Annotated in this window: 226 protein-coding genes and 4 tRNA genes (2 of these 230 cut by a window edge); 98 read left to right on the top strand and 132 right to left on the bottom strand. The window is 61.4% G+C overall.

Annotated features, from left to right (window positions below):
* Both AC58NV_RS02525 and AC58NV_RS02520 read right to left on the bottom strand, forming a co-directional pair.
* Nucleotides 1–506, bottom strand: the 5' portion of a protein-coding gene (locus AC58NV_RS02525; RefSeq protein WP_497225738.1) for an acyl-CoA thioesterase. The gene continues 358 nt to the left of window position 1, outside the view; only the first 506 of its 864 coding nucleotides appear in the window; its start codon is at nt 504–506; the stop codon falls past the left edge of the window.
* Between the two features lie 33 nt (nt 507–539).
* Complete coding sequence (locus AC58NV_RS02520; RefSeq protein WP_497225737.1) at nt 540–1751, bottom strand: serine hydrolase domain-containing protein; 1212 nt, start codon at nt 1749–1751, stop codon at nt 540–542.
* Nucleotides 1752–2021: 270 nt separating this feature from the next.
* Between AC58NV_RS02520 and aroQ the strand changes: the two genes are divergently transcribed.
* Together aroQ and AC58NV_RS02510 are read left to right on the top strand one after the other, a co-directional pair.
* Nucleotides 2022–2471, top strand: a complete 450-nt coding sequence (aroQ, locus tag AC58NV_RS02515) for a type II 3-dehydroquinate dehydratase (RefSeq protein ID WP_497225736.1) — start codon at nt 2022–2024, stop codon at nt 2469–2471.
* Nucleotides 2468–3223, top strand: a complete 756-nt coding sequence (locus tag AC58NV_RS02510; RefSeq protein ID WP_497225735.1) for a LuxR family transcriptional regulator — start codon at nt 2468–2470, stop codon at nt 3221–3223. The genes aroQ and AC58NV_RS02510 overlap by 4 nt, the downstream gene beginning before the upstream one ends.
* 478 nt (nt 3224–3701) lie before the next feature.
* Here the strand turns inward: AC58NV_RS02510 and tsf are convergent, their stop codons facing one another.
* From tsf to AC58NV_RS02485, 5 genes are all read right to left on the bottom strand, one after another.
* Nucleotides 3702–4577: a translation elongation factor Ts gene (gene tsf / locus AC58NV_RS02505; RefSeq protein ID WP_497225734.1), complete on the bottom strand. Its 876-nt coding sequence runs from the start codon at nt 4575–4577 to the stop codon at nt 3702–3704.
* Between the two features lie 79 nt (nt 4578–4656).
* Complete coding sequence (rpsB, locus tag AC58NV_RS02500; RefSeq protein ID WP_366661924.1) at nt 4657–5427, bottom strand: 30S ribosomal protein S2; 771 nt, start codon at nt 5425–5427, stop codon at nt 4657–4659.
* Between the two features lie 188 nt (nt 5428–5615).
* A complete protein-coding gene (gene olsA / locus AC58NV_RS02495) occupies nt 5616–6446 on the bottom strand; it encodes a lyso-ornithine lipid O-acyltransferase (RefSeq protein WP_497225733.1) in 831 nt (276 codons plus the stop codon).
* On the bottom strand, nt 6443–7204 hold the full coding sequence (gene olsB, locus AC58NV_RS02490) for an L-ornithine N(alpha)-acyltransferase (protein ID WP_497225732.1): 762 nt from the start codon (nt 7202–7204) through the stop codon (nt 6443–6445). Before olsB ends, olsA begins: the two co-directional genes overlap by 4 nt.
* A 106-nt stretch (nt 7205–7310) precedes the next feature.
* Nucleotides 7311–7493: a DUF3553 domain-containing protein gene (locus tag AC58NV_RS02485; RefSeq protein ID WP_039145992.1), complete on the bottom strand. Its 183-nt coding sequence runs from the start codon at nt 7491–7493 to the stop codon at nt 7311–7313.
* Between the two features lie 34 nt (nt 7494–7527).
* Between AC58NV_RS02485 and AC58NV_RS02480 the strand changes: the two genes are divergently transcribed.
* Nucleotides 7528–8124, top strand: coding sequence for a histidine phosphotransferase family protein (locus tag AC58NV_RS02480; protein WP_497225731.1), 597 nt, complete (start codon nt 7528–7530; stop codon nt 8122–8124).
* Nucleotides 8125–8187: 63 nt separating this feature from the next.
* Here AC58NV_RS02480 and AC58NV_RS02475 read toward each other — a convergent pair whose 3' ends face one another.
* From AC58NV_RS02475 to AC58NV_RS02445, 7 genes are all read right to left on the bottom strand, one after another.
* A complete protein-coding gene (locus AC58NV_RS02475) occupies nt 8188–9453 on the bottom strand; it encodes a glutamate-5-semialdehyde dehydrogenase (protein ID WP_497225730.1) in 1266 nt (421 codons plus the stop codon).
* A gap of 75 nt (nt 9454–9528) precedes the next feature.
* The gene (gene proB / locus AC58NV_RS02470; protein WP_497225729.1) at nt 9529–10635 is read right to left on the bottom strand and encodes a glutamate 5-kinase; all 1107 of its coding nucleotides are present in this window, start codon (nt 10633–10635) and stop codon (nt 9529–9531) included.
* Nucleotides 10623–11657, bottom strand: a complete 1035-nt coding sequence (gene obgE / locus AC58NV_RS02465; RefSeq protein WP_497225728.1) for a GTPase ObgE — start codon at nt 11655–11657, stop codon at nt 10623–10625. Before obgE ends, proB begins: the two co-directional genes overlap by 13 nt.
* A 120-nt stretch (nt 11658–11777) precedes the next feature.
* Nucleotides 11778–12314: a GNAT family N-acetyltransferase gene (locus tag AC58NV_RS02460; protein ID WP_497225727.1), complete on the bottom strand. Its 537-nt coding sequence runs from the start codon at nt 12312–12314 to the stop codon at nt 11778–11780.
* 281 nt (nt 12315–12595) lie between these two features.
* Complete coding sequence (rpmA, locus tag AC58NV_RS02455) at nt 12596–12865, bottom strand: 50S ribosomal protein L27 (RefSeq protein WP_019297807.1); 270 nt, start codon at nt 12863–12865, stop codon at nt 12596–12598.
* A gap of 11 nt (nt 12866–12876) precedes the next feature.
* Nucleotides 12877–13440 (bottom strand): 50S ribosomal protein L21, encoded by a 564-nt coding sequence (gene rplU / locus AC58NV_RS02450; RefSeq protein WP_039145986.1) that lies wholly within the window; start codon nt 13438–13440, stop codon nt 12877–12879.
* A 201-nt stretch (nt 13441–13641) separates the two neighbouring features.
* A complete protein-coding gene (locus AC58NV_RS02445) occupies nt 13642–14493 on the bottom strand; it encodes a DUF2059 domain-containing protein (protein ID WP_497225726.1) in 852 nt (283 codons plus the stop codon).
* A gap of 119 nt (nt 14494–14612) precedes the next feature.
* Here AC58NV_RS02445 and AC58NV_RS02440 point away from each other — a divergent pair.
* Nucleotides 14613–14702 (top strand) — tRNA-Ser (locus tag AC58NV_RS02440).
* Between the two features lie 188 nt (nt 14703–14890).
* Here AC58NV_RS02440 and AC58NV_RS02435 read toward each other — a convergent pair.
* Genes AC58NV_RS02435 through AC58NV_RS02425 form a run of 3 tightly spaced genes read right to left on the bottom strand, consistent with a single transcriptional unit; the run spans nt 14891 to nt 17219 of the window.
* Nucleotides 14891–15952: a methyltetrahydrofolate cobalamin methyltransferase gene (locus AC58NV_RS02435; RefSeq protein WP_366661914.1), complete on the bottom strand. Its 1062-nt coding sequence runs from the start codon at nt 15950–15952 to the stop codon at nt 14891–14893.
* 17 nt (nt 15953–15969) lie between these two features.
* Entirely contained in the window at nt 15970–16896 is a 927-nt protein-coding gene (locus tag AC58NV_RS02430) for a methylenetetrahydrofolate reductase (protein WP_497225725.1), read from the bottom strand.
* A gap of 26 nt (nt 16897–16922) precedes the next feature.
* On the bottom strand, nt 16923–17219 hold the full coding sequence (locus AC58NV_RS02425) for a virulence factor (protein WP_497225724.1): 297 nt from the start codon (nt 17217–17219) through the stop codon (nt 16923–16925).
* Between the two features lie 285 nt (nt 17220–17504).
* Here AC58NV_RS02425 and AC58NV_RS02420 point away from each other — a divergent pair, with 285 nt between their 5' ends.
* Nucleotides 17505–18617 (top strand): Ppx/GppA phosphatase family protein, encoded by a 1113-nt coding sequence (locus AC58NV_RS02420; protein ID WP_222475781.1) that lies wholly within the window; start codon nt 17505–17507, stop codon nt 18615–18617.
* A 76-nt stretch (nt 18618–18693) separates the two neighbouring features.
* Nucleotides 18694–19410 carry an RlmE family RNA methyltransferase gene (locus AC58NV_RS02415; RefSeq protein WP_065267361.1) on the top strand — a complete coding sequence of 239 codons (717 nt, stop codon included), beginning with the start codon at nt 18694–18696 and terminating at the stop codon, nt 19408–19410.
* A 6-nt stretch (nt 19411–19416) separates the two neighbouring features.
* On the opposite strand, the gene AC58NV_RS02410 is transcribed toward AC58NV_RS02415, so the two are convergent.
* Both AC58NV_RS02410 and AC58NV_RS02405 read right to left on the bottom strand, forming a co-directional pair.
* Nucleotides 19417–19605, bottom strand: a complete 189-nt coding sequence (locus AC58NV_RS02410; RefSeq protein WP_497225723.1) for a hypothetical protein — start codon at nt 19603–19605, stop codon at nt 19417–19419.
* 129 nt (nt 19606–19734) lie between these two features.
* Nucleotides 19735–20601 carry a YihY/virulence factor BrkB family protein gene (locus AC58NV_RS02405; RefSeq protein ID WP_497225722.1) on the bottom strand — a complete coding sequence of 289 codons (867 nt, stop codon included), beginning with the start codon at nt 20599–20601 and terminating at the stop codon, nt 19735–19737.
* 144 nt (nt 20602–20745) lie between these two features.
* Between AC58NV_RS02405 and cls the strand changes: the two genes are divergently transcribed.
* Complete coding sequence (gene cls, locus AC58NV_RS02400) at nt 20746–22161, top strand: cardiolipin synthase (RefSeq protein WP_497226384.1); 1416 nt, start codon at nt 20746–20748, stop codon at nt 22159–22161.
* On the opposite strand, the gene AC58NV_RS02395 is transcribed toward cls, so the two are convergent.
* Nucleotides 22158–22607: an ion channel gene (locus AC58NV_RS02395; RefSeq protein ID WP_497225721.1), complete on the bottom strand. Its 450-nt coding sequence runs from the start codon at nt 22605–22607 to the stop codon at nt 22158–22160. The genes cls and AC58NV_RS02395 overlap by 4 nt on opposite strands.
* A 195-nt stretch (nt 22608–22802) precedes the next feature.
* Between AC58NV_RS02395 and AC58NV_RS02390 the strand changes: the two genes are divergently transcribed.
* The 3 genes from AC58NV_RS02390 to AC58NV_RS02380 are packed head-to-tail and all read left to right on the top strand — an operon-like array spanning nt 22803 to nt 26912.
* Nucleotides 22803–23459 carry an ABC transporter ATP-binding protein gene (locus AC58NV_RS02390; protein WP_497225720.1) on the top strand — a complete coding sequence of 219 codons (657 nt, stop codon included), beginning with the start codon at nt 22803–22805 and terminating at the stop codon, nt 23457–23459.
* Nucleotides 23456–25873, top strand: a complete 2418-nt coding sequence (locus AC58NV_RS02385; RefSeq protein WP_497225719.1) for an FtsX-like permease family protein — start codon at nt 23456–23458, stop codon at nt 25871–25873. Before AC58NV_RS02390 ends, AC58NV_RS02385 begins: the two co-directional genes overlap by 4 nt.
* Nucleotides 25863–26912, top strand: a complete 1050-nt coding sequence (locus AC58NV_RS02380) for a lipocalin-like domain-containing protein (protein ID WP_497225718.1) — start codon at nt 25863–25865, stop codon at nt 26910–26912. The genes AC58NV_RS02385 and AC58NV_RS02380 overlap by 11 nt, the downstream gene beginning before the upstream one ends.
* Nucleotides 26913–26938: 26 nt before the next feature.
* Here AC58NV_RS02380 and AC58NV_RS02375 read toward each other — a convergent pair whose 3' ends face one another.
* The 3 genes from AC58NV_RS02375 to AC58NV_RS02365 all read right to left on the bottom strand — a co-directional run bounded on the left by AC58NV_RS02375 (nt 26939) and on the right by AC58NV_RS02365 (nt 31055).
* Entirely contained in the window at nt 26939–27370 is a 432-nt protein-coding gene (locus AC58NV_RS02375; protein ID WP_497225717.1) for a universal stress protein, read from the bottom strand.
* On the bottom strand, nt 27367–29976 hold the full coding sequence (locus tag AC58NV_RS02370) for a TRAP transporter permease (RefSeq protein WP_497225716.1): 2610 nt from the start codon (nt 29974–29976) through the stop codon (nt 27367–27369). The genes AC58NV_RS02375 and AC58NV_RS02370 overlap by 4 nt, the downstream gene beginning before the upstream one ends.
* Nucleotides 29977–30089: 113 nt before the next feature.
* Nucleotides 30090–31055 (bottom strand): TAXI family TRAP transporter solute-binding subunit, encoded by a 966-nt coding sequence (locus tag AC58NV_RS02365; RefSeq protein WP_366661902.1) that lies wholly within the window; start codon nt 31053–31055, stop codon nt 30090–30092.
* Nucleotides 31056–31327: 272 nt separating this feature from the next.
* Here AC58NV_RS02365 and AC58NV_RS02360 point away from each other — a divergent pair, with 272 nt between their 5' ends.
* Both AC58NV_RS02360 and AC58NV_RS02355 read left to right on the top strand, forming a co-directional pair.
* Nucleotides 31328–31504: a hypothetical protein gene (locus AC58NV_RS02360; RefSeq protein WP_497225715.1), complete on the top strand. Its 177-nt coding sequence runs from the start codon at nt 31328–31330 to the stop codon at nt 31502–31504.
* 55 nt (nt 31505–31559) lie between these two features.
* Nucleotides 31560–31775: a hypothetical protein gene (locus AC58NV_RS02355; protein ID WP_497225714.1), complete on the top strand. Its 216-nt coding sequence runs from the start codon at nt 31560–31562 to the stop codon at nt 31773–31775.
* 67 nt (nt 31776–31842) lie between these two features.
* Here the strand turns inward: AC58NV_RS02355 and AC58NV_RS02350 are convergent, their stop codons facing one another.
* Together AC58NV_RS02350 and AC58NV_RS02345 are read right to left on the bottom strand one after the other, a co-directional pair.
* Complete coding sequence (locus tag AC58NV_RS02350; protein ID WP_497225713.1) at nt 31843–34968, bottom strand: efflux RND transporter permease subunit; 3126 nt, start codon at nt 34966–34968, stop codon at nt 31843–31845.
* Nucleotides 34969–34971: 3 nt separating this feature from the next.
* Nucleotides 34972–36036 carry an efflux RND transporter periplasmic adaptor subunit gene (locus AC58NV_RS02345; protein ID WP_497225712.1) on the bottom strand — a complete coding sequence of 355 codons (1065 nt, stop codon included), beginning with the start codon at nt 36034–36036 and terminating at the stop codon, nt 34972–34974.
* Nucleotides 36037–36399: 363 nt separating this feature from the next.
* Here AC58NV_RS02345 and mtnA point away from each other — a divergent pair, with 363 nt between their 5' ends.
* The 4 genes from mtnA to AC58NV_RS02325 all read left to right on the top strand — a co-directional run bounded on the left by mtnA (nt 36400) and on the right by AC58NV_RS02325 (nt 39876).
* On the top strand, nt 36400–37506 hold the full coding sequence (mtnA, locus tag AC58NV_RS02340) for an S-methyl-5-thioribose-1-phosphate isomerase (RefSeq protein ID WP_497225711.1): 1107 nt from the start codon (nt 36400–36402) through the stop codon (nt 37504–37506).
* 16 nt (nt 37507–37522) lie between these two features.
* A complete protein-coding gene (locus AC58NV_RS02335) occupies nt 37523–38188 on the top strand; it encodes a class II aldolase/adducin family protein (protein ID WP_497225710.1) in 666 nt (221 codons plus the stop codon).
* Nucleotides 38189–38216: 28 nt separating this feature from the next.
* Nucleotides 38217–39263, top strand: a complete 1047-nt coding sequence (locus tag AC58NV_RS02330) for a dipeptidase (RefSeq protein ID WP_497225709.1) — start codon at nt 38217–38219, stop codon at nt 39261–39263.
* A gap of 301 nt (nt 39264–39564) precedes the next feature.
* Nucleotides 39565–39876 carry a hypothetical protein gene (locus AC58NV_RS02325; RefSeq protein WP_497225708.1) on the top strand — a complete coding sequence of 104 codons (312 nt, stop codon included), beginning with the start codon at nt 39565–39567 and terminating at the stop codon, nt 39874–39876.
* A 163-nt stretch (nt 39877–40039) separates the two neighbouring features.
* Here AC58NV_RS02325 and AC58NV_RS02320 read toward each other — a convergent pair whose 3' ends face one another.
* From AC58NV_RS02320 to AC58NV_RS02275, 10 genes are all read right to left on the bottom strand, one after another.
* On the bottom strand, nt 40040–40276 hold the full coding sequence (locus AC58NV_RS02320) for a hypothetical protein (protein ID WP_497225707.1): 237 nt from the start codon (nt 40274–40276) through the stop codon (nt 40040–40042).
* 908 nt (nt 40277–41184) lie between these two features.
* The gene (locus tag AC58NV_RS02315; protein WP_497226383.1) at nt 41185–41547 is read right to left on the bottom strand and encodes a helix-turn-helix domain-containing protein; all 363 of its coding nucleotides are present in this window, start codon (nt 41545–41547) and stop codon (nt 41185–41187) included.
* Between the two features lie 759 nt (nt 41548–42306).
* Entirely contained in the window at nt 42307–42600 is a 294-nt protein-coding gene (locus AC58NV_RS02310) for a hypothetical protein (RefSeq protein WP_497225706.1), read from the bottom strand.
* 296 nt (nt 42601–42896) lie between these two features.
* Nucleotides 42897–43736, bottom strand: a complete 840-nt coding sequence (locus tag AC58NV_RS02305; protein WP_497225705.1) for a sulfite exporter TauE/SafE family protein — start codon at nt 43734–43736, stop codon at nt 42897–42899.
* 150 nt (nt 43737–43886) lie between these two features.
* A complete protein-coding gene (locus AC58NV_RS02300) occupies nt 43887–44078 on the bottom strand; it encodes a hypothetical protein (RefSeq protein ID WP_497225704.1) in 192 nt (63 codons plus the stop codon).
* A gap of 14 nt (nt 44079–44092) precedes the next feature.
* On the bottom strand, nt 44093–44824 hold the full coding sequence (locus AC58NV_RS02295) for an NlpC/P60 family protein (RefSeq protein WP_497225703.1): 732 nt from the start codon (nt 44822–44824) through the stop codon (nt 44093–44095).
* A 115-nt stretch (nt 44825–44939) separates the two neighbouring features.
* Nucleotides 44940–45305 (bottom strand): hypothetical protein, encoded by a 366-nt coding sequence (locus AC58NV_RS02290; RefSeq protein WP_497225702.1) that lies wholly within the window; start codon nt 45303–45305, stop codon nt 44940–44942.
* Nucleotides 45306–45333: 28 nt separating this feature from the next.
* Entirely contained in the window at nt 45334–46749 is a 1416-nt protein-coding gene (locus AC58NV_RS02285; protein WP_497225701.1) for a tail fiber domain-containing protein, read from the bottom strand.
* The gene (locus tag AC58NV_RS02280; protein WP_497225700.1) at nt 46746–47654 is read right to left on the bottom strand and encodes a hypothetical protein; all 909 of its coding nucleotides are present in this window, start codon (nt 47652–47654) and stop codon (nt 46746–46748) included. The genes AC58NV_RS02285 and AC58NV_RS02280 overlap by 4 nt, the downstream gene beginning before the upstream one ends.
* Nucleotides 47651–52258 (bottom strand): hypothetical protein, encoded by a 4608-nt coding sequence (locus tag AC58NV_RS02275; RefSeq protein WP_497225699.1) that lies wholly within the window; start codon nt 52256–52258, stop codon nt 47651–47653. Before AC58NV_RS02275 ends, AC58NV_RS02280 begins: the two co-directional genes overlap by 4 nt.
* Nucleotides 52259–52321: 63 nt before the next feature.
* On the opposite strand from AC58NV_RS02275, the gene AC58NV_RS02270 reads away from it, so the two are divergent.
* The gene (locus AC58NV_RS02270) at nt 52322–52612 is read left to right on the top strand and encodes a hypothetical protein (RefSeq protein ID WP_497225698.1); all 291 of its coding nucleotides are present in this window, start codon (nt 52322–52324) and stop codon (nt 52610–52612) included.
* Between the two features lie 400 nt (nt 52613–53012).
* Here AC58NV_RS02270 and AC58NV_RS02265 read toward each other — a convergent pair whose 3' ends face one another.
* The 29 genes from AC58NV_RS02265 to AC58NV_RS02125 form a co-directional block, all read right to left on the bottom strand.
* Nucleotides 53013–53534 (bottom strand): hypothetical protein, encoded by a 522-nt coding sequence (locus AC58NV_RS02265; protein WP_497225697.1) that lies wholly within the window; start codon nt 53532–53534, stop codon nt 53013–53015.
* 93 nt (nt 53535–53627) lie between these two features.
* Nucleotides 53628–54116: a hypothetical protein gene (locus AC58NV_RS02260; protein WP_497225696.1), complete on the bottom strand. Its 489-nt coding sequence runs from the start codon at nt 54114–54116 to the stop codon at nt 53628–53630.
* Between the two features lie 89 nt (nt 54117–54205).
* Nucleotides 54206–54403 (bottom strand): hypothetical protein, encoded by a 198-nt coding sequence (locus AC58NV_RS02255; protein ID WP_497225695.1) that lies wholly within the window; start codon nt 54401–54403, stop codon nt 54206–54208.
* Nucleotides 54404–54410: 7 nt separating this feature from the next.
* Nucleotides 54411–54809, bottom strand: coding sequence for a phage tail terminator-like protein (locus AC58NV_RS02250; RefSeq protein WP_497225694.1), 399 nt, complete (start codon nt 54807–54809; stop codon nt 54411–54413).
* The gene (locus AC58NV_RS02245) at nt 54806–55258 is read right to left on the bottom strand and encodes a hypothetical protein (protein ID WP_497225693.1); all 453 of its coding nucleotides are present in this window, start codon (nt 55256–55258) and stop codon (nt 54806–54808) included. Before AC58NV_RS02245 ends, AC58NV_RS02250 begins: the two co-directional genes overlap by 4 nt.
* Before the next feature lie 2 nt (nt 55259–55260).
* Nucleotides 55261–56256, bottom strand: a complete 996-nt coding sequence (locus AC58NV_RS02240; RefSeq protein WP_497225692.1) for a putative phage head morphogenesis protein — start codon at nt 56254–56256, stop codon at nt 55261–55263.
* A 35-nt stretch (nt 56257–56291) separates the two neighbouring features.
* Nucleotides 56292–56489: a hypothetical protein gene (locus tag AC58NV_RS02235; protein WP_497225691.1), complete on the bottom strand. Its 198-nt coding sequence runs from the start codon at nt 56487–56489 to the stop codon at nt 56292–56294.
* A 5-nt stretch (nt 56490–56494) separates the two neighbouring features.
* The gene (locus AC58NV_RS02230) at nt 56495–56896 is read right to left on the bottom strand and encodes a hypothetical protein (protein WP_497225690.1); all 402 of its coding nucleotides are present in this window, start codon (nt 56894–56896) and stop codon (nt 56495–56497) included.
* The gene (locus AC58NV_RS02225; RefSeq protein ID WP_497225689.1) at nt 56893–57288 is read right to left on the bottom strand and encodes a hypothetical protein; all 396 of its coding nucleotides are present in this window, start codon (nt 57286–57288) and stop codon (nt 56893–56895) included. The genes AC58NV_RS02230 and AC58NV_RS02225 overlap by 4 nt, the downstream gene beginning before the upstream one ends.
* Before the next feature lie 57 nt (nt 57289–57345).
* Nucleotides 57346–57717 (bottom strand): hypothetical protein, encoded by a 372-nt coding sequence (locus AC58NV_RS02220; protein ID WP_497225688.1) that lies wholly within the window; start codon nt 57715–57717, stop codon nt 57346–57348.
* A gap of 53 nt (nt 57718–57770) precedes the next feature.
* Nucleotides 57771–58733 (bottom strand): DUF2184 domain-containing protein, encoded by a 963-nt coding sequence (locus tag AC58NV_RS02215; RefSeq protein ID WP_497225687.1) that lies wholly within the window; start codon nt 58731–58733, stop codon nt 57771–57773.
* Nucleotides 58734–58745: 12 nt separating this feature from the next.
* Nucleotides 58746–59228 (bottom strand): structural cement protein Gp24, encoded by a 483-nt coding sequence (locus AC58NV_RS02210; protein ID WP_497225686.1) that lies wholly within the window; start codon nt 59226–59228, stop codon nt 58746–58748.
* A gap of 3 nt (nt 59229–59231) precedes the next feature.
* On the bottom strand, nt 59232–60380 hold the full coding sequence (locus AC58NV_RS02205) for a DUF2213 domain-containing protein (RefSeq protein WP_497225685.1): 1149 nt from the start codon (nt 60378–60380) through the stop codon (nt 59232–59234).
* Nucleotides 60377–62206 (bottom strand): anti-CBASS protein Acb1 family protein, encoded by a 1830-nt coding sequence (locus tag AC58NV_RS02200; RefSeq protein ID WP_497225684.1) that lies wholly within the window; start codon nt 62204–62206, stop codon nt 60377–60379. The genes AC58NV_RS02205 and AC58NV_RS02200 overlap by 4 nt, the downstream gene beginning before the upstream one ends.
* Entirely contained in the window at nt 62203–63627 is a 1425-nt protein-coding gene (locus AC58NV_RS02195) for a PBSX family phage terminase large subunit (protein WP_497225683.1), read from the bottom strand. Before AC58NV_RS02195 ends, AC58NV_RS02200 begins: the two co-directional genes overlap by 4 nt.
* Nucleotides 63593–64060 (bottom strand): DUF2280 domain-containing protein, encoded by a 468-nt coding sequence (locus tag AC58NV_RS02190; RefSeq protein WP_497225682.1) that lies wholly within the window; start codon nt 64058–64060, stop codon nt 63593–63595. The genes AC58NV_RS02195 and AC58NV_RS02190 overlap by 35 nt, the downstream gene beginning before the upstream one ends.
* Nucleotides 64061–64099: 39 nt before the next feature.
* Complete coding sequence (locus AC58NV_RS02185) at nt 64100–64708, bottom strand: putative metallopeptidase (protein WP_497225681.1); 609 nt, start codon at nt 64706–64708, stop codon at nt 64100–64102.
* Entirely contained in the window at nt 64705–64842 is a 138-nt protein-coding gene (locus AC58NV_RS02180; protein ID WP_497225680.1) for a hypothetical protein, read from the bottom strand. Before AC58NV_RS02180 ends, AC58NV_RS02185 begins: the two co-directional genes overlap by 4 nt.
* A gap of 422 nt (nt 64843–65264) precedes the next feature.
* The gene (locus tag AC58NV_RS02175; protein WP_497225679.1) at nt 65265–66242 is read right to left on the bottom strand and encodes a restriction endonuclease subunit S; all 978 of its coding nucleotides are present in this window, start codon (nt 66240–66242) and stop codon (nt 65265–65267) included.
* Entirely contained in the window at nt 66239–68068 is a 1830-nt protein-coding gene (locus AC58NV_RS02170; protein WP_497225678.1) for an HsdM family class I SAM-dependent methyltransferase, read from the bottom strand. Before AC58NV_RS02170 ends, AC58NV_RS02175 begins: the two co-directional genes overlap by 4 nt.
* Before the next feature lie 406 nt (nt 68069–68474).
* Nucleotides 68475–69083 (bottom strand): transcription termination/antitermination protein NusG, encoded by a 609-nt coding sequence (nusG, locus tag AC58NV_RS02165; RefSeq protein WP_497225677.1) that lies wholly within the window; start codon nt 69081–69083, stop codon nt 68475–68477.
* Nucleotides 69080–69292, bottom strand: a complete 213-nt coding sequence (locus AC58NV_RS02160) for a hypothetical protein (protein ID WP_497225676.1) — start codon at nt 69290–69292, stop codon at nt 69080–69082. Before AC58NV_RS02160 ends, nusG begins: the two co-directional genes overlap by 4 nt.
* The gene (locus AC58NV_RS02155; RefSeq protein WP_497225675.1) at nt 69289–70227 is read right to left on the bottom strand and encodes a helix-turn-helix domain-containing protein; all 939 of its coding nucleotides are present in this window, start codon (nt 70225–70227) and stop codon (nt 69289–69291) included. The genes AC58NV_RS02160 and AC58NV_RS02155 overlap by 4 nt, the downstream gene beginning before the upstream one ends.
* Nucleotides 70185–70481, bottom strand: coding sequence for a hypothetical protein (locus tag AC58NV_RS02150; protein WP_497225674.1), 297 nt, complete (start codon nt 70479–70481; stop codon nt 70185–70187). The genes AC58NV_RS02155 and AC58NV_RS02150 overlap by 43 nt, the downstream gene beginning before the upstream one ends.
* A 98-nt stretch (nt 70482–70579) precedes the next feature.
* Nucleotides 70580–70792: a hypothetical protein gene (locus tag AC58NV_RS02145; protein ID WP_497225673.1), complete on the bottom strand. Its 213-nt coding sequence runs from the start codon at nt 70790–70792 to the stop codon at nt 70580–70582.
* The gene (locus AC58NV_RS02140) at nt 70792–71064 is read right to left on the bottom strand and encodes a hypothetical protein (protein ID WP_497225672.1); all 273 of its coding nucleotides are present in this window, start codon (nt 71062–71064) and stop codon (nt 70792–70794) included. The genes AC58NV_RS02145 and AC58NV_RS02140 overlap by 1 nt, the downstream gene beginning before the upstream one ends.
* A 338-nt stretch (nt 71065–71402) precedes the next feature.
* Complete coding sequence (locus AC58NV_RS02135; protein WP_497225671.1) at nt 71403–71882, bottom strand: hypothetical protein; 480 nt, start codon at nt 71880–71882, stop codon at nt 71403–71405.
* Complete coding sequence (locus AC58NV_RS02130) at nt 71879–72337, bottom strand: hypothetical protein (RefSeq protein WP_497225670.1); 459 nt, start codon at nt 72335–72337, stop codon at nt 71879–71881. Before AC58NV_RS02130 ends, AC58NV_RS02135 begins: the two co-directional genes overlap by 4 nt.
* 101 nt (nt 72338–72438) lie before the next feature.
* Nucleotides 72439–72642: a hypothetical protein gene (locus AC58NV_RS02125; protein ID WP_497225669.1), complete on the bottom strand. Its 204-nt coding sequence runs from the start codon at nt 72640–72642 to the stop codon at nt 72439–72441.
* Nucleotides 72643–72727: 85 nt separating this feature from the next.
* On the opposite strand from AC58NV_RS02125, the gene AC58NV_RS02120 reads away from it, so the two are divergent.
* The 4 genes from AC58NV_RS02120 to AC58NV_RS02105 all read left to right on the top strand — a co-directional run bounded on the left by AC58NV_RS02120 (nt 72728) and on the right by AC58NV_RS02105 (nt 76263).
* Nucleotides 72728–73363, top strand: a complete 636-nt coding sequence (locus tag AC58NV_RS02120; protein ID WP_497225668.1) for an XRE family transcriptional regulator — start codon at nt 72728–72730, stop codon at nt 73361–73363.
* A 332-nt stretch (nt 73364–73695) separates the two neighbouring features.
* Nucleotides 73696–74064, top strand: a complete 369-nt coding sequence (locus AC58NV_RS02115; RefSeq protein WP_497225667.1) for a TIR domain-containing protein — start codon at nt 73696–73698, stop codon at nt 74062–74064.
* 32 nt (nt 74065–74096) lie between these two features.
* On the top strand, nt 74097–74981 hold the full coding sequence (locus tag AC58NV_RS02110) for a RipA family octameric membrane protein (RefSeq protein WP_497225666.1): 885 nt from the start codon (nt 74097–74099) through the stop codon (nt 74979–74981).
* A 58-nt stretch (nt 74982–75039) separates the two neighbouring features.
* On the top strand, nt 75040–76263 hold the full coding sequence (locus tag AC58NV_RS02105; protein WP_497225665.1) for a hypothetical protein: 1224 nt from the start codon (nt 75040–75042) through the stop codon (nt 76261–76263).
* Between the two features lie 287 nt (nt 76264–76550).
* Here the strand turns inward: AC58NV_RS02105 and AC58NV_RS02100 are convergent, their stop codons facing one another.
* Complete coding sequence (locus tag AC58NV_RS02100; RefSeq protein WP_497225664.1) at nt 76551–77081, bottom strand: hypothetical protein; 531 nt, start codon at nt 77079–77081, stop codon at nt 76551–76553.
* An 846-nt stretch (nt 77082–77927) separates the two neighbouring features.
* Here AC58NV_RS02100 and AC58NV_RS02095 point away from each other — a divergent pair.
* From AC58NV_RS02095 to AC58NV_RS02050, 10 genes are all read left to right on the top strand, one after another.
* Entirely contained in the window at nt 77928–78344 is a 417-nt protein-coding gene (locus AC58NV_RS02095; RefSeq protein WP_497225663.1) for a PadR family transcriptional regulator, read from the top strand.
* A gap of 665 nt (nt 78345–79009) precedes the next feature.
* Entirely contained in the window at nt 79010–79378 is a 369-nt protein-coding gene (locus AC58NV_RS02090) for a hypothetical protein (RefSeq protein WP_497225662.1), read from the top strand.
* A gap of 5 nt (nt 79379–79383) precedes the next feature.
* Entirely contained in the window at nt 79384–79680 is a 297-nt protein-coding gene (locus AC58NV_RS02085) for a hypothetical protein (protein ID WP_497225661.1), read from the top strand.
* A gap of 120 nt (nt 79681–79800) precedes the next feature.
* Nucleotides 79801–80184, top strand: a complete 384-nt coding sequence (locus AC58NV_RS02080; protein ID WP_497225660.1) for a hypothetical protein — start codon at nt 79801–79803, stop codon at nt 80182–80184.
* Nucleotides 80185–80187: 3 nt separating this feature from the next.
* A complete protein-coding gene (locus AC58NV_RS02075; protein ID WP_497225659.1) occupies nt 80188–80949 on the top strand; it encodes a hypothetical protein in 762 nt (253 codons plus the stop codon).
* Nucleotides 80949–82007: a recombinase RecT gene (locus AC58NV_RS02070; protein ID WP_497225658.1), complete on the top strand. Its 1059-nt coding sequence runs from the start codon at nt 80949–80951 to the stop codon at nt 82005–82007. The genes AC58NV_RS02075 and AC58NV_RS02070 overlap by 1 nt, the downstream gene beginning before the upstream one ends.
* Nucleotides 82007–82549 (top strand): hypothetical protein, encoded by a 543-nt coding sequence (locus AC58NV_RS02065; RefSeq protein WP_497225657.1) that lies wholly within the window; start codon nt 82007–82009, stop codon nt 82547–82549. The genes AC58NV_RS02070 and AC58NV_RS02065 overlap by 1 nt, the downstream gene beginning before the upstream one ends.
* Nucleotides 82546–82923, top strand: a complete 378-nt coding sequence (locus tag AC58NV_RS02060; protein WP_497225656.1) for an HNH endonuclease signature motif containing protein — start codon at nt 82546–82548, stop codon at nt 82921–82923. Before AC58NV_RS02065 ends, AC58NV_RS02060 begins: the two co-directional genes overlap by 4 nt.
* 182 nt (nt 82924–83105) lie before the next feature.
* Nucleotides 83106–83315 carry a helix-turn-helix transcriptional regulator gene (locus AC58NV_RS02055; RefSeq protein ID WP_497225655.1) on the top strand — a complete coding sequence of 70 codons (210 nt, stop codon included), beginning with the start codon at nt 83106–83108 and terminating at the stop codon, nt 83313–83315.
* Between the two features lie 326 nt (nt 83316–83641).
* On the top strand, nt 83642–84358 hold the full coding sequence (locus tag AC58NV_RS02050) for a tyrosine-type recombinase/integrase (protein ID WP_497225654.1): 717 nt from the start codon (nt 83642–83644) through the stop codon (nt 84356–84358).
* Nucleotides 84359–84468: 110 nt separating this feature from the next.
* Here the strand turns inward: AC58NV_RS02050 and AC58NV_RS02045 are convergent.
* Nucleotides 84469–84554: transfer RNA gene (locus AC58NV_RS02045), tRNA-Leu, on the bottom strand.
* 164 nt (nt 84555–84718) lie between these two features.
* On the opposite strand from AC58NV_RS02045, the gene AC58NV_RS02040 reads away from it, so the two are divergent.
* Both AC58NV_RS02040 and AC58NV_RS02035 read left to right on the top strand, forming a co-directional pair.
* Complete coding sequence (locus AC58NV_RS02040; protein WP_497225653.1) at nt 84719–85297, top strand: YqaA family protein; 579 nt, start codon at nt 84719–84721, stop codon at nt 85295–85297.
* Nucleotides 85298–85299: 2 nt separating this feature from the next.
* On the top strand, nt 85300–85767 hold the full coding sequence (locus AC58NV_RS02035) for a disulfide bond formation protein B (RefSeq protein WP_497225652.1): 468 nt from the start codon (nt 85300–85302) through the stop codon (nt 85765–85767).
* Nucleotides 85768–85830: 63 nt separating this feature from the next.
* Here the strand turns inward: AC58NV_RS02035 and AC58NV_RS02030 are convergent, their stop codons facing one another.
* Nucleotides 85831–86256, bottom strand: coding sequence for an Lrp/AsnC family transcriptional regulator (locus tag AC58NV_RS02030; RefSeq protein WP_065267363.1), 426 nt, complete (start codon nt 86254–86256; stop codon nt 85831–85833).
* A 112-nt stretch (nt 86257–86368) separates the two neighbouring features.
* Here AC58NV_RS02030 and rocF point away from each other — a divergent pair, with 112 nt between their 5' ends.
* The 10 genes from rocF to AC58NV_RS01980 all read left to right on the top strand — a co-directional run bounded on the left by rocF (nt 86369) and on the right by AC58NV_RS01980 (nt 93202).
* Entirely contained in the window at nt 86369–87295 is a 927-nt protein-coding gene (gene rocF / locus AC58NV_RS02025; RefSeq protein WP_497225651.1) for an arginase, read from the top strand.
* On the top strand, nt 87292–88221 hold the full coding sequence (ctlX, locus tag AC58NV_RS02020; protein ID WP_497225650.1) for a citrulline utilization hydrolase CtlX: 930 nt from the start codon (nt 87292–87294) through the stop codon (nt 88219–88221). The genes rocF and ctlX overlap by 4 nt, the downstream gene beginning before the upstream one ends.
* The gene (ocd, locus tag AC58NV_RS02015; protein ID WP_497225649.1) at nt 88218–89264 is read left to right on the top strand and encodes an ornithine cyclodeaminase; all 1047 of its coding nucleotides are present in this window, start codon (nt 88218–88220) and stop codon (nt 89262–89264) included. The genes ctlX and ocd overlap by 4 nt, the downstream gene beginning before the upstream one ends.
* A gap of 349 nt (nt 89265–89613) precedes the next feature.
* A complete protein-coding gene (locus AC58NV_RS02010) occupies nt 89614–89814 on the top strand; it encodes a DUF1328 domain-containing protein (RefSeq protein WP_497226382.1) in 201 nt (66 codons plus the stop codon).
* On the top strand, nt 89811–90089 hold the full coding sequence (locus AC58NV_RS02005) for a hypothetical protein (RefSeq protein ID WP_497225648.1): 279 nt from the start codon (nt 89811–89813) through the stop codon (nt 90087–90089). The genes AC58NV_RS02010 and AC58NV_RS02005 overlap by 4 nt, the downstream gene beginning before the upstream one ends.
* A gap of 177 nt (nt 90090–90266) precedes the next feature.
* Complete coding sequence (locus tag AC58NV_RS02000) at nt 90267–90452, top strand: PLDc N-terminal domain-containing protein (protein ID WP_497225647.1); 186 nt, start codon at nt 90267–90269, stop codon at nt 90450–90452.
* 124 nt (nt 90453–90576) lie between these two features.
* Nucleotides 90577–91029 carry a hypothetical protein gene (locus AC58NV_RS01995; protein ID WP_497225646.1) on the top strand — a complete coding sequence of 151 codons (453 nt, stop codon included), beginning with the start codon at nt 90577–90579 and terminating at the stop codon, nt 91027–91029.
* Nucleotides 91016–91417 (top strand): phage holin family protein, encoded by a 402-nt coding sequence (locus tag AC58NV_RS01990; RefSeq protein ID WP_497225645.1) that lies wholly within the window; start codon nt 91016–91018, stop codon nt 91415–91417. The genes AC58NV_RS01995 and AC58NV_RS01990 overlap by 14 nt, the downstream gene beginning before the upstream one ends.
* The gene (locus AC58NV_RS01985; protein WP_497225644.1) at nt 91404–92165 is read left to right on the top strand and encodes a hypothetical protein; all 762 of its coding nucleotides are present in this window, start codon (nt 91404–91406) and stop codon (nt 92163–92165) included. Before AC58NV_RS01990 ends, AC58NV_RS01985 begins: the two co-directional genes overlap by 14 nt.
* Nucleotides 92166–92218: 53 nt before the next feature.
* Nucleotides 92219–93202: an AI-2E family transporter gene (locus AC58NV_RS01980; RefSeq protein WP_497225643.1), complete on the top strand. Its 984-nt coding sequence runs from the start codon at nt 92219–92221 to the stop codon at nt 93200–93202.
* A gap of 38 nt (nt 93203–93240) precedes the next feature.
* Here AC58NV_RS01980 and AC58NV_RS01975 read toward each other — a convergent pair whose 3' ends face one another.
* Nucleotides 93241–94593, bottom strand: a complete 1353-nt coding sequence (locus AC58NV_RS01975) for a mechanosensitive ion channel domain-containing protein (RefSeq protein WP_497225642.1) — start codon at nt 94591–94593, stop codon at nt 93241–93243.
* A 559-nt stretch (nt 94594–95152) separates the two neighbouring features.
* Between AC58NV_RS01975 and AC58NV_RS01970 the strand changes: the two genes are divergently transcribed.
* Nucleotides 95153–95518, top strand: a complete 366-nt coding sequence (locus AC58NV_RS01970) for a hypothetical protein (protein ID WP_497225641.1) — start codon at nt 95153–95155, stop codon at nt 95516–95518.
* A gap of 157 nt (nt 95519–95675) precedes the next feature.
* Here the strand turns inward: AC58NV_RS01970 and AC58NV_RS01965 are convergent, their stop codons facing one another.
* Nucleotides 95676–96260 (bottom strand): HNH endonuclease, encoded by a 585-nt coding sequence (locus AC58NV_RS01965; RefSeq protein ID WP_019297838.1) that lies wholly within the window; start codon nt 96258–96260, stop codon nt 95676–95678.
* A 230-nt stretch (nt 96261–96490) separates the two neighbouring features.
* On the opposite strand from AC58NV_RS01965, the gene AC58NV_RS01960 reads away from it, so the two are divergent.
* Together AC58NV_RS01960 and AC58NV_RS01955 are read left to right on the top strand one after the other, a co-directional pair.
* Nucleotides 96491–97144, top strand: coding sequence for a pseudouridine synthase (locus AC58NV_RS01960; protein WP_497225640.1), 654 nt, complete (start codon nt 96491–96493; stop codon nt 97142–97144).
* Nucleotides 97145–97156: 12 nt separating this feature from the next.
* A complete protein-coding gene (locus AC58NV_RS01955) occupies nt 97157–97579 on the top strand; it encodes a VOC family protein (protein WP_497225639.1) in 423 nt (140 codons plus the stop codon).
* A gap of 32 nt (nt 97580–97611) precedes the next feature.
* Here AC58NV_RS01955 and AC58NV_RS01950 read toward each other — a convergent pair whose 3' ends face one another.
* Together AC58NV_RS01950 and AC58NV_RS01945 are read right to left on the bottom strand one after the other, a co-directional pair.
* Nucleotides 97612–98277, bottom strand: coding sequence for an alpha/beta hydrolase (locus tag AC58NV_RS01950; RefSeq protein ID WP_497225638.1), 666 nt, complete (start codon nt 98275–98277; stop codon nt 97612–97614).
* A complete protein-coding gene (locus tag AC58NV_RS01945) occupies nt 98274–98915 on the bottom strand; it encodes a DNA-3-methyladenine glycosylase family protein (RefSeq protein ID WP_497226381.1) in 642 nt (213 codons plus the stop codon). The genes AC58NV_RS01950 and AC58NV_RS01945 overlap by 4 nt, the downstream gene beginning before the upstream one ends.
* Before the next feature lie 105 nt (nt 98916–99020).
* Between AC58NV_RS01945 and AC58NV_RS01940 the strand changes: the two genes are divergently transcribed.
* Nucleotides 99021–100238, top strand: a complete 1218-nt coding sequence (locus tag AC58NV_RS01940) for an MFS transporter (RefSeq protein ID WP_497225637.1) — start codon at nt 99021–99023, stop codon at nt 100236–100238.
* A gap of 71 nt (nt 100239–100309) precedes the next feature.
* Here the strand turns inward: AC58NV_RS01940 and AC58NV_RS01935 are convergent, their stop codons facing one another.
* From AC58NV_RS01935 to AC58NV_RS01915, 5 genes are all read right to left on the bottom strand, one after another.
* On the bottom strand, nt 100310–101086 hold the full coding sequence (locus tag AC58NV_RS01935) for a squalene/phytoene synthase family protein (protein ID WP_497226380.1): 777 nt from the start codon (nt 101084–101086) through the stop codon (nt 100310–100312).
* A complete protein-coding gene (cimA, locus tag AC58NV_RS01930) occupies nt 101076–102710 on the bottom strand; it encodes a citramalate synthase (protein ID WP_497225636.1) in 1635 nt (544 codons plus the stop codon). Before cimA ends, AC58NV_RS01935 begins: the two co-directional genes overlap by 11 nt.
* On the bottom strand, nt 102710–104092 hold the full coding sequence (gene cysS, locus AC58NV_RS01925) for a cysteine--tRNA ligase (protein WP_497225635.1): 1383 nt from the start codon (nt 104090–104092) through the stop codon (nt 102710–102712). The genes cimA and cysS overlap by 1 nt, the downstream gene beginning before the upstream one ends.
* Nucleotides 104093–104395: 303 nt before the next feature.
* On the bottom strand, nt 104396–104974 hold the full coding sequence (locus tag AC58NV_RS01920) for an outer membrane protein (protein WP_366661877.1): 579 nt from the start codon (nt 104972–104974) through the stop codon (nt 104396–104398).
* 238 nt (nt 104975–105212) lie between these two features.
* Nucleotides 105213–105728, bottom strand: a complete 516-nt coding sequence (locus AC58NV_RS01915; RefSeq protein WP_497225634.1) for a hypothetical protein — start codon at nt 105726–105728, stop codon at nt 105213–105215.
* Nucleotides 105729–106159: 431 nt separating this feature from the next.
* Between AC58NV_RS01915 and AC58NV_RS01910 the strand changes: the two genes are divergently transcribed.
* Nucleotides 106160–107710, top strand: coding sequence for a trimethylamine methyltransferase family protein (locus AC58NV_RS01910; protein ID WP_497225633.1), 1551 nt, complete (start codon nt 106160–106162; stop codon nt 107708–107710).
* Nucleotides 107711–108346: 636 nt separating this feature from the next.
* Here the strand turns inward: AC58NV_RS01910 and AC58NV_RS01905 are convergent.
* Nucleotides 108347–109567 carry an acyl-CoA dehydrogenase gene (locus AC58NV_RS01905; protein WP_497225632.1) on the bottom strand — a complete coding sequence of 407 codons (1221 nt, stop codon included), beginning with the start codon at nt 109565–109567 and terminating at the stop codon, nt 108347–108349.
* A gap of 99 nt (nt 109568–109666) precedes the next feature.
* On the opposite strand from AC58NV_RS01905, the gene AC58NV_RS01900 reads away from it, so the two are divergent.
* Nucleotides 109667–110578 (top strand): LysR family transcriptional regulator, encoded by a 912-nt coding sequence (locus AC58NV_RS01900; RefSeq protein WP_497225631.1) that lies wholly within the window; start codon nt 109667–109669, stop codon nt 110576–110578.
* Between the two features lie 76 nt (nt 110579–110654).
* On the opposite strand, the gene phoB is transcribed toward AC58NV_RS01900, so the two are convergent.
* From phoB to AC58NV_RS01850, 10 genes are all read right to left on the bottom strand, one after another.
* Nucleotides 110655–111344 carry a phosphate regulon transcriptional regulator PhoB gene (phoB, locus tag AC58NV_RS01895; RefSeq protein ID WP_039145938.1) on the bottom strand — a complete coding sequence of 230 codons (690 nt, stop codon included), beginning with the start codon at nt 111342–111344 and terminating at the stop codon, nt 110655–110657.
* A 3-nt stretch (nt 111345–111347) separates the two neighbouring features.
* Nucleotides 111348–112058: a phosphate signaling complex protein PhoU gene (gene phoU, locus AC58NV_RS01890; RefSeq protein ID WP_497225630.1), complete on the bottom strand. Its 711-nt coding sequence runs from the start codon at nt 112056–112058 to the stop codon at nt 111348–111350.
* Between the two features lie 17 nt (nt 112059–112075).
* Nucleotides 112076–112873, bottom strand: a complete 798-nt coding sequence (gene pstB, locus AC58NV_RS01885) for a phosphate ABC transporter ATP-binding protein PstB (RefSeq protein ID WP_366661872.1) — start codon at nt 112871–112873, stop codon at nt 112076–112078.
* A gap of 15 nt (nt 112874–112888) precedes the next feature.
* Entirely contained in the window at nt 112889–114247 is a 1359-nt protein-coding gene (gene pstA, locus AC58NV_RS01880) for a phosphate ABC transporter permease PstA (RefSeq protein WP_497225629.1), read from the bottom strand.
* Nucleotides 114247–115719 carry a phosphate ABC transporter permease subunit PstC gene (gene pstC / locus AC58NV_RS01875; RefSeq protein WP_497225628.1) on the bottom strand — a complete coding sequence of 491 codons (1473 nt, stop codon included), beginning with the start codon at nt 115717–115719 and terminating at the stop codon, nt 114247–114249. Before pstC ends, pstA begins: the two co-directional genes overlap by 1 nt.
* Nucleotides 115720–115835: 116 nt before the next feature.
* Nucleotides 115836–116876 (bottom strand): substrate-binding domain-containing protein, encoded by a 1041-nt coding sequence (locus AC58NV_RS01870; protein ID WP_497225627.1) that lies wholly within the window; start codon nt 116874–116876, stop codon nt 115836–115838.
* Nucleotides 116877–117097: 221 nt separating this feature from the next.
* Nucleotides 117098–118138, bottom strand: coding sequence for a sensor histidine kinase (locus tag AC58NV_RS01865; RefSeq protein ID WP_497225626.1), 1041 nt, complete (start codon nt 118136–118138; stop codon nt 117098–117100).
* Between the two features lie 104 nt (nt 118139–118242).
* A complete protein-coding gene (locus tag AC58NV_RS01860) occupies nt 118243–118764 on the bottom strand; it encodes a gamma carbonic anhydrase family protein (protein WP_497225625.1) in 522 nt (173 codons plus the stop codon).
* Complete coding sequence (gene gmk, locus AC58NV_RS01855; protein ID WP_497225624.1) at nt 118761–119402, bottom strand: guanylate kinase; 642 nt, start codon at nt 119400–119402, stop codon at nt 118761–118763. Before gmk ends, AC58NV_RS01860 begins: the two co-directional genes overlap by 4 nt.
* A 16-nt stretch (nt 119403–119418) precedes the next feature.
* A complete protein-coding gene (locus tag AC58NV_RS01850) occupies nt 119419–120315 on the bottom strand; it encodes a YicC/YloC family endoribonuclease (RefSeq protein WP_497225623.1) in 897 nt (298 codons plus the stop codon).
* Nucleotides 120316–120553: 238 nt separating this feature from the next.
* Between AC58NV_RS01850 and AC58NV_RS01845 the strand changes: the two genes are divergently transcribed.
* Nucleotides 120554–121369, top strand: a complete 816-nt coding sequence (locus tag AC58NV_RS01845) for a PAS domain-containing protein (RefSeq protein WP_497225622.1) — start codon at nt 120554–120556, stop codon at nt 121367–121369.
* A gap of 129 nt (nt 121370–121498) precedes the next feature.
* Here AC58NV_RS01845 and AC58NV_RS01840 read toward each other — a convergent pair whose 3' ends face one another.
* A complete protein-coding gene (locus AC58NV_RS01840; protein WP_366661864.1) occupies nt 121499–122869 on the bottom strand; it encodes a class II 3-deoxy-7-phosphoheptulonate synthase in 1371 nt (456 codons plus the stop codon).
* Nucleotides 122870–123050: 181 nt separating this feature from the next.
* Here AC58NV_RS01840 and AC58NV_RS01835 point away from each other — a divergent pair, with 181 nt between their 5' ends.
* Nucleotides 123051–124055: a GlxA family transcriptional regulator gene (locus AC58NV_RS01835; RefSeq protein ID WP_497225621.1), complete on the top strand. Its 1005-nt coding sequence runs from the start codon at nt 123051–123053 to the stop codon at nt 124053–124055.
* Between the two features lie 32 nt (nt 124056–124087).
* Here AC58NV_RS01835 and AC58NV_RS01830 read toward each other — a convergent pair whose 3' ends face one another.
* Together AC58NV_RS01830 and AC58NV_RS01825 are read right to left on the bottom strand one after the other, a co-directional pair.
* Nucleotides 124088–124504, bottom strand: a complete 417-nt coding sequence (locus AC58NV_RS01830; RefSeq protein WP_497225620.1) for a hypothetical protein — start codon at nt 124502–124504, stop codon at nt 124088–124090.
* Nucleotides 124505–124559: 55 nt separating this feature from the next.
* On the bottom strand, nt 124560–125663 hold the full coding sequence (locus AC58NV_RS01825; RefSeq protein WP_497225619.1) for a PQQ-dependent sugar dehydrogenase: 1104 nt from the start codon (nt 125661–125663) through the stop codon (nt 124560–124562).
* 186 nt (nt 125664–125849) lie between these two features.
* Between AC58NV_RS01825 and AC58NV_RS01820 the strand changes: the two genes are divergently transcribed.
* The 6 genes from AC58NV_RS01820 to AC58NV_RS01795 all read left to right on the top strand — a co-directional run bounded on the left by AC58NV_RS01820 (nt 125850) and on the right by AC58NV_RS01795 (nt 131536).
* Nucleotides 125850–127043, top strand: a complete 1194-nt coding sequence (locus AC58NV_RS01820) for an ABC transporter substrate-binding protein (protein WP_497225618.1) — start codon at nt 125850–125852, stop codon at nt 127041–127043.
* Nucleotides 127044–127141: 98 nt separating this feature from the next.
* The gene (locus tag AC58NV_RS01815; protein WP_027237606.1) at nt 127142–127930 is read left to right on the top strand and encodes an ABC transporter ATP-binding protein; all 789 of its coding nucleotides are present in this window, start codon (nt 127142–127144) and stop codon (nt 127928–127930) included.
* Nucleotides 127927–128757: an ABC transporter ATP-binding protein gene (locus tag AC58NV_RS01810; RefSeq protein ID WP_497225617.1), complete on the top strand. Its 831-nt coding sequence runs from the start codon at nt 127927–127929 to the stop codon at nt 128755–128757. The genes AC58NV_RS01815 and AC58NV_RS01810 overlap by 4 nt, the downstream gene beginning before the upstream one ends.
* Before the next feature lie 3 nt (nt 128758–128760).
* On the top strand, nt 128761–129771 hold the full coding sequence (locus AC58NV_RS01805) for a branched-chain amino acid ABC transporter permease (protein ID WP_497225616.1): 1011 nt from the start codon (nt 128761–128763) through the stop codon (nt 129769–129771).
* Nucleotides 129768–131090 carry a branched-chain amino acid ABC transporter permease gene (locus AC58NV_RS01800; protein WP_497225615.1) on the top strand — a complete coding sequence of 441 codons (1323 nt, stop codon included), beginning with the start codon at nt 129768–129770 and terminating at the stop codon, nt 131088–131090. The genes AC58NV_RS01805 and AC58NV_RS01800 overlap by 4 nt, the downstream gene beginning before the upstream one ends.
* A 209-nt stretch (nt 131091–131299) precedes the next feature.
* Complete coding sequence (locus tag AC58NV_RS01795) at nt 131300–131536, top strand: hypothetical protein (protein ID WP_497225614.1); 237 nt, start codon at nt 131300–131302, stop codon at nt 131534–131536.
* Nucleotides 131537–131565: 29 nt separating this feature from the next.
* Here AC58NV_RS01795 and AC58NV_RS01790 read toward each other — a convergent pair whose 3' ends face one another.
* Nucleotides 131566–133110: a helicase HerA-like domain-containing protein gene (locus tag AC58NV_RS01790; RefSeq protein WP_497225613.1), complete on the bottom strand. Its 1545-nt coding sequence runs from the start codon at nt 133108–133110 to the stop codon at nt 131566–131568.
* Nucleotides 133111–133606: 496 nt separating this feature from the next.
* On the opposite strand from AC58NV_RS01790, the gene AC58NV_RS01785 reads away from it, so the two are divergent.
* A complete protein-coding gene (locus AC58NV_RS01785) occupies nt 133607–134254 on the top strand; it encodes an invasion associated locus B family protein (RefSeq protein ID WP_497225612.1) in 648 nt (215 codons plus the stop codon).
* Between the two features lie 66 nt (nt 134255–134320).
* Here the strand turns inward: AC58NV_RS01785 and AC58NV_RS01780 are convergent, their stop codons facing one another.
* From AC58NV_RS01780 to AC58NV_RS01765, 4 genes are read right to left on the bottom strand one after another with little or no spacing between them, the layout of a single operon-like run.
* On the bottom strand, nt 134321–135529 hold the full coding sequence (locus AC58NV_RS01780) for a beta-ketoacyl-[acyl-carrier-protein] synthase family protein (RefSeq protein WP_497225611.1): 1209 nt from the start codon (nt 135527–135529) through the stop codon (nt 134321–134323).
* A gap of 6 nt (nt 135530–135535) precedes the next feature.
* Complete coding sequence (locus tag AC58NV_RS01775) at nt 135536–135793, bottom strand: acyl carrier protein (RefSeq protein WP_366661850.1); 258 nt, start codon at nt 135791–135793, stop codon at nt 135536–135538.
* Between the two features lie 48 nt (nt 135794–135841).
* The gene (lpxD, locus tag AC58NV_RS01770) at nt 135842–136915 is read right to left on the bottom strand and encodes a UDP-3-O-(3-hydroxymyristoyl)glucosamine N-acyltransferase (RefSeq protein WP_497225610.1); all 1074 of its coding nucleotides are present in this window, start codon (nt 136913–136915) and stop codon (nt 135842–135844) included.
* 38 nt (nt 136916–136953) lie between these two features.
* Nucleotides 136954–138582: a L,D-transpeptidase family protein gene (locus AC58NV_RS01765; RefSeq protein ID WP_497225609.1), complete on the bottom strand. Its 1629-nt coding sequence runs from the start codon at nt 138580–138582 to the stop codon at nt 136954–136956.
* A 348-nt stretch (nt 138583–138930) separates the two neighbouring features.
* On the opposite strand from AC58NV_RS01765, the gene mepK reads away from it, so the two are divergent.
* The 3 genes from mepK to AC58NV_RS01750 all read left to right on the top strand — a co-directional run bounded on the left by mepK (nt 138931) and on the right by AC58NV_RS01750 (nt 140182).
* A complete protein-coding gene (gene mepK / locus AC58NV_RS01760) occupies nt 138931–139500 on the top strand; it encodes a peptidoglycan L,D-endopeptidase MepK (protein ID WP_497225608.1) in 570 nt (189 codons plus the stop codon).
* Between the two features lie 168 nt (nt 139501–139668).
* A tRNA-Arg gene (locus tag AC58NV_RS01755) sits at nt 139669–139745 on the top strand.
* Between the two features lie 104 nt (nt 139746–139849).
* The gene (locus tag AC58NV_RS01750) at nt 139850–140182 is read left to right on the top strand and encodes a PilZ domain-containing protein (protein WP_497225607.1); all 333 of its coding nucleotides are present in this window, start codon (nt 139850–139852) and stop codon (nt 140180–140182) included.
* A 35-nt stretch (nt 140183–140217) separates the two neighbouring features.
* On the opposite strand, the gene AC58NV_RS01745 is transcribed toward AC58NV_RS01750, so the two are convergent.
* Nucleotides 140218–141087: a LysR family transcriptional regulator gene (locus tag AC58NV_RS01745; protein WP_497225606.1), complete on the bottom strand. Its 870-nt coding sequence runs from the start codon at nt 141085–141087 to the stop codon at nt 140218–140220.
* Between the two features lie 99 nt (nt 141088–141186).
* Here AC58NV_RS01745 and tmpA point away from each other — a divergent pair, with 99 nt between their 5' ends.
* Genes tmpA through AC58NV_RS01730 form a run of 3 tightly spaced genes read left to right on the top strand, consistent with a single transcriptional unit; the run spans nt 141187 to nt 143582 of the window.
* Complete coding sequence (tmpA, locus tag AC58NV_RS01740; RefSeq protein ID WP_497225605.1) at nt 141187–142320, top strand: 2-trimethylaminoethylphosphonate dioxygenase; 1134 nt, start codon at nt 141187–141189, stop codon at nt 142318–142320.
* 3 nt (nt 142321–142323) lie between these two features.
* Nucleotides 142324–142920, top strand: a complete 597-nt coding sequence (tmpB, locus tag AC58NV_RS01735; protein ID WP_497225604.1) for a (R)-1-hydroxy-2-trimethylaminoethylphosphonate oxygenase — start codon at nt 142324–142326, stop codon at nt 142918–142920.
* Nucleotides 142917–143582 (top strand): ureidoglycolate lyase, encoded by a 666-nt coding sequence (locus tag AC58NV_RS01730; protein ID WP_497225603.1) that lies wholly within the window; start codon nt 142917–142919, stop codon nt 143580–143582. The genes tmpB and AC58NV_RS01730 overlap by 4 nt, the downstream gene beginning before the upstream one ends.
* Nucleotides 143583–143648: 66 nt before the next feature.
* Here AC58NV_RS01730 and AC58NV_RS01725 read toward each other — a convergent pair whose 3' ends face one another.
* From AC58NV_RS01725 to iscR, 9 genes are all read right to left on the bottom strand, one after another.
* Nucleotides 143649–144869 (bottom strand): cysteine desulfurase, encoded by a 1221-nt coding sequence (locus AC58NV_RS01725; RefSeq protein WP_497225602.1) that lies wholly within the window; start codon nt 144867–144869, stop codon nt 143649–143651.
* Nucleotides 144862–145446, bottom strand: a complete 585-nt coding sequence (locus AC58NV_RS01720) for a YIP1 family protein (RefSeq protein ID WP_497225601.1) — start codon at nt 145444–145446, stop codon at nt 144862–144864. The genes AC58NV_RS01725 and AC58NV_RS01720 overlap by 8 nt, the downstream gene beginning before the upstream one ends.
* Entirely contained in the window at nt 145443–145928 is a 486-nt protein-coding gene (locus AC58NV_RS01715; RefSeq protein ID WP_174146997.1) for a YIP1 family protein, read from the bottom strand. The genes AC58NV_RS01720 and AC58NV_RS01715 overlap by 4 nt, the downstream gene beginning before the upstream one ends.
* A complete protein-coding gene (gene sufD / locus AC58NV_RS01710; RefSeq protein ID WP_497225600.1) occupies nt 145928–147208 on the bottom strand; it encodes a Fe-S cluster assembly protein SufD in 1281 nt (426 codons plus the stop codon). Before sufD ends, AC58NV_RS01715 begins: the two co-directional genes overlap by 1 nt.
* Nucleotides 147209–147964, bottom strand: a complete 756-nt coding sequence (gene sufC / locus AC58NV_RS01705) for a Fe-S cluster assembly ATPase SufC (protein WP_497225599.1) — start codon at nt 147962–147964, stop codon at nt 147209–147211.
* 75 nt (nt 147965–148039) lie between these two features.
* Nucleotides 148040–148354, bottom strand: a complete 315-nt coding sequence (locus AC58NV_RS01700; protein WP_039123659.1) for a YbjQ family protein — start codon at nt 148352–148354, stop codon at nt 148040–148042.
* Between the two features lie 38 nt (nt 148355–148392).
* Nucleotides 148393–149916 carry a Fe-S cluster assembly protein SufB gene (gene sufB, locus AC58NV_RS01695; protein WP_174147001.1) on the bottom strand — a complete coding sequence of 508 codons (1524 nt, stop codon included), beginning with the start codon at nt 149914–149916 and terminating at the stop codon, nt 148393–148395.
* A 14-nt stretch (nt 149917–149930) separates the two neighbouring features.
* Nucleotides 149931–150974 carry a cysteine desulfurase family protein gene (locus AC58NV_RS01690; protein ID WP_497225598.1) on the bottom strand — a complete coding sequence of 348 codons (1044 nt, stop codon included), beginning with the start codon at nt 150972–150974 and terminating at the stop codon, nt 149931–149933.
* A gap of 129 nt (nt 150975–151103) precedes the next feature.
* On the bottom strand, nt 151104–151562 hold the full coding sequence (gene iscR, locus AC58NV_RS01685; RefSeq protein ID WP_019296280.1) for a Fe-S cluster assembly transcriptional regulator IscR: 459 nt from the start codon (nt 151560–151562) through the stop codon (nt 151104–151106).
* A gap of 186 nt (nt 151563–151748) precedes the next feature.
* On the opposite strand from iscR, the gene AC58NV_RS01680 reads away from it, so the two are divergent.
* From AC58NV_RS01680 to AC58NV_RS01670, 3 genes are read left to right on the top strand one after another with little or no spacing between them, the layout of a single operon-like run.
* Nucleotides 151749–152402 (top strand): alpha/beta hydrolase, encoded by a 654-nt coding sequence (locus AC58NV_RS01680; protein ID WP_366661836.1) that lies wholly within the window; start codon nt 151749–151751, stop codon nt 152400–152402.
* Entirely contained in the window at nt 152402–152647 is a 246-nt protein-coding gene (locus tag AC58NV_RS01675; protein ID WP_497225597.1) for a hypothetical protein, read from the top strand. The genes AC58NV_RS01680 and AC58NV_RS01675 overlap by 1 nt, the downstream gene beginning before the upstream one ends.
* On the top strand, nt 152644–153813 hold the full coding sequence (locus tag AC58NV_RS01670) for an HD domain-containing protein (protein ID WP_497225596.1): 1170 nt from the start codon (nt 152644–152646) through the stop codon (nt 153811–153813). Before AC58NV_RS01675 ends, AC58NV_RS01670 begins: the two co-directional genes overlap by 4 nt.
* A gap of 33 nt (nt 153814–153846) precedes the next feature.
* On the opposite strand, the gene AC58NV_RS01665 is transcribed toward AC58NV_RS01670, so the two are convergent.
* The gene (locus tag AC58NV_RS01665) at nt 153847–154629 is read right to left on the bottom strand and encodes a class II glutamine amidotransferase (RefSeq protein ID WP_497225595.1); all 783 of its coding nucleotides are present in this window, start codon (nt 154627–154629) and stop codon (nt 153847–153849) included.
* 251 nt (nt 154630–154880) lie between these two features.
* Here AC58NV_RS01665 and AC58NV_RS01660 point away from each other — a divergent pair, with 251 nt between their 5' ends.
* The 3 genes from AC58NV_RS01660 to AC58NV_RS01650 all read left to right on the top strand — a co-directional run bounded on the left by AC58NV_RS01660 (nt 154881) and on the right by AC58NV_RS01650 (nt 157796).
* Entirely contained in the window at nt 154881–155216 is a 336-nt protein-coding gene (locus tag AC58NV_RS01660) for a DMT family transporter (protein WP_366661832.1), read from the top strand.
* Between the two features lie 93 nt (nt 155217–155309).
* Nucleotides 155310–157130: a translational GTPase TypA gene (gene typA / locus AC58NV_RS01655; protein ID WP_497225594.1), complete on the top strand. Its 1821-nt coding sequence runs from the start codon at nt 155310–155312 to the stop codon at nt 157128–157130.
* Nucleotides 157131–157214: 84 nt separating this feature from the next.
* Entirely contained in the window at nt 157215–157796 is a 582-nt protein-coding gene (locus tag AC58NV_RS01650) for a VOC family protein (RefSeq protein WP_497225593.1), read from the top strand.
* Between the two features lie 81 nt (nt 157797–157877).
* On the opposite strand, the gene AC58NV_RS01645 is transcribed toward AC58NV_RS01650, so the two are convergent.
* From AC58NV_RS01645 to recA, 3 genes are all read right to left on the bottom strand, one after another.
* Nucleotides 157878–158165, bottom strand: coding sequence for a DUF1330 domain-containing protein (locus tag AC58NV_RS01645; protein ID WP_497225592.1), 288 nt, complete (start codon nt 158163–158165; stop codon nt 157878–157880).
* Nucleotides 158166–158243: 78 nt separating this feature from the next.
* Nucleotides 158244–160895 carry an alanine--tRNA ligase gene (alaS, locus tag AC58NV_RS01640; RefSeq protein WP_497225591.1) on the bottom strand — a complete coding sequence of 884 codons (2652 nt, stop codon included), beginning with the start codon at nt 160893–160895 and terminating at the stop codon, nt 158244–158246.
* Nucleotides 160896–161050: 155 nt separating this feature from the next.
* The gene (gene recA / locus AC58NV_RS01635) at nt 161051–162118 is read right to left on the bottom strand and encodes a recombinase RecA (protein ID WP_497225590.1); all 1068 of its coding nucleotides are present in this window, start codon (nt 162116–162118) and stop codon (nt 161051–161053) included.
* Nucleotides 162119–162310: 192 nt separating this feature from the next.
* On the opposite strand from recA, the gene AC58NV_RS01630 reads away from it, so the two are divergent.
* Nucleotides 162311–162910 carry a gamma-glutamyl kinase gene (locus AC58NV_RS01630; protein WP_497225589.1) on the top strand — a complete coding sequence of 200 codons (600 nt, stop codon included), beginning with the start codon at nt 162311–162313 and terminating at the stop codon, nt 162908–162910.
* A gap of 48 nt (nt 162911–162958) precedes the next feature.
* On the opposite strand, the gene AC58NV_RS01625 is transcribed toward AC58NV_RS01630, so the two are convergent.
* From AC58NV_RS01625 to guaB, 3 genes are all read right to left on the bottom strand, one after another.
* On the bottom strand, nt 162959–165274 hold the full coding sequence (locus AC58NV_RS01625) for an ATP-binding response regulator (protein ID WP_497225588.1): 2316 nt from the start codon (nt 165272–165274) through the stop codon (nt 162959–162961).
* 91 nt (nt 165275–165365) lie between these two features.
* Nucleotides 165366–166541, bottom strand: coding sequence for an RsmB/NOP family class I SAM-dependent RNA methyltransferase (locus AC58NV_RS01620; RefSeq protein WP_497225587.1), 1176 nt, complete (start codon nt 166539–166541; stop codon nt 165366–165368).
* 36 nt (nt 166542–166577) lie between these two features.
* Complete coding sequence (gene guaB, locus AC58NV_RS01615; RefSeq protein WP_174147016.1) at nt 166578–168026, bottom strand: IMP dehydrogenase; 1449 nt, start codon at nt 168024–168026, stop codon at nt 166578–166580.
* 186 nt (nt 168027–168212) lie between these two features.
* Here guaB and AC58NV_RS01610 point away from each other — a divergent pair, with 186 nt between their 5' ends.
* The 4 genes from AC58NV_RS01610 to AC58NV_RS01595 all read left to right on the top strand — a co-directional run bounded on the left by AC58NV_RS01610 (nt 168213) and on the right by AC58NV_RS01595 (nt 172348).
* Nucleotides 168213–169379, top strand: coding sequence for a CaiB/BaiF CoA transferase family protein (locus AC58NV_RS01610; RefSeq protein WP_497225586.1), 1167 nt, complete (start codon nt 168213–168215; stop codon nt 169377–169379).
* 146 nt (nt 169380–169525) lie between these two features.
* Nucleotides 169526–171574 (top strand): ASKHA domain-containing protein, encoded by a 2049-nt coding sequence (locus tag AC58NV_RS01605; protein ID WP_497225585.1) that lies wholly within the window; start codon nt 169526–169528, stop codon nt 171572–171574.
* A 73-nt stretch (nt 171575–171647) separates the two neighbouring features.
* A tRNA-Gly gene (locus AC58NV_RS01600) sits at nt 171648–171721 on the top strand.
* A gap of 144 nt (nt 171722–171865) precedes the next feature.
* Complete coding sequence (locus tag AC58NV_RS01595; RefSeq protein ID WP_497225584.1) at nt 171866–172348, top strand: hypothetical protein; 483 nt, start codon at nt 171866–171868, stop codon at nt 172346–172348.
* Between the two features lie 45 nt (nt 172349–172393).
* Here AC58NV_RS01595 and pgi read toward each other — a convergent pair whose 3' ends face one another.
* The 3 genes from pgi to zwf are packed head-to-tail and all read right to left on the bottom strand — an operon-like array spanning nt 172394 to nt 176162.
* On the bottom strand, nt 172394–174001 hold the full coding sequence (gene pgi / locus AC58NV_RS01590) for a glucose-6-phosphate isomerase (protein WP_497225583.1): 1608 nt from the start codon (nt 173999–174001) through the stop codon (nt 172394–172396).
* A gap of 17 nt (nt 174002–174018) precedes the next feature.
* Nucleotides 174019–174690, bottom strand: a complete 672-nt coding sequence (gene pgl, locus AC58NV_RS01585; protein ID WP_497225582.1) for a 6-phosphogluconolactonase — start codon at nt 174688–174690, stop codon at nt 174019–174021.
* Entirely contained in the window at nt 174687–176162 is a 1476-nt protein-coding gene (gene zwf, locus AC58NV_RS01580; protein WP_497225581.1) for a glucose-6-phosphate dehydrogenase, read from the bottom strand. Before zwf ends, pgl begins: the two co-directional genes overlap by 4 nt.
* Nucleotides 176163–176302: 140 nt before the next feature.
* Here zwf and AC58NV_RS01575 point away from each other — a divergent pair, with 140 nt between their 5' ends.
* Entirely contained in the window at nt 176303–177256 is a 954-nt protein-coding gene (locus AC58NV_RS01575) for a radical SAM protein (RefSeq protein ID WP_497225580.1), read from the top strand.
* 146 nt (nt 177257–177402) lie between these two features.
* Nucleotides 177403–178899, top strand: coding sequence for a caspase family protein (locus AC58NV_RS01570; RefSeq protein ID WP_497225579.1), 1497 nt, complete (start codon nt 177403–177405; stop codon nt 178897–178899).
* A 6-nt stretch (nt 178900–178905) separates the two neighbouring features.
* Here the strand turns inward: AC58NV_RS01570 and AC58NV_RS01565 are convergent, their stop codons facing one another.
* A complete protein-coding gene (locus tag AC58NV_RS01565) occupies nt 178906–179175 on the bottom strand; it encodes an usg protein (protein ID WP_497225578.1) in 270 nt (89 codons plus the stop codon).
* 224 nt (nt 179176–179399) lie between these two features.
* Here AC58NV_RS01565 and gyrA point away from each other — a divergent pair, with 224 nt between their 5' ends.
* Together gyrA and AC58NV_RS01555 are read left to right on the top strand one after the other, a co-directional pair.
* Nucleotides 179400–182108: a DNA gyrase subunit A gene (gene gyrA / locus AC58NV_RS01560; protein WP_497226379.1), complete on the top strand. Its 2709-nt coding sequence runs from the start codon at nt 179400–179402 to the stop codon at nt 182106–182108.
* 138 nt (nt 182109–182246) lie between these two features.
* Nucleotides 182247–182597, top strand: a complete 351-nt coding sequence (locus AC58NV_RS01555) for a DUF6614 family protein (protein ID WP_497225577.1) — start codon at nt 182247–182249, stop codon at nt 182595–182597.
* Nucleotides 182598–182791: 194 nt separating this feature from the next.
* Here the strand turns inward: AC58NV_RS01555 and AC58NV_RS01550 are convergent, their stop codons facing one another.
* The 3 genes from AC58NV_RS01550 to AC58NV_RS01540 are packed head-to-tail and all read right to left on the bottom strand — an operon-like array spanning nt 182792 to nt 186223.
* Nucleotides 182792–184261, bottom strand: a complete 1470-nt coding sequence (locus AC58NV_RS01550) for a carboxypeptidase M32 (RefSeq protein ID WP_497225576.1) — start codon at nt 184259–184261, stop codon at nt 182792–182794.
* Between the two features lie 3 nt (nt 184262–184264).
* A complete protein-coding gene (ctaA, locus tag AC58NV_RS01545; RefSeq protein WP_497225575.1) occupies nt 184265–185410 on the bottom strand; it encodes a heme A synthase in 1146 nt (381 codons plus the stop codon).
* Nucleotides 185411–185470: 60 nt separating this feature from the next.
* Complete coding sequence (locus AC58NV_RS01540; RefSeq protein WP_497225574.1) at nt 185471–186223, bottom strand: RNA methyltransferase; 753 nt, start codon at nt 186221–186223, stop codon at nt 185471–185473.
* A 166-nt stretch (nt 186224–186389) separates the two neighbouring features.
* On the opposite strand from AC58NV_RS01540, the gene AC58NV_RS01535 reads away from it, so the two are divergent.
* Complete coding sequence (locus AC58NV_RS01535) at nt 186390–187022, top strand: thiamine phosphate synthase (RefSeq protein ID WP_497225573.1); 633 nt, start codon at nt 186390–186392, stop codon at nt 187020–187022.
* Nucleotides 187023–187034: 12 nt separating this feature from the next.
* Here AC58NV_RS01535 and AC58NV_RS01530 read toward each other — a convergent pair whose 3' ends face one another.
* Nucleotides 187035–188186 (bottom strand): HupE/UreJ family protein, encoded by a 1152-nt coding sequence (locus tag AC58NV_RS01530; protein WP_497225572.1) that lies wholly within the window; start codon nt 188184–188186, stop codon nt 187035–187037.
* Here AC58NV_RS01530 and AC58NV_RS01525 point away from each other — a divergent pair.
* The 4 genes from AC58NV_RS01525 to AC58NV_RS01510 all read left to right on the top strand — a co-directional run bounded on the left by AC58NV_RS01525 (nt 188185) and on the right by AC58NV_RS01510 (nt 191651).
* Complete coding sequence (locus AC58NV_RS01525) at nt 188185–188994, top strand: DUF4198 domain-containing protein (RefSeq protein WP_497225571.1); 810 nt, start codon at nt 188185–188187, stop codon at nt 188992–188994. The genes AC58NV_RS01530 and AC58NV_RS01525 overlap by 2 nt on opposite strands.
* A gap of 41 nt (nt 188995–189035) precedes the next feature.
* On the top strand, nt 189036–189944 hold the full coding sequence (locus tag AC58NV_RS01520) for a PfkB family carbohydrate kinase (protein ID WP_497225570.1): 909 nt from the start codon (nt 189036–189038) through the stop codon (nt 189942–189944).
* Nucleotides 189941–190855 (top strand): pseudouridine-5'-phosphate glycosidase, encoded by a 915-nt coding sequence (locus AC58NV_RS01515; protein WP_497225569.1) that lies wholly within the window; start codon nt 189941–189943, stop codon nt 190853–190855. Before AC58NV_RS01520 ends, AC58NV_RS01515 begins: the two co-directional genes overlap by 4 nt.
* A gap of 79 nt (nt 190856–190934) precedes the next feature.
* Nucleotides 190935–191651 carry a DUF502 domain-containing protein gene (locus AC58NV_RS01510; RefSeq protein ID WP_497225568.1) on the top strand — a complete coding sequence of 239 codons (717 nt, stop codon included), beginning with the start codon at nt 190935–190937 and terminating at the stop codon, nt 191649–191651.
* Nucleotide 191652: 1 nt separating this feature from the next.
* Here AC58NV_RS01510 and AC58NV_RS01505 read toward each other — a convergent pair whose 3' ends face one another.
* Complete coding sequence (locus AC58NV_RS01505) at nt 191653–192681, bottom strand: patatin-like phospholipase family protein (protein WP_497225567.1); 1029 nt, start codon at nt 192679–192681, stop codon at nt 191653–191655.
* Nucleotides 192682–192781: 100 nt separating this feature from the next.
* Nucleotides 192782–193555, bottom strand: coding sequence for a 3-hydroxybutyrate dehydrogenase (locus AC58NV_RS01500; RefSeq protein ID WP_497225566.1), 774 nt, complete (start codon nt 193553–193555; stop codon nt 192782–192784).
* 429 nt (nt 193556–193984) lie between these two features.
* Between AC58NV_RS01500 and AC58NV_RS01495 the strand changes: the two genes are divergently transcribed.
* From AC58NV_RS01495 to AC58NV_RS01475, 5 genes are all read left to right on the top strand, one after another.
* Nucleotides 193985–195700: an extracellular solute-binding protein gene (locus AC58NV_RS01495; protein ID WP_497225565.1), complete on the top strand. Its 1716-nt coding sequence runs from the start codon at nt 193985–193987 to the stop codon at nt 195698–195700.
* A gap of 71 nt (nt 195701–195771) precedes the next feature.
* Complete coding sequence (locus AC58NV_RS01490; RefSeq protein WP_497225564.1) at nt 195772–196605, top strand: arsenate reductase/protein-tyrosine-phosphatase family protein; 834 nt, start codon at nt 195772–195774, stop codon at nt 196603–196605.
* 22 nt (nt 196606–196627) lie between these two features.
* Nucleotides 196628–197104, top strand: coding sequence for an arsenate reductase ArsC (locus tag AC58NV_RS01485; protein WP_497225563.1), 477 nt, complete (start codon nt 196628–196630; stop codon nt 197102–197104).
* Entirely contained in the window at nt 197101–197757 is a 657-nt protein-coding gene (locus tag AC58NV_RS01480; RefSeq protein WP_497225562.1) for an aquaporin, read from the top strand. The genes AC58NV_RS01485 and AC58NV_RS01480 overlap by 4 nt, the downstream gene beginning before the upstream one ends.
* Nucleotides 197758–197887: 130 nt before the next feature.
* Complete coding sequence (locus tag AC58NV_RS01475; RefSeq protein WP_222502496.1) at nt 197888–198118, top strand: hypothetical protein; 231 nt, start codon at nt 197888–197890, stop codon at nt 198116–198118.
* Between the two features lie 24 nt (nt 198119–198142).
* On the opposite strand, the gene AC58NV_RS01470 is transcribed toward AC58NV_RS01475, so the two are convergent.
* Nucleotides 198143–198766, bottom strand: coding sequence for a helix-turn-helix domain-containing protein (locus tag AC58NV_RS01470; RefSeq protein ID WP_366661801.1), 624 nt, complete (start codon nt 198764–198766; stop codon nt 198143–198145).
* A gap of 64 nt (nt 198767–198830) precedes the next feature.
* On the opposite strand from AC58NV_RS01470, the gene AC58NV_RS01465 reads away from it, so the two are divergent.
* From AC58NV_RS01465 to AC58NV_RS01450, 4 genes are all read left to right on the top strand, one after another.
* Nucleotides 198831–200336 carry a class I adenylate-forming enzyme family protein gene (locus AC58NV_RS01465; protein ID WP_497225561.1) on the top strand — a complete coding sequence of 502 codons (1506 nt, stop codon included), beginning with the start codon at nt 198831–198833 and terminating at the stop codon, nt 200334–200336.
* Nucleotides 200333–200998 (top strand): DsbA family oxidoreductase, encoded by a 666-nt coding sequence (locus AC58NV_RS01460; protein ID WP_497225560.1) that lies wholly within the window; start codon nt 200333–200335, stop codon nt 200996–200998. The genes AC58NV_RS01465 and AC58NV_RS01460 overlap by 4 nt, the downstream gene beginning before the upstream one ends.
* Nucleotides 200999–201149: 151 nt before the next feature.
* Nucleotides 201150–202373, top strand: a complete 1224-nt coding sequence (locus AC58NV_RS01455; RefSeq protein WP_497225559.1) for a multidrug effflux MFS transporter — start codon at nt 201150–201152, stop codon at nt 202371–202373.
* 60 nt (nt 202374–202433) lie between these two features.
* A complete protein-coding gene (locus tag AC58NV_RS01450; protein ID WP_497225558.1) occupies nt 202434–204107 on the top strand; it encodes a tetratricopeptide repeat protein in 1674 nt (557 codons plus the stop codon).
* A 58-nt stretch (nt 204108–204165) separates the two neighbouring features.
* On the opposite strand, the gene mfd is transcribed toward AC58NV_RS01450, so the two are convergent.
* Together mfd and AC58NV_RS01440 are read right to left on the bottom strand one after the other, a co-directional pair.
* The gene (gene mfd / locus AC58NV_RS01445; protein ID WP_497225557.1) at nt 204166–207618 is read right to left on the bottom strand and encodes a transcription-repair coupling factor; all 3453 of its coding nucleotides are present in this window, start codon (nt 207616–207618) and stop codon (nt 204166–204168) included.
* Nucleotides 207619–207660: 42 nt separating this feature from the next.
* Nucleotides 207661–208182: a component of SufBCD complex gene (locus AC58NV_RS01440; RefSeq protein WP_497225556.1), complete on the bottom strand. Its 522-nt coding sequence runs from the start codon at nt 208180–208182 to the stop codon at nt 207661–207663.
* A 182-nt stretch (nt 208183–208364) separates the two neighbouring features.
* Here AC58NV_RS01440 and hemB point away from each other — a divergent pair, with 182 nt between their 5' ends.
* Nucleotides 208365–209363 carry a porphobilinogen synthase gene (hemB, locus tag AC58NV_RS01435; RefSeq protein ID WP_497225555.1) on the top strand — a complete coding sequence of 333 codons (999 nt, stop codon included), beginning with the start codon at nt 208365–208367 and terminating at the stop codon, nt 209361–209363.
* A 151-nt stretch (nt 209364–209514) separates the two neighbouring features.
* The gene (locus AC58NV_RS01430) at nt 209515–210090 is read left to right on the top strand and encodes a lipid-binding SYLF domain-containing protein (protein WP_497225554.1); all 576 of its coding nucleotides are present in this window, start codon (nt 209515–209517) and stop codon (nt 210088–210090) included.
* A 102-nt stretch (nt 210091–210192) separates the two neighbouring features.
* On the opposite strand, the gene AC58NV_RS01425 is transcribed toward AC58NV_RS01430, so the two are convergent.
* Nucleotides 210193–211068: an NAD(P)-dependent oxidoreductase gene (locus AC58NV_RS01425; protein ID WP_497225553.1), complete on the bottom strand. Its 876-nt coding sequence runs from the start codon at nt 211066–211068 to the stop codon at nt 210193–210195.
* A gap of 116 nt (nt 211069–211184) precedes the next feature.
* On the opposite strand from AC58NV_RS01425, the gene AC58NV_RS01420 reads away from it, so the two are divergent.
* Complete coding sequence (locus AC58NV_RS01420) at nt 211185–213662, top strand: penicillin acylase family protein (protein WP_497225552.1); 2478 nt, start codon at nt 211185–211187, stop codon at nt 213660–213662.
* A 50-nt stretch (nt 213663–213712) separates the two neighbouring features.
* Here AC58NV_RS01420 and hflX read toward each other — a convergent pair whose 3' ends face one another.
* The 4 genes from hflX to trkA form a co-directional block, all read right to left on the bottom strand.
* Nucleotides 213713–214984: a GTPase HflX gene (hflX, locus tag AC58NV_RS01415; RefSeq protein ID WP_497225551.1), complete on the bottom strand. Its 1272-nt coding sequence runs from the start codon at nt 214982–214984 to the stop codon at nt 213713–213715.
* Nucleotides 214984–215223, bottom strand: a complete 240-nt coding sequence (hfq, locus tag AC58NV_RS01410; protein WP_005611588.1) for an RNA chaperone Hfq — start codon at nt 215221–215223, stop codon at nt 214984–214986. Before hfq ends, hflX begins: the two co-directional genes overlap by 1 nt.
* A 120-nt stretch (nt 215224–215343) precedes the next feature.
* Nucleotides 215344–216879: a TrkH family potassium uptake protein gene (locus tag AC58NV_RS01405; RefSeq protein WP_366661789.1), complete on the bottom strand. Its 1536-nt coding sequence runs from the start codon at nt 216877–216879 to the stop codon at nt 215344–215346.
* A 1-nt stretch (nt 216880) separates the two neighbouring features.
* Complete coding sequence (gene trkA / locus AC58NV_RS01400) at nt 216881–218257, bottom strand: Trk system potassium transporter TrkA (RefSeq protein WP_366661788.1); 1377 nt, start codon at nt 218255–218257, stop codon at nt 216881–216883.
* A 113-nt stretch (nt 218258–218370) separates the two neighbouring features.
* On the opposite strand from trkA, the gene AC58NV_RS01395 reads away from it, so the two are divergent.
* Nucleotides 218371–218838, top strand: a complete 468-nt coding sequence (locus AC58NV_RS01395; protein ID WP_497225550.1) for a hypothetical protein — start codon at nt 218371–218373, stop codon at nt 218836–218838.
* A 439-nt stretch (nt 218839–219277) separates the two neighbouring features.
* Nucleotides 219278–221620: a caspase family protein gene (locus AC58NV_RS01390; protein ID WP_497225549.1), complete on the top strand. Its 2343-nt coding sequence runs from the start codon at nt 219278–219280 to the stop codon at nt 221618–221620.
* Between the two features lie 39 nt (nt 221621–221659).
* Here AC58NV_RS01390 and ntrX read toward each other — a convergent pair whose 3' ends face one another.
* Both ntrX and AC58NV_RS01380 read right to left on the bottom strand, forming a co-directional pair.
* Nucleotides 221660–223069: a nitrogen assimilation response regulator NtrX gene (ntrX, locus tag AC58NV_RS01385; RefSeq protein WP_497225548.1), complete on the bottom strand. Its 1410-nt coding sequence runs from the start codon at nt 223067–223069 to the stop codon at nt 221660–221662.
* Nucleotides 223066–224150, bottom strand: the 3' end of a protein-coding gene (locus AC58NV_RS01380) for a sensor histidine kinase NtrY-like (RefSeq protein WP_497225547.1). Its footprint extends 1198 nt past the window's final position; the window shows 1085 of its 2283 coding nt (coding positions 1199–2283); its start codon lies off the right edge, out of view; the stop codon is at nt 223066–223068. The genes ntrX and AC58NV_RS01380 overlap by 4 nt, the downstream gene beginning before the upstream one ends.

Here is a 224150-nt window from a genome sequence, read left to right as displayed (position 1 = left end):
AAGGGATCGCGTGGCTCAACCTCCCGAATCTCGAACGGCCGCGGCCGCAGCAGTTCAGTTTGCTCTTCCGCCGAAAAGCGGCTGGCATTGCGTTTGAGGATCTCATGGCGCGGCTCCAAGCTGTCCGGCGCCGGTACGCCCGGCATACCGTGCTGATGATCCCAGCCGTCTTCTTGAGCATGGAAAGACGCCGCCAAGTTCAGGATCTGCTTGCCGTTCTGCATCGCAACCACGCGCCGCGTGGTGAAGCTGCGGCCGTCGCGTGCCGGATCGACCTCATATATCACCGGCCGCGATGGGTCGCCCGGACGAATGAAATACGCGTGAAGAGAATGGCATAACCTGCCGGAAACAGTGGCATATGCCGCCGTTAGCGCTTGTGCGATCACCTGGCCGCCATAGATGCGCGTCGGGGTTTCGCCGCCGGAACCGGAACCACGGTAGAGATTGGTATCCAGCGTTTCGAGGTCCAGCAGATCCAGCAGGATTTTGGCGGTGTCTGGCATCTTCAGTGTTTTCCTTTGACCTGCTTTTGAACGTTATGCCGTGACGGCGCCATGCACCAGCGCCTTCAGCTCCGGCCGCGACGGATAGGAACTGGACGGCGCCAGCTGGGTCAGGAACACAACCGACAAGTCCAGCTGGCGGTCCACCCAGAAAAAGGTCGACGCAATGCCACCCCAGCTGAAGTCGCCAACCGAGCCCGGACAGCGCGCGCGCGCCGGGTTCAGCACCACAGCACCGCCAAGGCCAAATCCCATACCCTCCATCGGCTGTTCCGCGAAACTGCTTGGTCCCATTGCGGCGATGTCGCCGTCAAGGTGGTTTTGCAACATGAAATCAGCAGTTTGCGGACTGATTATGAAGCCGCCGTCATAGCGGCCGCGGCGCCGGAGCATCTCTGCAAACTTCATGTAATCATCAATTGTGCCGACCAGCCCGCCGCCGCCGGAATGCATACTGGCCATCTCAAACGGAGAGCTGCCGTAGCAATCCGTGAGACGCAGGCTGTCGCCGCCAGCTACTCCAGAGTTGAGTGCCATCGCGTCCCCTTCCAGAGGCGTGTATAGGGACGCAAAGCGGTTCCCTGCCCCGTCCGGCACCCGGAACCCGGTTTCCGTTATACCCAAGGGTTCGAAGATTTCCCCAGCCAGAAATTCTCCCAGCGGCCGTCCGGAAACCACTTCAACAACCCGGCCCAGCACATCGGTTGCCACAGAATACTCCCAACGGGTGCCGGGCTGGAACGCCAGCGGCAGGTCTGCCAGCCGCGTAACCATGGCGGACAGCGGCCCATGGTCCGGTTTGAACAGCAGATCTTCCGCTTCCATCGCCGCTGGCAACAGGCCCGGGTTGAACGGATAGCTCAACCCGCTGGTATGAGTCAGCAGCTGATGCAGCGTTGGCGGCGGGCATGACTCGGTTTGATTGATGGCCGCAGCACTGGAAACCAATGCCCGCATATCGCTGAATTCCGGGAGGAAGTCGCTGACAGGTGCATCCAGGTGAAAATGGCCGCGCTCCAGAAGTTGCATAATCGCCAGTGACGTAACCGGCTTTGTCATCGAATAGAGCCGCACCAGAGTATCGCGGGTGTATGGCAGGCACTCTTCAATGTTGCGCAGGCCTGCAGTGTGAAAGTAGACTTCCTCGCCGCTGCGATGGATCAGCAAGGCGCTTCCGGAATATTTCCGTTCGTCAACATAACGTTGCTGCCAGGACCTGATCCTTTCCAACCGCCCAAGGTTCATCGCTGCCTCCCGTCCGCACCCGGTCATTCCAATACCGCGGTTTTCGGGATAATGCGTTGCGAAACAGGTCAGGTCGAGCCAATTCCGCGTGTCCTGGCTGCACAAGTCAACTGCAGCCTGCTTTTTGGAGAACAGATATCTCCACGCCTGCACTCTTCAACCTGAGCAGGTTACGCTAAGTTTTTTCCTGCCCTATGCGTTTGTGTGTTCGCATTCGAAATAAATTTGTCTTAGAAGTTCAAAGGGAAAGACGACAAGGACATACATCTTATGGCGAGTATTCTGGTATTGAACGGACCCAATCTGAACCTGCTTGGCACGCGCCAGCCGGAAGTTTACGGATCGGTTACTCTGGCGATGGTTGAGGACGCCTGCGCCGCCCACGCGCAAAAGCTGGGGATGGAGGTTGCCTGCCTCCAGTCGAACCACGAGGGCGCGCTGATTGACGCTATCCATGACGCCAAGGGCCGCCATCAGGGCATCATCCTGAATGTCGGTGCCTATACCCACACCTCGATTGCCTTGATGGATGCGCTGATATCCGTGGAACTTCCGGCAGTTGAGGTGCACCTCTCAAACATTCACGCGCGTGAGCAGTTCCGCCATACCTCCTATATCGCCAAGGCTGCACTGGGTCAGATTTGCGGGTTTGGCGCGCAGGGCTACTTGCTGGCACTGGATGCATTGGCCGAACATTTGAATGAGACCGGCGCAGCATGAAGGTCAGAAAATACATAAACTTCGTCTGCGGAGCGCAAAGCCTGGAAGAGCTGTGGCACGGCCACGTCCAGCAGATGGCGGAGTACGGCTTCGACCGGCTGATTTACGGGTACACACGCTACAAAACGGAAACGTCGCTGGGGGACCCGGATGACTTTCTCATCCTGTCAAACCACGATAGCGCCTACCTCGAGGGGTTCCTGCATAAGGGGCTCTATTCCCATGCGCCGATGCTCCGCTGGGCGCTGGAGAACGAAGGCGCCGGCAGCTGGCGGATCGTGCAGGAGATGGCCGCCAAAGGCACGCTGGGGCCTGAGGCCCGCAAAGTGCATGAGTTCAACCAGGCCCTGGACATGACGGCCGGCTACACCGTCAGCTTTTACTCCACCTCGCCGCGCTACAAAGGGGCGATTTCCCTGGCTGCCCGGCCGGGCCTTACCCAGGATGAGGTGGATGCCCTGTGGCAGGACGAAGGCGACGATATCGTTCTGATGAACAACGTTGCGCATCTTAAGATCCTCACCCTGCCCTATACTGCCCCGAACCGGAGCCTTACCAAGCGGCAGCGGGAAGTGCTGCAATGGGTCGGCGACGGCAAGACCACCCAGGACATTGCCCTGCTGATGGGCCTGACACCTGCGACGATCGAAAAGCACCTGCGCCTGGCAAGGGAATCCCTGTCGGTGGAGACCACTGCGCAAGCGGTCCTGAAGGCCGCTTTGCACAACCAGATGTATGTGATGGATGCCTGAGTTCTAAGCTCGGACACTCCAGCCTGAGCCTTAGGCTCCCAGCATAAGCTTCTGAAAATAAGATAGTATTTACAACCTTAATACGGCCCTAAATTACTGTTGGTTCAAACCCGAAAGTGGTAAAGACGCCAATTAGCGTCAAAAAGTATGGTATTCTGTACTACCGCTAAAGGATAATTCATTGCAATTTGCACATGTTCCGTGAGTGGTGGCTTTGGCCAAGGAACTTTGGGTATTGAACCTTGCGATTACAGGGCTCTCCTACCTGATCGGGGGCAGGCGCGTATAGATCCGTGTCCTGCCCCGATACATGAGGGGTCCTGCCCATCCCCATCAGCGGGGCCCCTCGCATCTCTTCTTCAAGAATTCGCCTATTGTTTTCAGCACCCCGTTCCCGGGCCATTCTGACGGCTGTCAGCGCACAAAAAAACCGGCAGGTGGCCCTGCCGGCTTTTGAATTTGGTGCTGTTTGAGCAGATCAGCCCTGAGCAGCCTTTGCCACTTCGGCCGCGAAGTCTTCTTTCTCGACTTCGATGCCTTCGCCGACTTCCACGCGGACGAAGCCGGTGATGGTGGCGCCAGCTTCCTTGGCAGCGGCTTCCACGGTCAGGTCCGGGTTCACAACGAACTGCTGGTTCAGCAGGGTCGACTCGGCCACGAATTTCTTCATGCGGCCTTCGATCATTTTCTCGATCACCTGCTCCGGCTTGCCGGATTCACGGGCGATGTCCATCTGGACCTGCTTTTCCTTTTCGACCACGGAGGCGTCCAGGTCAGCTTCGGACAGAGCGGCCGGGTTCACGGCTGCAATGTGCATTGCAACCTGCTTGCCGATGGCTTCGTCGCCGCCGGTCATGGCAACCAGAACGCCGATCTTGCCCATGCCGCCAGTGGCCGCGTTGTGGACGTAGGAAATGACGGTCTCGCCTTCCAGCTTTTCCATGCGGCGCAGCGACATGTTTTCGCCGATGGTGGCGATCTTGTCGGTCAGGGTGTCGGCAACGGATTTGCCGCCCAGATCTGCTGCGGCCAACGCTTCGACGTCGCCTGCGCCCAGGGCTGCAGTGGCGATCTTGCCGACCATTTCCTGGAATTCGCCGTTCTTGGCAACGAAGTCGGTTTCGGAGTTCACCTCAACAGCAACGCCCTTGCCGCCTTCGACGACAACGGCCACCAGGCCTTCTGCGGCGGTGCGGCCGGATTTCTTGGCGGCTTTCGCCAGGCCTTTGGTGCGCAGCCAGTCAACCGCGGCTTCCATGTCGCCGTTGTTTTCGACCAGTGCTTTTTTCGCGTCCATCATGCCTGCGCCGGTGGATTCGCGCAGTTCTTTCACCATTGCTGCAGTGATTGCCATCTTAGGCTCTCCTCAATTCAAAAACAGATTTGGGGCAGGTGATACCCTGCCCCGCATGTCAGTTCCGTGACAGGACGGATCAGGCTTCGGCGGCTTCTTCAGCCACGGCTTCTTCAGCCGGTGCCTCTTCCAGCGCGCCCAGGTCAACGCCTGCTGCGCCCAGCTGAGCCGACATGCCGTCCAGAGCTGCGCGGGCAACCAGGTCGCAGTACAGCGAGATGGCGCGCGATGCGTCGTCGTTGCCCGGGATGATATAGTCCACGCCATCGGGGGAGCAGTTGGTGTCGACAACAGCCACAACCGGGATGCCTAGTTTCTTGGCTTCGGCGATCGCCAGTGCTTCTTTTTTCACGTCGATGACGAACAGCAGATCCGGCACGCCGCCCATTTCGCGGATGCCGCCCAGGGAGGCCTGCAGCTTCTCCTGGTCGCGTTCCATGCCCAGACGCTCTTTCTTGGTCAGGCCTTCGGCGCCGCCCGCCATTTTCTCGTCGATTTCCTTCAGGCGGTTGATCGACTGGGAAACGGTTTTCCAGTTGGTCAGGGTGCCGCCCAGCCAGCGGTGGTTCATGTAATACTGAGCCGACTTCTCAGCCGCTTCGGCGATCGGGCCTGCGGCCTGGCGCTTGGTGCCGACGAACAGGATGCGGCCGCCTTTGGCAACAGTGTCACGGACAACCTGCAGCGCCTGGTCCAGCATCGGAACAGTCTGGGTGAGGTCCATGATGTGGATGCCGTTGCGCGCGCCGTAGATGAAGGGCGACATGCGCGGGTTCCAGCGCTGTGTCTGGTGGCCGAAGTGAACGCCAGCTTCCAGCAGCTGACGCATGGTGAACTCGGGAAGAGCCATGCTATTCTTTCCTTTCCGGTTTCTATCCTCGGCGGGGGTTCAGAGCTGATGCTCCAACCGGGGGTCCGTCAGGGATGTCTCCCCTGATCAGGCCAAACCCCGCCTGCGGGTTCGTATGCGCGCCTATAGAGCAGTTATTGCCAGCTGGCAAGAGCCGTCCCGCAGAATTCGGCGCCCTGCCCCGGAATTCAGGCCTTGAAGGCGTCCTGATGGCCGCTGCGCACCAGTTCCTCTGCCCGGGCGGCCAGCGCCTTGCGGTCCGGAAATTCCGCCACTTTCAAAGGCGGATGATAGATCAGCTCCACCGCTCCCTGGCGCGGGGCGGCCAGAACCTTGAGTAGATGCGGGCCAAAGTCCATATCCCCCCACCAGCCGTAGAAGCGGGCGGGCGCGCCGCCAGGAGCGTGGTACACAACGGACACCGGTTGAACGTGCAGGCCGTTCCGCAGGTGTTCTGTGAAAAACGCGGCGAAGAGTGTTGTTTTAAAACGCAAAACCCGCAGTCCGTCGGTTGACGTGCCTTCGGGAAAAAACAACAATTTATGTCCTGTGCGCAGCCGCTGCTCGAACAGGTCCGCCTGCTCCCTGGCTTTCTTGGGATTGCGCTCGATGAACACAGTGCCGGTGGCCCGCGCCAGCCAGCCGATGCCCGGCCACTTGGCGACCTCTGACTTGGAAACGAAGTAAATCCGCTTGCGCGCATTCAAGGCAAAGATATCCAGCCAGGAAGAGTGGTTTGCAATAACCGGCCCGCGCTGCCGCATCAGTGTGCCGCGGGTCCGGTAGCGGATTCCCATGATACGGAACGCATTGCGGCAGACGAACTGGGTGATGAACGGGGTGACCGGCCGCTGAAGCCCGAAAAGCGGGCGTTCAACCAGCCGCACGGTCAGCAGAAGCAGCAGCCCGCCGAATACCAGCAGCGCCAGCGGCACGCCACGCAGCAGCACCAGACACCAGCCTAGGGCGCTTATGCGGACAGGATCGGGGGCCTTCTCGCTTTGCCAGCTGACGCTCATTCCCGGCCCCGGCCTCCTGCGTAGATTTTGCGCTGCCGTTCGTTCATCCGTGCGGTGTCCAAGATCAGGCAGACATCAGTTGTGTTGAAGGCATGATCGATATAGGCGCCCTCGCCGACAAATCCGCCCAGCCGCAGATAAGCCTTGATCAGCGCAGGTGTTTCCACCATCGCCCGCTTTCGGTCCAGATCATCTGCGCCCACCAAGTCCATGGACTGAAAGGTTTTCGACCGTACGCGCAGGTCAGGCGGCGCCAGGTGGTTGTGGTACAGCATAGCCAGCGGATTGGCCAGTTCGAGCGGGTCGGTGCCGTGGAAGCTGGCAACGCCGAACAGAATCTCGATGCCGTGCCGCTCGACATAATCCGCCAACCCGGCCCAGAGGTGAAACATCGCCATGCCGCCGCGGTAATCAGCATGCAGGCAAGAACGCCCCAATTCCAACAGCCGGCGGCCAGAGGTCTTCAGGACGCTCAGGTCATATTCATCCTCGGAATAGAACTGCCCTGCCTTTGCCGCCTGGTCATCGCGCAGCAGCCGGTACACCCCCACCACCATGCCTTTGACTTCATCCGTCACCAGCATGTGGTCAAAGAACGGGTCAAACCGGTCACACTCCAGCCCGGCCTCGTGATCAATCAATTCGCCGCCACCGCCCAGTTCGCGCACGAAAACATCATAGCGCAGAGCCTGCGCGGCTCGCAGCTCGTGCTCCGTTTCGGCGATTTTCACGGAAAAATCCGGGGCGGTGTCTGGCATTCGGTCACCTTGCATAGTTCAGGCTTGAGCGCTTCACATCAATAAGGCAAAGAGCGCGCAGGTATTGGGGAGAATTTGAGGGATTACGTTAACCCTTCATAAACCGTTATGGATCAAAGACGGGAATAAGGGAGACACGCGCTCCGTCAATCACAAGCTTGCCCTGATCGGGAAAGTTCACAGTGATCTTGCCGCCCGCGTTCGACTGCACCTGGCCAACGCCCCATTCAGGGTGGTCCGGGTGCCGGACAAACATGCCGGGGGCCAAAATAGCGTTGAGGTCATTCATTTGCGGATGGCCCAGTTTGGAGGAAGTATTAGTTATGGGTGTAGATAACGCCAATCTGGCCGCATTGGTAGGGTCTCGGATCTGTCATGATCTGATCAGCCCGGTCGGCGCCATCAACAACGGCCTGGAACTGCTGGGCATGGCCGGCAGCATGTCGGGACCGGAACTGGAGCTGATCTCTGACAGCGTCGCCAATGCAAATGCCCGCATCCGTTTTTTCCGCATCGCCTTTGGCGCCGCCGGAGACCAGCAGACGCCGCGGGCCGAGATTGTGTCTGTTCTGGAAGACGTCGGCAAAGGCGGGCGGATCAAATACCAGTGGTCGCCGCTGGAGGGCTGCACCCGCAGCGAGGCGCGGCTGGCGCTTCTGTCCGCGCTGTGCCTGGAATCGGCACTGCCCTACGGCGGCACGGTCAAGATATTCTGCGCAGACGGCAAATGGACGGTCATGGGCGAAGGCCGCAAGGTCACCGTCGATGATGAGCTGTGGGCGCGGGTCAGCGGCGGCAATTCGAACGCTGAAATCACCCCGGCACTGGTGCAGTTCGCATTGCTGCCCGAAGCAGCCAAAGAGGCAGGCCGCATCGTGCGGCTGGAGCTGAACCTGGAAAGGATCACGCTGCAGTTCTGATCTGCGCCAGTTCTCACAAAGAAACGCCGGGCAATTTGCCCGGCGTTTTCCATTTTCTGAGGGTCAGGCGCGGGTGGTGCCGTTACCGCGCACCAGGTATTTGAAGCTGGTGAGCTGGGTGGCGCCCACGGGCCCGCGGGCGTGCATCTTGCCGGTGGCAATGCCAATCTCAGCTCCCATCCCGAACTCGCCGCCATCGGCGAACTGGGTCGAGACATTGTGCATCAGGATGGCGCTGTCGAGTTCTGAGAAGAACTTCTGAACAGCCGTCTCATCCTCGGTAATGATGCAATCGGTATGCTGGGAATGGTGCGCCCGGATGTGCTGGATGGCTTCGTCAACGTCCGCGACCTGTTTCGCCGCAATGATTGAATCCAGGTATTCCTTGCCCCAGTCCTCCGCCGTGGCAGTGGTCATGCCATCCGGTCCGGGCAGGTCTGCCTCGGCGCGGATTTCAACGCCGGCAGAGGCAAGGGTTTCCAGAACCATCTTTCCCAAGCCGGGTGCAATGTCCTGATGGATCAGCAGACATTCTGCGGCGCCGCAAATGCCGGTGCGGCGGGTCTTGGCGTTCAGCACCACATCCAGCGCCTTCTGCGGATCAGCAGCCTTGTCGAGATAGATGTGCACGATGCCCTCAAGATGGGCAAAGACCGGCACTCGCGCCTCGCGCTGGACGAGTCCAACCAGCCCCTTGCCGCCGCGGGGCACGATGACATCGACATAGCCGGTCATTGTCAGCAGTTCCTGCACCGCGGCGCGGTCGCGGGTCGGCACCAGTTGCACCGCGTCTTCCGGCAGGCCTGCGGATTTCAGCCCCTCCGCCAGGCAGGCATGGATGGCCTGGCTGGAATGGAAGCTTTCGGAGCCGCCTCGCAAGATCACCGCATTGCCCGATTTCAGGCACAGCGCGCCGGCATCGGCGGTCACGTTGGGGCGGCTTTCGTAGATCACACCAATCACGCCCAGCGGGGTGCGCACACGCTGGATTTTCAGGCCGGTGGGCTGCTCCCACTCCTCCATTACTTCGCCGACGGGGTCGCGCTGCTCTGCCACAGCGCGCAGGCCGTCGACGATTCCCTGAATGCGCGTCTCATCCAGCATCAGCCGGTCCATCATCGCGTCCGACAGGCCCTTGCCCCGGCCGAACTCCAAATCCTTGGCGTTGGCTGCAATAATCTCTGCCCGGCGGCTCCAGACCGCGTCGGCTGCGCCGATCAGCGCCGCGTGTTTGCGTTCTGCGCTGGCTGTCGCCAGGATTTGCGCCGCTTGCTTTGCACGTTTGCCAAGCTCCGCCATCACGGCGGGGATATTTTCATTTTCTTTCATATGTCTCGTGCCCTTGCCGGTCCCTGTCTGGCGCAAAATGCCGTCCCGGCTGGAATAAACCATCAGAGGATGCGGTCAAAGCGCCATATCATCGCGGTGGATCAGAGCGGCGCGGCCGGGATATCCCAGCGTGGCCTCGATCTCCTTCGAATGGCGCCCCTGTATGGCGCGGGCCTCGTCGGCGGTATAGCGCGACAGTCCCTGCCCCAGTTTACGCCCGTCTGGGCCAAGGATGGCCAGCGGATCGCCGCGGCCAAAGTCACCCTCCACATGACGGACGCCTGCGGGCAGCAGGCTTTTGCCGGACATCAGCGCGCGGGCGGCACCCTCATCGATCGTCAGCACGCCGCGGGTCTTCATCGCGGCAATCCAGTGCTTGCGCGCGGCCTGCGGATCACCCTGCCCTGCGAACCAGGTGCACGGAGCGCCTTCTTGAAGTGTTTTCAGTGGGTTCAAGGGAGAACCTTCAGTGATCGCCATGGCGCAGCCTGCAGCGGTTGCCATCTTGGCGGCCAGAAGTTTGGTGATCATCCCGCCCTTGGACAGGCCGGAGACGCCATCGCCGGCCATCGCCTCGATCTCTGGTGTGATCGCTTCAATCCGGTCATAGCGCTTGGCCTCCGGATCCAGTGCCGGATTGGCGCTGTAGAAGCCGTCAACGTCCGACAGCAGGATCAGGCAGTCGGCACCGACGGTCACGGCCACCTGCGCCGCCAGACGGTCATTGTCGCCATAGCGGATCTCATCCGTGGCGATGGTGTCATTCTCGTTGACGATCGGCACGGCACCCATCGCCAGCAGCGTCTCCAGCGTCGCACGGGAGTTCAGGTAGCGGCGGCGGTTCTCGCTGTCTTCCAGCGTCACCAGCACCTGTGCGGTGGTGATCCGGTGCGGCGCAAGCGCCTCCTCATAGGCCCGGGCCAGGCGGATCTGGCCCACTGCGGCAGCGGCCTGGGACTGTTCCAGCGGCAGATCCGCGCGCGGCAGGCCCAGCACGCCGCGGCCCAGGGAGATGGAGCCGGAGGACACCAGCACAACGTCGGTGCCGCGGGACTTCAGCCAGGCAACGTCGTTGGCCAGCGAATGCAGCCAGCCGGCGCGCAGTTCACCGGTTTCCCGGTCCACCAGCAGCGCCGAGCCGATCTTGACGACAATCCGTTTTGCCGACGTCAGGGCTGCCAAGGCGCTTCCTCCTCAGCGGGTTTCACCCGCAGGCGGTCGTCGTCGATCTCGTTGCGCAGGGCGCGCAGGATCTCGTTCACGCCGTGGCGGCTGACGCCGGACATCAGATGCACAGGCCCGCCAACGGCCACCTCCAGGGCGGCGCGCTTCTCGTCCAGCTCTTCCGGATCGATGGCATCGACCTTATTGAGCGCGGTAATCCGGGTCTTGGTGGCCAGAACGCCGCCATAAGCCTCCAGCTCACCGATGATGGTCTCGTAGTCCTCAACCACGGTCTCGGAGGTGCCGTCCACCAGGTGCAGCAGCACCGCGCAGCGCTCCACATGGCCCAGGAAACGGTCGCCGATCCCCTTGCCCTCATGCGCGCCTTCAATCAGGCCAGGGATGTCCGCGACCACGAACTCGGTATTGTCGATTCCAACCACGCCCAGGTTCGGGTGCAGCGTTGTAAAGGGATAATCCGCGATTTTGGGCCGGGCGTTGGAGGTGGCCGACAGGAAGGTCGACTTGCCTGCATTCGGCAGGCCAAGCAGGCCTGCATCCGCAATCAGCTTCAGCCGCAGCCAGATGGTACGCTCTACGCCCTCCTGGCCCGGGTTGGCACGCCGCGGCGCCTGGTTGGTCGCAGACTTGAAGTGCAGGTTGCCAAAACCGCCATTGCCGCCCTTAGCCAGCAGCACGCGCTCACCCGGCGTGGTGAGGTCGGCCAGGACGGTTTCCTGATCCTCGTCCAAGATCTCAGTGCCGACAGGCACGCGCAGAACAATATCATCGCCGTCCTTGCCGGTGCGCTGGCGGCCCATGCCGGACTGGCCGTTCTTGGCAAAGAAGTGCTGCTGGTAACGAAAGTCGATCAGGGTGTTCAGACCTTCGGTAACTTCAGCCCAGACCGAGCCGCCCTTGCCGCCATCGCCCCCGTCCGGGCCGCCGTATTCGATGTATTTCTCACGGCGGAAGCTGACGCAGCCGTTCCCGCCGGCGCCCGAGCGGATGTAGACCTTTGCCAGATCGAGGAATTTCATGACAGCTCCTTAATGCGGCAGGCCCCAGTGCCTGCCCGCGCAGTACAAGTGTCCCGCCAGAACCCAGGGCACTGGCGGGACTGTTTCGATTGCCTTACCGCAAAGCGCGCGCCGCGCCAATCACAGTTTTCGGCTGTAAGTCCAGGTTGGGACGGAGGCGTCGCGCGCCACCGAATAGCTTTCTGCATCGCCCAGATAATCAAAGCCGCAGTGGATCAGCACCCGGGCAGAAGCGGGGTTGTCCTGAAAGACTGAGGCAAACATCGCGTCGTTCTTCTGCGGGTTCGCATCGACCAGCGCCTTCAGCGCCGCTGACGCCAGGCCGGTGTTCCAGAACGGCGGCGCGGTCCAATAGGACACTTCGGACTGGTTGCGGTCCATCCGCTTCAGCCCGATCACGCCTTTCAGCTCGGAGTCGCCCTCGATGGTTCCGTCGATCACCCAGACATCCTCATCCCGCTCCTCGGCCATGGCGCGTGCCACAAACGCCTCAGCCGCGCCGGGCGGCAGCGGGTGCGGCACTGAGCGGGTCATGCGGGCAACACGTTCGTCGCTGACATAGTGTTCTATCAGGCCGGCGTCGGATTTTCGCAGGGGCCGCAGGACAAGACGCTCAGTTTCAATCACCTGCTGGCACACGATCTGTTCCAAATTCACGGACACGCTCCTCCTCGGCCAAAATTCTTGCGGCGGCAAACGCCTTTGTTGTTATCGCGATGAAATTCAGATGTGCACGCCGAGCTGTCACGGCAAGGCACAAGGCATTCAAATATGGCAAAACTTCCCGTTTGCCCGGTGTGAACACCTGGCTGGTTCAGCGCGCTATACCTGGTTACTGCGGTCACTGGAAAACTCATCACAAGCTCAAGTTTCAAAACAGAAAAAGGGACCGGCCTTGCAGCCGATCCCCTAAAGACTTCTTTACCCTTCGGGTCGGCTTACTCAGCGGCCTCCGCCACTGGGAGAACCGATACAAAGGTGCGGCCTTTCAGGCCTTTGCGGAAGCTCACAGCACCGTCAGCAGTTGCAAATAGAGTGTGGTCTTTGCCCATGCCAACGCCTTCGCCGGCCCAGAATTTGGTGCCGCGCTGACGCACGATGATGTTGCCTGCGATGGCTGCCTGGCCACCGTAGAGTTTCACGCCAAGGCGGCGACCAGCAGAGTCGCGGCCGTTACGGGAGGAACCGCCAGCTTTTTTATGTGCCATTCTCTCTCTCCTTAGCCTTTGGCCAGCTCTTTGGCCTGCTCAACCCACTCGGGCTTCACTTTGATCGCCTCGATACCAGCAATGTCGTCTTCGGACAAGGCTGCGATCTGAGCGAAAGTGGTCAGGCCTGCTTCTGCCAGTTTCTTGGCAGCTGCGGGACCGACGCCGGTCAGGGCGGTCAGGTCGTCCGAACCTGCAGCAGCTTCAGCGGCCGGAGCAGCTTTGGCTTTGGCAGCAGCTTTCGGAGCGGCTTTGGTTGCGCCCGAAGCCAGGATCTCGGTGATCCGGACCAGGGTCAGTTTCTGACGGTGGCCTTTGGTGCGCTTGGAAGAGTGCTTCCGGCGGCGCTTGACGAAGTGGATCAGCTTCTCGCCTTTGATCTGCTCGATCACTTCTGCCTTGACGGCAGCGCCGTCAACCAGCGGAGCACCGACAACCGGAGCGTCGCCGCCCAGCATCAGAACTTCGTCGAATTGGATGGTGTCGCCGGCATCTGCAGCAAGTTTCTCAACGCGGAGCACGTCGCCCGCCTGAACCTTGTACTGCTTGCCGCCAGTCTTGAGGACCGCAAACATGTGCGTCTTTCCTTTTCTAACCGCGTCCTACGGCCCCCTTGCGGGCGTTTCGGCAGATGCCGCCTCGAACAGCGCGCCCTTGGATGGGCGTATGACAAATAAACCCCGGCGCACGGATTCCGGGCCGGGATGCGGGCTTATGGTTCGGAACGGGCGGTGTGTCAACCGTTTTCCACAGGCTTTTCAATAAGCCTGCGGAAATCAGATATCCTGGCCCGGCGTCAGCTCAGCCAAGCGGTGGGCCAGTTCCTCGAACCGGTTGGCGGTGATCTCATACTGGACCGCATTCAGCAGCTCGTAGACCCGCTGCATCGGCGCCTCCTCCAGAGCCTCGACATAAGCCTGTAATTCGGCGTCCGAGAATTCCTGGTAGGTATAGGCAGAAGCGGCCAGGCTGGACGCCTGCAGGCTGAGACGCAGTTCGCCCTCCTGCTCTTTCATCAAGGCCTGCAGTTCTTCCGCGTCGAGCTCCATCTCGATCACGCCGGCGGCTGAAGCTGCCATCAGGAAGCGGAACTGGATCTGCTGCAAGGCCTTCACACCTGTGCCCGCGGCATCGATGGCACTTCCCATCCGCCGGTACATCGCCACCCGCTTGCTGCCGGCTTTAACGAGGTCGGAGATGATGCGGCTACCGGCAAGTTGCTTCACCTCATCATCCTCAATCAGATGGGAGGCGTTTTCAGCGCGCACCAGCCGTTTGCCCAGATCGCTGGCATAAAAGGCGGCTGCATGATCCAGTGCCTCGTCATCCAGGGTGGTTTCCAGAATATCCAGCGCCAGGCCGCGCATCTGGCTGGTGTCAAAGACCTCCTCCGACAATTCGGTCCACTGGCTGCCAAAGGCGCCTGCATCGACGCCCAGCATGTCCGGGGCGCTGGAAGCTGACAGAGCGATGCTGTCCAGAGCCACGTCAAATCCGGTGACTTCCAGAAATGCCTCGACCCGCGCGCGGTCGGCGGCAGCGGCGGGCTGGGAAACCGCCCAGCAGGCAAGCCATAGCATTGCCAGAGATGGCAACAGGGAAGCGGAAAGTGTTCGGATCATCTGCATAGTGCAAATCTAGGCAAAAACCTTTGGCTGGCAACGGAAATCCGGCTTTTTTTGCCAAAGCTGCAAATCGCCCCTTGCGCCGGTCCTGAATCAACATTAAACCGCGCCTCACCCCCCGCGGAGAGGTGCCGGAGTGGTCGAACGGGGCGGTCTCGAAAACCGTTGTGGGTGCAAGCCCACCCAGGGTTCGAATCCCTGTCTCTCCGCCATTTTCCCCTTCTGACCGCTTCACAATCAGGCTGCATGCCGCAGCGCTGACGCGCTCTGCATTTGCAGGCTGGTGCCCCTTTTCCAACCCCGCCGCAGCTATATCTGACCATCTACACGCCTGAAATTTCGGCAACAAAAAAAGGCCGGACATTTCTGTCCGGCCCTTGTGTTGTTTTGCCTGCGCGGATCAGGCGCGGCGGCGGCGTCCGCCGGCGCGGCCGCCACGGCCACGGCCTTCTTCGCCTTCAGCGGCAGGCGCCTTGTTGAACTTGATCCACTCACCGCCATGCGGGTCGTTGTTGGTTAGGAAGTTGGCAGCGCGGATGGCTTCCATTTCCTTACCGGCGCGCGGCTTGGTGGAGCCCAGGCCGAACATGGTGACAAACGCTTCGTCGTCCATGCTTTCCGGCAGGATGATGCCAGCGGCCTCGACTGCAGCCTTCTTCTCGGCAATGGCCTTCTGGGTCACCGGCAGCGCCACCGGGTTCATGATCGCAGAGGTCATGCCGGCACCCATTGCCATCGGCAGGAAGGCGTTGTTGATGCCGTGACGGTTCGGCAGGCCGAACGAGATGTTGGACGCACCGCAAGTGGTGTTCACACCCAGTTCTTCGCGTAGGCGGCGGACCAGGGCAAACACCTGCAGGCCCGCAGTCGCCATGGCGCCAACCGGCATCACCAGCGGGTCAACCACGATGTCATGCGCCGGGATGCCGAAATCGGCAGCACGCTCAACGATCTTCTTGGCTACGGCGAAACGCACATCGGGGTCTTCCGAGATGCCGGTGTCGTCGTTGGAGATTGCCACAACCGGCACGTTGTACTTCTTGACCAGCGGCAGGATCTGCTCCAGGCGCTCTTCTTCACCGGTGACAGAATTCAGCAGCGGACGGCCCTCGCAGACTTCCAGGCCTGCTTCCAGCGCACCCGGAACCGAGGAGTCGATGCACAGCGGCACGTCGACCAGGCCTTGAACCAGTTCAACGATCTTCCGCATCAGCGGCGGCTCGGTCTCGTTCGGGTTCGGGTTGGAGTTGTAAACCACGCCCGCGTTGATATCGAGAACGGTGGCACCGGCCAGAACCTGAGCCACAGCGTCTTTTTCGACGGTGGAGAAATCGCCGGCTTCCAGCTCGGCCGCCAGTTTCTTGCGGCCGGTCGGGTTGATGCGCTCACCGATCACACAGAACGGCTCATCAAAGCCCAGGACCGCGGTTTTTGTTTTTGATTCTACGACTGTACGGGTCATTGTTGATCCTTAGGGTCTTAGGAGTTGACCGGCTTCGCCGAGGCGCCGCCGTTGTTGATGGCCCAGGTGGCATTGGTCTTGATGCCGCCCAGCGGGAAGAAATGCACGTTGGTGATGTTAAAGTCCGGGTTTTCCGCCTTGTAGGCTGCCAGCTCGGCCACAACATCGGTCGGCTCATAAGGCAGCAGCAGCTTGGACACGTCCATCGCGCGCTTCTGCAAAACCTTCAGCGACGGGCCGACGCCGCAGGCGATGGCGAATTTGATCAGGGTCTGCAGCTTGGCCGGGCCAGCGATACCGATGTGAATCGGCAGATCCACGCCCGCTGCCTTCAGGCCGTTTGCCCATTCGATGATCGGCTTGGCTTCAAACGCGAACTGGGTGGCCAGCGCCATCTTGGCGTCGGTGCGCTCAGAGAACTTCTGCTTCCACTGGAGCGCTTCGGAGACGTTCTTGGTGGTGCCGTCCGGGTCGATGTCCTTGTTGCCTTCCGGGTGGCCGGCGACATGCAGGTTGGTAAAGCCCGCCTTGTCGAACAAGCCGGTTTCCAGCAGCTGCATGGAGCTGTGGAAATCGCCGTGCGGCTTGGCAACGCCGCCTGCCAGCATCAGCGCTTGCTTGACGTCGGCCTCGCCCTGGTAGCGGGCGATCCAGTCGGCCAGGGTGGCCTCGTCCTTGATGATCCGCGCCGGGAAGTGCGGCATCACCGGGAAGCCTTCGGCGTTCAGGCGCTTGGCAGTGGCGACCATGTCCTCGATCGGGGTGCCCTCGATATGCGCGATGTAGACGCGGGTGCCCGCGGGCAGCAGGTCGCGGAAATCGTCGACCTTCTCTGCGGTGCGCGGCATGACCTCGATCGAGTAGCCCTGCAGGAAGGCTTCAACCTGGGGATTGACGGTCTGGGCCGCGCCAGAGTCACGTTTTTTAAAGTTCAGCAAAGCCATCACGGCCTCCCAAAGTGGTCTACGGGTCATGCCCATCCGTCATTTGCGATCAGCGCCTTGAGGCGGTCCTGATCATACTCAGTTTCCAGGCGTTTGGCCTCAGCTTCAGCGATGTCAGTTGCCTCGCCTTCAGCTGAAAACGGTTCGGCCTTGCGCCACTCAGCCAGATAGGCGTCCGCGTCCTTTGCGTTCACCTTCATGGCTGCGCGGTCGATGGCCTGCTCGAACCGTTCTTCGAGCTGGCGCTTGGCGCCGCGGCGGCCTTTGCCAACGATGACCTGCGCAGGGATATCGCGCCAGTATACGATCGTAACGTCGGGCATGCCTTGCTTTCCTCCTAGCCTGGATAGACCACGTTCTAGTGCGGTGGAGCGCCGCAGGTTGGTCGATTTTCGACAACACGATGGGATTGAGCGACGTTTTGCTGCCGCGACACTAGCTTTGTACACCTGCGAATGCCACAGCGGCTTTGTGCCAAAATATTCATGTGGATTATGAGATTTCCGCGAAGCAGCGGAAATTGCTTCACTTCTGCCTCCAGGGCGCTTGCGCCGCCGCATTTGCGCACCTATTGTCATTCTTAACACGATAATCGGAGGGCGTGAATCATGGCGCCCAGGCGCTCGAAAGGTGCGGGCGCGTTTCCCAAAGCGGTTGAGACCCCTGCACCGGCCCGTCCCGATCCTGATGCGCTCTATGCGGCGCTGGATTTGGGAACAAATAGCTGCCGCATGCTGATCGCCCAGCCCAAGGGCAGCGGCATTCATGTGGTCGACAGCTTCTCCAAGTCGGTGCAGCTCGGCGCCGGGCTGGAGCGGACCGGACGTCTGTCGCGGTCCTCGATGGCGCGCACCATTCAGGCGCTGCGGATCTGCCAGCAAAAACTCAAACGCAACAAGGTCAAGCGGATGCGTCTGGTGGCGACCGAGGCCTGCCGCCGGGCAAAAAACGCGCGCGACTTCATCCGCCAGGTGAAACGGGAGACCGGGCTTACGCTGGAAATCATCCAGCCGGAGGAAGAGGCGCGGCTGGCGGTGATCTCCTGCGCGCCGCTGGTCTCCACCAAGACCGAGCAGCTTCTGGTGGTCGATATCGGCGGCGGCTCGACCGAGCTGGTCTGGATCGATGTCTCCTCCGTGCCGCGGCGCGACCGCCCGTCCGCCATCATGCGGCTGCACAACGGGTTTCACCCGACCGAAAGCCCCTTCCCCGCCGCCAAGGTGGTGGACTGGATCTCGGTGCCGCTAGGGGTCGCCACGCTGCGCGACCAGTTCAACGACGTGGAAGATGACGCCGCGCGCTTTGCCCTGATGAGCTGGTTCTTCGAAGAAAATCTTGCCGATTTCGCCCCCTACAAGGATGAGCAGGCGCGCGAGGGCTTTCAGATCGTCGGCACCTCCGGCACCGTCACCACCGTGGCGGCCTCGCATCTGGGGCTGAAGCGTTATGACCGCACCAAGGTCGATGGCCTGCGGATGACCAGCGATCAGATTGACAAAGTGATCCGCGGTTATCTAGAACTCGGCCCTCAGGGCCGCCGCCGCGACCCCCGCATCGGCGAGGACCGGCAGGCGCTGATCATGTCCGGGTCCGCCATTCTGCAGGCACTGTTGCGCTGCTGGCCAACCGACCGGCTGTCGGTCGCGGACCGCGGCCTGCGCGAAGGCCTGCTTTATGCGCAGATGAGCGCGGACGGCGTTCTGGAAGACGGCCCATATTAAGCGGGGCCGGTAGAATTGGATTTTTCCGGGCCGGAGTTGGCAAAACTCCGGGCACCCGGCGCAAATGGTGGCAGTCATGGCAAAGACACCGACAGGAAAGAACACATCCGGCCGCGGGCAGCGGGATCTGAAGGTCAATGTGAAAACGGCGCGCGGGCGCAAGCTCAGTTCGACCCGCTGGCTGCAGCGGCAGTTGAACGACCCCTATGTGAAACGCGCCCAGGCCGAAGGCTACCGCGGCCGCGCGGCCTACAAGATCATGGAGCTGGACGACAAGTTCCGCTTCCTGGTGAACGGCGCCCGGGTTGTCGACTTGGGCTGCGCACCGGGCGGCTGGGCGCAGGTGGCGGTGAAACGGATCAATTCCCTTGGTGAAAAACAAGGCAAGGCCGTTGGCCGCATCATCGGTGTTGACCTGCAAGAGGTTGAACCGCTGGCGGGTGCGGAGTTCCACCAGCTCGACTTCATGGATGACGGGGCCGATGAACAGGTCAAGGAATGGCTGGGCGGCAAGGCGGATGTGGTGATGTCGGACATGGCCGCAGCCAGCTCCGGCCACAAGCAGACCGACCATTTGCGGATCATCTCGCTGTGCGAAACCGCCGCCTATTTCGCCTTTGACGTGCTGGAGGAAGGCGGTACCTTTGTGGCCAAGGTTCTGGCCGGCGGTGCCGAAGGCGAGCTGCAGAAGCTGCTGAAGCAGAAGTTCACCAAGGTGATGAACATCAAGCCGCCCTCCTCGCGTTCGGACAGCTCTGAGAAATTTGTGGTGGCCACAGGCTTTCGCGGCTAGGCCCCGTCAGACCCGGCGGCTGTGCGGCATGGTCAGCGACCGTGCCGCCAATGTGCGCAGCATAATGGCCTCCTCGCCGTCTTCATCGGTCAGCCGGGATACCCGCAGCTTGCGGCTGGCATGGCCGGCCATTTCGCGCTGCCGCATCAGTTCAAACAGCCGCAGATGGCGCAGTTTGTTTTGCAGTTTTGTCATGATGGCCCCTTCTGGATCCGCTGCTTTCCTGCAGACCTAAAGGGCGATTGGGCTGAGATATGGGCGCAATTGTGGCAACCCTGCCTTATTGTTGAAGAAAGAGAAACAGTTGCAGCAGAGCCGCAATTGCTATGTCCGACCCAGGCTGTTTGCGATATCGATCAGTGCGCCGTTGAACTCCGCGCCCAAGATCAAAATTGCGGAGTTGAGATAAAGAAAAATCATCGCCGCCATGGCACCAGCAAGGCCCGCGTAAGTAGCGGAATACTGCGCGAAGGAGCTGACATAAATGGCAAATCCGCTGCCGCAGATCAACCACAACAGAAGAGTCAGCACCGCACCTGGCAGGATCCGCCGGAAACGGTGGACCCGCCCCGGCAGAATGAGGTGAAACGAAAGCACTGCGCCCACCGGCAACATGACCGCAAACAGGCGGCTCAGTCCCCTCTCCCATTGGCTGGAGGGCTGTCCGAACGGCAGCAGGTCGGCCAGGTAGTGCACATACAATGGAAGAAAGACTTCAAAGACCGCTGCAGCCAGGATCCCCGCCCCGCCAAGGATCACCAGCCCGATGCAAAGCGCCCGGGTTTTCCAGAACGGCCGGGTATCGGTATCGTGATAGGCCTGTACCAAGGCAATGCGAACGGCGTCGACTCCGTTGGACGCAAAGTACAGCGCAAACAGCCCGCCCAAGGTTGCCAGTTGCGTGCTCGACGTCCGTAAAACCGCCTCAACCTCCGAAAGGATCGGCTGAGCAACGGATTCCGGCCATGAACCGAATACCAATTCGGTCATACTGTCCATTTCGACCCTCTGCGAAAAGATGCCCGCCACGGTGCCCGCCAGCGCCACGGTAAACAGAACAAAGGGAAACAGCGCCAGCATCATCGACATGGCGATGTGACTGCTCATCACCCAGCCATTCTTTCTGTTGAAGCGGCTTGCGGCGGTTATCAATGCGGCTGGCCACATTCGGATCGGCGGCAGGATGGGCATAGCGGCACGGTTCCACAACTGCAGCGAAAATGCCAGCGGCAAAGCAAGTCGCCCGCTCTCGTCCTGCCGGACTGGAGGCGCCGGGGATGGCGAAGTGTCCCATTCAGTATTAGGTTGACTCCAAGGCAGTTTTTGGAGCCCGTGATGTTCTGGATTGTTTTCAGCACGGCCGCGCTGGCCGCAACCTGGACGGCTGCCGGACTGGCGGCGCTCAGTGCTGCGCGCACCGCGCGCACACCGCAAGGGGCCATCGGCTGGGTTGTGTTCCTGCTCGCCGTCCCGGTCCTTGCCCTGCCTGCCTATCTGATCTTCGGTCACCATCGGTTCAAGGGATACTGGAAATCCCGCAGGGCCGCAGAGCAGGCCGTTATCGCCAAGCGCAACTTTACCAACGCCCAATCACAGGACGCCGAGGCGGCGGGTGTCAATACTGCGCCTTTCGAGGTGATTGCCGGCCTCAACATCTGCCGCGGTAACGGGTTAGATATCCTGGTTAACGGCACCGAAACATTCAACTCCATCTTTGAAGCCATTGAAAATGCACAGGACTATATCCTGGTTCAGTACTACATACTGCGCGCCGACGGCCTTGGGATGCAATTGCAGTCCCGGCTGATTGCCGCAGCAGAGCGCGGCGTGACGGTCTGGTTCATGACGGACAGCATCGGCAGCCGCAAACTGTCCCGCGACTACAAGCGCGCGCTGGAGGCTGCGGGTGTCAACATGATAGATCCGGCAGTTCAGCGCGGCCCCTGGCACCGTTTGCGGATCAATTTCCGCAACCACCGGAAAACCGTAATCGTGGACGGACGCACCGGTTTTACCGGCGGCCTGAATGTAGGGAATGAATACTTGGGGCTGAATCCTGAGTTCGGGCCATGGCGGGATACGCATGTCCGGCTGACCGGACCTGTGGTGCAGCAGCTTCAGCTGTCCTTTGCGGAGGATTGGCTCTGGCGCACCCAGGAACCTATCCTGGACCTTCTCAACTGGGAGCCCGAAACCTCACCACAGGACCTGTCGGCACTGATCGCCTCAACCGGCCCCGGTGACACCACCGGCAACGGTTCCATGCTCTACTTCTCCGCCATCACAGCTGCGCGGACCCGGATCTGGCTGGCCTCCCCGTACTTTGTGCCAGACCAAGATGTGTTCGCGGCCTTGAAGCACGCAGGCCTGCGGGGTGTCGATGTCAGGGTGCTTTTGCCGGAAACCATTGACCACCACCTGCCGTGGCTTGCCAGCTTTGCATTTTTTGATGAATTGCGCGAGGCCGGCGTCCGCATCCTGCGCTATGAGGGCGGTTTCATGCATCAGAAGTGTTTTGTCGTCGACGACACGATCGCCGGAATTGGAACCGCAAACCTGGACAACCGCTCCTTCCGGCTGAACTTTGAAACCATGGCCTTGTTTTTCGCCCAGCGGCCCGCTGAGCAGGTTGCGGAAATGCTCGCCAAGGACTTTCAGAACGCGAAGGAGCTTGCTGTGAGGCTTGACCAGCAGAACCCGCGCGTCCGCCTTCTTGCACCTGTCGCGCGGCTGCTGGCGCCTGTGCTTTAACCGTCTTCCTCAGAGCGTTGTCCGTTAAAGGAAAACAGCCGCCCCATGGCGCTGACAAGAAAGGCCGTGCTGATTCCGAAACCGAACAGCCCCGTTACCGCAGCCAGCGCTGCAAAGATCCTCAGCGCGGGTCCCAGAACCACATCGCCGTAACCAAGCGTGGTGTAGGTCACCAGCGAAAAATAGACCGAAGTATTCCAATCCTCGATCGCGCCGACCAGAACAAAGGCCGAGGACCAGATCCAAACCTGTGCGGTATGGCTGCCAAGAATAATGAAAATGGCCACCACCAGCATAAGACCCAGCTGCCAGGGCCGGTAGGGTTTAGAAAACCGCTTGGACAGCCTGTTCAGCACAGAGGCGCACCAAACCAGGATCGTGATCTCCAGGATCAGGCAAGAGCTGAGGTAGATTGATCCCCACAGCAGCTGGTTCCACAGCGTCATGCCGGACCTCCCATTCTGATCGTGCTCTGGCAACCCATGGCTGCACCTTAAAAATCCTGCCTGCAATAGGCAATTGCCGCTTTCAGCCGCTCCCGGCAGCCAGCGCCGCAATTGAGCCGGACTGGACTTCCCGCAATCATGGGTGTTGAGTACCGTTGCAGCAATTGATGACCAAAAAAGCGAAAGTTGCCGCAAATGGTTCTGAAGATCCGCAATGTGACCAAGAGCTATCCCGGCCAGACGGCGGAAACAGCCGTTCTGCGCGGGGTATCCCTGGATCTGGCAGCGGGCAGGAGCCTAGCTCTGACCGGGGAAAGCGGCTCCGGCAAAAGCACGCTGCTGCATCTGGCCGGGGCGCTGGATCATTTCGACAGCGGCGAGATCGAGATTGACGGGACCCGCCTGTCCGGGCTTGGCGACGGTCAGCGGGCCGCATTGCGACGGCGTGACGTTTCGCTTGTTTTCCAGCAGTTTAATCTGATCCCTTCACTCAGCGTCGGAAGCAACATCGCATTGCATGCCCGTCTTGGCGGCAAATGGGACACAGGCTGGGGAACACGGCTGGTGGACCATCTGGGCCTGTCCAACGTGCAGGAGCGCTATCCTGAGCAGCTGTCCGGCGGGCAGCAGCAGCGTGTGGCCATCGCCCGCGCGCTGGCCGTGCGGCCCAAGCTGCTGCTGGCGGATGAGCCGACCGGCAACCTGGATGAAACCGCCAGCGCCGCCGTGATGGAGCTGATGCTGCAGCTGGTCCGGGAAAGCGGCACTGCGTTGTTCCTGGTCACCCATTCTGCCGCAATTGCCCAGATGCTGGACCGCCACCTGCATCTGCAGCACGGCACGACCGCATGACAGGCGCCGCGCTTCTGGCCATCCTGTCGCATTGGCGGCGCCATCCCCTTCAGCTGGCAACCCTGGTCACCGGGCTGGCGCTTGCGGCTGGTTTGTGGTCGGCAGTTCAGGCCATCAACGCGGAGGCGCGGGCCAGCTATGCCCGCGCCGCTGAACAACTTGGCACCGCGGGGGCTGCCCGGCTTGTTCCTGAAGCTGGAACCATCCCCGTTGCCCGTTATGCTGACCTGCGCCGGTCCGGCTGGCGGCTGGCCCCTGTGCTGGAGGGCGTTGTCAGGTTCGAGCGGCAAAGCTTTGATATCATGGGAGTTGACCTGCTCCAGCACCCGCAGGCCCCGGCCTTGGCCACGGCCGCAGAAGCAGACTCCGTGCCGCCGCTGGAAGCTCTGCTGCCGCCAGGAAGGATCTTTGCGCACCCGGAAACGGCAGCGCTTTTGAATGCATCGCAGCACGTGCACCCTGTAACCCAAATGGCAGCCTTGCCTCGGGGAATAGCTATGGCGGACCTCAGCCTCGCCAGCCGCTTGCTGCGGCGTCCCGACAGCCTGAGCTATCTGCTGGTTCTGCCGGAGCAGCGCCCGGGGCTGACACCGCTCAGTGAGCTGGCGCCTGAGCTGACCCTCATCCCTGCCCATGCCGCCGCCTCGGACACAGCGCGGCTGACGGACAGTTTCCATCTGAACCTTACCGCCTTTGGCCTGCTCTCCTTTGCGGTAGGCCTGTTCATCGTCCAGGGCACCATCGCGCTCAGCCTCGAGCAGCGGCGCGGAATGATCCGGACGCTGCGCAGCCTCGGGGTGCCAATGCGCTTGCTATCCGGCCTATTTGCTGCGGAACTGGCCGTGCTTGCGCTCCTCGCTGGCGCAGCCGGACTGGCCGGCGGCTATGTGGTCGCGGCCGCGTTGGTGCCCGGTGTCAACGCTACGCTGGCTGGTTTGTATGGTGCACCAGTGGATGGCAGCCTCTCGTTGCGGCCGGGCTGGGTTCTTTCAGGTCTGGCAATGACATTGGGCGGCACGTTCCTGGCCGCGGCGCAGTCTCTCTTTGCGCTTTGGCGCATGCCATTGCTTGCTGCTCCGGCGGCCCGCGCCAGAGGCCAGCAAGCCAGCCGCTCGCATCTGGCAGGAGCCGTGTGCGGGGTCGCAGCTTTCGCCGCTGGATTCTTGATACTTGCAACATTTCAAGGACTTATTTCTGGCTTTGCATTTCTGGGCGCCCTCATGCTCGGTGCTGCACTTTTGCTGCCGCTGCTTGTTTCAGCCGGATTGTCGCTGGGCGCGCGTTTTGCGAAGGGCGCCTACTCAGAGTGGCTATGGGCTGACACGCAGGCGCAGATTCCGGGTATGTCCCTGGCCTTGATGGCACTTTTGCTGGCTCTGGCCGCAAACATCGGCGTTGGCACCATGGTATCCAGTTTCCGCCTGACCTTTACCGGCTGGCTGGATCAGCGCCTGTTTGCTGAGGTCTACGTCACAGCCACCAGCGATTCCCAGGGCGCAGAATTAGCGCGATGGCTTGAAAAGCAGGGCATAACAGCCTTGCCGCGCCGCTATAAAGACACCCGCTTCAAAGGTGCGCCCTTGCGGATCTACGGCTTTGAGGATGACGCCGCCTTCCGGAAGAACTGGCCGCTGCTGGACGCTCTGCCGGATGTCTGGGATCAGGCCGCCAGGGGTGAGGCCATGCTGATAAATGAGCAGCTGGCGCGCCGTCACGGGCTGGTTCCGGGCGGGGTGCTTGAGCTTGAACCGGAATGGCGTCTGCCCATTGCCGGAATCTACTCCGATTATGGCAACCCGAACGGCCAGGCAATGGTCTCGCTGCCGGCCCTTCTGGCACGCGCGCCGGACATTCCGAACCGCCAGTTCGGTTTGCGCGCAGCTCCTCAGGAGGTTTCAGGATTGATCAAGTCGATCCGGGAAGGATTTGATATTCCCAGGGAAAACATCACTGATCAAGCGACCGTCAAGGCCCGCTCACTGGCGGTTTTTGACCGAACCTTTGTCATCACCGCGGCACTGAACCTGCTGACGCTGGGGGTGGCGGGTTTTGCGCTGCTGACCAGCCTTCTGACATTGTGGAACCAGCGCCTGCCCCAGCTTGCACCGGTCTGGGCCATGGGAGTGACCCGCCGCCGGCTGGCCGCTGCGGAGGTTCTGCGCAGCCTGCTGTTGGCGGCTGCCACAGCGGTTCTGGCGCTGCCGCTGGGGCTGGTTTTAGCCTGGTCGCTGCTGTCGGTGATCAATGTGGAGGCCTTTGGCTGGAAGCTGCCGATGTTTCTGTTTCCGCTCGACTGGCTGCGGCTGTTCCTGCTGGCGCTGCTGGCAGCGGTCATTGCCGCCGCGTTGCCTGCCCGGCGGCTCAGCCGGATCGCTCCGGCAGAACTGCTTAAAGTGTTTGCCAATGAACGTTAGGTTTTTCCTTTTTGCCGCAGCCGCTGGCTGGGCCACCGCCGCGCAGCCACAGGGCTACGCAGGGCTCGGAACGGAAGCAGAGGGGTTCGCCATCCCGCAGCCCGGCACCCAGCTGTCCTTTCCTGCGGATCATGGCCCGCATCCCGATTTCCGCATTGAATGGTGGTACTTGACCGCCAACCTCCAAGGAACCGACGGTGCGGATTACGGCATCCAGTGGACGCTGTTCCGCTCCGCTCTGTCGCCGGGAGAAGCGGAAGGCTGGCAAAGCCCGCAAATCTGGATGGCCCATGCGGCCGTGACCTCGCAGGATCAGCACCTGTTCGCAGAGCGCATTGCCCGCGGCGGGGTTGGCCAGGCTGGTGTTCAGGCGGATCCCTTTAACGCCTGGATAGATGACTGGCAGTTGCGCTCCACCAGAGAGACCTTTGAGAAGTTGTCACTTTCCGCCGCTGGAAGTGACTTTTCATACGATTTGGACCTCACCTCTTATGGCCCGCTGGTGCTGCACGGCGACAATGGCTATTCGGTGAAATCCGCCAGCGGCCAGGCGAGCCACTACTATTCTCAGCCGCATTATCAGGTGTCCGGCACGCTAAAGCTTCCCGACGGTCCAATCGCGGTCACTGGCCATGGCTGGCTGGACCGCGAGTGGTCAAGCCAGCCGCTGGCAGAGGATCAAAGCGGCTGGGACTGGTTCTCGCTCAGCTTTGACAGCGGCAGCAAGCTGATGGGCTTCGTGCTGCGCGGCGAAACCAGCAATTTCACTTCCGGCACCTGGATAACTGCTGACGGAACAGCTGAACCGTTGGCGCCGGGAACTTTCCAGGCAGAACCCTTGGAAACCAGTGATGTGGAGGGGCGCAAGATCCCCACGCGCTGGAAAGTCTCCCTGCCTTCCCAGGGGGTTTCCCTTGAAGTTCAATCGCTTAATCCGCAAAGCTGGATGGGCACCTCGTTTTCCTACTGGGAGGGGCCGGTCACGGTAGCCGGCAGCCACAGCGGCAAGGGATACCTTGAGATGACCGGTTATGAATAAGGGCGCCCGAAGGCGCCCTTGCTTTTTTAGCGGACCACAAAGACCGAGCAATCCGAGTGCCGGATCACCCGGGCCGCGTTTGGCCCAAGCAGGTAATCCTTCAGATCCGGCTTATGCGCACCAATCACGATCAGCCCGCTGCCCGCGGTTTCGGCAACCTTCAGGATCTCCTGATAGGCGGTACCGGTTGCCACCAGGTGGCGGACCTTGGCATTGCGCTCTTTGCCCAGAACCTTGGCGCATAGATCGCTCAGACGCTGGGTCGCGTCCTTGACCGCATTCTCATGGTGATGATCCTCAAAGAACCCCGAGACCCAGCTCTCGCCGAAGTCCGGCAGGACATTGACAACATCCAGCTGGGCCCCGTCCAGGCCGGCCAACCGCCCGGCCTGCGTCAGGACCTTCTCGTCCAAGTCCTGATCGTTCAGTTCCAGGGCGCAAAGAACGGGTTTGCTCATGCTGTTACTCCTTCTTCTTCGCGCGCGCGGCCGCGCTGCATCAGGGCTATCAGCGCCACCAGCAGCAGCGCCGGAAGGAACATCAATTCCTTCGGAAGCTGGCTGGCGGGCGCCTGGATTGCTATGATCTGAACCGGCGCGTCAGCGTAGAAATCGAAGCTTTCCAAGTTCGGCGCTGCTGGGGTTCCGAACATCGGTTCTTCCAGCTTGACCGCACCGTCTTCCTCCAGCAGCAGAAGCCCGTAGGCATCCACAGCCGCCTGGCCATCCGTGCCGTCGGCAGTCATGATCATTGTAGTGCTCTTGATTTTAGAAGTGTCGAAATCAGGACCTTCCACGGTGATCCGCAGCTCCGCCCCTGGCTCCGCATCTTCCAGTGCCTGAGCCAGTTGGGCCGGCGGCACCTGAGCAAAGGGCGGCATCACCCGGTCCATGAAGAAGTCCGGCCGGAACAGCGCAAAGGCTGCAAAGATCAGTAGGATGCTTTCATAGATCCGGTTGCGGCTGACGAAGTAGCCCATGGTGCCGGCGGTAAAGACCAGGATCGCTATGGTGGCTGATATGGCCACGAGTATCCCCTGTACCCAGTTCACATCGATCAGTAGAAGATCGGTGTTGAAGATGAACACAAACGGCAGCGCCACAGTCCGCAAGCTGTAGAAGAAGGCAGTGAAGCCGGTGCGAATCGCATCGCCGCCCGACACGGCCGCGGCGGCAAAGCTGGCGAGCCCCACTGGCGGCGTCACATCCGCCATGATCCCGAAGTAGAACACGAACAGATGCACGGCAATCAGCGGCACGATGAGCCCGGACTGTGCGCCCAGTTCCACCACCACACCGGCCATCAGCGAGCTGACGACAATGTAGTTGGCGGTGGTCGGCAGGCCCATGCCCAGAACAAGCGAAAGAAGGCCCACCATCACCAGCATAAGTATCAGGTTGCCGCCCGAGACGAACTCGACCAGGTCAGCCATCACCTGGCCCACGCCGGTCAGCGTCACCGTCCCCACGATCACGCCTGCAGTGGCCGTAGCCAGCGCAATCCCGATCATGTTGCGGGCGCCGTCAATCAGGCCGTTCCACAGGTCATGGACGCCTTCGACAAAGGCGTTTGCCATGTGGCTCTGGCCGCGGAAGATCGCCTTGAGCGGTTTCTGGGTCAGCAGGATCACGAACAACAGCGCGGTGGCCCAAAACGCCGACAGGCCCGGCGACTTCTGTTCGATCATCAGGAAGTAGACCAGCACGATGATCGGCAGCAGGTAATGCAGGCCTGCCTTGTAGATCTCAGCGACCACCGGCAGTTCAACCTCCTGCGCGTTCGGATCATCCGGCACCAGGTCTTCAACACCCGAGGCCAGCCACAGCAGCGCGATATAGGCCGCCACAACAAGCGCCGAAAGGGTCATACCGGACGCGCCGGGCATCGCCGCGACGATCCATTTCACCGGATACTGTACGCCGTAGCAAAGCGCGGCAAAGCCTGCGAAGAACAACGCCATGCCGCCGATGGTGCGACCCATGGACACCACGCGGTTGCCCAGCGTAGGCATGTTCCGCTTCACCGCCTCCAAATGAACGATATAGACCAGCGCGATGTAGGAAATCGCGGCCGGCAGGAAGGCATGGGTGATCACCTCGACGTAGGAAATGCCCACGTATTCCACCATGAGGAAGGCGGCAGCACCCATCACCGGCGGCATGATCTGGCCATTCACAGAGGATGCGACCTCAACCGAGCCCGCCTGTTCGGAGGTGAAACCGACGCGCTTCATCAGCGGGATGGTGAATGTGCCGGTGGTGACCACGTTCGCGATGGAGGACCCGGAGATCAGGCCGGTTGCGGCAGAGCCGACAACTGCCGCCTTGGCCGGGCCGCCGCGCAGGTGGCCAAGCGCACCAAACGCCATTTTGATGAAGTAATTGCCGGCGCCTGCCTTATCGAGCAGAGCACCGAACAGCACGAAGAGAAAGACGAACTTGGTGGAGACCCCAAGGGCAATGCCAAACACGCCCTCAGATGTGATCCACATATGGCTCATCGCCTTTTTCAGGCTGGCGCCCTTCCAGCGGATGACTTCCGGAACGTACTCGGAAGAGCCGAAGAACACGTAGAGAAGGAAAATCGTCGCGATGATCGCCATCGCCGGTCCAAGCGCCCGGCGGGCAGCTTCGAACAGCAGGATCAGGCCGGCGAGGGCAAACCACTTGTCCATGTCGTCTGCAAGGCCGCCGGAATCGACGATTTTCTGATAGAAAATGTAACCGTACATCGCGATCGCGGTGCCAGCCAATGCGAAAATCCAGTCCTGCACCGGGATGTAATTCCGCGGGCTGGATTTCAACGCGGGATAAGCCGCGTAGGCCAGGAAAATGGCAAAGGCCAAATGGATTTGGCGGGAATTGTTAATCACGCTGCCAGGCAGCAGCAGGTTGGCCACTGGCGAGGCCAGGATGACTTGGAACACGGACCAGATGACGGCGACGATTGCCAGGAACAGCCCCACGCTTCCCACCGGGTTGCGGGAGCCGGCGTCGGAGGACGCGACCAGTTCCTGAAGCTCTTCTTCGCTAAGCGGCCGATTTCCCTGAGCATCGGATGTCATGGATAATCTCCCCTGCGGCCGCCGTTTCCCGGGGCCGGTATTGTCAAGCCCGGGCCTGTGGCCTCAGGCGGAAACGGGGCGCGTGAGGCGCCCCGTTCCTGCTGTCTGGCGGATTACTCGATCCAGCCTTTTTCTTTGTAGTATTTGGCAGCGCCCGGATGCAGCGGCGCAGACAGGCCGTCTGCGATCATCTCTTCCGGCTTCAGGTTGGCAAACGCCGGGTGCAGCTTCTGGAAGGCTTCAAAGTTCTCGAAGACAGAGCTGACCACTGCATAGACCGCGTCCTCAGAGACGTCGGCGGAGGTGACGAAGGTCGCGCCCACACCAAAGGTGTTGGTGTCGTTGTCGGACCCGCGGTACATGCCGCCCGGAATGGTCGCGGTACGATAGAAGGAGTTGTCGGCAACCAGTTTCTCAACCGCTTCTCCGTCCACGGTCACCAGCACCGAGTCACAGGCGGTGGTGGCTTCCTGAATGGACCCCGACGGGTGGCCAACGGTATAGATCATCGCGTCGATCTGGTTGTCGCACAGCGCTGCGGACTGTTCCGCCGCCTTCAGCTCGGTCGCCAATGCGAAATCTTCCATGCCCCAGCCCTTGGCTTCCATCAGCACTTCCATGGTGCCGCGCTGGCCGGAGCCCGGGTTGCCGATGTTGACGCGCTTGCCTTTGAGATCGTCAAAAGTGGAAATACCGGCATCTGCGCGAGCCACAACGGTGAAAGGTTCCGGGTGGACCGAGAACACGGCGCGCAGGCCTTCGAAGGCACCTGCTTCCTCAAACTTGGAAGAGCCGTTGTAGGCGTGGTACTGCCAGTCGGACTGGGCAACGCCGAACTGCAGCTCGCCTTCGCGGATGGTGTTGATGTTGTAGACCGAACCGCCGGTGGATTCGACGGCGCACTTGAAGCCGTGCTCCTTGCGGCCCTTGTTCACCAGACGGCAGATGGCGCCGCCGGTCGGGTAATACACGCCGGTCACGCCGCCGGTGCCGATGGTGATATATTCCTGAGCAAATGCTGCGGGCGCCGAAAAGGACGCCGCCACCAATGCACCGATAGCCAGCTTGGTGTGTTTCATGATCAAGTCTCTCCCACTTGTCTTATGATTTGCAGCTTGTCCATGTACGCCGGAAACACAGTTCTGCAGTCGTCCCACTGCCGTAAGTTCCGGCCCGCTGGGCAAGCTGCGTGCCGATTATTTTGCACGCGCAGAAGGGTTCCACTGGCCATCCTTCAAGTCAAGGGTGCTATTTATTGCCGCACCCACTTTGTGCCTGTTTTTCCCGGTATTGACGTTACTTAGGGAAATTTCCCCGCAGAAGACCGGCCCTTCCCTCCTGAAGTAGCATAATGTTTTTTCTTGCAAGGAAAATCCGCTTGCGCGCGATTCTCCTGCAGCCCGCCTTCCATTTCGCTCGTGGCGCTTTTCCCGCTCCGCAGGAAATTTCTGCGTTCCTTCCCCGCCTGGAAAATGAACCGGTGACAAACTGCCGCAACGACGCTATCAAGCGTCACATAAAAACTTGAGCCACGATTCAAAAAGCTGTGGCCATTTCCAGCAATTGACAGGGAGCCTGCAGCAATGCTGCTGAGCCAAGTAATTTTCAACAATCCGTCTTTGACGGATTTTTGGGCCTTGGAGCGATGTGTCTCCGCCCAAGCCCGCCGGATTCCGAAAGAAATCAGCGCGCCGCTGACCTGTGATGTGGAGCCGGAATTCCGCTGCACGCCTCGAAAGTGGGACCTGATCCTAGCTGAAGCCCACGAACGCGGCTTGCGGGCGAGGCAGGCCGCCTGAGGCCTTCCGGCCCTTTCAAGTCTAGAACAGTTCCCCGGCAGAAATAAACCTGCCGGGGAAATTTGCCTTACTCAGCCGGGCTTGGCTCCGGCTGGCCTTTGATCCGCTCACGCAAGCCCTGCATCATTGCATAGAGCACCGGCACCACGATGACTCCGACGACCGTCGCCGCCAGCATTCCGCCAAAGACAGCGATACCGATGGCACGCTGGCTGGCCGCCCCTGCGCCGGATGCGATCATCAGCGGCACCACCCCCAAAAGGAAGGACAGCGCGGTCATCATCACCGCCCTGAAGCGCTGTTTGGCCGCCTCCTGCGCGGCTTCGCGGATGCTGAGGCCAGCGGCCCGCTGCTCCATTGCGAATTCGACGATCAGAATGGCGTTCTTAGATGCCAGGCCGATCAGCATGATCATCCCGATCTGCGTGTAGAGGTTGATGTCATTACCGGCCAGCGCTACAGCAGCAACCGCACCGAACAAGGCAACAATCACCGACAACAAGATCGCAACCGGCATGGTCCAGCTTTCGTATTGCCCGACCAGGAACAGGTAACCGAACAGCACCGCCATCGCCAGGATCACGGTCACCAGCCCGGCCGAGTCCAGCTGCTGCTGCGCGGTGCCGGTCCATTCAAAGGCGTATCCCGGCGGCAGCGCCGTCGCGGCTTCTTCCTGCATCACCCGGATCGCGTCACCCGTGGACAGGTCGGGTGCCGGAACCGCAGTGACGGTCGCCGAGCGGAAGATATTGTGCCGCTTCAGCAGCACCGGTCCCAGCACGTTCTCAACGTCGATCAGGGTCGACAGCGGCACCATCTCCCCGGACTGCGCCCGCACGTACAGGCCGCCGATATCCTCGATCTTGTCGCGGTAGGAACCCTCCGCCTGCAGCATCACTTTGTAGACGCGTCCGAACAGGTTGAAGTCGTTGACATAGTAGGACCCTAGATGCGCCTGCATGGTTTGGAACACCTCGGCAATCGGCACGTTCAGCGTCTTGGCCTTTTCCCGGTCCAGATCAACAAACACCTGGGGCACGTTGGCCCGGAAAGTGGTGTAGGACTGGGCAATCTCCGGCCGCTGGTTGGCGGAATAGACCAGTGAGCCGACCGACTGCGCCAGGTCCTGCGGCGTGCCGCCTGCGGTCTGCTGCACTGCCATTTCCACACCGGCCGACATGCCAAGGCCGGAAATCGGCGGTGGGTTGAAGGCAACGATGCTGGCCGCAGCCTCGCCGTTGGCGATGCCATAGATCTGACCAAGGATTGCGTCCGGCTGCAACGCCTCGTCCTGCCGCTCATCCCAGGGCGTCAAGTTGGCAATGATCATCGCACCGTTGGCGCTGGCGCCGTTCAGCAGGCTGAACCCATTGACCAGCACGGTTCCCTGCACACCCGGAATCTGGCGGATCTGCTCGTCAATCCGGCTAGTCACCGTCTCTGTCCGCCCCAGTGCCGCTGCGTCGGGCAGCTGAACGTCGACAAACAGATAGCCGTTGTCCTCCAGCGGCAGGAAGCCCTTGGACGTTGTGCTGAAAACCGTTCCGGTGCCAAAGGCCACGGCAGCAATTATGGCAAGCCCGATCACCGGAAGCCGCAGCAGGCGGGTCACGATGCTGAGGTAGCCGCTGCGCACCCCGCCGATCATGTTTTCGAACATCGCCAGCAGCCCTTTGGGCGGGCCGGAACGGGCCTTGAGCACGATGGCGCACAGCGCAGGCGACAGTGTCAGCGCGTTGACCGAGGAGATCACCACTGCGACGGAGATGGTCACCGCAAACTGCGAATAGAGCCTGCCGGTGATCCCTGGCATGAAGGTAACCGGCACGAACACCGCCAGCAGCACCAGCGTGGTGGCAATCACCGGGCCGGTGATCTGCCCCATTGCCTTGCGGGTGGCCTCAGGCGGTGACAGCCCCTCCTCCGCGATGATCCGTTCGACGTTTTCCACCACGACGATGGCGTCATCCACCACGATGCCGATGGCCAGAACAAGCGCGAACAGCGAGATGGTGTTAAGCGACATGCCAAGCGCCAGCAAGAAAGCAAATGTGCCGATCAGCGAGACCGGGATTGCCACGGCCGGAATGATAGTGGCGCGGAACGACCCCAGGAAGATGAACACCACTGAGATCACCAGCACAAAGGTCATCATCAGGGTGGTGATCACGTCATTCAGCGACTGTTCGACAAAATCCGTGGTGTTGAACGGCACGGAATAAGAAACATCCTCGGGGAAGGACTGCGAGAGGCGATCCATTTCCGCCAGAACAGCTTCGGACACGGCAAGCGCATTGGCGCCCGGCGCCTGATAGACCGCCAGAATAGTGGCCGGAACGCCGTCGAAATAGCCGGAAGAACTGTAATTGGAAGCCCCCAGTTCCACCTTGGCAATATCTCTCAGGCGCACCGTGCTGCCGCCTTCACCGGTGCGGATCACAATATCCTCGAACTCGCTGACCTCGGTCAGGCGGCCCTTGGACTTGATTGTGTATTGAAACACCTGATCCCCCGGCACCGGCGGTGCACCCACCTGCCCTGCCGACACTTCTATATTCTGCTCTTGCACCGCATTGATCACGTCGCCAGGTGAAATCCCCAAGCCCGCCATCTTGTTCGGCTCCAGCCAGACCCGCATGGCATATTCAAAGTTGGTCAGGATATCCGCCTTGCCGACGCCGGCGACACGCGCCAGTGCATCCTTGATGTTGATGGCCGCATAGTTTGACAGGAAGACGCTGTCATAGGACCCTTTGGGAGAGGTCAGCGCTGTCACCAGCAGCATGTTGGAGGAGCTTTTCTGGGTCACAACGCCATTCGCGTTGACCTCGGCTGGAAGAGCCGCCGTTGCCTGCGCCACCCGGTTCTGCACGTTTACGGAGGCGATATCCGGATCGGTTCCGACCTCGAACGTCACCGCCAGAGAGTAGCTTCCGTTGTCAGCGGATGTGGAGGACATGTAGAGCATCCCGTCCACCCCGTTGACCTGTGCTTCAATCGGCGCAGCAACGCTCTTTTCAACTGTTTCCGCGTTGGCCCCGGTGTAGGTAGCGGTGACATTCACCACCGGCGGTGTAATTTCCGGGAACTGCGCCACCGGCAGTGCAAAATAGCCGATCACCCCCATGACCGTCAGCACCAGAGAAATGACGATCGCGAATTTCGGCCTTGAAATGAATGTGGAGGAAAACATCGGTTATTCTCCAGCCTGAGCAGCCATGACCGGGTCCACCTCGACACCGGGGCGGATCTTTTGCAGCCCTTCGACAACCACGGTTTCACCCTTGATTAGCCCGTCCAGAACGATGATCCCCGTGCCCTGCACTTCGCCCGTCGCAATGTAGCGCTGCTGCACCTGGTTGTTCTCGTCCACCACCAGAACAAACGGCCCCTGCTGATCGCGCTGGATTGCGGCCTGACTGATGACAACGCGATCAACAGCTTCTTGCGACTGCAAGCCTACTGTAAGGAACGCGCCATCGAGAATCAGCCGGTCATCATTCTGGAACTTCGCCCGCACGGTGACAGCGCCAGTGGCGGGGTCCACGCGGTTGCCGGCAAAGGCAATCCGGCCCTTCTCCTCCAGTTCGGCCCCATTGGGCAGCACGACAAAGACTTCCGGCGCAGTTTCAGTGCTGGAGCGGTCGATACCCTCGGATTCCAGCTGCTGCAGGATCTCGACAAATTGCTTTTCGTTCAGCGAGAACGATACATAAACCGGTGCCTCGCGCACGATGTTGACCAGCGGTGCGCCGCTGGGGTTGACCACGTCGCCGATACTGACTTCGATACGCCCGACACGGCCCGAGAATGGCGCGAGAATCTCAGTGTAGCTCAGATCAAGCTCTGCCTGCTGGATGGCGGCCCGGGCCGCCCGCACCTGCGCCTCTGCCACCTGTTCATTGGCACGGGCAGTGTCGCGGTCCGTTTCCGGAACAGAGCCGCGCTCGAAAAGCTCCTGCTTGCGGACTAGTTCCAGCGACGCCAGCTCAAGGCTGGCTTCCGCCTGCGCCAGTTCGGCACGGCGGCTTTCCAGCACCGCTTCATAAGCGCTGCGCTCGATCCGGAACAGAATATCCCCCTTCTCAACTTCTGCACCGTCCTGGACCAGTGCTTCCTCCAGGTAGCCGCTGACCCGGGCCATGATGTCGGCCTTGTCGATTGCCTCACCCCGGCCGATGAAGGTTGCGGTGTCCTTGATCGGTTTGATCACCGCCTCCGAGACGGCCACCTTGGGTGCAGCCGCCTGCTGCTGTGCCAATGCAGGGCCTGCAGCAGACAGGCTAACAGCCGCAATAACTGCCAGCCCGGTACGGCCGGTCAGGCCCCTGTTCCAGAAACACGTCATTCTTGAGCCTTTCAACTTAAACAGAAATATTGTGTGCAGCCGATTACCCGGCCTGCTGTCCCGTATCCAAATCTATACCCTATTGAATACCCTCCCAGCACACATCTGCAAGCTGCACACGCAAAACTCGCCCGCTTCCGCCGCCATAAAGCCTAAGTTTCCAACAGGTTTCCGCAACGAAACCTTGCGTGCTCGGCGCAATTCAGAGAAACCGGAGAGTAATATTCCGGACATGGCAGCCCGCACGGCAGCACTGCGAAACAAGGAGATTCTCCGATGCAAGTAAACGGCACCCATTACCGGTCTCTCTGGTGGGATCACGGCAAAGATGAGCTGCAGATTATCGACCAGCGCTGGCTGCCGCATGAATTCCGCATTCAGCAAGTGGACACGCTGCAGGACTTTGCTGATGCCATCGTCGAGATGCGGGTGCGCGGTGCGCCGTTGATCGGCGCGACTGCCGCCTATGGCATGGCGCTGGCGATGCGGCTGGATCCGTCCGATGCGGCCATGGACCAGGCCTGGGGCTTCCTCAACGCTACCCGCCCGACCGCGATCAACCTGCGCTGGGCGCTGGACCGCTGCCGCGCCCATCTGCGTGTGCTGGCGGAAGGCGAGCGCGCCGCCGCGGCCCTGCAGCTGGCTCACGAAATCGCCGACGAGGATGTTGAAATCAACCGGTGCATCGGCATGCATGGTCTGGAACTGATCCGGCAGATCGCAGCAGGCAAGCCCGCTGGTGAGCCGGTCCGGCTGCTGACCCATTGCAACGCCGGCTGGCTGGCGACCGTTGACTGGGGTACCGCCACCAGCCCGATGTACCAGGCGCATGACGCGGGCATCCCGGTACACGTTTGGGTTGACGAAACCCGCCCCCGCAACCAGGGCGCGCTGACCGCCTGGGAGCTGGGCAGCCACGGCATCAGCCACAGCTACATCACCGATAACGCCGGCGGCCACCTGATGCAGCACGGGCAGGTCGATCTGGTCATCACCGGAACCGACCGCACCACCCGCCGCGGCGATGTCTGCAATAAGATCGGCACCTATCTGAAGGCGCTGGCCGCCAAGGACAACGGAGTGCCCTTCTACGTCGCCCTGCCCTCGCCGACCATTGATTGGGCGGTCTCCGACGGCGTTGCCGAAATCCCGATCGAGGAACGCAGCGAACGAGAGATCACCCATGTTCAAGGCAAGACCGAAGACGGCGCAATCGGCGTTCTCCAGGTGACGCCCGACGGCACGCCGGGCGGCAACCCGGCCTTTGATGTGACGCCGAACCGCCTGGTGACAGGGCTGATCACCGAACGCGGCGTCTGCGAAGCAACTGAAGAGGGCTTGGCCCGCCTTTTCCCGGAAATGGCCGCAGCGAAGTCCGCCTGATGCCGGAGGCCGCCCAATGAAACCACCGTATCACGACTGTGCCGAAGTCCGGCAGGCGGTGATTGACGCCTGCCTGGAAATGAACGCCCTCGGCATTAATCAGGGCACCTCTGGCAATATTTCCGTGCGGGCAGGAAATCACATGGTGATCACCCCGTCCGGCGTGCCCTATGAAAAATTGGCGCCTGAAGATCTTGTCCGGATGCCGCTGGACGGCAGCCCGGAGCCGGAGGGACAGCTGAAACCCTCGACAGAATGGCCCTTTCATCAGGCGATCCTTCGGTCCAAGCCCGGGGTAAACGCCGTCGTCCACGCCCATCCCGTCTACTGCAGCGCGCTGGCGATGAACCGGCAGGTGATCCCGGCCTGCCACTACATGGTTGCGGCCTTTGGCGGCAGCGATGTGCCAATCGCCGACTACGCGCTGTTCGGCAGTCAAAAACTCTCGAACAATGTCACTGGCGCTTTGCAGAACCGCAGCGCCTGCCTGATGGCCAACCATGGCGCGGTGACAATAGGAGAAAGCCTGCCCCGTGCGCTTTGGCGCATGGTGGAACTGGAATCACTTGCAAAGGGTTACACAGCGAGCCTGACCATCGGGCAGCCGCATATCCTGACGGACGACGAAATGGCGGAAGCCATGGCTGCCTTCGCAGACTATGGATTGAAGGACAGCCGCTGATCCTGCGCTGATGCAAAACGGAGCCGGAATGGAACACCCGCTGATCTTTGATGGTCACAACGACCTGCTGCTGCAGATTCAGTCAGGCAAAGTAACGTTTGATGAGCGCGGCTTCTTGGGCACTGGCGGCCATCACATCGACCTGTCCAAGGCCCGGTCAGGCGGTTTTGCCGGCGGGATCTTTGCCATTTTCGTTCCGGACGATAGCGATGCCTCCCTCATGGAAGAAATGATGGCAGACAGCTACGATCTCCCCTTGCCGCCCGCCGTGGACTGGCCGCGGGCGGCACAGATCGCCCTTGCCCAGGCCGCCATCCTGATCCGGCTGGAGAGACAAGGCGCGCTCAAGATCTGCCGCACCGCGACCAGCATTCGTGAAGCCATGCAGAGCGGTGTTATGGCCGCTGTCATGCATATGGAAGGCGCCGAGGCTATCGACCCGGACTTCCATACGCTGGAGGTGTTGCACGCCGCGGGCCTGCGCTCGCTCGGCCCGGTCTGGAGCCGCCCCACGATCTATGGCCACGGTGTTCCGTTCCGCTTTCCTTCCAGCCCGGACACTGGCCCCGGCTTGACAGCCGATGGTGTTCGGCTGGTCAAAAAATGCAATGAACTTAATGTTCTGATCGACCTCTCTCATCTGAATGAAGCCGGATTCTGGGATGTTGCCCGCTACAGCAGCAAGCCGCTGGTCGCGACCCACTCCAATACCCACACCCTGTGCCCGCACAGCCGGAACCTGACAGACCGCCAACTGCACGCCATCCGCGACAGCGATGGTCTGGTGGGGTTGAACTTCGCCGTCGCTTTTCTGCGCGAAGACGGCCGGATGGACGCGGACACGCCGGTTGCCCGGATGATTGAACATCTCGACTATCTGATCACAGAGCTCGGCGAGGACAGGGTTGGGCTGGGTTCGGATTTTGACGGCGCAATCATACCGGATGAAATCACAGATGCCGCAGGACTGCCGGTGCTGTGTGAGGCAATGAAGGCACATGGATATGACAGCAGGCTGATGGCAAAACTTTGCCACGGCAACTGGCTGCGGATATTGGAGCAGACTTGGGCGTAACGCCGCGGCCGCCCCACGTTTACATCGCAAACATATGATTTTAAAGGAATGCGGTGGTGCCCAAGGAGAGACTCGAACTCTCACGATGTTGCCATCGGGGGATTTTGAATTCTACCGACTTGCCAATTTTTCAAAGGCATAGGGGATTTTACTCCCACAGACAAACCGGAAACAAAAGGTGAAAGTGGGAGTGGGCTTTGCGGGCCGCTTCACTCCTTTGATGGACGAATTAGGCAGGCACTACATAATGTTCCTACATAAAGGACGTGCGTCTACATTCAGCCTACCGGATAATCCGGGCATGACAAGAAACTACGATTCAGACGCTATGCGTGAACGTCTTGAGGCCGAGCTGAAACGAGCAGGGCTTTCTATGAGACAGGCATCTCTTAATGCCTTCCAGACAAGCCCTGGCTACCTTCATTCTGTCATTAAGAATGGCCGGGAACCAAACGTGCGAAAGTTGGCAGAGGTATGTGCGGTTAACAGCCTCAGTCTTGCTTACATCCTGCTTGGCTTTGAGATTTCCCCAGAGACTGAGCGCCTAGCGGCCATGATGGAGCAAAATCTGGAAACCCGAAATGCTATTCTAGCGCTTCTTGACAAGAAGTAGGCGCCCTTGCGCACTCCCGACGGCCTCCTCACTTGGGCCGCTCCACCTACAGAGCTACAATCTTCAAATCCCGATCAGCCGGGGCGGGATAGAGTGGCCTGCCGCACCCTTCCTACTGGTGCCATTACCCCGCGGGTCGCTCGCTCCTTAGTTGGACACAAGTTTAGATTTCAAAAAAGCCCCGAATTACCAAACCTAACGCTGCGACCAAACATGCAACAAAGGCATGCAGCGAGAAAAAAAACCAAAGTGCGGAGCCCACGTCATGATCGATCAGAATGGCCTGGGCGAAAAATCCGACCGACAAGGCCGCCAAAGCCATGCAATAGACAGCTCCTTGACTAGGCCGAAAAAAAAGAGCCCCCAGCCCGATCAATGCTGCAAATAGATATGATGTCATAGCCCCCTACCCGGCGGCCTCCTTTGCTGGACCCTAACGGAGTCTTAACGTGTTGTTAACGCAACTCCCGCATAAGGAAAGTAGGAGACCTTAAGATCTCCCAACTTAACTTCAACGCCGCAAACTCAGCGGGCGCTCCCCAACATCGAGCGTCCGCTGCTCCTTACTTGGACCGCTCCACTTACAGAGCTACAATCCTCCAATCCCGATCTAACCGGGGCGGGATAGAGCGGCCCGCTGTATCGCCGACAACGGTGCATATGCCCGGCGGGTCGCTCGCTCTTTATCTGGATACTTGTCGAACCGTAACGCCAACAACTGATCCGCATTGACACCCAAATGTCTGCCCCCATGGGTTCGGCTTGCAGGTTCCACCAATGAACCCTCCTGGCACGCTGTAGAAGTCGAAGCTCGACCCGTTGTCACTGTCATATCCGGAAGCGACACCAACTCGGTTGCAATTTTTGCAATGAAGGTGAAACTCAAAGTGGTTCCTAGACATTACTTCTCCTTACTTGGCCTCTCCGACAGAGAAGATCAGCCAAAGGCTTCCAATCGACGCGAAGCGCGACCAGGCGATTGAATGCAACCAACATGGAAAAAGACAATGCCTGCACATTCCAAAAATGGACTAGACAGTCTCTGTGCTAACAAGTTCTCGTTCGATTTGTTCAGCCAGATCATCTGGAAGCTCAGTGGCAAAAGCCAGTCGCCGCACATCTTCCACCAGAATCGAAACGACCTTCCTTGCGCCTGCCAAATCACTGCAACTAGCCCCTTCGGCGCACTGGAGGGTCTCTGACAATTCACACACCTGCTCCGCGGTCAAATAGTATCTTTTAGCCACCAGCAATTCTCCGGCCTTCCATTTGACTTGTTCAACGACACAAGTAGACGTGATCTGCCTTTTAGGCTGCAAGCACTTTGGCTAAACTTGAGAGCTGCACGCGCTGCGCTTCGGGAATGCTATAAAATGTTCTGACAAGATCCGCCGCCTCCTTTGCCTGCAGAATTTCTACAGAGAAATGCCGCTCCTCCTTCGCGCCCTTAGCTTCTCTCAAGCCCTTAAAAAAATAATCTACTTCTATATCAAGGGCGGCCGCAATCTCCCAAAGGCGAGAAGCGCTGACTCTGTTCGCACCCGTCTCGTACTTTTGGATCTGCTGAAATTTGACACCAACTTCAGATGCCAGATCCTGTTGAGTCTTCCCGACTAACCAGCGGCGATGACGAATTCTTTTGCCAACATGAACATCAACTGGATGCGGCATGAAACGTTCCTTCTTTTTGTAGCTCTCGACGCAGGTACACCATTTTAAGTTGCGCCGCAAATCATGGTCTCGCCCGAAAGCAAGATCCTGATTGGCGTGGCGGATTGGCCACCCATGTTCAAGTGGTGACCTTAGATCCAGACCCCTCTTTTGCTCGATTTTTTGGCCAGTCACTCTAAGTCGTCATAATCCCAGTTCTTCCGAGTTGGGATGCAGCGGCCCACTGTATTGCCGACAACGGTGCTGATGCCCGAGTGGGCCGCTCGCTCCTTAGCTGGACAGCAGCACTTACCGTCCTACATTTTCGTAATCCCGGAACATTCCGGGGTGGGATAGAGCGGCCTGCGTCATCATTTTGACTGTTTTCCGCGGGCCGCTCGACGATCACACCAGCCGCTCATTCAGCCTCCTTTGCTGGACATATTCCACTTCTGCACTATGTCGCCTTGCGACCCGGTCTTCCTTTGGGGGGAGGAAGGACGGGAGAGAGCGGCCTGCATTACTTTTAGTTCAATTACCATTGCAGGCCTCTCGCCAATCAGACGGCTACGCTCTTCTATCCAGACCAACCGTTTTTTCGGCACCATTCTTCACCTGCGGCGACACCTTCAGCGCGGCTGGTATACCCTTGGGGCAGCACAATTTTCCTGCCTCGGAAGCACACAGTCACAGTTCCCGTTAGCTCATCGTAGCTAATCGACATCCCATCTTCATACGGCATCGCGCCTCCTCCGTTTCTGGGTTGCTGTCAGCCTCAAATCAGTTGATGAGATCCTTGGGTATATCAGAGTAATTAATGTGGAACAAAATCGGGCTTCCTAACTGCATAGATTCTGCCATCACTGGTATGGACTTGCTTCCGCCTTGAATTCTGAGCACAGCGGGGCCCATGGCCACAGACAGGACGCCAAACAGTTCGCCTGGGTAGTTCGAAAGAATACACCTAATCTTTCTGTGCATGCCGTCGGGAACAGTCTTAATGTCGAAATCTACGGCGTATTCGGATCCGCCAACTACAACCACCCCAGCGCCCGACTTCTCAAAATTTCTCACACACTACTCCTTAGTGTTCTAAAGGCGAATTTTAGTATCCGACCCACTGTCAGGTAGGCACTCGACACCTGCACTTTCAAGTAAAGATTGTATATTTTGACTCCGATTAAGACCTGCGCCTAAAATTAACAATCGAGAGCGTAAGGTCTGACGGTAATCCAGAACCCACCTAGCGCACTACTGACGCCGAACCCGAAGGTCAGCGGCCCATCAGATTTGAGCGTTTCACAACTCACCCGACCGACGGCAGGCGGACAGAGCGAGCCTTCGCTACGCCTGCCCCCGATGGCGGCTTTTCAGTTTATTGCGTATCCGTTGATGCCGTCCCAGATGAGTTTCGCTGAAACAATGACGAGCAATGCGTAGAGCACACGATAAAGCGTTGCCTGGTTTAGTTGTTCGTGCAGCTTCCAACCCATCCATACACCGATTGGAACGGCGGGCAGGGTAAGAAGCATTAAAAGCCAAGGCGCGCCCGCAATCGTTCCAAGCCAAAGCCAGGGAAAAAGCTTGATCACGTTGCCCGCAGTGAAAAACAGGCTGGTCGTTCCGGCATAAATGTTTTTCGGCAATCCCAATTGCAGGAGATACATCGCCAGCGGTGGGCCACCGGAATGCGCAACCATAGTTGTCACGCCAGAGACCATACCCGCGACTGTAGCCGCAGCGAATGAACGTTTGCGCTGAACCACCTTGCCGCCAGCAAGATACCAACGCGCTGCAAAAAGAAGGGTGACACCTCCAATCAGGATCGCAACGGCTCGCCCATCAAGAACACCGAGCAGCCATGTTCCAAGCCCGATCCCAATCACAAGCGCAGGAAGCAAAGCTTTCAAATCCGGCTTTGACCAAGTTGAAGGTGTCCAATAGCGCAGGGCAACTAAATCCATCGCAACGAAGAGAGGCGCGAGCATCGCACCTGCCTCAATCGGGTCCATCACAAGAGCGAGAAGAGGTATGCCTACGATTGCAAATCCACCGCCAAATGCTCCCTTCATAAAGGCAATCAGGAAGACCGCAGCTAGTGTAACGATGAGAGTGATTGGGTCAGGCACAGATGGAAGATTCATTTTTATGTTGGGATCGGATTGATCGAATTCGACCTGTATAGCGGACATCTCGCTGCTGTGCAGCATAAGTTAAATTGGGCTCGCTACTGCCCTTCACTGGCTTCCGCAGCCATGAGCCCAGAAACCGACCCTGCACGCCACCGGCAAACAGGCGCGCTGGCGTGAAGGGCCGACGGCGCACCGCCGTCGACATTACTGATTAGCCGTTGCCGAGCATCAGAGAACCCGCGCCAGGAGCCCCGAAGCAATGCCGCGGCGCAGTGATCCAAGGCCGAGTGCATTCAGAACGACCAGCAGCCAGTTTTCGTCAATCTCGATCCCGGGCACATCAATGCCCAGGCCGCGTTCCACAAAAACGCTCAGCAGGATCATGGCTGCAATGATGTATGTCTTCTTGCCTTCAAGCATGGTTTTTCCTTTCTTCAGGCTTCATTGGTGGAGAGGACGGCGCCGGATGCATCAAGGAGAGGCAGCGGGCGCTGATGGGCGGCCGGCCAGGTCTTCGGCCAGCGCAGGGCCAGCAGGCGGCTTGCGGCCAGCCAGCTGTCGCGGACGGAATCGGACTGATTGCCGCCGCGGATCAGGTACCGGTTGCGGACCGGGTCGAAGCCGACCGCGAAGCCGACGTGCCCTCCCTTGTCGCGGGTGAAGCTGGCAACGGCGCCATAGACCTTCCCGCAGGCAATGCCGTAGTGGGCGAAGTTGCGCGCCCAGTAGGGGTTGCGCTCTATGGCATCCGGCAAGGGCTCGTCCGGCAGCGCCAGCTCCAGAGAGGTGATCGCCGCATCACCGCACCAGGGGTAGACCGCCGGATCGCCAAGAGTTGAGCCATCAGAGGCAAGCCAGGCGCGCAGCTCGGCATTGTCGCGAACTTCGTGCAGGCCGATCACCTTGCCGATCTCCACCAGCCAGGGAGGTTCCGGCGCTGTGTCTGGGCCAAAGCGCCGCGGCTGCTGATCCTCGACCGCATCCGCCAACCGCTCCAAGGTGACCGGGCCGACATAGAACCGGGCACGAAGCCCCTGCCCCCGTTTGAACGCAATCACCGCGGCTTGTGTTTTCGGGCCAGCGATACCGTCAATCCGGCCGGTGTAGTAGCCAAGCGCCTTCAGCGCGCGCTGCAGCCAGCGCACGTCATAGCTATGCAATGTCATGGGATTTCCCTTCTGAGTTACATCTGGGCAAGGACAGCCCAGCTAATGCCAAGCCAGACCAAGATTGAGAGCGTTGTACGGACCCGGCGCCAGGCCTTTGATCTAAGGAAGCGGATCATGAGCCTGCCCCCATCAGGCGCCGGACCAGCAGGATGACCGGGCCGCGGAACCGGCTGAAGGCGTCATGCGCCACATAGGCCGCCAGGAAGGCAATAATCAGCGTCAGCGCGGGGTATTGCACTTCAAACCGCGCCTCCAGCCACTGGGCCACCATTGGGCCACCCAGAACCCCGATCAGAAGGTTGAATACGGCGACGGCCACTGCCGGCTTCAAGCGCAGCTCTTCGCCTTCCAGCAGAGCCAGTGTGACGCCAAGCAGGGCGACAACAACAACCGCCCAGTTTGATCCGTATTGCGCCAGCCAGCCACCGGCCACGCCAAAGAACCCCGCCATGGCGGAGCCGAAGCTTTCAAATTTCATGAGGTATCCTGCTCGTATTGTTGTGGCGTCAGGCGCCAATCGTTCCGGCCAAGAGGAAACAGAGCAGTTCTGAGTAGCGCAGACCGTAGCGGTAGCCGTCCTCTACTTCGACCTCCACCTGCTCCTCAACTTCAGTCATGACCGGGTTTCGGTGCATGACCGGAACAAGGATCGGATTGCCATCTACGTCCTCCCCCTGTTGCTTCACAACGGGGGCTCCATTCTCATCAACCACAGGGATGAGTTCATAAACACGACGCTCAACGTCTTCTGTGACCACGCGTCGGACAGCAACATCGTTCTGGACGTCGATTACCACCTTTTCCACCTGCACGGTCTCGGTCGCTTGAACCTCAACCGTCTGGGTCTGCATCTCCTTGCGGTAATGCACGTCCTTTGTGAACAGGCTGTACCGCTCAGGATCTAGCCCAGCCTCTTCAAACCGCTGCGCAACCTTCTGAGCAATCAGGCCAGTGTGCAGACGCGCCCCGCCTACACCCTTATTCTCCACCGCGTCGATCCACTGATAGATGCAGATATCCCCGCGAATGGCATCGGCCACTGACAGCTCGGCAGCGGTAAGACCCCGCCTGTTGGTTTTCAGGTTTTCGTCCGACGTGTTGATGGTGGGGTTTGCGCAGTAGAATTCCGCCCATCTGCCGCCGCTACTCCCGAGATTACTCGAATTGTCGGCGTCCGGCTTAAAGGCGTCGTCGAAGACAAATACGTTCTCTACCGTTCCGCTGCTGACAACCGATGTGATCATAACTCGCGCGTTGTCGTCGTGGGTTCCGTAACGATGAAAAGCCACCTTTGGCCTATAGGCGCCATTATTGAGGTCGTTAATGCCCTCAATAATTCCGAACGGGCTAGTGTTGGAGGATCGGTTTCCGGTCAGGGTAATCCTTCCCTGACTCCCATCGTCGACATCCAGCGCACCATCCGCCGTCATGGTGACAAGCCCCGAACCGCCCGGGTTGAATTCAAGATCCCCGGTGTCGTGAACCAGACGCATGTTTCCGCCAAGCGCAGTTACGCGGGCCTCAGGCACACCGCCCTTCAGGAACTCCAGCGTCGCCTCGCCGTTTGCGTTGCCCGCATCGATGTTGAGAACCGCATCAGGGTCAGCGCCACCCGCGTCGGTGTTCTTCACGCGGATCGCGACCTCGCCCCCGGTGCCCTGCGCATCGATCAGATGGGCCGGGGAGGCGGTGCCGAGACCGAGGCTTGACGCCTCAAGGGTGGTGAACCCGCCCGCCGCCGGCGCCGTCTGTCCGATTGGAACGCCGTTGATCTCGCCGTCATCCGTGACGCCTGCCAGGCCTTCCAACCAGGGGATATAGACGGTGTTCTGCCAAACAAAGAGCGCCAGAGCGCGGGCGTTAAAGCTTGCCGGATCGCTCAAGTCTGGAAGCGGCGGCGCGGAAGGTGCGGTTAGCGTCATGTCAGGCCCTCAATATCAAGTGTAACGATGGATTTTCCGCGCCTTTGCAGCGGGATTTCGTAGTCCTGGAACAACCCGTAGGAGATTGCCGCATAGTCGGAGACCAGGCTTTCGTCGGCGAAGTAGACGGCGGCGGTGTCGCGCAGACTGTCGAGAACGCGCTTAACCCGTGCAGCGTCGTTTGCGCTCATCGAGAAGATGAAGTTCACCGGGTCCGACTTTGCGCGGCCGACGATGTTCCAGTTTCCGAATGCGTCCTGCTCTTTGACGCTGAAGGACGTGAGCCCGATGCTTGTTCCCTCGTGGGTGACGCCAAGGCTGACTATTTTGCCTAAGGTGATTTCCCCCACTTTTGCGGTCCCGGAGCCGTCACCGATTGTGATGTCGATCCGATACCCAGGCAGCGCCGTGAACCCAGTGAACATGGCCAGGGTTTTGATCTGGTCCAAATCCGTAGTGAAGAAAGTGAACCAGTCGACAATATCGCTGTCGTCTACCAGCTCCAGCGTCTGGTCAAAGATTTCAACCGGGCCAGTGTCAAGGACCTGAACCCGGACCTCGGAGGCGCCAAGGTTGAAGAATACCACACCCGTAACGAGCTTGTCCGTCGTGATGGAGTAGCTGATGCTGCCACTGTTCTCGGTCTGGTCAGCCAGCACTCCATCAAACGCCTTCCAGCGGTTGGTGGCGCTGACCTCAAGCCACCAAGTGCCGTTGTCTGTCGTCGGATCATTGCCCTGGTTACCGCCTTGCACGCTTTCGTAGATCTTGTGCGTTGTGGTGCTGATCACGCGGGCCTGCGCAGCATAAGTTGTCCCTGATACCCAGGCGCTGTGATCGTTTTCTGCCACGTTGGAAGACGTAAGAATGGCGTCTGTCATGGCGATTGGCTTGATAATCTTCATTCCACCACCTGCGTCACTTTGAGAGACCCGGGATCTCTGCTGAACCGGGTCAGCGCGTCCCCGCTGCGCTTGTTGTGCTTGAGATTGGCCAGCATCAGCTGCTCGTTATCGTCCCGCAGCTCAGCCACCTCCCGGCGAAGTTTCCGCAGCTCAGCCACCACTTCACGGTTGTCGAGCATCGCCCTGGTGTCGGCCGGGTTATAGATGCGGGAAGGGGCGACCAGTTCAATGTCGTTTTCCCCGACACGGGCCAAACCGCCGCGGTGCATGCCACCGTTGGCAAAGGCAGGAATCTCGCCCAGCCCCCGGATCTGCTCGCGAAGCCGCTCCGCACGTGCTTCTGCATTGCCGACCCGCGTGTTGGTCGCCCCGAAATGCCGGCCCATGGCATCGGTCCCGAACTCTTCCCGCAACGCCTCCTTGAAGGCCGCAAGGTTGGCTTCGGTTCCGCCGTAGTAATCAAAGGAGGACACGATCCGGCCATCATCGTTTACGGACACGGTTCCATTCTGCCCAACCAGCGAAATGCCATACTGGCTCCGAAGGGCGTTGAACTCATCGACCACGCGCTGACCGCTGCCAGCCGCTTCTACAGCATCAGCGCCCCGTACTTGCAGACGGGCAATCCGCTGCTGAGTTCTCCGCAGCTCGCTCTCCGCTTCTACAGCGTCCCTCAGCTCGCCGAGCATGCTGGACAGCATCCCCATTGGGCCGACAACATCCAGCAGGCCCCCGGTCAATGCCCCGAAGAGCGTTGCCATATCGCCTGTGGGTGAAACCTCGGCAATGCCCGGGTTCTGGCTTGCAGCCATGATATCCGCACCGAGATCTTCCAGACGGTCTTGATAGGAAACGATGTTCTGGTCAAAACCCTCCATGCTGGCATCAGCGGTCTGCAGATACTCCCCGAGATCGGTCAGCACGGAGACCTGATCGTCCAGGAGGCCGGCAAGCCGCTCCTCCATGCTGCCCGTGGCGTCTGCCACAGCCGCCACTTGGCCGACTTGGGCTTGGACCTGCGCCGCGATGCGCCGGTATTCGACGCTGGACGTAGCCGAGGCATAAAGGCTGTCCAGGTAGCCGCGCGCAAACCCGGTGAGATCCTGCGCCGCCTCGATGTCCCCGCCCATGGCCAGAGTGTAGGCGCCTTGGAACCTGGCCTGGTTCCGGGCAAGCACCTGTTGCGGGCTGGCCGTTGTCAGATTGCTGTTCAGCAGGCCGTCGAGAAAGTCCTGGAGAGATTCCGCGGCGCGGAACCACAGCTGCGCGGTCTGGCGAGCCTCCCTTGCCGCATCCCGCGACAGGCTGATCTGATCGCTGATGGTTTCCTGCACCTGCCCCATGAGCGCCACGGTCTCTGTTGAAAACGCGCTCTCCTGCGGCAACAGCTGATCCAGAGCACCAGACATGGCCATCAGGTCGGCATAGAGCTGGCGCCCGCTTTCGGAAGTCAGATCAATGCTCTCAACCAGCTGACGGAACCCGGCCCGGCTTTCAGGCATAGACAGGCCCAACTCCTGAAACTGCTCTTGCATGAGCCTGGTTGCAGTCACAATGCGCTCAGCCTCGGTATAGAAGCCGTTCCAGTAGGCAGAGGTGGCCGCGGTGAAGGCCTCTTGGCCACCGAACATATCGATCAGGTCGGAGGCGGCATCACCACCCGCCAGCGAGGTTTCAAATGCGGTGTGGCCGAGGAGGTCCATTGCGTCGTTGACCGCCAGCAGGCTGCTGCCCAGCCGGGTCAGGGTTTCGATGGCAGTCTCCCCGGCGCGCGACCATTCATCCGTTCCGAGGATCATTTCCGCCATCTGGTCGGAGGCAATCTCGAAGTGCCGCGCCAGATCCTGCTGGATCTGCTCTTGAGTGCGCCCGCTGGTCATGACGGACACGAAATACCCCTCGTAATCGTCCAGGGTATCCCGGCCCAGCCCCAGGGCTTCAGACAGGTCCAGCAGGCTGCCGGTCAGCGCATTCGCCTGCTGGTCAAGAGCGCTGGAAACGTCAGGGTCGAGCGCGCTGTAATTGCTCCTATCGCTCCTGAAAAAGCCGCCTTTGTAGAAGTCCCGGCCGAAGCCGTCGAAACCATCAAGGTCAATGGTGCCTTCCAGCGCCGAGTAGGCGAATTTCCGGCTGAAGCCCTTCTTCAGGAGCGCAGCAGCGCCAATGATGATGCCAAGTGCAGGCAAGGCAGCGCCAAAGGCGCCCGCAGTGAAGCCTGCGCTACCAGTCGCCAGCCCGCCGAGAGTTGCAAAGGAAGCCCCCAGGCCGCCGCCGGAGAGAATGCCGCCAAGGCCAGATGCGAAGCCAGCAGCAAACCCGCCGCCGCCGATCAGGTTACCGGCACCGCCCACCAGGTTCAGCAGCCCGCCTCCTCCCCCGGCCGCGGCGCCTGCTGCTTGCTGTCCGCCAACGCCAAGAAGTAGCTGGTCCAGCCCGAGAACGCCGGTGATCTGTGCAATGATGGGCAGCACAATCCGCGAATGGGCAAACTGATAGGCAATATCCCGTAGCATTCCCTCAATGGTGTCGGTGAGGCTGCCGCCTTCGAACGCGGTCCGCGTGATCTCCTCACTCCACCGGTTCTGCAGCTCAACCACGCGCTGCTGCTGCGCTTCCAGCTTTTCGAGCTCGAACAGTTGGCCGGCAAGGCCCTCGATCTGAGCCTTGGAGTACTTGCTGGCGTCCTTCCCGAGGCGCTGCTGAACGGTGATCAGGGCTTGGTACTGCGCGCGCTGATCTCCACTCAGTCCAAGCAGCTTTGTCCTCTGCTGAATGTCCTGCTGCAGTGCGGCCAGCCCGCTCCGGGTGGCGCCACCGAGTTTATTGGTGCTTTTGGTCAGCTCCTTTACGACCTCATCAACTGACTGATAGCCAAGCGCCTGCTGATAGGATGCCTCAGCGAATTTGCGCGGGTCGCCACCGCGGCCAGAATACTCCTTGGAGGCCTGCAGATTTGACAGATTTATGGCTGCATTCAGGGAAACACCCAGGTTGGCCGCCAGGATCGCAGCTTCCTTTGCTGCTGCGGAGACACCCTTTTCAATGTCAACATTTGCCAGCTTCAGCGCCTCAACGGCCGCCGCGCCAATCTCGTCCGCGATTTCATCAGCTGCAACGCTGGTCTCTTCCGACACCGAAACGATACGCGCAAATACCGAAAACACTCTCCCGGCCGCAGTTGCGATCTTACCCATTTCGTCCGGGATGCGCCTGGAGCCCTCATAGGCCGAGGAGATAGCAAGGGAAAGACGACGGGCGGCCTCGGCGGCCTCTTCTTTTGTGGCTGCCGCGTTGATGGCATCAATCGCGTCCTTTACTCGATACGCTTCGGCAGAGGTGAGGCCAAACTGCACCTGAATTTCTGCCAGGATTTCTGAAACCTGCAGCTCTAGGGCGTCGAGCTCGGCCTTGGGAAGGAACCCTCCCTCATCCCGGGCGGCCAGCGCAGCGCCGAGCTCCTTGCGGGCCTCAGAAAGCTGGCCCACTGAGACCATCAGTGCATCTAATGACTCCGACGCCTCAGCAATGGCCGCGTCCATTTGATTAAGGGCCATTTGCTCCGCGACCTTTACCAGCTCTCGGTGGACTTCCCGGACCGCCTCGGCATGCTTGCCATACTCTTTGCGCAGGTCTCCGGTCTTCGCACGCGTAATCTCCGCAATATCGATGTAAGCGCGAGATGCACCTTCAAGTTTGTCCAGGCCCTTTGCGGCGTCCTTGGCGCCCTTGCCGGTATCGAAGAGAGACATGGCAAGCGGCCCCATGACCGCAATCACGCCGCCAGCGAGAATGCCCCAGGTTCCGAAAATGGTCAGCATGTCCGCCGCCTGAATGCTGAGGGCACCCATGTAATCGCCGGTCACAGCGCCTTGCTGCGCGACTTGGTTGAGCTGGAACGCCGTTTGTTTCAAAGCGAACTGACCGCCGCCGACAGATGCAAACAGAGCATCAAACCGGCCTGTCACGCGGACAACTTCTCGCCCAGAGCCAATCATCCGCGCCTCGAGAAGGCTGAGCGTCTGCACCCTCTCCTTGTCAGAAATAACGCCGGCCTTTTGAGCGGCATTCAGCGACTCAATGGTAGCCTCATATCTCTTGGAGGCAGCGAACAACGGGTCGAGACTGGCGCGGGTGGCTTCGTAAGCCGCCCGCATGTCCTTGGCCTCCTGGGCTGCCTTCTGCTGCGCTGCCGCTGCCCGTTCAGCCGCCGGGACAACACCCATGTAGCGCCGGGCAGCCTCTTGAAGAACCACATTGGCGGCCTGCTGGCTCGCCTCGCCTGCAGCCACAGAGCTGGACACAAGGCGCTGAACCTCAGCGTACTTCTGCGATGCCGCATAGGAGGGGTCGATAGCCCGGCGCAGTTCTTCGAAGCTGCGCACATTGGTGCCCAGTGCCGCTTGTGTCCGCCGTAGCGCCTCCTGATAGGACTTTTGCTCCCTCGTGGACTTCGAAGCTGCAGCACCTGCACGATCGAAGCCACCGGCAACGCCATCAGCCGCTTTTTCGGCGCGCCCGGCGGCGGCCGTGACGGAGTCGAGCGACCGTTCGCCCTTCTCAAGACCAGCGGTTTCGGCACCCAAAGTGAGCGTGGCAAAATCCATGCGGCTTGCCCCTTTCGCGCATAACGTGAAATGATCCCCCAATTGAGTTAGGAGGATTTATTGATGGCTATTTTTCGTATTGGCGCGGTTGTGCTGTTAGCAGCTGGCGCACCGCTTGGCGCCAAAGCTGAAAACTATATCAGCTGCAGCGACTTGATTTCATTTTCTAAAGGCATCGGCCCTTTGATCGGAACAATCAGTCACATGTTGGAATGGTGCGAGGAACGTGTCCCAAACGATCCATCCTGCAATGAGCTACTGCGAGTTGGCAGAGAGAATAACCTAGGCCACCATGCGCAAGCTGTGGCGCTCAAGGCTGTAAGCTTGGGCCTAGAATGTCCTGTCGAGGAATAACCCAGCCTTTGAAGGGCTGGGCTTGCCAAATTGCCTCAACTTTCCCTCTCACTCGGCATGATGCTGAATGGATCGGCACCCTCACGCAGCCCACGCTCATAAGCCTGACTCATTTGGCGCAGCGTCTGCGCCTCCCAGGGCTCCGACAGCGCACCCGTCAAAGCGACAAAAGCTTGCAGGTCTATCCACTCAAGGGGAACTGCGCCGGCCATCGGATCGTGCTTTACCGGCCCGGCGTCGAACAACGCATCAAGAAGATATTGGCCTGCGCGAAGCTCCAGGAAAGGCGGGGGGATTCCCGCCTCCCGGTAGGCATCTGCACGGGTTTGCTGCGGCCGCTTGGCATCGTCTTTGTGATCGATACAGGAGTTAAGCCAGCCCGCCTGGTGCGAGGCGTGGATCAGCCTGCGGAGATTTGCCCCAAAAAACGGGCGCCATCCTCTGCCGCTTCAATCACCTGCTTGGCAAACGGCTTGTTCGTCAGCTCGAATTTGGGAACGGTGATGTCCTGGCCGTCCTTGTCTTTCGAGGTGATCATCACCGTTTTGCCCTGATCATCCTTGAGCGTATCCATTTCGGGGAAGGTCATATCAAGGATGCCGCGGATTTGCTCCTCGGTCTCCACCTTTGCCCCTTCGTTCTCGATGTTGCGGGGCTCGATGATGTAGCGCATTGCCGCATCAATCATCGACTCGTGCAGGGCTTCCATCACAGCCTTTTCGTCATCACCGCCAGCGGCCTCCTCGGCCTTCTTCTGCATTTCGCTGATGCGGGACTGCACAGAGCGGGCAGCCGTGCCGCGGATCAGGAAGCCCGGGGCCTTGCCACCTTCCCCGATGGGGTCGCCGGTGAACGGATGGCACAGGGGCAGGAAAACGCCCTCTTCGGCGCGCTTACGGGTGTTGAATACGGACATGTCCATGAAGTTTATCCTTTGGTCTCAGGTTTCATGCTGGGCCGGGAAGGTTGAAACCACCTCCCTCCCCGGCCCTCATCCGCCCCGAGGGGAGGCGAATTAGGCAGGCTGGGTGGCCTTCACGGTCTTTGCGTTCTGGCGGAAACCGACCTGGAAGCCCTCATAGGAGCTGTTGTCGCCCTGGTTGGGCTGGTGGCTGTGTGCGATGCCTTGGGCGTACTCCACCTTGTCACCGGTCACCGGCGCCGGGCCGTGGCCAGTGTCGGCGCCGGTGCCGTTCACAATCTTCACCGACAGCAGGCCGTCATTGTCGTCTGCCTGGCCGATCAGATCAGCCTGGCCGGTGTCGCCGTCGACGTCGCGGAAAGTCATGGTGGTGTCGACACCTTGGCCGGCGCCCTTCGTGGCCGAGGTAAAGCCGGTGGAAAGGTCCGGAATGTCGGTCATTGAATGGGTCGTGCCCAGCTGCGGAAGGGTAATCAGGCCCTTGACCTGCACCCAGGTCAGCGCTTCGAAGCCCGCGGCATCGTTGGTAGCCGGCAGAGCTTTGGCAACATAGATCGTCTTGCCGATATGGTTCTGCGTCATGTCAGTTCTCCATGCAGAAAGACCCCGCTCGCGGGGGTGTTCAGTTCAGGTTGTGGGGAATGCCCGCTTTGCCCCGCGAGCTGATAGGGTTACTCGGCGTTCCCCGCCGATTTCCGCGCCCAGCCCTTGGCGAGCCAGGCTGCTGCGTCTTTTTCCAGCGGGCGGGCTTCCTGCCCGATCTCGCCGTTGCGCTTGTCGGTGTTCACCAACGTCACGCGCGAGGGCGTTTCAGCGGCCTTTTCAGCCGCGGGTTGGAGTTTGGTTTTGCCAGTCAATTTGACCTCCATTGGCTGCTTATGATGCCTCGTAGCGGATCTTGATCGGAAGCCGCCAATCCTTGGCGTCCCGGTATCCCTGGCCGATATGAGGCGGTTGAGTGATCGTGATCTTGCCGCCCGTCACATCGAGCTTCAGAGACTGCCGGAAGCGGGCAGCGATAAGGTCGGCCTGCCGTTCATTCGGCCGCGCCCACTTGTCCAGATTCCCGACCACGGTCACCTGCACAAACCCTTTGTGGACGGTTCCTTCGCCGTTCAGCGTCCGGTCTTCGGGCTGTAGGCGGACCACTTCGAAGGCAAGGTGCGGTTCAACGGTGGCCGTGAAGGTCCTGTTTTCCCAGACAATGGGATAGACGCCCGGCATACCTTTCAGATGCTGCCCGAGTGCGTCTGAGATATCCGCCTCGCTGATCATTTGCCCTGCACCTCTCTGGTCCGTGCGTCCACGAATTCCTGAAACCGCGCCGCGTTGGCGCCGACATAGTGCCGCCCTGGCTGGTTGTACTGCCGTCCCTTGGCATCGGTGCCGGTGAACCCTGCCTCAATCCGCATCGCGTATTCCTGGGTCCAGGTGAAGGTCAGCCTGTCGCCCAGCTCCATTCCGGCGATAACGGTGGTGTAGCTTGCGGCGCCCTTACCGGCAGCCCCGCCATCGATCGAACTCACCAGCGAGTTCACCAGGTCACCGGTCAGACCCACCGGGATCTTGCCCTCTTCGAAACTGTCGGCGCCGCGGGTGATGCCCAGCTGGGTTGTCTGGGCCGCCTCAACCACATCCTGGATGGCCTCGGCCGCCACATAGCGCATATTCCTCTTTGTCTTCTGCACGAATTCAACCACTTGTGCCGCGAACGTCTTGGCCATGCTCAATCCCTCCGCAGACGGACCCGATAGATGGCCATGCAATTGCAGCCGATGGTGTGTTTTGCCGGGGCGCCGTCGTCGTGCGGCCGGCGCATCCTGGTGCCGTCAGGGAACTCGAAGTGCTCCCCCGCCTCGATCACCGTGCCGTGCATAGCCTGATGATCCAGCCGCGGCTCCAGCGAGCGGTTGTGCTGCCAGCGTGCGGTGACCGTCTCAACCTCGGGATTGTCCCGCAGCTGCTCGATACCTTCCTCCCGGCCCGCAGCGAGTGCCTGGCGCGCCTGGTGCTTTGCGATGACCCGCCCCCGGTATCCAAGCGCCTTGGAGCGATGCGCCTCCATGATCCGGTCCAGCTGCCTGCCGGTGATCGCCCGGCCCTCGCGGATCGCTTGGAGGATGGTCTTGTCGAACCGCTTGTCGCGCAGCTTGAGCCGGAGATACGCCCGCATCAGGTCGGGGTCAGCGCTGGCCAGCTTGGACCGGCCGGATATGATGCTCTCCGCCTGCTGGGCAGTGACCCCGAGATACCCGCCAACCCGCTTCTTGCCCACCGCTTTCCCGGTGATTTCCCGGGCAACCGCCAAACTGGAGCGCCCCTCAGCCAGCCCGGAGACAATGACCCGGCGGGTGGTTTCCACCCCCTCCTCGGTGATGCCCTGGATCAGCTGGGCGCCGTTCTCCTGAACCCAAGCCTCTGCGCGGGGATGGCGGCCGTTGAACCCGAACCAGCCGCTGAGACCGCGCGGGGCAATCTTGCCGCCGAGGGTGCCGCCGGTCACGTAACCGTCCCGGACCGCCTCATGCAGGGGCCAGAACAGGGATTGATCCAGCCGCAGCAGCTGCACGGCATCTTCGATCCGCCCGGCCTCGATCAGCGCGGCCAGTTCCTTCTGGCCAACCGACAGAGCGGCCCGTGCGATTGCCTCCTCAAAGGCACGCCGGATTTTGGGCTCCAGCTTTGCCAGAGCGTCCCGCAGTTCGCGTTCCTGGGCGGCCATACGACCTCCGCTTTCAGATTGTCAGAGATAGGGGCTCAGCCGGTCTGGCCGACAACAAAGCCCCAGCAGAATGCCTCGAAAACTCGCCAGTCTGCTTCGGTAAAGCTGCCTGGCGGCATGGCCGCCACAATCCGCGCCGCGGCCTCGTCGCCGACCTCAAGATGCCGGCGGACCGTATAGGCCTGGGCCGGGCTATCCAGACCCTCATAGAGGCTGGCGAGGTTTTGGCTCAAGTCGGTCAGCTTGCGAGCTCCAGTTCATACATCAGCGCCACGCCGCCAGGTGCAACCTTCGTCACCTTGATGATTTCGGCGAACTCAGTGTCCGGGGTCACTGCGTCTTTTGCAACCCCAACGGCAATTTCGTCGCCATTCACCGGTTCCGCGCCGGTTGCATTCACGGTCAGTTTGCGGATCTGCTCACCGGTCAGCGTTCCCACGGCATCACGGAGCCGCAGGTATTCGTCCAGCGCGGTCAGCTCGTGCAGAACGGGGTCCGGTTCCGGCGTGGCGTCCCAGGGCGTTTCCGGGCCGCCAGCACCCGCCTTGCGCAGTGTGCAGAGCAGCGGACCGTCCCCCACCGCCTCACCAGCCTCCGCCAGTGCTGCAGCGATCTCTTCAGCGATATCGAAGCCGCTCATACCGAGAAAATCCCCACCGGCTGATAGAGATAGGGCCGCAGCATGTCCTCAACCCGGGTGGAAACCGGGGAGGCGCTGTCACTGGCGCCGCCGCCAATGACCTGCCATTTGATACCCTTGGCCTCTGTCAGGACCTTGCGCTCGCCGGGGGTGTAGATCGCCGAGAAGAACCCCGGCTTGGCCAGCTCCAACAGTGCCGCCTCGTAGGTTGCCGCCTCCACATTGGGCGCGGACTCGTCGTACCCGGCGGCGAACCGGGCGACATAGGCAAATCGGATGTGATCGGAGGCCCGCACCAGCGCCGCGGTGGCGTCAGCGTTTGCTGCATCTGCAGGCGCGGAGTTACCGCGGTCGGTGGCATACGTGCGGAAATCTGCAAGGGTGCCGATCATCTGAACCTCCAACAAGGAAACGCAGGCCCGCTACAGGCCCGCGCAGAGTTTCTGGAATTACTCCTGGGGGATGCTCGCCCAGACAACGTCACGTTCGGCTGCATCCACCGGCGCCATGCCTTCCGGCAGCGCCGCGTTGATAGCATCGACCTCCGGCTTGCCGGACTGCGTGAACCCGGTTTCCCTGTCTAGGCCGCCGATCACCTCGGCAATGGCCTTGGCGCGGCTTTGTGCGCTGCCCACACCTTCTGCAGCAGTCGGCATATCGCCATCAGCAACGATCCAGCCATCTTCAGCCCAAGTGCGAACCACTTTGCTGCGGGCCAGTTTCTCCAGCTGCTCCTCCTCGATTTCCAGCCAGCCGCCCGCGGGGACGATGAAGCCGGAACCAAGGCCCAGATCGCCCTTGGTGGTATTGTGAACTTTCATGGTTTCACCTCCATTTGGGGTTCAGGGCCAGTCACCCCGGCCCCGCGTTGCGCTTAGATGCCGTCGCCGTAGCTCACGGCCTTAGGCAGGCGGATATCCAGGCCACCGAGGCGGAACATGCCCGGAATGGTGAACTGGAAGCCCTCGATCTGAACCGGGAAGAACCGGTGAACCATCGGGATGTGGAACTTCAGCACATCCGGCGCCCGGCGGTAGGCAATCATCCGTGCGGTGCCGCCAGCGCCCGCGGTCAGCAGGTTGCGCTTGCCGCGGATGGTCAGCGGCCGCCCGGTCTGAGCCGTGTAGACGTTGGCCTTCTGGATGAATTCCAGGATGGTCATGTCCGTGTCGGTCAGGCGGGTGGAGGCGATGTAGTTGAACCGCTCGGTGGGCAGGATCAGCGTATCCGCCAGCTCCGTTTCCTTGGTCGCAGTGACAACACCGGTCAGGAGGTTGTTCACGTCGCGGATGATTTGGTCCGGGGTCTTCTTCGCCCATTCCGTATCATTGGTGCCGCCGTTTTCGTTGCCATCCGCCTCAACCGAGACCGCGGGCACGCCGGTGTAGCTGTAGAGGCCCTGGAAGTTCTTGTCTGCATCGCCGCTCAGCGCGACGGTGTAGCACATTTCCTCGTAGGCGCGGCGGGCCAGGCGGGCTTTCTCGCCATCCAGCGGAATACCCAGCAGGCGCGCCTGGTTCACCTCTTCGAAGCCATAGCTGTAGCCGATGCCAGCGGCATGCACGGCGGTTTCGTGTTGCCCCATCTGGGCGCCCACGACCGGCACATCCTTGCCGTTGCCGTTCAGCCATTTTGCCTGGCCTGCGCCGTCCAGCGAGTAATAGGTGACGGACTTCACGAACTCACCGGCGCTGGTGTCCACAGGGACCAGCTCGGCATAGTTCAGTTCCGGGTACTTGGTGCGGTAAATGCCAGCCTCGATGTGCGTGGTCTGTTTTACCGCAAAGCCCAGCGAGGCCTGCATGGCATCGTTGAACTGTTTGGTGGTCATGTTCATAAGTCGGCCTCCTTAGGCAGCGCCGGCTTCAGCCGGAACATCGAGATTGACGCGCAGCAGCGCGAGTTCCCCGTTGGCCGCGCTGGTTTCCCAGCGGCACCCGGGCAGCTTGATGGAGCCGCTGCCACCGGCATCGGCGTTGGAGAAGGTGCCGTCAGCCACCTTGACCCAGACCTCATCGCCTGCAGCAACGCCACCAGCGTCGGTGACGGTCACCCACAGCGGCCCCTTGCGCATCAGCAGAGCGGAGTCGTACTGCGCGAATTTGTCGTCGATGACGGACTGGTCGCGAACGGTGATGCCGATCACTGCATCCGAAGCGGCCGAAACCAGATCGCAGCCATTGTCGCTGGCTCCCTGGATCACCGGGACAGCAAAGCCGATGCCTGCAGCAGTTTCCACGTTGCGGGAGATCAGTTCATTCGGCTCGGTGCTGGCAATCATGCCCGCATAGGCCGCGGCCATTGCGGCCGAGTAATTGGTCTGCACAGCCATCGCTTATGCCCCCTTCTGCTCTGCGCCGCCCTTCCAGGCGTCGCTCATTTCGGCCAAGCTTTCCTGATAGGCCTTATCGGCCTCGGACATGCCGCCATCGTGGATGACGCCGGATTGCATGGCGTCGGCGAACTGGTCAGGCTTGGCAGCGTCGGCCGCTTCAACCAAGGCATCGAAACGCGCCTCGAGGTAGGCGTCGGACTTGTCCTTGAGGGCGTCATCACCCAGCTTGGCTGAAACCACAGCCTTGCGGATGGCGGCATCGGACAGGCCTTCGGTTTTGACGTCCTTGACGACCTTGGCCGCGTCGCCCAGCAGCTGGGTACGGGCGGCAACGCGCTTGTCGATATCAGCATCGGACAGCACCTTGCCTTTCAGATCATCGATCTGGGCGTCTTTCTTCGCCAGCTCGGCGTCTTTGGTATCCAGGGCTGCCTGGTGGGCGTCCTTGGTGTCCTGAAGCGCTTTGGCCGAAGCGGCCTTGAACGCCTCAATTGCCGGGGCATCTGCGGCGGCGACCGTCACGGCCTTATCGCCCAGCACCACGGTCATGGTCTGGTTGGACATGGAATATTCCTCCTCGCTGTCCAGGGTGATCGGGGCCGCGCCCCAGGTGTCCGCACCGTCACCGATACGGCATTCAGATCCCGCCCGGCCCTTGGGCACGATGGCGAGGTGGTTTACGCGAATATCCCGCTGGATGGCGTCATAGGCTTCGCCGCCCGGGGTCACGCCGTCCTTGATCTCCAACCGGCAAACATAGCCGGCGGACAGTTCGCGGGTTCCTGCTTCAACCGCGGCGATGGCCGCAGCATCCTTGATGATCAGCGGCAGCTTGATCTTGCCACCTTCCCATTTTGCCTCGGTGGACACCTCCCCCTTGGCCAGATCCGCCCAGTTGTCGGCCGTGACGCGCTCGGGGTGCCCCATGGTGACGGGGGCATGGCTGAAGGTGGCCAGGCTTTCTGGTGCCCGCACCTCATCCTCCGGCCGGTAGACCCGCACCACATCCTTGTCGGCCAGACCGACCTCGGCACCGCTGTAGAGCTGAATACCAGTGCGGACGGCAAAGGCCTCGGTGACGAGGTAGCCGTCCTGCAGCTTGCGGGTGCCGCTCAGCGTGGCGCTGTCGGAGAAATGAAACTCGCTCATGCCTCTGAAATCCCTTCCTGCCAGTCTTCCTTGATCTCGGAGAAGACCTCCGGCCCCAGCACGACCTGCCCTTTGAAGGGCTCAACATCTTCGAGCGCCGGGGCGTCGTCGGCATAGGAAATGGTGATGTGCGGCTGATACTCCGGGTGATCCCAGCTGGCCCCGGCGTCGGTCATCTCTTTGTGCCGCCAGTGCAGGTGGTGGCTGGAGAACAGCAGCACCTTGGCGTCTCCGAAGGCCTCCATGGCGCGCGGGCCGCCCTCGGTCACCTTGACCTCCTCGCTCCAGGCCTCGCCGACCTTGAACCAGTCCACCGGGGTGCGGCTGTAGGCGATGGTCACATGCAGGTCATCGGCGGGCAGCGTGGTCTTGAACCCCTGTTCTTTCGCCCAGGCGATGATCTCCTCGGCATTCAGGACCGGACGATGCACATAGAGGGTGCGCGGGGCGGCATCGCTCAAGCCCTGCCCGGTGTGGTCACCCAGGGCGGCAGCCTCATCGTCATCACCTGGCTCGCCCGTGCCGAATTCGCCGGCGTATCCCTCCAGGCCCGGGAATGCGCCGCTTTCAGTCAGCGCGTTGACCGCGGCCTTACTGATGGCCTCCGGCGGCGTGCTGCCCATGCGCTCCAGCTTCTCCAGGGCGCTCATGAGCTTGTCGGCGTTTTCGGCGATCTCCTTCTCGCTCAGCTGCCACAGGGGCCGCCAGGCGTAGTGGATCTCATCCGGTCGCGCGCCCAGGGCCGAGCGGATCAGGCATTCGTTGAGGGTGTGCAGCTCCGGGTCGATCCAGAGGGTTTGATGCACCTTCACAAGGTCGTAGTAGCCGCGCACGTCGTTGTCGCCGGTCGAATTCAGCCCGCCCGGCGACATGCCGAACAGCCGGGTCATCGGGATGCCGGCGGCCGCGCTCACACGCTGAGCGAACTTGTCCAGAAGATCCGGAATGCCGCTGAAAGACGCGCTCTTCTGCTCGTAACCCTCGTCCTCATCCAGCAGCAACGCGCCGTTGATGCCCTTGGCGATGTTGGCCAGCTGGAACCGGCGGAGCAGCAGCTGTTCATATTCAGCGCCGCGGCTGCGCAGGTTCTCGGTCAGTCCCTTGACCTTCATTACATCCACCTTGGCCTCATACATGAGGCTTTCGGCGTTGGCGGATGCGGAATCGTCTCGCTGCACGGCTGACAGGACCGTGTTCAGCATGCTGTCGCCCCAGCCGTCGGTCTGGATGATGTTGCCGCCGGGGGCGATCTTGCTGCGCAGGATCACCAGCCGCGACGGATGGATCTCGATGGCACCCTCAGGCGTGTTGATGCTGTAGTGCTTGGGCCGCTTGTAGCCAGGCTTGCGAGGGTCATCCTCCAGTTCGCCCGGGGTCAGCTCCTGGCGGCGCAGGACGGTCAGGTATTTGAGCCCGCCCTTTCCGATGCTCTCCGGCCGCAGCTCCTCGGAAATGTCGCTGGCGCCATCACCGATCAGGATGGCCCCGCCGCCCCAGGCCCGCGCCGCCTTGATCGCCTCAATGAGCTTGCCCTGCAGCCCCAACCGCTTCTCCTCGGCCTCCAGCAGGGTGATCTGTGCTTCCTTGGCCTTCCATTCCCGCCATTCCCGCCCGGCGTCCTCGGCCGGAACGTCGATGATCCGCTGAGCCAGGTAGGAGGTGCGGTAGGCCGCCTCGATCTGATCTTCGGTCAGCAGCGACAGCATGTAGACAGCGCCCGCGGCCTTATCCCGGCCGGTGCCCATGCCAGAGACCACGTTCTGCAGCCCGTCATGCATGAGAACCGTGCCGCCATCGGCGGTGCGGCGGTAATGCGGCTTGGTCAAAGCGCGCCCTCCCAGGAGAATTTCTTTTCTGCCGGGGCCGCTGCCATCACGAAGGCGTCGGCCACGTTCGGCGACGGGACGTCCCGTTTCGCCAGGTCTTTCTTGCTCTCGACCTTGGATTTACCTGCGTTGTCGAAGTCCCGCAGCGGGGTGGAGAGCTCATCGATGAGCTGGTCCAGATGCTCGCATTCACTGGAGATGGAAATCATCTCATCCACCGGGCTCATGATACCCTTGGTGACTGCGTTGAAGGTATTGCGGAACCTCCTGGCCACTTCCCACCAGGCCTGCGCCTTGAGGTTGGCGTAGAAGTCTTTGTTCAGCGGAGACTGCGGATCGTTCTTGTCGATCCGCTCATCCGGTTCGCGAACTGCGTCACCCGCATTGAATTTCCGGTATTCCAGGCTGACGTGGTGCTTCTTGTTCAGCGCCTTGAAGTGCGCCCCGGCAAAGGCACCAACGCCGATACTGTCATAGTCAATATCAGCCTGCAGTCGCCGCGCTGTTGCATGCACCCTGCCGGCCGATTTGAGCAGCTCATCCTCTTTTGCCGCCCATTCATCGATTTCCGTGGCCACCCAGCCATGCATTGCCACAGTGGCGCACTTGTCGTTGCCGTCATCGGCAACATCGAAGCCGACCCGCTTAGCGCCTTCCCGCGCCAGCCCCAATTTCTTGTCCGCGTCGATAGCCGCCAGCACCCAGGAGCGCTTGATGACCACCGCATCGCCATCTTCCCGCGGTTCACCACCGTAGATATGGCGAAACTCTTCCTCATCCTCGGCCCGTTTCCGGTCGATCACCTTGAGGATGGTGGAGGACAGGAACGGGTTCTCGTCGTAGTTGATGTGGCGCTTGATGGTGGCGCCGACCTCACCCTTGATCTTGCCCTTGATGGTTTTCGACGGCGTGCCGCGGACAAACGTCCGGTAAACGAAGTCTGTCACCAGGCGCGGGTTGAAGATGATCCAGAACTGCGAGCCCTCGCCCCGCAGCGTCGGCTCCAGAATCTCCCACTGGGTGGATGTCAGGTTGTGCGCCTCTTCAAGCCAGCAGATGTCGATGCTTTCGAGAGACTTGATCTCGTCAATGTGCCGCCACAGGCCATAGAACAGGAACTCGGCCCCGGTGACCTTGTGGATGATCGTGTTCTTCTGGATGTCGAACTCATCCTTGAGCCCGAACCGTTCAATCTGGATCTTGAGCAGCGTGTACACGCTCTCGCTGATCTTGTTCTGGAACTGCCGCGCGCACAGAACCCTGATCTTGCACTGCGTCGCCAGGAAGATTGCGAACCCCGCCGCATCCCATGACTTCGAGCTGGACCGGCCGCCGTAGAGAACCCTGTTCCGTGCCGGGGTCAGCCAGAAATCCCGGAGGACTGGATTAAGTGTCGCCTTCCTCTTCGCTTGCCCCGCCATAGAAATCAGCCAACGTCCTCACCTGCACTGGCCCACCGCCCAGGCCTCCGAGTTCCCGGCGGTTGGTGTAGGCGTTACCCACCTCCTTCGCCGCCTGCTCCAGCAGATCCTTGGCCAGCACCATGTTTCCGATGGTCTCGGCCTTTTCCGCCATGCGCTGGAGAGTGCGCAGACGCACGGCCCGGTGGCTGATCCCGATCTGGCTGGTGTCCTCCAGGAAGGCCTTGCGGGTCTCTTCGAAGATGGCCCGCCACTTGTCCGCGAGTTTGCGCCCTGCCCGTTTGTTCGGGTCGTAGCACTCGATTGCCTGGGGCGTGATCTTCACCCCGAATTCTTCCTTGATCGCATTCGCCACGGTGCTGGGGCTGTCAAAACACGCCAGCGCCTGCACAGCATAAGTTTTCTGCTCATTGGTTAGGCGGCTGTTTGCCATATCTGTTTCAAGCCTCCGTCAAGGCTGGCCTATCGTTGGTCAGGCGCAGTTGCCGCAGGCGTGGGCGATCTCAGCCACTGCGATTTCCGGCCCCGCATTTGCTGCATCCACCAATTCCCGAACCCGTGTTGCCTCTGCCCCGTAGCGGCGGACCACACCCACGAATTCCTCAACATCGTGGCCGCGCATCACATAGACAGGCAGCCCGGTGGACTTGCTGAACTTCGGCGCGCCGAATGCGTCTTGGTCCTGGGCGCAGTGGTAAAGCTCGTGCTCGATCAGGGCGCAGCGCTCGGTATCCTCCGCCTGCAGCCACCATTCCGCATGGATCGTGATGATGAAGTCCGGCACCTGACCGAACCATTCAACCACTTGCAGCTCGGCTCGGGCCTTGGACCATTTGCCCATGGCGCCTTGCGGCTGGCCCTTTTCCGCGGTCCCGATGACCATGCGGCCCTTCTTGGTATTCGCGACGTTGGTCCAGAGAAAGCCGATGCGTGCGAAGCGCAGGTGTGCGTGATCCGGGTTCTCCAGCTCCCCGCCCTCGGCAAGGAACGTCTCGTGCGCCCAAATGGCCAGATCCGGCGAGGGCTCGAACCATTCAGACAGCCCCAGCGCCTTTTCCTCATCAGGGAGCGGAATATTCACCGGCGGGCCACCTTGCGTGCAGCGTCGCTCAGCTTGGCAATCTGCATGGCGCGCGGGTCATTCCGCCAGCCCTTAGGCTCCTTGCCGCCATGGCGTGCGATATCCGCCAAGTAGCTCAGGGCAAGGTCAGCCATGGTGTCACCTCAGCATGAGAAGAACGCATCCGAACCGAGCACGGGATGTGCTCGAAAAATCAGTCTCTGAATGCAATAGAAGCGTCAGCAGCAGAGCCCTTAAGCTCCACCAGTTCCTGAATATCCCGTCAGGTACGCCACGCGGCCGGCCCGGAGCCTTGCGATACACGCGCAATTCGGTAGCGGGCTTAGTCTACCACATCTTGTGCATCCATCAAGCAGTCGTGTGCAAATAGCCCCAAATTCGAAAGCCAACTTCGAGCCCTGAGCCACCATTGCCCTGTTAGGCCATTTCGCCCATGCAGCAAGTCGGACGCAGACCACAGTCGCCGTGCATACGCAGTGCGACATGCGGCCGAGCTCTGCAATCAAACACACGTCGTCAAAGAGTAAATATTTACCAGTTCGTTGTTTCCCACGGATTACCACGATCCGTCTTCACTGCCAGCGCGCTCCAATACTGAACTAAAAGACAGGCTTTTCATAAAACCTTCCATATACTCCAAATCCAGATCTCCCGTCGAGTTAAATGGCAGTTTAATGGGAGTCTTTTCCATTCTTCCTTTTGTCCACTTGTAGCCATACGTGTATCGATGTTTTCCATGTCTAAGGACACTGGCAATGAACAAGAGAGCCCACTTAGACATAGGTTTTCGAGGCACAAGAACATTGACGTCGTCACACGCAAAAAATGGTCGATCTTGGTAAAACGCCCAGCCAACGGAGTTTCCGTTGTAAGGCACCGTAAGAACTCCCCCAGGGAAAATTGGCTCCAAGTTGCAAAAATCGGTAACTCCGTTTTTCTTCTCGGATGCCCCGATAAACCTGGTTGCACCTGGTTTTCTCTCAGATTTCGTTACCCTTTTTCCTTTCTTGACGTCGAATAAGTTCTCTATTTTGACTGACCTCCAAGAATCCAATTCAATATCAACCCTCACATCCCCAAGCGGGGCACATAGGCCGTCATGAGATGGAACGTCAGTTTCCTCCACCCAGCCTGGGACAGTGTCGGGAACAATGAGTGTTGAAAGCGTCCTGTTAGCCTCACGACCAAAGGCCGAGTATCTAAATCTATTTCTCGTTATGCACATTGCGTAGAAGAGCTTGTGCTTGAGAGGAAGATTGGGATCCAGAGGATTTAAAATGGCAACGTTTTGAGCAGTATAAAAGGCGCCTTGCTGCACAAAAGCGGAAAGCAAGAAAGATCCGCCTAATGCAACGGTTATTGCACCGGGAGGATGCGGGTTGACGTCTTTCAATTTCTTCACGTACCCACTTACACCCTGATTACTCCCCCTGCGCCCAACAAATGCAAAGCCCACTTCTTTGTTGCATTGCGTCATCTTGTTCATGTCAAGCTTATGACCGTACGACACATCGAACAATGCATCCAGCCTCATGACACGTCACCCGTTTTCTCGGCCGCGTTGCTCAGAGAGAAGAGCGCATAATCGAGCAACGTCTTCTCAAAATCTTCTCTATTTATACTTCCGTAATCTGTCTCCATATATGCTTCTGCGACCCATTCATCATCTGGACATACTTTGCAAGTAACCGACTCACCAGGGTGTGTTTCTCTGTTGCGGTAAACCTCAACCCACCTATCTTTAATGTCTGCCCATCTATGATCCCGATCAACGCGGCCCAAGTTTTTAATCTTAGTGAAGCCGTCGTCCCTCCAATAGCCAAACCAAGTCTTTTTGTCTGATTTTTTGTGAGGCACACCCGCCGTGAATACCATGATGCACGTTACAACCCCTACTGGGTGAAATACCTCTGGGGGCATCGACATGACAGCCTCAAGCGTATGTTTTGACATAAGGTTGACCTTATGGACTGAAGGGGCTGTTGCACAAGATATTGGGACAATGGCGACACCCACTCCTCCTTTTTGAAGAGTGTCCATCATATGCTCAACAAACCTTAGCTCATGCAGATCCGCTTTCGATTTTGCATAAGGTGGATTAATGAATCCGACCGTTGGCTTGTGAAGTTTAACTGCTTTGCTTATTGCCGTGTCGAAGCAGGAGCCTTGGTACAGATTTGCTTTGCCGTCACCGCGAAGAATCATGTTAGAGGCCGCAAGAGCATACATTGTAGCCTGCTGCTCCACGCCTATAAGTCTATCCCCTTTAATAGATTCAATTTCGGATTGTGTCGACGCGGTTTTGATCATTTTTGACATTGCGGATATGAGAAAGCCTCCAGTACCCGCGCACATATCGATCACTATGTCATCCTTCGACACATTGGCAATTTCTGTGAATAAATCTGTGACATGCTTAGGTGTTAGTACAATTCCAAGTCCCTTTCCATCTCCTCCGGTGTATTTCAGAAATTCTCCATAAAATCTTCCAACGACATCAAAATCATTGTACACGTTGATGAACGGCATTACGCGGTCGGCGAGTAATGATATTATCTCCGAAAGAAGCCCTTTAGGGTACGCTTTGGTAGGTTTTCGAAGTTCTGGATGCACCTCAATATTTGTGAAAGGCTGCGTCATATTCTCCAATTTTGCGATAGGAAGATCTGCCTTCCTAATTTCTTCCTTGATAGTCTGCATCCAGAACGCAGGGAGTTCTTTTGCGGGGTAGGCCTGATAAGTTTTCGAGAAAATTTTGCTTGAGAGGGCAATTAGTGTACCTGCAACCGCCAATGGCTTCTCCTTCTCTTCCAACTCAGCCTCGTCCCGCATAAAAATATGCATTTCATTGCTGAATTGAATAAGATCGCGCTCTCGCTTAGCGTGAACCTTCGGATCGAACGAAGCGGCTCGAATGATATCTTCGAGGGGGATCAGCTCTTCTACTTCGGCTCCGGTAGGTGCAATAAGAGTCTGCGGCTCAGTTTCGCCTTGAGGGATCAGGAAATTTGACCACTTGCGCCCCTTTTTGTCGCCGCTGACGGCCATGGCAATCACAGTATACTTGTGCGTCAGCGCTCTCGCATAATGAAGTACGCCATCTACGGCATAATCGGCTGGCCGGTTCCTCTTGGGAGACTCATGCTTTGAAATTTCAGCTTTGCACTCAATTAGCAAAACCATATCAGGTGTTTCGGGTGTCGTGATGATGAATTCAGGATAACCCGCTCCACCTTTTCCTGTTTTGGAAGCTTTGGATAAAGCTGACCTAATCGACTTAATGGCAGACTGTTGTTTTTCAACGAGAATAGCCTCTTCGTCCTCATAGTAGCCAGTATTCCTGAGGAGTTCGTCAACCAAATCTTCTGTCAGTCTTTCGTTCGGCATACATTCCTCGCTGATTTGATCTGGAAACGAAAATCTTCCTCAGAGGACTACAAGACAACCACAACAGTGCGCAAGATGCGACTTCTGGTAAACCGCTGCGAACAAATAATTTCTTCAACCTCCAGGGCGGGAACTGACACGGTCTTTTTGGGTTTAGAGCAAGCCTGCTAGCCGGTGGATTTGGTTTTGCTTGTATCTTTTCTGTGAATTTAAGGTCGGCTTCCCGCATGTCTGACCTTACTTGGTCAGCAAGCCAACGTAAGCTCAATCTGCGTTCAAGGCACCCGCGCAGCGAAGGATCTCTTATACGCAAAGCTGTGGCGCAGGGTTGCCCAGGATGCGCTTGCAACGAACGGCAGGAACGTCCCGTTTCGTATCGTCACGCAGCCCCTTTTACGTCCAGTGGGTCAATCTTCACCTTTACCGACTGCCCGAACATCTTTGCCTGGACCTCGATCATAGGATGCAAATCGTGCGCAGCCTGGACCATATCCGTGAAGCTCACAATGCGCCCCATGAACGGCCCTGCCAGCACCTCTAACGCGGCGCCCGGCTCATACTGGCACATGGCCGCCCGATCCCGGCTCTCGATGATCCTCTGCGCCTCTGCGTTCTCTTCCACAACTTTCGCCAAGAAGGGCTGGACGTGCTTTCGAACCTCCTGACCGCTGACCATCATTAACGACGGGTTCAGGCCGCGACACTGGATGGCTGCCGCGTAAATTTCGGCCGGGATGTCGGCGAAGATGTAGCCCGGCAGATAGGCGCTGGTGACCGGCTCGGCGTGGCGCTTCTTGCCCTGGCGTTTGAACTCGATCTTGCGCGGGGCGAAGGCCTGCAGGCCGAGGGCGCGCAGCTGGCGCTCGACCGCGAACTCCCCGCGCTCCTGGGTGATGGTGTCTTTCTCTTCCCCCGCGTCCACCTCGAAATGCAGATGGCGCGGCAGGGTGACTTTCTTCGTGGTGGTGATGCCAAGATACCAGGTCATACGTGGTTCCTTTTCTGCCCGGTTGTCCGCTTGCGCCGAAGCGGGTGCCCTGCCCTGACCCGCGAAATTGCATTGGCCAGTTCGTCGCGTGTCTTTGTCGCGTAACGCCGGCGCTGCATGATGACCTCTAGGATGTACTCGGCGTTCCGTTCGTCCTGGGTTTCGATGGCGAAGCGGTCAGCTTCGTATTTGCTGTCGATCTTGCTCAAACGTTGATCCCCGCTGCTTGGCACTCCGCCACTGTGATGAGATTTGCTTGGATGCACTCCCCGGCCTGGCTGGGGAGGATTGTGCGTGCCCAAGGCTTGCGCGCCCGGATATCGGCCGCTCGCGCCTCCAGCACTTTCTTCGGGTCAATATTCTCGGCCGCAGCCGGCACATGCGCCCGCCAGAAATCATCCGCAAAGAAGTTCTGACTGAGCTTGATCCGCTGCGGGTCGTAGCCGGCAACCCGCTTGCGGTAGGCCTCGGTTGCTGCAAGCACGTCGCCCGGCTGTTCTCCGGCATCGATCAGCGCTTTCACCGCCTCCTCGGTTGCCGCCCAGTGGTCCTTGTTCGGACAGGCCCGCCAAACCCGGTCAAAGAAAATCCCAAAATCAAACTCGTTCTGGTGCGTGGCGTCAGCCGCGCAATAGGTTCTATTTGGTTTCTTTTGGTTTGGGTGACACTCTGTCGGGGGTACCCCCGACACTCCGTCGGGGGTGGGGTGACGCTCTGTCAGGGGTGACACTCTGTCGGGGGCTATATCTTGTGCCTCGCTTTCTACATCTTGTGCAGACCGGTGACGCTGTGTCGGGGGTGCCTCCTTGCAATCTGGGCACATTTCCACTGCTTCGACCTCAATCCGGTACTCGATGGTTTCACCATTCTTGTGCTTCCGCTTGCCAACCTCGCTCACAAATCCGGCTTCAATCAGCGCGTGGATATTGCGCTGAATGGTGCGATCGGAGGTTTCAAGCTCCTTCGCCATAGTCGGCTTGGAAGCCCATATTCCTGAACCGTCATCGCTCGCCAGGTCGCCCATCAACAGGATGATGGACTTAGCCGAGAACCCGACGCCAAGGCGCTTTCTGCGCAAGAGAGAGGTCACATGGTTGCTCATCAGCTCTTCCCTGCTGCCCTGCGCATCCTGCGAATGCAGCATTTCATGATTTTCTTCCGCTCGTTCACATCCTCAGAGAGGATCAGCTTGCGGCGCTCAATGCGCACATGCAGCTTGGCCAGGCGCTCAACCTCTTCCGCGTTGGCGAACTGGAACCACGGGGCGTCTATCCCGAATGGCTCGACCAGCGGCGGGCCGCCATTGTCGCCGATCATGGCTGCGAGGCGTTCGGCCTCCCGGTCCTTGGCTGCCTCCTCGGCCCGCTGCTGCCGCTGAAGGAGGTCATGCAGAGCCATCAGAGGATCGCCGACAGCGGCGCCGTGTACACCTACAGTAGGTGCACAGAGGGCCGCCGGATCAGACGCCTGAAAGGATGTGGGACGGATCAAGGCAGTCATTTTCGGAGCCACCCCATCTGCGAGGCGCCAGCAAAGAAAGCGCCGTCTACCCGGTCCTTGGCCTGCTTGAATGCGCTGGCGTCGTCCGAGCGCGCCGGAGCCGACCGCTTCAGCAGACGTTCAAACAGCTCATAGCCCGCCCGATCCATTTGGAAGGTAAGCAGGCCGCTTTCGGCGCTGGGGATGGCTTTCAGATGTTCGCTGACCATCAGTGCTTGCTCGCAAACTGGCCGCAGGCCCAGGCTGCGACCCCGTCGAACAACTTGCCCTTCTTCTTGGTGTGGACCTGCACCAAAGCGCAGAAACCGAAGCCCTGGTTCTTGCCCCTGGTCACCTCGCCGTCGCAATAGTGAGCACAGGCGGTGCAGCGCTTGTTCAGATCCGGCCGCGCCCATGTACACTGGCCCGCCTTCGTTGCGGCAATGCGCGCAGTAAGGTCACCTCCATCAAGATTTTGGTGAGTTGGATCTTTCATAGGCATAGGCATTCCTCCTGTGCTTTAGGACAGTTTCACTCGTTGATGAGGTCTGGCGCCGCGCGCCGATCTGGCGAAAGTCTCGCCGTCTTCAGTTCAATTTCAGGGGGTCAATCTGGGCCGGTAAAACAATCACGCTCCGGCTTTTTAACTACTGCTCGACTGACCACTGCCTCTGTTGGGGGTTCAGGGTTGGATTTGGGGCAGATCAGGGCGGGACGAAAACACTAGGGCTGTTACAGCATGCAACCGGGGATTGTGCGCCACCCCGATTGCCTGCATCGTCCAGGGTGCGAACCATTTGGACGAAGAAGGATTCCCCAATGAGCGAAGACGACAGCATTTCAATCTCCGTCAACGGCACCAGCTGCCCGGTCCTTTGCGGCCTGTGCCACAAGCCGATAAGCTGGGTAGGAGAAGTGGACACTGAGGCCGGCGAGGCCGGGTGCATCCCCTGCGGGAACACTGCGAACGTCAAGAAGGTCGCCAAGGCAGCGGTTGAGTTCGCCAAAGACGAGGGGCAGCTGCTTCTCAATCGTGCTTTGCGCGACGTCGCGAGAGGAAGCAAAATCACGAACTTCACTGGCCAAACACAGCATGAGAAAACGCACGCCTTCATCGTTCACCTTGATGGCAGTGAGCTCGGTATCTGACAGAATACGCGGGACCTGATCTGTGCGGGCCGCGGTGCTCACCTCACGCTGAAACGCCTTCTTGTGCTGCAAGGCCGTGACCTGCATTTCTTCCCGCAGGACTTGGAGTTCTTCCCTCGTCCTGCGGAGTTCGGCTATGACGTGTTCGGCGTTCATGCACTTGCAGGTCATGCCCGGCCCTCCGCTCTGCTGATTTTGGAAACGTTGCCCGCAACCTGAGCCTCGAAGTGCTCCGCCATCTTGGTGAACTCGGCAGCGGCCTCACGAGACTCGACCGCCGCGGAGGCATGGTCCCCGGCCTTGCCTGACTGCGCGGCCCGGATTCCGGCGGCGACGGCCTGACCGCCCTCCTCCGACGCACGCCCCGACAGCGCGAACAAGCACACATCCATGTTTGGAACCGTCGTGGCGGTCCGGTAGCTGTCAAAGCAGTGGTTGCCGGTGGCGTCCATCAACGCCCAGGCCCAGAGCAACGGCACCTCGGCGCTGCCGCCCTTGATCTTGGAGAGGGTGCCAATGCTGATCGGGTGCCCGACTGCGGAGGAGATGACCGAGGCAGCGGCTTCCTTGCCGCCAGCTTGCGTCACCAGGTTGTCAAACATTTGCGCGGCGATCTTAGGCTGCATGGAAAGGCCTTTTCCTTGGGTTTTGGACCTCCCGCTTCCATTGTGTGAGCATGGATGCGGGTGGGGTTAGCTTTGCTAAGAGAACGGAAGTGGACAGTAGGTCATTGGCGGCGGGCCGATGGAGATCGCAGCTTGGCCATAGCCTTGCGCACTTTCACAACGGTGCTTTCTCGGCATTCAGCGCCATCACGTAGACGGAATACAAACCCTGGGTCATTGAGAGCTTTCCGGCCGAAGCCTGAAGGCTTCATGCCGGTTTCTGTGAGGAAGCTCTCCACCTCTTTTTTGAACTCAGTCATCATCATGCTACAAATATGTAGGATTTATCCTTCAGTGTAAAGAGGATTTATCCCATTTGCAGGATGGTCTTGACTGTAGGATATTACCTACATGGATAGCGGCCAAATGATTGCAGATACGATTGAACGCCTTGTTTCAGAGCGTGGAACAAACCCACGTGCTGTTGCGTTGGCGGCAGGCATGAGCCCCACCGGTGTGCGTGACATCATCACTCGCAAGACCAAGAACCCGACGTTCGCGAATCTCCTAAAGATAGCAGAGGTTCTCGAAGTCGAATTTACAGAAATAGTTGGGGGAGCATCTCCCGAACGCCCCTCTATCGCAATCGCCGGCAAGGTAGGTGCAGGCGCGCAAGTTCCGGTTTTTGACGCCTACGAGAAGGGCGACGGTCCCCAAGTAGAGTGCCCGCCCGGCCTCTCGCCACAAAACGTCGTCGCCGTCGAAGTCGAGGGTGACAGCATGGAGCCAGTCTACTCTGCTGGAGATCTGCTTTTCTATTCTCGAAACGGACACGACAGCGTGCCATCCGATGTCATCGGACACCGCTGTGTATGCGAAGATGAAGATGGAATGGGTTGGGTCAAACAAGTCAAAGCAGGCGACGAACCTGGGCTTTTTCACCTTATCTCGTTGAACCCCGGAGCGAATACCATGTGGAATGTTCGGTTAAAATGGGCCGCACGCGTCCGTTTGCACTGGCCGGCTGACCTTGCCAACAAACCCTGAAACGAACCAAGCGCGGGACCTTCCGGCCGTTCGCTGCGGGTGCGAAAAACCAGCGCCGAACACGCCTCTACCCCTAGCAACGGGTGGGAAGTGTGCATTCGCCCCAGTTGCACAGTCACTCTTTCAGAGCGATGAAAGCTGCCTTTCGGAACTAAGTGACTAAGAATTCGAAGCCGCGCCGCCCCTTAGGCGATAGACAGCATTCTTCCGCAGAGGCCTCAAAGCCTACTTGAGCCAAAGAAACTCCCGCTCAGGTAGTTTACCCACTTTCCACTCCCGCAAAGACCCTGTAGCTTCTACATACTGGTTCAGAATGAAGAGGTTAACTAATTATGGCAAAGAAGACAGTATTTGTAGCATTTGCAATGGCGGACGAACGCCAGCGTGACTTTTTAAAGGGGCAATCCCTAAACACAGAATCTCCGTTCGAGTATATCGATTTGTCTGTCAAAGTGGCCTACAAGCAGGAATGGAAGGCCAAAGTTCGAACCAGGATCAAGCGATCTGATGGGGTCATCGCTCTCGTTAGCAGTAATTCACTAACATCCGAAGGCCAGAAATGGGAGATCCAATGCGCTCAGGAAGAAGGGGTGCCTGTTCGTGGAATTTGGGCCTACAAAGATGATCGAACGAACTTAGCTGGGGTGAACACGAAGGTCTGGACCTGGGACAACGTCAAAAGCTTCATCAATTCACTATAGCTTAAAGTCCTATCTTGAGCTGGGAGGCTGAGTTGAAAGCATTTGTTGTTCATCGGCATTCCGCGCGCGGGATTGCCTCAAAGTACGTTAAGGCATTAAGGGTTGAACTTGAGATTCCCATTTCCTTTACTTTGCTGACAAATTCCTATGACGACAAATGGAAGGTTAAAGCCCTCGAAGAAATCCGATCATCAGAAATCGTAATTGTTTTCGATCCAGAGGCCTGTTCCAGTTCACAAAATACCCTGTGGGAGCTGGAGCGGGCCAACGAGCTGGGAAAAAAGGTCATTGAAGTAAAAGAACGCGATGACAACTCTGAGGCAAAGAATATCATTCGTGATGTTTACAATTTTCAGGATGAATTCAATTCTTGCTTTAACCCCTCTCCTGAGCAGAGCGACCGTGAGATGGAACTTTACAAGCTCATGGTAGAGACATCTGAGCAACTAATACTCCGAAGGCAAAGAGCAAACGCATTTTTCATCACTATTATTGGCAGCTTGTCTGCTGTAATCGGCTTACTCATCAAAGAGGGGATTGCAAGCCAGGATAACATTTGGGTGTTATTGCTGCTGACAGTCCCTGGCTTGATCTTGTGCAACTCCTGGAGAAACCAATTAGACAACTATGGAAAGCTCAATTCCGGAAAGTTTGACGTGATCTTAATGATGGAGAAAAGTTTTTCTGTGCAGATTTTCTCCGCGGAGTGGGTTGCGCTTGGGAAAGGCGAGCGCCCTGAAAAATACAAGTCATTTACGGCAACAGAAAAACATGTCCCAACTCTCTTCGGCGCCATTTTCTTTGTTTTCTCATTGGGAATTTTGTATGTTTTTCTCCGAGGTAGCTCCCTGTGTTTTTTGATTTTCTGCGAAGCAAAGCTTAGTTTGGATTTAGATAATTTCGGGTGTTGCCCTTAATCCCTTCAAAATCAGCACCTTGGGTTTGATTTCGGCCGACCATCAAGAAAGTACACTCATGCTTCATCCAGACCAACTAAAAGACATCGATCAATCTTCACCTTTTTCGCTTGCTGTCGAAGAAGTTAATATCGACGGTGTGGACCACGGTCCGGCAGAGGTTTTGATATCCTACGATGGGGAGGGCAGACCCCTCCTCGGTTTCGGGGAGTTTTTTTCTCCAGAAATGGATACGTTAGGCTCCAGTGTTCAGGTGAAATATAAAGCGGACAGCAAGCCCGTTCCCATTCTTATTACCAAGCGGAGTTTCAATTCAGAAAAGGAGAAGCCAACTGTTGAAGCACGTCTTGCTCGAGAACCTCTGGTTCTTGTAGATCACCCAACCTCAAAAAGGTTCGAAGCAGTGTTGCTGGCAGCCCCTCGGTTCCTATCAAAACCCATCGTACTTTGTGATAGAAACGGGACAAAGTTCGAACTCGAGCCTCTCAAATCGGAAGAGGGCGCTGCGTGTTTGATCCGGTCAGATTTACACCTAGACGCGAGTGCTCCAATTGAGCCGCTTCAAACACTCCGGAACTTTCTTACCTTTGCAAAAGGTTGCCACTGTGGATTAGGAAACCTGTTTGCCTATGACGAGAGCGATCAGGTTGCTTTTAGGCTGTTGGGATTTACGCGTAGCGACATAGGAAATCGGGTAACCAACTGGTTTGATATTGAGATTCAGAGCAACCTGCCCAAGGTTTTTCTTCTTTTCTCTGAAGCAAGCAAAGACGAGCTAACCAACAGGGCACTTGCTCAAACAATCAATTTTTATCGCGCATCAAATGCTTCGCGACATGTCTCTGTCGAGATGTCAATAATTGCTGCACATTCCGCTTTAGAAGCCATTGTGAACTTCATTCTCGAGCATCGTGCGGGTTGGTCGAAACCTATGATGAGCAACCGTACAATAGCCTTTTCAGACAAGAATCGTGCGGCTGCACTGCACTTTGGAATCGATAGCAATCTTTTGTCGCAGAGCCCTGAACTTACAAAGTTCTCGAAGGCAACAAATAACATTGATATCTTTGAAATTATTTCACGATTTAGGAACAAACTAGTTCATCAAGATACGAAAATACCTCCTACCGGAGTTCAACTTCACGAAACTTGGCTTATTGCGCAATGGCTGGTAGAAATTTTGGTCTTTGGAGTGATTGGGTATCGTGAGACCATCATTGACAGGCGAGTATACAACGGCTGGCGTGGCACTACCTGCCAAGTTCCATTATCGCGCCCGTGACAGAACCCGGTTGAGTGAATGCTCTGGCTGGACTTCAGAGGGTTCATTTGTGGAGATGTCGCGAAGTTTGCACCGTCCAACGTAGCGGTCATGTGTAGCCCGGTTATGTTGCTTTAAGCATCAACGTCCGGTTTGAAGGACCACACAACAGCATCAGAAGTCGAGTTGAACGGCAGCATTGGGCTCACGCCGACAAGGCACTCTTGCTCCGTCACCCGAAGTATGTTTCCACCTCTGATTAGGAGGATACTGGCTCAACCAACACTGGGGGCCGCTACATCACCTTACTACTTGCAAATTTCTGCACTGACGAATTTTGCTGACACCTTGGCCTTACCTGAAACGACAAGTTCAGCTCCGACCTCAACTTCAATCGAGAACTCGCTGGGTCGCACAGTGGATCCGCAGAACTCCGAATAAGCCGCCTCAGCGAGGTTTTTCAAAGCTGCTCTTGCGAGAACGTTAGCGTTGGGTGGAAGCTGGCTGCTTCCTCCGAATCCTGCAGGCAGAAGAGTAATACCGTAAGTGTTATCGGCATTCGTCCAGCGGCCAGGCGGCAAAGAACCAGGAATCGATAGAATGCCTTCTTGACCGTCCGGGCCAGTTATCGCGTAACTTCTGAAGTCCTCTTTAGCGAACCTCTCACTCAAGTTCCAAAACTCAGAATTGTCCTCTCCTTCTTGTTCGACTTCACCGACGGCAACCAGTGTGGCGCGCCCGTCTTCAGTGAATTCCACCTGATACTTTAGCTCCGGATTTTCTTCGGAAACTGCGCAGGTTGCAAAAATACTTAGAAAAACAGCGCCTAGAGTTCTCATGATTCCCTCCTTTCTAACACCAAGCAAACGTTAGCAGTTTGGCGGGAAGAACTCATCTTAAAGTGTTACATGCCACGTGCTGGCCCAGCATCAGCTACTACCCGAAACCAGCCCGCACTTAATATTGACGCCAACTTCCTGCCATTCAGCTGCACCAGGAAAGTCCACGATTACAGGTCCATCACGCCCAATTCACACTCCAACTCCCGCCGTGATTTCCGTATTTGGCTTACAGCGTACCGTCGCACTTAGCGGTCAGGCTGAAGGCTGACTGCGTACAGAAATGTCGAGATGCGCCGTTCGCGACGTGCTGCACGCGCGAACACCTGGCAGGCGAGCAAAGACTGCTATGGGCTCTGACCGATCTGCTGCGGCAGCAAAGTGAACGGTCTTAACAGCGGCGGTTGCGGGCTCATCGGTAGCTTTCTCTGTCCCCTTGATGAATGGCTCGATTGGTGGCAGGTGAACCTACCGCCCTTTTTGTAGGGCCAGCGGGATATGGACAAGCCAAACGCCACTGGCCGTCAGGGTGAGGACGCTCCCCTCCCCCTCGGGCAACCCTGTAAGCCAGAGCCGTGGCCGCATGTGATGTTCCACCTCATCGAACTCTTCCACAGGAGCCGGAATTTCCGAACATTGACCTAGGTCATTGGGTCGCGCTGGCTGCGGCTTCACATTGAAATAAACTTTTATTTTAAAACAAATACTTACCCCCACCCATCAGCGATAAGGGAATTTTTATTCCACCACTTCTTGAATATTCCACCACTTCCTTCCATATAGAAAATGGGCCGAGGCTAGCAACCTCGACCCACCAAAAGGAGTCAGAGAAAGAGAGATGACAAAATGATCAAGGAAGTGAAAGGCATCAAATCGCTGCTCCGGTTAGGCCGCCCTGAAAAAGGCGGCGAACCGGTGATTGGCGAGATGCAGCACGAGATCCTTACCACAATCAGAAATACGCCCGAAAAGGCGTATAGCGCAGGCATCGCACAATCGCTGCGGTCTGCGTCCGGCCAGGACATCCCATCGGATGGGCAAGTGTTCATGGCACTTAAGCGGATGGAGACCCGTGGTCTCATCGAAGCCGCTGAGCCGGTAAAAGGAAGCGGTCGAGGCCGCCCCCGTAAATTTTACCATCTGACCAATTCAGGAACGCGCACCCTGCAATTGGTTCAATTCAACGTGCGCTCAACCACAGTACAAGGAACTACTAATGTCTGCGAAGAAACACCGCCAATTCCACCTGGCGCGCCCGCCTAAACATGTGATGGCCCTTATCGCTACTGCGACATGGCCAAGCTCAGAACGGCAAGACCTGCAGGAAAATTTCTATCGACGTTACCTCAGGGTTCAACAAGAAGAACGGACAAGGGCCAGGCAGCAAGGAACCTGTCTTAATCAGGCCCAGATCCGGGGCGAGAAACGAGCAAAAAAAATCGCCAGGCAAGAAACAGTAAACTATGCCCTCGCGACAGGGCGGCGCGGGTTCTCTTGGGCAGGATGGCTCTTCCGGATCATGACTGCCGGTTCATAACATTCAAATTGCAGCATGTAGATTTTGAGCTGCACCTAAATTGATAACCGAGTTTCAAAGGGCGTCCCTCCGTAAGGGGCGCCTTTTAACGTTCAACACCCGAAGGGCGCTGCATGGCGCATGTAAAAGCTGAATGTCGGCAGTGCGCAGATTTCGTCATGCTGCACCGGCTAAGGCCGTCACGATGGCAAATGACCGGTGAGGGCTCAGAGTGAGCAAGCCACCTTCATAGAACTACGAATGTTTCAGCAAGTCTTATAAGGCAAAGGCAGCTCGCTTATTGGGTGCTCAAATGCGGATGTATCCTAGATGTGTAGGATTTTTCCTCCAAATCTGTTGACGTAGGATAAAACCTACATTACCTTGGTTCTCAAGCAAAGGGAGAACCGAGATGCACGGAACGGCCTACAAGGACATCGAACTGGAAGACAGCAGCGGCGAATACTTCGAGGGTTTCGCCGAGTTCTGCTGGACCGCTTCCCGCGTTGCAGCTGACCGCGAGACCGGCGAGGCCAGCGACTGGGAGGCTTTCGCTTCCATCGCCTTCGCTCTGGTCGACGACATGCTCTACAGCCGCAATGAGCTTGCCCTGCGCTTCGGCAAGGCCGAGGTCACCCGCATCGAGGCCTACTTTGAGGAAGAGGCCTTTCCGGAAGAGCTGAAAGGCTTTGGCAACATCTACGACGATATGGACGCAAAGTTTGACGCAACGGCGCTCCTGCGCGCCGCAGAACCCCACTTTCTTTTGGCCGCGGAGTGATTATCATGAACTCCGAAACCCCAATCATTCAGCTGGCTCGCCGTATGGCAGCCAGCGCCCCGGCGGGCGAAGCGAAATGCCACCACTCACACGGAACTGCTCGCCGGGAAGAATTTGACCTAGAGAACCGGGGTCGCTCAGCACAGGTGTTCGAGGCCTACAACGGAGGCCAAGAAGAGCCGCAGCCCTGGCTGCGCTCTTGGGCTGCGGCGGTGGTTCTTGCCGCCTCCCTCGCCCTTCTGGCCTTGTTCCTGGCCAATGCGGTTTGGGCACACCTGTTCCCGCCTATCTGCCACCACTGATCACTCCCCGACGGGCGCCCTCTTCCTGAGCGCCTGCACCTCAACCCTGGCGGCGGCCAATTCGACCAAGCGGCCAAGTCCGCGGGCTGCCGCCAGGGATTTTTCCGAAAGGAGCGAAACATGATCCGTCAGCCGACGCCGCCAAGAAAGGCCTTTGCCTGGTGGAACGCTGCGTTGCGCGACCCGCGCACGCCGCGCCACGACGGCGAGCCGCAGGCGGGTTACTACAAGCGCCGGATGGTGAAAAACGGCCCATGGGTGCCGCTGCGCATCCGCTTGGTGCAAGCCATCGACCCGGAAACGGGCGAGCTGACCGAGCCTGAGGTTTATGTTGCGGAACAGGACGGTGCCGCATTCGACCCGGTTCCGATCTGGACGCACTGCCGGCCGATTTCATCCCGGGAATTCAACGACCTCACCGTGCGCCAGCGCGAGCTGCCACTGATGGCCGCCACGCATGCACCGGTGGACCTTTCCACAACCCCTATTCGACCAGGAGCATAAGTCATGAACGACCTTAATCCCCGCGCCTTCATTGGGGCAAACAACCCGCCCGCTTTCGATCAGGATGAGGTCGAAAAGCATGACGCCGCAGCAGCTGAATTTCTGGACGTCAGTGGCGAATGGATCAAGAAGGGCGAAATCACCACTGAAGGCGAAGCCCAGAGCCTTAACGACTTCATCGCCGGCGTGAAGAAACGCAAGACGGCCACCGACAAGGCCCGCAAAGCGGCCAAGAAACCTCACGACGATGCCGGGAAAGCCGTCCAGGCCGCCTATAACCCGATCATCACCAAGCTCGAAACGGTGATCAGCCGTACCTCTCCGATGCTGACAGCCTACCTGCAGAAGAAAGAGGCAGCCCGGCAGGAAGATCTCCGGCGCCAGCAAGAGGAAGCCCGCCGAGCTCAGGAAGAGGCTGACCGCAAGGCAGCGCAGGCAGCGGCCCGCAACGATATCAGCGGCGAGATCGACGCTCAGGCAGCCCGCGATGAGGCTGAGAAGAAAGCGAAGGATCTGGCGCGCGAGGCAAAGGCGAAAGCCAACGTCGCCAGCGCCACCGGTGGCGGCCGCACGGCAGCGCTGCGCACCTACCACACTGCGAAGGTGGCCAACGTGCGCGCCGCCTTCATGCACTACCAGGATCACCCTGCCCTCGCTGACTGCCTGCGCTCGCTGGCAGATGCCGAAATCCGTTCCAAGGACTTCGACCCGGAAACCATGAAGATCCCGGGCATTGAGATCACCACCGAACGGAAGGCCGTCTAATGAGCACCGCCATTGCAAAGAAACCTCTGCGCCAGGTCGATAGCGTGCAGCACCTGCTCCAGAACGACCAGGCACGCCAGCAGCTGTCCGCCGTCGCTGCCAAGCACATGAACCCGGAACGCCTGATGCGCGTGACCGCCAATGCCATCCGCACCACGCCCAAGCTTCAGGAATGCGAACCGCTTTCCTTCCTGGGCGGCCTGATGCAGTGCGCGGCGCTGGGGCTGGAGCCGAACACCGTGCTCGGCCATGCCTACCTGATCCCCTTCTGGAACGGCCGCAAGAGGGTCAACGAGGTGCAGGTGGTGGTCGGCTACAAGGGCCTGATCGACCTCGCGCGCCGCTCCGGCCATATCACCAGCATCAGCGCAAACATCCACTATTCGGATGATGAGCTCTGGGAATACGAGGAAGGCACCGAGGCCCGCCTGCGGCACCGCCCTGGTCCGCAGGATGGCGAAAAACTCCATGCCTATGCCATCGCCAAGTTCACCGATGGCGGCCATGCTTATGTGGTCCTGCCCTGGGCGCAGGTGATGAAGACCCGGGACAACTCGCAAGGCTACAAAACGGCCGTCCGCTTCAACAAGACGGATAGCCCATGGATGGCGCATGAGGACGCCATGGCCAAGAAGACCGCTATCCGCGCTCTGGCCAAATACCTGCCCCTCTCTGTGGAGTTCGTCGACGCTGTGCAGATCGACAACGATGCTGGCGCCCGGGTGGATTACGCCTCCTTCGCCATGAACCCCGATGACGGCGCCACCATAGACGGCGAGTTTGTTGAAGAGGATGCAGAAGACGCCGCGCCCGAGCAGCAAACCGAAGAGGCAAAACCCGCCGCCAAAATGCCGAAGGAAAAGGAGCAGTCCGAACCCGAGGTGCCGGAAGAACACCGCAAGGCGTTCGAGCAGATCGAGCAAGATCTGACCGACGGCGCCCCGGCGGAGGCAACCGCAACGTTCCATGCGGACGCCCTGGAGAAGATGAAGGCCGAGGCACCGGAGCTGCACCAGCAGGCGCTGGATATGATCCAGAAGGCGGGACAGGAAGACTGATGCGCCAGAATGACCTCATCCGCGTTGTTTGGACCGGCCAGGCGCTGGAACCGGACGGCAACTATGCCATGCACCAGCTGCACGACCGCCTTGGAGCGGGCGAGGTCATCAATGTGGACCTCGACCCAGACCGGTCCGAAAAGAACCATAAGCACCAGTTCGCATTCGTGCGAACTGCATGGCAGAACCTGCCGGAAACGTTGAAGAATGCACCGTTCGCCAAGAACGCGGACACCCTGCGCAAGCACGCCCTCATCGCTACCGGATTCTGCGACACCGAGATGGTCCCAGTGGGTTGCCCGCGGCGCGCGGACCGGGTTGCCGCCTCCATGTCCCGCCTTGCCGCCCGGCTCCACGGCTACGCTGTGACCAGCATCGAGGGGCCGGTGGTCTACTGCCATACCCCGCACAGCCAGAGCCAGCGCACCATGGGCGCCAAGGCGTTCCAAGAGAGCAAGCAAGCCATCCTGGAATGGCTCGCTCAGCTGCTCGGTGTGACACCTGACCAGCTGGCCAATGCAGGACGAAAGGAAGCAGCATGACCCGCCCTGTCAAAGAATGGATCGGAAAGGCCAACACCGCCCAGGCACCCGCTCGCGTCAAGGCCCGGATCGTCATGGCCCAGGATGGCCTGTGCGGCTGTGGCTGCGGCGTGAAGCTGGGTGCGGCTGGTGAGGCTATCGAGTTCGACCACGAAATCGCGCTGATCCTCGGCGGCGAGAACCGGGAGAGTAACCTGCGCGCCCTGCGTCGGCCGTGCCACCGCGCCAAGACGAACCAGGACGTCGCGCAGAAGTCGGTGGAAGCCAGGAAGCGCGCCAAACACCTTGGCCTGCTCAAGTCCGGCAGCACCATCCCCGGCAGCAAAAACACCAAATGGAAGAAGAAGATAACAGGCGAAGTTGTTCGCCGCTGACTGCACCCTGACAGCAACCGGGCACATGAACCAGCATGAAGCAGCCGCACCCCGCGTCCTGCAGGAACCTGCCAGACCTGGTTCACTCTCTTTGCCGCAATACCCGCCCGGTTGCTTTCAAGACGCAGTTCATTGGCCCATGCATTAATACTGCACGCGCCGCACCACAGGAGATGAAATAGATGGGAAAGCATGAGCCGGCGGCCTTCAAAGAAGCCAATGCGGCTGCATACCTTGATCTGTCCGTTTCCCGCTTCCGCAAGCTGGTGAACAGCGGCGCGCTTCCGCGGCCCGTGCGTTTGGCCGATGGCGTGGAGCGCTGGCGCACAGATGATCTACGGGCCATTCTGAGCGGTGAAGCCGCCCGACCTGCCGAGGATTTTGAACTTTGAGAAAGCCTGCCAAGCCCAGGATCACAAAGCCTAACCTGACCTGGAAGCTGAACAAGCGGAAGGACGCTTGGGAGCCGTACCACCGTGTCACATGGACCGAGGGCGGCAAGCGCAAAGAGAAGGCCATCAAACTGGACTGGCGCGGTGATGCGGAGCGTCTTGACGCGCTTTATTGGGAGTGCCGGACCGGGAAGCATGAGCAGCAAGCCAAGCCCGCGAAATACACTTGGGGCACCCTCATAAAGGCCTGGCGGAACGACCCTCGGATTCAGTCCGATCTTGCCGAAAGCACCAAACGCTCCTACCGGCGAGACATGGACCGGATCATGGAGAAGAACTCCAGCAAGGACATACGGAGCACCACCCGTCAGGCGATCCGCTCCGCACACGACAAGCTTGCGGCCACCCCCCGCAAGGCTGACAAATACCTGCAGACGATCCGCCTGCTTTGGAACTACGGCCAGAAGGAGCTGGATTGGCCGCTCGGCGAGAATCCGGCCGCCGGCATCCGCATGTTCGGCAGGCGACGGGAGTATGAGCCCTGGCCTGAATGGCTGGTTGAGAAGCTGAAAGACGCGCCGCAAACGGTTAGAACCGCAGCAGAATTAATCCTTGGCACCGGTCAGCGCCCAAACGCGGCAATCCAGATGCGCCGGGACCAGTTCCGCGGCGAGTGGATGGAGGTCTTGGACGAAAAGGCCGGCGTAACCTTCGAAACCTACTGCCCGGAAGATCTGCGCAACTACATCGATGAGCTGCCAAACGCCGGCCGTCATGTTCTCGCAAAGAACCTGTCTCAGCCGCTTGGCTATGACGCCGTTGAAAAGGCCTTCCGCACCTGGCGGAACGGTCTCGGTGAGAAGGCAAAGCCATTCGTCCTGCACGGGCTTCGGAAATTGGCAATCATCCGCCTTGCGGAAGCTGGCTGCAGCGATGCGGAGATCCAGGCGGTCACCGGCCAAAGTGCCGAGATGGTGGCCTATTATCGCAAGCGCGCCAGCCGCAAAGCTCTCTCTCGCGCGGCCCAGAAGCGCCGCACCTGAGATTCTGGACGGAACAAGAACAGAACGTGAAGTGGGAGTCGCATGCGGGAGTCGGTGAGAGAGAAAACAAAGGCCCACAGCAAGAACACGCTGCAGGCCTTTGTTTTTATTGGTACCCAAGGCCGGACTCGAACCGGCACGCTGTCACCAGCGGGGGATTTTGAATCCCCTGCGTCTACCATTCCGCCACTTGGGCCGCGATCTGTTCCTAGCCAAGCAATCGGCCAAGGTCCAGAGACAAAACGGAACTCCGCCGCCGAAAATTCGCCGCGTGGCAAAATCACTGGCTGCAAAGGTTGACGGAGCGCCGCGCGCATGCCACCTCCCTTGGCAAACGCCGTTGAGGACGCAGGGCGCAGAATGCTGAAACCGCTATATGACCGGACGATGGCACTGGCCGATCATCCCAAGGCGCTGTGGTGCCTGGCCGTTGTGGCCTTTGTCGAAAGCTCGGTTTTCCCGATCCCGCCTGATGTTCTGATGATCCCGATGATCCTGGCCCGCCCGTCGCGTGCCTGGCTGGTCGCGCTGGTGGCGCTGATCGCCTCTGTGGCCGGCGGTGTTCTGGGATTTGCCATCGGCGCCTTCTTTTATGAAAGCATCGGCCAGCCGGTGCTGGAGGCCATGGGCAAGGGCAATGCCATGGCGGAATTCAATACCCGCTTCAATGACTTTGGCTTCTGGGCGGTGCTGGGCGCAGGCATCACGCCATTCCCCTACAAGGTGATCACCATCATGTCGGGCTGGACCGGGATGCCGCTCGGCACCTTCATTGCCACGTCTATCCTCGCGCGGGCATTGCGTTTTTTCATCGTGGCGGGCCTACTGTGGCAATTCGGTGCCCCGGTCCGCGACTTCATTGAACGCCGCCTCGGGATGGTATTCACCGCCTTCATGGTGATCCTGTTCGGCGGTTTCCTGATGGTGAGGTTTATCTGAATATGCACAGACTTCTGATCGCATTGGCTGCTGCAGGATCCGCTGCACTTCTGCTGGGTGCGCTGGGGTTCCAGTACATCGGTGAAATGGCGCCCTGCAAACTCTGCTACTGGCAGCGCTATCCCCATGCTGCCGCAGCAGGAATCGGCGTCCTTGCGCTGGTCGTCCCCGGCGCGGTTCTGCCCTATCTGGGCGCGCTTGCTGCGCTGGCGACCGCCGGGGTTGGCGCCTACCACACCGGGGTTGAGAGCGGCTGGTGGGAAGGCCCCTCGACCTGCACCTCCGGCCCGATTGGCGGGCTGTCCCCTGACCAGTTGATGGAACAGATCATGGCCGCGCCGCTGGTGCGCTGCGACGAGGTCCCCTGGGAAATGCTGTCGCTTTCCATGGCAAGCTGGAACGCCATCGCTTCCTTTGGCCTCGCGCTGCTGTGGATTGCTGCAGCCAACCACATCCGCAAGCAGGGTTAACCTTCCAGCAGGCTGCAATGCGGCCGACAAGATATTGGCCGCATTGTAAAATGCCAACCTTAGTCAGGTGTCCTTCTTGGTCGCCAGCAGCAGATTGGTTTCGCTGCTCACGACGCCTTCGAAGGTCCGGATCTTGGCGAGGGCGGCATCCAGGGTTTCCAGCGTTTCAGTGCCCAGTTCGACAATCAGATCCCAGCGTCCGTTGGTGGTGTGTATTGCCCTGACTTCCGGCAGCCCCTGCAGCTGTCTGGTGATCCGGCTGGTGCCGCGGCCTTCGATCCCGATCATCATCAGCCCGCGGACCGGATCGCGCAGGACATCCTCTTTCAGCACTACGGTGAAACCCAGGATGTCCCCCCGGGCCTGCAGCCGCTCTATCCGCGCCCGTACGGTGGTCCGCGACAGGTTCAGTTCCAGCGCCAAGTCCGAAAGCGACGCCCGCGCGTTGTGCCGCAGAGCTGACACCAGCCGCTCATCCGTTTTGTCCATGCCTCACTCCGTTATGATCATTTGCCCATCATTATGGGCAAAATGATTGCTGGATTCCATCACGTTTCGGAAGTTTCTAGTATTAAACCTGAGAATTTGGGAGATCAAAACAGTGACCTCACAACACTGCATTCTGATTGGCGCCCCGGTAGACAGCGGCAAACGCAGGGCGGGCTGCCTGATGGGCCCGGACGCCTACCGCACCGCCGGCATCACCGAAGCCCTGCAGAGCCTGGGCCACACCGTTGAGGACCTCGGCAACCTGGCGCCAGACACCCACGCTGGAGACGACAACGGCGGGCTGGTTTATGCCCGCAACGAGACCATCGGCTGGACCTCGCGCCTGGCGCAGGCCGCCGAAAATGCGCTGGAGCGCGGCATGCCGGTCTTCCTCGGCGGCGATCACTCGCTGTCGCTGGGTTCCGTGGCTGGAGCCGCCAATCATGCCGCCAAGGCGGGCCGGCCGCTGTTCGTCCTCTGGCTTGACGCGCATACCGACTTCCACACACCGCGGACGACGGACAGCGGCAACCTGCATGGCACACCGGTTGGATACTTCACTGGGCGCAACGGCTTCGAAGGCTTTCCTGAGGTGACCAACCCGGTGCCGCAGGAAAACGTCTGCATGATCGGCCTTCGCTCTGTCGATACGCAGGAGCGGCTCGCGCTGGAAGGCAGCAGCATCCGCACCCACGACATGCGCCACATTGACGAGAACGGAATCGCCGGTCCGCTGAACCAGTTCCTGGAGCTGGTCGCAAAGGCCAATGGCATGCTGCATGTATCGCTGGACGTCGATTTCCTGGACCCGTCCGTGGCCCCGGCTGTCGGCACCACAGTACCCGGCGGCGCTACCGTGCGGGAGGCGCATCTGGTTTGTGAAATCCTGCATGATTCCGGCCTGATGACCTCGCTGGACCTCGTGGAACTGAACCCCTTTCTGGACGAGCGCGGCCGCACCGCGCATCTGATGGTGGACCTCTGCGCCTCGGCGCTTGGCCGCCGCGTCTTTGACCGCCCGACACGGAGCTACCAGTGAGCAGCCTGCAAGCCCCCTCAGCGGTAGTGATGGTGCGCCCGCACCACTTTTGCTCCAACCCTGAAACACGGGGTGATAACGCCTTCCAGACGCTTGCTAATACCTCGGCGAAGACCACCGCCGCGCAGGCGCTGGCGGAGTTCGACGGCGCGGTGGAATCCCTGCGCGGCGCCGGTGTCACTGTGCATGTCTTTGACGACACCACCAATGAAACGCCGGACAGCGTTTTCCCGAATAACTGGTTCTCCACCCATGCAGGCGGCCATGTTGCGGTGTACCCGATGTACGCAGAGAACCGCCGCAAGGAACGCCGCTGGGACGTGATCGAACTTCTGAAACGCGACTACCGCGTGCAGGACGTGATCGACTACTCCGGCCTGGAACAGGACGGCCTGTCGCTGGAAGGCACCGGCGCGATGGTGCTCGACCATATCGGGCGGATTGCCTACACGGTGAAATCCAACCGCGCCGACCCGGTGTTGCTGGAACGCTTCTGCACCCATTTCAACTTTGAACCCATGGTGTTCGAAGCCAAAGATAATGCCGGCCGCGACGTATATCATACCAATGTCCTTATGGGCATCGGCACAGAATACGCGCTGATTTGCCTGGATATGATCGTTGATCCCGTCCGCCGTGCTGAGGTTGCGGCACGGCTGGAGGAGACAGGCCGCCGGGTCATTGACCTGACGCTGGCTCAGATCGTCAGTTTTGCTGGCAACGCTCTGGAGTTAACAGGCCGCAGACGCCTTCTGGCACTATCTGCCAAAGCTCTGCAGGCGCTGCGACCAGACCAGATTTCGATCATTGAGCAAAGCGCCGAGCCTCTGCCCCTGACCATTCCCACCATCGAAACTGCAGGCGGGTCGGTGCGCTGCATGCTGGCAGGCATCCACCTCAGCCCGCGTGAAAGGAAAACCGCATGACACAGCCCTCAGAAAAGGCCCTGGTGCCTTTTGTCAGCGTCGACAACATGATGCGCCTCATTCATCACGTTGGCATCGAACAAATGCTGCGCGATCTGGCGGACTATGTCGAACAGGACTTCAAGCGTTGGGAGCTGTTCGACAAGACCCCGCGTGTTGCCAGCCACTCAGACGTCGGCGTGATCGAATTGATGCCGACCTCGGACGGTGAGGCCTATGGCTTCAAATACGTGAACGGCCACCCCAAGAATACCTCCGAGGGGCTGCAGACCGTCACCGCTTTCGGCCTGCTGGCGGATGTCTATACCGGTTATCCGGTGCTGCTGACAGAGATGACCATGCTGACCGCCCTGCGAACAGCCGCAACCTCTGCAATGGCTGCCAAGTATCTGGCACCAAAAGGTGCCACTACCATGGCCATGATCGGCAACGGCGCCCAGTCGGAGTTCCAGACCCTGGCGATGAAGGCGATCATCGGCCTGAAATCCGTGCGTCTATATGACAAAGATTCCGCAGCCACAGAGAAATGCGCCCGCAACCTGCAAGGCTTGGGGATTGAGGTTGTCAGTTGCAGGACACCGGAAGAAGCTATTGAAGGCGCGCAGATTCTCACCACCTGCACCGCGGACAAGCAGTATGCCACCATCCTGACCGACAACATGGTCGGCAGCGGCGTCCATATCAACGCGATCGGCGGCGACTGCCCCGGCAAGACAGAACTGGCCGCAGGGATTCTCAGCCGCTCCGACGTGTTTGTCGAATACCCGCCGCAAACCCGGATCGAAGGCGAAATCCAGCAGATGCCGGAGGACTTTGCCGTGACCGAGTTGTGGGAAGTCATCGCTGGCAAGAAGCAGGGCCGCACCGGCGACCGCCAGATCACCCTGTTCGACAGCGTCGGCTTCGCGATCGAGGATTTCTCGGCACTGCGTTACATCCGCGACCGTATCAAGGGCACCGACTACTTCATCGATCTCGACATGCTCGCAGACCCGGACGACCCGCGCGACCTGTTCGGAATGCTTCAGCGCGCCAAGGTCTAAACCAGGCCCCCTGTGCCGGCAGGAACAGCTTCGGGTATGGGGGCCAGCTTTTCGCCCCTGTTTTGCTTCACGCCGGCATGAAGCGCCTCTGCGCAAAAAACTTTTTGGGGAACCAATCTGCGCTTCAGGCGTCTTGATTGGGATAGCAGCCTGCCGCTGCTTCTGGACACGTCCCCAAAATGTCCAACACCTTGCCCCCGCCTCTGTCCCGGCGGGGGTCTTTTCTTTTCCGGAAGCCTTCTGCAAGCAAGCGCACTGGAACCTTTTGCCCGCCCAACCGTTGACCCGGCAGACAGCGCTGCCGTGAGCGCGCAACCGGAACAGGGCAAGAGACATGCTGAGCTGAGCAATCACATTCCTGATCATGGCAGCCATAGCCGCGCATTTCGGGTTCAGCGGCATCGCTGCCGCATCTGCTGGCGCAGCGAAGATCCTGTTTGTGATTTTCCTGGTGCTGGTCGCCGTTTCACCGTTGCGCGTCTCGCCCGCAGATAAACTGCCCCGACCCGCCAACCGAACCAAAGCCAGACGCAGAGGACACAAAGCATGACCACTACAGCTGAAACCAAACAGTTTTCCGACGCTAAATCCGCAGCCAGTGACCCCGGGGCCGACCGGCTGGCAGACCGTGCAAAAGAGAAAGCTGCACAAACCGTTCAGAAGGCGCAGGAAAATCTGGAGGCCGGAATTGACTACGGCAAAGGCGAAATAGAACGACTGGCCAGCCAGTCTCAGGATTTCATCAAGAAGAACCCGGGCCTGGCAGTGGCTGGCGCGCTTGGCGCCGGTATCCTGCTTGGGCTGGCGTTGCGCAAACGGTACTGAACCACCTGCAGAAACTCACTTTCCGGAAGGCCGCGCAGACTGCGCGGCTCTTTCCTTTCCGCTCAAGGCGCTGCTGCCCGCCCAGTCTCCAAAGAAGCAATTTAGCGGCGGCCGAGGGAACCTTATCCGCCCTGCCTGCGTTCTCTCATCAGAAGCACATATCCAAGGGAGAAGATCATGGAATATGGACTTATTGGCCTGCTTGTTCTGGCAGCGGACGTCTACGCAATCGTCAAGATCCTGTCCTCTGGCGCTTCCACCGCAGCCAAGGTTCTGTGGGTGCTGCTGATCCTCCTGCTGCCGGTTCTGGGCTTCATCATCTGGCTGATTGCCGGTCCGAAATCTTCCGCCGCTCATATCTGACCACTTCGCCGAACCGATCCGCTGGGCTGGCTCCGGCAGGGCAAGTCCGTTTTTGCCCCGCAGGGGGCCTGACACGGCATTGCCCGCATTAGTTCAATGTGCGGCGATTAGAGAGGCAAGGAAAATGACCACGACTACCGATCTGGAACAGCAGGCACGCGCACAGGCCGCCAGTTTGGGGCGCAAGGCCAAGTCCGCAGTGACGGAAAAAGTCCGCGAGGCCACGGATGCCGCGCAATCTCAGGCCGCGCACGAGGTGAAGACAGCCGCGGACGCGGCAGGCGCTGCTGCGGATGCCTTTACTCGCGGCTCAGTCCAAGCCCAGGCTGCACAGATGGTGGCTGGTCATTTGGAGGATGCGGCACATCGTGTCCGTGCGCTGGACATCGAGCAGACGGTTCAGGATGTCAGCGCCTTCGCCCGCCGCAATCCGCTTCTGTTTCTCAGCGCTGCTGCCTTGGCCGGGTTCTCTGCCACCCGCTTCCTGAAAGCCCGCGAACCGTTGCATGCCAGCCTTCACGAAACAGGCGGCGCTTTGTCTCCGGCACATGGGGGAACCCGCCATGGCATTTCGTGACTTGAACGCTGCACCCGAACTGTTCATCGAAACGCTTCGCCATTTCGCAGGTTTGCTGCGCAGCGAGGCGGAACTTGCCAAGGGCGAACTGAAAGAAAGAGCCGCGCGCGCCGGAGCCGGGCTTGCCTGCATGGCGATTGCAGCCATTCTCGCACTGGCAGGCCTGCATGTCCTCGCCGCAGCACTTGTTGCCTGGATCGCCGCCGCAGGTTTGTCCCCCGGAGTGTCCGCGCTGATCGTCGGCGGCGCATTTCTGGCCGGTGCCGCGTGCCTTCTCGTGGCGGGCAAATCCCGGCTCAGCAGCGAAGCGCTTTTGCCGTCGGGCACCATCCGAAATGTGAAACGGGACGCTGCCAGCATCAAGGAGGCCGCAAATGCCCGGAACTGACAGTCTTGAACAGCAAGTCGACGCAAACCGCCGCCGCTTGGCCGCCTCGCTGTCTGGCCTGAGCAGCACCCTTGCGCCGCGCTCCGTCACTGAACAGCTGACCGCCGCCGCACACGGCTACGGCGGCCAGCTGGGCCATCAGGCAGTGGCTGCTGCCAAACGCAATCCTGCGGCTCTGGCCCTGGCAGGAGCAGGACTCGCGCTCATGTTCACCGGAACCGGTGCCCGTCGGCACAGCCCCCCACCCCAACCGGCTGCTCTCCCGCCCGAGGCCGCCTTTGCTGGTTTCGATGACCGTGTCGCCGCGGCGGATGCTGCCATGAAAAGGGAGATGACCGGTATGAGTGAAGAAAGCTTCCGCACCAGCAAGATGCGTGAAACCTTGAACGCAGGCCTGGACGCGCTGCCCGATGCCGCCCGCGAACGTGTCCTCAAGGCCCGGACGGCTGCGCTGCAGGCCCAGGAAAAAGTCGAAGCCCACGCGGCAGACGTAGCGGCTCAGGGCCGTACCTTCTATGATCAGAACCCGCTGGCCGCAGGTGCCATCGCGCTTGGTCTCGGCGCGCTGATCGGAGCGCTGCTGCCCGCCACCCGCCGCGAGGACGAGCTGCTTGGCGCCCACCGTGATGCGCTGGCGGCCAAAGCTGAAGCGGCCCTGCGCGAGGAATTGGACAAGCTGTACCAGAAGGCCAGTGCCCAGCTGGATCCGGCGGACACCTATGTGCCGCCGCAAACCACGGCCAGCTGACCGCGATGCCTGGATTTCTGAAAACTGCTCTCAGCGGCCGGGGGGTCCGTGTGATGCTGATGATCCTGACGGTCATCAGCATCACTGCTGCCTTGCAATTGGCCCAGCAGATCCTGGCTCCGATGAGTTTTGCGCTTGTGCTGGGGGTGGTGGTGTCGCCGCTGGCCGACAAGCTGGCCCGCCACGGAGTGCCGCGGCTGGCGATTGCCTTGTCACTGCTCCTGCTGTGCACGCTTTATGTCGCAATCATCCTGCTTCTGATCGAACCGCTTATCAACGTCCTGATTGAGGAACTGCCCCGCATCAAGTCGGTTATGGCAGGCTTGATTGACCGCGCCTCCTCGCTACTGCGCGGCATTGAGACCATCAGCCAGGAGATAGAGGAAAGCGTCGGCGCCGAGGCAGTGGAACCGCAAACTGCTATCCCTTCGGTGGGTGACGCCCTGTGGCTGGCGCCCAGCTTTGTCTCCCAGGTTTTCATTTTCGTGGGCACATTGTTTTTCTTTACCCTGACCCGCAACGATCTCTACCGGATGACGGGGCCACTGAAGGACAGGCTGAAACACGCGGATACCGTTGTAGCCCGCTACTTTGCCGCCATAACTCTGGTGAACACCGGCCTGGGAGCTGTTACCGCAGCCGCCATGATGGCGCTTGGCGTCGAATACGCGCTTCTTTGGGGATTGGCGGCCGGGCTTCTGAACTACGTTCTTTACCTCGGCCCGCTGCTGATGGCGGTAAGTTTGACCATCGCAGGAATGCTGCAATTCCACGGCATATACACCGTGCTGCCGCCGCTCGCCTTTCTGCTGATCAATCTGGCAGAGGCCAATATCGTGACCCCCCTGGTCGTGGGCCAGCGCATGGCGATCAACCCCTTGCTGATCTTCCTGGCAATTGTCTTTGGCCTGTGGCTGTGGGGACCGGTCGGCGCTTTTGTGACGCTGCCGTTGCTGCTTTGGCTCGGTGTGCTGCTGGATCCTCAGCCCGGCGCTCGGCAACTGGACGCCGATGATCCGCTAAGCAAAGCCATGTGACAGCATGCCGTCCGCCGCGCGAAGAGCAGCTGCCGGCTTCATTCAACCTTTTGCTGATCGTCCAACAGATTTTCGCCGCCATCCACTCCCTCGCGTTCCCTCTCCGCCGCTTCTGCCACTGCCAGTTCCGCCCGTGCAGGATCGGCAGCCTCCGGCAGGTCCGCAATCGCAGCCTTTGCGGTCCGGTTTTCTTCAGCAGGTCCTTCCGAGGATGGCAGCGCAGCCTGTCCGCGATCCAAACGCACCCGGTAAGTCGGCTCCGGCAGGCCGAATCCCGCAGCTTCCATCGCCAGCTTTGCGGCCCGGATCGCCTCGCCGCGCGCCTTGGCGAAATCCACTCTGGTCTGGTCCACCCAGCCGGTGAAGGTCAGGATCACGTTGGAATCGCCAACCTCGCTGATCCAGGCGCCAACCTCCGGCTCCTCCAGAACAAACTGCTGCGCCTCCAATGCGGCAACGGCCGTGGCCAGCGCCGCCGCCAGATCCGCATCCGCATCAACCCCCAAATCAAAACCGAAACGGCGCCGGGGATCGCGGGTGAAATTCACGATACGGCCCTTGAACACGGTCGCATTCGGAATGCGAATATGGTTGCCCTCGGGCGATATCAGAATGGTCGCGCGCGAGGTCAGCCGCGCCACGGTCCCCTGATCCCCCTGGATGTCGACAAAGTCATTCGGCCGGAACGGCTGCCGCAGGCTTAGCAGGATGGACGCAATGAAATTCTCCACCGTATCGCGCACCGCAAAGCCGAGCGCCAAGCCAACAACACCGGCAGCGCCCAGGACCGCACCGATCAGCGCTGTGGCATTCAGGATGTCCAGTGCCAGCACCAGCCCCGTCAGAATGAACAGAATCCGCGCCACCGCCCGGTAGACATCAGCAATAAAGGCGTTGGGAGCCAGCCGGGTCCAGATGCCGATCCGGGTTGTCAGCAGCCAGCCCCCGGCCGCGACCGCCAGAAAGGCCGTCAAGGCGACCAGAAAGATCGGCCCGTTTGCCAGAATGTTCCGCGTCCGTCCTGCGATCCGCTCCATCGCCGGTGCCAGCCGTTCCTCCAGGGTGCCGCTGATTTCCGTTTCGTTTTCGATCGCGACCACGCCGGCGACCCGGTTGATGATCTGAGTCAGCCGGTCCTGCGCTGCATTGTCGATCACCTGCCCGGTGACCCTGACAACGCCTTCCGTCACCGACACCTCGACACCGCCGAAACCGTCTATTTGGCCCAATAGCTTTTCAATCCGGCTGAGGATCTCGCTGTCGCGCACCGCCTCGGCGCCTACTTCGATCTGGCCGTCTGTCTGAACCGGGCCGTCTGCCGACTGTGCAAGGCCGGCAACCGCGGAGAAAGCAAGAATTGCTGCCGCCGCCAGAGCGAAAACCGCCTGCATCCTCACCCGGTTTGCACTCGATGAATTACCCGTACCCTGTTCACGGTTCAATTCAAGTTCCTCCACAGCACATAATCACATTGGCAAATGCGTGCCCCGCCCCGCGGCGAGCTGCCGGATGGATGGAGGCTGAACATTGCTTAAAGCAGAATGACCGGCTTGAACACGCCTGCTGCTAACTCCCTCAGCCTCTGAAACAAGTTGCTCCTGACATGCTCAGCGCGTTGCCGCGGATTTTTCAGCTGGCCGGCGGCACGAACACAAGAAACCGCAGCCCCAGACCCGATTGCTCTGTGGCAATTCAAGAACCCGGATGGCGCGGCGGGCAAGAGCAGAAAGTAACAGCACTTCTCAAACAAGCGCTCGGGGGACATTGCGTCTGATCGCTTAATTTCTTGAAATTAATGGAAGAGTCAAACCGTCAGAACTCTTCTCACTGGTCGTATCACACCTGGGTCAAAGAAATTTTTCCTTCCAAATAACGCGATCCGGTATGTCACAGTTTAATGCAATCGCCCCAGGCTGGTGGCATGGCTCCTCCAACACTTGAGGAGACTAAATGGGCACTGAACCTAGTGGTGCGGACGCACCAATTCTGATCCTGACTGAAAACACATTTGAAGCTGTCGACATCAGCGACTATCTCATGCGCCGCGGTCTGGACGACATAATCAGCGAAACCAAAATTGAGCTTTGCGAAGCGTTTCTGGATGACCGTTCACCGACGCCACGACTGGTGTTCTTCGCCTTCCCGCTCAGAGATCCAGCGGCCCGGAACTGGCTGCTGGCGGCACGCGGCAAGGGCTGGCGCATCATTCTGGTCAACGGAAAGACCACAGATCCCGACCTAAGGAACCTTCCGATGCTTACCCGGCCATTTGCAACAGCGCATCTGGACGCAATCATGGGCCAAGTCGGGGAGTAGCCGCCGCTGGGCACGTACCTTTCCGTGGTGAAAGAGGAAAAGGCCTGACGGCCTTTTCCGACACGCCGCAATCCGATGCAGCCCCTTGACGCCAACCCGGACAGAAGGATGCCCGGGTCACCTGCGTGCGCAACTGGAGTGGTTTCGCCTGCTCCTGTCAGGCGTCCAGTTCAGTATCCCAGTACAGGAAATCCATCCAGCTTTCGTGCAAATGGTTCGGCGGGAACTTGCGCCCTGTGTTGCGCAATTCCTCTGCTCCGGGCCGCCGCGGCGGTTTACGCAGAGACATCCCGGCCCGGTGCAATGATTTCGATCCCTTTTTGAGGTTGCAGGGGCTGCACGCGGCGACAACGTTCTCCCAGCTGGTCACCCCGCCAGCAGCGCGCGGCACCACGTGGTCGAAGGTCAATTCGCCCTTGCTGCCGCAGTACTGGCAGCAGAATTCATCCCGCAAAAACAAATTAAAGCGCGTGAAGGCCACGCGCTTTTGAGGTTTCACATAATCTTTCAGAACCACCACAGACGGTATTCGGATCTCGGTACTCGGACTGTGCACCACCTCGTCATACTCGGCCACGATGGCCACCCGGTCGAGCCAGGCTGCCTTCACTGCATCCTGCCAGGACCATAGAGAAAGCGGGTAATATGAAAGCGGCCGGTAATCCGCATTCAGCACCAGCGCCGGGTGCTGTTTCAGCGCCCCTGGAGATCTGACAAACTCTGCCCTGAAATCGCCATCCATTTTTGAACGTCTTCCTCGCCCTGATCTTCCGTTTCCCGGAACCAGAGCGGGGAACCCGCCCCAGCCTGACTTTGACTATATATCGTGGTTGGCACCTGACAAGCCCCAATGATCCACAATATATCGAGAGTTGGCTAAGCTGATTCCGTGACAGGCCCGTGACAGTTATCCACAGGCTGGCATGGCGCCAGCCTCTTGCCCTGCCGCACCTTCCCGCCTATTGCCCTGCCATGACCCGCCTGATCCGCTTCAACAAACCTTATGACGTGCTGCCGCAATTCACCGACCGCGGCGGCCAGGACAGCCCGCGGGCAACCCTCAGCCGGTATATCGACTGCCCTGGCGTCTATGCCGCCGGCCGTCTCGACCGCGACAGCGAGGGGCTGATGCTGCTGACCGACAACGGGCGGCTGCAATCCTGGATCACCGATCCCAAGCACAAGATGGACAAGACCTACTGGGTGCAAGTGGAGGGTATTCCCGGTGCCGACGCGATCAACCTGCTGGCAGAAGGCGTTGATCTGAAGGACGGCAAAACCCGGCCCGCCAAGGTGCAGGTGATCCCGGAACCGCCGGGGCTCTGGGCGCGCACCCCGCCGGTCCGGGTGCGCAAGACAGTCCCCGACTGCTGGATCGCGCTCACCATCCGTGAAGGGCGCAACCGGCAGGTGCGTCGGATGACGGCGGCTGTCGGGCACCCCACCTTACGCCTGATCCGCTACAGCATCGGCGCCTGGACGCTGGACGGGCTGGCGCAGGGCGCCTGGGAGGATCTGGAGCCGCCCCACGTGCCCGGCCCGCCCAAACCCTCGCAGAAGCCCCCGCGCCGGCCCAAGGCCGCATCGCCGCGTCCGGCAAAAGGTGACAGGCTCCGCCGCCGCTGATAGCCTGCAGGCATGCTGCCCCAAGCCCCTTCTCCCGATGCCATCCTGGAAGCATCCCTGTATGTGGACGATCTGGACGCAGCAGAAGCGTTCTACGGTAGCCTTCTTGGACTGGAACGCATCCAGCGGGTCGGCAACCGGCATGTGTTTTTCCGCTGCGGCAGTGCCGTCGTGCTGCTGTTCAATGCCGCCGAAACCGTGAAGCCGCCCGGAAATCCGCGATTGCCGGTGCCGCCGCACGGCGCACATGGACCTGGGCATCTGTGTTTCACGCAACCCCGCGAAAACCTGCTGAAGATGCGGGCGCGGTTGCTGGCGGCAGGCGTGGAGATCGAGTCCGAATTTGACTGGCCCAGCGGCGCGCGGTCGGTCTATTTCCGCGATCCGGCCGGAAATTCGCTCGAGATTGCCGAGCCGCATCTGTGGGCCTATTGACCCACAGAACAACCCAGTTTCAATTAAGCTACTTACAGGCCGAGCTTGTCTCGCATAAAGGCCAGCGCGACGCTCAGCCCGTCCGGCGCGATACCGTGGGCGGTGCCTTTCTGGATATGGGCAAATACATCCTGGAACCCGGCCTCCTGCAGCGCCTCGACCGCCGCGGGCAGCGATTGCACCGGCACCACGTCGTCCTGATCGCCATGCACCAGCAGAACCGGCATCTTGGACACCGCCTCATCCTTCAGCAGCTCCGGCGCCAGCAGACGGCCGGAAAATGCAACAATCCCGGATACAGCGTCCTCGCGCCGCGGCGCCACATGCAAGCTCATCATCGTGCCCTGACTGAAACCGAACAGCACCACCTGTTCCGGCAGCACGTCCTCGTCCACCATCAGCGCATCGAGGAAGGCGTTCAAGTCCTCCACCGCGGCCTGCATTCCGCGCATGCTTTCCTCTTCCGACGAACCATCGATCCAGGGAATCGGGAACCACTGGAAGCCGAACGGCGCACCGGCACAGGCCTCGGGCGCGTCGGGTGCGACAAACAGCGTATCCGGCAGGTGTTCGCCCAGTGGATCGGCCAGCCCCAGCAGATCCGCGCCATTGGCGCCATAGCCATGCAGGAACACCACAACGGAGCGGGTTTCGCCGGAGAGCGGCTCCTTGCGGCCGGCATTCAGTACACGAGTCATCGGATTCCTTCCCTGTCCTTCGCCACCCGGTAATAGGCCCACAGAATGCGCGCCGCAACCGACCGCCACGGCGACCAGGCTTCCGCAATTTGCCGCATCTCCCGCTCCTTCGGGCGGGCGGGGAGATCGAACAGAACCCGTGCGGCCTCCTGCAGGGCCAGGTCGCCATGGGCAAACACGTCCGCACGGCCCAGCGAAAACATCGAGTAAATCTCCGCGGTCCAGACGCCGATTCCCGGCACCTGGACCAGCGTGGCAATCACCTCCGCATCAGGAGCGTTGCGCAAAGCCTTGAAATCAATGCGCGCTTCAGCCAGCGCTTTGGCATAACGTATCTTCTGGCGGCTCAGGCCAGCCGCGCGCAGGTCCTCATCTGTTGCCCACTGAATCTTGCGAGGGCCGGTCAGCCTGGCGTCCTTCATCCGCTTCCAGATCGCATTGGCGGAGGCCACGCTCACCTGCTGGCTGACAATGGCGCTCAGCAACTCCGCAAACCCTTCAGGCTTGCGCCGCAGGGGCAGCGGACCAGTCAGTTCCAGCGCATGGGCAAACCGGCGGTCCTGTGCCGCCAGCCATTCCGCGCCCTCGGAGACACAATCGTCACACTGTATGATCCGGCCAACTCCGGGCAGAAACATCTGATGATCTGACGCCACGTCACCCCCTTTGGCCGCGGCAAAACGGCGGCCCTCCAGCGCGGCAAGCGCCTTGCCCCGCCCCCGGTTCACCGCTACGCATCCCATATGAGCATGACCATGACCACCCCCAGCGACGCGGTCGCCAAGAAAAACGTTGCCATCCTGGTGCTGGCCCAGGCGATCCTCGGCGCCCAGATGCCGATGATTTTCATCGTTGGCGGCCTGGCGGGCCAGTCGCTGGCCTCCAACCCCTGCTTTGCGACGCTGCCGATCTCGCTGATCGTGGGCGGCTCGATGCTGGCGGCCACGCCGATCTCGGCCATTATGCATCGCTGGGGCCGCCGGGCCGGCTTCTTCACCGGCGCTGCCTTTGGCGCGGTTGGCGGCCTGGTTGGCGCTTACGGGCTGTATCTCGGGTCGTTCCCCATCTTCCTGGCCGGCAGCCTGCTGACCGGCGTCTACATGAGCGCGCATGGCTTCTACCGTTTTGCGGCCGCCGACACCGCGTCCGAGGCGTTCCGCCCCAAGGCAATTTCCTATGTCATGGCGGGCGGTCTGGCGGCCGCTGTCATCGGCCCGCAGATTGTGAAGGCCACCAGCCAAGCCTTTGTTATTCCGTTTCTTGGCACCTACATGGCGGTGATTGCCGTCAACGTTCTGGGCGCGGCTCTATTCCTGTTTCTGGACATCCCCAGGCCGCCTGCGCCCAGTCAGGACAGCCCTAAGGGCCGCAGCCGCCTGGAGCTTCTGAAAACGCCGGTTATCGCCGTTGCGGTGATCTGCGCCATGGTTTCCTATGCGCTGATGAACCTGGTGATGACCTCGACGCCACTCGCGGTGGTGGGCTGCGGTTTCACCGAGGGCAACGCCGCGGATGTGGTCACCTCCCACGTCCTTGCGATGTATGTGCCCTCCTTCTTCACCGGCCACCTGATCGCCCGTTTCGGTGTCGAAAAGATTGTCGCCGCAGGCCTGATAATCCTCGCCGGCGCAGGCGCAGTCGCGCTGCAAGGCGTGGATCTCGAAAACTTCTTCATTGCCTTGGTTCTGCTCGGCATTGGCTGGAACTTCGGCTTCATCGGCGCCACGACCTTGCTGGCCGGCGCACATGACAGCCATGAAAAAGGCCGAATGCAGGGCCTCAACGATCTTCTGGTGTTTGGCGGCGTGACCATGGCTTCGCTTGCCTCAGGCGGGCTGATGAACTGCTCCGGCGGCAACCCGGTGGATGGCTGGAACGCAGTGAACATGGCTATGGCGCCCTTCCTGATGCTGGCAGGCGGCGCGCTTCTGTGGCTGGTGATGCGGCCCAAAGCGGCCTGACCGGACCAGTTCGGAGACACGGACAAATGAAAAAGGGCGCCGAAACGGGCGCCCTTTTTCACGTTGTTTCCCTACCAGCGCCCTGAGACCGCCCGCCGCATCAACCCCGCCCGGCGCCGGAACTCGCTCAGGCCGAGGGCCCCCTTCGCCACCCGCTCGGGTTCGCGGATGGCCTGTTTCAAAACTGCTTCCGCCTGCCAGCCTGCCAGCAGCGCAGCCCCGGCAGATTTCGAAACCGCCGCCTTCTTCGAATGCGCTTCTTTCAGTTTTTCCAGCCCCTTGCGTGCCAAAGTTTGAACTCCTTCCAAGGTGCCATCCAGCAGCGGGATTCGCTTTTGCGCCTCCAGTTCAGGGATTGCCCGCAGCCAATTAGCGATGCCTGCACCATAACCGAAATCCCTGACAACAGCCTCATCCGCCTGCCCCAAAGACGCTGCAGCCATCCACATCAGCGAACCGCTGGTCCGGTCGATATAGCTGTCAAAGGCGGCCTCATCCTCAAACGGGTCTTTGTAGATGTCCCAGCGCCGCGCCTCTGCCATGCCGTCAATGCAGGCCGCCAGTTCCGGCTTCAGCAGCTGCGCCAAGGGGGTCGCCACATAGTGGCGGCGGACCGGCTTCCCTTCGGCGATCTCCGCGCCAACATCGCGCCACCACTGCACCCGCATTTCGGCGATCATGCTCTCCTGGCTGGCCCATGGTGCCCGTGCAAGCTCGATATTAAAGGCGTACAGCGCGAACAGCAGCGGCCGCGACGGAACCGGTGCAGCCATGGTGGCAAGAAACCGGTCCGGGTCGCTTTTCTGCACCTGCTCTGCGCAGGCCGTCAGGTCGGCGTCAAACTGCATCCGCCTGCCCGGCTCCGCTGTCATGGATCAGCTTCCAGCGGATCGCATCCAGCAGCGCCTCAAACGAGGCGTCAATTATGTTCGGGCTAACGCCGACGGTGGACCAGCGATGGCCCTGGCTGTCTTCGCTGTCGATGATGACCCGCGTGACCGCCTCGGTGCCGCCCTGGGTGATCCGCACCTTGAAGTCCACCAGCCGCATATCCTCCAGCTGCGCCGAATAGCGTCCCAGGTCCTTGCTCAGCGCCCGCGCCAGCGCGTTGACCGGACCGCGGTCGCTGCCGGTGTCGTCCAGCGACTCGCTAACGGACAAGCGTTTTTCGCCGTCAACCTTCACCACAACCACCGCCTCGGACAGGCTCACCATCCGGTTGTATTTGTTTTTGCGCCTCTCAACGGTGACCTTGTAGCGCTTGACTTCAAAGAAGTCCGGCAACTGGCCCAGCTCTTTGCGCGCCAGCAGTTCGAACGAGGCCTGCGCGGTATCGTAGGAATAGCCTTCCGCTTCGCGGTCCTTGATCCGCTCCAGGATCCGCGCCAGCGCCGGGTTGCCCTTTTCGACGGTCAGCCCTGCATCGGTCAAACGCTTGCGCAGGTTCGACTGCCCGGCCTGGTTCGACATCGGGATCACCCGCGCGTTGCCGACCTTGCCCGGCTCGATGTGTTCATAAGTGGACGGGTCTTTCAGGATCGCGCTGGCGTGCAGCCCCGCCTTATGGGCAAAGGCCGAGGCCCCCACATAGGCCGCCTGGCGCACCGGAACCCGGTTCAGGATATCATCCAGCATCCGGCTGGTCCGGGTCAGCCCGGCCAGCGCGTCCAGGCTCACCCCGGTTTCGAACTTGCTGGCATAGGGTTCCTTCAGCAGCAGTGTCGGGATCAGCGCGGTCAGGTTGGCATTGCCGCAGCGTTCGCCCAGACCGTTCAGGGTTCCCTGGATCTGCCGCGCCCCGGCATCCACCGCTGCCAAGGAGCAGGCCACGGCATTTTCTGTGTCGTTATGGGTATGTATGCCCAGTTTCTCGCCTGGGATACCGGCCCCGACCACCTCGCCGACGATCCGATGGACCGCCGCCGGCAGCGCACCGCCATTGGTGTCGCACAGCACCACCCAGCGCGCCCCCGCCTCCAGCGCCGCGCGGCAGGCCGCCAGGGCGTAGTCCGGGTTGTCCTTGTATCCGTCAAAGAAATGCTCGGCATCAAACAGCGCCTCGCGCCCCTGTGCCACGATATGGGTGACCGAAGCGCGGATGCTCTCCAGGTTCTGCTCCAGCGTGATCCCCAGCGCATGGGTCACGTGGTAATCATGGCTCTTGCCGACCAGGCACACAGCCCGGGTTCCCGCGTTCATCACCGCGGCCAGCACCTCGTCGTTTTCAGCCGACCGGCCTGCCCGCTTGGTCATGCCGAAAGCGGTCATGGTGGCGCGGGTCCGCGGCGCCTCCTCAAAGAACGCGCTGTCGGTCGGATTGGCACCCGGCCAGCCGCCTTCAATGTAGTCGATGCCCAGATTGTCCAGTGCCTGCGCGATCTGCTTCTTCTCTTCGGTGGAGAATTGCACCCCCTGAGTTTGCTGCCCGTCGCGCAGGGTTGTGTCGTAAAGATAGAGGCGCTCCTTGGCCATCACAGCGACTCCAGCTTGGCCGGATCAAACCCGGCTCCCGGCACCAGTTCCACCCCAGCCTTGCTCATCCGTACTTCCAGTCCTGCCTCGACGAAGGCCGCCTTCAGCTCGTCAACTTCCGAAAAGTTCTTGCTTTCCATAGCCTTCTGACGGGCTTCGAACAGCTTTGCCTCATATGCGGAAAGGTCGACAGAGGGTGCGGAGGCCCAGGCGCCCATGTCTTCGGTCAGCAGCCCCAGCATTTGTGCCGACGCCAGCAGCCCGGCGGCATCGCCCGCCGCTGCCAGCTTGTGCAGCTCGGCAATCGCACCTGCCGAATTCAGGTCATCGGCCAGTGCATCCAGGACCGCGGCAGCAGCGCTGGACGCGGGTTCGATACCCGCGGTCAGCGCCCGCCACTTGCGCAGCGTGGCTTCTGCTTCCTTGGCCTTCTTGTCGGTCCAGTCCATCGGCTTGCGGTAATGGGTCTGCAGGAACACCAGCCGGATCACCTCGCCGGGATAGCCCTGGTCCAGCAGGTCGCGCACGGTGAAGAAGTTGCCCAGGGATTTGGACATCTTCTTGCCTTCCACCTGCAGCATCTCATTGTGCAGCCAGAAACGTGCAAACTCACCTTCCGGATGGGCGCAGCAGCTTTGCGCAATTTCATTCTCGTGGTGCGGGAACATCAGGTCGTTGCCGCCACCGTGGATGTCGAAGGTCTCTCCCAGCAGCTCAAAAGACATCGCCGAGCATTCGATGTGCCAGCCCGGCCGTCCGCGGCCCCAGGGGCTGTCCCAGCCCGGCAGATCGCCGGTGGAGGGTTTCCACAGCACAAAATCCATCGGGTTCTTCTTGTAGGGTGCCACCTCAACCCGGGCGCCGGCGATCATGTCATCGACAGACCGGCCCGACAGTTTGCCGTAAAGCTCCTTCCAGCTGTCGACAGCAAACAACACATGGCCCTCCGCTGCATAAGCGTGGCCCTTGGCGATCAGATCCTCGATCATCGCCACCATCTGCGGGATGTATTCGGTTGCCCGCGGCATGTAGTCCGGCTGCAGGGCGCCCAACTCGCCCATATCGTCAAGAAACCACTGGGTCGTCTCGGCGGTGATGTCGCCGATCGGCCGCCCGCTCTCGGCGGCGCGGGCGTTGATCTTGTCGTCAACGTCCGTGAAGTTCCGGGCGTAAGTCACTTTACCTGCGCCATAAACCTCGCGCAGAAGACGATAGAGCACGTCAAACACCACTACCGGCCGGGCATTGCCCAGATGCGCTCGGTCATAAACCGTGGGGCCGCAGACATACATCCGCACGTTGCTGGCGTCGATCGGCTCGAAGACCTCTTTCTTGCGGGTCTTCGTGTTCTGCAGCTTGATCACTCTGTCCTTGGTTCCCATGCCCGGTTCCTTTTGCATGCCCAGCTCAAAACGGCCGGCATCACCCATTGCGCGCAACGCGGGCTTAGCAACTTGTCAGGGAAATGAAAACGACAGAAACCAGCCCGCTGATATGTCAGCAGGTAATGCAGCAGATAATGGTGGTGCATTTCTGGTTCATGCAGGCTGCTTAGCACGGGGCGGCAGCCCCGCCAAGCCTTTTGGCAGCCTGAAACGGCAGAGGCCGCCCGGCCTGCCTTGGGTACAGACCGGGCGGCCAGCGGCGCGGCGGAACTAGAGTGCCGCGCCGGTGCTTGTGTCAGTTTAGAACTTGAAAGATGCGCGCAGCGACACCGAGGTGGCATCCGAGCCAACGCCCGAGGTGCCGAACTCGTCGAAGTCATGCTCCAGCACTTCGCCGCCGATCTGCCACTGGTCGGTCACCTGGTAGGCCAGGCCGACACCATAGAAGTCGCCGGTTTCGCTGCCCAGCGAACTGTCGGCCTCAGCCACACCGCCGGTCACATAGGCCAGCACCCGGCCGAAGTCATAGCCGGCCTTCACCTTGGCGCGGGCCACCGAGTCGACGGTTGCGCCGCCGCCCAGATCCAGGTCGGTTGCGTCATAGTCCAGTTCGCCGCCCAGCACGAAACGGCCGAAATCATAATTGTAGCCGCCGTGGACACCGTAAGCGGTATCATCACCCGAGGCACCGTTGCTGGCATCCGCGTCCAGCTGGCCGATCTGGCCACCCAGATAGAAACCGGTCCAATCGCCGCCCTCATTGACCACAACCGGCGCCGGTGCCGGCGCGGGTTCGACCACCGGCTCAACCAGATTGCCGGCGAATGCCGCACTGCCCATTACGGTTGCGATGGCTGTCATAGCTACGAAACGAGTCATTCAGACTTCTCCTTTTGCAGTCCCGGCGCAGGCTGTGCGCCGTTGACGCCTACAAAAGGTCTTTGCCCCGGAGTTTCCAGAGCCGCTCAGGTCACGATCGGTGAATTGGCAGTGACTGGCCGAAATCCCGAATCTGCCCGCGCTTTTCCGCCGGATTCCGCAGGCGGAAATTCGCCAAGCCATTGAAAAGGTAAACTGCTTTTCCTATCGCCCGCCGGAGAAACACGCAGAAGCGCTATCAGAACCGGAAAGCAGCGCTCACAGCCAGAGTTTCACCGCGCGGGCTGGCGCTGCCGTCCTTCGGCCCGGCCTCGTGATGCAAAATCTCTCCGGTCAGTTGCAGCGCGCGATTCAACGACACCCGCATCCCAAAGCCGAACAGCGGCCCACGGCGCCGGCCGCCGGACGCCTCCGCCTGAAGCCCGCCCAGTGTTACAAAACCGGTGGCCGGTCCAAAGTCATATCCGGCATGAAGGCGCAGCTGATGCGTTTCCTCCGCTTGCACCGCACGTGTCAGCGGCCCGTTTTGCCCGGTCGCCAGGCTGCCGCCGAATACAAAACCGCCCTCCCCGTCGCCATAGCCGAACGCAAATGTTCGTGCCTCTATACCGGAGGACCTTTGTTCAGCTTGCAAAAATCCAGGGGAAACGGAACGGGCGCTCTCTTCAGCGAGTCCGGACTGGGCGTGGAAAACCGTAACGGTGAGCACTGCAGCGAGCGTTTGGCAGAGTTTGGTCTTCTTAACCATCGGCATGTGGCTGTGCCTTCCTGCAATGCACCTTTCAGCGCGCCATCCCCCATGGCCCGAGCATAGGCATTAATGATTAATATTTCGTTCCCGGATCCAAACTGCCAGCAACCTTGCAATGCGGAAACCGATAAAAATGCCCTCCGCACCGTTAAAAATAATGAAATTTAGTAAACTCCTAGGGCTGCAGCCTTGCGGCCTGACCGCCTGTGAAAAAAGTGTCGCATTTTTCACTCAGGTCGTTATCGTGCTAGAAACTTCGCAAACGCATGCCAAACTGCCGGGAAGTCACAGGAGACCGCATGCAGGAAGAACGCAGCCTTGTCAGCCTCATCTGCCGCACCATCGGTGCGGCGCGGGGCCGTGCAGCCAGAGGTCGGCCGCACTGAGTTGAAATTTCTCGAATTTCTACTCTCTTCTCCTGAAAGGCTCCTTGAATGAACGATCAAGCCTCCTCCACCCGCGCAGCCCGCAGCGGCGGCCGCAACGCGCGCCGTGCCGCCCGTGCCGCCGCCCTGCCAGAGCACCTGCGCCCGGTCCGCCCCGGCATGGAATCCACCGCGCTGAAACTGCTCAGCCAGGCCGATATGGAAAAAATCCACGAGGCCGCGCTCACCGCACTGGAAGAGATCGGCCTCGCCGACGCCCCGCAAAGCGGCATCGATTACCTGACCGCCGCCGGCTGCATCCTGGGCGATGACGGCCGCATCCGGTTCCCCCGCGCGCTGGTCGAGGACACCATTGCCAAGGCAAACCGCTCCGTGACGCTGTACAGCCGCGACGGAAAGACCGACCTGCAGCTGTCCGGCGGCCGGGTGCACTATGGCACCGCCGGCGCCGCGGTCAGCATGGTGGACGTGCATGGCCGCGTGTACCGCGACTCCACCGTTCAGGATCTGCATGACGCCGCCCGGATCTGCGACCAGCTGGACAACATCCACTTTGTCCAGCGCCCGATGGTCTGCCGCGACATTCCCGACAACCTGGAGATGGACCTGAACTCCATCTACGCGACCACCGCCGGCACCACCAAACATGTCGGCGTGTCCTTCACTGAGCCAGACTTCGTGAAGCCCGGCTTGGAGCTTCTGCACATGATTGCCGGCGGCGAGGACAAATGGCGCGAACGGCCGTTTGTGTCGAACTCCAACTGCTTCGTCGTTCCACCGATGAAATTCGCAACCGAGTCCTGCGAAGTGATGGAGGAATGCATCAAGGGCGGCATGCCGGTGCTGCTGCTGTCGGCAGGCATGGCGGGTGCCACGGCGCCGTCGACCATCGCCGGCGCGATCGCCCAGGCGGTTGCTGAATGCCTCGCCGGGCTGGTTTACGTAAACGCCATAAAGCCCGGTGCGCCCGCAATTTTCGGCACCTGGCCTTTCGGCCTGGACCTGCGCACAGGAGCGATGACCGTTGGCTCCGGCGAGCAGGCGCTGCTATCCGCAGGCTGCGCCCAGATGCACAAGTTCTACGACCTGCCCGGCGGCGCTGCCGCTGGCGCTTCGGATTCCAAATTGCCGGACATGCAGGCCGGCTGGGAACAGATGTGCTCTGCAGTTATGGCGGGCCTGTCCGGGCTCAACATGGTCTATGAGGCCGCGGGGATGCATGCTTCGCTGCTGGGCTTCTGCCTGGAATCGCTCATCCTGGACAACGACCTTCTGGGCCAGGCGCAGCGCTGTGTCCGCGGCATCGAAGTGAATGACGAAACCCTGGCCCTGGACCAGATGCGCGCCACATGCCTGGGCGGACCCGGCCACTACCTGGGCACAGATCAGACCCTCAGCCGGATGCAGGTGGACTATGTCTACCCGGCCCTCGGCGACCGCACCTCCCCGAAGGAATGGGCGGAGCGCGAAAAGCCTGATCTGATTGCCAAGGCTACCGCGAAGAAAGAGGAAATCCTGTCCCAGCGGGCCGCCGCGCGGTTTGATGCCGCGACCGACATGGCCATCCGGGAAAAGTTCAACATCCACTTGCCGGCCTGATACCGGCAGATGCACCACCGAAGCGGGCCGGAAATTCCGGCCCGAATTCTTTTTCCCCTGGGCCCTGCTGTCTTGCTGGGCCTCCAACGCCCCCCGCAAAAAGATCCGGAAAATTTTCTTAACCTGCACCTTGCGCCGACCGAATTCACAGGTTAACCTATTGTAAAGCATCAATAACTGCAGGCATTCCGGACCAAATCGACCCACCATTTTGCGGTTTTGCGCGCGCACTTTTGCAAAACGTGCTTTGCGTATCCGCATACGGATGCGGATCAGAACCTCGCGCAGCAGTTCAGCTTTGCAGGAATGCAGAACTCAGCCCTAAAAACGGCCGATTTCCAGATTTTGCGATTTCGCACGGTGACCTTCAAAAACCTTCGATCAAACATGAAAACCGGCAAAATGGACTGAAGCCGTTAACCAATCACGGCAAGGCGGAGGCAGGCCGGGCTGAAGAAACAACGCCTCCAGACGAAACCACGTTAACGAGACAGTCAGGCTCCGGCGGCGATTTCAGAAGCAGGCGCGGGATCCAGTCCTTTGCGAAAATAACTCCCTGCCCAACATGTGCAGTTTTGCAAAATAATTTTGCGAAACTGCAGCACGGGACACTCTTCCCGCGCTGCCGCTCTCAAATCAGAAGAACGCCTGCAAACCAGTTTGGGCGCGGCCCAGGATCAGCGCATGGACGTCGTGGGTGCCCTCGTAGGTGTTCACGGTCTCCAGGTTCACCATGTGCCGGATAACATTGAACTCCAGGCTGATACCGTTGCCGCCGTGCATGTCGCGGGCCATCCGGGCAATCTCCAGCGCCTTGCCGCAGTTGTTGCGCTTGATGATCGAGATCATCTCCGGCGCTGCATTGGCCTCATCCATCAGGCGGCCGACGCGCAGAGACGCCTGCAGACCCAGGGTGATTTCAGTCTGCATGTTTGCCAGCTTCAGCTGGAACAGTTGGGTGTTTGCCAGCGGCCGGCCGAATTGGGTGCGGTCCAGCCCGTACTGCCGCGCGGCGTGCCAGCACGCCTCGGCGGCCCCCATGGCACCCCAGCTGATGCCGTAGCGGGCGCGGTTCAAACAGCCGAACGGGCCTTTCAGCCCCTGCACGTGCGGCAGCAGCGCATCTTCGCCAACCTCGACGCCATCCATCACAATCTCACCGGTGATCGAGGCGCGCAGTGAGGCCTTGTTTTCAATCTTCGGCGCGCTCAGGCCCTTCAGGCCCTTGTCCAGCACAAAGCCGCGGATCTTGCCGCCATGCGCCTCGGACTTGGCCCAAACCACAAACACATCGGCGATCGGCGCGTTGGAGATCCACATCTTGGAACCCGTAAGCCTATATCCGCCTTCAGTTTTTTCAGCGCGGGTCTTCATGCTGGCAGGGTCGGAGCCGGCATCCGGTTCGGTCAGGCCGAAGCAGCCGATCCATTCGCCGGTGGCCAGTTTCGGCAGGTATTTCTGGCGCTGCTCCTCGCTGCCGTATGCATAGATGGGATACATCACCAGCGAGCTTTGCACCGACATCATCGAACGGTAGCCGCTATCCACGCGCTCCACTTCGCGGGCAACCAGGCCATAGGACACATAGCCGCCGCCAAGCCCGCCGTATTCCTCCGGAATGGTGGTGCCAAGGAGGCCCATTTCGCCCATTTCGCGGAAGATTTCGGGATCGGTTTCCTCGTTTTCATAAGCACTTAGCACACGCGGCTGAAGTTTTTCCTGGGCATAGGCACGGGCCGAAGCGGAGATCATCCGCTCGTCCTCTGTCAGCTGGTCCTCCAGCCGCAGCGGGTCTTCCCAGTTGAAACGGCCCAGATCCGGGGCATCCTTGGCGCGCAGGGCGGGTTTGTCGGTCATCTTGTCACCTCAGTGGTTCGCGATTTGGGCAAACCCTAACGGGAGGTGAACGAAAAAAACAGCGAGACTTTCGCAACAAAGCATGACAAACACTCATACATGTCCGTGCCACGCAAGTTCCTTCCCTCGATTTCCTCGCTGCGCGCCCTAGAAGCGCTCGACCGGCTTGGCAGCGCCTCAGCGGCCGCCGATGAACTGGCGCTGACGCAGGGCGCCGTCAGCCGCCAGCTGCAAACGCTGGAACGGCAATTGGGGATGGACCTGGTGCAGCGCGACCAGAAGCGGCTGACCCTGACAACGGAAGCGCAGGACTACGCGGCTGAGATCCGCCAGGCATTGAACCAGATCGTGCAATCCACCCTGCGTTTGCAGGCTGCACCGCTGGCCGGGACGCTCAACCTGGCGATCCTGCCGGCCTTCGGGATGCGCTGGCTGATGCCGCGGCTGCCGGAATTTGCCCGGCAGCACCCCGATGTGACCATCAATATGGCCACCCGGCTGGAACCATTCAATTTTGCCACCGAACCCTTTGATGCAGCGATACATTTTGGGGACGCATCCTGGCCCGGCACCCAGTCTCTGCTGCTGAAGCACGAACAGCTGCTGCCCGTCTGCGCACCGCAGCTGCTGGAGGGGCGGACGGTCAATCAACCGAAGGACATCCTGAAGCTGCCGCTGCTGCACATCCAGACCCGGACAACCGCCTGGAAAGACTGGTTTGAGCAGCAAGGCATAGAGGCTGGCGCAAATCTCGGCGGGACGATCTATGATCAATTCGCAACCATCACCCAGGCAGCGATGCACGGGCTGGGTGTCGCCTTGATGCCGGATTACCTGGTCGAGCAGGATCTGGCGACCGGCCGCCTGCTGGCGCTTCATCCGGAGCCGGTGGAGACCGCAGGCGCCTATTACCTGGTCTGGCCGGAGCGGAAATCACACGCCCCGGCGCTGGTGAAGTTCCGCACCTGGCTGGCCGGAAAAGCGCAGCCGGAGGATCCGCTGCCGCGATGAAAATAAGGGGGGGGTGCAATGCGTGCACCCCCTGTACACCCCCTGTGCACCCCCTGGTGCCGTTTCAGCCCGGGTTTCAGCCCAGGGCGTAGCCTGCGCCGCGCACAGTGCGGACCGGATCGTCGCCGCCATGCTGGGTCAGCGCCTTGCGCAACCGGCCGATGTGAACGTCGACGGTGCGGGTATCGACATAGATGTCGCGGCCCCAGACCCGGTCCAGCAGCTGCTCCCGGCTCCAGACCCGGCCCGGCTTCTCGATGAAGGTGGACAGCAGCCGGAACTCGGTCGGACCCAGCTTGAGCGGGTTGCCGCCCCGGCTGACCTTGTGGGTTTCCGCATCCAAGACGATGTCGTCATACTCCAGCCGCACGCCGACAGTGGAGGGCCGGACCCGGCGTAGCTGGCTGCGCACGCGGGCCATCAGCTCCACCACCGAATACGGCTTGACCACGTAATCATCGGCACCGGTTTCAAGGCCGCGCACCTTGTCTACTTCCTCGGACCTTGCTGACAGCATGATCACCGGAATATTGCGGGTCTCAGCACGGGTCTTGAGGCGGCGGCAGACCTCGATGCCGCTGAGGTTGGGCATCATCCAGTCGAGGATGATGATATCGGGCATATCCTCTTCCACCACCAGCAGCGCTTCTTCGCCATCCTTGGCCTTGAGCACGCGGAAGCCGTCGGCTTCGAGATTGTAGGCCAGCACTTCCCGCTGGGCCATTTCGTCTTCTACAACCAGAACGGTGGGCTGGTCGGCAGCCATCGGTCAGATCTCCTGCGGTGTGGTCGAGGTGATGTCGGCTTTCTTGCGGTCTTCCTCCGGCTTTTCGCCGGTGACCAGATAGATCACCTGCTCGGCGATCGCTGTCACATGGTCGCCCATGCGCTCGGTGTTTTTTGCTATGAAATGCAAATGCATACAGGCCGAAATGTTGCGCGGGTCTTCCATCATGTGGGTCAGGAACTCGCGGAACAGGGCGTTGTACATCTGGTCCACGTCGCGGTCGCGGGCAATCACGTCAGACGCCAGTTCAGCGTCGCGCTGGATGTAGGAGTCCAGCGCGTCTTTCAGCATCCGCTCCACCTCGCGCGCCATGCGGCGCAGAGCGGCGGCGCCTTCGCTGGTGTTCGGCCCCTGCGCCAGCACAGTGGTGCGCTTGGCCATGTTTTTCGCATAATCGCCAATACGTTCCAGGTTGCCGGCAATCTTCATCACCGACAGCACCAGCCGCAGGTCGGAGGCGGTCGGCGACCGCAGGGCGATCAGCCGGGCGGTTTCCTCGTTGATCAGCTCTTCCAGCCCGTCGATGGCCTTGTCACCCTCGCGCACGGTCAGCGCCAGCTCCTCGTCGCGGGTTTCCAGCGCGCGGGCCGCTTCGCGGATCGCGTCCTCGACCAGGCCGCCCATTTTCATGATCCGGGCCTGAATTGCCTCCAGATCACGGTCGAAAGCAGATGCAATATGCTGTGCTACCATTTTGATTTTCCTTGAAATCAGCCGATCCGGCCGGTGATGTAGCTTTCGGTGCGCGGATCTTCGGGGTTGGTGAAGATCTGACCGGTCGGACCAAATTCAACCAGATTGCCTAGGTGGAAGAAGGCGGTTTTCTGGCTGACCCGCGCGGCCTGCTGCATCGAGTGGGTAACGATTACCACCGAATACTGGCTGCGCAGTTCGTCGATCAGTTCCTCAACCTGCGCGGTGGCGATGGGGTCCAGCGCCGAGCAGGGCTCGTCCATCAGCAGCACCTCGGGCTCCGTCGCCACGGCGCGGGCGATGCACAGGCGCTGCTGCTGGCCGCCGGAGAGGCCGGTGCCGGGCGCATCGAGACGGTCCTTCACCTCATCCCAGATGGCGCCGCGGCGCAGGGATTTCTCCACGATTTCATCGAGTTCCGCCTTGTTCTTGGCCAGGCCGTGAATGCGCGGGCCATAGGCCACGTTGTCATAGATCGACTTGGGGAACGGGTTCGGCTTCTGGAACACCATGCCGACCTTGGCACGCAGCTGCACCGGGTCGACGCGCTTGTCGTAGATGTCCTCGCCATCCAGCAGGATGTCGCCCTTCACGCGGCAGATGTCGATGGTGTCGTTCATCCGGTTCAGGCAGCGCAGGAAGGTCGACTTGCCGCAGCCCGAAGGGCCGATGAAAGCGGTGACGGTCTTGTCCTCGATCTCGACGTTCACGTCTTTGATCGCGTGGCTGTCGCCGTAGTAGACGTTCACGTCCTTGGCGGCGATTTTGATGTTCTGGGTTTCCACGGTCTTATCCATCACGGTCATGTCGTTCATTGCACTATGCCCCTTTTACCAGCGGCGTTCAAAGCGGCGGCGCAGGATCACCGCGAGGGTGTTCATGGTCACCAGGAAGAGAAGAAGGATGATGATGCCGCCCCAGGCGCGTTCATAGAACGCCGGGTCGGCGCGTTTGGCCCATTCGTAGATCTGGGCGGGCATCGCCGAGTTCGGCGCCAGCAGGCCGTCGGCCAGGGTTTCCGGCGCGTTGGAAGCGATGAAGCCGACCATGCCGATCAGCAGCAGCGGCGCGGTTTCCCCCAGCGCCTGTGCCAGGCCGATGATGGTGCCGGTCAGGATGCCCGGCGCGGCCAGCGGCAGCACATGGTGGAACACCGCCTGCATTTTCGACGCGCCGACACCCAGAGCGGCGTCGCGGATCGACGGCGGCACCGATTTCAGCGAGGCGCGGGTGGAGATGATGATGGTCGGCAGCGTCATCAGGGTCAGCACCAGGCCGCCCACCAGCGGAGCCGAGGTCGGCAGGTGCATGTAGTTGATGAAGACCGCGAGACCCAGGATGCCGAACACGATGGAGGGAACAGCGGCGAGGTTTGAGATGTTCACCTCAATCAGATCCGTCAGCCAGTTCTGCGGGGCAAATTCCTCAAGGTAGATCGAGGCGGCGACGCCGATGGGCAGCGCCAGTGCCAGCACCACGAACATCATGAACAGCGAGCCCAGCATTGAAACGCCGATGCCGGCGGCTTCAGGGCGGGCGTCTGAGGCGTCGGCGCCGGTGATGAAGTCGAGGTTGAAGGTCTTTTCCAGCACCCCGGCATCGGCCAAAGCGTCAACAAGGTCAAGCTGTTCGGGCGAGATGTTCTTGTCGTTGACGATGCTGTCGCGGGTGACGCGGCCTTTCATGTAGCCATCGACACGGCCGGAGGCGAGGAAGCGGAACTCCACCGTCTGGCCGATCTGGTCCGGGTTGGCGATCACGTAGTCGCGCAGCTGGGCGGCGACGTCCTTGGACAGGATGCCCGCCAGTTCCTTGGACTTGAGGCTGGTCTCGATGCCCAGTTGCTCAACTGCGGCTTCCATCGCACCCTTGATGATCGGGGCGTAGCCGAAGGTGGTGACCTTCTTGATATCCTCGATGTTGCGTTCGCCCTTCTTGTCGAGCTTTGCTTCCAGCAGCTCCACGTTCAAGGTCACAAAGGTCTGCTGAAAGGCGCCGGTGCCCTTGCCGACAATCGTGGTCACCAGGATCATCAGCATCACCAGACCCGCGGTGATGGCGGCGATGCCATAGGCCTTGAACCGGGTTTCGGCGGCATTGCGTTTCTTGGTGTGCGGCGATTTTTCCAGCAGCGAGCCGCCGTGTTTGCGGGGCGCAGCGCCTGCGGGGTTTTGGCTCAGGTCAGTCATTATTCGTACTGCTCCCGGTATTTGCGCACGATGTAGAGCGCCAGGACGTTCAGGCCGAGGGTCAGGACAAACAGGGTCAGGCCCAGGGCAAAGGCAACCAGCGTTTCGGGGCTGGCAAAGTCGGTGTCGCCGGTCAGCTGGCTGACGATGCGGGTGGTGATGGTGGTCATCGATTCCAGCGGGTTGGCGGAGAACTTGGCAATCGCCCCTGCCCCCATCACCACGATCATGGTTTCGCCGATGGCACGCGAGGCGGCCAGCAGTACCGCGCCGACGATGCCCGGCAGCGCGGCCGGCATCACCACCTGGCGCACGGTTTCGGACTTGGTGGCGCCGAGGCCCAGCGAGCCGTCGCGCATCGCCTGCGGCACCGCGTTGATGATGTCGTCGGACAGCGAGGAGACGAAGGGGATCAGCATGATGCCCATCACCAGGCCCGCGGTCAGCACCGAGGTGGCGCCCGCCATCCATTCGACGCCCAGGAGGCCGCCCTTGGCAAAGAGATTTGCCAGCGTCGGACCAACGGTCAGCAGCGCAAACAGGCCGTAGACGATGGTGGGGATGCCCGCGAGGATCTCCAGCAGCGGCTTGGCAAAGGAGCGCACGGCGCCGCTGGCGTATTCCGACAGGTAGATGGCGGCAAACAGGCCGACCGGGACCGCAACTGCCAGCGCGATGAAGGAGATGTAGAGCGTGCCCCACAGCAGCGGCAGGATCGACAGCTCGCTGCCGCCGCGGAAGTTGGGTGCCCAGGTGGAGCCGAAGAAGAAATCGGTCCAGGAATGCAGGCCGAAGAAGTTCCTGGTTTCAAACAGCATCGACAGCACGATGCCGATAGTAGTCAGGATCGCCAGCGAGGCGGCCAGGATCAGCAGCGCCAGCACCGCGCGCTCCACCACGTTGCGGGCGCGGAAATCCTTGTGGGTGCGGCCGTAGGCCCAGGCGAAGCCGCCAAGCGCCAGCAGCGCCACAACCACGGTCATCGCGGTCCGGCCGGTGTTCGAGAGGTTGCGGTAGGCCTGTGCGGCGTTCAGCACTTCCGGACGCACGTCGTCGCCCAGAGCCACGCCCACCTCGCCCATCAGGGCGCGGACGTCCTGCCCGCTGTCAGCGACGTTGCGGGCCTCGCGGGCGGTCAGCAGCCCCCGCTCCACTGCCAGGTCCAGCCCCTCGGCGACTCGGCGCACGTCGCTCATCACCAGACCGATGGTAGAGCTTTCCGGAACCGCCTCAGCCGGGATCATGCCGGAGACGCGGGTCTCGATGAACATCGGCTGGGCCAGAAGCCAGATTGCCAGCGCCCCGATGGCCGGAACAAAGACTGCCAGGGAAACGTGGTAGCCGTAATAGGCGGGAAGCGAATGAAGGTTTTTGACGTCACCCGCAGCTGAAGCTACCGCGCGGTGGCGGCCGCCGAAATAGCCTGCGGCGGAAAGCGCAAGCAGGAGGGCAACGAGCCAGAAAGTGGGCATGAAAAGCTCCGGTTTTGGCGGTGGTGTTTTGGCTGCGGCAGCCCTGCCGCGGAAAGTAAGCGCCGGGGCGGAGGATGGCTCCGCCCCGGCAAGGATCAGATCACAGGCGGGGCAGCTTAGGAGTTGCCGCCCATCACGGCCTCATTGGCAACCGCTTCCTGGGTGTCCGCCAGTTCCGGGTCGGAAACCAGGCCGTATTCGGCCAGCGGGCCGTCTTCACCGGCAACTTCGTCCGCGACGAAGAACTCAGCATATTCTTTCAGGCCGGGGATGACGCCGATGTGGGCTTTCTTCACGTAGAAGAACAGCGGGCGGGAGACCGGGTATTCGCCGGTTGCGATGCTCTCAGTCGAGGGCACGACGCCGGACATGGTGGCAACCTGCAGCTTGTCGGTGTTGTTCTCATAGAAGGCCAGGCCAAAGACGCCGATGCCGTCCTTGTTGCTTTCGATGCGAGCCAGGGTCTCGGTGTAGTCGCCGTCGATGTCGACAGATTTGCCGTCGGTGCGCAGGGCGATGCAGGCTTTCTCTGCTGCTTTCTCGTCGCCGCCGTTGGCTTCCTTGAAGGCTTCAAAGGCGCCGGTTTCCTCGCAGCCTGCCAGGATCACCTTGTCTTCGAACACTTCACGGGTGCCGTGCTTTGTGCCCGGAACGAAGGCCTGGATGTCCACCGCCGGGAAGCCGGCGTTCACGTCGGCCCAGGTGGTGTTCGGGTTGTCCACCAGCGCGCCGTCAGCCAGAATCTTGTCGGACAGCGCCAGGAACCAGTCGGCCGGGGTGAATTCGAAGGAGTTGGCATTGATGTCGGAGGCAAACACGATGCCGTCATAACCGATGCGGACTTCGATGATGTCGGTCACGCCGTTTTCGGCGCAGGCGGCGATTTCCTTGTCCTTGATCTTGCGCGAGGCGTTGGCGATGTCGATGGTGTTTTCGCCGACGCCTTCGCAGAAGCGCTTGAGGCCTGCGGAGGAGCCGCCGGATTCCACAACCGGGGTCGGGAAATCGAAGTTCTCGCCAAAGGCTTCTGCCACGATGGAGGCGTAGGGCAGAACGGTGGACGAACCGGCAACCTGGACCTGGTCACGCGCGGCTGCTGCGGTTGCGGAAACGGCGGCGATTGCCAGGGTGGAAGCGGTCAGTTTCACAAAGGACATTTGTGTCTCCAAGAGTTTCAAAGTTCGATCACCCCCTCGATGATCTTGCCGCCTCTCCTATGGGGTGCTGATGAGGCTTTTGTGACAGGTGTGTAACAGCTGTATGACAAACGCGGTTTTTCCGGAAAAAATTCTGGTACAAACCGAAACGCCGCCGCCGGGCGACCGGCAGCGGCGCTTGTCATTTCAGCACCGCAGTCCGTGCGGGCGACGATGCCGCGCTATTCCGGCAGAATGACTGTAAAAACAGCACCTTTGCCCACATCGCTTTCCACCCTCAGCCGCCCGCGGTGGCGGTTGATAATGTGTTTGACAATGGCCAGGCCCAGCCCGGTGCCGCCCATCTCGCGCGAGCGGTGGCTGTCGGCCCGGTAGAAACGCTCTGTCAGCCGCGGCAAGTGGACCGGGTCGATCCCCGGCCCGTTGTCAATCACCTGCACGCGGGCGGCGGGCGCGCGCACCGCCGGGTCGCGCTCGGAATGGGTCAGCACGACGCGCACATGATCGCCGCCGTATTTCACCGCGTTTTCCACCAGGTTTGTGAACACCTGCTGCAACTGATCCGGATCGCCGGTGACACTGACCGGATCCTCAGGGGCTTCCAGCGCCATCGTGGCGCCGCGGGCCTCTGCCACCGGCGCCAGTGTCTTGAGGGTGGAAGCCAGATGGCCCGTCAGATCCACTTTTTCCTTGGGCCGCACCCGCTCTTCGCTTTCCACCCGGTTCAGCGACAGCAGGTCTCCGACCAGGCGGTTCATGCGGCTGGCCTCGCCCTCCATGATCGTCAGGAACCGGTCGCGGGCGGCAGCATCGCCCCTGGCCGGACCGCGCAGGGTTTCGATGAACCCGATCAGCGCGGTCAGCGGCGTGCGCAGCTCGTGGCTGACGTTGCCGACGAAATCGCGGCGCATCTGGCTGGCCTGCTCGCGTTCGGTGGTGTCATCGAAACAGGCCAGAACCGCTCCGCCGCCAACCGCGCCAATGCCGGGCACATAGCGGAGGGTAACCGTATAGGTGGTGTCCTGGGCGCCGTCGTTGGACAGGTGCCGCGCGGTGCGGGAGTCCTTGTCTTGCAGGCAGGCCTCGATGGCGGTGGCAACGCTGGGCTGGCGCAGGATGGTGGCGAAGTGGCGGCCCTTGACACCCTGCCCCAGCAGCGCATCGGCGGCGCTGTTCACGGCGATGAAACGTTCGGTCTGGTCCACCAGAACCGCAGGCAGCGGGATCGCGGCCAGGAAACCTTCTATCAGCTCGGTCGTCATCTGTTCCCCGCGGTTGAGAGTCCGGCCTGCCTACCGCCGCTCTGTAAAACTGCTGTGGCAGCAGCCGTTGAAGCAGCGCAAAACCGCGCTGCCTGCGGCGCCGGTTACAGCGGTTTCAATTCCTCCCGGAAGCGGCGCATATTGTCCTGATAGAGAAGCGCGCTTTGCGTGAGCTTTTCAGCCAGCGCCGCGTCCACTTCGCGCACCACCTTGCCGGGGCTGCCCATCACCAGGGAGTTTTCGGGGATTTCCTTGTTCTCGGTGATCAGGGCGCCGGCGCCGATCAGGCAGTTCTTGCCGATCTTTGCACCGTTCAGGATGGTTGCGCCCATGCCGACCAGGGTGTTTTCGCCAATGGTGCAGCCGTGCAGCATCGCTTTGTGGCCGATGGTGCAGTTCTTTCCGATCGTCAGCGGATAGCCCGCATCGATGTGCATCACCACGTTTTCCTGCACGTTCGTGCCTTCGCAGATGCGGATTTCCTCGTGGTCGGCGCGGATGGTGACGCCGAACCAGACAGAGGAGCCCGCCTCCATCACCACCTTGCCGATCAGGTTGGCATCGGGTGCGACCCAGGTGTCTTCGTGGATCTGCGGCTGGTGCGCGCCAAGAGCGTAAAGAGTCATGACTGTTCCTCGAACTGGGTTTGCAAAGCGCGCACATGCTCCTGCAGCTTGGGCTGCTGGATGCGGCGCATGCGCTCGGCCTCGACGATGGTTTTCAGCTTGGCCTCGGTCTCGTCCAGGTCGTCGTTGACCAGGACATAGTCATAATAACCCCAGTGGCTGATCTCGTCCCAGCTTTTCATCATCCGCTTGGAGATCACCTCGTCGCTGTCCTGGGCGCGGGTTTCCAGGCGGCGGCGCAGTTCGGTGATCGACGGCGGCAGGATGAAGATCGACAGCGCGTGCTTGCCCAGGTCGGAGTTGCGGATCTGGATCTCGCCCTGCCAGTCGACGTCGAACAGCACGTCCTGGCCGGCCTCGATAGTGTCCTTCACCGGGCCTGCGGGCGAGCCGTAGAAATTGCCGAAGACGTGGGCGTGCTCCAGCATCTGCCCTTCGGCGACCTGCTGTTTGAAGGCGTCCTCGGACATGAAGTAGTACTCGCGTCCGTGCTCCTCTCCCGGGCGCGGCGCGCGGGTGGTGGCGGAGACCGAGAAGGCAAGGCCCGGGTCCCAGGCCATCAGACGGCGGGCCAGGGTGGATTTGCCTGCGCCCGAAGGCGATGAGAGGATGATCAAAAGGCCGCGGCGGTCCGCCATCTGGGCACTCCTTTTCTTATTCTATGTTTTGCACCTGCTCGCGCATCTGGTCGATCACGGTTTTCAGCTCTAGCCCCACCGCCGTCAACCCGGCATGCTGCGCCTTGGAGCAGAGCGTGTTGGCCTCGCGGTTGAACTCCTGCATCAGGAAGTCGAGCTTGCGGCCCACCGCGCCGCCTTTCTGCAGCAGATCGCGGGCGGCGGTGACATGGGCGCCGAGACGGTCCAGTTCCTCGGTCACATCCGCCTTGACCGCAATCAGTGCCAGCTCCTGCGCTACCCGGTCCGGGTCGGCGCCATCAGTGTTGTCCATCACCCGCGCCAGGTTGGCTGTCAGCGTATCGGCCATTTTCACCCTGCGCTCTTCGGCGCGCTCCGCCGCCTGGCCGGTCAGCGCTGCCACCTGTTCAAGCTGGGTGTTAAGAATTACGGCAAGCGCGGCGCCCTCGGCCTCGCGCATTTGCACGAATTCCGCCACAAGGGTTTCCAGTTCCTTGCTGAGCGCAGCGACCAGCGGCGCCGGATCATCGTCGCCTGCTGACTGTTCCAGCACTCCCTTGAAAGACAGAAGTTCGGCCGCAGAAGCCGGACGCACTTCCACCCGGTTCTGCTTGGCGATCGACTGCGCTTCCCCCAGCGCCTTGACCACCGATTTCAGAACCGCGCTATTGACTTGCACTTGCCCGGCGCTGTCCTCGGTGCGGGTGATCCGCAGGGTCAGCGAGACATTGCCCCGTGCCAGCGCCTTGGAAAGGACAGAACGGGTTTGATTTTCAAGGCCTTCCAGCCAATCCGGCACCCTGAGCCGGATATCCAGCCCCTTGGCATTCACCGACCTGAGCTCCCAGCTCCAGCTGTGCTGATCGGAGCTGCCTTGCGCCGAGGCAAAGGCGGTCATGCTGCGGATGGTCATAGGAAGGCCCCCTGTACGCTGGTGATTGATCTGCTCTACTGTCTTGAAAGTACAGGGTGCAAGCGCAATTGCAAAAACCGGGGCAAGCAAGGGCGTTAACCATTGCTTTAAGATTTAGTCCAAATTTGAATTAGATTGTGTCATCTTAACTTCAGGGTAACCATAACGGCCTTAAGTCTTAAGGCAGCGAAGAGCTGCGCAGGACCACGGGATGTCCGGTGTTGCAGGGGAAATTGAGATGATTTTTGGCAGCCGCAGTGGAGATTGCCTGTCTGACGGACAGGGAAACGTCGTGTCCATGAACCGTTTCCGTAAGGGCGGCGCGCTGTCGCCGCTGCGCCAGGCGGAGGCATACTGGACTGCGCTGCGCCGTGGCGACGATGTGCCGAGCCGTTCGCAAATCGACCCGCGCGGGCTGGAAAACATCCTGAGCAACACCTTCATTCTGGAACGGATCGCGCCGGGCATCGCCCGTTTCCGCCTGGCCGGATCGCTGGTCAACGAAATGGCCGGCATGGAAGTGCGCGGGATGCCGGTGACGGCGTTTTTCACCACCGATGCGCGCAAGCAGCTGAGCAATGCAATGGAGCATATGTTCGACACGCCTGCGGTAGTGGAACTGGAACTGCAGATCGAGGCGCCGCGCCTGAGCGCGCCGCGCGAAGCCCGCATGCTGCTGCTGCCGCTGCGCAGTGATCTGGGCGATATCAGCCGGGTGCTGGGGGTCCTGGTGGCGGATGACGCTGCTTCTGTCACGTCGCAGCGGTTCTCGATCACCTCGATCGAGATGCGTGCCGTTGGCAAGCCTTCGGGCGCCGCGGAGTTCAAGGCCAAGCCGCGGGCAGAGGCCAAGGAGGACCGCGCGGATGTAAACCAGCCCAATCCCGGTTTTGCCGAGGTTCAGTCCCGTTTCAAGCCGGAGCGGTCGCTGCTGGAAGAGGCAAAGGCGCTGCTGGACCGCAGCCGGGCCGGTAAACCGGCCGAACCGGCGGACCCTGCCCCTGCCAAGCACAAAGGCGCACCGCATCTGCGGCTGGTGGTCAGCCGCGACTGATCCGGCACCGGCACTCGAAGATTTCTGAATTCAAGTACAAGGTCATAGCTGCTTGAATTGACTGCGCCCCGGAGGAGAACCTCCGGGGCGCCTTTTTTCTGGCATGTGCAGAACGCAGCCTGCTGTGCGTCAGCCGGCCTGACGGGCGGACTGCTCTGCGCGCAGCGCGGACAGTTCTTCGGCCACCAGGAAGGCCAGTTCCAGCGACTGGCTTGCATTCAGGCGCGGATCGCAGGCGGTGTGGTAACGGTCGCTCAGGTCTTCCTCGGTCACCGCGCGCACGCCGCCGGTGCATTCGGTCACGTCCTGGCCGGTCATCTCGAAATGCACGCCGCCGGGGATGGTGCCCTCGGCCTTGTGCACGCCGAAGAAGTCGCGCACCTCACGCAGCACGCTGTCGAAGGGCCGGGTCTTGTAGCCTGTGGAGGATTTGATGGTGTTGCCGTGCATCGGGTCGCAGACCCAGGTAACATTGGCGCCTTCTTCCTTCACCGCCTTGACCAGACGCGGCAGGTGTTCGCCTGCCTTGCCGGCGCCGAAGCGGGCGATCAGGGTCAGCTTGCCCTCCTCGTTCTCCGGGTTCAGACGCTCCATCAGCACCTTCAGATCCTCGGCGGTGGTGGTCGGGCCGCATTTGAGGCCGATCGGGTTCAGCACGCCGCGGCAGAATTCCACATGAGCTCCGTCGGGCTGGCGGGTGCGGTCGCCGATCCAGATCATGTGGCCGGAGCCGGCCAGCCATTTTCCGGAGGTCGAATCGAGGCGGGTCAGGGCCTCTTCATACTCCAACAGCAGGCCTTCGTGGCTGGTGTAGAATTCCACGGTGGAGAATTCATGGGTGGTATCGGCGGTGATGCCCGCGGCACCCATGAAGTCGATGGTGTCCTGAATGCGGGTTGCGATCTCGCTGTACTTCTGGACTTCCTGCTCATCGGTGAAGCCGAGGGTCCAGGAGTGCACCCGGCTCATGTCGGCAAAGCCGCCGGTGGAGAAGGCGCGCAGCAGGTTCAGGGTTGCGGCTGCCTGGGTATAGGCCTGCAGCATCTTCTGCGGGTTCGGGATGCGCGCGGCGGCGGTGAAGTCCAGCTCGTTGATGATGTCGCCGCGGTAGCTGGGCAGCTCCACGCCATCGATGGTTTCGGTCGGCGCGCTGCGCGGCTTGGCGAACTGGCCGGCCATGCGGCCCACCTTCACCACCGGCACCTTGGCGCCATAGGTCAGCACCATCGCCATCTGCAGCATCACCTTGAAGGTGTCGCGGATCGCATCGGCGCTGAACTGGTCAAAGCTCTCGGCGCAGTCGCCGCCCTGCAGCAGGAAAGCCTCGCCGCGGCCAGCGGCCCCCAGGTGCTGTTTCAGGCGGCGCGCTTCACCGGCAAAGACCAGCGGCGGATACTTGGACAGCTGAGCCTCGACAGCGTTCAGCGCTGCGGCATCGGTGTAATCCGGCATCTGCACCCGCGGCTTGTTGCGCCAGTCCGATTTTTGCCATTCGCTCATGACTTTATCTCCGCATCAGAGGTCTTTAGAATATGTTGTGTGCTCTATACAAAATCCGCCGGGGGGAGACCAGTTTAGAATTGCGGAGACTTGACCCCGCGTCCAAGCTGTGAGCACGGTTTTCCGACTTGCCGCGGAGCGTGCTCCCGCGGCCCGACTTGTTTCTTGAAGGACGCCCGCCATGCAGACGCCACGCAAGCCTGCTGTTTCAGGAGTAGCCACCGGCCAGCCGAAAAGGTTTGTCTTTGTACTCCTCGACAAATTCACCCTGCTTTGCTTTTCGGCCGCCATGGAGTCGCTCAGGATCGCGAACCGGATGGCCGGGAAGGAACTGTATACCTGGTCTGTGGTCGGGGAAGGCGGCGAAACAGTAACCTGCTCCGCGGGCACCGTATTTAAGCTCGATTCGGATTTGAATGAGCTCCAGCGTGACGACACCATCATGCTGTGCGGCGGCATTGATGTTCAGGACGCATCCACCAAGAAAATTCTGTCCTGGCTGCGCCGCGAGGCCCGCAAGGGTCTGATGGTCGGCGGTCTGTGCACCGCCTCCTACACGCTGGCCAAGGCGGGCCTGCTGGACGGCAAGCGGGCCACCATCCACTGGGAAAACGCCGACAGTTTCAGTGAAGAGTTCGACGAGGTGGAACTGGCGAAATCGGTCTTTGTCATCGACGGCAACCGGCTGTCGACCGCAGGCGGCACGTCGTCCATCGACCTGATGCTCAAACTGATTGCCAACGACCACGGCGAGGAACTGGCCAATTCGGTGGCGGACCAGCTGATTTATTCCTCGATCCGCACCGACCAGGACACCCAGCGGCTGTCGATCCCGACCCGCATCGGCGTGCGCCATCCCAAGCTGTCGATGGTGATCCAGATGATGGAAGCCAATATCGAGGAGCCGATCAGCCCGTCGATCCTGGCCCAGGATGTGGGCATGTCCACCCGCCAGCTGGAGCGCCTGTTCCGCCGTTACCTGAACCGCTCGCCCAAACGCTATTACATGGAGCTGCGGCTGCAGAAGGCGCGCAACCTCCTGATGCAGACCGATATGAGCGTGATCAACGTGGCGCTGGCCTGCGGCTTTGCCTCGCCGTCGCATTTCTCCAAATGCTACCGCGCCCATTACGACACCACGCCGTACCGCGAGCGCGGCAGCAAGGCGGCGGCGTATAAGGCGTAGGCAAACGCCAGCTGGCCTGTTTCGGGAAGCGGTCAGAGCTTCCCGAAAACAACATCCGAGTTTGTGTTGAGATCGAATTTCAAAACCACGATGCTGTCGCCGCGGTCGTGAAGGAAGGCGTAATAGTAGCAGTAGTTCAGCACTTCTTCATTCCAATAGATCCGAACCTCCTTCTTGAAACCGTTCAATAGTTCCTGGCGCACCGCGACACCGCTGCCGGTAAAGTCGCGCGGATAGATTGCCAGCAATTGCTGCTGCGCGCTTTGCAATTGTTCCGGCGTATATTCATCCCGGCCGCCCAGCCGTGTAATCAGCTGTTTGAAGTCGCGCTCCTTGATGACCGTATCCACGAAGCGCTCATAGACGTCATAAGATTTGAAGATACTGTCCTGTGCCAAGGCGAACCCAGGGCAGGCCGCCAGAAGGGCCGCCGCAAGAAATTTCCTCATACCGATATTCCAATCCTTGCTGCAAACACTTGAAACTCAAGCCGAAGCTAGCGTTTCAGCGGGTTATCCGCAATATCGCTCCTTCGCCTTCCGACGCGAACCAGATACTGCCGTCCGGTGCCTCCTGCACATCGCGGATACGCCCGGTTTCACCGCTCCGCAGCTGCTCGGCCTCCCTCAGGCGGCCTCCAGAAAGCCGGGAAATGTAGTCGAACTTGAGGGAGCCGACAAAGATGTCGCCGCGCCACTCAGGCCACATCCTGCCGGAATAGATCATCATGCCGGAGGGCGCGATCGACGGGTCCCAGTACCATTCGGGCTGCTCCATACCGGGTTTTGCGGTTCCCTCGCCGATCCTCGCGCCGGAGTAGTGGCGCCCGTAGGAGATCACCGGCCAGCCATAATTGGCGCCCCTGCGCACCCGGTTCACCTCGTCGCCGCCCCGGGCCCCGTGTTCGGCCACCCAGAGATTGCCCTGCAAATCAAGCGCCATGCCCTGCGGGTTGCGATGGCCATAAGACCAGATCTCCGGCTGTGCGCCGGCTGTGCCGGCAAAGGGGTTGCCGGCGGGAATGGTCCCGTCGCGGTTGATCCGCACCACCGATCCCTGGTGCAGCCGCAGGTTCTGGGCGCTGGGGCGGTCGCCGCGCTCGCCCAGGGAAATGAACAAAGTGCCGTCGCGCCCCTCCACAACGCGGGAGCCGAAGTGGCGGCCGCCACTGGATCCGGGGGCGGCTTCGAACAGGATGCGCAGGTCCGTCAAAGCGGTATTGTCCCTGTTTAGACGGCCCGAAGCCAGCGCTGTCCCTGCGCCGCGCCCCTGCCGTTTGGAGAATGTCAGGAAGACCTCGCGGCTGGTCCGGAAATCCCGCGGCACCATCACATCCAGCAAGCCGCCCTGCCCCGCCGCGACAACGGCAGGTGTGCCCTTTACCTGATTCCTTTTTCCGCCCCGCACATAAAAGAGCACGCCATCACGTTCGGTCGCCAGGAAGCCGCCGCCGGGCAGGAAATCAAAGGCCCAGGGCACCTCGAAACCGCCGGCCATCCTTGTCACCCGCAGCTGGCCAAGGCTGCTGCTGATGGTATCCGCTTGAACTGTCGCGGAAAACGGCAGCAGCAGAAACGTGGCCGTCAAAATGAGTAACTGATACAACATTTCCGCTTCCCCTTTTGTTACTTTAAGCTTAAATTAAACCCAGCTCCGCAGCACATAACCTCAGAATAGCGGAGAATAACGGGACGGACTCTTTGCTATCTCACGCCTCAACAGGACTTTTCTTTTCCAGACGGCTTGCCTAGGGTCCGATGTGAACATTTTTGTTCCAACAATGGGAGTTCTCAAATGAAGAAACTGCTGATGGCCACCGCGGCCGCTGCGCTGACTGCTGGCACCGCATATGCCGGCGGCCATGCCAAGGAAGTGAAACTGGGCGTGCTGTTCGGCTTCACCGGCCCGATTGAATCGCTGGCCCCGGCCATGGGCGACGGCGCCGAGCTGGCCATGGAGGAAGTCACCAAATCCGGCAAGCTGCTAGACAGCGCCACCGTGACCCCGGTCCGCGCTGACACCGGCTGCATCGACAACGGCCTTGCCGTGGCAAACGGCGAGAAGCTGGTTGCCGAGGGCGTGAACGGCATCATCGGCGGCGACTGCTCCGGCGTCACCGGCGCGATCCTGCAGAACGTGGCGATCCCGAACGGCATGGTGATGATCTCCCCGTCGGCGACCTCGCCGGGCCTGTCGACCATGGAAGACAACGGACTGTTCTTCCGCACCTCGCCGTCGGATGCGCGTGAAGGCCAGGTGATGGCCGAGATCCTGAAGGAACGCGGCATCAACTCGATCGCCCTGACCTACACCAACAACGACTACGGCAAGGGCCTGGCGGACGCGATCCAGTCCTCGTTCGAGGAAGTCGGCGGCGAAGTCACCATCGTGACCGCGCATGAAGACGGCAAGGGCGACTACTCCGCAGAAGTCGGCGCGCTGGCATCGGCCGGCGGCGACGTGCTGGTGGTTGCGGGCTACCTGGACCAGGGCGGCCTGGGCATCATCCAGGGTTCGCTGGATTCCGGTGCGTTTGACACCTTCGGCCTGCCCGGCGGCATGATCGGCGACAGCCTGCCCGCAAACGTTGGCGCGGACCTCGACGGCTCCTTCGGCCAGATTGCAGGTTCCGACAGCAAAGGCGCGGAAATCTTTGCCGAAATGGCAAAAGAGCGCGGCTTTGACGGCACCTCGGCCTATGCGTCTGAATCCTATGACGCAGCGGCGCTGTTCCTGCTGGCAATGCAGGCTGCCAACTCCACCAACCCGGCGGACTACGTCGGCAAGATCCTGGACGTGGCAAACGCCCCGGGCGAGCCGATCAACCCGGGTGAGCTGGGCAAAGCGCTGGAAATCCTCGCCGCTGGCGGCGACATCGACTATCAGGGCGCAACCGGCGTTGAGCTGATCGGCCCGGGTGAGAGCGCAGGCTCCTACCGCGAGATCGAAGTGAAGGACGGCAAGAACGAGACCCTTCGCTTCCGCTGATAAGCATCTGAAAAGCAACCAAGATAGGTCAGCCCGGGTTCCGCCCGGGCTGTTCTAAATTAAAAACGCCGCGAAAACGCGGCAGGGGATGAAATGACATGATCGTCGTCGAGGACTTGCACAAGCACTTCGGCGGGTTCCACGCGGTTGACGGCGCCTCGCTGGAAATCGCCAAGGGGTCCATAACCGGTTTGATCGGCCCGAACGGGGCCGGAAAGACCACACTTTTCAACGTTATCGCAGGCGTTCTGGAGCCGACCTCAGGCCGGGTCACCATGGACGGTGAGGACATCACCGGCCTGCCGCCGCATGAGCTGTTCCACAAGGGGCTGTTGCGAACCTTCCAGATCGCGCATGAGTTCTCCTCGATGACCTGCCGGGAAAACCTGATGATGGTTCCCGGTGCGCAATCGGGTGAGACGCTGTGGAACACCTGGTTCGGCCGCAAGCGGATCGCCGACGAGGAACGCGCGCTGCGGGCCAAGGCCGATGAGGTTCTGGAGTTCCTGACCATCAGCCACATTGCGGACCTGAAAGCAGGCCAGGTGTCCGGCGGCCAGAAGAAGCTGCTGGAACTGGGTCGCACCATGATGGTGGACGCCAAGATCGTCTTCCTCGACGAGGTCGGCGCCGGCGTGAACCGCACCCTGCTCTATACCATCGCCGACGCCATCAAGCGCCTGAATGAGGAACGCGGCTATACCTTTGTCGTCATCGAGCACGACATGGAATTCATCGGCCGCCTGTGCGACCCGGTGATCTGCATGGCCGAAGGCAAGAAACTGGCCGAGGGCACACTGGACGAGATCAAGGCAAACGAGCATGTGATCGAAGCCTACCTGGGCACCGGTCTGAAAAATAAAGACAAACTGGAGGCGGACGCATGAGCGACAACCCCTACCAGGACGATCATGGCAACAAGGATGCCTCGATCACCAACGTGAAAGGCATCGGCACGATGCAGCCCGCTCATCTGAAAAGCGGCCCCACGCACAAGGTCGATGGCGGCCCGTTCCTGATCGGCGACACCATGACCGGCGGCTACGGCAAGGGTCCTGACATCCTGCATGACTGCACCATCGCCGTCGACAAGGGCGAGATCGCGGTGATTGTCGGCCCCAACGGCGCCGGCAAGTCGACCGCGATGAAGGCGGTGTTCGGGATGCTGAACGTGCGCTCCGGCGCGGTGCGGCTGGATGGTGAGGACATCACCCAGCTCACCCCGCAGGACCGGGTGGTCAAGGGTATGGGGTTCGTGCCCCAGACCAGCAACATCTTCACCTCGATGACGGTTGAAGAGAACCTGGAGATGGGCGCCTTTATCCGCACTGATGATTTCCGGGACACGATGGAGCAGGTCTATGATCTGTTCCCGATCCTGCGCGACAAGCGCAACCAGCCCGCGGGCGAGCTGTCCGGCGGCCAGCGCCAGCAGGTGGCCGTGGGCCGCGCGCTGATGACCAAGCCCAAGGTGCTGATGCTGGACGAGCCGACGGCGGGCGTCTCGCCCATCGTGATGGATGAGCTGTTCGACCGCATCATCGAGGTTGCCCGCACCGGGCTGCCGATCCTGATGGTGGAACAGAACGCCAAGCAAGCGCTTGAGATCGCGGACAAAGGCTATGTCCTGGTGCAGGGGCGCAATGCCTATACCGGCACCGGCAAGGAGCTGCTGGCCGATCCCGAAGTGCGCAAATCTTTCCTGGGGGGCTGATAGATGGATCTTCTCAACGCCCTCGTGGCGCTTACCAACTTTGTACTTGTCCCCGGGCTGGCCTATGGCAGCCAGCTGGCGCTTGGCGCGCTGGGGGTGACGCTGATTTACGGGATCCTGCGGTTCTCGAACTTTGCCCATGGCGACACCATGGCGTTCGGCGCGATGGTCACGATCCTGATCACCTGGATGTTCCAGTCTATGGGGATCAGCGCAGGCCCGCTGCCGACCGCCCTGCTGGCGCTGCCCTTTGGCATCCTGGGCACCATTGGCCTCGCACTGCTGACCGACAAGACCGTTTACCGGTTCTACCGTCAGCAGAAGGCGAAGCCGGTGATCTTCGTCATGGTCTCGCTGGGTGTGATGTTCATGATGAACGGCATCGTGCGCTTCATCATCGGCCCCGGCGACCAGCGGTTTGCCGATGGCGAGCGCTTCATCATCAAGGCGCGCACCTTCAAGCAGATGACCGGGCTGAACGAAGGGCTGGCGATCAAGACCACGCAAGGCATCACCGTGATCACTGCGATCATCGTGGTGGCAGTTCTGTTCTGGTTCCTGAACAAGACCCGCACCGGCAAATCCATGCGCGCCTACTCGGACAACGAGGATCTGGCGCTGCTGTCGGGCATCAACCCGGAGCGCGTGGTGATGTACACCTGGATGATCGTGGCGGCGCTGGCGACCATTGCCGGGGTTCTCTATGGCCTCGACAAGTCGTTCAAGCCGTTCACCTATTTCCAGCTGCTGCTGCCGATCTTTGCCTCCGCCATCGTGGGCGGCCTCGGCAACCCGATCGGCGCCATTGCCGGCGGCTTCATTATCGCCTTCTCCGAGGTGACGATCACCTATGCCTGGAAGAAGGTCCTTACCTACGGCCTGCCGGACAGCCTGGCGCCTGACGGGCTGGTTCAGCTCCTCAGCACCGACTACAAGTTCGCGGTCTCCTTCGCGATCCTGATTGTCGTCCTCCTGTTCAAGCCCACCGGCCTTTTCAAAGGGAAAGCGGTATGACCGAGACCATGAAACATACCCTTCTTTTTGTCTTTGTCGGCGTGATGATCCTGCTGGAGGGCGCCACCGACTTCCTGTTCTTCTCCGGTTCCTGGAACTCGGCGCTGGTGATCCTGAACATGGGGCTGATCTCGGCCATCATGGCGATCGGGGTGAACATCCAGTGGGGCTTTGCCGGGCTGTTCAATGTCGGCATCATGGGCTTTACCGCGCTTGGCGGTCTGGCCGTGGTTCTGGTGTCGACACCGGTGATCCCTGCGGCCTGGTCGTCGGGTGGTGTCAGCATCGTGATGGCCCTGGTTATGGGTGCGCTGACGGTTGTATCGGCGGTGATGATCACCAAGTTCATGCCTGCCGGCAAACTGCGCACCGCTGTTCTGCTCGCCGTGCTGATCGTGGGATTCTTTGTCTACCGTGCGATCTTCGATCCGGCTGTTGGCTCGGTTGAGGCGATCAACCCGGCGCTTCAGGGCAATATCGGCGGCCTTGGCCTGCCGGTTCTGCTGGCCTGGCCTGCGGGCGGCCTGCTGGCGGCCGGCGCGGCCTGGCTGATCGGCAAGACCGCCCTGGGCCTGCGCTCCGACTATCTGGCAATTGCCACGCTGGGCATTGCCGAGATCATCATCGCGGTGCTCAAGAACGAGGACTGGCTGTCGCGCGGCGTGAAGAACGTGGTCGGCCTGCCCCGCCCGCTGCCCTATGAGGTGGATCTGCAGAACGATCCGTCCTTTGTGGAGCGTGCGGCCAGCTGGGGCATGGACCCGGTCACCGCCTCGACCGTCTATGTGAAGGCTGGTTATGCGCTGATGTTCACAGTAGTGCTGCTGGCGCTCCTGTGGATGGCGCAGATGGCACTGAAAAGCCCCTGGGGACGGATGATGCGCGCAATCCGCGACAATGAAACCGCAGCCGAAGCGATGGGCAAGGATGTGACCCGCCGCCACCTGCAGATCTTCGTGCTCGGCTCTGCCATCTGCGGTATTGCCGGTGCGATGATGACCACGCTGGACAGCCAGATGACCCCGGGCACCTACAACCCGCTGCGGTTCACCTTCCTGATCTGGGTGATGGTGATCGTTGGCGGTTCCGGCAACAACTTCGGCGCGGTGCTGGGCGGCATGCTGATCTGGTTTTTCTGGATCAAGGTGGAGCCGATGGGCATCCTGTTGATGGAACTTGTCACCTCCGGCATGGCGGAGGGCAGCGCCCTGAAAGCGCATCTGCTGGAGAGTGCCTCGCACATGCGGCTGTTCACCATGGGGCTGATACTGCTTCTGGTGCTGAGATTCAGCCCGCGCGGGCTGATCCCAGAAAAATAATCAGGCACGGGCCCTGTCTGGCGGAATGCCAGGCAGGGCCCTGCTCTTTCATCAGAACCATTCCCGGCAGTACTGGTTTCCTGCTGCCTCGCAACCATCCCGAAAACGTCGCCGCCTCAGCTTTTTCTCAAAAAGGGGAAACAGCTGCCTCAATTGTCTGTTTAACAGAGCAGAAACAACTAACGAGGCAGGCAGCCATGCATAGGACTTTGAAGCTCTTCCTGGTATCCGCGGCCGCGGCCGCTTTGACCGGCTGCGTTTCACCGGAGCAGTTTGAAACCACTCCAGTGCAGGTCCAGAGCAGCAAGGGCATCGTGACCTGTCAGCTTTATACCAAGGATCGGGTTCTTTGGGACCGGGCGATCGACCGCCCTGCGGCCATGTCGGTGCAAGAGGCTGATGCGATCTGCAAACAGGAAGGGCAGCGGCAAAAGGACGGCGGCTGATCCCTCTTATCCGGGGTTCGGCTTCGGTCCTAGCGCCCCTTGAACAGGCTGCCGAGGATGCCCCGGACAATCCGGCGGCCGGTGGTGCCTTTCAGCTCTTTGATCACCGCTTCCGACATGGCAGAGGCAAAGGTGTCCTTTTGCCTGTAGGAACGGGACGTCGACCGGCTGACCCTTGAGCCGGAGTACCGCCGGGCGGCGTTAAACTCCCGCGCCATGGGCTGCGGTGCTTCTTCGGCAACTGTTTCAGCGGCCTCTGCCTCCTGTGCCGCAGCCTGTGTCCGCTGGGCCAAGATCTCATAGGCTGAGCGCCGGTCGACCGGGTTGTCGTATTTGCCGGCCATGTCAGACGCTTTGAGCATCTCCTTGCGCTCGCCGTCAGTGATCGGCCCCAGCTGGGTGCTTGGCGGCCGGATCAAAGTGCGCTCCACCACGCCAGGCACACCTTTTTTCTGCAGCATCGAGGTCACCGCTTCACCGACACCGACCTCCCGGATGGCGTCTTCGGTCGAGAACCTTGGGTTTTCCCGGTAGGTTTCGGCCGCCAGCCTCAGGTTCTTGCGGTCCTTGGCGGTAAAGGCGCGCAGCGCGTGCTGGATGCGGTTGCCCAGCTGGCCCAGAATGTCCTCCGGTACATCCGCCGGGTTCTGGGTGATGAAATAGATCCCCACCCCTTTGGACCGGATCAGGCGCGCCACCTGCTCCACCTTGTCGGTCAGCACCTTCGGCGCGTCATCGAAAAGCAGATGCGCCTCGTCGAAAAAGAACACCAGCCGCGGCTTGTCCGGGTCGCCAACCTCCGGCAGTTCCTCAAAGAGTTCGCTGAGGAGCCAGAGAAGGAAAGTGGAATACAGTCCCGGTGCCGCCATCAACTTGTCCGCGGCGAGGATGTTGATCATGCCCTTGCCCGCAGTATCGCAGCGCATCAGGTCGCTGAGCGCCAGCGCGGGCTCTCCGAACAGGCCCGCGCCGCCCTGGTTTTCCAGCACCAGCAGGCGGCGCTGGATCGCACCGATCGACGCCGTCGACACATTGCCGTAGCGCAGCGACAGCTGGCTGCGGTTTTCGCCGATCCAGACCAGCAGCGCTTGCAGGTCCTTGAGATCGAGAAGCGGCAGCCCTTCCTCATCCGCGAGCCGGAAGGCGATGTTCAGAATACCCTCCTGCGCCTCGCTCAGCTCCAACAGCCGCGCCAGCAGCAGCGGTCCCATTTCGGCAACGGTGGTGCGCACCGGGTGGCCCTGTTCGCCATAGAGGTCCCAGAAGGTGACTGAACAGGCGTGGTAGGTATAGTCCGAAAAGCCGATTTTGCCGGCGCGGGAGGTGAATGCCTCGTGCAGCTTGTGGGTTTCCGTGCCCGCCTTCGCCAGTCCGGACAGATCGCCCTTCACATCCGCCAGGATGACCGGCACGCCCGCGTTGGAGAACCCCTCGGCCAGGATTTGCAGGGTGACTGTCTTGCCGGTGCCGGTGGCGCCGGCAATCAGACCATGGCGGTTGGCATATTTCAGGCTCAGCCCCTGCGGTTCGCCATACCCTTCGCCGCCGCCGCCAATGAAAAGACTTTCTGCCATAACCGCCCCGCCCGTTCTTTTTCCTGTGGATAACAATACAAAGTTAACTATTGGATGCGATAGTCAATCTTGCCCGCCCCTGCACATGCGGTTGCCGTGGCGGACATTTCCTCCCTGTCAGACTGGGCCGTGCCTCGAGCACGGCCTTCTTTTTTGCGGTGCTTGCCTGCAAAACGCGCATTTTTCGCTGCCAGCTCACCCCTTAGCATGCAATTTTCATGAAAACCGGGCCGTCCGGATTTTTTTTGAACTTCAATGTTGACCGATGGCCAACCCTTTCGTAACGTCCTACGCAATAACTAAGTCGGCCAGTCCGACGGGGAGATGCAAATACGAGAAAGGGGACCAGATGGTTCCCTTTTTTGTATTTTTTCAGCATCTTCCAAGACTGAGCTGCGTTGCGCGGATTTCCCCGCTGTCCCCTTGTTATGGACCTGACACTGCCCGGGCGGCGTGCTACACGCGTGAGCAGCGTCTTTAGAAAAATGAGGCATTCATGTTGAAGTCCCTGTCCCCGATCACGCTTGCCGCGGTGCTGGCCTTGACCGCGCCGCTGGCGGCGCAGGAAACTGCCACCGAAGAGACCGGCGCCACCGAACCGGCCGCCGGCGCGGAAACCGCAGAGCAGGCAGAATCCACCGCGGACGAGCTGCTGGATCTGGGTGAGCCGGTCAACGACGGCCCCAAGCTGGGTGAGCGCTACTCCAAGGAAAAACACGGCGACTGGGATCTGGCTTGCATCAGGACCGAGGCCGAAACCGATCCTTGCTCGCTGCTGCAAATCCTGAAGGGGCCGCAAGGCAGCCCGATGGCTGAGGTTTCGATGTTCCGCATCGACCAGCAAGGCGGCCAGGCCGTTGCCGGCGCCACCGTGATTGTGCCGCTGGAAACCCTGCTGCCCGCCGCGCTGACCATCTCGATCGATGGCGCGCCGGCCAAGCGCTACAACTATTCCTTCTGCAACCAGCTGGGCTGCGTGGCCCAGATCGGCCTGACCCAAGGCGACATTGCAGCCTTCAAAAAGGGCAAGGAAGCCGTTCTGTCGCTGCGCCCGGCTCCGGCACCGGACCAGATTGTGTCGATGAAGCTGTCGCTGAGCGGCTTTACTGCGGGCTATGACGTTGTGGACGTCGTCAAGCAGTAAGACCTGCCATCAGCCGAAGAAAACGCCGCGCGCCTCAGGGCCGCGGCGTTTTTTGTTTCCGGGCCGTCAAACCCTGCGCAGCGCCAGCACTGCGTTCAGCCCGCCAAAGGCAAAGGCATTGGACAAGGCGACGTCAACCTTCGCCTCGCGCGCCTCATTCGGAACCACATCCAGCGCGCATTCCGGATCCGGTTCGTCATAGCCGATGGTCGGGGCAATCACCCCGTCGCGCAGCGCCATGATGCAGGCCAGAAGCTCCACCGCGCCGGTGCCGCCGATCAGGTGGCCATGCATCGATTTAGTGGAGGAGATCATCAGATTGTCGGCGTGCGGCCCGAACACATCCGCAACCGCGGCGCATTCGGTCTTGTCATTGGCAGCGGTGCCGGTGCCGTGCGCATTGATGTAGCCGACCTCCGAGGGGTCGACTCTGGCGTCCTGCAGCGCGCCCGCGATGGCCCGCGCGGCCCCCTGCTTGCTGGGCATCACGATGTCGGCAGCATCCGATGACATGGCGAAGCCAATGATTTCACAGAGGATTTCTGCGCCGCGCGCCCTGGCGTGCTCATATTCCTCGAACACAAAGATGCCAGCACCTTCACCCTGCACCATGCCATTGCGGTTGGCGCTGAACGGACGGCAGGCGTCCTTGGACATCACCCGCAGGCCTTCCCAGGCCTTGACCCCGCCGAAGCACAACATGGATTCCGAACCTCCCGTGATCATCACCGGGCTCATGCCCGAGCGCACCATCTGGAACGCCTGCGCCATTGCGTGATTGGAGGACGCACAGGCAGTGGAGACGGTGAAACTGGGACCCTTGAGATTGAACTGCATCGACACATGGCCGGCTGCTGCATTGTTCATCAGCTTCGGGACCACAAAGGGATGCACCCGGTTTTTGCCATCCTCGTAGACGCTGCGGTAATTTTCATCCAGCGTCTGCATACCGCCGCCGGAATTGCCGAGAACGACACCGGCCTTGGCCGACAGCTCGCCGTGGAATTCCAGGCCGGACTGACCGATGGCCTCCTTGGCTGCGGTCAGGGTGAACTGGGTGAACCGGTCATACAGGCTCAACTGCTGCCGGTTGAAACGGCCTTCTGCCTCGAACCCGCGGACCTGGCCGCCGATCTTGATCGCCAGCCGCTCCACATCACGGAACTCCAGCTCACCGATCCCGCAGCGCCCTTCGCGCATGGCATTCAGCGTTTCGGGCACCGAATGGCCCAGGGCATTGATGGTTCCTGCCCCGGTGATGACAACGCGCTTCATACCGGCTTACGCTTTTTCCAGAACCAGCTTGTCGATCCCGGCGATGATGGCCGCGACGTTGGAAATGTCAAAATCGCTCTTCTCGGGTTCATTGGCGTTGAACGGAATCGAAATGTCGAACTCTTCCTCGATCGCAAAGATGCTTTCGACCAGGCCCAAGCTGTCGATGCCGAGGTCTTCCAATGTGCTGTCGAGGGTCACATCAGACGGTTCCAGAACCGCCTGTTCGGCAATGATTGCAATGACCTTGTCCTGCGTGCTCATATAAGGATCCCCGATTTACTGCCTGAAGCTGATGTAGGTATTCGACGGTTACTTGAAAACAGCCTTTTTTAACAATTCGATGTCACGCATCAAACGAGGCAGCCGGCGCTGTGCTTTGTACATCTCGGTGTGGGTTTCCATCTTGACTCCTGGGTAGCCCATGATGACGCGGCCTGCGGGCACATTGGACAGGATCTTGGTGCCGCCGCCGGAAATCACACCGTCGCCGATGAAGATATTGTCGACCACCCCGGTTTGGCCGCCCAGAACCACGTTGTTGCCGATATCGACGGAACCGGACACACCGGTCTGGCCGCAGAGCAGGCAGTCGTTGCCGACACGGGTGTTGTGGCCAACGTGCACAAGGTTGTCGAGCTTGCTGCCATTGCCGATCACGGTGTCGCGGATGGTGCCGTTGTCGATGGTGCAGTTGGAGCCGAGTTCGACGTCATCGCCGATGGTTACGGCGCCCAGAGAGTGGATGCGGACCCAGGATTGCGCCTTGGCCTCGCCCTGGTCGCCCATGGTCTTGCGCGCATTTTCGGCGCCGGAGACCTCAGGTGTGACATAGGAAAAGCCATCGCCGCCGACGCGCGCGCCGGGCTGGGCGCGGAAGCGGTTGCCGATGGTGGCGCGGGCGCCGATCGAAACCATCTCACGCAGATGCGCATCCTCGCCGATCACAGCCTCGGCACCGACATAGCAATGCGGGCCTATCACCGAGCGGGCGCCGATCTTCGCGCCGGCAGCGACAATGGAGAGCGGCCCGACCGAAACGCCCTCGTCCAGTTCGGCGGTGGGGTCAATCACAGCGGACGGGTGGATGCCGTCACCGAACCCTTGGCCGCGGTCCAGCATAGCCGTCACACCCGACATGGTCATCCGCGGGCGCGGTGCAAAAATGGCGGCCTTCAGGCCAAAGGATTCCCAATCCGCGCCATCCCACAGGATGGCAGCCTGCGCCTGGCCCTCTTTCAGGCCATCGGCGTATTTCGGCGCCATCGCCATGGCGATCTGCTCCGCACCGGCATCCTGCGGTTCGGCTGCGCCTGCGATTTGCAAGTCCAGGTCGCCCTGGGCCTCGGCACCAAGGGATTCAGCGATCTGGCGGATTGTGAACATGGCAGGCCCTTTCAGAATATCCTGTATGGGCCTGACATTTACCCCTGAAAACTGGGCAGCACCACCCCTGCCCGTTCCAGCGCGGCCCAGACCTTGGCGTCACGGCCATAGACATCGCGGCGGAACTCGGCACGGCCTTTGCCGGACACCACGGCGGTCCGGTAGATGATATGCACCGGCACTTTCTGCTCCAGTTCGACCTTGGTTTCCTTGCCCGACTTCAGGATTCGGTGGAAGAAATCCTTGGGGTTCTCGGTTTGCTTCGCCAGCAGCGCATAGGCAAACTCAAACGGCTGGGCCAGGCGGATGCAGCCATGCGAGAAGGCGCGCACTTCGCGGGCAAACAGGCTCTTCTGCGGGGTGTCGTGCAGATAGATGTTGTATTTGTTGGGGAACATGAACTTGACCAGACCCAGCGCATTGCTGCGGCTGGGGGGCTGGCGCATGGAATAAGGGAAGTTCCGCGCGGTATACTGCGAGAAATCTGCCGAACTGCGGTTCACCACTCGGCCGCGCCGGTCGGTGATCTGGATGTGGCCGACGGCGTTGGGGTTGCTCTGCAGCTTGGGCAGGTATTCCTTGGTGATGATCGAGCGCGGCACATACCAGCTCGGGTTGATCACCATATGCTCCATCTCGTCAGAGAATTCCGGGCTGCGGCGGTCGTGGGTGTTTTTGCCGATGACCGAGCGGGTCTCGAAGGTCACATCGCCGTTGTCGACGATTTTGGCGGTGAAGTCGGTCTGGTTGACCAGAATATGCCGCTCTCCGCGCTCCGGCGTCAGCCAGCGCTCCCGCTCCATCGCGATAATGACAGACTTCAGGCGCGCGCTGACCGGCTTGTTGATCTCATCAATCGTGCCGGGGCCGGCCACGCCATCGGTTTCCAGGCCGTGATCGGACTGGAAGCTCTGCACAGCCTTCTCCAGCGCGGCATCGTAGGTTCGCGCGGCGCTGCGCGGCAGGTAGCCCATCAGCATCAGCCGGTTGCGCAGCGTAATGACGGCCTGGCTCTGATCGCCCCGTTCAAGCTTCTTGGCGTTCACAGCCGCCCCCCAGCCGCCTGCCGCCATCACCTGCTCCAGCCGCAGCTTCTCGCGCATCAGGCCGCGGTACTGCGGCGATGCCGGAACCAGGCTGCGCATATAGGCATAGGGCTGGGTGTCGCGGATCCCGGCCAGGAAACTGGCCCCGTCAACGGTATGCTTCTTGCGCACCATGCCGGCGTCGATCTGCGACGGCACCAGCAGCCCGGTCTGAAGATCGGTGGCGTATTCTACCAAAGCCTGGCTCAGCGCGGCCTCGACATTGCCGACGTCACGGGTGGTCTGTACGTCGCGCATTTGCTGCATCAGCGCGGCAACTTCGGCTGAGCGGTCCGGCAGACCGTGGGCCTGGGTTTCATTCAAGGCCGCCAGTAATGCATTACGGCGCTGGCGCGACGCTTCACCCTGACCGGTCCAGATCGCCTCATAGCCGTTTTCGCGGTAGAACTTCGCAACCGCCTCGCTGCCAAAGGCCGCCTCAGCAACCGCTTGGCGGAAGGCTGCCGAAACTTCAGCCTGTGCTGAACCGGGAACACTCCCGGCGGCCAAGCCGCCCAGTGCCAAGGCGAACAGCCCGGCCTTGATCCCTGGCAAGAAGTTTCCTGCAGAAGCACGCATCATAATTTCCGGTCCTTGCGCCGATTTTTGTCAATTCTGGCAGTGCCTACCTGAAATTCTGGTAAATGCCAGCCGCTGTTGTCCATTCACAATTGCGAAAAGTCAGCCTTGGTGCAGCAATGCCGCGTCTATGAAACCCGGCTGCAACAGTCGCGGGGAAAAGTTCCCTCCCCCTCCCCTAATGCGCAAAATTTCGCCGAAAACCAGTCTATCCGTTACAGCGCGGTAAAGAAATGTTGGATCAGGATTCTCACTGTGCCATACATGCCGCACGTTAACCTAAAGTGTTAGCGAGCCCGTAACATCGGGCGACTAGGCAGGACTAAAAGCGTACGGGACGGCGCAGTGACAATGGCAAAAACCACGGGCACGGGGATTTCCCGGCGTTCTCTTTTGGGTGTGTTTGCGGCAACCGCAGTGGCAGCAGCCCCGACTTTCTCCAATGCAGCAGGCTTCCTTCGCGGTGGCGGTGATATCCGTCGCATCCGCATGTATTCGGGGCGCACCGGTGAACGCCTGGACATGGTGTACTGGATCGACGGCGACTACATCAAAGATGCAGTCAAGGAAATCAATCATTTCATGCGTGACTGGCGCACCGACGACGTTAAGAGCATCGACCTGCGCACCATCGACATCATGGCCGCCTCGCACAATCTGCTGGATGTGAACGAGCCCTACATGCTGCTGTCCGGATACCGCAGCCCGAAAACCAATGCCATGCTGCGCAGCCGCTCGCGCGGGGTCGCAAAAAACTCGCTGCACATGCGCGGCCAGGCTGCCGACCTTCGCCTGGCATCCCGGTCGGTATCCCAAATGGCGCAGGCTGCCGAAGCCTGCCACGCTGGCGGAGTTGGTAAATACCATCGTTCGAATTTTGTGCATATGGATTGCGGTGTCGTCCGCACATGGCGCGGCTGACGCCACCAACCATTGCAAGAACGCAAGCCTGCACACCTGGTGCAGGCTTTTTCGTTTCCAGGGTAACTGACTGGGCTTTTGTTTTTCGCCTGCGCTCAGGAAATTGGAAACAGGCAGTTTTTCCCGTTGCAGAGGCAACCAAGCGCGGGTATACCCCGGCTTAACAACGCACCTGTAGCTCAGCTGGATAGAGCGCTGCCCTCCGAAGGCAGAGGCCAGAGGTTCGAATCCTCTCAGGTGCGCCATTTTCCCTTCTAAATTACCCAAAAGACTGGCTGTTTTAAGGCTTCTTAAAGAGCGTCGTGTTAACAACACTGCCTATACTTCACGACGTGGATAGCGAGGCAGAATGGTACATTCCAACTCAATCTTTCGGGCAGCGGAGCCGACGGAACCCCGGCTTCGCCTGAATTTGCCCTGCACTATCAACTTGTCCGGATCAGAGCTGGAAGCCACAGTTTACAACATCAGCTACAGCGGTTTTGCTGTGCGCCTTCCTGAAGGGCAGAACACCTTCGCCCTGGCAGAGTTGAAATCTGTCACAATTCATGAAATCGGCGAGTTTGAAGTTCACACCCGGTGGCGCAAGGATGTCAGGATTGGCTTCAAGTTCCTAGGCAAGCGCGGCGCCCGTCCGGTACTGGATGCCTATTTTGCCCGGACCGGTGAGTACCCAACGTAATTTCACTGCTGAAGTTACCCCCCGCCCGGCTGAAATCAACACTGAAGCGCGGCGGTCAGGGCTACCAAAATTTCGCTTTGCCGCTTGGTCTTTCCTAGGCTTGGCGGCCAGGTCAGCCAGTATCCGTCGATTGTGTCCAATTCCGGTGCAGGCAGACAGACTAATTGCCCGGTCTGCAGCAGATTGGAAGCCAGAGCGCGGGAGCCCAGAACAACCCCCATTCCCAGCCGCGCTGCCAGCAGCGCATGGGCCATGGAATCGGCAGAGACCTGTCCGAGTGCCGGCGCATCCTGCCCCGTTACGCGCGCCCATTCAGCCCAGCCCGGACGTTCCCCGCGCAATTCAATTGCCGGCAAGTTGCGCCAGTCATCAGTGCAGTCCGGGGCAGCCATAGGCTGAAGCACTTCATTTGCCAGCAAGACACCGTCACGCCCTTGCCAGTTGCCCCGTCCGTAGCGAATGTGCAGTGCCCCATCCGCGGCATCGAAATCCTGCCGTTTGGGTACTGTTTCAAGTACCAGCCGCAACTGCGCATGACTTTCGGAAAACGCTGTAAGGCGCGGCAGCAAAAGCATTTCCAAATGCGAAGGCTGTGCAGCAATACGCAGTTCCCGCACACTGTGCCCGAACAGGTTTTCCGTTCCCTGCTCCAGCGCGCGCAGGGAATCATGCACCAGCGGCAGGTAGCTTTCACCGTCCACTGTCAGCGACACACCTCGGGCGGACCGAATGAACAGTTGCCGTCCCAGCCAGGCCTCCAGGTTTCGGATCCGCTGGCTGACCGCGGCCTGGGTAGCACCGAATTCCTCTGCTGCAGCGGTAAAACTGCCGTGGCGCCCCGCAGCTTCGAAGACCTTGAGCCAGTCCAGCGGCGGCAACCCCTGCTTGGTGACCTTCTTTGACATTAGAAAACCTAACTCTCAAACCCCGATTTCCGTCGTTCTCTTGATGGCTCAGCAGCGGTAGCAAGGCAAGAAAGAACCAGGCCAACCGGAGAAACCCCAATGCCCCGTTCCGTAACCGCCGACGCATCCGGCAGCTTTCTTACCCTGACATTCGAAGATGGCAGCGAGAACCGCTTCCATGCAATCTGGCTGCGCGACAATGCACTGGACCCCGAAACCCGCGCCCCGGGCAATGGCCAGCGGCTGATTACCATCGGCGACATTCCCGCCGATACCCGGATCAGCACGGCGCTGGTGGAAGAGGGTTCCCTGACTGTCACTTTCGCACCCGAAGGCAAGACCGTCACCTTCCCGGGCACGTGGTTGAAGACCCACGCCTATGACATTGATCAATCTCGCGAATCCGGCCGCATGGCGCCGGGCATTGAAACCTGGAACAGCAACCAGCCGGCGCCAACCTTCGACTGGGAGGAGGTGCAGACCTCCGCGCAGGCCAAGCGGGACTGGCTGGATGCCATTGCCCGCCTCGGTTTTGCAAAGCTGGTGAACGGCCCGGTCAAGGAAGGTGCTTTGATCGATTGTGCTGAGATGTTCGGCTTTGTGCGTGAAACCAACTATGGCAAGTATTTCGAGGTCCGCACCGAGGTGAACCCGACCAACCTGGCCTATACCGGCCTGGGCTTGCAGGCGCATACTGACAACCCCTACCGCGATCCGGTGCCGTCGCTGCAAATCCTGTACTGCCTGGAAAACTCAGCTGAAGGCGGCGAGAGCATCGTGGTGGACGGCTTCCGCGCTGCTGAGCGCCTGCGCGCTGAGAACCCGGAGGGGTTTGCGCTGCTGGCGGGCTATCCGGCCCGGTTTGAATACAAGGGCTCCGATGGGGTACATCTGCGTTCGCGCCGACCGATGATTGAACTGGCGCCCGATGGCGAAATGATCGGGATGCGCTTCAACAACCGCTCCTCGGCGCCGTTTGCCGACATCCCGTTTGACAAGATGGAGGCCTATTACGCCGCCTACCGCCGACTGGGCGAGTTCATCGACGATCCGGACATGGGGGTTTCCTTCAAGCTGGAGCCGGGCGAGAGCTTCATCGTCGACAACACCCGAGTGATGCATGCGCGCCTGGGCTACTCCGGTTCCGGCTCGCGCTGGCTGCAGGGCTGCTACGCCGACAAGGACGGGCTTTTGTCGACCCTGAATGTGCTGAACGCGCAATTGGAGGGTTGATCCATGAGCAAGCCGGACGTCAGCAAGCTGAACCGCGATAACATCGTCGAATTCATCGGCGGCATCTTCGACCGCCGCGGCGACGAGGAATACCTGGGCGAGCCGGTCACCATGGCCGAACACATGCTGCAAGGCGCCACAATCGCCGAGCAGAACGGCCAGCCGGAAGAGATTATCGTGGGGGCGCTGCTCCACGATATCGGCCATTTCACCAGCGAATTCGGAACCTTCTCGATGGACGACACAGAGGACCGCTTTCACGAAGAAGCCGGGGCTGAAGTTCTGGAACAGTTCCTCCCCTCGGTGATCACCGACTGCGTGCGCTATCATGTGGCCGCCAAGCGCTATCTCTGCGCCACCAAGCCGGAGTATTTCAACCGTTTGTCAGAGGCTTCCATCCATTCGCTGAACCTGCAAGGCGGGCCCATGAAAGCCGAGGAGGTGGCGGAGTTCGAGAAGAACCCGAACCTCAAGCAAATCATCGCGGTGCGTTATCTGGATGAGGCTGGCAAGCGGGCGGACATGGAAACACCGGACTATTGGCACTTTGCGCCGATGGTGCAGCGGATGGTGGACAAGCACATGGGGGCCAAAGCATGAGCGCGCCTGAATATATCTTTGAAGCCAGCTCAAAACCCTCGCTGCCCTGGCGTGAGGTACCGCTGATCCGGGCGACCGAAGAAAGCGTCAAGGGCTATGGCTGCCTGGTGGAGGATCCCGAAAACTTCGAGATCGAAATCGTGCAGTGGCCCGCCCAGGGCTGGCGGCCGATCGACGAGGGCACCGGTGATGAGGCAGGCTGGGTTGAGGGCACCTTCCGCGGCGACTGGCACGGCGATGTGCTCTATGGCGAGAATGAAGCCGTCAACGGCAACTATGTGCTGGGCTGGTCCACCGACCCGCAGCAGGCGAAGGTGGAACAGCAGACCGCACCGCGGGATCAGGTGCTGCTGTGGCACATGAACTATCATCCAGACGGCGGACAGCTGTTCTATCCGTTGGACAACAAGCCCTTCATCATTCCCGCAGCCCTGCCCGGCGATGACCTGAAACCGGAGAAGGTTGTGGCCTTCTGGTGCGATGGTTCCAAGGGGCTCTACATCCACCCGAACATCTGGCACGAAGGGATTTTCCCGGTGGAGGACAGCCAGCGGTTCCTGGACCGCCAGGGCAAGGTGCACGCGCGGGTCAGCTGTGATGTCGGCAAGGAATTCGGTGTCTACCTGTCCTGCCCGCTGCGGCCGGATAAGATCCAAGGCTAAATCACTAACCTGAAACGCGAAACGGCGCCTCGAAGGGCGCCGTTTTCATTTGGTCATTGGCTGGGATCACGCAAACAGTTCATGCGCCAGTTCCAGCGCGTTGATCAGCGTGTCGACCTCTTCCTTGGTGTTGTAGAGGCCAAAGGACGCGCGGCAGGTGGCGGAAACCCCCAGGTGATCCATCAGCGGCCCGGCGCAGTGATGGCCAGCCCGCACCGCGACACCTTTCTTGTCAAGGATGGTGGAGATGTCATGCGCATGTGCAGCACCTTCCATGGTGAAGCTGAAAATCGCTGCCTTTCCAGGAGCTTGCCCTTGCACATTGATCCAGTTCAGGCCGGTCAGCCGCTCCATCGCATAGTCGCGAAGGCCGCCCTCGTGCCTAGCGATGTTCTCCATGCCAAGCTCCATCATATACTCCAGCGCCACACCCAGGCCGATGGTCTGCACGATGCCCGGCGTGCCGGCCTCGAACTTCATCGGCGGATCGTTGTAGATGACCTGCTCCTTGGAGACTTCTTTGATCATGTCGCCGCCGCCGATGAAGGGGCGCATCTCGGCCATGCGCTCAGGCTTAATGTAGATCGCGCCGGACGCGGAGGGGCCATAGAGCTTGTGGCCGGTGATCGCATAGAAATCGCAGCCGATGTCCTGCACATCGACCGGCATGTGCACCGCGCCTTGCGAACCATCAACCAGCACCGGAACGCCTTTGGCATGGGCGCCCTGGGTTATCGCCTTCACGTCCACAACCGTGCCCAGCACGTTGGAGCACTGGGTAACGGCCACCAGTTTGGTCTTGGGGCCAATCGCGTCGATCACCTTTTGCGGATCAAGGCTGCCGTCATCGGCCACATCGACCCATTTCAGCACCGCACCCTGGCGTTCGCGCAGGAAGTGCCAGGGCACGATGTTGGCGTGATGCTCCATCACCGACAGGACAATCTCGTCACCGGCCTCGAATCGCGGCATCGCCCAGCCGTAGGCAACCAGGTTGATGCCCTCGGTGGTGCCGGAGTTCAGCACGATGGTGTTTTCATCGCCCGCGTTCAGGAACCGGGAAATGATACCGCGGACGGCCTCATATTTTTCGGTCGCCAGGTTAGAAAGAAAGTGCAAGCCGCGGTGAACGTTGGAATATTCCTCAGCATACGCTTTGGTCACCGCATCAATCACCGCCTGCGGCTTCTGAGCTGATGCGCCGTTGTCGAAATAGGTCAGCGGCTTGCCGTTCACCTCGCGCGAGAGGATCGGGAAGTCGGCGCGGATTTTTTCCAGGTCATACATTGTCGGGAAGTCCCAGATTGGCTGGGCCGATCAGACCCACGATGAAGAGAAGGGCAAAGACCAGGATCATGCTGGCCATCAAAACCACCCCGAGCGAGCGCCAGACGGAGCCGAAGCGATGCGCCGCGTTGACGAAATGCAGGAGGATGAAGAACACAACGATATTGGCCGCAATATTCAGCAGTGCGGCCAGCGAAGGCATCACCAGAAACACAACCACGATTGCACCGTTCAGCCCCGCCTGCAGCAGCTGCAGCCAGGTGACAAGGGCCAGCAGCGCGGGCAAATTGCCCTGCCCGCCCAGCCAACGGCCGGTTGAGGACAGCATGGCGATGAAGCAGAGCTGCAGGATCAGCACCATGGCGAAATAAACGCCCGGCGTGAAACGCGGCAGCAGGACCTCAGGCGGCAGAGGGAACAGGATTTTCTGCAAGGTGTAGACGCAGGTGTTCAGCACCACCGACAGCAGGAAGGCGGTCCACAGGGCCTCCCTCGGCCAGTCCCGGGCCAGGATCTGCTGCGCCGCATCACGCGGTGATCTCAGCGTCAGCAGGGCAAAGGAGGCCAGCGCATTCATGGCTTGGCCCAATAGCCCTGGACCATGCCGGAAACCCAGAACCAGAAGAAAACGGCGCACCAAAGTGCCCCCACCAGGTTCAATGCCGCGCCGGGTCCGATGAAACCGGCCACCAGACCGTTCAGCAGCATCAGCGGGCTGGCCGCCAGGAAAGCCCAGAACAAAGCCAGCCGCGCACGGTAGGCATCGCCCTGCCCGCCCATGGCGCGCGCAATCCAATGGGCAACCAGCGCCAGCACATACAGCAGCAGCGGCGCGATGAAGACCAGCGCCAGCAGTGATCCGCCCAGCAGCATGTTCAGCTCCTGCCCGGTCAGATGCGCCTCGCGCGCCAGTTTCGGCATCTGCGCCACAAAGGTCAGCACGCAGCCTGCAATCAGGAACACCAGCAGCCGGTCCTCGCGGGCGCCCATGCTCAGAAGCCGCGCAAAAACTTTGCGCGGCCCCCTGTAGGTCGCCGGGATATCCGTGGTGACGGACATCAGCGGCGCCGGGCCAGCCAGCCTTCGAGGCGGGAGACGATGTCGGCCGCGATCTCTGGATCCTCGATCTCGTCAACCGCTTCGGCCAGGAAGGCCAGCGTCATGAGGTCGGTCGCATCCGCCTTGTCCACACCGCGCGAACGCAGGTAGAACAGGCCTTCCTCTTCGATGGCGCCGGAGGTGGACCCGTGCGAGCAAGCCACGTCGTCGGCGTAGATCTCCAGCTCAGGCTTTGCCAGGAACTGGCTGTCGTCGTCCAGCAGCAGCGACTGGGAAATCTGATATCCGTCAGTCTTTTGCGCGCCTTCCTTCACCAGGATCTTGCCCTGGAACACGCCGGTGGCACCGTTGCGCAGCACCTTCTTGAACACCTGGCGGCTTTCGCAGTTCACCGCGTCATGGGTGATGAACACGGTGTCATCGTGATGGAAGTCGCCATCGCCGACGCAGGCGCCTGCGATATGGGCCACGGCGTCATCGCCGGTCAGCTCGATCACCGCCTCGTTGCGGGTCAGCACGCCGTTCACCGTCAGCGTGAAGGATTTGAACACCGACTCTGTGCCCAGACGGGCAAACAGATGAGTCGCCGCGCGGCGCTCGTGGTCGCGGCCCTGGGCGCGCACCAGATGCATCTTGCCGCCGTCGGCAATGTCGATCTCCATGCACTTGTTGAAGCGTGAGGCAGCGGGGCCGTTTTCCAGGACCGTCACCTCGGCACCGCTTTCCACGCGGATCACGTGATGCAGGATCGCGTCGGAGTTTTCGTCCGAATGCACATAGGTGAAGTTGATCGGTTTGGAGACCTTGCCGGTCACCCGGATCGCCACGCCATCCGTGGCAAAGGCAGTGTTCAGCGCCGCCAGCGGGCGTTCCACCGGGGTCTGGCCGCGCGCCTCGAGAACGCCATACAGGTCCTTGGCCCAGTGAATATCCTTACAGCAGATATCCTCGATCCGGTCGATGGTCAGACCTTCGAGGTCCAGATCATCAGAGGCTTCGGCGTCAAACACCCCATCCACAAAGACAATGTTCAGGCGCTCAAAGGCGTTGAACATCGGATCTTCTTCAGCATGGAACACAGCCGCCTTGGGTGCCTCAGCCTGCACCAGGGTGTCTGGCTTGGTGTATTTCCAGTATTCATCGCGGCGCGACGGCAGGCCCATGGTCTGCACCCGGGACAGCGCTGCCTGGCGGGCCGCCTTAAGGCAGCCGCTTTCCGGCAGGGTCAGCGCCATCAGCCGCGCTTGGGTTGCGCTTTGCTTGACTTCGGCCAGGGCCATTTACGCCTCCTCTGCCAGAATGCCGGCGTAACCGTTGTTCTCGACTTCCAGCGCCAGCTCCGGGCCGCCGGTCTTGACGATTCGGCCGTTTGCCAGGATGTGCACCACGTCCGGTTTGATGTGGTCCAGCAGGCGCTGGTAGTGGGTGATCACCAGGAAGCCGCGGCCCTCGTCGCGCAGAGCGTTCACGCCTTCGGCCACCAGCTTCATCGCATCCACGTCGAGGCCGGAGTCGGTCTCGTCCAGGATGCACAGCTTCGGCTCCAGCATCGCCATCTGCAGGATCTCGTTACGCTTCTTCTCACCGCCGGAGAAGCCGACGTTAACCGGGCGTTTCAGCATTTCGGCGTCGATCTTCAGGGTCTTCGCCTTGGCGCGCACTTCCTTCAGGAAGTCGGAGGCCGACAGCTCTTCCTCGCCGCGGGCCTTGCGCTGCGCGTTCACCGCGGTGCGCAGGAAAGTCATATTGCCGACGCCGGGGATTTCCACCGGGTACTGGAACGCCAGGAACATGCCCGCCGCAGCGCGCTCTTCCGGCTCCATCTCCAGGATATCTTCGCCTTCCAGCTCTGCCGAGCCTTCGGTCACTTCGTAACCGTCGCGGCCCGACAGGACATAGGACAGGGTGGATTTGCCCGAACCGTTCGGCCCCATGATGGCATGCACCTTGCCGGCTTCGACCTTCAGATCGACGCCTTTCAGGATCTGCTTTTCCTCGTCTTCCAGTTTGACGTGCAGGTTTTTGATTTCGAGCATTTTCTTCCTCGTCTCACATGTCTTGCAGGCCTGCGGCCCGCGATATTCCCATGGCCCGCCGGGGCCGTTTCATTCCTATCCCAGCACCACCGCGGTGCCGCTGGCCGAGACCATCAGCATGGATTGCCCGACCACTTCGTAATCCAGATCTACGCCCACCACGGCGTTTGCGCCCTTGGCCCGGGCACGGTCTTCCAGCTCTGCCAGCGCGGTTTCGCGCGCATCCTGCAGCTTGCTTTCATAAGCGCCTGAGCGGCCGCCGACGATATCGGTGATGGAGGCAAAAACATCGCGCACCACATTGGCGCCCATGATCGCCTCGCCCACCACGATGCCTTTGTATTCGGCGATCTGGTAGCCTTCGACGCTGTTGGTCGTTGTGACGATCATGCTCTTGCCTCCTTGCGGTGATGCCCAAGGGCCTGCCATCAGCCGACAGACCCTTCCAGCGAGATCGCAACCAGCTGCTGGGCTTCCATGGCGAACTCCATCGGCAGCGCCTGCAGCACGTCCTTGCAGAAGCCGTTGACCACCAGGGCCACCGCCTCTTCCTCATCCATGCCGCGCTGGCGGCAGTAGAACAGCTGGTCGTCGTCCACCTTCGAGGTGGTTGCCTCATGCTCCACGCGGGAGGAGTTGTTCTTGACCTCGATGTACGGAACCGTGTGGGCGCCGCATTTGTCGCCGATCAGCAGCGAGTCACACTGGGTGTAGTTGCGCGAGTTCTTCGCCTTGGGGTGCATCGACACCAGACCGCGGTAGGTGTTCTGCGCCTTGCCGGCGGAGATGCCCTTGGACACGATGCGGGATTTGGTGTTCTTGCCCAGATGCACCATCTTCGTGCCGGTGTCGGCCTGCTGGTAGTTGTTGGTGATCGCAATCGAGTAGAATTCGCCCTGGCTGTCGTCGCCGCGCAAGATGCAGGACGGGTATTTCCAGGTCACGGCCGAGCCGGTCTCGACCTGGGTCCACATCACCTTGGCGCGGTCGCCGCGGCAGTCAGCGCGTTTGGTCACGAAGTTGTAGATGCCGCCTTTGCCGTTCTCATCGCCCGGATACCAGTTCTGGACGGTCGAGTATTTCACCTCGGCGTCTTCCTCGACAATGATCTCCACCACCGCAGCATGCAACTGCGAAGTGTCGCGCTGCGGTGCGGTGCAGCCTTCCAGGTAGCTCACATAGGAGCCCTTGTCGGCGATGATCAACGTGCGCTCGAACTGGCCGGTGTTTTCCGCGTTGATGCGGAAATAGGTCGACAGTTCCATCGGACACCGCACGCCTGGTGGCACGTAGACGAACGAGCCATCGGAGAACACGGCGGAGTTCAGCGTCGCGTAGAAGTTGTCAGACACCGGGACCACAGAGCCCAGGTATTTCTTCACCAGTTCCGGGTGCTCTTTGATGGCTTCCGAGATCGAGCAGAAGATGACACCCGCTTCTTTCAGCTCTTTCTGGAAGGTGGTGCCCACGGAGACGGAGTCGAACACCGCGTCCACCGCGACCTTGCGGCCTTCTTCCGGGGTCTCGCCCGCGCCTTCGACTCCAGCCAGAATCATCTGCTCTTTCAACGGGATGCCGAGCTTTTCGTAGGTCGCCAGCAGCTTGGGGTCGACCTCGTCCAGCGACTTGGGCTTCACTTCCATCGACTTGGGCCGGGCATAGTAATACTGGTCCTGGAAGTCGATCTCCGGGTAGTCGACCATTGCCCAGTCGGGCTCTTCCTTCTGGAGCCACCGTTCATAAGCCGCCAGCCGCCATTCGGTCATCCATTCCGGCTCTTCGTTCTTTTCCGAGATCAGCCGGACGATATCCGGGGTCAGCCCTTTGGGGGCGTATTCCATCTCGATATCGGTTTCCCAGCCGTATTTGTAAGCGCCGCCTACCTCGCGGACTGCGTCCACGGTTTCCTGGTCAACACCTTCCTTGACTTGGGTCTGGTCCAAAGCGGCCATTGTCTTCTCCTCACTCACGCCGCGCGGGCGCGATGTTTCTTTTCTTTTTGCAGCCACGCATCGGCAAAGCGCAGCACATCTTCTTCCGTCGTCTGAGGCCCCAGCGACACGCGCACCGCGCCTTGTGCCGTGGCCTCTTCATATCCCATTGCGGTCAGCACCGCGCTGGCGCGCACCTTGCCGCTGGAACAGGCGCTGCCGGCGCTGATCGCGAAGCCAGCAAGGTCCATCTGCATGACCTGGGTTTCGCCCTTCCAGCCCGGCGTTGCAAAACACAGGGTGTTCGGCAGCCGCTTCTGATCCTTCCCGACAAAAATAGTATGGCTTACGCCAGACACAAGCGCCTTTTCTAGAATATTTCTAAGTTCTGCAACCCTGTCCCAGACACCATTTGCCAGATCTTTTGCAGCCGCTTCAGCTGCGGCGCCGAAGCCTACGATTCCAATGACATTTTCGGTGCCGGACCGGCGTCCCATTTCCTGGCCGCCGCCCTTGATCTGGGCCGGCAGATCGGTGCCGCGTTTCATCACCACGGCGCCGATGCCCTTCGGGCCACCCAGTTTGTGTGCCGAAATCAGCGCCATTTGGGCGCCAATCCAGTTGAACGCCACCGGCAGTTTTCCAAAGGCCTGGGTCGCATCCGTCACCGCCAGCCCCTCCGGCAGCGCCTGCACGATGCCGGTTTCGGAATTTGCCAGCTGCAATGTGGACTGAGCGGGATCGCCGATCTGAACCGCACCGTCGCCTGTCACCGGCAGGTCCTCCTCAGTCCAGGCGCGCACTGCATCATGCTCCACCGGCGCGCCATGAAGGCCGCGGCCGGCCAGAGCCAGCGCCGCGCCTTCGGTGGAACCGGAAGTAAACACGACATCTGCCCCATCCGCGCCAAATGCCGCGGCCACCTGCGCCCGCGCTTTCTCGACAAGAGCCTTGGCGGCCCGGCCCTCGGCATGCACCGACGACGGGTTGCCGCAAACCTCCATCGCCGCAATCATCGCAGCCTTCGCCTCAGGGCGCAACAGAGCAGTGGCATTGTGGTCGAGGTAAACACGTTTCATAGAGTCATCTTTTTGCAGATCGCTGCCGTCTCATAAGCCGCCTTGCAGCAATTGGCAAAGTTTCCACGCGGGATTTGCGCGGAATACGCCCCGCCCGGGCCGTTGGATGCGGATTGTTTGCCCGCCACGTCAGTCATCCACCACGGCAAACAGGCTGGGCACCGCCGGGCAGGGCGCCAGGTCATTCTTGATCACATCCGACAGGCGGGTCTGGTGCAGAAATACATAGACATGCGCGCTCAGCCCCTCCCACAGGCGGTTGGTCAGCGATTGCGCGCGGCTGCCGGACAACGCGCCGGACGCCCCTGCGCCCTTGTGCATGGCATCTACCGTTTCATCGACCGCCGACAGCACGTCCACCACCCGCACCTCTGACGGCGGCATGGCAAGGCGGTAACCGCCGCCAGGGCCGCGCACCGACTCGACCAGCCCGGCGCGGCGCAGCTTCACGAACAGCTGTTCAAGGTAAGGGAGCGAGATGTCCTGACGCTTGGAAATGTCGCCCAGCGGCACCAGATCACCCTGCGGCTGCAGCGCGATATCTGCCAGCGCAACCATCGCATAGCGCCCTTTGGTGGAAAGCTTCATAATTCACCTCTCGAAACCTGTGCGCCGGTGCGAAAACATTGACCTTGCTCTCGTCTGTGCGTATCTCAGCCTGACGGTGTGTGGCTAGGCCAGCGCCATTGATTAGAACTGTTCTAAGTTGCCTGACGAAACCCGTCAAGTATGCTGCCGGCAGACCCGACAACGAGAGTAGGATTTTAACCGCCCATGCCCGAGGTCATTTTTCCTGGACCCGAAGGCCGCCTCGAAGGCCGCTACCACCCGCAAAAAGAAAAAGACGCCCCGATCGCCATCGTGCTGCATCCGCATCCGCAGTTTGGCGGCACCATGAACAACAAGGTAGTCTACAACCTCCACTACGCGTTCTACAACATGGGCTTCACAGTTCTGCGGTTCAACTTCCGCGGCGTCGGCCGCAGCCAGGGCGAATACGACCAGGGCGTGGGGGAGCTGTCGGATGCTGCCTCGGCACTGGATTACCTGCAGTCGATGAACTCCAACTCCAAGCATTGCTGGGTTGCGGGCTTCTCCTTCGGCGCCTGGATCGGCATGCAGCTCTTGATGCGCCGCCCGGAAATCACCGGCTTCATCTCGGTTGCGCCGCCGGCAAACATGTATGACTTCTCGTTCCTGGCGCCCTGCCCGTCCTCCGGACTGATCATCAACGGCACCGCCGACCGCGTGGCGCCGCCCGCGGACACCGCAAGCCTGGTCAGCAAGCTGCATGAGCAGAAGGGCATCACCATCACCCATACCGAGGTGGAGGGGGCGGACCACTTCTTCCAGGAGCCGCATATGGACACGATGATTGGCACCGTGACCGACTACGTGAAGCGCCGCCTGACGGAGAATACCCGCTGATGAGCAGCTCCATCGAAACGCTGGCCCAAAAACTGGCGGTCGATACTCTCAAGGTTCAGGACGCCAGCGGCGAAGAGCGGCTGTATGTGGAGGTGGGCCAAGTGCTTGGTGCCGCCTCCCAGTCGCTCGAAGAGGCGTTTCTGACTGAAATCCGCGTGCGTCTGGCGGAACGCAAGGCGCGTGACTTTCTCAACAAGAAAGTCGCCGCGCTTCAGGCGCAGCTCAGCACCAAGGGTGAGGCGTGAGCGCCCGCTTGGAAGCGCAGTTCGCCTTTCTGCTGGAAGCTGACAAGCTGCGCCGGGTCGAGCGCCAGAACCTGATCCTAGATTGCAGCCGCCGCGAGAACTCGGCTGAACACAGCTGGCACCTTGCGCTTTATGCTCTGGTTCTGGCGCCTTTCGCTGCGCCAGAGGTGGATGTGTTCCGCGCCATCCGCATGCTGCTGCTGCACGATCTGGTTGAGATCGATGCAGGCGACCACCCGATCACCGATGAGGTCGACTGGCACGCGGTGGCACAGGCGGAACAGGCTGCCGCCCAGCGGCTGTTCGGGTTGCTGCCAGCGGATCAAGACGCCGAGTTCCTGGCCTTGTGGCACGAATTCGAAGCCGCCGAGAGCCCCGACGCGCAATTTGCCAAGCGGGTGGACCACTGCCAGCCGATCTTTCAGACACTTTACGGTGCCCGGCCTCTGGACTGGCATATCGATGTAGTCCGGCAAAACCTGTTCGACGGCCGCGCAGCCGCGCTGGAGCAGCACCTGCCGGAAGCCTACCACCACGCGCTGTCGCTGCTGGGGGAGGACACCGGCTATGATTGCAGCCGCCTGACCGCCCGCCTGCCCTTTCTCAATGAGGCAGACAAGCTGAAGCTGGTCACCCGCGCCTCCAAGCTCGGCGACGGCTCGCGGCATGAAAACTCAGCGGAGCACAGCTGGCATATCATGCTCTATGCCTGGGTGCTGTCGGAACACAGCACCGGGATTGTCGAAGTCGACCGGGTGCTGCAGATGCTGCTGCTGCATGACCTTGTGGAGATCGATGCAGGCGATGCACCGATCCACGGGGTGGTTGACCCCGCAGCCCTTGCCGTCCTGGCTGCCGAGGAACTTGCTGCCGCCGACCGCCTCTTCGGCCTGCTGCCCCCGGATCACGGCACGCCCATGCGGGTAATCTGGGAAGAGTTCGAGGCCGCGGAAAGCCCGGACGCCGTATTTGCCAAATCCATAGACCGGGTTCAGCCGGTGCTCTTGAACCTGCTGAACGGCGGTGGCAGCTGGGTCGATTATGAAGTGAGCCTGCCGCAGCTCGACGCCCGCGTCGGCGGCAAAGTCAGCCGCGGCGCGCCAGAGGTCTGGACCTATGTCCGGGCGCAAGTCGAAACCTGGTTCCGCGAGGCCGGGCGCCTGTAAAGGCCAGTGCAGCCCCGCCGGCGGGGTTGCACATCATTCCAGAAACGGTTGAAACGGCAGGGTTTCCGCGCCTTCCGGCGTCAGCGTCAGAAATTCTCCCGGCTTCAGCTCATTCCAGGCCTCTCCGGTGTCTTCCAGCGGCTCCGACACCACCGCCCAGCCCTTCATGCTCTGGCTCCAGCGGTAGTAGACCGACGGCGCAATGTTGTCAGAGGAATAGCGCGCGGCAAAGAGCGTCCTTCCATCCGACATCGCCGCCGAAAGCCGCATGTGCGGCGTAGTCCCGCGCGTCCGGGACAAACCCTCCATCCGGGCAACAGCCCGCTCCAGCGTCCCCTTGGGGTCTGCATCCAGGCCCTCGCGGAGGGCCAGCAGAAACAGTACTTCGCTGTCGGTGGCGCCCCTGCGGTGCTCATACAGTTCATCGGGAATGCACATGTCGGCGTGGCGGCGGAACTTCTCGAACCCGCCGACCTGACCGTTGTGCATGAAGCTCCACCTGCCGGCTGTAAAAGGATGGCAGTTGTTGCGGCTGGTGGCGGAACCGGTGGAGGCCCGCACATGCGCCAGGAACAACCCGGATTGCACCTGATGCACCAGCGCCCGCAGGTTACAGTCCGACCAGGCCGGATAGACATCGCGGTACAGACCCGGCTCAGGCCGCTGGCCGTACCAGGCAATACCAAACCCGTCTCCATTTGTGGCGGTCTTGCATTCCACCGCTTTCTGGCTTTGCGCGATCAGCGAATGCGCCGGTGTTGATATGATGTCCTCCAAGAAGACGTCGGCACCCGTGTATGCAGCCCAGCGGCACATGCGGCAATCCCCATTCCACTTCCGGGAATCAGATCAGCGTTTCAATCCAACCCCCATTATTGGGACAACCTCCTAGGAATTCCTAAATTCACAGTCCAGTGTACCCGCGCACAATGACGTGTTCATTCGCCGCCGTTTGCGGAATCCAGCCTGCCCGTGCCGCATCGGGACTTCCCCGGACTGCATAGATCGGGTAGGCGGGAAGTCAGACCAGCGGGTTTGCCCGCGGCAAGCGCTTAAGGGAGGCTGAGATGCCGGTTCACTACGTCTACCTGATTATTGCGGTGGCAGCGGAAACCATCGGCACCACGGCACTGCAGGCCAGCCAGCAGTTCAGCAGGCTTGGCCCCTCGCTGATCGTCCTCGTCGCCTATGCCTTCTCTTTCTACATGATGGGGCTGACCCTCAAATTCATGCCGGTGGGCATTGTCTACGCCATCTGGTCCGGCCTCGGGATCCTGCTGATCGCGGTGATCGCCTTCATCGTGTTCGGCCAGAAGCTGGACCTGCCTGCCATCCTCGGCATGGTGCTGATCATGTCGGGCATCGTCATAATCCACCTGTTTTCCAAGTCCTCGGGCCACTGATCCGCATTTGCGGGGCTCTCCAGCGGTTTTTCTCTGGCCTTTGTTCGGGGTTCGGGCTATGCGCGGCCCAACTTCCTTACAAAGGCGAACGTCATGGACTTGCGCAACATTGCGATCATTGCTCACGTTGACCACGGCAAAACCACGCTTGTGGACGAGCTGCTGAAACAATCCGGCGCCTTCCGCGAAAACCAGGCTGTGGCGGAACGCGCCATGGACAGCAACGATCTGGAGCGCGAACGCGGCATCACCATTTTTGCCAAGCCGACTTCGGTCGAGTGGAACGGCACCCGCATCAACATCGTCGACACCCCCGGCCACGCCGACTTTGGCGGCGAGGTGGAGCGGATCCTGTCGATGGTGGACGGCGTGGTGCTGCTGGTGGACGCCGCCGAAGGCCCTATGCCGCAGACCAAGTTCGTGACCTCCAAGGCGCTGGCCCTGGGCCTGCGCCCGATCGTGGTTCTGAACAAGGTCGACAAGCCGGACGCCGAACCCGACCGCGCGCTGGACGAATGCTTTGACCTGTTTGCCTCGCTCGACGCCACCGAGGACCAGCTGGACTTCCCGCACCTCTATGCCTCCGGCCGCTCCGGCTGGGCCGATGCCGATCTGGACGGCCCGCGCAAAGACCTGCACGCGCTGTTCAACCTGATCGTGAACCACGTGCCGGAACCCAAGCAAATCAAGCAGCAGGACGACGATTTCCGGATGCTGGCCACAACGCTCGGCAGCGACCCGTTTGTCGGCCGCATCCTGACTGGCCGTGTTGAGTCCGGCAAGCTCAAGGTCGGCGCCACCGTGCAGGCGATCTCCCGCATCGGCCAGAAGATCGAACAGTTCCGCGTCACCAAGATCCAGGCCTTCCGCGGCCTGGCCCAGCAGGACATCGAAGAAGCCCAGGCAGGCGACATCGTCTCCATCGCCGGCATGTCCAAGGCCACCGTGGCCGACACCATCTGCGCGCTGGCCGTGGATGAGCCGCTGGACGCCCAGCCGATCGACCCGCCCACTATCACTGTGACCTTCGGCATCAACGACAGCCCGCTGGCCGGCCGCGACGGCAAGAAGGTGCAGTCCCGCGTCATCCGCGACCGCCTGATGAAAGAGGCCGAAAGCAACGTCGCCATCAAGATCCAGGACACCCCCGGTGGCGAAGCGTTCGAGGTTTCCGGCCGCGGCGAACTGCAGATGGGCGTTCTGATCGAGAACATGCGCCGCGAAGGGTTCGAACTGTCAATCTCCCGCCCGCAGGTGATCATGAAGGAAGTCGACGGCGTGCGCATGGAGCCGATCGAAGAAGCCACCATCGACGTCGATGACGAATACTCCGGCGCAGTGATCGAGAAGCTGACCGGCGCCCGCAAGGGTGAGCTGGTCGAGATGAAGCCCGCAGGCGCAGGCAAGACCCGTATCATCGCCCACGTCCCCTCGCGCGGCCTGATCGGCTATCACGGCGAGTTCCTGACCGACACCCGCGGCACCGGCGTGCTGAACCGCGTGTTCCATGGCTGGGCACCGCACAAGGGCGCGATCCCGGGCCGCCGCGCCGGCGTGCTGATCTCAATGGAGAACGGCCAATCGGTGGCTTACGCGCTGTGGAACCTGGAAGAGCGCGGCAAGATGATGATCGGCGCCCAGGCCGACATCTACACCGGCATGATCATCGGTGAGCATTCGCGCGATAACGACCTGGAAGTGAACCCGCTGAAAGGCAAGAAGCTGACCAACGTGCGGGCGTCCGGCACCGACGACGCCGTGCGCCTGACCACTCCGATGACGCTGTCTCTGGAAGAGGCCATCGCCTATATCAACGATGACGAACTTGTGGAGGTGACGCCGAACAACGTGCGCCTGCGCAAGCGCTACCTGGACCCGCATGAGCGCAAGCGGATGTCCAAGGCCGCAAGCTGATCCAGATCCAAAAGGCCGCCGCTCCGGCGGCCTTTTCCGTTTCCGCCGCCGCGTGTTAGCCTGCCCCAAACGCGGAGAGTTCAAATGCGGAAACTTCAAGTTCAGGGCGTGCACCACATCACGCTGACCGGCGCAGGCAGGCAGACGTCGATCGACTTCTGGGAGGGGGTGCTGGGCATGCCCTTCATCTTCGACCAGCCCAATCTCGACAACCCGGACGAAGGCCACCTGTATTTCGATCCCGGCGACGGGCGCCTGATCACTGTCTTTACTGATGAAACCCGCACGGCAGACCCCAGCCGCACCCCCACAGAGCCCGGCTGCGTGCACCACCTTGCGTTCAATGTCAGCAAGGCCGCGTTCTCACAGGCAGTGACGCGCCTGAATGAACGCGGCATCAGCCATTCCGGCCCCAAGGACCGCGGCTTCATGGATTCGATCTATTTCAAGGATCCGATGGGCCTGCTTATCGAACTCGCCTGCTACCGGTTCGAACCGCCCGCCTTTTGCGGCCATGCCGACGTCATGATCGAGGCGCACAGGATCCGCGTCGAACGCGGCGACTACAACATTCAGGAGGAACACCTGGCCGACGCCATCGAAGCCCTAGTGGCGCGCCGCCAGTCCAGCCTGTCGGAAGACCGTTCCGCCAATAATCCCTACTGAAAAGGGCGCAGCAGCGCCGCGCCCCTTTCATCTTTCCGTGGAATACTCAAACGGCGGACCGCCTGCCCGGTGCGCAGGCCCCTACTCGCTGGTCTCCACGACCATCAGCTCGCGCTCGGAAGCGCCGCGCGCGTGGTCCAGCGCTTCCTGGTATTCCGGGCTGTGGTAGCAATCGACCGCCACTTCCACGCTGGGGAATTTCGCAACCACATTGCGCGGGCGCTCCTTGCCTTCCAGCTGCACGAACCGGCCGCCGCGGGCAATAAATTCGCCGCCATGCGCGGCGATGGCCGGGCCGGCCAATTCGGCATATTTGCCATAGGCGTCGGCGTCGGTAACGGTCACATGTGCAATCCAAAGTGCGGGCATCGGAGCCTCCCAGTTTCATGATCTTTCCGGCAGCTTAGGCAGATAGCCGCAAAGACCAAGTGTTTTTTGACCAAATGGTCAGCCAGCCAGCAGTGCCTCCGCTGCCTTGATGGCTTCCTCCGCGCCGGAGAAGTCCTTGCCGCCGCCCTGGGCCATGTCCGGACGGCCGCCGCCGCCCTTGCCTCCCACGGCGGGAACCGCCGCCTTCAGCACGTCCACAGCCGAGATGTCGCCGGTCAAATCGTCGGTGACACCGGCGGCCACGGCCACCTTGCCGTCGTCCTCTGCGATCAGCAGGATCACGCCGGAACCGATGTTCTGCTTGTGCTTGTCAATCAGGCCGCGCAGGTCCTTGCCGGACACGCCCTGCAGCGCTTGGGCCAGGAACTTCTTGCCATTCACGTCCTTGGCCTCAGCACCACCGCCGGAACCGCCGCCCATGGCGATCTGCTGCTTGAGATTGGAAATCTCGTTCTGCAGCGCCTTGCGTTCGTCCATCATCGCCTTGAGGCGGTCCAAGACCTCCGCAGGTTGCGCCTTCAACGCGCCAGCGACTTCAGCCATCCGGCCTGCTTCGCGCTCCAGGTGCTCCACCGCCGCCGCACCGGTCAGCGCCTCGATCCGGCGCACGCCGGCAGAGGACGCGCTGTCGCCCAGGATCACGAAGGTGCCGATGTCACCGGTCTGCTTCACATGGGTGCCGCCGCACAGCTCGATCGAGTAGGTATCGCCGTCGTGGCCCTTGCCGGTCTGTGCGCGGCCCATGGAGACAACGCGGACCTCTTCGCCGTATTTCTCGCCGAACAGCGCCTGGGCGCCAAGCTCGCGCGCATCATCCGGGGTCATGATGCGGGTGGAGACCGGCGTGTTCTGGCGGATGAAATCATTCACTTCCGAGCCGACCTTGGCCAGTTCATCCGCACTCATCGCCTTGTTGTGGCTGAAGTCGAACCGCAGGCGGTCCTCGGCGTTCAGCGAGCCCTTTTGCGCCACATGCTCCCCCAGCGCGTTGCGCAGTGCTTCGTGCAGCAGGTGGGTGGCCGAATGGTTGGCTCGGATCTTGCTGCGGCGCGCGTGATCCACTTCCATCGCCGCACCTTTGCCAACGGCAATTTCGCCCTCGGTCACTTCGGCGATGTGCAGGAACAGGCCCTCCACCTTTTTGGTGTCGGTAATGCGGGCCGCGCCGCCTTCAACAGTCAGCACACCGGTATCGCCTACCTGGCCGCCGCTTTCGCCATAGAACGGCGTCTGGTTCAGGATCACCTGAACTGTGTCGCCCTTGGCCGCAGACTGCAGCTGCGCACCGTCCTTGACGATGGCCACGATCTGGCCCTCGGCCTTCTCGGTTTCGTAGCCAAGGAAGTCAGTGGTGCCGGCTGCGTCGACGATGTCGAAGTAGACCTTCACGTCCGCCGCTTCGCCCAGACCAATGCCACCCGCGCGAGACTTCTCTTTCTGCTCTTTCATTGCAGCGTCGAAACCATCGGTGTCGACCTCGATCTCCTTGGCGCGCAAAGCGTCCTGGGTCAGGTCGAGCGGAAAGCCGTAGGTGTCATACAGCTTGAACGCAGTTTCGCCCGGCAGCACGTCGCCCTTGCCCAGATCGGCAGAAGCTTCGTCCAGCAGCTTCAGGCCGCGGTCCAGGGTCTTGAGAAAACGGGTTTCCTCTTGCTCAAAGGTCTCTTCGATCAGCGCCTGCCCCTGGCCAAGCTCCGGATAGGCCGCGCCCATCTTCTGAACCAGCGACGGCACCAGCTTGTGCATCACCGGATCGGTGGCCCCCAGCAGCGAGGCATGGCGCATCGCGCGGCGCATGATCCGGCGCAGCACATAGCCGCGGCCTTCATTCGAAGGCAGAACGCCTTCTGCGATCAGGAAGGAGCAGGAGCGCAGGTGGTCGGCGATCACCCGGTGATGCACGTTCTGGTCGCCGAACGGATCAGTGTTGGTGACGTTCGCCGAGGCTTCGATCAGCGCCTTGAACAGATCGGTCTCATAGTTGTCATGGGTACCCTGCAGCAGCGCCGCAATCCGCTCCAGCCCCATCCCGGTGTCGATGGACTGCATCTCCAGATCCACCATTGAGCCATCCGCGAACTTCTCGTTCTGCATGAAGACGAGGTTCCAGATCTCGATGAAGCGGTCGCCGTCTTCCTCCGGCGAGCCCGGAGGGCCGCCCCAGATGTGGTCACCGTGGTCATAGAAAATCTCGGTGCAGGGGCCACAGGGGCCGGTGTCGCCCATCTGCCAGAAGTTGTCAGAGGTAGCGATGCGGATGATCCGGTCCTCCGGCACGCCCATCTTCTTCCAGATGTCAAAGGCTTCGTCATCGGTGTGATAGACGGTGGTGTACAGCCGGTCCTTCGGAATATCGAATTCCTTGGTGATCAGCTCCCAGGCAAAGGGGATCGCCTCATGCTTGAAGTAATCGCCAAAGGAGAAGTTGCCGAGCATCTCAAAGAACGTGTGGTGGCGCGCGGTGTAGCCGACGTTGTCGAGGTCGTTGTGCTTGCCGCCGGCCCGCACGCATTTCTGTGAAGTGGTGGCACGCTTGTAGTCGCGTGTTTCCACTCCGGTGAAACAGTTCTTGAACTGAACCATGCCCGAGTTGGTGAACATCAGGGTCGGGTCGTTGCGCGGCACCAGCGGGCTGGAGTCGACCACCTCATGCCCCTGTTTGGCAAAGTAGTTCAGAAAGGTTGAGCGGATATCGTTGAGCGTCGGCATATGCGGGATCTCTTGCGGGCTTTTCTAAGCGTTCCGGGCAGGTTTAACCCCGCACCAGGGCGCTGTCCACAGCGGGAAGCGGCATGGTTCCATGAAAAAGGGCGCAGCTCGCGCCACGCCCTTACCGTTTCCGGTTTTTTCAGATTTTCCAGCGCTTAGGCTTCAAGGATATCGTCCGCATCGTCCGTTTCCGGGCGCTCGAATTCCAGCCCGTGCGACGCACGGATCTTGTCCTCGATATCATAGGCGATGGCCGGATTTTCCTTCAGGAAGGTCTTGGCGTTTTCCCGCCCCTGCCCGATCCGCTCATCCCCGTAAGAGAACCAGGCACCGGACTTGTTGACGACACCGGCCGCCACGCCCAGGTCCAGCAGTTCGCCCATCTTGGAAATGCCTTCGCCGTACATAATGTCGAATTCCACCTGCTTGAACGGCGGCGCCACCTTGTTTTTTACGACCTTGACGCGGGTCGCGTTGCCGACCACTTCATCCCGGTCCTTGATCGCACCGATGCGGCGGATGTCCAGACGGACGGAGGAGTAGAATTTCAGCGCGTTGCCGCCGGTGGTGGTTTCGGGGGAGCCGAACATCACGCCGATCTTCATGCGGATCTGGTTGATGAAGATCACCATGCATTTTGAACGGCTGATGGAGCCGGTCAGCTTGCGCATCGCCTGGCTCATCAGACGGGCCTGCACGCCGACGTTGCTGTCGCCCATGTCGCCCTCAAGCTCGGATTTCGGGGTCAGTGCGGCCACCGAGTCGACGATCACCATGTTAACCGCGCCAGAGCGCACCAGCGTATCGGTGATTTCCAGCGCCTGCTCGCCGGTGTCAGGCTGCGAAATCAGCAGCTCATCCAGATCGACGCCCAGCTTGGCCGCATACTGCGGGTCCAGCGCGTGTTCCGCGTCGACAAAGGCGCAGACGCCGCCCTTCTTCTGCTGTTCCGCAATGCAGTGCAGGGTCAGCGTGGTCTTGCCCGAGCTTTCCGGCCCGTAGATTTCAATGATCCGCCCCATCGGCAGGCCGCCGATCCCCAGCGCGATGTCCAGGCCCAGAGAGCCGGTCGAGCTCGCCTCGATCTCCTGCATGGCATTGCCATCGCCGAGCTTCATGATCGAGCCCTTGCCGAACTGCCGCTCAATCTGGGCAAGCGCGCTGTCCAGCGCCTTTTGCTTGTCACCGCTTACTTTATTTTTCATGGTCAAAAGATCCGCCATAGTCCCTTGTCCTTTTCTATGTGTCACACACCGGGGCGCGCGGCAATCACTGCTTTGTTCACCTCTTGTTCCTTATGGGATCAAAAAGAGAACATTGCAACAAATTTCTGGTGTACCCACTTCGAAGCCGGGGTGTTAAGGATTGGTTTATGGTTAATCGGCAGCAAGATTATTTACCGGGCAGTTAACGGAATGATGATATTTTTCAAGGAACGGCTGGCACTGCTGTCCGTTCCCAAGACCGGCACCACCGCATTTCAGGCGGCCCTGCGCGACCACGCCGATCTGGTGATCTCCGACCCGCCGGAGCTGAAACACGCACCGCTCTACCGCTACAACCGCTGGATCCGGCCGATGTACGAGAAGGTCTGCGGTGCGGAACTGGAAATCGCAGCCGTGATGCGCGAACCCCTTAGCTGGCTCGGCAGCTGGTACCGGTACCGTCAGCGGCCCGCGCTGGACGGCAAGCCCAACTCGACCAAGGATGTCAGTTTCGACGATTTCCTGCACGCCTACTGCAAGGGCAAGCCGCCCGCCTTTGCCAATGTCGGAAGCCAGGCCAAATTCTTGGAGGCCCAGCCCAACGGGTGCAAGGTCAGCCATCTGTTCCGCTATGAGGATCCGGACGCACTGAAGCAGTTCCTGGAACAGCGGCTGGACACGGAGATCCGTCTGGAACGCAAGAACGTCAGCCCGCAGGCGGACCTGACCCTCAGCCCCAATGCAGAGGCCCACATCCGCCGCAAACGTGCAGAGGAGTTCGAACTTTACGGATCCATTCCCGCCCGCTGAAAGTATGAAGCCGCCGAAACCGGCGGCTTTTCATTTCCTTACTCGGCCTTAGTGCAACTGCGCGTGCACTGTCTCGGTCAACTGGTTGAGAGAGAAAGGCTTGGGCAGGAACACTGAATTCGGCACATCCGGCTCTGCCTCGCCAAAGGCACCCTCGGCATAGCCGGAGACGAACACCACGCGGGTGTCCGGGCGCTCCTTCAGTGCTTCGCGCACCCAACTGGGGCCGTCCATGCCCGGCATCACCACATCGGTCACAAACACATCTACAGTCAGACCCGGATCTTCCAGCGTGCGCAGGGCATCCTCAGCCGACTCCGCCTCCAGCACCGTGTAGCCGCGCATTCTGAGCGCACGGGAAGCAAAGGCACGCACCGGCGCCTCGTCCTCGACCAGCAGCACCACACCCTCCCCATGCTGTGCAGCAACAGTCTTTTCTTCCGCCGCTTCCGGCTTCTCAGCGGCCATCTGCTCCGTTTGCTGCTTATAGACCGGGAAGAACAGCGTGAACTGGGTGCCGTGCCCCTTTACCGAATCGACAAAGATATAGCCGCCCGTCTGCTTGATGATGCCATAGGCCGTGGACAGGCCCAGCCCGGTCCCTTCACCCGTGCGCTTGGTGGTGTAGAAAGGTTCAAAAACCTTCTGCAGCTTGTCCGGGGCAATCCCGACGCCCTCGTCAGAAACCTTCACCGTCACCCAGTCGCCAGCAGGCACCGTAGCCCGGTTCCGCTCCAGCGGCTTGTCGAGAGAGATGACCTCGGTTTCGACCCGGATTTCACCTCCCTGCGGCATCGCATCGCGGGCGTTCACTACCAAGTTCATCAGCACCTGTTCCAGCTGCCGCTTGTCGGCGCGGATCGATTTCATCACCGGATCGTGGCTGAGGGTCAGGGTGACCTTCTCCCCCACCAGGCGGTTCAGCAAATGGGTCAGGTCGGACAGCGTGTCCCGCACATCCAGGGTTTCCGGCTGCAGCGTCTGCTTTCGCGAGAAGGCCAGAAGCTGGCTCACCAGCGAGGCCGCCCGGTTGGCATTTTCATGGATCTGGATCAGGTCGCCATAATCCTGGTCGCCCTGGTCGTGGCGCAAGAGCAGCAGGTCGCAATGGCCGGAAATCGCCGTCAGCAGGTTGTTGAAGTCATGCGCAACACCACCCGCCAGCTGCCCGATCGCCTGCATTTTCTGGCTTTGGACAAACTGCGCCTCCAGCGTCTTCAGCTCCGTCGCGTCATTCAGAACCGCAATCAGCAGCGGTGTGCCTTCTTCTACCACGCGGGTAAGCGTGACCTGGACGAACACTTCCTTGTCCGAACGCGACAGCCGCAGGAACTCCGACTTGTTGGGCGCCAGCCCGTCCGCAGTGTCGCGCAGCCAGTCCGACATCGGACGCCCCAGCCCTTCCATCAGCTGGCCCAGCTTCAGGTTGGCGCAGCTTTCGACCCCAAGCAGCCGCAGCGCCATCCGGTTGCTGCTCAGGATCTCCCCCGTCGGCGCAACCTTGAGGAAGGGCACCGGCAGCGCCTCAAACCCGGCCTGTGCGGAGTCAAAACTGCTTTCGTCCACCTCCATCAGGAACAACTCACTGCGGCCCTGGGTGCGGTTTTGCTCGCTGACCAGCACCTGCACCGGCCCTTTTTTCGTGCTGAGCGTATTGATCTGTCCCGGCAAAACCGGCAGCGCTGGAAACAAACGGTCAGTGGATTTCACCCGTTCGCCGATCAGGCGGCGGGCAGCTTCGTTCATGAACAGAACCGCACCGGTGCGGCCCACCGTGATCATCGGAACCGGCAGCGCATCGGCACCCCGGCCATTGCCGCCGCGGTCCAGGATATCCTCCACCCGCCACAGGAAGCTGCCACCGCTCATCTGATGCACGGCCAGCCGCACATGGCCGCGGCGGGTCACGATATCCTCGCGCGCCGCGCCATCGACGCGGGCACGGCTCTGCAGCCGGTAGAGCACCGCAGAAGGATTGGCCAGGACAGAACGCAGCGTGCCCGCCAGCGTGTCGCGGCTGGCATCCTGAAAGCGCTTCACCGCAGCGCCGTTGCAGGCGTGGATCATACCGTCATTATCGGTGACAAAGCTGGGAGTTGCGTCCTTTTCGATGAAACCGGTCAGCAGTTCAGCCGCCATGGCGCGCGCATTCAGCCGCATCCGTGTCTGCAGCACCATCAGTGCTGCAACCGCCGCAAGCGTCAGCCCCACCATGATAAAACCGCGGCCAATCCAGTCAGGCAGCGGCAACAGCCAGGGGCCTGTCATCAGCGTCACCGCCAGCAGAAATGTCGCCGCCAGCCTGGCGTGCTCAGGTGCGTAAACACGCAGTTCCGGAACGGAGGTGTCTTGGCGACCGGACATTACGGCTCCATGGTCAGTAGAGAATGCCGCCATAACGCGGCGGTTTAGGTTAAAACCACGTTAAGAAACACACAGGTTTACAGCCGAAACCCTAACAACCGCGTTTTGCGCGCGTCAACACGGCAACATAGAACCCATCGGTGCCATCCTGCACTTGCCAGCCGTTCTGATCCGCCAGTTTCCACTCAGGGTTTTCATCCATAAACCGTTGAGTCTGAGCGCTGTTTTCGCCTGCCAGCATAGAGCAGGTTGCATAGGCCAGCACCCCATCCGGCGTGACCAGCCCGGCGGCCTTACGCAGGATTTCCCCCTGAATACGTTGCAAATCCGCCAGCCCTTCGGCGGTCAGACGCCATTTACTTTCCGGCGCCCTCCGCCAGGAGCCGGAACCGGAACAGGGCACGTCGCACAGAACCAGGTCAAACGGCCCGGAGCGGGCCAGATCAGCAGTTGAAAGCAGCGTAACCTTTGCCCCTGCCCGTGCGGCACGTTCCGGCAGGTCCTTCATCCGCCTAGGGTCGGCATCATGCGCGAAACACTGGATACCGGTCTGGGCCACCATGGCAAGCGTCTTGCCGCCACCGCCTGCACAGTAGTCCAGAACCTTCATGCCGTCCTGTAAAGGCAGCCGCTCCGTCACGGCCTGGCTTGCCGCGTCCTGAAGCTCAACCAAGCCGTCCTGATAGGAATTAGCATTGCGCAATTTGCGCGCGCCTTCAGTTACCTCCAGCGCGGTTGCCGCTGCCGGATGCGGCTGGGCGGCAATGCCCTCGGAAGCCAATGCCTTCACCGCCTGTTCAATAGTTCCGCGCGCAGTATTCACCCGCAGATGCACCGGCGCCCGGCTGCGCAAGGCCAGCGCCGCGGCTTCGGCCTTGTCCCCCAGGCTGCCGCGAAACTCCGGCCACAGCCAATCGGGAAGATCCATTGCCTCGGCACCTTCGGGCGGCTCCGGGAACTCGCGTTCCGCGTCTGTCAGCGGCGCGGGCGCATGGCCCTGACCGGTGAAGAATTCATCCGGGTCCTGCCCCGCCTCGCGCAGCGCGCCCAGGATCAGACCGCGCCCCGTGCGGGAACCGCCAAGCGCGGCGTGCGAGCGCAGGCAGCGTACGGCACCAAACACATGGTCGCGCACCGCGGCCCGGTCCTTGGACCCGGCAAAGCGGCTGCGGCGCCCCCAGGAGGTCAGCGCCTTTTCGGCAGGTTCCCCTGCCACCACCTGATCCAGGATTTCAATGGCCGCCTGCAGGCGGGCGGCGGGGGTCATGCCCCTGCCCCGGTGTCACTTGCGGCCATCATGGTGTCAGCCCACCCGGTAATTCGGCGCTTCGCGGGTGATCTGCACGTCGTGGACGTGGCTTTCCTTCAGCCCCGCTCCGGTGATGCGGACAAAGTTGCAGTTCTTGCGCATCTCGTCGACGGTCGCGCAGCCGGTATAGCCCATCGCTGCGCGCAGGCCGCCCACCAGCTGGTGGATCACAGCGCTGGCACCGCCCTTGTACGGCACCTGGCCCTCGATCCCTTCCGGCACCAGCTTGTCGCTGGCCGCGTCCTTCTGGAAATAGCGGTCGGCAGAGCCGCGCGCCATCGCACCCATCGACCCCATGCCGCGGTAGGACTTGAAGGAACGGCCCTGATAAAGGATCACCTCGCCCGGGCTTTCGTCGGTGCCGGCAATCATCGAACCGACCATGGCGCAGGAGGCGCCGGCCGCAATCGCCTTGGCGAAGTCGCCGGAGAACTTGATGCCGCCGTCCGCAATCACCGGCACATCGCCAGCCGCTGCGGCGCAATCCATGATCGCGGTCAGCTGCGGCACGCCTACGCCCGCCACCATGCGGGTGGTACAGATGGAGCCCGGGCCGATACCAACCTTGACCGCATCGGCGCCCGCATCGATCAGCGCACGGGTGGCATCACCGGTGGCGACGTTGCCGGCAATCACCTGAATTTTGCTGTACTGCGCCTTGATCCGCTTCACCGCGTCGATCACGCCCGCGGAATGGCCATGCGCAGTGTCCACCACCACAACGTCCACGCCTGCGTCGATCAGCGCCTCGGACCGCTCATACCCGCTGTCGCCGACGGAGCTGGCGGCAGCAACCCGCAGGCGGCCCAGTTCATCCTTGCAAGCAGTGGGGTTCAAAACCGCCTGCTCAGTATCCTTGAGGGTCAGAAGACCTGTCAGCTTGCCGTCCTTATCGGAAACCAGCAGCTTCTCAATCCGGCGCGCCTTCATCAGCGACTTGGCTTCTTCCAAATCGGCGGGCTCCTGCAGCATCGCAAGGTTGTCCGAGGTCATCATCACCGACACCGGGGTGCTGGCGTCGGTGGCAAAGCGCATGTCGCGGTTGGTGACGATGCCAACCACGCGGCCAGATCCATCGACAACCGGGAACCCGGTGACACGGTAGCGCTCCTGCAGCGCCTGGGCGTCTGCCAGGGTCTGGTCCGCGGTCAGGGTGATGGGGTTGTAAACGATGCCGGAGACGAACCGCTTGACGCGGCGCACTTCGCGGGCCTGCTCTTCTGCATTCAGGTTCTTGTGAATGACGCCCATACCGCCAGCCTGCGCCATCGCAATTGCCATCCGTGACTCGGTCACGGTATCCATCGCCGAGCTCAGCAGCGGGATGTTGAGGGCGATCGACTGGGTCACCCGCGTGCGCGTATCCGCCGTGTTGGGCAGAACGCTCGACGCGCCTGGCACCAGAAGAACATCATCAAAGGTGAGAGCCTCACGAATCTGCATTGGTCGTCCTCATGCATAACCCCGTTTGGCGGTGACCCTATGGCACAGAAGCTTGCGGGTGGAAAGAGGTCGGCGCCAAGAATTCCTGCAGCGCAGCAATTCTTTGTCGGCAGGCTGATCTGGGTCAATGCGTAGGGCGCTGCCGCGGTTATCAGTAAAGCTGCAGAAATGATGCAGGATTTTGCCATGTCCACCCCCTTGAAAGACATCACCATTCTGGACCTGACCCATGTTCTGGCAGGCCCCTATTGCTCGATGATCCTGTCGGACCTCGGCGCCAGGGTGATCAAGGTGGAACGGCCCGGGACCGGCGACGACACCCGCGCCTTCCCGCCCTTCAAGAGCGGCAGCAGCGCCTATTTTGCGACCATCAACCACGGCAAGCAAAGCATTGCGCTGGATCTGAAGGCGCCGCAGGACCGTGAAATCTTCGAACGCCTTCTGGGCCAGGCAGACGTGCTCCTGGAAAACTACCGGCCCGGCGTGATGCAGCGGCTTGGCTACGGCTGGGAAGACCTGCACGCCCGGTTCCCGCGGCTGATCTATGGCGCGGTCTCGGGCTTTGGCCACACCGGTCCCGATGCCCTGAAGCCGGCCTATGACATGGTGGTGCAGGCGCGCGGCGGGGTGATGTCGATCACCGGAGAGAAGAACCGCGAGCCGGTGCGGGTCGGCGCCTCGATCGGCGATATCGTTGCCGGCATGTTTCTCGGCCACGGCATTCTCGCTGCGCTGCTGGATGTGCAGAAGACCGGCCAGGGCCGTTTCATCGACGTTGCCATGCTGGACAGCCAGCTGGCCCTGCTGGAGCACGCCATCGCCATCACCTCCGTCACCGGTGAGGCACCGCAGCCCTCCGGCGCGCGGCATCCGTCGATCACCCCGTTTGAGACCTTCCACGCCTCCGACGGGCTGTTCGTGATCGCGGCTGGCAATGACGCGCTGTTTGCCCGGCTCTGCGAGGCCCTGCAGCTGCCGCTGGCCGCGGACCCGCGCTTTGCCACCAACCCGGCGCGCTGCGAAAACGCGCGCCTCTTGAAGCGTTTGATCGAGGCGGTGACATTGGATCGGCCCAAAAACCACTGGATCGTCTTGCTCAGCGAGGCCGGTGTTCCAACCGGGCCGATTCAAACCGTGGATCAAGTATTGCAGGACCCGCAGATCCTGGCCCGCAACATGGTTGTCGATGTGCTGGGCGAGGACGGCCATCCTCAAAACCTGTCCGCAGGCAATCCCATCAAAATGAGCGGGCTGGCGGATCCGGAAACCCGTCGCCCTGCCCCGCGGCTCGATGGCGACCGGGCAGAGATTCTGGCGTGGCTTGAGGAAGTTGAGGCGCAGACCGGCGGCTGACCGCAGGCCCGCCAAAAAACAGCATCCCAAAGTCATCAAATCTCGGAAAATGGCGCCGGCAGACGGGAAAATGCCGCCCATTGCCTTTCGCTTGCCGCAAAAGCCCATATGCTCCGCCTAAATTGCGGAATGAGAAGGCCACAGGCATGACTGACGAACCCCTCGTTGTGTTTACCCCCTCCGGCAAGCGCGGGCGTTTCCCCGTGGGCACGCCGATCCTGACCGCCGCCCGGCAGCTTGGGGTCGATCTCGACTCGGTCTGCGGCGGCCGCGGGATCTGCTCAAAATGCCAGATCACACCCTCTTACGGCGAATTCCCCAAGCACGGCGTGACCGTGGCGGAGGGCGCGCTGAGTGAGTGGAACAAGGTCGAACAGCGCTACAAGGACAAGCGCGGCCTGATCGATGGCCGCCGCCTGGGCTGCCAGGCCACCGTGCAGGGCGACATCGTGATCGACGTGCCTCCGGAAAGCCAGGTCCACCGCCAGGTGGTGCGCAAACGCGCCGAGGCCCGCGACATCACCATGAACCCCTCCACCCGGCTGTATTATGTCGAGGTGGAAGAACCCGACATGCACAAGCCCACCGGCGATATGGAGCGGCTGATCGAAGCGCTGGACGCCCAGTGGAACCTGAAGGGCGTCAAGACCGATCTGCACATCCTGAACGTGCTGCAGCCCGCCCTGCGCAAAGGCGGCTGGAAGGTGACCGTCGCCGTGCATCTGGGCGACGAAAACCACCCGCCCAAGATCATGCACATCTGGCCCGGCTTTTATGAAGGCTCGATCTACGGCCTGGCAGTCGACCTTGGTTCCACCACCATCGCCGCGCATCTCTGCGATCTGCAAACCGGCGAGGTTGTCGCCTCCTCCGGCATCATGAACCCGCAGATCCGCTTTGGCGAAGACCTGATGAGCCGGGTCTCCTATTCGATGATGAACAAGGGCGGCGACCAGGAGATGACCCGCGCGGTGCGCGAGGGCATGAACGCGCTGTTCACCCAGATCGCGGCTGAGGCGGAGATCGACAAGGCGCTGATCGTCGATGCGGTTTTTGTCTGCAACCCGGTGATGCACCACCTGTTCCTTGGGATCGACCCGTTCGAACTGGGCCAGGCGCCGTTTGCGCTGGCGACTTCCAACGCGCTGGCGCTGCGGGCGAATGAGTTGGATCTGAACATCCACCCCGCTGCCCGCGTCTATCTGCTGCCCTGTATCGCCGGACACGTCGGTGCCGATGCTGCTGCGGTTGCGCTGTCGGAAGCTCCGGACAAGTCCGAAGACCTGGTGCTGGTCGTGGACGTCGGCACCAACGCGGAAATCCTGCTGGGCAACAAGGAAAAGGTCCTCGCCTGTTCCTCCCCCACCGGCCCCGCATTTGAGGGCGCGCAGATCTCCAGCGGCCAGCGTGCCGCCCCGGGCGCTATTGAGCGCGTGGAGATCAACCCGGAGACCAAGGAACCCCGCTTCCGGGTGATCGGCTCCGAAATCTGGTCTGACGAACAGGGCTTTGCCGAATCCATCGCAACCACCGGCATCACCGGCATCTGCGGCTCCGGCATCATCGAGGCGATTGCCGAGATGCGCCTGGCTGGCGTGCTGGACGCCTCCGGCCTCATCGGCTCCGCCGAGCAGACCGGCTCCGCTCGCTGCATCCAGGACGGCCGCACCAATGCCTACATGCTGTGGGACGGTTCCGCTGACGGCGGCCCGACCATCACTGTGACCAACCCGGATATCCGCGCCATCCAGATGGCCAAAGCCGCGCTCTACTCCGGCGCCCGCCTGCTGATGGACAAGTTCGGCGTCGACAAGGTCGACCGCGTGGTGCTGGCCGGCGCCTTCGGCGCGCATATCTCTGCCAAACACGCGATGGTGCTGGGCATGATCCCCGATTGCGTGCTGGATAAGGTCACATCGGCCGGCAACGCCGCGGGCACCGGCGCCCGCATTGCGCTCCTGAATACCGAAGCCCGCGGCGAAATCGAGGAAACCGTGCGCCGGATCGAGAAGATCGAAACCGCCGTGGAACCCCGCTTCCAGGAGCATTTCGTCAATGCCTCGGCGATCCCGAACTCGGCCGAGCCCTTCCCGATCCTGGAAACCGTGGTGACCCTGCCGCAGGTGAACTTCAACACCGGCGGCGGTGACGGCGAAGGCGCTGGCGGCGGCCGCCGCCGCCGCCGCCGGGGCTGATCCCGGACTGGCAAGAATTTCGCTGCGGCGCCCTTGACCTTACCGGCGCCGCGGCATAATCCTGCCTTCACGAGCGGGTATGGTGAAATGGTATCATGCGAGCTTCCCAAGCTTAAGGCGCGGGTTCGATTCCCGCTACCCGCTCCAGCCTTTCATATTTTTCAGACAGTTGCCGCGCAATGCGGTGGTCTTCCGGCCTGACCGCTGAGGCCGCGCGCCTCCCTGCTGTTTGTGGTAGACTGACCCGGCAGGCCCGCATTTTAAGGGCTGCCAGTTTGGGAGGGTACCAGTATGACACGCCACTATTTCGCCGCCGCACTTCTGTGCGCTTTCAGCGCCGGAACCGCAGCTGCAGGCACAACCTGGGAACAGGCCGGCACCGGAACCGGCATCGCAAGCAATACACCCACCGAAATTGCCGACGGCCACATGGTGATTCAGACCAGCAGCTCCTACGAGAATGTCGAAATGGAAGACGCGGAGCACCCGATGAACGGCGCCGCCGGGCCCTGCTTTGGCGCAGTCGAGGCTGCCCCGTCTGGTGTCACTGGCGGCGGCATCTGCGCCTTCACCGACAAGGCTGGCGAAAAAGTGGTGCTGCATTGGCATGCCGAAGGCATGGATGCCTCCGGCGCCCTGACCGGAAGCTGGAAGCTCAGCGGCGGAACAGGCCCCTGGTCCGGGGCGGAAGGCGGCGGCACCTTCTCGTCGCTGACGGATCCGGAAACCGGCAAGTTCGTCAACACCATCACCAGCAATGTGACGCTTCCCTGACAGGGGCCGCGGGGCGTTCGCGCCCCGCCGCTTCTGCAACCCGCGTCAGCTACCGGCCTCGCGCACGAAATCAAGCAAGGCGCGGGTTGACCCATCTTTGCCCTCCGCGCTTTTCTCACCAGCAACCAGCGGCGCCAGCGTGTTGGCCAGCTCCTTGCCCAGCTCCACGCCCCATTGGTCAAAGGAATTGATCCCAAGGATCACCCCTTCGACAAACACCCGGTGCTCGTAAAGGGCGATGATCTGGCCCAGCACATGCGGCGTCAGCTGCGGATAGATCAGCGTGGTGGAAGGCCGGTTGCCCGGAAACACCCGGTGCCGCGCTTGCCGCTCCAGCTCTGCCCCTTCATAGCCCTTGGCCCGCATCAGCGCGCAGGCTTCCTCCAGGCTGCGGCCGCGCATCAGCGCCTCGGACTGGGCCAGGCAGTTCGCCACCAGCAGCTTGTGGTGGTGCGCCAGCTCAGGCTCATGGCCCTTGGCCGCCACCAGAAACTCCGCCGGAATAACCGATGTGCCCTGATGCAGCAGCTGGTAAAACGCATGCTGGCCGTTGGTCCCGGGCTCGCCCCAGACCACCGGGCCGGTCGGATACGGCAAAGGCGATCCATCCATTGCCACCGACTTACCGTTTGATTCCATCTCCAGCTGCTGCAGATAGGCCGGCAGCCGCCGCAGCCGCTGGTCATAAGGCAGCACCGCGCGGGTCGGATAGCCGCAGACCTGATTGTGCCAAATGCCAGTCAGCGCCAGCATCACCGGCACGTTCTGCTGCCAGGGGGCGCTGCGGAAATGGTCATCCATCGACTTGCCGCCCGCCAGAAAGGCGCGGAAGTTCTCCGGCCCCACGGCCAGCATCACACTCAGCCCGATAGGCCCCCAGACCGAATAGCGCCCGCCGACCCAGTCCTCGAACCCGAACACATGTTTGCGCGGGATACCAAAAGCTGCAGTTTCCTCCTCAGAGGTGGACAGGGCCAGGAACTGCTGCGCAGGGTCACCTCCGCCCGCCTCGATCCAGCGCCGCGCGGTCGCCGCGTTGGTCATCGTCTCGATGGTGGTGAAAGTCTTAGAGGCAACAATCACCAAAGTTGTCTTGGGATCAAGCCGTTGCAGGATGTCGTGAATGTGGGCGCCATCCACGTTGGAGACAAAATGGCAACCCGGTCCGTCATGATAGGGCGCCAAAGCCAGGGTCGCCATCACCGGTCCCAGATCGGAGCCGCCAATGCCGATATTCACTACATCGGTAAAGGCGCCGCCCGGCCCCTGCATCTCACCGGAACGGGCCCGGCGCGCCAGGGCCTCCATCCGCTCAACCGTCTTGCGCAGCGGTGCGCGGATGTCCCCGCCATCAACCAGCAGCTCCGGCCCGTCCGGGTCCCGTAACGCGGTGTGCAGAACCGCCCGCTGCTCGGTTTCGTTGATCCGCCCGCCCTGGAACATCGCTTCGCGCTTGGCAGCAACATCCCGTTCTTCACACAAGGCCGTCAGAGCGCCCCGCACTTCGGGGGTGATCCGGGTCTTGGAATAATCAAACAGGAGATCCCCGAACCTGACGCTGAACCCCTCGGCGCGGTTCGGGTCCTTATCAAACAAATCAATGATATCCACACTGCACACATCGGAATGCAGCGTCTTCAAAACAGTGAGCATTTCTACCTTTCCTGAAATCAAGGCGCCCAATGGACAGATGCCTCGGACAGAACAGCCTGAATGGGTGCGCTTTCCGGCGGCAAGGACATCGCCTGCTCCAGCGCCTTGCGCTTGGCCTCGCCGAAGATCACCAGATGCTTAGCAATTGCCCCGTCCAGCACCCGCGCCGTCAGGCTGACCCGCACTTCAGGCTGGCTGTCAGGCCGCATAACCGCCAGCGGCGGCGCGTCACCTGCCAGCGCTGCCTCTATCCCGGAAGTACCGGGAAACAGCGAGGCCGTATGCATGTCCTCGCCCATGCCCAGCAGCAGAACCGACAGCGGCAATTCCGGCACCACCCGGCTTTCGAGCTCTGCCAGCACCTCCTCCGGCTCGCGCTCCGGCACATGGAACGGCAGGAACTGCGCCTTCGCCGCCCGGTTCTGCAGCAACCGCTGGCGGATCATCGCCGCGTTGGAGCGGGCATGCTCCTGCGGAACCCAACGCTCATCCGTTGCCATCACATGCACCCGGTCCCATTCGATGTCCGCGGCGCAGAGATCGTCGAAAATCAGCCCCGGCGTGGTGCCGCCCGCAACCGCGAACGACGCTGTGTCATGATGCAGAAGATGGGTTTTCAGATCCCCGGCAATCTCATTCGCGACTTCGATCGCCAGCATGTCCTGATCAGGGTATTCGTTGAATTTCATGGGTTTATCCCCCTCCATTCCCGCCCGTCGCGGCGCATCAGCAAATCGGCATCCTCCGGGCCGGTGGTACCGCTAACGTAGGGTTTAGGCACATCGCCTCTGGATTTCCAGCCCTCAATTACCGGATCGGTCCAGGCCCAGGCTGCCTCAACCTCGTCCCCCCTCATAAACAACGTCTGGTTGCCGCGCACAACATCCATGATCAGCCGTTCATAAGCATCCGGCGGATCACCGCCCTCCGGCCCCAGCGCCTCGGCAAAGCTCATGTCCAGCGGCACGTCGATCAGCCGCATGCCGCCCTGCCCCGGCTCCTTGATGGTCACGCTGAGGGTTATGCCCTCATTCGGCTGCAGGCGGATCTTCAGGTGGTTGGCATGGCGCCCGGCCTCCGCACCGAAGATCGAATGCGGCGCGTCCTTGAACATCACGTTGATGATCGAGGACCGGTTCACCAGCCGCTTGCCGGTGCGCAGGTAGAACGGCGTGCCGGCCCACCGCCAGTTGCTGATATGCGCCTTCAGCGCCACATAGCTCTCCGTCGTGCTGCGCGGGTTGCCGACCAGCCCGCGGTAGGACGGATGCGCTGCCTCCGGGTCCAGATTGGCCTGGTACTGGCCGCGCACGATGTGATGCGGCTCCACCGGGTCCAGCGCCCGGATCACCTTCAGTTTTTCGTCACGCACCGCATCCGGGTCGAACTTGGCAGGCGGCTCCATCGCAATCAGGCACAGAAGCTGCATCAGGTGGTTCTGCATCATGTCGCGCATTGCACCGGCGCGCTCATAATATTCCTCGCGCCCCTCGACGCCGACGGTCTCCGCCACGGTGATCTGGATGTGGTCGACATATTGGCTGTTCCACAACGGCTCAAACAGCATATTGCCGAAGCGGACCGCCATCAGGTTCTGCACCGTCTCCTTGCCCAGATAGTGGTCGATCCGGTAGATCTGGCCTTCCTCGAAATGGCCCGCCAGGGTCCGGTTCAGCTCCCGCGCGGACGCCAAGTCGCGGCCGAAGGGTTTTTCCACCACGATCCGGGCATCCGCATTGGCCAGCCCGTGCCTGTGCAGCCGCTCGGCCAACGGGCCGAACAGGCCGGGTCCGACCGAGAAATAGAACATGCGGATCGGTACTGCCTCCGCCGGGCGCAGCTGCCGGCTCAGCTCCTGCCAGCCCTCCTCGCCCAAGGCATCCAGCGCAACGTAGCTCACCCGCTCCAGAAACGCCTCCAGCGCGCCGCCGCCGCAGGCCTTGGGGCCTGCATGCGCGCGCAGGGCCTCTGCTACCACCGTCCGGTATTCCTGGCTTGTCAGGCTGGTGCGCGCAGCGCCGATGATCCGCTCAACCCCGGTCAGCTGACCGGCGCAATGCCGGCGGAACAGCGCAGGTAGAATCTTGCGCTGCGCCAGATCGCCAGTGCCGCCGAAAATCACCAGGTCAAACGGGTCGACCGGTATCACACGCGAAACCATTCTTGTTCTTCCTGTCTTCGCCGGTGCAGGCGCGGCACACTGCCGCTCACATCCCTGTCATGTGCCCGCCCGGCTGCTTTCATTTCCTGCCCAGTATAAGGTAGCTTCCGGCGAAAGGCACTGCCCCAAAGGACATCCGCATGAAAGACCTGCAAAAATCTGCCGCGAACATAGGCAAGTTCCAAGACGCCTTTGTGACGGCAGACGGTCAGCCGCGCGCCTCGGTTCCGCTCAGCCGTCCGGAAACCCTTTGGTTCAATACCGGCACCCTGTGCAATATCGAATGCAGCAACTGCTACATTCTGAGTTCCCCAACCAACGACGCGCTGGTCTATCTGACCACAGCCGAAGTGAAGAGTTACCTGGACCAGATCGCAGATCGAAACTGGCCGGTGCGGGAGATCGGCTTCACCGGCGGTGAGCCCTTCATGAACCCGGACATGATCCCAATGGCCCGCGCCGCGCTGGAGCGCGGGTTCGAGGTGCTGATCCTCACCAACGCCATGCGCCCGATGATGCGCAAGACGGTCAAGGCTGGTTTGCTGGCCCTTCAGGAGGAGTTCGGGGACAAGCTGACACTGCGGATCTCAGTCGACCACCACAGCGAGGCGCTGCACGACAAGGAGCGCGGCGCGGGCAGTTTTGCGAAAACCGTCGAAGGCATGGAGTGGCTGCGCGATAACGGTTTCCGCATGGCCGTCGCAGGCCGCACCGTCTGGGGGGAGAGCGAAGCTGAGGCCCGGGCCGGCTATGCCGAGCTGTTTGCCGGACACGGCTTTGCCATCGACGCGCAGAACCCGGGCCAGACCGTGCTGTTCCCGGAAATGGACGAAAGTGCGGAAGTGCCTGAAATCACAACCGCTTGCTGGGGCATCCTGAACAAGTCCCCGGACAGCGTGATGTGCGCGTCCTCCCGCATGGTGGTAAAGCGCAAAGGCGCAGACACGCCCGCCGTGCTGGCCTGCACCCTGCTGCCCTATGCGCCGGAGTTCGAAATGGGCGCAACCCTGGCCGAAGCCGAGCGCCCGGTGCAGCTGAACCACCCCCATTGCGCCAAATTCTGCGTTCTGGGCGGCGCCAGCTGTTCGGCCTAAGCGCTAACCCGGAAGCACAGCGGCTTTGACCTGATCCCGGCTGGATGGCACCATGGAACATATTCCCTGTCCGGTGTTGTCCAATGCGTTTCCTGTTTGCTTTGTTTTTGTGCCTTCTTCCCCTCTCCACCGCCGCGCAGAACCGGATGGCGCTGGTCATCGGCAACAACAGCTATTCCGACGTCCCGGTGCTGGCCAAGGCACGCGCCGACGCGCAATCCATCGGCACCAAGCTGAATGAGCTGGGCTTCACCGTCACCACAGCGCTGGATCAGGACCGCCGCGGCCTGAACCGGAAGATCTCCGAATTCACCGCCCGGCTGGAACCGGGTGACGCGGCTTTTGTTTTCTTTGCCGGGCACGGGGTGGAGATTGACGGCGAGAACTACCTGCTGCCGACGGATATTGCCGTCCCCAGCGCCGGTGGCAGCGACTTTGTGAAATCCGAGTCCATTGCGCTGTCGGATCTTCTGGACCGTGTCCGTAAGACCGGCGCCCGTTCCGCCGTGGTGATCATCGATGCTTGCCGCAACAACCCGTTCAAGCTGGTCGAGGGCCGCAGCATCGGCACCACCCGCGGACTGGGCCGGATTGCGGCACCGCACGGCACCTTCGTGATTTTCTCTGCCGGGGCGGGCCAGCTGGCGCTGGACCGGCTGAACGAAGAAGACACGGCTGAAAACTCCGTCTTTACCCGCGCCCTGCTGCCGCTGCTGTCCGAACCGGGGCTGGAGCTGCGCACGCTGGTTGCCGGGTTGCGGCGTGAGGTGCGCGATCTCGCGCTCACCGTTCAGCACAGCCAGGTTCCAGCGTACTACGATGAAATGCTGGGGGAGTTCTATTTCACGCAAGCCGCCGCGCCATCGGAACCTGCACAAGCGCTTGCCGGCACAATGCAAACGGACTTCGAACTCGCCCGCTCTATCGGCACTCCTCAAGCTCTCGACAGCTTTCTGGAGCGCTACTCCGGCCGGCAGGATGAATACACCTACACGGTGGCGCTGCAACTGAGGCAGGGCCTCGTAACGGAGCAGTCCCTGCCGCAGGCGCCTGTTCAACAGACGCCAGGCCCCTCTGAGGTTCCGGTCATACCGGACTCAAGAGAGGTGATGCGTGAGACACAGGCGGCGCTGAACGATATCGGCTGCCAGGTTGGCCGCCCGGACGGGATTGCCGGGCCAAGAACCCGCAGCGCCTTTGCGGCTTACCTTGCGGCTGCCGACACAAACCTTGGCGCCGACGATCTGGGCACAACCCACGCGCTGGAGGAACTGCGCCGGAAGTCCGGGAAAATCTGCAAGACTGCGTCCAAACCCGCCGCCGCCCCAGCTCCGGCGACCTCAGCAGTAGCGGCACCTTTTTCACTAGCGGGGGCCTGGAAGTACAAGGCAACCTGTGCCCTGGTGATCAAGGTCACGGGGAATGTCCATTACACCCATGCAGGCGGCAGCAAGTACCACGGGCGGCTCAGCGATTCACTCGGCCAGAACGCCAATTCGGAGGTCTATCTGAACGGCCAGCAGATCAGCGGCACGGATTACTTCCCCGGCATCACGGTCACCTGGCGCGGCCGCCTGGCTGCGGACGGCCGAAGCTTCACCGCCAGCGGCTCCACCGGCTGCGCGGTCTATGCCTGGCGCTGACCCGTCTTAGTGGATCTGGAACTCTCCGACCACATTGCGCCACTCGCCCGGGCCGATCATCTTGCGGTGATTGAACCGCACCGAATGCAGCGGCCCCTCGATCTCGCGCTGCCAGAATTCGATGAACTCAAACAGCCGCGGGTGGTCCGGCGCCAGGTCGTACTGCTGCCAGACAAACGTGTTCAAAACATGGATATGATCCGGCATGTGATAGGTGAATTCTGCCGTGGTCAGCCCGTATCCCCTGAGCATCAGCTCGGTTTCGCTGGTCTCCATCTCTAGCCTCCAATTCTTACCCCCTCCTTTTGATGCTAGGGTGCAATTGGTTAATTTCCTCAAAAACAGTGCGTTACCGATGCGTGAACGGCTGGTTTCCGGCTTTCGGGGGCTGTGTGCTTGCGCCCCATATACGGTCTCTGATAGGGTGCGAACACAATATATAGACCCAGAAGAAAGAGCGGGCAGCCAACGTGAGCGATACGCCGGAAACTCCTGAAAACATGGACGAAAACCTGCCGGAACGCCCGGCTTATGACGGGCCGACCGTTTCCATCGAAACCGAGATGCGCAACTCGTATCTCGACTATGCGATGTCGGTCATCGTCAGCCGTGCAATTCCGGACCTGCGGGACGGTCTGAAACCGGTTCACCGCCGCATTCTCTATGCGATGCACGAATCCGGCAACACCCATGACAAGGCCTACCGCAAGTCGGCGCGTCCCGTGGGCGACGTGATGGGTAAATACCACCCGCACGGCGACAGCGCGATCTATGACGCGCTGGTGCGGATGGCGCAGGACTTCTCGATGTCGCTACCGCTTCTGGACGGTCAGGGCAACTTCGGGTCGATGGACGGCGATAACCCGGCGGCCATGCGTTACACCGAGGTCCGCATGGACAAGCCCGCCGCGGCGATCCTGGCGGATATCGAGAAAGAGACCGTCGATTTCCAGGACAACTACGACGGCAAGGACCGCGAGCCGACCGTGCTGCCGGCCCGCTTCCCGAACATGCTGGTCAACGGCGCCGGCGGCATCGCGGTCGGCATGGCCACCAACATCCCGCCGCACAACCTCGGCGAAGTGGTCGATGCCACCTTGGCACTGATCGAAGACCCGGATCTGACCAGCGAACAGCTGATCGAATACATCCCCGGCCCCGACTTCCCGACCGGCGGCGTCATGCTGGGCCGCTCCGGCGCCCGCAAGGCTTATCTTGAGGGCCGCGGCAGCGTGATCATCCGCTCCAAAACCCGCGTCGAGGAGATCCGCAAGGACCGCTATGCCATTGTCGTGGATGAGATTCCCTATCAGGTGAACAAGGCCGCGATGATCGAGAAGATCGCCGAGCAGGTCCGCGAGAAGCGGATCGAGGGCGTGGCACACGTGCAGGATGAATCCGACCGCAACGGCGTCCGGGTGGTGGTTGAGCTGAAACGCGACGCCACGCCCGAGGTGGTGCTGAACCAGCTGTTCCGTTTCACCCCGATGCAGACTTCCTTCGGCTGCAACATGCTGGCGCTGAACGGCGGCCGGCCGGAGCAGCTGACACTGCGCCGGTTCCTGACCTCCTTCATCGACTTCCGCGAGGATGTTGTCGCCCGCCGCACCGCATACGAGCTGCGCAAGGCCCGCGAACGCAGCCATATCCTGTGCGGCCTAGCCGTTGCCGTCTCCAACGTCGATGAAATCGTCGCAACCATCCGTTCCTCCGCTGACGCGGCTGAGGCGCGCGAGAAGCTGATGACCCGGCGCTGGCCTGCCGCTGACATCGCGGACTATATCCGCCTGATCGACGACCCGACCCACACCATGAACGACGACGGGACCTATAACCTGTCGGAGACCCAGGCCCGTGCCATTCTGGAACTGCGCCTGCAGCGCCTGACCCAGATCGGCGTGAAAGAGGTCACCGACGAGCTGGAAGAACTGGCCCGCAAGATCAAGGAATACCTTGAGATTCTGTCCTCGCGCGAGCGCATCATGGGCATCATCGGCGACGAGCTGCGCGAAGTGCGCAACAACTTCGCCGTGCCGCGCCGCACTGAGATCGTCGACTGGTCCGGCGACATGGAGGACGAGGACCTGATCGAGCGCGAGGACATGGTCGTGACCGTGACCTCCGGCGGCTACATCAAGCGCACCCCGCTGGCCGACTTCCGCGCCCAGAAACGCGGCGGCAAGGGCGTTTCGGGCATGCAGACCAAGGAAGAGGACGTGATCACCACCCTCTTCGTGGCCAATACCCACACCCAGCTGTTGTTCTTCACCACCGATGGCATGGTCTACAAGCTGAAGACCTGGCGCCTGCCGCAGGGCGGCCGCACCTCCAAGGGCAAGGCGATCGTCAACATCCTGCCGATCCCGACCGGGGTTTCCATCGCTGCCATCATGCCGGTCGATGTGCCGGATGAGGAATGGGAAAACCTGCAGGTTGTCTTCGCGACCTCTGGCGGCGACGTGCGCCGCAACCGTCTGTCGGATTTCACCAATGTCCGCCGCAACGGCAAGATCGCGATGAAACTGCCGGAAGACGGCTCCGTCAAGCTGGTGAACGTGCGCATCTGCTCGGAAGATGACGACGTGATGCTGTTCACCAATTCGGGCCGCGCCATCCGCTTCCGCTCCACCGATGTGCGCGTGTTCAACTCGCGCGAGTCCACCGGTGTCCGCGGCATCAAGCTGACCGGCGAGGACGATGTTGTCTCGATGTCGGTGATCCGCCACTCCAAATACACACCGGAGCAGCGCACCGCCTACCTCAAGATGCGCCGGGCCATGGCCGGTCTGACCGACGATGCCGAGGCTTCGGATGAGGACGCACCGGAGGATCCGAACTTCTCGACCGAGCTCTATGCAGAGATGTCGGCAGCCGAGAACCTGATCCTGACCATCACCACCGGCGGCTCCGGCAAACTGTCGTCCTCGCACGACTACCCGGTGCGCGGCCGCGGCGGCATGGGCGTCACTGCGATGGACAAGGCGATGCGCGGCGGCGAGATAGTCGCTTCCTTCCCGGTCGAGCTGGACGACCAGATCATGCTGGCCACCTCCAAGGGCCAGTCGATCCGGGTTCCGGTCGATGGCATCTCCTTCCGCTCGCGCTCTGCCGGCGGGGTTCGGGTGTTCAACACCGGCAAGGGTGAAGAAGTCGTCTCTGTCGCCTGGATTGCTGAGAACGGCGAGGAAGAGGACGGCGGCGAGGAATAAGCCCCCTCACGCCCCATCCCATTGAAAACATTGAACGCCGTCCCGTTGCCGGGGCGGCGTTCGCAGTGTTAACGGCCCCCTAACGGATCTTAGGTATTGTTACGGCAAGTTCTGATTTCTCATGAAGGGAAGACCCCAATGAACTTGTACCACTGCTCCATCGACCTGCATCACGAGGCCAAGGCGCTGAGCTTTGCCAGCGCGGTTGATCAATGGATGGGCTATCTGCACGAACGCGGCGTAATCCAAAGCTGGCGCCTGCTGCGCCGCAAGCTGGACATGGCCAGCGACAATAGCCGCGACTTCCTCTTGGAAATCGAATTCAAGGACATGGCCCAGCTGGATCAGGCCTTCCGGGTTCTGGGCGAGCACGACGAGGAGGTCGAGAAACTCTATTCCCACGTCAGGGCTTTGATCGCCACCGCGGACATCGGCCTTTACCGGCCCTTCCCGGATCCGGAACGGGCGGAGCGGATGGCGCTGATCTGACGGGCAGATACCTCAGACCAGGGTGGTTCCCAGCACGTAACTGGCAAAAATCAGGTAGGCGACGGCTGTATGCATTAGATTACTCTCTTACTCACACCCCCAAGGATTAAGAGAATACTGTTAAAATGCGGCATTTTCGGGGCAGCGGGATTTCCGCTGCCGCCGGAGGGCCTTAGCCGTAGTTCAATCCCGTCTCAGAGATCGTAGAGCAAACTGAACTTCTCTTCGAGATAGGCCAGCAGCGGCGCGTGTCCCGGCTCCATGCCGGAGGCGTGCCTGATGGTTTCGCGCGGGCTGCGCAGGCCGCCGTGCTGCTGCAGGTTTTCCTTCAGCCACGCGGTGGCGCCGTCGGTGCTGCCCTCAGCCAGCTCTGCATCCAGCCCCGGCACATCCCGGCGCAGCGCCTGATACAGGCAGCCGGCATAGACATTGCCCAGCGTGTAGGTCGGAAAATAGCCGAACAGGCCCACCGACCAATGCACATCCTGCAAACAGCCGTTCGACGGTTTGTCGACGGCATAACCGAAATCCGCTTCGAACCGGTCGTTCCAGGCCGCTTCCAGATCCTTCACCGCCAGATCGCCGCTCATCAGCGCGCGCTCCAGGCCGAACCGCATCATGATATGGAGGTTGTATTGCAGCTCATCCGCTTCTGTCCGGATATAGCCCTTATGCACCGTGTTCACGGAAGCATAGAAAGCGTCCGCATCCGCAAGGCCGAAATCGCCGAAGGCGTCTTTCATCTCCTCAAACAGCCAGCCGGTAAAGGCGCGGCTGCGGCCGATCTGGTTCTCATAGATCCGGCTCTGGCTTTCGTGCACCCCCATCGACACGCCGCTGCCCAGCGGCGTCAGCAGGTAGTCTCGGCTGATGCTCTGCTCATAGGCGGCGTGGCCAACCTCGTGGATGGTGGAATAGAAGCAGTTGAACGGATCACTCTCGCTGGTCCGCGTGGTGATCCGCACGTCCAGCCCACCGCCGGAACAGAATGGATGCACCGCTTTGTCGACCCGGCCATGGGACATGTCATAGCCGAATTGCTTGGCGAGCTTGCGGGTCAGCCTCATCTGTGCGGCTTCGTCAAAAGTGCCGGTCAGCCCCTTCGGCGCGGGTTTTTCCAGCACCTTGGCGCGCAGCTCCACCAGTCCGGGGCGCATGGCGTCGAAGATTTCGGCGATCGCAGCCCCGGTCATGCCGTACTCATAGTCTTCGACCATGGCGTCATAAACGTCACCGCCCGCCGCCAGCGCCAGCCCTTCCTCGCGCTTCAGCGCGACAACTTCCTCCAGAACCGGAACAAAGGCCGCCACATCCTCATCCGCCCGCGCCGCGGCCCATTGGCCCTGCGCCACGGAGGTGACCTGCGCGATCTTCTTGGCCAGATCTGCGGGCACCTTGACAGTGCGCTCATAGCTGCGGCGGATCTCCCGCAGCTGCGCCTCGCCGGCCTCATTCGGGGCCACCGCCTGCTCCAGCCACTCCGCCACCCGCGGGTCGCTGCGGCGGGCGTGCAGCACCGCCTCCATCGCGGCCATTTCCTCGCCCCGCTGCGGCGCCGCCCCGCGCGGCATCATGGTTTCCTGATCCCAGCCCAGACGGCCCGCAATCTGCCCCAGCGCCTGGGTTTCGCGCTGGAAGGCCATCAGTTCGTCAAATGCGTTCATGGGTCAGTGATCCTTGATCGAGGTTGCAATGGGATAGGCCGACAGGAAGCGCGCGCGCAGGATCAGCACCCAGACGCCGATTGCCACCAGCTGGTGGGTGATCGCCGCGTGCAGCGGCGCGGCGTAAACCACGGTCACGATCCCCAGCAGCACCTGCACGGAGAGCGCCGCAAAAACAGCATTAAAGGCAAAGCGGGTGCGCGCATGGGCAGAACCGCGGCCGCGCAGCCAGGCCACCACGGCGAAGGCAAACAGCAGGTAGCCCGCCACCCGGTGGATGAACTGCACCAAGCCGGGGTTTTCAAAGAAGTTCTTCCAGACCGGCTCGATCATGAAGGGGTTCGGCGGGATCACCTGCCCGCCCATCAGCGGCCAGTCGGTATAAGAACGGCCCGCGTCGATGCCCGCCACCAGCGCCCCCAGCAGGATTTGCAGGAAGGCGAAATGCATCAGGCCGGTGGACAGGCTGAACAACTTCGCCTCCTTGGCCCGGCGGGCCTGCATCAGCTCGCGTTCCTCGCGGCCCAGCATCAGAACGTACCAGGCAATGAAGCCGAGGATCACAAAGGCCAGCCCCAAATGCACCGCCAGCCGGTAGGAGGCAACGGCGGTCATGCCCTCGCCCTGGGTCACGCCAGAGGCCACCATCCACCAGCCGATGGCGCCTTGCACACCACCGAGGAGACCGGGCAGCAGAAGACGGCCGGTCCAGCCCGCTGGAATCTTGCGCGCGATCAGGAAGCCCAGGAAGCCGAGCGCCCAGACCACGCCGATGAAACGGCCCAGCTGGCGGTGGCCCCATTCCCACCAGTAGATTTCTTTGAAATCAGACAGTTCCATCCATTGGTTCTGGATGCGCCACTGGTCAATTTTCTTGTACTTGTCGAACTCGGCCTGCCATTCGGCCTCGGACATCGGCGGGATGGCCCCGGTCACGGGTCGCCATTCGGTGATCGACAGGCCGCTGTCGGTCAGGCGCGTCAGCCCGCCCACCACGATCATCGCAACCACCAGCGCAAACAGCACCATCAGCCAGGCGCGGATCGCCTTGCGGGCACCGCCCCGGCCGCGGTCGATCAGCCCAGGCTGCACCGCAGGGGCGTCTTTCTTCTCGCCCTCAACCTCTTCGAAAATACTGCGCTTGCTCATGCTTGCCTCTTTGTCTGTGGTGCCAAGCTAGGGGCGGGTAATCTAAAGGTCCAGAGCGGCTTATTCGCCGCCGCGCTCTTTCCAGCGGACCATCTGCCGCATTATCCCGTGCAGCATCTGCACGTCGGAGCGGGTCATCCGCATCCGCGACCACAGATTGCGCAAGTTGGTCTTCATGCCCTCGGCCTTCTCCGGCGGGAAGAAGAAGCCTGCCTCGTCCAGCCGCTCTTCGTAATGCTCCACCAGCCTTTCGACCTCAACGCCAGTGGCCCATTCGCCCTTGCGGCCCAGATCGGTGGTTTCATGCAGCACTTCGCCGGACTGGCGCATCCACTCATAGCCGGTCAGCAGCACGCATTGGCCAAGGTTCAAGGAGGCGTAAAGCGGGTTCACCGGCACCGAGATGATGGCGTTCGCCTTGGCGATGTCCTCGTTCTCCAGCCCGGCGCGTTCGGGGCCGAACATCACTGCGACCTTCTCGCCCGCCGCGATCTTTTCTGCAGCGATCTGCATGGCGCGTTCGGGGCTGTAGACCGGCTTGGTCAGCCCGCGCTGGCGGGCGGTGGTGGCAAAGACATAGGTGCAGTCGCCCAGCGCCTCCGGCACGTCGGCGCAGATCTGCGCCTCGTCCAGCAGCCGCCCCGCGCCCGAGGACATCGCCACCGCCTTGGGGTTCGGCCAGCCGTCGCGCGGCGCCACGATGCGCATCCGGTCCAGGCCGAAGTTCCACATCGCCCGCGCGGCGGCGCCGATATTCTCACCCATCTGCGGGCGGACAAGGACGAAGGCGGGCTGGGGCGTATCGGTGGGCATCGTGTTCTCCGGCAAAATCGGCACTGCTGTACTGCCCGCGCGGCGGCGGGGCAAGGTCCAGCGCGGGTTTGGGCTGCATTTACTGGGGCTTCACCGCCGCAAATCCTTGCGTCCTGCCGGAAATCGGCTAAACACCGTCCAATCGCCTGAACAATGGAGCACCTTCATGGGAAGCCCTGCTGACGCACCGGAGCAGCCGCAGATCTATCTGATTTCCCCGCCGAGTTTCGAGCTGGGCAGATTCCCCGCTCAGCTGGCGCGGGTGCTGGATGAGGTCGACGTCGCCTGCGTGCGCCTGGACCTGTTCAGCCGCGATCAGGACACACTGAGCCGCGCGGGCGATGCGCTGCGCGAAGTGACCATGGCCCGCGACGTGGCGCTGGTGATTTCCGACCATCAGATCCTGGCGGAACGGCTGGGCCTGGACGGCGTCCATCTGACAGATGCATCGAAATCCATCCGCACCGCGCGCAAGGCGCTGGGGCCGGATGCCATTGTCGGCTGCTTCTGCGGTGCCTCGCAGCATGACGGCATGGTGGCCGGCGAAGCAGGCGCGGATTACGTGAGCTTTGGCCCGGTCGGCACCTCCGGCCTGGGCGACGGCGCGCAGGCGGAGGCCGATCTGTTCCAGTGGTGGTCGCAGATGATTGAGGTGCCGGTGGTGGCCGAAGGCGGGCTGACCGAGGATCTGGTGCGCGGCATTGCGCCCTTTACCGACTTCTTTGGCATCGGCGATGAAATCTGGCACGCAGAAGACCCGCTGGCGGCGCTCAAGGTGCTGATGCGGGCGATGGGCTGAACCGTCCCACGGTCACAGGAACACCCGCTCCACAAACCAGTAGCTGCCGATCATCGCGATGGTGACTGAGGCCGGGATTGCCACCCGGCCGCGGTATTTCGGGTGCCGCCCGAACCAAAGGCGCACGCCCAGGTAGGCCGCGGCAATCACCGCCAGCTGCCCCAGTTCCACCCCGACGTTGAAACCGATCAGTGCGGGCAGGAACTGGCTGGGCGGCAGACCGAATTCCCCCAGCACGGTGGCAAAGCCCAGGCCGTGCAGCAGGCCGAAGCCGAAGATGACAAAACTCCGCCATGCGTGCAGTTTCCGGGCAAAGATGTTTTCCACCGCAACAAAGACAATCGACAGCGCAATCAGCGGCTCGACGATGGCCGGGTTCACATTGACCATGCCCAGCGCGCCCAGCGCCAGCGTGATGGTATGGGCGACGGTGAACAGGCTCACCTGCAAGAGCAGCGGTTTCACACGCGGACTGAGGAAGAACAACCCCAGCACAAAGAGGATATGATCCAGCCCTTTGGGCAGGATGTGGGTGAAGCCGACAGGGATGTACTCCATGAAAGCCTCAACCGGCGTCTTGGCTGCACCTCCCCGCAGCGGGATTGGCGGCGAGGTCTCCCCGCCTTGCAGGTAGCCGGTATAGGGCTCCTCCACCCCGTTCTGCCGCAGCACCACCCCGCCGGAGCCCGCGGGCCAGGTTATGCGCAGACTGCCAGTTCCGGCGGGAACATCTCCGGTCAGCTCCAGGAACGAGGCCCGCGGCAGGCTTGCATCACCTACTTCGGGGATAGTGATCCTTGTGAAATCCAGCACAACCGGGTCGGCAGCCTGGACTCTGAACGTCTCCAGCCACTCCTCCGCAAAGAGCGACACCATCGGCTCCAGCTCCTGCGCTTCCAAGGCGCGCAGCTCGTCATAGTCCGCCGCCTGCGGCGTCTGATTGGTATCCGACAGCCCGTCCAGATTGATGCCCGCAACAAAGGCTTCGATGTTCAGCCGCAGTTTCAGGGTGAGCTGCCGGTCAGTGACGGTGAAATCAGCGATGGCCGGGGTGACCTCATGCGCGCGGACACTCGCCCCCCCTATTGCCACCACACAGAACAGCAGCGCAAATAGTGCCCGCAGCCAAGTCATACCACGCCTGACAGCCAAGGACCCGTTCATGCACTACCGCCTGTTCTGCTCAATTCTCTGTGCCGGGCTGACCCTGGGGGCCGCACCGCTATTATCCCACGAGTTTTGGATCGAGCCGGAGAAATATCAAGTGAAATCCGGCGAAGCGGTGGTGGCAAGGCTGCGCAACGGGCAGGAATTCAAAGGTGCCGAGCAGCCCTATCTGAATCATCGGATCGCCCGGTTCGAGGTGATGCAAGGGGAAGCGGTCTCTTCCTATCTTGGCCGGATGGGGGATATGCCTGCCTTTGCCGGGGACACGATGCAGGACGGCCTGGCAGTGCTGATCCATCAGACCCGGCCGCAGACCCTGACCTATGACAGCTGGGAGGAGTTTCAGGCTTTTGTCGATCACAAAGGGTTTGCCGGGGTTCCTGAAGCGCATCAGGCACGCGGCCTGCCGGATGCAGGCTTTGCCGAGCAATACACACGTTACGCCAAGGCGCTGGTGGCGATTGGCGATGGCCGCGGCGCGGATCTCTCCACTGGGCTGGAGACAGAGATTATCGCTTTGGCCAATCCCTATACCGATGACCTGACAGCGGGGCTTCCGATCCGTTTGCTCTATCAGGGCACTCCCCGGCCGGAGGCGCAGGTTGAAGTCTTTGCCAAAGCCCCGGATGGCACAGTAACCATCAGCACCCAGCTGACGGATGCCAAGGGTGAGACTGTTGTCAGCGTGGCCCCGGGGAACAGCTACCTGCTGGACGCCGTGGTCCTGCGCCCTGCCCCAGGCAGCAAAGATTACGTTTGGGAAAGCCTTTGGGCTGCCCTGACATTCGCCGTGCCACCCCGGTGAAGCCGCTTGCAGAGGCCTGCCAAAGGCGGCAATAGGTCAATATGACACAAGCCCCTCATCCCCAAACACCCGCCATCCTGTGCATCGGGTCGGTCCTTTGGGACATCATCGGCCGCTGCACCAGTGAAATGCAGCGCGGCTCCGACATGCCCGGGCGCATCACCCGGCTGCCCGGCGGCGTTGCGATGAACATCGCCATGACCCTGTCGCGCTTTGGCATGACACCGGCGCTGCTGACCGCGGTTGGCCGCGATCCCGAAGGCGACGAGCTGATCCATGCGTGCGGCCACTTCGGCCTGATCACCGATCACATCTACCGCTCCGAGGATCTGCCCACCGACCGCTACATGGCAGTGGAAGGCGCCAACGGGCTGATTGCCGCCATTGCCGACGCCCATTCGCTCGAGGCCGCGGGCGACAAGATCCTGCGGCCGTTGTCCGACGGCTCTTTGGGCACCGAGGCCGCGCCTTACGCAGGCCAGGTGGCGCTGGACGGCAACCTGACCCTGTCGCTTCTGGACGACATCGTTGCCAGCCCCGCCTTTGCCAAGGCCGACCTGCGCGTCGCGCCTGCCTCGCCGGGCAAGGCGGAACGGCTGCGCCCGTTCCTGACCCGCACCCGCGGCACGCTGTATGTGAACCTGGAAGAGGCCGGCATCCTGTGCCAGGGGGAGTTCACCGACAGCGAAACCGCCGCCCAGGCGATGCTGGACCGCGGCGCCGCGCGGGTGCTGGTCACCGATGGCGGCTCCTCTGCCACCGTCGCAGATGCCGAGGGCGCCATCACCCTGCACCCGCCCCGCGTCACCGTCGCCCGGGTGACCGGCGCAGGCGATACCTTCATGGCCGCCCATATCGTTGCCGAGGCACGGGGCGAAGACCGCAAGACCGCTTTGGCCTCAGCCCTCAAGGCTGCGGCAACCTATGTTTCAGGAGAACCCCCGCTTTGATCGAGATTCAGTATTCCTCCGAGGTCCAGGCCGCCATGGCCGCAGGACAGGCCATCGTTGCGCTGGAAAGCACCATCATCACCCACGGCATGCCCTACCCGCAGAATGTCGAAGTCGCTGCACAGGTTGAGCAGGACATCCGCGATGGCGGCGCCGTGCCGGCCACAATGGCGGTGATCGGCGGCGTTCTGCATGTGGGACTGGAGCCCGATCAGCTGCAAGCGCTGGGACAGGCCAAGGGGGTCGCCAAGATCTCCCGCGCTGACATGCCCGCCTGCATCGCAACCGGCGGCACCGGCGCAACCACTGTGGCAGCCACCATGATCGCCGCACGGCTGGCAGGGATTTCCGTCTTTGCCACCGGCGGCATCGGCGGTGTCCACAAGGGCGCTGAGACCACTTTCGACATCTCCGCCGACCTGCTGGAGCTGGCGCAGACCCCGGTGACTGTGGTGGCTGCAGGCGCCAAGGCAATCCTTGACCTGCCCAAGACCCTGGAAGTGCTGGAAACCCAGGGCGTGCCGGTGATTGCCTACGGGCAGGACAGCTTCCCCGCGTTCTGGTCGGCCCAGTCGGAGCTGAAGGCGCCGCTGCGCATGGACGAACCGGTCCAGATCGCCCGCGCCCATGCCACCCGCCAGGCGATGGGGCTGCCCGGCGGCCAGCTGGTTGCCAACCCGATACCGGCAGAGTCCCAGATCGCCGCAGAGGAACTGGCACCGGTGATCGCCCAGGCCCAGTCCGAAGCGGATGCCCAGGGTGTTGCGGGCAAAGATGTGACCCCCTTCCTGCTGAGCCGCATCTTCGAGCTGACCGAAGGCCGCTCGCTCACTGCGAACATCGCGCTGGTGCGCAACAATGCCCGGCTCGCGGCAAAGATCGCACAGGAACTCAACAATCTCGCACAATGAGTTGATTTTTGGGGCGGAAACCATTGCTCCGCCCCAAAACAGTGCCTAGGTTCCAGCGGAATTCCTGGAAAACCGATCTATGACCACGCCATTCGACGAAGAACCCCACCGCCGCCGCGGCCTGTTTGCCAGCCTGCGCGCCTCTTTCCTTACCGGCATCGTAGTGATTGCCCCGGTGGGTCTGACCATCTGGCTGTTGTGGTCGGTGATGGGCTGGATCGACAGCGTGGTGCTGCCGCTGGTGCCGCATACCTTCCGGCCCGAACAGTATATCGGCATCAACCTGCGCGGTGTCGGGCTGATTATTTTCCTGCTGTTCACCATCGTCGTCGGCTGGATCGCCAAGGGCCTGATCGGCCGCTCTCTGATCAGTTTCGCCGAAAGCCTGGTGGACCGGATGCCGGTGGTGCGCACGGTCTATTCCGGTATCAAGCAGATCTCAGAGACCGTCTTTGCCCAATCCGAGCGCAGCTTTGAAAAGGCCTGCCTGGTGCAATACCCGCGCAAGGGCATCTGGGCGATCGGCTTCATCTCCACCAATGCCAAGGGCGAGATCGCCAAGCGGGCCGAAACCAGCGGCGGGCTGGTCAGCGTGTTCCTTCCGACCACGCCAAACCCCACATCCGGCTTCCTGCTGTTTGTGCCGGAGGAGGACGTGATCGAGCTGGAGATGTCGGTGGAAGACTCGGCCAAGCTGGTGATCTCAGCGGGTCTCGTCTACCCCAATCCCAAGGACCCCACCAAGCCGGTGCAGAACGGCAAAAAGCCCAAAGCACTCGAAAAGGAAAGCGCCTGACCTAACCGAACATCGCAGGCAGATCAGCTGAGGAGCGCACGCCGAGGTTTTCCCGGTCCCGCGAAAGGAATGCCTCTGCCGCATCCCGTCCCGCCTGTTTCAGCCGTGCCAGGATCTGCGGCACCGGGATCAGCTTGGTGGTGACCGACAGCTGCGTCATCAGATCGTCATCGGCAATCATGTGAACCCGCACCTGCTTCATCCGGCCGGGCTTCAGGGTGCCGTCCGTCAGCAGGCGCTGCACGAAATTGATGGCCCGCAGCTCCCGCAGCAGCGACGAGTTGAAGCTGATCTCATTCACCCTGTTGCGGATCTGCTGCGGCGTCTTCGGAATTTCCTGCCGCTCCAGCGGGTTGATGTTCACGATCACCACATCCCCCGGCAGCGGATCCCGGAACAAGGGGAACAGCGCCGGGTTGCCGGTATAGCCGCCGTCCCAATAGGCCTCCATGCGGCCGGTTTCGGGGTCCTCGATCTCAACCGCCTGAAACAGGTCCGGCAGGCAGGCAGAGGCCAGGATCGCGTCGGTGCTGATCTCCTCCCCCTCGAAGATGCGGATCTTGCCGGTGCGGACGCAGGTTGCGCAGATGAACAGCTCCGGGCCTTCACCAGCACAGACTTCTGCAAAGTTGAACTGCTCCACCACCTCGCGCAGCGGGTTCTTGTAGAACGGCCCATAGTGATAGGGGGAGATCACCTGGCTGAGGCTCTCCAGCGGCGAAAACGGCATCGCCGCCTCCAGTGCGCCAGCCCAAGCCACCGCATCAAACCGCGTCAGCCAATGGGTAAAGCGCATGTCGCCCACGGCGCCCATCCGCGCCCACAGCCCGTCCAGCGCCGCCTTGGCGCCTGTGCGCCCGTCCTGCACCATGCCGGACTTGAACGCGGCCCCGTTCAGCGCCCCGGCGGAGGTCCCGGTGATGCCCGCAACCTCGATCCCCTCCTCTTCCAGCAGCCGGTCGAGCACACCCCAGGTGAACGCCCCGTGCGCGCCGCCGCCCTGCAAAGCCAGATTTATCTGTACCGCCAAGATCCACCTGCCTGTTTCACCTTTGTGAAAATACTCCGGGGGTGAATTGCCCCGTCAGGGCAAGAGGGGGCTGGCCCCCTCCCGCCCTATCTTCAGTCGTTTACAATGCGGTCCAGCCGCCATCGACGCTGATGGTTGTGCCAGTGATCTGCGCCGCCGCGTCAGAGCACAGGAACGCCGCGGTGCCGCCCAGCTGCTCCACCGTGGCAAACTCGCGGCTCGGCTGGCGTTCCAGCATCACCTTCTTGATCACCTCTTCCCGGCCCATGTTGTATTTCTCCATGGTATCCGGAATTTGCGCCTCAACCAGCGGTGTCAGCACATAGCCGGGGCAGATCGCATTGCAGGTGATCGGCTCTTCCGCGGTTTCCAGCGCCACCGTCTTGGTCATGCCCACCACCCCGTGCTTGGCCGCCACATAAGCCGCCTTGTAAGGCGAAGCGGTCAGCCCGTGCGCTGACGCAATGTTTACGATCCGGCCCCAGCCGGCCGCGCGCATTTTGGGAAGCGCTGCCGCCATTGTGTGGAAATTCGAGTTCATGTTGATGGCGATGATCGCATCCCATTTTTCCTGGGGAAACTCGTCGATCGGCGACACATGCTGAATGCCCGCGTTGTTGATCAGGATATCGCAGGCCCCGGCCTTTTCGATCAGCGCGCGGCAGTCCGCACCCTTGGACATATCGGCCTGAACGTACTGGGCCTTGACGCTGAACTCACGGGCGAGTTCAGCTGCCAGCGCGTGATCCTCTTCCCGGTCGGTGAAGGAGTTCAGGACGACATTGACTCCTGCCCGTGCCAGCTCGCGGGCCACCCCCAGGCCGATGCCTGAATTCGATCCGGTGATAACGGCGGTCTTTCCTTGCAAGGTCATCGCTTCCTACCTCATGGCTGACTGAAACTGCCGCCACTGTGCCATGCTGCAGATGCAAAAGAAACGCGTAAGACTACGGATGCTGCCATAGCCCAATCCCGGCAAATTCATCCGCTGAAAAGGCAGAGAAGCGGGCACAAAAAAACGCCCGCACGAAGCGGGCGTTAGTTATTGAGGCAGGTTTCATACAGGCAAGAAACCTATCGAGCAGTGACCCCTTTATAAGCAATTTCCGGCTTTCGTCCAAGCTAAAAGTTTGAAAAGACGAAAAAGCGCACGTAGCGTGCGGAAGCAAGAAAATAAGGGCAGAGCGGGATTGTTGTGAAACTGCGAAAAGAAAATTTCCGGACTCTTCAAACGGCGCTGGCTGGAATCACCCTGGCATTTGCCGCGAATTTCGCGCAGGCAGAATCGGCCCATGGCATAGCTATGTACGGCGCCCCTGCACTGCCACCGGATTTTGTGTCTTTACCCTATGCGAACCCGGATGCGCCGAAGGGCGGTAAGGTTGTGTTCGGCAACACCGGAGGTTTTGACAGCCTCAATCCGTTCACCCTAAAGGGGACCACTCCCTGGCAGCTGAGGTTCTGGGGATACGAGAGTCTGATGGGCCGGTCCTGGGACGAACCCTTCACCCTTTACGGTCTTCTGGCCGAATCGATTGAGGTGCCAAAGGACCGCTCCTGGGTCAAATTCACCCTGCGGGAAGCAGCCCGATTCTCTGACGGCAGCCCGGTGACCGTCGAGGATGTGATCTGGTCTTACGAGACCTTGGGCACCAAGGGCCACCCGCGCTACCGCGGGTTCTGGACCAAGGTGGAGAAGATCGAACAGACCGGCCCGCGCAGCATTCGCCTGACCTTCAATGTGGAGGACCGCGAGCTGGCGCTGATCGCCGGCTTGCGCCCGATCCTCAAAAAGGCGCAATGGGAGGGCAAGGCGTTTGGCAGCGACGAGGTCGAAGGTGCCCCCATTGGCACCGGCGCCTACGTGGTCAGCGCCTATGAGCCAGGCCGCTTTGTCACGCTCACCCGCAACCCGGCCTATTGGGGCAAGGACCTGCCCCTGCGGCGCGGCACCCAGAACTTCGACGAGCTGCGCATCGATTTCTTCGGCGATGAAACCGTGCTGTTCGAGGCGTTCAAGGCCGGGGAGCTGAGCGCGGTGCGCGAGTTCAATGCCGACAAATGGGACAGCGCCTACAGCTTCCCCGCGATCAAACGCGGCGATGTGGTTAAAAGCGAGATCCCGCACCAGCGCCCCTCCGGAATGACCGGTCTGGTGATGAACACCCGCCGCGCACCGCTGGATGACTGGCGCGTGCGCGAGGCGCTGCTGCTGGCCTTCAACTTCGAATACATCAACGGCACGGTGACCGGCGGCACCCAGCAGCGGATCGCCTCCTATTTCTCCGGGTCGGTTCTGGGCATGCAGCCCGGCGCGGCGGAGGGCAAGGTCCGCGCGCTGCTGGCCCCCTTTTCGAACTCCCTGCTGCCCGGCACGCTGGAGGGCTACACCCTGCCCCAGGGCGACGGCAGCAAGCGCAACCGGGGAAACCTGCGCAAGGCAATGAAGCTGCTGGAAGAGGCCGGCTGGACCGTCACCGACGGCGTTCTGCGCAATGCGGATGGCACCGCGCTGGCGCTGAATGTTCTGATCCGGCAGGGCGATGGCGAGATGAAAACCGTCACCGAGATCTACGCCCGCGCGCTGGAGCGGCTTGGGATTACCCTGACCGCCGAAACCGTGGACAACGCCCAATACGCCGAACGGGAAAACGCCTATGACTTCGACCTCACCCGGTTCCGCCGGGAACTGTCGCTGAGCCCCGGCAACGAGCAGAGGTACTATTGGGGCAGCGAAGGTGTCGGTCAGCCCGGCAGCCGCAACCTGATGGGCATGAACAGCCCGGCGGCGGAGGCGATGATCGATGCGATGCTGACCGCCACGGAGCCTGAGGATTTCACCGCCGCGGTACGGGCGCTGGACCGGGTGCTGACCACCGGGCGCTATGTCATTCCGTTCTGGAGCTTCGACACCGGCCGTATCGCCCATATCAAGGAAATGCGCTTTCCGGACAGGCTGCCGATCTATGGCGACCGGACCGAGTTCATGCCGGACGTCTGGTGGTATCAGGCAGACTGACCTGACCGGGCAGCGTGCAGGTCTGCTGAACAGAGTTGACAGCCCCACTATACTTCCATATTTCGCGAAATATGGAAATTGAATTGTCAGACAAGCTCGCCGCCTTAGCGCATCCGAACCGGCTGGCACTCTTTAGGCTGCTGATGCGGCGCTATCCGGATGGGGTACCGGCCGGCGAGATCGCACAGGCTCTGGACTACAAGGCAAACACCGCCTCGGCTTATCTGTCAGCCCTGAAACAGGCGGGGTTGATCACCCAGCAGCGCACCGGCACCTCGCTGATGTATGCCGCGGACCTGCAAGGCCTGCGCGGCATGTTCGACGGCCTTTTGACCGGCTGCTGCCAGAACCGGCCCGATATTTGTACCCCTGTCACCAGTGAAGAAATGACCATGCCTACATCTGAACGCCCGTTTAATGTCCTGTTCATCTGCACCGGAAACTCTGCCCGCTCGCTGCTGGCGGAGGCCATTCTAAACCAAGAGGGCGGCGGCAAGTTCCGCGCCTTCTCTGCCGGAACGCGGCCGTCGCCGGGACCACGGCCAGAGGTTATAGCCCTGCTGAAGGCCAAGGGGATTGACACCAGCAGCCTGTGTTCCAAGGACCTGGATGAATTTTCAGGGCCGGATGCGCCGCATATGGATTTCATCTTCACCGTCTGCGACCACGCCGCAAACGAGGAATGCCCGGCCTGGCCCGGCCAGCCGATGAGTGCCCACTGGGGCCTCGCCGATCCGGTCAAGGCTGAGGGCACTGACGCCGAACGCCGCCTCGCCTTCCAGCAGGCCTATGGGCTGCTGCGCAACCGGATCAAGGTCTTCGCGGCACTGCCCTTCGAAACCCTCGACCGCATGTCGCTTCAGCATCAGGTTGACGATATCGGCCGCTTGAACTCATCCGATTAACCGAAAAGCACGGACACACAACATGAACATCCTGGTCCTTTGCACGGGCAATTCCGCGCGCTCCATTTTGCTGGAGTCGATCTTCAACACGCTGGGCGCAGGCCGCACACGCGCCTTCTCGGCCGGCTCCAACCCGACCGGCAAGGTGCATCCGCAGTCACTTGTTCTGCTGGCGGAACTGGGCCACGACACTGCCGGCGCCCGCTCCAAGAGCTGGGATGAGTTCGCCGAAGCAGATGCGCAGGAGATGGATGTGGTCATCACCGTTTGCGCCTCAGCCGCCGGCGAGGCCTGCCCGGTCTGGCCCGGCGCGCCGGTGCGCGCCCATTGGGGGGTCGAGGACCCGGCAGCGGCGGAACAACCGGAATGGGACATCGCCTTCCGCACCGCCTATGCCACGCTGGAAAAACGCGCCAAGGCGCTGCTGGAGCTGCCGATTGAAACCATGTCTCCCGCCGAACTCTCCCAGCAGCTCAAGCGGATCGGAGAGATCGCATGACTGCGCAGAAACTGCTGGCTGAGGGGCTGGGCACCGCCATGCTGCTGATCAGCGTGGTCGGCTCCGGCATCATGGCCGAGACCCTGGCCGACGAAAACGTGGCGCTGGCGCTGCTGGCCAATGCCATCGCCACCGGCTGCATGCTTTATGCCATTATCACCACGCTTGGCCCCGTTTCCGGCGCCCACTTCAACCCGGTGGTGACGCTGGCTTTTGCCCTGCGCGGCGAGCATTCCTGGGGCGCAGTTGCGCCCTATGTCCTGGTGCAGATCGGCGGCGGCATCCTGGGAGTCTGGGCCTGCCATGTGATGTTCGACCTTGCAATTCTGCAAAGCTCAGCCACCATGCACCGCACCGGTACCGCCCAGTGGTTCTCCGAAATTCTGGCCACCTTCGGCCTTTTGTTCGTGATCTTCGGCGGATTGCGCTCCCGGCCCGAAGCGGTGCCAGCCCTGGTCGGGCTCTACATCACCGGCGCCTATTGGTTCACCTCCTCGACCAGCTTTGCCAACCCCGCGGTCACCATTGCCCGCGGTTTCAGCGACACCTTTGCCGGCATCTTTCCGGGACACATTCCGATGTTCCTTCTGATGCAACTGATCGCGGTCGGCATCGGCCATTTGGTGCTGACAAGACTGTTCGCACAGCGCTGACAACCAGCAAAAATCCGCTCACGCACGCCGCCCCAGGTCCCTACCTTGGGGCGGAAGTTACAAAATGACACGAAAAGTGTTACGATGAGGGTCCATCAACCATAAAACCGTTTGTCAGGGAGTGCCCCCCATGCCTGTACAAGCAGCAGCTGCCAGCTGGATTGACAGGATGCCCCGCATCAAACAGCGCTTTCCGCATTTGAAAGCCAGCAACGCGCCTTCGATACTGGATGACCGGGACAGATTTGTTGCCTATCTGGCACGGACCCATCACCTCACCTTGAATGAAGCCAAGGAAGAGGTGGACGACTTCCTGTATATCGAAAGCCTGCTGAGAGAGCTGGACGGCCGCCCGCACTAATCCCGCCCGCTCTTTTCCTGATTTTCAGGCCAGCGACGTTACCCAGAGGATTGTCGCATCCTCGGGGCTGACCGAAATCACGTTGTGCCCCATCGCCGCATCGTAATAGGCACTGTCGCCGCGGCGCATCTCCACCGGCTCATAGAACTCCGTGTAAAGCTTGACCACACCGGTCAGCACGTAGAGGAATTCTTCGCCGTCGTGGCGCACCCAGCCATCGAATTCGTCCATCGACCGCGCCCGCACCCGCGCCCGGTAAGGCAGCATCTGCTTACGAGTAAGACCATCTGCCAGCAGCTCGTGCTCATATGTCGCGGTGGCATGGGCTGAGCCGTCCCCGGATTTCGTGATCGTCATCCGGCCGTTCACCTGGTCCCGCTGCGGCGGCGTGAACAGCTGCGGGATGGAGATCTGCAATCCTTCGGCCAGCTTCTTCAACGCCTCGTAAGTCGGTGACATCTGGCCGTTTTCGATCTTGGACAGGGTCGAGCGCGCCAGCCCGGCCTGATTGGCCGCATGTTCCAGCGTCCAGTCCCGCGCCTTGCGCAGCTCGCGCACGCGGGCGCCCAAGTCCAGGGGTTCGGCTTGATCGTCGCCGCCGTTGGCGCGGGCGATGGTGATCAGGGATTTCGGGTCGCGGCTTTTCATGAGAACTCTATAAGCCGCACCCGCGCGCCTTGCAACGCAGGACCGTGCGGGCTAGCCATTTGCCATGCTGTCGGTTTTTGATCAGGGGCCGTTCGCGCCCTGCCCTTCGCCCTTTAATCTTGCGGCCCATGTGCTGCGCCACGCTGCGCGCCTAGCGGACAAGACCGCCCTGTCGGTGCTTGACGGCGATGGCCGCGAGGAATGGAGCTATGCCCGGCTGGAGGCCGCCGTGCGCGGCACCGGCACCGGGCTGCTGCAAGCGGGTCTGGTGCCCGGCGACATCGTTCTGATGCGGCTGGGAAACACGGTGGAGTTTCCCATCGCCTATCTCGGCGCCATCGCCGCAGGACTGGTGCCGGTGCCGACCTCTGCCCAGCTGACAGAGGCTGAAACCGCGCGGATCATTGCAGATCTTGATCCGGCTGCGGTGCTGCGGGACCCGCTGGTGGCCTGCGCGAGTCACCGCCGGCAGATTACGGCCGCGGACCTCCTGGATATGCACCGGCTTCCTCCGTGTGACTACGCCTTCGGCGACCCGGGGCGGCTGGCCTATGTGGTCTACACCTCCGGCACCAGCGGAAATCCGCGTGCGGTGGCCCATGCCCACCGCGCGGTCTGGGCGCGGCAGATGATGGTGGACGGCTGGTACGGGCTGACAGAGGACGACCGGCTGCTGCACGCCGGCGCCTTCAACTGGACCTATACCCTCGGCACCGGGCTGATGGACCCCTGGGCGGCGGGCGCCACCGCCCTGATCCCGGCCCCTGGCACACCGCCGGAGGATCTGCCCGCCCTGCTGCGCCGGCACCGTGCGACAATCTTTGCCGCAGCCCCCGGCGTTTACCGCAAATTCCTGCGCGGCGGCACGCTGGACCTGCCTGATCTGCGGCACGGGCTTTGCGCAGGTGAAAAGCTCTCTCGCCACCTTCACGAAGCTTGGGAGGCTGCGACTGGCTGCGGCCTCTATGAGGCTTTCGGGATGTCCGAGTGCTCGACCTTCATTTCCTCCTCGCCGTCGCACCCTGCGCAGGACGGCGCCTTGGGCCAGCCGCAGCCAGGCCGAAGGGCCGCTATTCTTGGCGCTGACGGCCCGGTTCCGATGGGCGAGGAAGGCACCATCGCCATCCACCGCTCCGACCCGGGGCTGATGCTGGGCTATCTGAGCGCACCGGAAGAAACCGCAGCCCGCTATCAGGGCGACTGGTTCCTGACCGGCGATCAGGGCGCAATGTCGCCGGACGGCCAGATCCGATACCTGGGGCGCGGCGACGACATGATGAACGCGGGCGGCTATCGGGTGTCGCCGATTGAGGTCGAAACCGCGCTGGCGGCCCACCCCGGCATCACCCAGGCCGGCGCCGCCGCGGTGGAGGTGAAGGAGGACACCTATATCATCGCCGCCTTCTACACCGGTCCCGAAGAGTTGAAGGCAGAAGACCTGCAGGCCTTTGCATCCCGGCGCCTGGCCCGTTACAAGCAGCCCCGCGCTTATGTCCATCTGGACGCGCTGCCCACCGGCGCCAACGGCAAACTGCTGCGCCGCGCCCTGCCTGCCCTGTTCAAAGGATGACCCAAATGGCCACCGTCAAGCTCGACATCCTGTCCGACCCGATCTGCCCCTGGTGCTATATCGGCAAGACCCATCTGGACAAGGCGCTGGCAGAGGTGCCGGATCATCCGTTCGTCATCGAATGGCACCCGTTCCAGCTGAACCCCGACATGCCGCGCGAGGGCATGGACCGGCGCGAATACCTGGAGCGCAAGTTCGGCGGCAAGGAAGGCGCGGTGAAGGCTTATGCTCCGGTGGTGGAGCACGCCGAAAAGGCCGGGCTGACGATCAATTTCGAAGCAATGAAGCGCACCCCCAACACCCTGGATGCGCACCGGCTGATCCACTGGGCCGGGATCGAGGGCAAGCAAACGCAGGTCGTGGATGCCCTTTTCAAGGCCTATTTTGTGGACGCCAAAGACATTGGCGACCACGCGGTCCTGGCGGAAATCGCAAAGGAAGCGGGCATGGAAGCGGATGTTGCCGCCCGTCTGCTGGAAGGCGACAGCGATGTGCAGGAGATCCGCGACCGCGACGCCCATTCCCGCAAGATGGGGGTGAGTTCGGTGCCGACCTTCATCGTCGCCAACCAGCACGCGGTGCCGGGCGCCCAGCCGCCGGAGCTGTGGAAGCAAGTGATCGAAGATATCCTGCAGCAGCTGAAGGCCGCAGAGGCCGAATAACCCGCGGCGAACTGCTTAGCATCGCAACTATGCACAGATTCCTGTGCAGCCGGGCGCTGGCACGGCTAGCGGGTTTGTGGTAGCGGAAGCGGACGGCTCCCAGACCGGCCTCATTCCCCGGATCCATCTGAAGAGCTGTTAGAGGTTTCAGATGTCACAATCCCCCGACCATGGCATGGCCAAGGCTGAGTTCATCGCACTGATTGCGATGATGTTTGCCACCATTGCGCTGTCGATCGACGCCATGCTGCCCGCCCTGCCGGAAATCGGCCAGACGCTCAGCCCGGACAACATCAACCGGGCGCAGCTGGTGCTGACCTCATTTGTGCTGGGCATGGGTCTTGGCACCTTCTTCACCGGACCGCTGTCGGACGCCTTTGGCCGCAAGCCGGTGGTGGCTGCAGGCTGCGCGCTCTATGTCCTTGCCGCGCTGACCGCCTGGCTGTCGCCCTCGCTGGAGGTCCTGCTGATTTCGCGCGTGCTGATGGGGATCGGCGCCGCCGGCCCGCGGATCGTGGGCGTTGCCGTTGTGCGCGACCTCTATTCCGGCCGCGAGATGGCCCGGCTGATGTCGATTGCCATGATGATCTTCATGATTGTTCCGGCCATTGCCCCGTTGATGGGCGCAGGCATCATCGCGCTGTCCGGCTGGCGCGCCATCTTCCTGTTGTTTGCTCTGTTTGCCACCGTCATTGTCCTGTGGACCAGCTTCCGCCTGCCGGAAACGCTGGAACGTGAAGACCGCCGTGCCTTTCGCGCGCCATTGCTGATTTCAGCGGTCAAGGAGATGATGGCGCACCCCACGGTGCGTCTGTCGATCATGGTGCAGACGCTGTGCCTCGGCATGCTGTTCACCATGCTGACCATGGTGCAGCCGGTCTATGACATCATCTTCGGGCGCGGTGACAGCTTTCCTTACTGGTTTGGGCTGGTCGCAGTGATTTCCGGCACCGCCAGCCTGCTGAATGCCGCCATCGTGGTCCGGATCGGCATGCGCCGCATCGTCACCGTATCTCTGGCCGCCCAGATCGTGATCACTGGCGGCATGTTGCTGATCAGCGGCTGGAGCCTGCCGGATCCGTGGATGTTCGGTCTGTTTGTGGCTTGGCAGGCCAGCGTTTTCTTCATGGTCGGCACCACCGTCGGCAACCTCAATGCCATGGCGATGGAGCCGATGGGCCATATCGCCGGTATGGCGGCATCGGTGATCGGGGCGATCTCAACCGTTCTGGCCGCTGCAGTTGCGGCACCCGTCGGGCTGCTGTTTGACGGCTCGCTGGTGCCGCTTGCGGCAGGACTGCTGATCATGGCCTGTATCGCGTTCCTGCTGATGCTGCAGATGGCCAAGGCCGAGGCGCGGCTTCCCGCTGAATAACAGCCTTGCCCGGATAACGCCCCCTTCCTAACCTTCCCCTGAAACGGGGGAGGTTTTTTCATGGCATACGACTACGACCTCGGCAGCTATTCCTGCCCGGTGACAACGGCATCGGCTGAGGCACAGTTGTGGTTCGACCGCGGCCTGATCTGGACTTACGGCTACAATCACGAGAAAGCGATTGCCTGCTTCCGCCGTGCGCTGAAACACGACCCGGACTGCGCCATGGCCCACTGGGGCGTGGCCTATGCGGCCGGGCCGAACTACAACCTGCCTTGGGACTTGCGCGATGATAAGGGCCGCGCCAAGGCGCTGGCCGAAGCCTACGACGCTGCCCAGGCCGCGCTGGCCGGAATCGAAGGCTGTTCAGAGGTTGAGCAGCAGCTGATCCGCGCCATTCAGGTCCGTTACCCCCAGCGCGAGGCGGTCGAAGACATGCACGCCTGGGACTACGGTTTTGCCGATGCCATGCGCGCAGCTTTTGCCGCCTGCCCGGATCATCTGGATCTGCGCACGGTCTATGCCGAAAGCCTGCTGAACCTGACTCCCTGGAAGATGTGGGACCTGAAGACCGGCCTGCCCGCCGACGGTGCCGCCACGCTGGAGGCGCAGGAGGTGCTGGAACAGGCGATGGACGGTGAACCGGTCGCGATGCTGCATCCCGGGCTGCTGCATCTTTACGTGCATCTGATGGAAATGTCGCCGACGCCCGAAAAAGCGCTGAAGGCCGCGGATGTGCTGCGCACGCTGGTTCCGGACGCGGGCCACCTGGTGCATATGCCGACCCATATCGACGTGCTCTGCGGAGACTACCACAGCGTGGTTTACTGGAACCAGAAGGCTATCGAAGCGGACCTGAAATATTACCAGCGAGAAGGCGCGTTCAACATCTACACCGGCTACCGTCAGCACAATTACCACTTCGTCATCTACGGCGCGATGTTCCTGGGCCAGCTGGAACCGGCGCTAGAGGCCAATCAGGGCATTCTGGACACCACGCCGGAAGACATGCTGCGCATAGAAAGCCCGCCGATGGCGGACTATTTCGAAAGCTACATGGCGATGCACCCGCATATCCTGGTCCGCTTTGGGCGCTGGGAGGACGCGATGGCGCTTGAGCTGCCGGAAGATCAGAAACTTTACTGCACGCTGACCGCCAACACCCATTACGCCCGCGCCATTGCCTATGCCGCCACCGGCCGCGTGGCAGAGGCCGAGGCAGAGGAGCATCTGTTCCTGGCCGCCAGGGCCCGGGTGCCCGTAACCCGGCTGCTGCACAATAACCGCGTCGTGGACCTGCTTGAAATTGCAGCGGAAATGCTCCGGGGCGAGATCGAATACCGTAAAGAAAACTTTGACGCGGCTTTTGCCCACCTGCGCCGGTCGGCAGAGCTGGACGACAACCTGCCCTATGATGAACCATGGGGCTGGATGCAGCCGACCCGCCACGCGCTGGGGGCGCTGCTGTTTGAGCAGGGGCATATTGACGAGGCCGAGGCTGTCTACCGCGCCGACCTCGGGCTGGACGATATCTTGTCTCGTGCCTCTGTGCATCCCGGCAATGTCTGGAGCCTGAAAGGGCTGCACGACTGCCTGAAGGCGCGCGGCGAACCTGTTGAAATCCGGCACATTAAACAGCAGCTGGACCTTACCCTGGCGCGGGCGGACCGGGCCGTGGGCGCGTCATGTTTCTGCGCCCAGGCGGCGATGGCGCCCAGCCCCTGCTGCAGCTGAGAAAATTACTTGAGAAAGAAATTTGCCAAGGAAATTCGAATTTCCTTGGCGCCCGGGATCAGGCCTTGGCTTTCTTTTTCTCGGCCACGACCTTCTCTGCCAGATCGCGGGCGATGGCAAAGGCGCCCTTGATCTTGTCGGCGTCCCTCTTCCAGTCGCGGCGCACGACGATCTTGTTGTCCTTCACCTTGGCCAGCCCGTTCTGGCCCTGGATGAACTCCACCAGCCCTTGGGGTGAGGCGAATTTGTCGTTGTGGAACTGGATCGTCGCGCCCTTGGGGCCGCCGTCCATTTTGGCGATGCCAGCGCGCTTGCACATCGCCTTGATCCGCACAACCAGCATCAGCGTGTTCACTTCCTTGGGCAGCTTGCCGAAACGGTCGATCAGTTCAGCCGCGAAGCCTTCCAGCTCCACCTTGGTCGACAGCGACGACAGGCGGCGGTAAAGGCCCAGGCGCACATCCAGATCCGGCACATACTCCTCGGGGATCAGCACCGGAACGCCCAGATTGATCTGCGGCGCCCACTGATCGTCGGCATCCGACAGCCCCTCCATCTCGCCCGCCTTGATCTTGGCAATCGCCTCTTCCAGCATCGACTGGTAGAGCTCATAGCCGACATCGCGCATCTGGCCCGACTGCTCCTCCCCCAAAAGGTTGCCGGCGCCCCGGATATCAAGGTCTTGCGAGGCGAGCGTAAAGCCCGCACCCAGCGTGTCGAGGGAACCCAGAACCCGCAGCCGCTTCTCTGCTGCCGGTGTCAGCCGCTGGCGCGGCTTGGTCGTGAGGTAAGCATAGGCGCGGGTCTTGGATCGCCCGACGCGGCCCCGGATCTGGTAGAGCTGCGACAGGCCGAACATGTCGGCGCGATGCACCACCATCGTGTTGGCGGTCGGAATATCCAGCCCACTTTCGACAATAGTGGTTGCCAGCAGCACATCGTATTTGCCGTCATAGAAGGCGTTCATCCGGTCATCGAGCTCGCCCGCCGCCATCTGCCCGTGCGCCACCACATAGGTGAGCTCCGGCAGCTGCGCCTTCACGAACTCCTCGACATCCGGAAGATCGGTGATGCGCGGCACCACATAGAAGCTTTGGCCGCCACGGTAATGCTCGCGCAACAGCGCCTCGCGGATGGTGACGCTGTCGAATTCGCTGACATAGGTGCGGATTGCCAAGCGGTCCACGGGGGGCGTGCCGATGATCGACAGATCACGCACGCCCGTAAGCGACAGCTGCAGCGTCCGCGGGATTGGCGTGGCCGTCAGCGTCAGCACATGGATGTCGCTGCGCAGCTGTTTCAGCCGCTCCTTATGGGCGACGCCGAAGTGCTGCTCCTCGTCGATGATCAAGAGGCCGAGGTTCTGGAACTTGATGTTCTTGGCCAGCACCGCGTGGGTGCCGACCACGATGTCGACGGTGCCTTTGGCCAGCCCTTCGCGGGTCTGGCTGGCTTCCTTCGCGCTAACAAAGCGCGACAACTGACTGACCTGCAACGGGAAACCGCGGAACCGTTCGGCAAAAGACGCGGCATGCTGACGCGCCAGCAGCGTGGTTGGCGCGACCACCGCGACCTGCAGGCCCGACATCGCCGCGACAAAGGCCGCGCGCATCGCCACCTCGGTTTTGCCGAAGCCCACGTCGCCGCAGATCAGCCGGTCCATCGGCTGGCCGGAGTGCAGATCCTCCATCACGTCCTCGATGGCGCGCAGCTGATCGTCGGTTTCCTGATAGGGGAAACGGGCGGAGAACTCCTCCCACGCGTGCGGCGGCGGGTCCATCACCGGCGCCTTGCGCAGGGCGCGTTCGGCGGCGATGCGGATCAGCTTGTCCGCCATCTCGCGGATGCGTTCCTTCAACTTAGCCTTCTTGGCCTGCCAGGCGCCGCCGCCGAGACGGTCCAAGAGCCCCTCGTCATGGCCGTATTTGGACAGCAGTTCGATGTTCTCGACGGGCAGGTAGAGCTTCGCCTGTTCGGCGTATTCCAGCAGGATGCATTCATGCGCGGCGCCCGCGGCGGTGACCACCTCCAGTCCCTTGTAGCGGCCGATGCCATGGTCCACATGCACCACCAGATCGCCGGGCGTGAGCGACTGGGTCTCGGTCAGGAAGTTCTCCGCCTTGCGGCGTTTCTTCGGCGCCCGGATCAGCCGGTCGCCCAGCACGTCCTGCTCCGAAATCACCGTCATATCCGGCGCTTCGAACCCGTGTTCCAGCGCCCAGACCGCCAGATGCAGGCCGGATTTGCCGATGCGTGTACCGTCCATCACCGGGATCGCTTCGGCCAGTCCCTCATCCTCGATCAGCCCGGTCAGGCGTTCCCGAGCGCCCTCGGAGTAGGAGGCGATAAGCACCGGCCCCTCTTGTATCCGGGCCTTAATATGCGCTGCCAAGGCGCCGAAAAGGCTGACATTTTCCTGCTGCCGTTCCGGCGCGAAGTTGCGCCCGATGCGTCCGCCTGCATCCGCCACGCCAGGGCCGGAAGCCTGCGGCAGAGGATGAAACTGCACGACGCGCATGTCCGCAACCGCCGCCTCCCAGGCCGCATCGTCAAGATACAGCAGGCCCGGCGGTGTAGGTTTATATACGGTGTCGATCCGCCCCTTCTGTTCCAGCGCGTGCTTGCGGGTGCCGTACTGGTCCTCAATGCTGTCCCAGCGCGCCAGACGTGCCGGTGTCAGTTGGTCATCCAGCGTGACGGTCGCCTGCGGCAGGTAGTCGAACAGCGTTTCCAGCTTCTCGTGGAAGAACGGCAGCCAGTGCTCGATCCCCTGATGCTTGCGCCCGGCGCTGACGGCCTCGTAAAGCGGATCATCAGTACCCGCCGCGCCGAACTCAATCCGGTAGTTCTGGCGGAACCGGGTGATCGCCGCTTCGTCCAGGATCACCTCGGAGACCGGTGCCAGTTCCACCACCTCCAGCTTCTCGGTGGTGCGCTGGGTGGCCGGGTCGAACCGGCGGGCGCCGTCCAGCACATCGCCAAAGAGGTCCAGCCGCACCGGGCCGCTTTCACCGGGCGGGAAGATGTCGATGATACCGCCGCGAATGGCGTAGTCACCTGGCTCCATCACCGTGGGGCTTTGCGAAAACCCCATGCGGACCAGGAAGTTGCGCAGTGCTTCTTCATCCACCCTTTGATCGACGCGGGCGGTAAAGGCTGCCTCGCGCAGCACCTCGCGCGCGGGCACCCTCTGGCTCGCGGCGTTGAGCGTGGTCAGCAGCACAAACTGCCTCGGCATCTGATGCACCAGAGCCGCCAGGGTCGCCATTCGCGCCGCGGAGATGTCCGCATTCGGCGACACCCGGTCATACGGCAGGCAATCCCAGCCCGGAAACACAAACACCGGCATATCCGGCGCGAAGAAGGCAAGTGCGGCCCGCATCGCCTCCATCCACTTGTCGTCACGCGCCACATGCAGCACCGGCGTGCCGGACTTCTGCACTTCCTTCAGGATCAGCCGGGCGTCAAACCCTTCGGGCGCGCCGCCCATGGTGATTGCACGCTGTGCCATGCGGTTTCCTTTCCGGAACTTCCTCCGGGACGGCCCCGGGTCTTACAGGGCTCCGATTGCCAGGTTCTGGTACATCCCCCAGAACGCCGTGACCAGAATGGAGACCATTCCGACAAACTGAATGTAGAGACGGCAAAAGGCCAGCCGCCTGCGCAGGTCCTCGCCTGCCGCCTGTTCCCGGGCGATCCGGCGGGCAGTGAAAAAACTGATCAGTCCCACCACCGACATTGGAAAGGCCAGCAGGAACACGGCCTGGGCAATTTCCATCAGGTAGACAAACCCCAAAGTGGCCAGCGCCGAGAGGACAAAACAGGCAAGGGCCACAATCCACGGTCCTGAAACGTCAGCGATGTACAGCATGCGGTTCACGTTGACCCGGGTGATATCCTCCAGGTCCCGCTCCGCTTGGCCGCCGCGGCGGCGTGCACGGTAAACCATGTCGTAGGGCACGCCCAGAATCCAATGGCTGGCAGACGACCACAGGACAGCCAGCGAAATCCAATACCACAGGTTGGAGAAAGACCGCAGGTCAATCATCTCATAGATAATTTCAAGCAGGTCCACTCCAGCCCCCGTCTGCCGCTGCCGGCCCTTGGGGCCTTTTCTTGTAACCGGCCCTATATCAACCGGGAAGCGCCCGCAGGCAAGCCCGCAGGGCGCACAAGTTTTCCGGCGCGGCGAATGTGCCTCTTGTTCCCGGGGCGGCTTCCATGCCACCCATGGGCCAGCCCAAACGAGAGACCGCCATGAAGCCTACCGTCGCGCCCTTTCCCGCCGCCCGTCTGCGCCGCACCCGTGCCAGCCAGGCGATCCGCAATCTGGTGCAGGAAAACACCCTGAGCCCGTCCGATTTCATCTGGCCGGTGTTTGTCCGCGACGGCGAAGGCCAGGAGGAACCGGTTTCCTCGATGCCCGGCGTGATGCGCCGTTCAGTCGACAGGATTGCCGAGGCGGCAGTTGAGGCCCAGGCACTGGGTATTCCCGCCATCTGCCTGTTTCCCTACACCGATGCCTCGCTCAAGACCGAAGATTGCGCAGAGGCCTGGAACCCGGATAACCTGACCAACCGCGCCATTCGCGCCATCAAGGCCGCGGCGCCGGAGATCGCGGTGATGACCGATGTGGCGCTTGACCCCTACAACATCAACGGCCACGACGGTTATGTGGTGGATGGCGAGATCGTCAATGACGCCACTGTCGAGGCGCTGGTCAAGATGACCCTGGCCCAGGCCGATGCGGGCGCCGACATCATCGGACCGTCCGACATGATGGACGGGCGCATCGGCGCGATGCGCACGGCACTGGAAAAGGCGGGTCACCACAATGTGGCGATCCTCTCCTACTCGGCCAAATACGCCTCTGCCTACTATGGGCCGTTCCGCGATGCGGTCGGCGCTTCCGGCGCGCTGAAGGGCGACAAGAAGACCTATCAGATGGACCCGGCCAACAGCGACGAGGCGCTGCGGCTGATCGAGCGCGACCTGCAGGAAGGCGCCGACATGGTCATGGTGAAGCCGGGCATCGCCTATCTGGATATCTGCCACCGGGTGAAAACAGCCTTCGGCGTGCCAACCTACGCGTATCAGGTTTCCGGTGAATACGCGATGATCCAGGCCGCGTCGCAGAACGGCTGGGTTGACGGCGAAAAGGTGATGATGGAAAGCCTGATGGCCTTCAAGCGTGCGGGCTGCAACGGCATCCTCACCTATTTCGCCCCCGCTGCTGCGCGGCTGCTGAACGGCTGACCTGCCAAGCCGGGCCGCGCGTGATCACTTCAGCGGGAAGCCGCCAATAACTGCCTTCGCAGCGGATGACAGGCAGCGGTTTTCCGCGTATAACCCTGGCCAGAGCCGGACCAAACCGGCCTTGGAGCAATTCATTACAGGCACCTGAAAAATGAGCGAGATTTTCTCTACCCGCATGACCCGCCGCGGTTTTGCCCTGACCGCGCTGGCCGGAGCCGGTGTAACCGCCGCCTGCGGCAACGGCGTCGGCAACAGCAACGCCGCCACGATCGACGCCCGCGTCGATGCCACGCTGAACCAGATGTACAGCCAGTACCCCAACACCCGCACCCTGGCAGAAAAGGCCACCGGCATGCTGGTGATGCCGCTGGTGACAGAGGCCGGATTTGTCTTTGGCGGCGCCTACGGCCGTGGCGCGCTGCGGATCAATGGCGTGACCGTCGACTACTACGCCACCTACAAGGGCAACGCCGGGCTGCAGATCGGCGCCCAGCAGTACGCCCACGTGCTGTTCTTCATGACCCAGGACGCGCTCGCAGGCTTCCGCCGCTCCTCAGGCTGGGCGGCAGGCGCCGATGTGGAATATGTGATCAAGGACGAAGGCAACGCGCTGAGCGCTGACACCAACACGCTGACGTCGCCGGTGCTGGCCGTGGTCTTTGCCCAGGCGGGCCTACGCGTGGGCGCCACCCTGGAAGGCACCAAATACACCCGCATCATTCCCTGAGCGAATGCAGCGGCGGCGGCAGGATCCACCTCTTTATCCGGAGGGAATTATCCCCGCCAGAGGCATGGCCTTTCCACCTGGAAAGGCCATTTTCCTTTGCGATCAGCCGTCCAGCTTGCGCAGCCGCTTGAACAGCGACGAGGTGTCCCAGCGCCCGCCGCCCATTTTCTGCACATCCTTGTAGAACTGATCGACCAGCGCGGTCACCGGCAGGCTGGCGCCGGTTTCATCCGCCGCATCCAGGCAGATGCCCAGATCCTTGCGCATCCAGTCCACCGCAAAGCCATGCTCGAAATGATCGTCCAGCATGGTCTCATAACGGTTGGCCATCTGCCAGCTGCCTGCGGCGCCCTGGCTGATCACCTCGACCACCGCACGCCCGTCCAGCCCCGCCTTCTCTGCGAAATGCAGCGCCTCGCTCAGCCCCTGCACCAGGCCGGCGATAGCGATCTGGTTGCACATCTTGGTCATCTGCCCGGCACCGCTCTCACCGATGCGGCGGCAGATGCGGGCATAGGCGCCGATCACCGGCTCTGCGCGGGCATAGGCATCCTCATCGCCGCCGCACATGACCGACAGCACGCCATTCTCCGCCCCGGCCTGACCGCCGGAGATCGGCGCATCGACAAAGGCGATACCGTTCTCTGCTGCTGCACCGTACAGCTCCCGCGTGACCTTGGCTGACACCGTGGTGTGATCGGTAAACACCGTTCCCTTGGCCATACCGGCAAAGGCCCCGTCAGCGCCGAGGCAGACCGAGCGCAGGTCGTCGTCATTGCCGACGCAGGCCATTACGAAATCCGCGCCCGAGGCCGCCGCCCGCGGGGTCGCCGCGAAATGGCCGCCATGCTCTTTGGCCCAGGCTTTGGCCTTGGCCTCGGTACGGTTGTAAGCGGTAACCTCATGGCCCGCGGCCTGCAGGTGCCCGGCCATCGGATAGCCCATGACGCCAAGCCCCAGAAACGCGATTTTTGCCATCTGCTTTTCCCCTGATCTGTCTTCGCATATGTTGGCGCCAACCCTACCACCGCCGCCGCGGGGCGCAATCTGCCATGCGGCTGGAAATGACAAAAACCAAGGGAAAACAACCGCTGATGGGACTTCTCTTCCGCTGGCTTCTGCGTCTTGCTGCGGGCCTGATTCTGCTGAGCGTTCTGGCTGCCGCGCTGGTCTATTACCTCGCCTCGCAGTCACTGCCCGAATACGACAAGGAGCTGGCCCTGCCCGGCCTGTCCTCCCCCGTTGAAATCGTGCGCGACAACGCCAATGTGCCGCATGTTTTCGGCAGCTTCGGCGCCAGCGATGAGGATGTCTATTTCGGTCTCGGCTATGCCCATGCGCAGGACCGGCTGTGGCAGATGGCAGTGATGCGCCGCACCGCCCAGGGCCGCCTGTCGGAAATCTTCGGCACCCGCACGGTGGAGACCGACACCTACCTGCGCCGCCTCGACCTCTATAATCTGGCGCGGCAATCGGTTGAGGTGCAGTCGCCTGAGGCGTTGGCGGCGCTCACGGCCTACGCCGCCGGCGTAAATGCGCGGCTGCTGGAGATCAACGAGGACGCATTGGGCCGCGGCGCGCCGGAAATGTTCCTGTTTCAGATGCCGCTGGCCCCCTGGCAGCCTGCCGACAGCATCGCGATCATGAAGCTGATGGCGCTTCAGCTCTCCGGCCACATGAAGGAAGAGATCCTGCGCGCCCGCACGTCGCTGGCACTGAACGATCCGGACCGCATCCGGGACATCCTGCCGGATGCCCCCGGCAAAGGTGTGACCGCCTTGCCCGAATACGCCGAACTGGTGCCGGGCGCCCGGAAGTATGCCGCTGCTGATCCTGCAGAGGAAAGCAGCCTGTTGTTCCCTGTCGCACCGCGCGGTCTGGCCGGTGCCTCCAACGCCTGGGCCGCCGCACCCAGCCGTTCCGCTGCAGGCGGAACGCTGCTGGCCAACGACCCGCATCTGGGCCTCAGCGCCCCGGGCATCTGGTATCTGGCACGGCTGGAACTGGGCTCCGGCGGCGTGATCGGCGGCACCATTCCTGGCATCCCTGCAGTGATCACCGGACGCTCCGACGCTTTGGGATGGGGCGTCACCTCCTCCTACATGGACGACCAGGACCTGCTCATCGAGAAGCTCAACCCGGAAAACCCGCAGGAATATCTGAGCGTTGACGGTCACAAGAAATTCATCACCCGCCCCTCGATCATCAAGATCAAGGACGAGGCCCCCGTCACCCTGACCCTGCGCTGGACCGACAACGGCCCGGTGCTGCCCGGTTCCATGTTCAACCTGGCGGAAATCACCCCGCCCGGCCATGTGGTGTCGCTCAGCTGGACCGTGCTCAGCCCCAGGGACACCTCGATGAGCGCCGCCATTGGCCTGATGCGCAGCGCTTCGGTGCAGGAGGCAATCATTGCAGGCGAAGATTTTGTTGCCCCGGCGCAGAACCTGACGCTGGCGGACAAGGACACCGTCGCGCTCAAGACCGTCGGAGCGTTTCCGCTGCGCGACGCGGCGCATCAAAGCAAAGGCCGGATGCCCAGCCAGGGCTGGCGCCCGGAAAACCGCTGGCAGGGCCGCGCGCCCTATGCGGAAAACCCCGAGTTCGTCAGCCCGGCTGGCGGCATCCTGGGCAATACCAACAACAAGATCCTCGACCGTCCTTTCCCCCGGCACGTCTCCTTTGACTGGGGCGACACCCAGCGCATCCACCGCTGGGAAAAGCTGATGCAGAACCGCGAGGTCCATACCCGCGACAGCTTCATCGAGGCGCAGCTGGACACCGTCTCCTACACCGCGCGCACCCTGCTGCCGCTGATCGGCGCCAACCTGTGGTTCACCGGCGAGGCCGCCCCTGCAGGTACCCGCGAGCGCCAGCGCCAGATTGCCCTCACCCTGCTGTCGGAATGGAACGGCGAGATGAACGAGCATCTGCCGGAGCCGCTGATCTATGCCGCCTGGCTGCGCGCTCTGCAGACGCGTCTGATCACTGACGAACTGGGCCCGGTCGCCAAATCCTACCGCCACGTGGAGCCGCTGTTCATCGAGCGCGTCTTCCGCAACGTCGACGGTGCTGCCGTCTGGTGCGACGTGCGCCAGAGCGCGCCGGAAGAGACATGCACCGACATGGCCCGGCTGGCGCTGGATGATGCGCTGATCTGGATCGAGGAACGCTACGGGGATGCGCTGGAATCGCTGCGCTGGGGCGATGCGCATCAGGCGGTGCAGGACCATGCAGTGCTGGGCGATGTGCCGCTGCTGCGCTATTTCGTGAACATCCGCCAGTCCACCAGCGGCGGCGACAACACCCTGCAGCGCGGCAAAAGCTCCGGCAAGGATCCGGATCCGTTCCAGAACATTCACGCCGCAGGCTACCGCGGGGTTTATGACTTTGCCGATCCGGACAGCTCCGTTTTCATCACCGCCACCGGCCAGTCCGGCCACCCGCTGTCACGCTATTATGACGACATGGCGCAGCTGTGGCGCCGGGGCGAATACATCCCGATGTCGCTGGACGAGGAACTCGCCCGCGCCGCAGCCGTCGGCATCACCCGGATCACGCCGAGGCAATAAAAAAACGGGCGCTACGGCGCCCGATTTTTCTTTCTCAGAGCTGATGAAAATCACAGCCTCTCGAATTTCGCTTTCTGCCGGTCGGTCCACAGCACGGTGATTTCGAAACCGGTCTCGGTCTGCTCCTCTTGCTGCACAAGGTCCTCCTTGAACAGCCAGGCGCGCTGTTTGCCTTGCGCAAAGGTGAGGGTCAGCAATTCCTCGTGCCGCACACCCTGAAGTTTCTCGGCAATGTCAGCCAGCAGGCCGTCCAGCCCCTCGCCGGTCAGGGCTGAGATTGCATGAATGCCTTCCTCGCGCGCCGCGCGCTGACGGCGTGCATCCGCCTCTTCCTCCGGCAGCTGATCCAGCTTGTTCCAAACCTCGATCCGGGCACGGTTCTCATCCACCCCCAGCGACGTCAGGATCGCCTCCACATCCTCTGCCTGTTCTTCGCTTTGGTCATGGCTGATGTCGCGCACATGCAGGATCACGTCCGCGGCCAGCACCTCTTCCAGCGTGGCGCGGAAGGCGGCCACCAGTTCGGTCGGCAGGTCAGAGATAAAGCCCACGGTGTCGGACAGGATCACCTCCGGCCCGTCGGGGATCTGCACCCGGCGCATGGTGGGGTCCAGAGTGGCAAAAAGCATGTCCTTGGCCATCACCTCAGCGCCCGTCAGCCGGTTGAACAGCGTCGACTTGCCGGCGTTGGTGTAACCCACCAGCGCCACGATGGGGTAAGGCACCTTAGCGCGCGAGGCGCGGTGCAGCGTCCGGGTCTTCACCACCTTGTCCAGCTGGCGGCGCAGCCGCACCAGCTGGTCGTCGATGGCACGCCGGTCGGCCTCGATCTGAGTTTCGCCGGGTCCGCCGACAAACCCCAGGCCGCCGCGCTGGCGCTCCAGGTGGGTCCAGGCCCGCACGAGCCGCGTCCGCTGGTAGCTGAGCGCCGCCATCTCGACCTGCAGCACGCCTTCGCGGGTCGCCGCACGGTCCGAGAAGATCTCAAGGATCAGCCCGGTACGGTCGAGGATTTTGACCTTCCAGGCCTTCTCCAGATTGCGCTGCTGAACAGGGGAAACCGGCCCGTCGATCAGGACCAGTTCAATTTCATTTGCTTTCAGGATGCCTGCCAGCTCTTCGATCTTGCCGGAGCCGAACAGCATCCCCGGATGCGCCTTCGGCAGGCGCACCACGTTTGATCCGATCACGTCAAGATCGGGCAAGGCCGCTGCCAGCGCAACGGCCTCTTCCAGCGCGGGAGCAGCCTCGCGGCGCCCGCTGTCTGATTTGATTTCCGGATGCAGGACCCAGGCGCGGGTCTGCTTCCTTTCATGCTCCATCAATTGGAGTCTTCACCCTCATAGAGACTGATCGGCTGGGCCGGCATGATGGTCGAGATCGCGTGTTTGTAGACTAGCTGCGACTGTCCGTCGCGGCGCAGCAGCACGCAGAAGTTGTCGAACCAGGTGATCACACCCTGCAGCTTGACCCCGTTGATCAGAAAGATTGTAACCGGAACCTTGGTTTTGCGAACGTGATTCAGGAAGGCATCCTGAAGATTCTGTCTGTCCGAAGCCATTTTTTATTATCTCGCCTTTGTTCTTGCCGCGCGCTGCGGACCAGCGCGCACGTTAAAATTCAGTATGGACAAAGAAAAAATAAGTTTCCAGCCGAAAAACACTTTTCACTTCCGCGGCAATCAGCTGCGCCAGAGGTTCGGGGACAGCAGCGCGATGAAAGCCAGCGTCTCCAGCCGTCCCAGCACCATCGCAATGCACAGGATCAGCTTGGCCGGGTCGGTCAGCAGGTTCAGCACAATCGGCGCGCTGCTGGCGCTTTCAGTCAGCGGACCGGTGGTGGACAGCGCCGCGATTGCCAGCACCAGCGACTGTTCGAAGCTGGATCCGACAGCGGCCAGCGCGGTGCTGACCAGCGCCAGCGACAGGGCAAACAGCATGAAAAAAATCCAGGCGACAAAGGCGCCGTTCTTCTGCAGACGCTTGGTCCGGTCGCCTTCGCCGCTCACTGAACTCGGGTGCACCAGCCGCTCCATTTCGCGCAGACCGTTGAGGTAGAGCGCATAAACCCGCAGCAGCTTGACTCCGCCCGCCGTTGTGGCCACGCCGCCGCCGAATACTGCCAGCCCCAGCAGGATCATGCCCGGGGTTTCCAGCCCGGACCATGTCCGGGCCGCTTCCCAATGCAGGCTCTCGAACCCGGTGGTGGACAGGAAAGACATCACCGTGAACACCGTCCCCCAAAGTGCCCTCAGCGCCTGCAGCAGATCCTCGCCCGCATCCACCTCATAGGCCGCCACCCAGTGGCGCAGGAACAAGAGCAGCGGCACGCCGAAGACGATCAGCAGCCCGGTGCGGAATTCCGGGTCCTTATCCAGGCGCCCCTGCCCGGATGTCACCGTATCGCTGGAGAAGGTCAACCGCGACAAGGCGAAAAACATGAACAGGAACATCACCATCTCGCCGGCGATGCCGCTGGCCGCGTTCTCCACCCCGCCGGTGGCCGAAATGCCGGAGGTCGCCATCACCGACATCGCATGGCTGAGGCCAGTCAGCGCCTGTTCCCCGGTGATCATCAGCAACAGCCACAGAACCATGGTCAGCCCGGCATAGACCGGCGCCAGAGTGCGGGTGACCAGCACTAGCTGGCGCCGCGGATCCGCCTTTTCCATATGGCCCGGCCCCGCAGTGCCGCCGCCCGGCTCGCCCTTGGCGGTGACCTCGAAACCGCCCAGCGACATCGGCGCCAGCACCGCCGAGGCGGCCACCCACATCAACAGCCCGCCCATCCAGCCGACCATCGCCCGCCACAGATGCACGCTGGGCGGCAGGCGGCCCGGATCAGCCCAGATATCGGCGCCGGTGGTGGTGATGGCGCTGACCATGTCGAAATAGGCATTCACATAGCGGGTGCTGATCAGCGCCTCCTGCACCGGCACCGCCAGGAACAGCGGCAGCACCGTGAAGGTAGCCAGCAGTGACAGCAGCTGGCCCGGCATCCCGTAGCGCGGCACCCGGTTGCCCATCGACAGGGCAATCAGCACCACCAGGATCAGCCCCGCCAGGCCGGCGTAGAAGAAGCTCTGCGATGTATGATGGTCGTCCAGCACCAGCGCGTGCACGGCCGGCAGCCACATCGCCAGCGAGGCGATTCCCCAGATCAGCAGGAACAGCGGCAGGCGCAGGACGCCGATGGGGGCTTGGACCACGCGGCGCATACTAGAAGTAGTCGATCGACACCTGCAGGAGCCGCTCCACCTCGGGCACGTCATCAGCCATAGCAAACAGCGCGATCACGTCACCCTCTTCGATCCGGGTCTCGCCCGACGGGCGCAGCATTTCGCCGTTTTTCAGGATGCCGCCGACCAGAACGCCTTCGGGGAAATCGGTCTCCCGGATCATCTGCCCGGCGATCGGCGACGTCGACAGCACTTCCGCCTCGATCATCTCGGCTTCGGCATCGCCCAGCGAATAGACCTGCCGCACCCGGCCATAGCGGATGTGGCGCAGGATCGAGCTGACGGTGGTGGAGCGCGGGTTGATATAGGCGTCGATCCCAAGGTGCGGCAGCAGCGGCACCAGGGTCGGGTCGTTGATCAGCGCGATCGCCAGCGGGCAGCCCTCGGCCTTAGCCCGCACCGCCGCCAGCATGTTGACCTTGTCGTCATCGGTCACCGCCAGCAGCGCATCCGCCTTGTCGATGCCTGCCTCGATCATCAGCGACCGGTCCAGACCGTCGCCGTTCAGCACGATGGTGCGCTCCAGTTCCTCGGCGGCGCGTTCAGCGCATCTGCGGTCCCGCTCGATCACCTTGGCGCGGATCCTTGCGGTGCTGCTCTCCAGCGCCTTCGCCACTTCCAGCCCCACGTTGCCGCCGCCGACCACAACCACCCGGTCCTGGCGTTTTTCCTTCTTGCCGAAGACCTCGATGGTGCGGGGCACGTCATCCACGTGGGAAAACACATAGCAGCTGTCGCCCACGAACAGCTGGTCGCCCGGCTCCGGCGCAAACAGGGTGCCGTCGCGGCGGACCCCCACCACAATCGCGCGCAGGGTGGAGAACAGATCGGTCAGCTGGCGCAGCGGCGTATTCACCACCGGGCATTCGGCATCGATCTGGATGCCCAGGAGCTGCGCCTTACCGCCCATGAAGGTCTCGGTGTCAAAGGCAGCCGGTGCCGAAAGCCGCTGCATCGCCGCCGCAGCCACTTCGCGCTCCGGGCTGATCACCACGTCGATCGGCAGATGCTCGCGCTGGTAAAGGTCGGAATAGATCGCGGTGAGATAGCTTTTTGCCCGCAGCCGGGCGATCTTGCGCTGGATCTTGAACACCGAATGCGCCACCTGGCAGGTCACCATGTTGACCTCGTCCGAGTGGGTGGCGGCAATGATCATGTCGGCATCCTGCGCCCCGGCCCGCTCCAGAACGTCCGGGTAGGAGGCAAAGCCGTGAATGCCCTGCACGTCCAAAGTATCCGTTGCGCGCCGCACCAGGTCCGGATTGTTGTCGACCACCGTGACATCATTGTGCTCACCGGACAGGTGCCGGGCGATCTGCCAGCCGACCTGGCCCGCGCCGCAGATAATGACCTTCATTTACATGTCCCTTGGCGGAGTTTCGGGCAGAGTTCTGCGTGATGTGAATGACAGATGCCGCTTTCACGGTCAAATTAATTGTAACTTCCTCAGTTTGCGGCCATTCTTACTCCATGCGACGGAGTGTGACGATCCCCGCGGGCACGGCATTGCTGGCTCTCGCAGCGGCCTGCGGACCGCTGCCGGTCTACTACAAACAGGGGGCAGAGGTATCGCGTCTGCAAAGCGATGAGCTGACCTGCGCCACCCAGGCGCTGAAGGATGCCCCTGTTGCCAATGAAATCCGCCAGCACCCGCCTGTCTACTACCCGGGCCGCCAGGTCTGCCACGGCGGCAGCTGCTATTACCGGCCCGGTTATTGGGTGGATGGCGGTATCTACACGGTCGATGTGAACAAGCCCTTGCGCCGTCGGCTGGAGAAAGCCTGCATGGCCTCAAAAGGGTATCAGCAGATCGCGCTGAAGCGCTGCACCCAGCGGAGCGCAGCAGCGCCCGCCGACCCGCGCCTGGCACCGCTGACAGAGGCGTCCTGCGCGCAGCGTAACCGGGATGGCAGCGTCATCATCCGCACCGACGGCTGAGCGCCCGGCCTCCCCGCAGCTGTGAACAGCCGTTCTGCGGCGGGACACTTTTGATTTGCGGTCTAAGTTCAAGTAAGCTGAACCCGATTGTATTTTGAACAGTATTCTCAAAAGAGAAAGGTACCTGATGCGGATTCATTTCCTGTTTGCCGCGCTGCCCGTGGCAGCCGTTACCGCAGCCTGTGAACCAACGGCCCCGATCGCGCCGCCGCCGACCGCTGCACCGGCCGCCGCCCCTGCTCCCGCGACTTACAGCGCACCCGCCACGCGGCCTGCATCGACGGCCACGCCAGCCCAGGCCCCGGCTCCAGCGGCCCCGACCGTTGAACCTATTGGCCCGCCGGGCGGTGGCGGGGCCGGTTCCGGCGGCGGCGGTGGTGCTGGCGGCGGCGGCGGCTCCGGCGGCGGCGGGGGCTGGGGCTGATACCCGGACCGCGCCATGACAGCTCTCCGTCCGAAATGTTCCGCTCTTGCAGCCGCACTTCTGGCTGTTACCCTGCTGCCGCCTGCGGCAGCACAGGCTGCCTTTGAAACCAGCGAACGGGGTGCCGCCCCGGAAACCGCCATCGTCATCGGCATTCAGGACTATGACCATGTCAGTGACCTGACCAATACCCGCAAGGACGCGGAGGCGATGGCAGATATGCTCAGGTCCTTCGGCTATACGGTCTATGAAGGCTACGACCTGGACAAACGGGGGTTCGAGGCGCTGCTGCGCCAGGCTGCGCTCAACATCCGTGATGGCAGCCAGGTGTTTTTCTACTACGCAGGCCATGGCATCCAGCTGGGACGGCGCAACTACCTTCTGACCAGCGATGCTGAACTCACCGGCATACACGACCTGCCATTCCAGTCAGTCACCCTAGACCGGGTGTCCGCCATTCTGGGTGGCAAGGCCGGCAGCCAGATCCTGATGCTGGATTCCTGCCGCGACAACCCGGTGCCGCAAGCCAAGCTCAACGCCGAAGTCGGCGCCCAGCTCTATGAGGCGCGCGAAGGCTTTGACGTGTTCCGCCCGCCGCTGAACACACTGGTGGCGTTTTCCACCTCTCCCGGCGCCACCGCGCTGGACGGCGAGCCGGGCAGCAACAGCCCCTATACCGCCTCTGTCGTGCGGCATTTCCCGGCCAGCCCTGACGAGGACGCGATGACCGTCCTGGCCGCCATCCGCAGCGATGTCTACAGCGCCACCGGCAACACCCAGGTGCCTTGGGAAAGCTCGACCCTGATGCAGAAGATCTATCTGCGCCCCGCCGAACGGTCGCTGAACATTGCCGCGGCGGAACCGGACACCGCTCCGGAATCCGCTCCTGCCAGCCTCGACCAGATCCCGGCGGAACTATCTCTCAAGGTTCCGCTTGGCCGGGCACTGGAGCTGGCGCCGGAAATCAGCCCCTATGTCCAGGCCGGCACCAAGGTGTCGATCGTGGAAACCCCGTCTGCCGGAGTGACCTCGCTGCGGTCCGGCGAGGGCAGCACACTTAGCCTCAGCTATGCACCGAAACTCTCCGAGCTGCCCGCCCGCAAGGACGGCGGCCAGGTCCGCACGGACCGGATGGTGCTGCGGCTTGCCCAAGCGGACACGGTGCGTGATGTCACCGTGAACCTGGAGATGATTGCACGGCAATGCGATCTGGAGGCAGGCGACCTGCTGGACCCGCAGGGGGTCGGTTTGTTCCGCTATCCCAATGAGATCGACCTCAAGGCGGCTGAAACCGCCTGCCGCGAGGCAGTGGAGGCCGCGCCGGACATCGGCCGTCTACATTACCAGCTTGGCCGGGCGCTGCAGGGTCAGGGCCGTCTGATGGAGGCCTACGAAGCCTTTGAAAAGGCCGCAGATCTAGGCCACATCCGTGCCTACAACGCAGTGGCCTACCTGCACGTCACACCAAACGTGGACCGCGAAACCGTGCCGATCCCCTATAACCCGGACAAGGCCTTTTCCTTGTGGGACAAAGGGATCGACGCCGGCGACCCGTTCTCTATGCATGCGCGCGGCAAGCGGCTGCTGCGCAAGAACGGGACAGCGGAAGAAAAGCAGCGCGGCTTTGATCTCCTCAGCCGTGCGGTGGAGCTGGGCCACACCTATGCGCTGAATGAACTGGGCGTGTTCTTCCTGTGGAGCGGCGATGAACTGGCCCAACCGGAGCGCGGGCTGACGTATCTGGAAGCCTCCGCCGGGCGCGGCGACATCTACGGCACGGCCAACCTTGGCTATGTCTACCGCGACGGCGGCGCCGGGAAGGCGGTGGATAAGGAGAAAGCCCGCGCGCTGTTTGCCGAGGCCGCGCAGCTGGGCCACCCGCATGCCCCGGGTGAGATCGGCCGGATGATCATGAACGGCGATCTGCCCAGCAGCGATGCCGCCGAGGCGCTGGAATGGTATGACATGGGCCTCGCCCGCGGCGATGCCTGGGGCGGTGCCAACGGTGCCTGGGTCGCGTTGAACCGGCTGTCAGACCGCATGCCGGCCCACGCCGCCGCGGTCCGAGCCGGCAAGGCGATGGCGCTGAATGACCCGGATGCCCGTGCCGCCGCGCGGGAGCTTCTGGCAGGCATGAACCAAATGGACATCGCCGCCGCCACCCAGTCTGTCCTGCGCGGGCTGGGATCCGGCATTGCCGTTGACGGCCAGTTCGGGCCGGCCTCCCGCCGGGAGCTGGCCGACTGGGCCCGCCAAGCAGGCCTGCCGGCAATTGTTCCAGAGGACGCAATCAGCCAGTTGCAGCTGGCTGCACAGGTTCATTTCGCGCTGAACCCGATCCGCCAGGACCTGTTCTGATGCCAAAGCGCCCGGAGAGATCCGGGCGCGGGGGCCTGATCAGGCCTCTTCTTCTTCGCTCTCCACATGCGCCACCCGGGCGCCTGCCTTGTTGGATGTGACCACCCCTAGCGACTTCAGCTTGCGGTGCAGCGCCGAGCGCTCCATGCCGACAAAAGACGCTGTGCGGCTGATATTGCCGCCAAAACGGTTGATCTGGGTCAGCAGGTACTCGCGTTCGAACGCCTCCCGCGCCTCGCGAAGCGGCAGGGTGGCCAGCGCGCCGGACAGCACCACCCGGCCCTCTTCCTGCGGCTTCTCTTCCTCGCGCGGCAGATCCTTGGCCTCGATCGGGCCGCTGCCATCTCCCAGGATCAGCACCCGCTCCACCAGGTTCTTCAGCTGGCGCACGTTGCCCGGCCACAGCATGGTCTGCATCAGCGCCACGGCTTCCTCGGTCAATTCGCGCAGCGGCAGGCCCTGGGCCTCGTTGAACTGGGCGATGAAATGGCCCGCCAGCAGCGGAATATCCTCGCGCCGGTCCGCCAGCGACGGCACCGCCACCGGCACCACGTTCAACCGGTGATACAGCTCCTGCCGGAAAGTTCCGGCCTCGATCTCTGCATCCAGGTCCTTGTTGGTGGAGGACACCACCCGCAGGTCGACCCGGATCTTGTCCGAACCGCCGACCCGCTGGAATTGCTGGTCCACCAGCACCCGCAGGATCTTGGACTGGGTGCCGAGCGGCATGTCTGCCACTTCGTCAAAGAACACCACGCCGCCATGCCCCTGTTCCAAAAGCCCCGGCTCCACCCCGCGTTCCGAAGATTCGCGGCCGAACAGAACCTCCTCCATCCGGTCGGGTTCGATGCTGGCGCAGTTCACCGTGATGAACGGCGCCGACGCCCGGTTCGAATTGGCGTGGATGTAGCGCGCCGCGATCTCCTTGCCGCTGCCGGCCGGGCCGGTCAGCATCACCCGGCCGTTGGACTTGGTCACCTTGTCCAGCTGGCCGATCAGCGTCCGGAACGCTGCCGAAGTGCCGATCATTTCCGCAGGCCCGGTGTCCTTGCGCTTGAGGTCCGTGTTCTCCCTGCGCAGGCGCGAGGTTTCCATCGCGCGGCGGATCACCACCATCAGCTGGTCGATGTTGAAGGGCTTCTCGATGAAGTCGTAGGCGCCTTGCTTGATTGCAGCGACCGCGATTTCAATATTGCCGTGGCCGGAGATGATCACCACCGGAATATCCGGCGTGTCCCGCTTCACGGCTTTCAGGATGTCGATCCCGTCCATCTGGCTGTCTTTCAGCCAGATATCCAGGATCATCAGCGCCGGCTGGGCCTCTTCCAGCCGGGCCATGCATTCGTCGGAACTGCCCGCCTTGCGGGTGGCATAGCCCTCGTCCTCCAGAATGTCCGAGACCAGTTCGCGGATGTCGCGCTCGTCATCTACAATCAGAATGTCACTCATGTCAGACCTGCTTTCACTGTGCTCTTGTTAGGCGCCGCCGCTTTCTTGGCCGCGGCGGGCAGGCGGATCACCGCCATTGCGCCGTTATGCGCGTGTCCCTCAAACACCGGGGCATCTTCCAGCGTCAGTGTGCCCCCGTGCTCCTCGATGATTTTCTTGACGATCGGCAGCCCCAGCCCTGTGCCCGCGTCCCGCGTGGTCACATAAGGCTCAAACAGCCGCGCCCGGTCCTCCGGCAGACCGATACCATTGTCGGCGATCCGGACCTCATAGGCATTGCCTGCCTTTTGTGCCGACACCCGGATTTCCGGCACCAGCCCGTCCGGAGCGCCCTTTTGCTGCAGGCTTTCTATCGCTTCGCCCGCATTCTTGATCAGATTGGTCAAAGCCTGGCCAATCATGGTGGCATCCAGATCCGAGGGCATCTCCGCCTCTGGCAAATCCGCCTTGATCCGGACATCCGGCTGGCCCTGCTGCTGCAGGATCACCGCGTCCCGCACCAGTTTCACCAGATCCTCCTCGCGCCGCTCCGGTTCCGGCATGCGGGCGAATTTCGAAAACTCGTCGACGATCCTGCGCAGATCATTGGTCTGGCGCACGATGACATCGGTCATGGATTGCAGCTGGTCGCTGTTCTCCTCGCCCAGCTTGGGCGCGAACTTGCGCTTGATGCGCTCGGCGCTCAGCTGGATCGGGGTCAGCGGGTTCTTGATCTCATGCGCGATGCGGCGCGCCACATCGCCCCAGGCCGCCATCCGCTGGGCGCTGACCAGGTCGGTCACATCGTCAAAGGCCACCACATAGCCCTCCAGCCCGCCCTCGCCGGAGCGGCGCGGCGACATCCGCACCAGCAGGTTTTCCAGCTGTCCCTGGCGGGTCACCTTGATCTCTTCCTGCACCACCTCGGCGCCGGTCTCGATCAGTTCTGCAAACAGCGGCCCGAATTCCGGCACTGCCACCGCCAGCGCCAGCGATTGCTGGTCCTCCTGCCAGTCCAGCAGCCGTTCCGCGGAGCGGTTGACGAAGGTCACTCGCCCGTCCGCATCCAGGCCAACCACGCCGGAGGTCACCGAGGACAGCA

It is taken from the genome of Leisingera sp. ANG49 (genome assembly GCF_059694505.1).
The sequence above is the reverse complement of the archived record's forward strand: the minus strand, read 5'-3'. Positions and strand labels throughout refer to the sequence as shown.

Bases quoted from the DNA above. Each gene is read 5' to 3' on its own strand.
- AC58NV_RS02520 (WP_497225737.1), bottom strand. From the start codon at position 1,751: ATGAACCTTGGGCGGTTGGAAAGGATCAGGTCCTGGCAGCAACGTTAT.
- aroQ (WP_497225736.1), top strand. From the start codon at position 2,022: ATGGCGAGTATTCTGGTATTGAACGGACCCAATCTGAACCTGCTTGGC.
- AC58NV_RS02510 (WP_497225735.1), top strand. From the start codon at position 2,468: ATGAAGGTCAGAAAATACATAAACTTCGTCTGCGGAGCGCAAAGCCTG.
- tsf (WP_497225734.1), bottom strand. From the start codon at position 4,577: ATGGCAATCACTGCAGCAATGGTGAAAGAACTGCGCGAATCCACCGGC.
- rpsB (WP_366661924.1), bottom strand. From the start codon at position 5,427: ATGGCTCTTCCCGAGTTCACCATGCGTCAGCTGCTGGAAGCTGGCGTT.
- olsA (WP_497225733.1), bottom strand. From the start codon at position 6,446: ATGAGCGTCAGCTGGCAAAGCGAGAAGGCCCCCGATCCTGTCCGCATA.
- olsB (WP_497225732.1), bottom strand. From the start codon at position 7,204: ATGCCAGACACCGCCCCGGATTTTTCCGTGAAAATCGCCGAAACGGAG.
- AC58NV_RS02485 (WP_039145992.1), bottom strand. From the start codon at position 7,493: ATGAATGACCTCAACGCTATTTTGGCCCCCGGCATGTTTGTCCGGCAC.
- AC58NV_RS02480 (WP_497225731.1), top strand. From the start codon at position 7,528: ATGGGTGTAGATAACGCCAATCTGGCCGCATTGGTAGGGTCTCGGATC.
- AC58NV_RS02475 (WP_497225730.1), bottom strand. From the start codon at position 9,453: ATGAAAGAAAATGAAAATATCCCCGCCGTGATGGCGGAGCTTGGCAAA.
- obgE (WP_497225728.1), bottom strand. From the start codon at position 11,657: ATGAAATTCCTCGATCTGGCAAAGGTCTACATCCGCTCGGGCGCCGGC.
- rpmA (WP_019297807.1), bottom strand. From the start codon at position 12,865: ATGGCACATAAAAAAGCTGGCGGTTCCTCCCGTAACGGCCGCGACTCT.
- rplU (WP_039145986.1), bottom strand. From the start codon at position 13,440: ATGTTTGCGGTCCTCAAGACTGGCGGCAAGCAGTACAAGGTTCAGGCG.
- AC58NV_RS02445 (WP_497225726.1), bottom strand. From the start codon at position 14,493: ATGCAGATGATCCGAACACTTTCCGCTTCCCTGTTGCCATCTCTGGCA.
- AC58NV_RS02435 (WP_366661914.1), bottom strand. From the start codon at position 15,952: ATGACCCGTACAGTCGTAGAATCAAAAACAAAAACCGCGGTCCTGGGC.
- AC58NV_RS02430 (WP_497225725.1), bottom strand. From the start codon at position 16,896: ATGGCTTTGCTGAACTTTAAAAAACGTGACTCTGGCGCGGCCCAGACC.
- AC58NV_RS02425 (WP_497225724.1), bottom strand. From the start codon at position 17,219: ATGCCCGACGTTACGATCGTATACTGGCGCGATATCCCTGCGCAGGTC.
- AC58NV_RS02420 (WP_222475781.1), top strand. From the start codon at position 17,505: ATGGCGCCCAGGCGCTCGAAAGGTGCGGGCGCGTTTCCCAAAGCGGTT.
- AC58NV_RS02415 (WP_065267361.1), top strand. From the start codon at position 18,694: ATGGCAAAGACACCGACAGGAAAGAACACATCCGGCCGCGGGCAGCGG.
- AC58NV_RS02410 (WP_497225723.1), bottom strand. From the start codon at position 19,605: ATGACAAAACTGCAAAACAAACTGCGCCATCTGCGGCTGTTTGAACTG.
- AC58NV_RS02405 (WP_497225722.1), bottom strand. From the start codon at position 20,601: ATGCCCATCCTGCCGCCGATCCGAATGTGGCCAGCCGCATTGATAACC.
- cls (WP_497226384.1), top strand. From the start codon at position 20,746: ATGTTCTGGATTGTTTTCAGCACGGCCGCGCTGGCCGCAACCTGGACG.
- AC58NV_RS02395 (WP_497225721.1), bottom strand. From the start codon at position 22,607: ATGACGCTGTGGAACCAGCTGCTGTGGGGATCAATCTACCTCAGCTCT.
- AC58NV_RS02390 (WP_497225720.1), top strand. From the start codon at position 22,803: ATGGTTCTGAAGATCCGCAATGTGACCAAGAGCTATCCCGGCCAGACG.
- AC58NV_RS02385 (WP_497225719.1), top strand. From the start codon at position 23,456: ATGACAGGCGCCGCGCTTCTGGCCATCCTGTCGCATTGGCGGCGCCAT.
- AC58NV_RS02380 (WP_497225718.1), top strand. From the start codon at position 25,863: ATGAACGTTAGGTTTTTCCTTTTTGCCGCAGCCGCTGGCTGGGCCACC.
- AC58NV_RS02375 (WP_497225717.1), bottom strand. From the start codon at position 27,370: ATGAGCAAACCCGTTCTTTGCGCCCTGGAACTGAACGATCAGGACTTG.
- AC58NV_RS02370 (WP_497225716.1), bottom strand. From the start codon at position 29,976: ATGACATCCGATGCTCAGGGAAATCGGCCGCTTAGCGAAGAAGAGCTT.
- AC58NV_RS02365 (WP_366661902.1), bottom strand. From the start codon at position 31,055: ATGAAACACACCAAGCTGGCTATCGGTGCATTGGTGGCGGCGTCCTTT.
- AC58NV_RS02360 (WP_497225715.1), top strand. From the start codon at position 31,328: ATGTTTTTTCTTGCAAGGAAAATCCGCTTGCGCGCGATTCTCCTGCAG.
- AC58NV_RS02355 (WP_497225714.1), top strand. From the start codon at position 31,560: ATGCTGCTGAGCCAAGTAATTTTCAACAATCCGTCTTTGACGGATTTT.
- AC58NV_RS02350 (WP_497225713.1), bottom strand. From the start codon at position 34,968: ATGTTTTCCTCCACATTCATTTCAAGGCCGAAATTCGCGATCGTCATT.
- mtnA (WP_497225711.1), top strand. From the start codon at position 36,400: ATGCAAGTAAACGGCACCCATTACCGGTCTCTCTGGTGGGATCACGGC.
- AC58NV_RS02335 (WP_497225710.1), top strand. From the start codon at position 37,523: ATGAAACCACCGTATCACGACTGTGCCGAAGTCCGGCAGGCGGTGATT.
- AC58NV_RS02330 (WP_497225709.1), top strand. From the start codon at position 38,217: ATGGAACACCCGCTGATCTTTGATGGTCACAACGACCTGCTGCTGCAG.
- AC58NV_RS02325 (WP_497225708.1), top strand. From the start codon at position 39,565: ATGACAAGAAACTACGATTCAGACGCTATGCGTGAACGTCTTGAGGCC.
- AC58NV_RS02320 (WP_497225707.1), bottom strand. From the start codon at position 40,276: ATGACATCATATCTATTTGCAGCATTGATCGGGCTGGGGGCTCTTTTT.
- AC58NV_RS02315 (WP_497226383.1), bottom strand. From the start codon at position 41,547: ATGCCGCATCCAGTTGATGTTCATGTTGGCAAAAGAATTCGTCATCGC.
- AC58NV_RS02305 (WP_497225705.1), bottom strand. From the start codon at position 43,736: ATGCTGCACAGCAGCGAGATGTCCGCTATACAGGTCGAATTCGATCAA.
- AC58NV_RS02300 (WP_497225704.1), bottom strand. From the start codon at position 44,078: ATGCTTGAAGGCAAGAAGACATACATCATTGCAGCCATGATCCTGCTG.
- AC58NV_RS02295 (WP_497225703.1), bottom strand. From the start codon at position 44,824: ATGACATTGCATAGCTATGACGTGCGCTGGCTGCAGCGCGCGCTGAAG.
- AC58NV_RS02290 (WP_497225702.1), bottom strand. From the start codon at position 45,305: ATGAAATTTGAAAGCTTCGGCTCCGCCATGGCGGGGTTCTTTGGCGTG.
- AC58NV_RS02285 (WP_497225701.1), bottom strand. From the start codon at position 46,749: ATGACGCTAACCGCACCTTCCGCGCCGCCGCTTCCAGACTTGAGCGAT.
- AC58NV_RS02280 (WP_497225700.1), bottom strand. From the start codon at position 47,654: ATGAAGATTATCAAGCCAATCGCCATGACAGACGCCATTCTTACGTCT.
- AC58NV_RS02275 (WP_497225699.1), bottom strand. From the start codon at position 52,258: ATGGATTTTGCCACGCTCACTTTGGGTGCCGAAACCGCTGGTCTTGAG.
- AC58NV_RS02270 (WP_497225698.1), top strand. From the start codon at position 52,322: ATGGCTATTTTTCGTATTGGCGCGGTTGTGCTGTTAGCAGCTGGCGCA.
- AC58NV_RS02265 (WP_497225697.1), bottom strand. From the start codon at position 53,534: ATGGACATGTCCGTATTCAACACCCGTAAGCGCGCCGAAGAGGGCGTT.
- AC58NV_RS02260 (WP_497225696.1), bottom strand. From the start codon at position 54,116: ATGACGCAGAACCATATCGGCAAGACGATCTATGTTGCCAAAGCTCTG.
- AC58NV_RS02255 (WP_497225695.1), bottom strand. From the start codon at position 54,403: ATGGAGGTCAAATTGACTGGCAAAACCAAACTCCAACCCGCGGCTGAA.
- AC58NV_RS02250 (WP_497225694.1), bottom strand. From the start codon at position 54,809: ATGATCAGCGAGGCGGATATCTCAGACGCACTCGGGCAGCATCTGAAA.
- AC58NV_RS02245 (WP_497225693.1), bottom strand. From the start codon at position 55,258: ATGGCCAAGACGTTCGCGGCACAAGTGGTTGAATTCGTGCAGAAGACA.
- AC58NV_RS02240 (WP_497225692.1), bottom strand. From the start codon at position 56,256: ATGGCCGCCCAGGAACGCGAACTGCGGGACGCTCTGGCAAAGCTGGAG.
- AC58NV_RS02230 (WP_497225690.1), bottom strand. From the start codon at position 56,896: ATGAGCGGCTTCGATATCGCTGAAGAGATCGCTGCAGCACTGGCGGAG.
- AC58NV_RS02225 (WP_497225689.1), bottom strand. From the start codon at position 57,288: ATGATCGGCACCCTTGCAGATTTCCGCACGTATGCCACCGACCGCGGT.
- AC58NV_RS02220 (WP_497225688.1), bottom strand. From the start codon at position 57,717: ATGAAAGTTCACAATACCACCAAGGGCGATCTGGGCCTTGGTTCCGGC.
- AC58NV_RS02215 (WP_497225687.1), bottom strand. From the start codon at position 58,733: ATGAACATGACCACCAAACAGTTCAACGATGCCATGCAGGCCTCGCTG.
- AC58NV_RS02210 (WP_497225686.1), bottom strand. From the start codon at position 59,228: ATGGCTGTGCAGACCAATTACTCGGCCGCAATGGCCGCGGCCTATGCG.
- AC58NV_RS02205 (WP_497225685.1), bottom strand. From the start codon at position 60,380: ATGAGCGAGTTTCATTTCTCCGACAGCGCCACGCTGAGCGGCACCCGC.
- AC58NV_RS02195 (WP_497225683.1), bottom strand. From the start codon at position 63,627: ATGGCGGGGCAAGCGAAGAGGAAGGCGACACTTAATCCAGTCCTCCGG.
- AC58NV_RS02190 (WP_497225682.1), bottom strand. From the start codon at position 64,060: ATGGCAAACAGCCGCCTAACCAATGAGCAGAAAACTTATGCTGTGCAG.
- AC58NV_RS02180 (WP_497225680.1), bottom strand. From the start codon at position 64,842: ATGGCTGACCTTGCCCTGAGCTACTTGGCGGATATCGCACGCCATGGC.
- AC58NV_RS02175 (WP_497225679.1), bottom strand. From the start codon at position 66,242: ATGAGGCTGGATGCATTGTTCGATGTGTCGTACGGTCATAAGCTTGAC.
- nusG (WP_497225677.1), bottom strand. From the start codon at position 69,083: ATGACCTGGTATCTTGGCATCACCACCACGAAGAAAGTCACCCTGCCG.
- AC58NV_RS02155 (WP_497225675.1), bottom strand. From the start codon at position 70,227: ATGCTGCATTCGCAGGATGCGCAGGGCAGCAGGGAAGAGCTGATGAGC.
- AC58NV_RS02150 (WP_497225674.1), bottom strand. From the start codon at position 70,481: ATGGCTCTGCATGACCTCCTTCAGCGGCAGCAGCGGGCCGAGGAGGCA.
- AC58NV_RS02145 (WP_497225673.1), bottom strand. From the start codon at position 70,792: ATGGTCAGCGAACATCTGAAAGCCATCCCCAGCGCCGAAAGCGGCCTG.
- AC58NV_RS02140 (WP_497225672.1), bottom strand. From the start codon at position 71,064: ATGCCTATGAAAGATCCAACTCACCAAAATCTTGATGGAGGTGACCTT.
- AC58NV_RS02135 (WP_497225671.1), bottom strand. From the start codon at position 71,882: ATGACCTGCAAGTGCATGAACGCCGAACACGTCATAGCCGAACTCCGC.
- AC58NV_RS02130 (WP_497225670.1), bottom strand. From the start codon at position 72,337: ATGCAGCCTAAGATCGCCGCGCAAATGTTTGACAACCTGGTGACGCAA.
- AC58NV_RS02125 (WP_497225669.1), bottom strand. From the start codon at position 72,642: ATGATGATGACTGAGTTCAAAAAAGAGGTGGAGAGCTTCCTCACAGAA.
- AC58NV_RS02120 (WP_497225668.1), top strand. From the start codon at position 72,728: ATGGATAGCGGCCAAATGATTGCAGATACGATTGAACGCCTTGTTTCA.
- AC58NV_RS02115 (WP_497225667.1), top strand. From the start codon at position 73,696: ATGGCAAAGAAGACAGTATTTGTAGCATTTGCAATGGCGGACGAACGC.
- AC58NV_RS02105 (WP_497225665.1), top strand. From the start codon at position 75,040: ATGCTTCATCCAGACCAACTAAAAGACATCGATCAATCTTCACCTTTT.
- AC58NV_RS02100 (WP_497225664.1), bottom strand. From the start codon at position 77,081: ATGAGAACTCTAGGCGCTGTTTTTCTAAGTATTTTTGCAACCTGCGCA.
- AC58NV_RS02095 (WP_497225663.1), top strand. From the start codon at position 77,928: ATGATCAAGGAAGTGAAAGGCATCAAATCGCTGCTCCGGTTAGGCCGC.
- AC58NV_RS02090 (WP_497225662.1), top strand. From the start codon at position 79,010: ATGCACGGAACGGCCTACAAGGACATCGAACTGGAAGACAGCAGCGGC.
- AC58NV_RS02085 (WP_497225661.1), top strand. From the start codon at position 79,384: ATGAACTCCGAAACCCCAATCATTCAGCTGGCTCGCCGTATGGCAGCC.
- AC58NV_RS02080 (WP_497225660.1), top strand. From the start codon at position 79,801: ATGATCCGTCAGCCGACGCCGCCAAGAAAGGCCTTTGCCTGGTGGAAC.
- AC58NV_RS02075 (WP_497225659.1), top strand. From the start codon at position 80,188: ATGAACGACCTTAATCCCCGCGCCTTCATTGGGGCAAACAACCCGCCC.
- AC58NV_RS02070 (WP_497225658.1), top strand. From the start codon at position 80,949: ATGAGCACCGCCATTGCAAAGAAACCTCTGCGCCAGGTCGATAGCGTG.
- AC58NV_RS02065 (WP_497225657.1), top strand. From the start codon at position 82,007: ATGCGCCAGAATGACCTCATCCGCGTTGTTTGGACCGGCCAGGCGCTG.
- AC58NV_RS02060 (WP_497225656.1), top strand. From the start codon at position 82,546: ATGACCCGCCCTGTCAAAGAATGGATCGGAAAGGCCAACACCGCCCAG.
- AC58NV_RS02055 (WP_497225655.1), top strand. From the start codon at position 83,106: ATGGGAAAGCATGAGCCGGCGGCCTTCAAAGAAGCCAATGCGGCTGCA.
- AC58NV_RS02050 (WP_497225654.1), top strand. From the start codon at position 83,642: ATGGAGAAGAACTCCAGCAAGGACATACGGAGCACCACCCGTCAGGCG.
- AC58NV_RS02040 (WP_497225653.1), top strand. From the start codon at position 84,719: ATGCTGAAACCGCTATATGACCGGACGATGGCACTGGCCGATCATCCC.
- AC58NV_RS02035 (WP_497225652.1), top strand. From the start codon at position 85,300: ATGCACAGACTTCTGATCGCATTGGCTGCTGCAGGATCCGCTGCACTT.
- AC58NV_RS02030 (WP_065267363.1), bottom strand. From the start codon at position 86,256: ATGGACAAAACGGATGAGCGGCTGGTGTCAGCTCTGCGGCACAACGCG.
- ocd (WP_497225649.1), top strand. From the start codon at position 88,218: ATGACACAGCCCTCAGAAAAGGCCCTGGTGCCTTTTGTCAGCGTCGAC.
- AC58NV_RS02005 (WP_497225648.1), top strand. From the start codon at position 89,811: ATGACCACTACAGCTGAAACCAAACAGTTTTCCGACGCTAAATCCGCA.
- AC58NV_RS02000 (WP_497225647.1), top strand. From the start codon at position 90,267: ATGGAATATGGACTTATTGGCCTGCTTGTTCTGGCAGCGGACGTCTAC.
- AC58NV_RS01995 (WP_497225646.1), top strand. From the start codon at position 90,577: ATGACCACGACTACCGATCTGGAACAGCAGGCACGCGCACAGGCCGCC.
- AC58NV_RS01990 (WP_497225645.1), top strand. From the start codon at position 91,016: ATGGCATTTCGTGACTTGAACGCTGCACCCGAACTGTTCATCGAAACG.
- AC58NV_RS01985 (WP_497225644.1), top strand. From the start codon at position 91,404: ATGCCCGGAACTGACAGTCTTGAACAGCAAGTCGACGCAAACCGCCGC.
- AC58NV_RS01980 (WP_497225643.1), top strand. From the start codon at position 92,219: ATGCTGATGATCCTGACGGTCATCAGCATCACTGCTGCCTTGCAATTG.
- AC58NV_RS01975 (WP_497225642.1), bottom strand. From the start codon at position 94,593: ATGCAGGCGGTTTTCGCTCTGGCGGCGGCAGCAATTCTTGCTTTCTCC.
- AC58NV_RS01970 (WP_497225641.1), top strand. From the start codon at position 95,153: ATGGGCACTGAACCTAGTGGTGCGGACGCACCAATTCTGATCCTGACT.
- AC58NV_RS01965 (WP_019297838.1), bottom strand. From the start codon at position 96,260: ATGGATGGCGATTTCAGGGCAGAGTTTGTCAGATCTCCAGGGGCGCTG.
- AC58NV_RS01960 (WP_497225640.1), top strand. From the start codon at position 96,491: ATGACCCGCCTGATCCGCTTCAACAAACCTTATGACGTGCTGCCGCAA.
- AC58NV_RS01955 (WP_497225639.1), top strand. From the start codon at position 97,157: ATGCTGCCCCAAGCCCCTTCTCCCGATGCCATCCTGGAAGCATCCCTG.
- AC58NV_RS01950 (WP_497225638.1), bottom strand. From the start codon at position 98,277: ATGACTCGTGTACTGAATGCCGGCCGCAAGGAGCCGCTCTCCGGCGAA.
- AC58NV_RS01945 (WP_497226381.1), bottom strand. From the start codon at position 98,915: ATGTTTCTGCCCGGAGTTGGCCGGATCATACAGTGTGACGATTGTGTC.
- AC58NV_RS01940 (WP_497225637.1), top strand. From the start codon at position 99,021: ATGAGCATGACCATGACCACCCCCAGCGACGCGGTCGCCAAGAAAAAC.
- AC58NV_RS01935 (WP_497226380.1), bottom strand. From the start codon at position 101,086: ATGCAGTTTGACGCCGACCTGACGGCCTGCGCAGAGCAGGTGCAGAAA.
- cimA (WP_497225636.1), bottom strand. From the start codon at position 102,710: ATGGCCAAGGAGCGCCTCTATCTTTACGACACAACCCTGCGCGACGGG.
- cysS (WP_497225635.1), bottom strand. From the start codon at position 104,092: ATGGGAACCAAGGACAGAGTGATCAAGCTGCAGAACACGAAGACCCGC.
- AC58NV_RS01920 (WP_366661877.1), bottom strand. From the start codon at position 104,974: ATGACTCGTTTCGTAGCTATGACAGCCATCGCAACCGTAATGGGCAGT.
- AC58NV_RS01915 (WP_497225634.1), bottom strand. From the start codon at position 105,728: ATGCCGATGGTTAAGAAGACCAAACTCTGCCAAACGCTCGCTGCAGTG.
- AC58NV_RS01910 (WP_497225633.1), top strand. From the start codon at position 106,160: ATGAACGATCAAGCCTCCTCCACCCGCGCAGCCCGCAGCGGCGGCCGC.
- AC58NV_RS01905 (WP_497225632.1), bottom strand. From the start codon at position 109,567: ATGACCGACAAACCCGCCCTGCGCGCCAAGGATGCCCCGGATCTGGGC.
- AC58NV_RS01900 (WP_497225631.1), top strand. From the start codon at position 109,667: ATGTCCGTGCCACGCAAGTTCCTTCCCTCGATTTCCTCGCTGCGCGCC.
- phoB (WP_039145938.1), bottom strand. From the start codon at position 111,344: ATGGCTGCCGACCAGCCCACCGTTCTGGTTGTAGAAGACGAAATGGCC.
- phoU (WP_497225630.1), bottom strand. From the start codon at position 112,058: ATGGTAGCACAGCATATTGCATCTGCTTTCGACCGTGATCTGGAGGCA.
- pstB (WP_366661872.1), bottom strand. From the start codon at position 112,873: ATGAACGACATGACCGTGATGGATAAGACCGTGGAAACCCAGAACATC.
- pstA (WP_497225629.1), bottom strand. From the start codon at position 114,247: ATGACTGACCTGAGCCAAAACCCCGCAGGCGCTGCGCCCCGCAAACAC.
- pstC (WP_497225628.1), bottom strand. From the start codon at position 115,719: ATGCCCACTTTCTGGCTCGTTGCCCTCCTGCTTGCGCTTTCCGCCGCA.
- AC58NV_RS01870 (WP_497225627.1), bottom strand. From the start codon at position 116,876: ATGTCCTTTGTGAAACTGACCGCTTCCACCCTGGCAATCGCCGCCGTT.
- AC58NV_RS01865 (WP_497225626.1), bottom strand. From the start codon at position 118,138: ATGACGACCGAGCTGATAGAAGGTTTCCTGGCCGCGATCCCGCTGCCT.
- AC58NV_RS01860 (WP_497225625.1), bottom strand. From the start codon at position 118,764: ATGACTCTTTACGCTCTTGGCGCGCACCAGCCGCAGATCCACGAAGAC.
- gmk (WP_497225624.1), bottom strand. From the start codon at position 119,402: ATGGCGGACCGCCGCGGCCTTTTGATCATCCTCTCATCGCCTTCGGGC.
- AC58NV_RS01850 (WP_497225623.1), bottom strand. From the start codon at position 120,315: ATGACCATCCGCAGCATGACCGCCTTTGCCTCGGCGCAAGGCAGCTCC.
- AC58NV_RS01845 (WP_497225622.1), top strand. From the start codon at position 120,554: ATGATTTTTGGCAGCCGCAGTGGAGATTGCCTGTCTGACGGACAGGGA.
- AC58NV_RS01840 (WP_366661864.1), bottom strand. From the start codon at position 122,869: ATGAGCGAATGGCAAAAATCGGACTGGCGCAACAAGCCGCGGGTGCAG.
- AC58NV_RS01835 (WP_497225621.1), top strand. From the start codon at position 123,051: ATGCAGACGCCACGCAAGCCTGCTGTTTCAGGAGTAGCCACCGGCCAG.
- AC58NV_RS01830 (WP_497225620.1), bottom strand. From the start codon at position 124,504: ATGAGGAAATTTCTTGCGGCGGCCCTTCTGGCGGCCTGCCCTGGGTTC.
- AC58NV_RS01825 (WP_497225619.1), bottom strand. From the start codon at position 125,663: ATGTTGTATCAGTTACTCATTTTGACGGCCACGTTTCTGCTGCTGCCG.
- AC58NV_RS01820 (WP_497225618.1), top strand. From the start codon at position 125,850: ATGAAGAAACTGCTGATGGCCACCGCGGCCGCTGCGCTGACTGCTGGC.
- AC58NV_RS01815 (WP_027237606.1), top strand. From the start codon at position 127,142: ATGATCGTCGTCGAGGACTTGCACAAGCACTTCGGCGGGTTCCACGCG.
- AC58NV_RS01810 (WP_497225617.1), top strand. From the start codon at position 127,927: ATGAGCGACAACCCCTACCAGGACGATCATGGCAACAAGGATGCCTCG.
- AC58NV_RS01805 (WP_497225616.1), top strand. From the start codon at position 128,761: ATGGATCTTCTCAACGCCCTCGTGGCGCTTACCAACTTTGTACTTGTC.
- AC58NV_RS01800 (WP_497225615.1), top strand. From the start codon at position 129,768: ATGACCGAGACCATGAAACATACCCTTCTTTTTGTCTTTGTCGGCGTG.
- AC58NV_RS01790 (WP_497225613.1), bottom strand. From the start codon at position 133,110: ATGGCAGAAAGTCTTTTCATTGGCGGCGGCGGCGAAGGGTATGGCGAA.
- AC58NV_RS01785 (WP_497225612.1), top strand. From the start codon at position 133,607: ATGTTGAAGTCCCTGTCCCCGATCACGCTTGCCGCGGTGCTGGCCTTG.
- AC58NV_RS01780 (WP_497225611.1), bottom strand. From the start codon at position 135,529: ATGAAGCGCGTTGTCATCACCGGGGCAGGAACCATCAATGCCCTGGGC.
- AC58NV_RS01775 (WP_366661850.1), bottom strand. From the start codon at position 135,793: ATGAGCACGCAGGACAAGGTCATTGCAATCATTGCCGAACAGGCGGTT.
- lpxD (WP_497225610.1), bottom strand. From the start codon at position 136,915: ATGTTCACAATCCGCCAGATCGCTGAATCCCTTGGTGCCGAGGCCCAG.
- AC58NV_RS01765 (WP_497225609.1), bottom strand. From the start codon at position 138,582: ATGATGCGTGCTTCTGCAGGAAACTTCTTGCCAGGGATCAAGGCCGGG.
- mepK (WP_497225608.1), top strand. From the start codon at position 138,931: ATGGCAAAAACCACGGGCACGGGGATTTCCCGGCGTTCTCTTTTGGGT.
- AC58NV_RS01750 (WP_497225607.1), top strand. From the start codon at position 139,850: ATGGTACATTCCAACTCAATCTTTCGGGCAGCGGAGCCGACGGAACCC.
- AC58NV_RS01745 (WP_497225606.1), bottom strand. From the start codon at position 141,087: ATGTCAAAGAAGGTCACCAAGCAGGGGTTGCCGCCGCTGGACTGGCTC.
- tmpA (WP_497225605.1), top strand. From the start codon at position 141,187: ATGCCCCGTTCCGTAACCGCCGACGCATCCGGCAGCTTTCTTACCCTG.
- tmpB (WP_497225604.1), top strand. From the start codon at position 142,324: ATGAGCAAGCCGGACGTCAGCAAGCTGAACCGCGATAACATCGTCGAA.
- AC58NV_RS01730 (WP_497225603.1), top strand. From the start codon at position 142,917: ATGAGCGCGCCTGAATATATCTTTGAAGCCAGCTCAAAACCCTCGCTG.
- AC58NV_RS01725 (WP_497225602.1), bottom strand. From the start codon at position 144,869: ATGTATGACCTGGAAAAAATCCGCGCCGACTTCCCGATCCTCTCGCGC.
- AC58NV_RS01720 (WP_497225601.1), bottom strand. From the start codon at position 145,446: ATGAATGCGCTGGCCTCCTTTGCCCTGCTGACGCTGAGATCACCGCGT.
- AC58NV_RS01715 (WP_174146997.1), bottom strand. From the start codon at position 145,928: ATGTCCGTCACCACGGATATCCCGGCGACCTACAGGGGGCCGCGCAAA.
- sufD (WP_497225600.1), bottom strand. From the start codon at position 147,208: ATGGCCCTGGCCGAAGTCAAGCAAAGCGCAACCCAAGCGCGGCTGATG.
- sufC (WP_497225599.1), bottom strand. From the start codon at position 147,964: ATGCTCGAAATCAAAAACCTGCACGTCAAACTGGAAGACGAGGAAAAG.
- AC58NV_RS01700 (WP_039123659.1), bottom strand. From the start codon at position 148,354: ATGATCGTCACAACGACCAACAGCGTCGAAGGCTACCAGATCGCCGAA.
- sufB (WP_174147001.1), bottom strand. From the start codon at position 149,916: ATGGCCGCTTTGGACCAGACCCAAGTCAAGGAAGGTGTTGACCAGGAA.
- AC58NV_RS01690 (WP_497225598.1), bottom strand. From the start codon at position 150,974: ATGAAACGTGTTTACCTCGACCACAATGCCACTGCTCTGTTGCGCCCT.
- iscR (WP_019296280.1), bottom strand. From the start codon at position 151,562: ATGAAGCTTTCCACCAAAGGGCGCTATGCGATGGTTGCGCTGGCAGAT.
- AC58NV_RS01680 (WP_366661836.1), top strand. From the start codon at position 151,749: ATGCCCGAGGTCATTTTTCCTGGACCCGAAGGCCGCCTCGAAGGCCGC.
- AC58NV_RS01675 (WP_497225597.1), top strand. From the start codon at position 152,402: ATGAGCAGCTCCATCGAAACGCTGGCCCAAAAACTGGCGGTCGATACT.
- AC58NV_RS01665 (WP_497225595.1), bottom strand. From the start codon at position 154,629: ATGTGCCGCTGGGCTGCATACACGGGTGCCGACGTCTTCTTGGAGGAC.
- AC58NV_RS01660 (WP_366661832.1), top strand. From the start codon at position 154,881: ATGCCGGTTCACTACGTCTACCTGATTATTGCGGTGGCAGCGGAAACC.
- typA (WP_497225594.1), top strand. From the start codon at position 155,310: ATGGACTTGCGCAACATTGCGATCATTGCTCACGTTGACCACGGCAAA.
- AC58NV_RS01650 (WP_497225593.1), top strand. From the start codon at position 157,215: ATGCGGAAACTTCAAGTTCAGGGCGTGCACCACATCACGCTGACCGGC.
- AC58NV_RS01645 (WP_497225592.1), bottom strand. From the start codon at position 158,165: ATGCCCGCACTTTGGATTGCACATGTGACCGTTACCGACGCCGACGCC.
- alaS (WP_497225591.1), bottom strand. From the start codon at position 160,895: ATGCCGACGCTCAACGATATCCGCTCAACCTTTCTGAACTACTTTGCC.
- recA (WP_497225590.1), bottom strand. From the start codon at position 162,118: ATGGCGGATCTTTTGACCATGAAAAATAAAGTAAGCGGTGACAAGCAA.
- AC58NV_RS01630 (WP_497225589.1), top strand. From the start codon at position 162,311: ATGATGATATTTTTCAAGGAACGGCTGGCACTGCTGTCCGTTCCCAAG.
- AC58NV_RS01625 (WP_497225588.1), bottom strand. From the start codon at position 165,274: ATGTCCGGTCGCCAAGACACCTCCGTTCCGGAACTGCGTGTTTACGCA.
- AC58NV_RS01620 (WP_497225587.1), bottom strand. From the start codon at position 166,541: ATGACCCCCGCCGCCCGCCTGCAGGCGGCCATTGAAATCCTGGATCAG.
- guaB (WP_174147016.1), bottom strand. From the start codon at position 168,026: ATGCAGATTCGTGAGGCTCTCACCTTTGATGATGTTCTTCTGGTGCCA.
- AC58NV_RS01610 (WP_497225586.1), top strand. From the start codon at position 168,213: ATGTCCACCCCCTTGAAAGACATCACCATTCTGGACCTGACCCATGTT.
- AC58NV_RS01605 (WP_497225585.1), top strand. From the start codon at position 169,526: ATGACTGACGAACCCCTCGTTGTGTTTACCCCCTCCGGCAAGCGCGGG.
- AC58NV_RS01595 (WP_497225584.1), top strand. From the start codon at position 171,866: ATGACACGCCACTATTTCGCCGCCGCACTTCTGTGCGCTTTCAGCGCC.
- pgi (WP_497225583.1), bottom strand. From the start codon at position 174,001: ATGCTCACTGTTTTGAAGACGCTGCATTCCGATGTGTGCAGTGTGGAT.
- pgl (WP_497225582.1), bottom strand. From the start codon at position 174,690: ATGAAATTCAACGAATACCCTGATCAGGACATGCTGGCGATCGAAGTC.
- zwf (WP_497225581.1), bottom strand. From the start codon at position 176,162: ATGGTTTCGCGTGTGATACCGGTCGACCCGTTTGACCTGGTGATTTTC.
- AC58NV_RS01575 (WP_497225580.1), top strand. From the start codon at position 176,303: ATGAAAGACCTGCAAAAATCTGCCGCGAACATAGGCAAGTTCCAAGAC.
- AC58NV_RS01570 (WP_497225579.1), top strand. From the start codon at position 177,403: ATGGCGCTGGTCATCGGCAACAACAGCTATTCCGACGTCCCGGTGCTG.
- AC58NV_RS01565 (WP_497225578.1), bottom strand. From the start codon at position 179,175: ATGGAGACCAGCGAAACCGAGCTGATGCTCAGGGGATACGGGCTGACC.
- gyrA (WP_497226379.1), top strand. From the start codon at position 179,400: ATGGACGAAAACCTGCCGGAACGCCCGGCTTATGACGGGCCGACCGTT.
- AC58NV_RS01555 (WP_497225577.1), top strand. From the start codon at position 182,247: ATGAACTTGTACCACTGCTCCATCGACCTGCATCACGAGGCCAAGGCG.
- AC58NV_RS01550 (WP_497225576.1), bottom strand. From the start codon at position 184,261: ATGAACGCATTTGACGAACTGATGGCCTTCCAGCGCGAAACCCAGGCG.
- ctaA (WP_497225575.1), bottom strand. From the start codon at position 185,410: ATGAGCAAGCGCAGTATTTTCGAAGAGGTTGAGGGCGAGAAGAAAGAC.
- AC58NV_RS01540 (WP_497225574.1), bottom strand. From the start codon at position 186,223: ATGCCCACCGATACGCCCCAGCCCGCCTTCGTCCTTGTCCGCCCGCAG.
- AC58NV_RS01535 (WP_497225573.1), top strand. From the start codon at position 186,390: ATGGGAAGCCCTGCTGACGCACCGGAGCAGCCGCAGATCTATCTGATT.
- AC58NV_RS01525 (WP_497225571.1), top strand. From the start codon at position 188,185: ATGCACTACCGCCTGTTCTGCTCAATTCTCTGTGCCGGGCTGACCCTG.
- AC58NV_RS01530 (WP_497225572.1), bottom strand. From the start codon at position 188,186: ATGAACGGGTCCTTGGCTGTCAGGCGTGGTATGACTTGGCTGCGGGCA.
- AC58NV_RS01520 (WP_497225570.1), top strand. From the start codon at position 189,036: ATGACACAAGCCCCTCATCCCCAAACACCCGCCATCCTGTGCATCGGG.
- AC58NV_RS01510 (WP_497225568.1), top strand. From the start codon at position 190,935: ATGACCACGCCATTCGACGAAGAACCCCACCGCCGCCGCGGCCTGTTT.
- AC58NV_RS01500 (WP_497225566.1), bottom strand. From the start codon at position 193,555: ATGACCTTGCAAGGAAAGACCGCCGTTATCACCGGATCGAATTCAGGC.
- AC58NV_RS01495 (WP_497225565.1), top strand. From the start codon at position 193,985: ATGTACGGCGCCCCTGCACTGCCACCGGATTTTGTGTCTTTACCCTAT.
- AC58NV_RS01490 (WP_497225564.1), top strand. From the start codon at position 195,772: ATGGAAATTGAATTGTCAGACAAGCTCGCCGCCTTAGCGCATCCGAAC.
- AC58NV_RS01485 (WP_497225563.1), top strand. From the start codon at position 196,628: ATGAACATCCTGGTCCTTTGCACGGGCAATTCCGCGCGCTCCATTTTG.
- AC58NV_RS01480 (WP_497225562.1), top strand. From the start codon at position 197,101: ATGACTGCGCAGAAACTGCTGGCTGAGGGGCTGGGCACCGCCATGCTG.
- AC58NV_RS01475 (WP_222502496.1), top strand. From the start codon at position 197,888: ATGCCTGTACAAGCAGCAGCTGCCAGCTGGATTGACAGGATGCCCCGC.
- AC58NV_RS01470 (WP_366661801.1), bottom strand. From the start codon at position 198,766: ATGAAAAGCCGCGACCCGAAATCCCTGATCACCATCGCCCGCGCCAAC.
- AC58NV_RS01465 (WP_497225561.1), top strand. From the start codon at position 198,831: ATGCTGTCGGTTTTTGATCAGGGGCCGTTCGCGCCCTGCCCTTCGCCC.
- AC58NV_RS01460 (WP_497225560.1), top strand. From the start codon at position 200,333: ATGACCCAAATGGCCACCGTCAAGCTCGACATCCTGTCCGACCCGATC.
- AC58NV_RS01455 (WP_497225559.1), top strand. From the start codon at position 201,150: ATGTCACAATCCCCCGACCATGGCATGGCCAAGGCTGAGTTCATCGCA.
- AC58NV_RS01450 (WP_497225558.1), top strand. From the start codon at position 202,434: ATGGCATACGACTACGACCTCGGCAGCTATTCCTGCCCGGTGACAACG.
- mfd (WP_497225557.1), bottom strand. From the start codon at position 207,618: ATGGCACAGCGTGCAATCACCATGGGCGGCGCGCCCGAAGGGTTTGAC.
- hemB (WP_497225555.1), top strand. From the start codon at position 208,365: ATGAAGCCTACCGTCGCGCCCTTTCCCGCCGCCCGTCTGCGCCGCACC.
- AC58NV_RS01430 (WP_497225554.1), top strand. From the start codon at position 209,515: ATGAGCGAGATTTTCTCTACCCGCATGACCCGCCGCGGTTTTGCCCTG.
- AC58NV_RS01425 (WP_497225553.1), bottom strand. From the start codon at position 211,068: ATGGCAAAAATCGCGTTTCTGGGGCTTGGCGTCATGGGCTATCCGATG.
- AC58NV_RS01420 (WP_497225552.1), top strand. From the start codon at position 211,185: ATGGGACTTCTCTTCCGCTGGCTTCTGCGTCTTGCTGCGGGCCTGATT.
- hflX (WP_497225551.1), bottom strand. From the start codon at position 214,984: ATGGAGCATGAAAGGAAGCAGACCCGCGCCTGGGTCCTGCATCCGGAA.
- hfq (WP_005611588.1), bottom strand. From the start codon at position 215,223: ATGGCTTCGGACAGACAGAATCTTCAGGATGCCTTCCTGAATCACGTT.
- AC58NV_RS01405 (WP_366661789.1), bottom strand. From the start codon at position 216,879: ATGCGCCGCGTGGTCCAAGCCCCCATCGGCGTCCTGCGCCTGCCGCTG.
- trkA (WP_366661788.1), bottom strand. From the start codon at position 218,257: ATGAAGGTCATTATCTGCGGCGCGGGCCAGGTCGGCTGGCAGATCGCC.
- AC58NV_RS01395 (WP_497225550.1), top strand. From the start codon at position 218,371: ATGCGACGGAGTGTGACGATCCCCGCGGGCACGGCATTGCTGGCTCTC.
- AC58NV_RS01390 (WP_497225549.1), top strand. From the start codon at position 219,278: ATGACAGCTCTCCGTCCGAAATGTTCCGCTCTTGCAGCCGCACTTCTG.
- ntrX (WP_497225548.1), bottom strand. From the start codon at position 223,069: ATGAGTGACATTCTGATTGTAGATGACGAGCGCGACATCCGCGAACTG.